Source organism: Allobosea minatitlanensis, assembly GCF_964020775.1.
In genome coordinates this window covers 1,077,298-1,298,313 of the sequence record NZ_OZ224509.1, presented here as the reverse complement: position 1 = coordinate 1,298,313, position 221,016 = coordinate 1,077,298, and the positions used below count along the sequence as shown (strand labels likewise).

At 68.6% G+C, this 221,016-nt stretch carries 225 protein-coding genes, 2 tRNA genes and 1 other RNA gene (2 of these 228 cut by a window edge); 110 read left to right on the top strand and 118 right to left on the bottom strand.

What is annotated here, in order from left to right; translation table 11 throughout:
* From ACWH43_RS06250 to araD, 3 genes are all read left to right on the top strand, one after another.
* Positions 1-199 carry the 3' portion of a phosphomannomutase gene (locus tag ACWH43_RS06250; RefSeq protein ID WP_375796979.1) on the top strand. The gene continues 1,229 nt to the left of window position 1, outside the view, so only the last 199 of its 1,428 coding nucleotides appear in the window; its start codon lies off the left edge, out of view; the stop codon is at positions 197-199.
* Positions 200-292: 93 nt separating this feature from the next.
* Positions 293-1,321, top strand: coding sequence for an NAD-dependent epimerase (locus tag ACWH43_RS06245; protein ID WP_158444899.1), 1,029 nt, complete (start codon positions 293-295; stop codon positions 1,319-1,321).
* Between the two features lie 66 nt (positions 1,322-1,387).
* A complete protein-coding gene (araD, locus tag ACWH43_RS06240) occupies positions 1,388-3,118 on the top strand; it encodes an L-arabinonate dehydratase (RefSeq protein ID WP_158444898.1) in 1,731 nt (576 codons plus the stop codon).
* A 19-nt stretch (positions 3,119-3,137) separates the two neighbouring features.
* On the opposite strand, the gene ACWH43_RS06235 is transcribed toward araD, so the two are convergent.
* Positions 3,138-4,532 (bottom strand): DUF2793 domain-containing protein, encoded by a 1,395-nt coding sequence (locus ACWH43_RS06235; RefSeq protein WP_260347603.1) that lies wholly within the window; start codon positions 4,530-4,532, stop codon positions 3,138-3,140.
* Positions 4,533-4,732: 200 nt separating this feature from the next.
* Here ACWH43_RS06235 and ACWH43_RS06230 point away from each other — a divergent pair, with 200 nt between their 5' ends.
* Together ACWH43_RS06230 and ACWH43_RS06225 are read left to right on the top strand one after the other, a co-directional pair.
* Complete coding sequence (locus ACWH43_RS06230; protein ID WP_158444896.1) at positions 4,733-5,107, top strand: VanZ family protein; 375 nt, start codon at positions 4,733-4,735, stop codon at positions 5,105-5,107.
* A 219-nt stretch (positions 5,108-5,326) separates the two neighbouring features.
* Positions 5,327-6,775 carry an undecaprenyl-phosphate glucose phosphotransferase gene (locus ACWH43_RS06225; RefSeq protein WP_260347602.1) on the top strand — a complete coding sequence of 483 codons (1,449 nt, stop codon included), beginning with the start codon at positions 5,327-5,329 and terminating at the stop codon, positions 6,773-6,775.
* A gap of 49 nt (positions 6,776-6,824) precedes the next feature.
* Here ACWH43_RS06225 and ACWH43_RS06220 read toward each other — a convergent pair whose 3' ends face one another.
* The 16 genes from ACWH43_RS06220 to ACWH43_RS06145 all read right to left on the bottom strand — a co-directional run bounded on the left by ACWH43_RS06220 (position 6,825) and on the right by ACWH43_RS06145 (position 23,055).
* Positions 6,825-7,418 (bottom strand): WecB/TagA/CpsF family glycosyltransferase, encoded by a 594-nt coding sequence (locus tag ACWH43_RS06220; protein WP_158448268.1) that lies wholly within the window; start codon positions 7,416-7,418, stop codon positions 6,825-6,827.
* 548 nt (positions 7,419-7,966) lie between these two features.
* Positions 7,967-9,520 (bottom strand): DHA2 family efflux MFS transporter permease subunit, encoded by a 1,554-nt coding sequence (locus ACWH43_RS06215; protein ID WP_158444893.1) that lies wholly within the window; start codon positions 9,518-9,520, stop codon positions 7,967-7,969.
* A gap of 12 nt (positions 9,521-9,532) precedes the next feature.
* Positions 9,533-10,789, bottom strand: coding sequence for an HlyD family secretion protein (locus ACWH43_RS06210; RefSeq protein ID WP_158444892.1), 1,257 nt, complete (start codon positions 10,787-10,789; stop codon positions 9,533-9,535).
* Entirely contained in the window at positions 10,782-11,261 is a 480-nt protein-coding gene (locus tag ACWH43_RS06205; RefSeq protein WP_260347601.1) for a MarR family winged helix-turn-helix transcriptional regulator, read from the bottom strand. The genes ACWH43_RS06210 and ACWH43_RS06205 overlap by 8 nt, the downstream gene beginning before the upstream one ends.
* A gap of 86 nt (positions 11,262-11,347) precedes the next feature.
* Entirely contained in the window at positions 11,348-12,337 is a 990-nt protein-coding gene (locus ACWH43_RS06200; protein ID WP_158448267.1) for a PfkB family carbohydrate kinase, read from the bottom strand.
* 218 nt (positions 12,338-12,555) lie between these two features.
* The gene (locus ACWH43_RS06195; protein ID WP_158446491.1) at positions 12,556-14,145 is read right to left on the bottom strand and encodes a copper resistance CopC/CopD family protein; all 1,590 of its coding nucleotides are present in this window, start codon (positions 14,143-14,145) and stop codon (positions 12,556-12,558) included.
* Between the two features lie 73 nt (positions 14,146-14,218).
* The gene (locus tag ACWH43_RS06190) at positions 14,219-14,731 is read right to left on the bottom strand and encodes a YcnI family copper-binding membrane protein (RefSeq protein WP_158446490.1); all 513 of its coding nucleotides are present in this window, start codon (positions 14,729-14,731) and stop codon (positions 14,219-14,221) included.
* A gap of 322 nt (positions 14,732-15,053) precedes the next feature.
* Positions 15,054-15,446, bottom strand: a complete 393-nt coding sequence (locus tag ACWH43_RS06185) for a hypothetical protein (RefSeq protein ID WP_158446489.1) — start codon at positions 15,444-15,446, stop codon at positions 15,054-15,056.
* 234 nt (positions 15,447-15,680) lie between these two features.
* Positions 15,681-15,824 carry a hypothetical protein gene (locus tag ACWH43_RS06180; RefSeq protein WP_260347600.1) on the bottom strand — a complete coding sequence of 48 codons (144 nt, stop codon included), beginning with the start codon at positions 15,822-15,824 and terminating at the stop codon, positions 15,681-15,683.
* An 80-nt stretch (positions 15,825-15,904) separates the two neighbouring features.
* Complete coding sequence (locus ACWH43_RS06175; RefSeq protein WP_158446488.1) at positions 15,905-16,705, bottom strand: IclR family transcriptional regulator; 801 nt, start codon at positions 16,703-16,705, stop codon at positions 15,905-15,907.
* 100 nt (positions 16,706-16,805) lie between these two features.
* The gene (locus ACWH43_RS06170; protein WP_158446487.1) at positions 16,806-17,489 is read right to left on the bottom strand and encodes a hypothetical protein; all 684 of its coding nucleotides are present in this window, start codon (positions 17,487-17,489) and stop codon (positions 16,806-16,808) included.
* 130 nt (positions 17,490-17,619) lie between these two features.
* Complete coding sequence (locus ACWH43_RS06165) at positions 17,620-18,330, bottom strand: ABC transporter ATP-binding protein (protein ID WP_158446486.1); 711 nt, start codon at positions 18,328-18,330, stop codon at positions 17,620-17,622.
* Entirely contained in the window at positions 18,327-19,079 is a 753-nt protein-coding gene (locus ACWH43_RS06160; protein WP_158446485.1) for an ABC transporter ATP-binding protein, read from the bottom strand. The genes ACWH43_RS06165 and ACWH43_RS06160 overlap by 4 nt, the downstream gene beginning before the upstream one ends.
* Positions 19,076-20,326, bottom strand: coding sequence for a branched-chain amino acid ABC transporter permease (locus ACWH43_RS06155; protein WP_158446484.1), 1,251 nt, complete (start codon positions 20,324-20,326; stop codon positions 19,076-19,078). The genes ACWH43_RS06160 and ACWH43_RS06155 overlap by 4 nt, the downstream gene beginning before the upstream one ends.
* A 3-nt stretch (positions 20,327-20,329) precedes the next feature.
* On the bottom strand, positions 20,330-21,271 hold the full coding sequence (locus tag ACWH43_RS06150) for a branched-chain amino acid ABC transporter permease (protein WP_158446483.1): 942 nt from the start codon (positions 21,269-21,271) through the stop codon (positions 20,330-20,332).
* Between the two features lie 77 nt (positions 21,272-21,348).
* Positions 21,349-23,055 carry an ABC transporter substrate-binding protein gene (locus tag ACWH43_RS06145; RefSeq protein WP_260347599.1) on the bottom strand — a complete coding sequence of 569 codons (1,707 nt, stop codon included), beginning with the start codon at positions 23,053-23,055 and terminating at the stop codon, positions 21,349-21,351.
* 69 nt (positions 23,056-23,124) lie between these two features.
* On the opposite strand from ACWH43_RS06145, the gene ACWH43_RS06140 reads away from it, so the two are divergent.
* The 6 genes from ACWH43_RS06140 (at position 23,125) to ACWH43_RS06115 (ending at position 28,504) form a co-directional block, all read left to right on the top strand.
* A complete protein-coding gene (locus tag ACWH43_RS06140) occupies positions 23,125-23,943 on the top strand; it encodes an SDR family NAD(P)-dependent oxidoreductase (protein WP_158446482.1) in 819 nt (272 codons plus the stop codon).
* Between the two features lie 50 nt (positions 23,944-23,993).
* Positions 23,994-24,764 (top strand): SDR family NAD(P)-dependent oxidoreductase, encoded by a 771-nt coding sequence (locus ACWH43_RS06135; RefSeq protein ID WP_158446481.1) that lies wholly within the window; start codon positions 23,994-23,996, stop codon positions 24,762-24,764.
* Positions 24,765-24,843: 79 nt separating this feature from the next.
* Positions 24,844-25,584, top strand: coding sequence for an SDR family NAD(P)-dependent oxidoreductase (locus ACWH43_RS06130; protein ID WP_158446480.1), 741 nt, complete (start codon positions 24,844-24,846; stop codon positions 25,582-25,584).
* A gap of 88 nt (positions 25,585-25,672) precedes the next feature.
* Positions 25,673-26,452 carry an SDR family NAD(P)-dependent oxidoreductase gene (locus ACWH43_RS06125; protein WP_158446479.1) on the top strand — a complete coding sequence of 260 codons (780 nt, stop codon included), beginning with the start codon at positions 25,673-25,675 and terminating at the stop codon, positions 26,450-26,452.
* Positions 26,452-28,176, top strand: a complete 1,725-nt coding sequence (locus ACWH43_RS06120) for an FAD-dependent oxidoreductase (RefSeq protein WP_158446478.1) — start codon at positions 26,452-26,454, stop codon at positions 28,174-28,176. Before ACWH43_RS06125 ends, ACWH43_RS06120 begins: the two co-directional genes overlap by 1 nt.
* A gap of 31 nt (positions 28,177-28,207) precedes the next feature.
* Positions 28,208-28,504 carry a YciI family protein gene (locus ACWH43_RS06115; protein ID WP_158446477.1) on the top strand — a complete coding sequence of 99 codons (297 nt, stop codon included), beginning with the start codon at positions 28,208-28,210 and terminating at the stop codon, positions 28,502-28,504.
* Between the two features lie 260 nt (positions 28,505-28,764).
* On the opposite strand, the gene ACWH43_RS06110 is transcribed toward ACWH43_RS06115, so the two are convergent.
* The 4 genes from ACWH43_RS06110 to ACWH43_RS06095 are packed head-to-tail and all read right to left on the bottom strand — an operon-like array spanning position 28,765 to position 32,454.
* Positions 28,765-29,556 (bottom strand): LamB/YcsF family protein, encoded by a 792-nt coding sequence (locus tag ACWH43_RS06110; RefSeq protein WP_158446476.1) that lies wholly within the window; start codon positions 29,554-29,556, stop codon positions 28,765-28,767.
* The gene (locus ACWH43_RS06105) at positions 29,553-31,058 is read right to left on the bottom strand and encodes a tripartite tricarboxylate transporter permease (protein WP_158446475.1); all 1,506 of its coding nucleotides are present in this window, start codon (positions 31,056-31,058) and stop codon (positions 29,553-29,555) included. Before ACWH43_RS06105 ends, ACWH43_RS06110 begins: the two co-directional genes overlap by 4 nt.
* Positions 31,059-31,065: 7 nt before the next feature.
* On the bottom strand, positions 31,066-31,479 hold the full coding sequence (locus tag ACWH43_RS06100; RefSeq protein ID WP_158446474.1) for a hypothetical protein: 414 nt from the start codon (positions 31,477-31,479) through the stop codon (positions 31,066-31,068).
* Positions 31,480-31,518: 39 nt separating this feature from the next.
* Positions 31,519-32,454, bottom strand: a complete 936-nt coding sequence (locus ACWH43_RS06095; protein WP_260347597.1) for a Bug family tripartite tricarboxylate transporter substrate binding protein — start codon at positions 32,452-32,454, stop codon at positions 31,519-31,521.
* A gap of 128 nt (positions 32,455-32,582) precedes the next feature.
* On the opposite strand from ACWH43_RS06095, the gene ACWH43_RS06090 reads away from it, so the two are divergent.
* Positions 32,583-33,488, top strand: a complete 906-nt coding sequence (locus ACWH43_RS06090) for a LysR family transcriptional regulator (RefSeq protein ID WP_158446472.1) — start codon at positions 32,583-32,585, stop codon at positions 33,486-33,488.
* A gap of 353 nt (positions 33,489-33,841) precedes the next feature.
* On the opposite strand, the gene ACWH43_RS06085 is transcribed toward ACWH43_RS06090, so the two are convergent.
* Positions 33,842-33,917: transfer RNA gene (locus tag ACWH43_RS06085), tRNA-Gln, on the bottom strand.
* A 157-nt stretch (positions 33,918-34,074) separates the two neighbouring features.
* Here ACWH43_RS06085 and ACWH43_RS06080 point away from each other — a divergent pair.
* Positions 34,075-34,151 (top strand) — tRNA-Pro (locus tag ACWH43_RS06080).
* 81 nt (positions 34,152-34,232) lie between these two features.
* Here ACWH43_RS06080 and ACWH43_RS06075 read toward each other — a convergent pair.
* Complete coding sequence (locus ACWH43_RS06075) at positions 34,233-34,583, bottom strand: hypothetical protein (RefSeq protein WP_260347596.1); 351 nt, start codon at positions 34,581-34,583, stop codon at positions 34,233-34,235.
* Positions 34,584-34,635: 52 nt separating this feature from the next.
* Entirely contained in the window at positions 34,636-34,854 is a 219-nt protein-coding gene (locus ACWH43_RS06070; protein ID WP_260347595.1) for a hypothetical protein, read from the bottom strand.
* 388 nt (positions 34,855-35,242) lie between these two features.
* On the opposite strand from ACWH43_RS06070, the gene ACWH43_RS06065 reads away from it, so the two are divergent.
* Positions 35,243-36,271 carry an SDH family Clp fold serine proteinase gene (locus ACWH43_RS06065; RefSeq protein ID WP_260347594.1) on the top strand — a complete coding sequence of 343 codons (1,029 nt, stop codon included), beginning with the start codon at positions 35,243-35,245 and terminating at the stop codon, positions 36,269-36,271.
* A 39-nt stretch (positions 36,272-36,310) separates the two neighbouring features.
* Here ACWH43_RS06065 and ACWH43_RS06060 read toward each other — a convergent pair whose 3' ends face one another.
* The 16 genes from ACWH43_RS06060 to ACWH43_RS05985 form a co-directional block, all read right to left on the bottom strand.
* Positions 36,311-37,153 (bottom strand): DNA adenine methylase, encoded by an 843-nt coding sequence (locus ACWH43_RS06060; RefSeq protein WP_260347593.1) that lies wholly within the window; start codon positions 37,151-37,153, stop codon positions 36,311-36,313.
* Positions 37,154-37,300: 147 nt separating this feature from the next.
* Complete coding sequence (locus ACWH43_RS06055) at positions 37,301-37,972, bottom strand: hypothetical protein (protein WP_260347592.1); 672 nt, start codon at positions 37,970-37,972, stop codon at positions 37,301-37,303.
* On the bottom strand, positions 37,969-39,240 hold the full coding sequence (locus ACWH43_RS06050; RefSeq protein WP_260347591.1) for a helix-turn-helix domain-containing protein: 1,272 nt from the start codon (positions 39,238-39,240) through the stop codon (positions 37,969-37,971). The genes ACWH43_RS06055 and ACWH43_RS06050 overlap by 4 nt, the downstream gene beginning before the upstream one ends.
* Entirely contained in the window at positions 39,240-39,545 is a 306-nt protein-coding gene (locus ACWH43_RS06045) for a hypothetical protein (protein WP_260347590.1), read from the bottom strand. The genes ACWH43_RS06050 and ACWH43_RS06045 overlap by 1 nt, the downstream gene beginning before the upstream one ends.
* Positions 39,542-39,736, bottom strand: a complete 195-nt coding sequence (locus ACWH43_RS06040) for a hypothetical protein (protein WP_311734758.1) — start codon at positions 39,734-39,736, stop codon at positions 39,542-39,544. Before ACWH43_RS06040 ends, ACWH43_RS06045 begins: the two co-directional genes overlap by 4 nt.
* A 4-nt stretch (positions 39,737-39,740) precedes the next feature.
* A complete protein-coding gene (locus ACWH43_RS06035) occupies positions 39,741-40,124 on the bottom strand; it encodes a hypothetical protein (protein WP_260347588.1) in 384 nt (127 codons plus the stop codon).
* Positions 40,124-40,606, bottom strand: coding sequence for a lysozyme (locus tag ACWH43_RS06030; protein ID WP_260347587.1), 483 nt, complete (start codon positions 40,604-40,606; stop codon positions 40,124-40,126). Before ACWH43_RS06030 ends, ACWH43_RS06035 begins: the two co-directional genes overlap by 1 nt.
* A complete protein-coding gene (locus ACWH43_RS06025; RefSeq protein WP_260347586.1) occupies positions 40,603-40,815 on the bottom strand; it encodes a DUF7940 domain-containing protein in 213 nt (70 codons plus the stop codon). Before ACWH43_RS06025 ends, ACWH43_RS06030 begins: the two co-directional genes overlap by 4 nt.
* A gap of 132 nt (positions 40,816-40,947) precedes the next feature.
* Positions 40,948-41,400, bottom strand: a complete 453-nt coding sequence (locus tag ACWH43_RS06020) for a hypothetical protein (RefSeq protein WP_260347585.1) — start codon at positions 41,398-41,400, stop codon at positions 40,948-40,950.
* 64 nt (positions 41,401-41,464) lie between these two features.
* Positions 41,465-41,950, bottom strand: coding sequence for a hypothetical protein (locus ACWH43_RS06015; protein ID WP_260347584.1), 486 nt, complete (start codon positions 41,948-41,950; stop codon positions 41,465-41,467).
* A 7-nt stretch (positions 41,951-41,957) separates the two neighbouring features.
* A complete protein-coding gene (locus ACWH43_RS06010) occupies positions 41,958-42,797 on the bottom strand; it encodes a hypothetical protein (protein WP_260347583.1) in 840 nt (279 codons plus the stop codon).
* Positions 42,798-42,800: 3 nt separating this feature from the next.
* A complete protein-coding gene (locus ACWH43_RS06005; RefSeq protein ID WP_260347582.1) occupies positions 42,801-43,733 on the bottom strand; it encodes a hypothetical protein in 933 nt (310 codons plus the stop codon).
* Between the two features lie 9 nt (positions 43,734-43,742).
* Positions 43,743-44,432 carry a hypothetical protein gene (locus ACWH43_RS06000; RefSeq protein ID WP_260347581.1) on the bottom strand — a complete coding sequence of 230 codons (690 nt, stop codon included), beginning with the start codon at positions 44,430-44,432 and terminating at the stop codon, positions 43,743-43,745.
* Positions 44,429-45,532, bottom strand: coding sequence for a baseplate J/gp47 family protein (locus ACWH43_RS05995; RefSeq protein ID WP_260347580.1), 1,104 nt, complete (start codon positions 45,530-45,532; stop codon positions 44,429-44,431). The genes ACWH43_RS06000 and ACWH43_RS05995 overlap by 4 nt, the downstream gene beginning before the upstream one ends.
* A gap of 5 nt (positions 45,533-45,537) precedes the next feature.
* The gene (locus tag ACWH43_RS05990; RefSeq protein ID WP_260347853.1) at positions 45,538-45,768 is read right to left on the bottom strand and encodes a phage GP46 family protein; all 231 of its coding nucleotides are present in this window, start codon (positions 45,766-45,768) and stop codon (positions 45,538-45,540) included.
* Positions 45,769-46,327: 559 nt separating this feature from the next.
* On the bottom strand, positions 46,328-46,708 hold the full coding sequence (locus tag ACWH43_RS05985) for a methylglyoxal synthase (RefSeq protein ID WP_158446465.1): 381 nt from the start codon (positions 46,706-46,708) through the stop codon (positions 46,328-46,330).
* 476 nt (positions 46,709-47,184) lie between these two features.
* Between ACWH43_RS05985 and ACWH43_RS05980 the strand changes: the two genes are divergently transcribed.
* Complete coding sequence (locus ACWH43_RS05980) at positions 47,185-47,322, top strand: hypothetical protein (protein ID WP_260347579.1); 138 nt, start codon at positions 47,185-47,187, stop codon at positions 47,320-47,322.
* Between the two features lie 117 nt (positions 47,323-47,439).
* On the opposite strand, the gene ACWH43_RS05975 is transcribed toward ACWH43_RS05980, so the two are convergent.
* Complete coding sequence (locus ACWH43_RS05975) at positions 47,440-48,063, bottom strand: biotin transporter BioY (protein WP_260347578.1); 624 nt, start codon at positions 48,061-48,063, stop codon at positions 47,440-47,442.
* Positions 48,064-48,256: 193 nt separating this feature from the next.
* Between ACWH43_RS05975 and ACWH43_RS05970 the strand changes: the two genes are divergently transcribed.
* Complete coding sequence (locus ACWH43_RS05970; RefSeq protein ID WP_158446464.1) at positions 48,257-49,171, top strand: MBL fold metallo-hydrolase; 915 nt, start codon at positions 48,257-48,259, stop codon at positions 49,169-49,171.
* A gap of 226 nt (positions 49,172-49,397) precedes the next feature.
* Here ACWH43_RS05970 and ACWH43_RS05965 read toward each other — a convergent pair.
* Together ACWH43_RS05965 and ACWH43_RS05960 are read right to left on the bottom strand one after the other, a co-directional pair.
* Positions 49,398-50,158 (bottom strand): IS5 family transposase gene (locus ACWH43_RS05965; protein WP_158444027.1). Its coding sequence is split into 2 segments (ribosomal slippage): positions 49,398-49,831 and positions 49,831-50,158, totalling 762 coding nucleotides; the frame shifts between segments, so codons are not numbered across the junction.
* 68 nt (positions 50,159-50,226) lie between these two features.
* A complete protein-coding gene (locus ACWH43_RS05960) occupies positions 50,227-51,000 on the bottom strand; it encodes a DUF1499 domain-containing protein (protein ID WP_158446463.1) in 774 nt (257 codons plus the stop codon).
* Positions 51,001-51,288: 288 nt separating this feature from the next.
* On the opposite strand from ACWH43_RS05960, the gene ACWH43_RS05955 reads away from it, so the two are divergent.
* The gene (locus ACWH43_RS05955; RefSeq protein ID WP_448153421.1) at positions 51,289-53,325 is read left to right on the top strand and encodes a methyl-accepting chemotaxis protein; all 2,037 of its coding nucleotides are present in this window, start codon (positions 51,289-51,291) and stop codon (positions 53,323-53,325) included.
* 118 nt (positions 53,326-53,443) lie between these two features.
* On the opposite strand, the gene ACWH43_RS05950 is transcribed toward ACWH43_RS05955, so the two are convergent.
* Positions 53,444-55,069: a long-chain-fatty-acid--CoA ligase gene (locus ACWH43_RS05950; protein WP_158445513.1), complete on the bottom strand. Its 1,626-nt coding sequence runs from the start codon at positions 55,067-55,069 to the stop codon at positions 53,444-53,446.
* Positions 55,070-55,322: 253 nt separating this feature from the next.
* Here ACWH43_RS05950 and ACWH43_RS05945 point away from each other — a divergent pair, with 253 nt between their 5' ends.
* The 4 genes from ACWH43_RS05945 (at position 55,323) to ACWH43_RS05930 (ending at position 59,308) form a co-directional block, all read left to right on the top strand.
* Positions 55,323-55,736 carry a MarR family winged helix-turn-helix transcriptional regulator gene (locus ACWH43_RS05945; RefSeq protein ID WP_260349569.1) on the top strand — a complete coding sequence of 138 codons (414 nt, stop codon included), beginning with the start codon at positions 55,323-55,325 and terminating at the stop codon, positions 55,734-55,736.
* Positions 55,737-55,743: 7 nt separating this feature from the next.
* Positions 55,744-57,207 (top strand): amidase, encoded by a 1,464-nt coding sequence (locus tag ACWH43_RS05940; RefSeq protein ID WP_260349567.1) that lies wholly within the window; start codon positions 55,744-55,746, stop codon positions 57,205-57,207.
* Positions 57,208-57,501: 294 nt separating this feature from the next.
* Entirely contained in the window at positions 57,502-58,881 is a 1,380-nt protein-coding gene (locus ACWH43_RS05935; RefSeq protein ID WP_158445510.1) for an aspartate aminotransferase family protein, read from the top strand.
* Between the two features lie 217 nt (positions 58,882-59,098).
* The gene (locus ACWH43_RS05930; RefSeq protein ID WP_158445509.1) at positions 59,099-59,308 is read left to right on the top strand and encodes a hypothetical protein; all 210 of its coding nucleotides are present in this window, start codon (positions 59,099-59,101) and stop codon (positions 59,306-59,308) included.
* A gap of 144 nt (positions 59,309-59,452) precedes the next feature.
* Here ACWH43_RS05930 and ACWH43_RS05925 read toward each other — a convergent pair whose 3' ends face one another.
* Complete coding sequence (locus ACWH43_RS05925; protein ID WP_158445508.1) at positions 59,453-60,049, bottom strand: L,D-transpeptidase; 597 nt, start codon at positions 60,047-60,049, stop codon at positions 59,453-59,455.
* A gap of 230 nt (positions 60,050-60,279) precedes the next feature.
* Between ACWH43_RS05925 and ACWH43_RS05920 the strand changes: the two genes are divergently transcribed.
* Positions 60,280-61,209 (top strand): histone deacetylase family protein, encoded by a 930-nt coding sequence (locus tag ACWH43_RS05920; RefSeq protein WP_158445507.1) that lies wholly within the window; start codon positions 60,280-60,282, stop codon positions 61,207-61,209.
* Positions 61,210-61,347: 138 nt separating this feature from the next.
* On the opposite strand, the gene ribB is transcribed toward ACWH43_RS05920, so the two are convergent.
* Both ribB and aroC read right to left on the bottom strand, forming a co-directional pair.
* Entirely contained in the window at positions 61,348-62,628 is a 1,281-nt protein-coding gene (gene ribB / locus ACWH43_RS05915; RefSeq protein ID WP_448153420.1) for a 3,4-dihydroxy-2-butanone-4-phosphate synthase, read from the bottom strand.
* 230 nt (positions 62,629-62,858) lie between these two features.
* Entirely contained in the window at positions 62,859-63,977 is a 1,119-nt protein-coding gene (aroC, locus tag ACWH43_RS05910; protein ID WP_158445505.1) for a chorismate synthase, read from the bottom strand.
* A gap of 403 nt (positions 63,978-64,380) precedes the next feature.
* On the opposite strand from aroC, the gene ACWH43_RS05905 reads away from it, so the two are divergent.
* Entirely contained in the window at positions 64,381-65,172 is a 792-nt protein-coding gene (locus tag ACWH43_RS05905) for a pseudouridine synthase (protein ID WP_158448355.1), read from the top strand.
* 15 nt (positions 65,173-65,187) lie between these two features.
* On the opposite strand, the gene ACWH43_RS05900 is transcribed toward ACWH43_RS05905, so the two are convergent.
* Together ACWH43_RS05900 and ACWH43_RS05895 are read right to left on the bottom strand one after the other, a co-directional pair.
* Positions 65,188-69,204, bottom strand: coding sequence for a Pls/PosA family non-ribosomal peptide synthetase (locus ACWH43_RS05900; RefSeq protein WP_448153419.1), 4,017 nt, complete (start codon positions 69,202-69,204; stop codon positions 65,188-65,190).
* 375 nt (positions 69,205-69,579) lie between these two features.
* The gene (locus tag ACWH43_RS05895) at positions 69,580-70,176 is read right to left on the bottom strand and encodes a histidine phosphatase family protein (RefSeq protein ID WP_158446423.1); all 597 of its coding nucleotides are present in this window, start codon (positions 70,174-70,176) and stop codon (positions 69,580-69,582) included.
* A gap of 191 nt (positions 70,177-70,367) precedes the next feature.
* On the opposite strand from ACWH43_RS05895, the gene folP reads away from it, so the two are divergent.
* Genes folP through folK form a run of 3 tightly spaced genes read left to right on the top strand, consistent with a single transcriptional unit; the run spans position 70,368 to position 72,083 of the window.
* Positions 70,368-71,210: a dihydropteroate synthase gene (gene folP, locus ACWH43_RS05890; protein ID WP_448153418.1), complete on the top strand. Its 843-nt coding sequence runs from the start codon at positions 70,368-70,370 to the stop codon at positions 71,208-71,210.
* Entirely contained in the window at positions 71,207-71,581 is a 375-nt protein-coding gene (gene folB / locus ACWH43_RS05885; RefSeq protein WP_260349565.1) for a dihydroneopterin aldolase, read from the top strand. The genes folP and folB overlap by 4 nt, the downstream gene beginning before the upstream one ends.
* Positions 71,571-72,083: a 2-amino-4-hydroxy-6-hydroxymethyldihydropteridine diphosphokinase gene (folK, locus tag ACWH43_RS05880; RefSeq protein ID WP_158446415.1), complete on the top strand. Its 513-nt coding sequence runs from the start codon at positions 71,571-71,573 to the stop codon at positions 72,081-72,083. The genes folB and folK overlap by 11 nt, the downstream gene beginning before the upstream one ends.
* A gap of 12 nt (positions 72,084-72,095) precedes the next feature.
* Here the strand turns inward: folK and ACWH43_RS05875 are convergent, their stop codons facing one another.
* The 5 genes from ACWH43_RS05875 to ACWH43_RS05855 form a co-directional block, all read right to left on the bottom strand.
* Positions 72,096-72,416: a type II toxin-antitoxin system PemK/MazF family toxin gene (locus tag ACWH43_RS05875; RefSeq protein ID WP_158446416.1), complete on the bottom strand. Its 321-nt coding sequence runs from the start codon at positions 72,414-72,416 to the stop codon at positions 72,096-72,098.
* Positions 72,410-72,664 (bottom strand): AbrB/MazE/SpoVT family DNA-binding domain-containing protein, encoded by a 255-nt coding sequence (locus ACWH43_RS05870; RefSeq protein ID WP_158446417.1) that lies wholly within the window; start codon positions 72,662-72,664, stop codon positions 72,410-72,412. Before ACWH43_RS05870 ends, ACWH43_RS05875 begins: the two co-directional genes overlap by 7 nt.
* Before the next feature lie 86 nt (positions 72,665-72,750).
* On the bottom strand, positions 72,751-73,590 hold the full coding sequence (gene fabI, locus ACWH43_RS05865) for an enoyl-ACP reductase FabI (protein WP_158446418.1): 840 nt from the start codon (positions 73,588-73,590) through the stop codon (positions 72,751-72,753).
* Positions 73,591-73,743: 153 nt separating this feature from the next.
* The gene (locus tag ACWH43_RS05860) at positions 73,744-74,658 is read right to left on the bottom strand and encodes a DnaJ C-terminal domain-containing protein (RefSeq protein ID WP_158446419.1); all 915 of its coding nucleotides are present in this window, start codon (positions 74,656-74,658) and stop codon (positions 73,744-73,746) included.
* Between the two features lie 141 nt (positions 74,659-74,799).
* A complete protein-coding gene (locus ACWH43_RS05855; protein ID WP_158446420.1) occupies positions 74,800-75,261 on the bottom strand; it encodes an RT0821/Lpp0805 family surface protein in 462 nt (153 codons plus the stop codon).
* 123 nt (positions 75,262-75,384) lie between these two features.
* Here ACWH43_RS05855 and pdxH point away from each other — a divergent pair, with 123 nt between their 5' ends.
* The 5 genes from pdxH (at position 75,385) to ACWH43_RS05830 (ending at position 78,155) form a co-directional block, all read left to right on the top strand.
* Positions 75,385-75,999, top strand: a complete 615-nt coding sequence (gene pdxH / locus ACWH43_RS05850; protein WP_158446421.1) for a pyridoxamine 5'-phosphate oxidase — start codon at positions 75,385-75,387, stop codon at positions 75,997-75,999.
* A gap of 64 nt (positions 76,000-76,063) precedes the next feature.
* Positions 76,064-76,786 carry an SDR family NAD(P)-dependent oxidoreductase gene (locus ACWH43_RS05845; RefSeq protein ID WP_158446424.1) on the top strand — a complete coding sequence of 241 codons (723 nt, stop codon included), beginning with the start codon at positions 76,064-76,066 and terminating at the stop codon, positions 76,784-76,786.
* Positions 76,787-76,802: 16 nt separating this feature from the next.
* Complete coding sequence (locus ACWH43_RS05840) at positions 76,803-77,282, top strand: NUDIX hydrolase (protein ID WP_158446422.1); 480 nt, start codon at positions 76,803-76,805, stop codon at positions 77,280-77,282.
* Positions 77,279-77,704: a TIGR02301 family protein gene (locus ACWH43_RS05835; protein ID WP_158448353.1), complete on the top strand. Its 426-nt coding sequence runs from the start codon at positions 77,279-77,281 to the stop codon at positions 77,702-77,704. Before ACWH43_RS05840 ends, ACWH43_RS05835 begins: the two co-directional genes overlap by 4 nt.
* 181 nt (positions 77,705-77,885) lie before the next feature.
* Positions 77,886-78,155 carry a hypothetical protein gene (locus ACWH43_RS05830; protein WP_370954497.1) on the top strand — a complete coding sequence of 90 codons (270 nt, stop codon included), beginning with the start codon at positions 77,886-77,888 and terminating at the stop codon, positions 78,153-78,155.
* Positions 78,156-78,281: 126 nt separating this feature from the next.
* On the opposite strand, the gene ACWH43_RS05825 is transcribed toward ACWH43_RS05830, so the two are convergent.
* On the bottom strand, positions 78,282-79,619 hold the full coding sequence (locus ACWH43_RS05825; RefSeq protein WP_158443569.1) for a dihydroorotase: 1,338 nt from the start codon (positions 79,617-79,619) through the stop codon (positions 78,282-78,284).
* A gap of 255 nt (positions 79,620-79,874) precedes the next feature.
* On the opposite strand from ACWH43_RS05825, the gene ygfZ reads away from it, so the two are divergent.
* The 3 genes from ygfZ to ACWH43_RS05810 all read left to right on the top strand — a co-directional run bounded on the left by ygfZ (position 79,875) and on the right by ACWH43_RS05810 (position 82,199).
* Entirely contained in the window at positions 79,875-80,774 is a 900-nt protein-coding gene (ygfZ, locus tag ACWH43_RS05820) for a CAF17-like 4Fe-4S cluster assembly/insertion protein YgfZ (protein ID WP_158443570.1), read from the top strand.
* Positions 80,771-81,412, top strand: coding sequence for a DNA-3-methyladenine glycosylase I (locus ACWH43_RS05815; RefSeq protein WP_260349559.1), 642 nt, complete (start codon positions 80,771-80,773; stop codon positions 81,410-81,412). The genes ygfZ and ACWH43_RS05815 overlap by 4 nt, the downstream gene beginning before the upstream one ends.
* 172 nt (positions 81,413-81,584) lie before the next feature.
* Positions 81,585-82,199, top strand: coding sequence for a YfbR-like 5'-deoxynucleotidase (locus ACWH43_RS05810; RefSeq protein WP_158443571.1), 615 nt, complete (start codon positions 81,585-81,587; stop codon positions 82,197-82,199).
* On the opposite strand, the gene ACWH43_RS05805 is transcribed toward ACWH43_RS05810, so the two are convergent.
* Positions 82,174-83,541, bottom strand: coding sequence for a TadE/TadG family type IV pilus assembly protein (locus ACWH43_RS05805; protein WP_158443572.1), 1,368 nt, complete (start codon positions 83,539-83,541; stop codon positions 82,174-82,176). The two genes, ACWH43_RS05810 and ACWH43_RS05805, sit on opposite strands and share 26 nt — an antisense overlap.
* A gap of 304 nt (positions 83,542-83,845) precedes the next feature.
* Here ACWH43_RS05805 and aceB point away from each other — a divergent pair, with 304 nt between their 5' ends.
* On the top strand, positions 83,846-85,453 hold the full coding sequence (gene aceB / locus ACWH43_RS05800) for a malate synthase A (protein WP_158443573.1): 1,608 nt from the start codon (positions 83,846-83,848) through the stop codon (positions 85,451-85,453).
* A 64-nt stretch (positions 85,454-85,517) separates the two neighbouring features.
* Here the strand turns inward: aceB and ACWH43_RS05795 are convergent, their stop codons facing one another.
* From ACWH43_RS05795 to ACWH43_RS05785, 3 genes are read right to left on the bottom strand one after another with little or no spacing between them, the layout of a single operon-like run.
* Complete coding sequence (locus tag ACWH43_RS05795; protein WP_260349558.1) at positions 85,518-85,679, bottom strand: hypothetical protein; 162 nt, start codon at positions 85,677-85,679, stop codon at positions 85,518-85,520.
* Positions 85,680-85,727: 48 nt separating this feature from the next.
* A complete protein-coding gene (locus tag ACWH43_RS05790) occupies positions 85,728-86,669 on the bottom strand; it encodes a dihydrodipicolinate synthase family protein (protein ID WP_158443574.1) in 942 nt (313 codons plus the stop codon).
* A gap of 9 nt (positions 86,670-86,678) precedes the next feature.
* Complete coding sequence (locus ACWH43_RS05785; RefSeq protein WP_260349555.1) at positions 86,679-86,888, bottom strand: hypothetical protein; 210 nt, start codon at positions 86,886-86,888, stop codon at positions 86,679-86,681.
* Positions 86,889-87,063: 175 nt separating this feature from the next.
* Between ACWH43_RS05785 and ACWH43_RS05780 the strand changes: the two genes are divergently transcribed.
* The 10 genes from ACWH43_RS05780 to ACWH43_RS05735 all read left to right on the top strand — a co-directional run bounded on the left by ACWH43_RS05780 (position 87,064) and on the right by ACWH43_RS05735 (position 96,376).
* On the top strand, positions 87,064-88,101 hold the full coding sequence (locus tag ACWH43_RS05780) for a DUF3616 domain-containing protein (protein WP_158443576.1): 1,038 nt from the start codon (positions 87,064-87,066) through the stop codon (positions 88,099-88,101).
* A gap of 16 nt (positions 88,102-88,117) precedes the next feature.
* Entirely contained in the window at positions 88,118-88,681 is a 564-nt protein-coding gene (locus ACWH43_RS05775) for an NUDIX hydrolase (RefSeq protein ID WP_260349553.1), read from the top strand.
* Positions 88,682-88,865: 184 nt separating this feature from the next.
* Positions 88,866-89,780, top strand: coding sequence for a hypothetical protein (locus ACWH43_RS05770; RefSeq protein ID WP_158443578.1), 915 nt, complete (start codon positions 88,866-88,868; stop codon positions 89,778-89,780).
* A gap of 157 nt (positions 89,781-89,937) precedes the next feature.
* The gene (locus ACWH43_RS05765; RefSeq protein ID WP_158443579.1) at positions 89,938-91,140 is read left to right on the top strand and encodes a cytochrome P450; all 1,203 of its coding nucleotides are present in this window, start codon (positions 89,938-89,940) and stop codon (positions 91,138-91,140) included.
* Between the two features lie 19 nt (positions 91,141-91,159).
* The gene (locus ACWH43_RS05760; protein WP_158443580.1) at positions 91,160-92,128 is read left to right on the top strand and encodes a PDR/VanB family oxidoreductase; all 969 of its coding nucleotides are present in this window, start codon (positions 91,160-91,162) and stop codon (positions 92,126-92,128) included.
* 277 nt (positions 92,129-92,405) lie between these two features.
* Entirely contained in the window at positions 92,406-92,690 is a 285-nt protein-coding gene (locus ACWH43_RS05755) for a metal-sensing transcriptional repressor (protein ID WP_158443581.1), read from the top strand.
* Positions 92,691-92,715: 25 nt separating this feature from the next.
* The gene (locus tag ACWH43_RS05750) at positions 92,716-93,828 is read left to right on the top strand and encodes an S-(hydroxymethyl)glutathione dehydrogenase/class III alcohol dehydrogenase (protein WP_158443582.1); all 1,113 of its coding nucleotides are present in this window, start codon (positions 92,716-92,718) and stop codon (positions 93,826-93,828) included.
* 210 nt (positions 93,829-94,038) lie between these two features.
* A complete protein-coding gene (fghA, locus tag ACWH43_RS05745) occupies positions 94,039-94,875 on the top strand; it encodes an S-formylglutathione hydrolase (RefSeq protein ID WP_158443583.1) in 837 nt (278 codons plus the stop codon).
* 68 nt (positions 94,876-94,943) lie between these two features.
* The gene (locus ACWH43_RS05740) at positions 94,944-95,351 is read left to right on the top strand and encodes a low affinity iron permease family protein (RefSeq protein ID WP_158443584.1); all 408 of its coding nucleotides are present in this window, start codon (positions 94,944-94,946) and stop codon (positions 95,349-95,351) included.
* Between the two features lie 155 nt (positions 95,352-95,506).
* Entirely contained in the window at positions 95,507-96,376 is an 870-nt protein-coding gene (locus tag ACWH43_RS05735) for an outer membrane protein (RefSeq protein WP_158443585.1), read from the top strand.
* A gap of 138 nt (positions 96,377-96,514) precedes the next feature.
* Here ACWH43_RS05735 and gpmI read toward each other — a convergent pair whose 3' ends face one another.
* Complete coding sequence (gpmI, locus tag ACWH43_RS05730) at positions 96,515-98,029, bottom strand: 2,3-bisphosphoglycerate-independent phosphoglycerate mutase (RefSeq protein ID WP_260349552.1); 1,515 nt, start codon at positions 98,027-98,029, stop codon at positions 96,515-96,517.
* Between the two features lie 116 nt (positions 98,030-98,145).
* Between gpmI and ACWH43_RS05725 the strand changes: the two genes are divergently transcribed.
* The 3 genes from ACWH43_RS05725 to ACWH43_RS05715 all read left to right on the top strand — a co-directional run bounded on the left by ACWH43_RS05725 (position 98,146) and on the right by ACWH43_RS05715 (position 101,424).
* A complete protein-coding gene (locus ACWH43_RS05725; RefSeq protein ID WP_158443586.1) occupies positions 98,146-98,916 on the top strand; it encodes a haloacid dehalogenase type II in 771 nt (256 codons plus the stop codon).
* Positions 98,913-99,599 carry a glutathione S-transferase family protein gene (locus tag ACWH43_RS05720; protein ID WP_260349551.1) on the top strand — a complete coding sequence of 229 codons (687 nt, stop codon included), beginning with the start codon at positions 98,913-98,915 and terminating at the stop codon, positions 99,597-99,599. Before ACWH43_RS05725 ends, ACWH43_RS05720 begins: the two co-directional genes overlap by 4 nt.
* Before the next feature lie 151 nt (positions 99,600-99,750).
* Positions 99,751-101,424 carry a formate--tetrahydrofolate ligase gene (locus ACWH43_RS05715; RefSeq protein ID WP_158443588.1) on the top strand — a complete coding sequence of 558 codons (1,674 nt, stop codon included), beginning with the start codon at positions 99,751-99,753 and terminating at the stop codon, positions 101,422-101,424.
* Between the two features lie 7 nt (positions 101,425-101,431).
* Here the strand turns inward: ACWH43_RS05715 and ACWH43_RS05710 are convergent, their stop codons facing one another.
* Positions 101,432-102,469, bottom strand: coding sequence for an L-idonate 5-dehydrogenase (locus tag ACWH43_RS05710; protein WP_448153417.1), 1,038 nt, complete (start codon positions 102,467-102,469; stop codon positions 101,432-101,434).
* Positions 102,470-102,602: 133 nt separating this feature from the next.
* Here ACWH43_RS05710 and ACWH43_RS05705 point away from each other — a divergent pair, with 133 nt between their 5' ends.
* Positions 102,603-103,370, top strand: coding sequence for an SDR family NAD(P)-dependent oxidoreductase (locus ACWH43_RS05705; protein WP_158443590.1), 768 nt, complete (start codon positions 102,603-102,605; stop codon positions 103,368-103,370).
* A 155-nt stretch (positions 103,371-103,525) separates the two neighbouring features.
* Here ACWH43_RS05705 and glmM read toward each other — a convergent pair whose 3' ends face one another.
* From glmM to ybgF, 4 genes are all read right to left on the bottom strand, one after another.
* Positions 103,526-104,869 (bottom strand): phosphoglucosamine mutase, encoded by a 1,344-nt coding sequence (gene glmM, locus ACWH43_RS05700; protein ID WP_448153416.1) that lies wholly within the window; start codon positions 104,867-104,869, stop codon positions 103,526-103,528.
* Positions 104,870-105,223: 354 nt separating this feature from the next.
* The gene (gene ftsH, locus ACWH43_RS05695) at positions 105,224-107,149 is read right to left on the bottom strand and encodes an ATP-dependent zinc metalloprotease FtsH (protein WP_448153415.1); all 1,926 of its coding nucleotides are present in this window, start codon (positions 107,147-107,149) and stop codon (positions 105,224-105,226) included.
* A gap of 124 nt (positions 107,150-107,273) precedes the next feature.
* Positions 107,274-108,329 carry a tRNA lysidine(34) synthetase TilS gene (tilS, locus tag ACWH43_RS05690; RefSeq protein ID WP_158448352.1) on the bottom strand — a complete coding sequence of 352 codons (1,056 nt, stop codon included), beginning with the start codon at positions 108,327-108,329 and terminating at the stop codon, positions 107,274-107,276.
* A complete protein-coding gene (gene ybgF, locus ACWH43_RS05685; RefSeq protein ID WP_158471822.1) occupies positions 108,326-109,255 on the bottom strand; it encodes a tol-pal system protein YbgF in 930 nt (309 codons plus the stop codon). Before ybgF ends, tilS begins: the two co-directional genes overlap by 4 nt.
* 167 nt (positions 109,256-109,422) lie before the next feature.
* On the opposite strand from ybgF, the gene ssrS reads away from it, so the two are divergent.
* The 4 genes from ssrS to ACWH43_RS05665 all read left to right on the top strand — a co-directional run bounded on the left by ssrS (position 109,423) and on the right by ACWH43_RS05665 (position 111,901).
* Positions 109,423-109,580: non-coding RNA, 6S RNA (gene ssrS, locus ACWH43_RS05680), on the top strand.
* Positions 109,581-109,586: 6 nt separating this feature from the next.
* On the top strand, positions 109,587-110,174 hold the full coding sequence (locus ACWH43_RS05675; protein WP_260349548.1) for a 5-formyltetrahydrofolate cyclo-ligase: 588 nt from the start codon (positions 109,587-109,589) through the stop codon (positions 110,172-110,174).
* A 54-nt stretch (positions 110,175-110,228) separates the two neighbouring features.
* Positions 110,229-111,053: a TIGR00282 family metallophosphoesterase gene (locus ACWH43_RS05670; protein WP_158448433.1), complete on the top strand. Its 825-nt coding sequence runs from the start codon at positions 110,229-110,231 to the stop codon at positions 111,051-111,053.
* A 101-nt stretch (positions 111,054-111,154) separates the two neighbouring features.
* The gene (locus ACWH43_RS05665; RefSeq protein WP_158448434.1) at positions 111,155-111,901 is read left to right on the top strand and encodes a YebC/PmpR family DNA-binding transcriptional regulator; all 747 of its coding nucleotides are present in this window, start codon (positions 111,155-111,157) and stop codon (positions 111,899-111,901) included.
* Between the two features lie 112 nt (positions 111,902-112,013).
* Here ACWH43_RS05665 and ACWH43_RS05660 read toward each other — a convergent pair whose 3' ends face one another.
* Positions 112,014-112,829 carry a sulfite exporter TauE/SafE family protein gene (locus ACWH43_RS05660; RefSeq protein ID WP_158448435.1) on the bottom strand — a complete coding sequence of 272 codons (816 nt, stop codon included), beginning with the start codon at positions 112,827-112,829 and terminating at the stop codon, positions 112,014-112,016.
* A 117-nt stretch (positions 112,830-112,946) separates the two neighbouring features.
* Here ACWH43_RS05660 and ruvC point away from each other — a divergent pair, with 117 nt between their 5' ends.
* The 4 genes from ruvC (at position 112,947) to ruvB (ending at position 115,792) form a co-directional block, all read left to right on the top strand.
* Positions 112,947-113,462, top strand: coding sequence for a crossover junction endodeoxyribonuclease RuvC (gene ruvC / locus ACWH43_RS05655; RefSeq protein WP_158448436.1), 516 nt, complete (start codon positions 112,947-112,949; stop codon positions 113,460-113,462).
* A 169-nt stretch (positions 113,463-113,631) separates the two neighbouring features.
* Positions 113,632-114,249 carry a Holliday junction branch migration protein RuvA gene (gene ruvA / locus ACWH43_RS05650; RefSeq protein ID WP_158448437.1) on the top strand — a complete coding sequence of 206 codons (618 nt, stop codon included), beginning with the start codon at positions 113,632-113,634 and terminating at the stop codon, positions 114,247-114,249.
* The gene (locus ACWH43_RS05645) at positions 114,246-114,746 is read left to right on the top strand and encodes a GNAT family N-acetyltransferase (protein ID WP_158448438.1); all 501 of its coding nucleotides are present in this window, start codon (positions 114,246-114,248) and stop codon (positions 114,744-114,746) included. The genes ruvA and ACWH43_RS05645 overlap by 4 nt, the downstream gene beginning before the upstream one ends.
* Before the next feature lie 23 nt (positions 114,747-114,769).
* Positions 114,770-115,792: a Holliday junction branch migration DNA helicase RuvB gene (gene ruvB, locus ACWH43_RS05640; RefSeq protein WP_448153658.1), complete on the top strand. Its 1,023-nt coding sequence runs from the start codon at positions 114,770-114,772 to the stop codon at positions 115,790-115,792.
* A gap of 13 nt (positions 115,793-115,805) precedes the next feature.
* Here the strand turns inward: ruvB and ACWH43_RS05635 are convergent.
* Positions 115,806-116,566, bottom strand: a protein-coding gene (locus ACWH43_RS05635) for an IS5 family transposase (protein ID WP_158444027.1) whose coding sequence is annotated in 2 segments (ribosomal slippage) — positions 115,806-116,239 and positions 116,239-116,566 — 762 coding nt in all. Because the reading frame shifts where the segments join, the coding sequence is not laid out codon by codon here.
* A gap of 143 nt (positions 116,567-116,709) precedes the next feature.
* Positions 116,710-117,219, bottom strand: coding sequence for a hypothetical protein (locus tag ACWH43_RS05630; RefSeq protein ID WP_158448409.1), 510 nt, complete (start codon positions 117,217-117,219; stop codon positions 116,710-116,712).
* A gap of 105 nt (positions 117,220-117,324) precedes the next feature.
* Between ACWH43_RS05630 and ybgC the strand changes: the two genes are divergently transcribed.
* From ybgC to tolB, 7 genes are all read left to right on the top strand, one after another.
* Positions 117,325-117,729: a tol-pal system-associated acyl-CoA thioesterase gene (ybgC, locus tag ACWH43_RS05625; protein WP_158448408.1), complete on the top strand. Its 405-nt coding sequence runs from the start codon at positions 117,325-117,327 to the stop codon at positions 117,727-117,729.
* Positions 117,730-117,814: 85 nt separating this feature from the next.
* A complete protein-coding gene (locus ACWH43_RS05620; protein WP_158448407.1) occupies positions 117,815-118,474 on the top strand; it encodes a TetR/AcrR family transcriptional regulator in 660 nt (219 codons plus the stop codon).
* A 95-nt stretch (positions 118,475-118,569) separates the two neighbouring features.
* Positions 118,570-119,028, top strand: coding sequence for a DUF2852 domain-containing protein (locus ACWH43_RS05615; protein WP_158448406.1), 459 nt, complete (start codon positions 118,570-118,572; stop codon positions 119,026-119,028).
* Between the two features lie 348 nt (positions 119,029-119,376).
* Entirely contained in the window at positions 119,377-120,087 is a 711-nt protein-coding gene (tolQ, locus tag ACWH43_RS05610; RefSeq protein ID WP_158448405.1) for a protein TolQ, read from the top strand.
* Positions 120,088-120,098: 11 nt separating this feature from the next.
* Positions 120,099-120,551 carry an ExbD/TolR family protein gene (locus ACWH43_RS05605; RefSeq protein WP_158448404.1) on the top strand — a complete coding sequence of 151 codons (453 nt, stop codon included), beginning with the start codon at positions 120,099-120,101 and terminating at the stop codon, positions 120,549-120,551.
* Positions 120,552-120,580: 29 nt separating this feature from the next.
* Positions 120,581-121,786 carry a cell envelope integrity protein TolA gene (gene tolA / locus ACWH43_RS05600; RefSeq protein ID WP_260349292.1) on the top strand — a complete coding sequence of 402 codons (1,206 nt, stop codon included), beginning with the start codon at positions 120,581-120,583 and terminating at the stop codon, positions 121,784-121,786.
* Positions 121,787-121,788: 2 nt separating this feature from the next.
* Positions 121,789-123,126, top strand: coding sequence for a Tol-Pal system beta propeller repeat protein TolB (gene tolB / locus ACWH43_RS05595; RefSeq protein WP_375797028.1), 1,338 nt, complete (start codon positions 121,789-121,791; stop codon positions 123,124-123,126).
* Positions 123,127-123,243: 117 nt separating this feature from the next.
* Here the strand turns inward: tolB and rpiB are convergent, their stop codons facing one another.
* A complete protein-coding gene (gene rpiB, locus ACWH43_RS05590; protein WP_158446244.1) occupies positions 123,244-123,693 on the bottom strand; it encodes a ribose 5-phosphate isomerase B in 450 nt (149 codons plus the stop codon).
* A gap of 321 nt (positions 123,694-124,014) precedes the next feature.
* Between rpiB and pal the strand changes: the two genes are divergently transcribed.
* Positions 124,015-124,530: a peptidoglycan-associated lipoprotein Pal gene (gene pal / locus ACWH43_RS05585; RefSeq protein WP_158446243.1), complete on the top strand. Its 516-nt coding sequence runs from the start codon at positions 124,015-124,017 to the stop codon at positions 124,528-124,530.
* A 156-nt stretch (positions 124,531-124,686) separates the two neighbouring features.
* Here pal and ACWH43_RS05580 read toward each other — a convergent pair whose 3' ends face one another.
* Together ACWH43_RS05580 and ACWH43_RS05575 are read right to left on the bottom strand one after the other, a co-directional pair.
* Complete coding sequence (locus ACWH43_RS05580) at positions 124,687-125,055, bottom strand: cell division protein ZapA (protein ID WP_158446242.1); 369 nt, start codon at positions 125,053-125,055, stop codon at positions 124,687-124,689.
* A gap of 33 nt (positions 125,056-125,088) precedes the next feature.
* Positions 125,089-125,403 (bottom strand): DUF4164 family protein, encoded by a 315-nt coding sequence (locus ACWH43_RS05575; RefSeq protein ID WP_311734850.1) that lies wholly within the window; start codon positions 125,401-125,403, stop codon positions 125,089-125,091.
* A gap of 331 nt (positions 125,404-125,734) precedes the next feature.
* Here ACWH43_RS05575 and tkt point away from each other — a divergent pair, with 331 nt between their 5' ends.
* The 13 genes from tkt (at position 125,735) to ACWH43_RS05510 (ending at position 138,647) form a co-directional block, all read left to right on the top strand.
* Positions 125,735-127,732 carry a transketolase gene (gene tkt / locus ACWH43_RS05570; protein WP_158446241.1) on the top strand — a complete coding sequence of 666 codons (1,998 nt, stop codon included), beginning with the start codon at positions 125,735-125,737 and terminating at the stop codon, positions 127,730-127,732.
* A 218-nt stretch (positions 127,733-127,950) separates the two neighbouring features.
* On the top strand, positions 127,951-128,961 hold the full coding sequence (gap, locus tag ACWH43_RS05565; RefSeq protein ID WP_158446240.1) for a type I glyceraldehyde-3-phosphate dehydrogenase: 1,011 nt from the start codon (positions 127,951-127,953) through the stop codon (positions 128,959-128,961).
* A 71-nt stretch (positions 128,962-129,032) separates the two neighbouring features.
* Positions 129,033-129,503 carry a hypothetical protein gene (locus ACWH43_RS05560; protein WP_260349293.1) on the top strand — a complete coding sequence of 157 codons (471 nt, stop codon included), beginning with the start codon at positions 129,033-129,035 and terminating at the stop codon, positions 129,501-129,503.
* On the top strand, positions 129,500-130,693 hold the full coding sequence (locus ACWH43_RS05555; protein WP_158448035.1) for a phosphoglycerate kinase: 1,194 nt from the start codon (positions 129,500-129,502) through the stop codon (positions 130,691-130,693). The genes ACWH43_RS05560 and ACWH43_RS05555 overlap by 4 nt, the downstream gene beginning before the upstream one ends.
* 54 nt (positions 130,694-130,747) lie before the next feature.
* Positions 130,748-130,993, top strand: coding sequence for a hypothetical protein (locus ACWH43_RS05550; protein WP_158447001.1), 246 nt, complete (start codon positions 130,748-130,750; stop codon positions 130,991-130,993).
* Between the two features lie 94 nt (positions 130,994-131,087).
* A complete protein-coding gene (fba, locus tag ACWH43_RS05545; RefSeq protein ID WP_158447000.1) occupies positions 131,088-132,170 on the top strand; it encodes a class II fructose-bisphosphate aldolase in 1,083 nt (360 codons plus the stop codon).
* Between the two features lie 163 nt (positions 132,171-132,333).
* Entirely contained in the window at positions 132,334-133,488 is a 1,155-nt protein-coding gene (locus tag ACWH43_RS05540; RefSeq protein ID WP_158446999.1) for a benzoate/H(+) symporter BenE family transporter, read from the top strand.
* A complete protein-coding gene (locus ACWH43_RS05535; protein WP_158448037.1) occupies positions 133,485-134,138 on the top strand; it encodes a thiamine phosphate synthase in 654 nt (217 codons plus the stop codon). Before ACWH43_RS05540 ends, ACWH43_RS05535 begins: the two co-directional genes overlap by 4 nt.
* Complete coding sequence (locus tag ACWH43_RS05530) at positions 134,135-135,058, top strand: tetratricopeptide repeat protein (protein WP_158448038.1); 924 nt, start codon at positions 134,135-134,137, stop codon at positions 135,056-135,058. Before ACWH43_RS05535 ends, ACWH43_RS05530 begins: the two co-directional genes overlap by 4 nt.
* Positions 135,059-135,275: 217 nt before the next feature.
* A complete protein-coding gene (locus tag ACWH43_RS05525) occupies positions 135,276-136,067 on the top strand; it encodes an inositol monophosphatase family protein (RefSeq protein WP_158443463.1) in 792 nt (263 codons plus the stop codon).
* A gap of 196 nt (positions 136,068-136,263) precedes the next feature.
* Positions 136,264-137,271 carry a flagellar motor protein MotA gene (locus ACWH43_RS05520; protein ID WP_260349295.1) on the top strand — a complete coding sequence of 336 codons (1,008 nt, stop codon included), beginning with the start codon at positions 136,264-136,266 and terminating at the stop codon, positions 137,269-137,271.
* 40 nt (positions 137,272-137,311) lie between these two features.
* On the top strand, positions 137,312-138,331 hold the full coding sequence (locus tag ACWH43_RS05515; RefSeq protein WP_158443462.1) for a peptidoglycan -binding protein: 1,020 nt from the start codon (positions 137,312-137,314) through the stop codon (positions 138,329-138,331).
* Between the two features lie 4 nt (positions 138,332-138,335).
* The gene (locus tag ACWH43_RS05510) at positions 138,336-138,647 is read left to right on the top strand and encodes a c-type cytochrome (RefSeq protein WP_158443461.1); all 312 of its coding nucleotides are present in this window, start codon (positions 138,336-138,338) and stop codon (positions 138,645-138,647) included.
* Between the two features lie 192 nt (positions 138,648-138,839).
* On the opposite strand, the gene ACWH43_RS05505 is transcribed toward ACWH43_RS05510, so the two are convergent.
* Positions 138,840-140,618 carry an ABC transporter transmembrane domain-containing protein gene (locus tag ACWH43_RS05505; RefSeq protein ID WP_158443460.1) on the bottom strand — a complete coding sequence of 593 codons (1,779 nt, stop codon included), beginning with the start codon at positions 140,616-140,618 and terminating at the stop codon, positions 138,840-138,842.
* A 261-nt stretch (positions 140,619-140,879) separates the two neighbouring features.
* Here ACWH43_RS05505 and rpmE point away from each other — a divergent pair, with 261 nt between their 5' ends.
* Positions 140,880-141,116, top strand: coding sequence for a 50S ribosomal protein L31 (gene rpmE, locus ACWH43_RS05500; protein ID WP_158443459.1), 237 nt, complete (start codon positions 140,880-140,882; stop codon positions 141,114-141,116).
* Positions 141,117-141,380: 264 nt separating this feature from the next.
* Here the strand turns inward: rpmE and rcdA are convergent, their stop codons facing one another.
* Positions 141,381-141,911, bottom strand: coding sequence for a protease adaptor protein RcdA (gene rcdA, locus ACWH43_RS05495; protein ID WP_158443458.1), 531 nt, complete (start codon positions 141,909-141,911; stop codon positions 141,381-141,383).
* 344 nt (positions 141,912-142,255) lie between these two features.
* Entirely contained in the window at positions 142,256-142,456 is a 201-nt protein-coding gene (locus ACWH43_RS05490; RefSeq protein WP_158443457.1) for a DUF1192 domain-containing protein, read from the bottom strand.
* Positions 142,457-142,561: 105 nt separating this feature from the next.
* On the opposite strand from ACWH43_RS05490, the gene ACWH43_RS05485 reads away from it, so the two are divergent.
* Together ACWH43_RS05485 and ACWH43_RS05480 are read left to right on the top strand one after the other, a co-directional pair.
* Entirely contained in the window at positions 142,562-143,560 is a 999-nt protein-coding gene (locus tag ACWH43_RS05485; protein ID WP_158443456.1) for an NAD(P)H-quinone oxidoreductase, read from the top strand.
* Positions 143,561-143,762: 202 nt separating this feature from the next.
* Entirely contained in the window at positions 143,763-144,491 is a 729-nt protein-coding gene (locus tag ACWH43_RS05480; RefSeq protein ID WP_158443455.1) for a DUF1013 domain-containing protein, read from the top strand.
* Between the two features lie 94 nt (positions 144,492-144,585).
* Here ACWH43_RS05480 and ACWH43_RS05475 read toward each other — a convergent pair whose 3' ends face one another.
* The gene (locus tag ACWH43_RS05475) at positions 144,586-146,520 is read right to left on the bottom strand and encodes a propionyl-CoA synthetase (RefSeq protein ID WP_158443454.1); all 1,935 of its coding nucleotides are present in this window, start codon (positions 146,518-146,520) and stop codon (positions 144,586-144,588) included.
* A gap of 167 nt (positions 146,521-146,687) precedes the next feature.
* Here ACWH43_RS05475 and ACWH43_RS05470 point away from each other — a divergent pair, with 167 nt between their 5' ends.
* Positions 146,688-147,452, top strand: coding sequence for a sulfite exporter TauE/SafE family protein (locus tag ACWH43_RS05470; protein WP_158443453.1), 765 nt, complete (start codon positions 146,688-146,690; stop codon positions 147,450-147,452).
* Between the two features lie 203 nt (positions 147,453-147,655).
* Positions 147,656-149,284: an acyl-CoA synthetase gene (locus ACWH43_RS05465; protein WP_158443452.1), complete on the top strand. Its 1,629-nt coding sequence runs from the start codon at positions 147,656-147,658 to the stop codon at positions 149,282-149,284.
* A gap of 207 nt (positions 149,285-149,491) precedes the next feature.
* Here the strand turns inward: ACWH43_RS05465 and ACWH43_RS05460 are convergent, their stop codons facing one another.
* From ACWH43_RS05460 to ACWH43_RS05450, 3 genes are all read right to left on the bottom strand, one after another.
* The gene (locus ACWH43_RS05460; protein ID WP_158443451.1) at positions 149,492-149,998 is read right to left on the bottom strand and encodes a YidB family protein; all 507 of its coding nucleotides are present in this window, start codon (positions 149,996-149,998) and stop codon (positions 149,492-149,494) included.
* Positions 149,999-150,030: 32 nt separating this feature from the next.
* Positions 150,031-150,291 (bottom strand): GlsB/YeaQ/YmgE family stress response membrane protein, encoded by a 261-nt coding sequence (locus tag ACWH43_RS05455; protein WP_158443450.1) that lies wholly within the window; start codon positions 150,289-150,291, stop codon positions 150,031-150,033.
* 184 nt (positions 150,292-150,475) lie between these two features.
* The gene (locus tag ACWH43_RS05450; protein WP_158443449.1) at positions 150,476-150,664 is read right to left on the bottom strand and encodes a YdcH family protein; all 189 of its coding nucleotides are present in this window, start codon (positions 150,662-150,664) and stop codon (positions 150,476-150,478) included.
* A gap of 229 nt (positions 150,665-150,893) precedes the next feature.
* Between ACWH43_RS05450 and ACWH43_RS05445 the strand changes: the two genes are divergently transcribed.
* The 5 genes from ACWH43_RS05445 (at position 150,894) to ACWH43_RS05425 (ending at position 154,329) form a co-directional block, all read left to right on the top strand.
* Entirely contained in the window at positions 150,894-151,112 is a 219-nt protein-coding gene (locus tag ACWH43_RS05445) for a YdcH family protein (RefSeq protein ID WP_158443467.1), read from the top strand.
* 99 nt (positions 151,113-151,211) lie between these two features.
* Complete coding sequence (gene purE / locus ACWH43_RS05440) at positions 151,212-151,712, top strand: 5-(carboxyamino)imidazole ribonucleotide mutase (RefSeq protein ID WP_158443448.1); 501 nt, start codon at positions 151,212-151,214, stop codon at positions 151,710-151,712.
* On the top strand, positions 151,709-152,806 hold the full coding sequence (locus ACWH43_RS05435; protein ID WP_158443447.1) for a 5-(carboxyamino)imidazole ribonucleotide synthase: 1,098 nt from the start codon (positions 151,709-151,711) through the stop codon (positions 152,804-152,806). The genes purE and ACWH43_RS05435 overlap by 4 nt, the downstream gene beginning before the upstream one ends.
* Before the next feature lie 168 nt (positions 152,807-152,974).
* Positions 152,975-153,208, top strand: a complete 234-nt coding sequence (rpsU, locus tag ACWH43_RS05430) for a 30S ribosomal protein S21 (RefSeq protein ID WP_158443446.1) — start codon at positions 152,975-152,977, stop codon at positions 153,206-153,208.
* A 269-nt stretch (positions 153,209-153,477) separates the two neighbouring features.
* Positions 153,478-154,329: a tetratricopeptide repeat protein gene (locus ACWH43_RS05425; protein ID WP_260349296.1), complete on the top strand. Its 852-nt coding sequence runs from the start codon at positions 153,478-153,480 to the stop codon at positions 154,327-154,329.
* A 109-nt stretch (positions 154,330-154,438) separates the two neighbouring features.
* On the opposite strand, the gene ACWH43_RS05420 is transcribed toward ACWH43_RS05425, so the two are convergent.
* Positions 154,439-154,723 carry an aa3-type cytochrome c oxidase subunit IV gene (locus ACWH43_RS05420; protein ID WP_448153414.1) on the bottom strand — a complete coding sequence of 95 codons (285 nt, stop codon included), beginning with the start codon at positions 154,721-154,723 and terminating at the stop codon, positions 154,439-154,441.
* 293 nt (positions 154,724-155,016) lie between these two features.
* On the opposite strand from ACWH43_RS05420, the gene ACWH43_RS05415 reads away from it, so the two are divergent.
* Positions 155,017-156,444 (top strand): YfcC family protein, encoded by a 1,428-nt coding sequence (locus tag ACWH43_RS05415; RefSeq protein ID WP_158443443.1) that lies wholly within the window; start codon positions 155,017-155,019, stop codon positions 156,442-156,444.
* A gap of 301 nt (positions 156,445-156,745) precedes the next feature.
* On the opposite strand, the gene ACWH43_RS05410 is transcribed toward ACWH43_RS05415, so the two are convergent.
* The 5 genes from ACWH43_RS05410 to ACWH43_RS05390 form a co-directional block, all read right to left on the bottom strand.
* Positions 156,746-158,101 carry an ABC1 kinase family protein gene (locus ACWH43_RS05410; RefSeq protein WP_448153413.1) on the bottom strand — a complete coding sequence of 452 codons (1,356 nt, stop codon included), beginning with the start codon at positions 158,099-158,101 and terminating at the stop codon, positions 156,746-156,748.
* A gap of 84 nt (positions 158,102-158,185) precedes the next feature.
* Positions 158,186-159,424: a peptidase T gene (pepT, locus tag ACWH43_RS05405; protein WP_158443441.1), complete on the bottom strand. Its 1,239-nt coding sequence runs from the start codon at positions 159,422-159,424 to the stop codon at positions 158,186-158,188.
* A gap of 20 nt (positions 159,425-159,444) precedes the next feature.
* On the bottom strand, positions 159,445-160,332 hold the full coding sequence (locus ACWH43_RS05400) for a BKACE family enzyme (RefSeq protein WP_158443440.1): 888 nt from the start codon (positions 160,330-160,332) through the stop codon (positions 159,445-159,447).
* Positions 160,329-160,724, bottom strand: a complete 396-nt coding sequence (locus ACWH43_RS05395; protein WP_158443439.1) for a type II toxin-antitoxin system death-on-curing family toxin — start codon at positions 160,722-160,724, stop codon at positions 160,329-160,331. Before ACWH43_RS05395 ends, ACWH43_RS05400 begins: the two co-directional genes overlap by 4 nt.
* Entirely contained in the window at positions 160,721-160,993 is a 273-nt protein-coding gene (locus ACWH43_RS05390) for an AbrB/MazE/SpoVT family DNA-binding domain-containing protein (RefSeq protein ID WP_158443438.1), read from the bottom strand. Before ACWH43_RS05390 ends, ACWH43_RS05395 begins: the two co-directional genes overlap by 4 nt.
* Before the next feature lie 155 nt (positions 160,994-161,148).
* On the opposite strand from ACWH43_RS05390, the gene ACWH43_RS05385 reads away from it, so the two are divergent.
* On the top strand, positions 161,149-162,774 hold the full coding sequence (locus ACWH43_RS05385; protein WP_158443437.1) for an acyl-CoA synthetase: 1,626 nt from the start codon (positions 161,149-161,151) through the stop codon (positions 162,772-162,774).
* Positions 162,775-162,975: 201 nt separating this feature from the next.
* Here the strand turns inward: ACWH43_RS05385 and ACWH43_RS05380 are convergent, their stop codons facing one another.
* From ACWH43_RS05380 to ACWH43_RS05370, 3 genes are read right to left on the bottom strand one after another with little or no spacing between them, the layout of a single operon-like run.
* The gene (locus tag ACWH43_RS05380) at positions 162,976-163,827 is read right to left on the bottom strand and encodes a PCC domain-containing protein (protein WP_158443436.1); all 852 of its coding nucleotides are present in this window, start codon (positions 163,825-163,827) and stop codon (positions 162,976-162,978) included.
* On the bottom strand, positions 163,824-165,458 hold the full coding sequence (locus ACWH43_RS05375) for an acyl-CoA synthetase (protein ID WP_158443435.1): 1,635 nt from the start codon (positions 165,456-165,458) through the stop codon (positions 163,824-163,826). Before ACWH43_RS05375 ends, ACWH43_RS05380 begins: the two co-directional genes overlap by 4 nt.
* The gene (locus ACWH43_RS05370) at positions 165,455-166,318 is read right to left on the bottom strand and encodes an IclR family transcriptional regulator (RefSeq protein ID WP_260349297.1); all 864 of its coding nucleotides are present in this window, start codon (positions 166,316-166,318) and stop codon (positions 165,455-165,457) included. The genes ACWH43_RS05375 and ACWH43_RS05370 overlap by 4 nt, the downstream gene beginning before the upstream one ends.
* A gap of 254 nt (positions 166,319-166,572) precedes the next feature.
* On the opposite strand from ACWH43_RS05370, the gene ACWH43_RS05365 reads away from it, so the two are divergent.
* The 8 genes from ACWH43_RS05365 to iolB all read left to right on the top strand — a co-directional run bounded on the left by ACWH43_RS05365 (position 166,573) and on the right by iolB (position 177,495).
* Complete coding sequence (locus ACWH43_RS05365; protein ID WP_158448039.1) at positions 166,573-168,441, top strand: TRAP transporter large permease; 1,869 nt, start codon at positions 166,573-166,575, stop codon at positions 168,439-168,441.
* 45 nt (positions 168,442-168,486) lie between these two features.
* A complete protein-coding gene (locus ACWH43_RS05360; protein ID WP_158443432.1) occupies positions 168,487-169,506 on the top strand; it encodes a TRAP transporter substrate-binding protein in 1,020 nt (339 codons plus the stop codon).
* Positions 169,507-169,664: 158 nt separating this feature from the next.
* Complete coding sequence (locus ACWH43_RS05355) at positions 169,665-170,468, top strand: SDR family NAD(P)-dependent oxidoreductase (protein ID WP_158443431.1); 804 nt, start codon at positions 169,665-169,667, stop codon at positions 170,466-170,468.
* Positions 170,469-170,640: 172 nt separating this feature from the next.
* Positions 170,641-171,519, top strand: coding sequence for a MurR/RpiR family transcriptional regulator (locus ACWH43_RS05350; protein WP_158443430.1), 879 nt, complete (start codon positions 170,641-170,643; stop codon positions 171,517-171,519).
* 118 nt (positions 171,520-171,637) lie between these two features.
* Complete coding sequence (locus ACWH43_RS05345) at positions 171,638-173,572, top strand: bifunctional 5-dehydro-2-deoxygluconokinase/5-dehydro-2-deoxyphosphogluconate aldolase (protein WP_158443429.1); 1,935 nt, start codon at positions 171,638-171,640, stop codon at positions 173,570-173,572.
* 127 nt (positions 173,573-173,699) lie between these two features.
* On the top strand, positions 173,700-175,550 hold the full coding sequence (gene iolD / locus ACWH43_RS05340; protein WP_158443428.1) for a 3D-(3,5/4)-trihydroxycyclohexane-1,2-dione acylhydrolase (decyclizing): 1,851 nt from the start codon (positions 173,700-173,702) through the stop codon (positions 175,548-175,550).
* A 126-nt stretch (positions 175,551-175,676) separates the two neighbouring features.
* Positions 175,677-176,561, top strand: a complete 885-nt coding sequence (gene iolE, locus ACWH43_RS05335) for a myo-inosose-2 dehydratase (protein ID WP_158443427.1) — start codon at positions 175,677-175,679, stop codon at positions 176,559-176,561.
* A gap of 136 nt (positions 176,562-176,697) precedes the next feature.
* Complete coding sequence (iolB, locus tag ACWH43_RS05330; protein ID WP_158443426.1) at positions 176,698-177,495, top strand: 5-deoxy-glucuronate isomerase; 798 nt, start codon at positions 176,698-176,700, stop codon at positions 177,493-177,495.
* A 219-nt stretch (positions 177,496-177,714) separates the two neighbouring features.
* On the opposite strand, the gene ACWH43_RS05325 is transcribed toward iolB, so the two are convergent.
* Positions 177,715-178,035, bottom strand: a complete 321-nt coding sequence (locus ACWH43_RS05325; RefSeq protein ID WP_158443425.1) for a DUF4156 domain-containing protein — start codon at positions 178,033-178,035, stop codon at positions 177,715-177,717.
* 286 nt (positions 178,036-178,321) lie between these two features.
* Here ACWH43_RS05325 and ACWH43_RS05320 point away from each other — a divergent pair, with 286 nt between their 5' ends.
* Positions 178,322-178,618: a hypothetical protein gene (locus tag ACWH43_RS05320; RefSeq protein ID WP_158443424.1), complete on the top strand. Its 297-nt coding sequence runs from the start codon at positions 178,322-178,324 to the stop codon at positions 178,616-178,618.
* Positions 178,619-178,739: 121 nt separating this feature from the next.
* On the opposite strand, the gene ACWH43_RS05315 is transcribed toward ACWH43_RS05320, so the two are convergent.
* On the bottom strand, positions 178,740-179,414 hold the full coding sequence (locus ACWH43_RS05315) for a hypothetical protein (protein ID WP_158443423.1): 675 nt from the start codon (positions 179,412-179,414) through the stop codon (positions 178,740-178,742).
* 179 nt (positions 179,415-179,593) lie between these two features.
* On the opposite strand from ACWH43_RS05315, the gene ACWH43_RS05310 reads away from it, so the two are divergent.
* Both ACWH43_RS05310 and ACWH43_RS05305 read left to right on the top strand, forming a co-directional pair.
* Entirely contained in the window at positions 179,594-179,803 is a 210-nt protein-coding gene (locus ACWH43_RS05310; RefSeq protein ID WP_260349298.1) for a hypothetical protein, read from the top strand.
* A gap of 140 nt (positions 179,804-179,943) precedes the next feature.
* Positions 179,944-180,264, top strand: a complete 321-nt coding sequence (locus ACWH43_RS05305) for a polyhydroxyalkanoic acid system family protein (RefSeq protein WP_260349299.1) — start codon at positions 179,944-179,946, stop codon at positions 180,262-180,264.
* Positions 180,265-180,346: 82 nt separating this feature from the next.
* On the opposite strand, the gene ACWH43_RS05300 is transcribed toward ACWH43_RS05305, so the two are convergent.
* The 3 genes from ACWH43_RS05300 to ACWH43_RS05290 all read right to left on the bottom strand — a co-directional run bounded on the left by ACWH43_RS05300 (position 180,347) and on the right by ACWH43_RS05290 (position 182,827).
* Positions 180,347-180,763: a DUF3830 family protein gene (locus tag ACWH43_RS05300; protein WP_158443421.1), complete on the bottom strand. Its 417-nt coding sequence runs from the start codon at positions 180,761-180,763 to the stop codon at positions 180,347-180,349.
* 211 nt (positions 180,764-180,974) lie between these two features.
* Entirely contained in the window at positions 180,975-182,045 is a 1,071-nt protein-coding gene (locus ACWH43_RS05295; RefSeq protein WP_158443420.1) for a patatin-like phospholipase family protein, read from the bottom strand.
* The gene (locus ACWH43_RS05290) at positions 182,042-182,827 is read right to left on the bottom strand and encodes a 3-hydroxybutyrate dehydrogenase (protein ID WP_158443419.1); all 786 of its coding nucleotides are present in this window, start codon (positions 182,825-182,827) and stop codon (positions 182,042-182,044) included. Before ACWH43_RS05290 ends, ACWH43_RS05295 begins: the two co-directional genes overlap by 4 nt.
* Positions 182,828-182,939: 112 nt before the next feature.
* Here ACWH43_RS05290 and ACWH43_RS05285 point away from each other — a divergent pair, with 112 nt between their 5' ends.
* The 3 genes from ACWH43_RS05285 (at position 182,940) to ACWH43_RS05275 (ending at position 186,824) form a co-directional block, all read left to right on the top strand.
* Positions 182,940-183,488, top strand: coding sequence for a Fur family transcriptional regulator (locus ACWH43_RS05285; RefSeq protein WP_260349300.1), 549 nt, complete (start codon positions 182,940-182,942; stop codon positions 183,486-183,488).
* A gap of 13 nt (positions 183,489-183,501) precedes the next feature.
* The gene (gene ispG, locus ACWH43_RS05280; RefSeq protein ID WP_158443418.1) at positions 183,502-184,776 is read left to right on the top strand and encodes a flavodoxin-dependent (E)-4-hydroxy-3-methylbut-2-enyl-diphosphate synthase; all 1,275 of its coding nucleotides are present in this window, start codon (positions 183,502-183,504) and stop codon (positions 184,774-184,776) included.
* Positions 184,777-184,856: 80 nt separating this feature from the next.
* Positions 184,857-186,824 carry a potassium transporter Kup gene (locus tag ACWH43_RS05275; RefSeq protein WP_158443417.1) on the top strand — a complete coding sequence of 656 codons (1,968 nt, stop codon included), beginning with the start codon at positions 184,857-184,859 and terminating at the stop codon, positions 186,822-186,824.
* A gap of 61 nt (positions 186,825-186,885) precedes the next feature.
* Here ACWH43_RS05275 and ACWH43_RS05270 read toward each other — a convergent pair whose 3' ends face one another.
* From ACWH43_RS05270 to ACWH43_RS05250, 5 genes are all read right to left on the bottom strand, one after another.
* Positions 186,886-187,812 (bottom strand): DMT family transporter, encoded by a 927-nt coding sequence (locus ACWH43_RS05270; protein WP_260349301.1) that lies wholly within the window; start codon positions 187,810-187,812, stop codon positions 186,886-186,888.
* Positions 187,813-187,907: 95 nt separating this feature from the next.
* Positions 187,908-188,390, bottom strand: coding sequence for a MarR family winged helix-turn-helix transcriptional regulator (locus ACWH43_RS05265; protein WP_158443416.1), 483 nt, complete (start codon positions 188,388-188,390; stop codon positions 187,908-187,910).
* 103 nt (positions 188,391-188,493) lie between these two features.
* On the bottom strand, positions 188,494-189,075 hold the full coding sequence (locus tag ACWH43_RS05260) for an NAD(P)H-dependent oxidoreductase (RefSeq protein ID WP_158443415.1): 582 nt from the start codon (positions 189,073-189,075) through the stop codon (positions 188,494-188,496).
* A gap of 2 nt (positions 189,076-189,077) precedes the next feature.
* Entirely contained in the window at positions 189,078-190,502 is a 1,425-nt protein-coding gene (locus tag ACWH43_RS05255) for an FAD-binding oxidoreductase (RefSeq protein WP_158443414.1), read from the bottom strand.
* Positions 190,499-191,824 carry a cytosine deaminase gene (locus ACWH43_RS05250; protein WP_158471817.1) on the bottom strand — a complete coding sequence of 442 codons (1,326 nt, stop codon included), beginning with the start codon at positions 191,822-191,824 and terminating at the stop codon, positions 190,499-190,501. The genes ACWH43_RS05255 and ACWH43_RS05250 overlap by 4 nt, the downstream gene beginning before the upstream one ends.
* Before the next feature lie 190 nt (positions 191,825-192,014).
* On the opposite strand from ACWH43_RS05250, the gene folD reads away from it, so the two are divergent.
* On the top strand, positions 192,015-192,875 hold the full coding sequence (gene folD, locus ACWH43_RS05245; RefSeq protein WP_158445693.1) for a bifunctional methylenetetrahydrofolate dehydrogenase/methenyltetrahydrofolate cyclohydrolase FolD: 861 nt from the start codon (positions 192,015-192,017) through the stop codon (positions 192,873-192,875).
* Between the two features lie 125 nt (positions 192,876-193,000).
* Here folD and lpdA read toward each other — a convergent pair whose 3' ends face one another.
* Positions 193,001-194,398: a dihydrolipoyl dehydrogenase gene (lpdA, locus tag ACWH43_RS05240; protein ID WP_158445694.1), complete on the bottom strand. Its 1,398-nt coding sequence runs from the start codon at positions 194,396-194,398 to the stop codon at positions 193,001-193,003.
* Between the two features lie 231 nt (positions 194,399-194,629).
* On the opposite strand from lpdA, the gene ACWH43_RS05235 reads away from it, so the two are divergent.
* Positions 194,630-196,294 carry an L-lactate permease gene (locus tag ACWH43_RS05235; protein ID WP_158445695.1) on the top strand — a complete coding sequence of 555 codons (1,665 nt, stop codon included), beginning with the start codon at positions 194,630-194,632 and terminating at the stop codon, positions 196,292-196,294.
* A gap of 43 nt (positions 196,295-196,337) precedes the next feature.
* Here the strand turns inward: ACWH43_RS05235 and ACWH43_RS05230 are convergent, their stop codons facing one another.
* The 12 genes from ACWH43_RS05230 to argH all read right to left on the bottom strand — a co-directional run bounded on the left by ACWH43_RS05230 (position 196,338) and on the right by argH (position 211,172).
* Positions 196,338-197,081, bottom strand: a complete 744-nt coding sequence (locus ACWH43_RS05230) for an SDR family oxidoreductase (RefSeq protein ID WP_158445696.1) — start codon at positions 197,079-197,081, stop codon at positions 196,338-196,340.
* Between the two features lie 16 nt (positions 197,082-197,097).
* On the bottom strand, positions 197,098-198,327 hold the full coding sequence (gene odhB / locus ACWH43_RS05225) for a 2-oxoglutarate dehydrogenase complex dihydrolipoyllysine-residue succinyltransferase (protein WP_158445697.1): 1,230 nt from the start codon (positions 198,325-198,327) through the stop codon (positions 197,098-197,100).
* A 139-nt stretch (positions 198,328-198,466) separates the two neighbouring features.
* Positions 198,467-201,424, bottom strand: a complete 2,958-nt coding sequence (locus tag ACWH43_RS05220) for a 2-oxoglutarate dehydrogenase E1 component (RefSeq protein WP_448153412.1) — start codon at positions 201,422-201,424, stop codon at positions 198,467-198,469.
* Positions 201,425-201,592: 168 nt separating this feature from the next.
* A complete protein-coding gene (sucD, locus tag ACWH43_RS05215) occupies positions 201,593-202,477 on the bottom strand; it encodes a succinate--CoA ligase subunit alpha (protein WP_158445699.1) in 885 nt (294 codons plus the stop codon).
* A 9-nt stretch (positions 202,478-202,486) separates the two neighbouring features.
* Positions 202,487-203,683: an ADP-forming succinate--CoA ligase subunit beta gene (sucC, locus tag ACWH43_RS05210; protein WP_158445700.1), complete on the bottom strand. Its 1,197-nt coding sequence runs from the start codon at positions 203,681-203,683 to the stop codon at positions 202,487-202,489.
* Between the two features lie 78 nt (positions 203,684-203,761).
* Positions 203,762-204,724, bottom strand: a complete 963-nt coding sequence (mdh, locus tag ACWH43_RS05205; protein WP_158445701.1) for a malate dehydrogenase — start codon at positions 204,722-204,724, stop codon at positions 203,762-203,764.
* Between the two features lie 327 nt (positions 204,725-205,051).
* Positions 205,052-205,651 (bottom strand): TetR/AcrR family transcriptional regulator, encoded by a 600-nt coding sequence (locus ACWH43_RS05200; protein WP_158445702.1) that lies wholly within the window; start codon positions 205,649-205,651, stop codon positions 205,052-205,054.
* Between the two features lie 206 nt (positions 205,652-205,857).
* Positions 205,858-207,036 carry a cell division protein ZapE gene (gene zapE / locus ACWH43_RS05195; RefSeq protein WP_158445703.1) on the bottom strand — a complete coding sequence of 393 codons (1,179 nt, stop codon included), beginning with the start codon at positions 207,034-207,036 and terminating at the stop codon, positions 205,858-205,860.
* Positions 207,037-207,204: 168 nt separating this feature from the next.
* Entirely contained in the window at positions 207,205-208,035 is an 831-nt protein-coding gene (locus tag ACWH43_RS05190) for an ABC transporter substrate-binding protein (RefSeq protein WP_158445704.1), read from the bottom strand.
* Positions 208,036-208,072: 37 nt separating this feature from the next.
* Complete coding sequence (locus ACWH43_RS05185; RefSeq protein ID WP_448153411.1) at positions 208,073-208,867, bottom strand: amino acid ABC transporter ATP-binding protein; 795 nt, start codon at positions 208,865-208,867, stop codon at positions 208,073-208,075.
* A complete protein-coding gene (locus ACWH43_RS05180) occupies positions 208,864-209,760 on the bottom strand; it encodes an amino acid ABC transporter permease (protein ID WP_158445706.1) in 897 nt (298 codons plus the stop codon). The genes ACWH43_RS05185 and ACWH43_RS05180 overlap by 4 nt, the downstream gene beginning before the upstream one ends.
* A complete protein-coding gene (argH, locus tag ACWH43_RS05175; RefSeq protein WP_158445707.1) occupies positions 209,757-211,172 on the bottom strand; it encodes an argininosuccinate lyase in 1,416 nt (471 codons plus the stop codon). Before argH ends, ACWH43_RS05180 begins: the two co-directional genes overlap by 4 nt.
* A gap of 93 nt (positions 211,173-211,265) precedes the next feature.
* Here argH and ACWH43_RS05170 point away from each other — a divergent pair, with 93 nt between their 5' ends.
* Genes ACWH43_RS05170 through ACWH43_RS05160 form a run of 3 tightly spaced genes read left to right on the top strand, consistent with a single transcriptional unit; the run spans position 211,266 to position 212,957 of the window.
* On the top strand, positions 211,266-212,177 hold the full coding sequence (locus ACWH43_RS05170) for a LysR family transcriptional regulator (protein WP_260349302.1): 912 nt from the start codon (positions 211,266-211,268) through the stop codon (positions 212,175-212,177).
* A gap of 53 nt (positions 212,178-212,230) precedes the next feature.
* Positions 212,231-212,617 (top strand): SpoIIAA family protein, encoded by a 387-nt coding sequence (locus tag ACWH43_RS05165; RefSeq protein ID WP_158445709.1) that lies wholly within the window; start codon positions 212,231-212,233, stop codon positions 212,615-212,617.
* 16 nt (positions 212,618-212,633) lie between these two features.
* Entirely contained in the window at positions 212,634-212,957 is a 324-nt protein-coding gene (locus ACWH43_RS05160; protein ID WP_158445710.1) for a DUF3175 domain-containing protein, read from the top strand.
* On the opposite strand, the gene phoB is transcribed toward ACWH43_RS05160, so the two are convergent.
* From phoB to ACWH43_RS05125, 7 genes are all read right to left on the bottom strand, one after another.
* Complete coding sequence (gene phoB / locus ACWH43_RS05155; RefSeq protein WP_158445711.1) at positions 212,924-213,622, bottom strand: phosphate regulon transcriptional regulator PhoB; 699 nt, start codon at positions 213,620-213,622, stop codon at positions 212,924-212,926. The two genes, ACWH43_RS05160 and phoB, sit on opposite strands and share 34 nt — an antisense overlap.
* A gap of 11 nt (positions 213,623-213,633) precedes the next feature.
* Positions 213,634-214,353, bottom strand: coding sequence for a phosphate signaling complex protein PhoU (gene phoU, locus ACWH43_RS05150; protein ID WP_089174081.1), 720 nt, complete (start codon positions 214,351-214,353; stop codon positions 213,634-213,636).
* A gap of 74 nt (positions 214,354-214,427) precedes the next feature.
* Positions 214,428-215,234, bottom strand: a complete 807-nt coding sequence (pstB, locus tag ACWH43_RS05145; RefSeq protein ID WP_158445712.1) for a phosphate ABC transporter ATP-binding protein PstB — start codon at positions 215,232-215,234, stop codon at positions 214,428-214,430.
* Positions 215,235-215,273: 39 nt separating this feature from the next.
* On the bottom strand, positions 215,274-216,158 hold the full coding sequence (gene pstA, locus ACWH43_RS05140) for a phosphate ABC transporter permease PstA (protein ID WP_158445713.1): 885 nt from the start codon (positions 216,156-216,158) through the stop codon (positions 215,274-215,276).
* A gap of 12 nt (positions 216,159-216,170) precedes the next feature.
* Positions 216,171-217,145, bottom strand: coding sequence for a phosphate ABC transporter permease subunit PstC (gene pstC / locus ACWH43_RS05135; RefSeq protein ID WP_158445714.1), 975 nt, complete (start codon positions 217,143-217,145; stop codon positions 216,171-216,173).
* A 220-nt stretch (positions 217,146-217,365) separates the two neighbouring features.
* Positions 217,366-218,391 (bottom strand): phosphate ABC transporter substrate-binding protein PstS, encoded by a 1,026-nt coding sequence (pstS, locus tag ACWH43_RS05130; protein WP_158448041.1) that lies wholly within the window; start codon positions 218,389-218,391, stop codon positions 217,366-217,368.
* Positions 218,392-218,515: 124 nt separating this feature from the next.
* Entirely contained in the window at positions 218,516-219,574 is a 1,059-nt protein-coding gene (locus ACWH43_RS05125) for an ATP-binding protein (protein ID WP_158448042.1), read from the bottom strand.
* Positions 219,575-219,795: 221 nt separating this feature from the next.
* Here ACWH43_RS05125 and ppk2 point away from each other — a divergent pair, with 221 nt between their 5' ends.
* The gene (ppk2, locus tag ACWH43_RS05120; RefSeq protein WP_158444687.1) at positions 219,796-220,734 is read left to right on the top strand and encodes a polyphosphate kinase 2; all 939 of its coding nucleotides are present in this window, start codon (positions 219,796-219,798) and stop codon (positions 220,732-220,734) included.
* A 130-nt stretch (positions 220,735-220,864) separates the two neighbouring features.
* Here the strand turns inward: ppk2 and ACWH43_RS05115 are convergent, their stop codons facing one another.
* A protein-coding gene (locus tag ACWH43_RS05115) for a TRAP transporter large permease (RefSeq protein WP_158444688.1) crosses the window boundary here: on the bottom strand, positions 220,865-221,016 show its end. It continues 1,135 nt past the right edge of the window; 152 of the gene's 1,287 nt are visible here — the last part of the coding sequence; the start codon falls outside the window, past its right edge; it ends in the stop codon at positions 220,865-220,867.

The following is a 221,016-nucleotide window of genomic DNA, read 5'->3' as shown; positions in this document are numbered from 1 at the left end:
CTTCGCCAGCCATGGCGGCGTCGCGGCGCGCGACCGGCGCGACGGCCTGCGGCTGACGCTCGGCAACGGTGCGACCGTGCATTTCCGGGCCTCCGGCAATGCGCCGGAGCTGCGCGTCTATGTCGAGGCGCCGACGCCGGAGGCGGCCGAGGCCCTGCTCGCCGAGAACCTCGCCTTCGCGGCGGCGCAGACGCGCTGAGCCCGCCGCCCGGCGCCTTGCCAAACCCGGCGAAGCGCCTCACTACGGGTCCGACCGCGCGACATCTCGCGTTCCGTGCCGGCAGGATTTCGCTTGGACAGAGACAGGCCTTTCGAACGGGTTCTCCTGACGGGCGCCGCCGGCTTCGTCGGCTTCCACGTCACCCAGGCGCTGCTCGACGCCGGGGTGACGGTGCTCGGCCTCGACAATCTCACGCCCTATTACGACCCGGCCCTGAAGCAGGCGCGCCTCGACCGTTTGCTTCCCCGCAACGGCTTCTCCTTCGAGCCCACCGACATCGCCGATTACGACGCCGTGCAGGCCGCCTTCGCCGGCTTCCGCCCGCAGGTGGTGATCCATCTCGCCGCGCAGGCCGGCGTCCGCTACTCGCTGGAAAACCCGCGCGCCTATGCCAGCGCCAATCTCGACGGCTTCCTCTCCATCCTCGAGGCCTGCCGGCACAACCCCGTCGACCATCTGGTCTACGCCTCGTCGAGCTCGGTCTACGGCGCCAACGCCAAGGTGCCCTTCAGCGAGCATGACGGCGCCGACCACCCGGTCTCGCTCTATGCCGCGACCAAGCGCGCCAACGAATTGATGGCGCATTCCTATTCGCATCTCTACGGCATCCCGACCACGGGCCTGCGCTTCTTCACGGTCTACGGCCCCTGGGGCCGGCCGGACATGGCCTATTTCAAGTTCACGAAGGCGATCCTCGAAGGCCGGCCGATCGACGTCTATGCGGAAGCCGGGATGAGCCGCGACTTCACCTATGTCGACGACATCCGCGAGGCGATCGTGCGGCTCGCCGGCAGGCCGCCGGCGCCGGACCCGGATTTCGATCCCGCACGGCCCGACCCCGCCACGGCCGCGGCGCCCTTCCGCCTCTACAATATCGGCAACCACACCCCGGTCCGGCTCGACCGCTTCATCGCGGTGGTCGAGGCGGCCTGCGGGCGCAAGGCGATCAAGCGCCATCTGCCGGCCCAGCCGGGCGACGTGCCGGCGACCTATGCCGACGTCTCCGACCTCGCCGCCCGCGTCGGCTTCAGCCCCGATACGCCGATCGAGCATGGCATCGCGCGCTTCGTCGACTGGTATCGCTCGTTTTACAAGGTCTAAACTCGCGGCAGACGAAGCGGAGCCGGCGCCTGCCGAAGCTCCCGCCCAGGACCCGAGGAAACGACCATGTCCCGCCCCCGCAAGACGCCCGAGACCCTGCGCAGCTTCCGCTGGTTCGGCACGAGCGACCTGCGCTCCTTCGGGCACCGCTCGCGCACGCTGCAGATGGGCTTCTCGCATGAGGAGTTCATGGGCAAGCCGGTCATCGGCGTCATCAACACCTGGTCCGAGGTCAACCCCTGCCACACCCATCTGCGCGACCGCGCCGAGGCGGTGAAGCGGGCCGTCTGGGCCGCCGGCGGCTTCCCGGTCGAGATTCCGGTGATGTCGGTCTCCGAACAGTACCAGAAGCCCACCACCATGCTCTATCGCAACTTCCTGGCGATGGAGACGGAGGAATCGATCCGCTCCCACCCGCTCGACGGCGTCGTGCTGCTCGGCGGCTGCGACAAGTCCACGCCGGCCCTGATCATGGGCGCCTGCAGCGCGGGCCTGCCCTTCATCTTCGTGCCGGCCGGGCCGATGCTGCGCGGCAACTGGGCCGGCAAGGTGCTCGGCTCCGGTTCCGACGTCTGGAAATACTGGGCCGAGAAGCAGGCCGGCAACATCACCGACGAGCAATGGCGCGACATGGAAAGCGGCATCGCCCGCTCCTACGGCACCTGCATGGTGATGGGCACGGCCGCGACGATGATGAGCCATGCCGAGGTGCTGGGCCTGACGCTGCCGGGCGCCTCCGCCATTCCCGCCGCCGATTCCGCCCATCCGCGCATGGCGGCGATGGCCGGCAGGCGCATCGTCGAGATGGTCTGGGAGGATTTGACGCCCGACCGGATCCTGACGCGCAAGAGCTTCGAGAACGCGCTGATCCTGCATATGGCGGTCGCCGGCTCGACCAACGCCATCATCCATCTCGTCGCCATGGCCGGCCGCGCCGGCGTGAAGCTGACGCCGGACGATTTCGACGCCTTCTCGCGCGAGGTGCCGGTGATCGCCAATCTGCGCCCCTCCGGCGATTTCCTGATGGAGGATTTCTTCTATGCCGGCGGGCTCCCCGCCTTGCTGAAGCAGCTCGAAAGCAAGCTCCACACCGACGCCATGACGGTCACCGGCAGGCCGCTGGCCGAGACCATCGCGCTCGCAGAAGTCTATGACGACAACGTCATCCGCCCGCTCGACCGGCCGGTCTCGACCGAGAACGGGCTCGCCGTGCTGAAGGGCAATCTCGCGCCCGATGGCTGCGTGATGAAGCCCTCCGCCGCCGAGCCGCGGCTGCTGAAGCATGCCGGCCCGGCCCTGGTCTTCGAGGATTACGACGCGATGATGCGGGCGGTGAACGACGAGGCCCTCGACGTCACGCCCGACCATGTCATGGTGCTGAAGAATTGCGGCCCCGTCGGCGGGCCGGGCATGCCGGAATGGGGCATGCTGCCGATCCCGAAGAAGCTGCTGAAGCAGGGCGTGCGCGACATGCTGCGCATCTCGGATGCGCGGATGAGCGGCACCAGCTACGGCGCCTGCATCCTCCACGTCGCGCCGGAAGCCTATATCAAGGGGCCGCTGGCGGCGGTGCGGACCGGCGACGTCATCAGCGTCGACGTCGAGGCGCGCAGCATCTCCGTCGACCTCTCCGATGCCGAGATCGCCGCCCGCCTCGCCGCCTGGACGCCCCCGGACCGCGACTATCCGCGCGGCTGGGGCCGGATGTCGGCGGCCCATATCCGCCAGGCCGACAAGGGCTGCGACTTCGATTACCTCGAAGGCACGGCGAAGATTCCCGAGCCCGAGATTCACTGAGGGCCACGGCCCCGCCGCCTCACAGCTCCGCGTCGAAGGCGATGCCGTCGAAGGCCGCGCGCACCCGCCCGAGCGCCTGCGCCGTGACATAGGCATGGGCCAGCTCCGTCGAGGCCGCGACGAGGCCGCGATCCGTACCCTGGACGTTGACCTCCTGCGAGACGGCGTAGCTCACATTCGGCGTCGCCCGCATCGGCACCGGCAGCGCCAGGGTCTGGCGGGCTGTCGCGGCGGCGGCCTGATAGGCGTCGACCAGCACCGTGCCGGCCGGCCGCCAGTGATAGCGCCGGCACAGCATCTGCTCGGCCGCGAGCGGGCGGGCCGTCCAGTGGCTGGCGATGCCGCCCGGCTCCAGCTTGACCCGCGCGAAGCTCACCGCCCCCGCCGCGGGCGCCAGGCCGAGGGTGAGGACGCCGCTGTCGCCGGCGGCGAGCGTCAGCGTGACGGAGCGCCGCCCCGCGCCTGGCGTGATCGTGCCCGATCGGCTCCCGAGGGTGACCGCGAGATCGCCGCCGCTCAGCCCTTCGACCGAGAGCGTCAGCGGCAGCTCCGCGAAGGAGGCCAGCCCCCAGGCCGCCGGCTCGACCGGCTGCACGACGGCGCCGGAATTCAGCGTCACCGTGAAGCCGGAAACCGAGAGGTTCGCGCCGCCCGCCCCCGCCTTCCAGCGGTCGAAGCCATAGGCGCCCGCGGCGAGCGCGCCGCCGGCGAAGCCGCGCTGGTTGATCCGCATGTCGCCATTGACCAGCAGGTTCTGCCCCGCCGCCCAGGGCGAGCCGGGCAGCGCGACGGCCCCGCTTGCCCGGTCGACGGCGATCGCCTCGTGCCAGGCCGAGCCGTCCGGGCTGACCTTGACCCGGAAATCCTCGTCGCCGGCCAGGCCGAACTCCGCCCGCCCCGACCAGTCGCTCTGGAACAGCAGGCTCGCCGTCGCGCCGGAACCGGCCTTGTTGATCTTGAGGCGGTGGTCGCTGCCGGCGTGGTTGAACAGGCTCGCCTCCGCGGAAACCGCGAGCCTGTTGGTCTCGTCCGCCGTGGCGTTGACGCCCCATTTTTCCGCGCCGAGGCCGCTGAGCGGGCTGGCGCGGCGCCATTCCGCCCCGGTCCAGAGATTGTGCTCGGCCTCGTCCGCGACCCAGGCCTGCCAGCCGGTGCGCGGCGTCAGGAAGCTCCAGCCGCCATCCTCGAACAGCGCCACCTGGTCGGTCCGCCCGGCGAAGGCGCCGGTGCCGCCGGCCGGCACGATATAGGCGGAAAGCTCGCCCGGGCTGGCCGGCGGCGCCGCCTGCGTCCGGCTGTCGACGACGAGATGGACCAGCGCGTCGAGGCGCATCAGCGCGTCGTTATGGGTGACGTGCTTCTGCGCCTGCCCGGCGGCGAGCAGCGGCAGCAGCAGACGGGGCGTGACGGTCATGGAGCCTCGCGGGGATGGTTCGTTTCGAGACAGGATGATGCCGCCCCATGCGCCGCCGGGGATAAGTTTCGCGCTCAAGCCGCCGCGGCCGGCGCCGGCCGGCGAGCGCCGGGAATTGCCATGTCCGCCGGGTCGGCGCATAAACCGCCCGCTGCACCGCCTTTTGCGCCTTGCGCCCGAAGCTTCCGGATTCCGCCTTCTTGACCGATCCTCTCGACCGTCTGCGCCGCCTCGCCACCGTTTTCGGCTGGGGAGCCCTGCTCGTCATCCTGTTCGCGACGCTGTCGCCGCTCGACCTGCGCCCCCATATCCCGACGGCCGGCGCCGATATCGAGCGCTTCCTGGCCTATCTCGCGGCCGGCGGCATGCTGGCCTTCGCCTATCCGCGCCAGCGCTGGCTCGTGCTGGCCGGGATGGTGCTGCTCGCGGTCGGGCTCGAATGGGCGCAGACCCTCGAGCAGAGCCGCCACGGCCGGCTTCAGGATGCCGGGGTCAAGGCGCTGGGCACGCTCGCCGGCGGAGCCCTCGCCACGGGTCTCGACCATCTCGCCCGGCGCCTGCGCGGCGCCGCCTGAGGCGGCGTTCCGAAACGGCACAGCCGCGCGCCCCCCGTCCCGCGCCCTCTCCCTGCCCGCCCCGTCCCGGACGCCGCTCCCCGGAAAAAGCATCGATCCGGGTCATCTTCCCCCGGCATGGCTTTTGCCGTGGCCCGCACGACGCTCGCATCCCCGTCCTCCGGCCCAAGCGGGCGGACCGGCCAAGGCTGCGGCGGGGACTGCTGGGACGGATTGAAGATGAGCGTTGATCACCTGGGGCGCGTCGCGCTGGCTCGGCCGCGCCGCAAGGCCGGCCACTGGCGCCATTGGCTGGGGCCCGCGACGGCGCTCTGCGACATCGCCGTGGTCGCCGGCCTGGCCTATGCCGCGACCGTGGCCAACGACCTCGTCCATTACGGCGTCCTGAGATGGGACGGCCCGGCGCGGGAGCTCGCCGGCATGCTCGCGGCCCTGTTCCTCTTCGTCAACCTGATGCGCGGGCGCTATCGGATCGAGCGCTACCTCTCGCCGCGCGGGCAGTTGACCGCCGCCTTCTCGGCCTGGAACATCACGCTGGTGGCCTTCCTGGTGCTGCTGTTCCTCGCCAAGATCGCGGAGCACTATTCGCGGGCCGCGATCCTGGCGACCTATCTCGCCGGCATCCCGGCGGTCGCGCTGTTCCGCTCGGCCATCGCCGCCCTGGTCGCGAGCGGCAACCGTTCCGGCCGGCTGACCGCCGAGCGCATCTTCCTGATCGGCCGGGAGAAGGAGGTCATGGCCTTCGTCTCGCGCGCAAAACCCTGGAACGCCGGAACCGCCATCGTCGACCTCGCCTTCCTGCAGCCGACGCCGGCGGGCCGCGATCCGCGGGCCGCGCTCGCCGCCGATCTCGCCGCCGCCGCCGCCAGTTGCCGGGCCAAGCGGCCGGACGCCGTCTTCATCGCCGTGCCCTGGTCCGAGCACGAGACGATCGAGGCCTGCGTCGACGCCTTCATGACCATGCCGGTCGCCATCCATCTCGCGCCGGAGCGGATCATGAGCCGGTTCGAGCGGCCGCATGTCGTCAGCGCCGGCGGGCTGCCGAGCCTGCGCCTGACGCGGGCGCCGCTGTCGCCGGCCGAGATCGCCTGCAAACGCGGCTTCGATATCCTCGCCGCCTCGCTCGCGCTCGTGCTGCTGGCGCCGCTATTGCTGCTGATCGCCCTGGCGATCCGGCTGGATTCGCCCGGGCCGGTCCTGTTCCGGCAGCGCCGCCACGGCTTCAACCAGGAGACCTTCCGCATCTTCAAGTTCCGCAGCATGACCACGACCGAGGACGGGGCGGTGATCGCGCAGGCGCGGCGCAACGATCCGCGCGTCACCGCCGTCGGGCGGGTCCTGCGCCGCTACAATCTGGACGAGCTGCCGCAATTGCTGAACGTGCTGGCGGGCGACATGTCGCTGGTCGGGCCGCGTCCGCACGCCCTGGCGCATGACCGGGAGTTCCAGCGCAAGATCGCGCTCTATGCCCGCCGCCACAACGTCAAGCCCGGCATCACCGGCTGGGCCCAGGTCAACGGGCTGCGCGGCGAGACCGACACCGACGAGAAGATGGCCGATCGGGTCGCCCACGACCTCTGGTACATCGACCACTGGTCGTTCTCGCTCGACCTCCTCATCCTGTTCCGCACGCTGTTCAGCCCGAAGGCCTTCCGCAACGCGGTCTGAGCGCCGGCTTCACGCGCGAACGCGGCGTCCCGTGACGGTGAAGCCCGCCCTACAGCGCGTTCGAGCGCAGCCGGCGCCCCGGCAGGCGCGGCGCGCCCGCCCGGCCCGCGCCGGCGGCGGGCGCCGCGCGCTGGAGGAGCTGGCGGGCGAGGATGCCGGAGAGGCGGGCGAGGCCGGCGAGCTCGCCGAAAGCCCGGCCGATCGCCGGCGGCAGCTTCGCCGTCAGCCGGGCGAGGCCCGCCGCCCCCGGCTGCGTGGCGAGGTAGCGCGCGAAGGTGCCGGGCAGGTTGACCAGCCCGATATGCAGGCCATGCGCCGCGAATTCCGCGATCAGCGCGCGATGCCGCCGCGGCGCCAGATCGGCGATGACCAGATCGGGCTTGCAGGCGGCGATATGGGCGAGGATGCCGGGGCCGGCCGGCCCGGAGAAATCGGCGTCGCAGACGCCCGCCAGGCGCAGCCGCGGCCGGCGCGACCGGAGCCGGCGCCGCAGGGCATGGATCGTGGCGCTGTCGCCCCCGAACAGGAAGACGGCCTCGCCCGCCTGCTCGCTGCGGCGCAGCGCCTCCTGCAGCCCGGTGTCGCGCTGCACGAGATCGGCCCGCAGGATGCGCTCAATCTGGTCCTCGATCGAATCCGGCATCGTGCTGTCCCCTCGTTCGAGACGGGGCCGGTCCGCGGCGACCTCGCATCGCCGCCGCCGGAGGCCGCCTCCCGGGACAGGAAGCGGCGCCTTTCTTAAAACTTCAGCTACCCTCTTCTCCCGCCGCCCCGCCCGAACGACCGATTTTGGCGCAACCGCTGCGACGCCGCGGCAGCCGGGCGCAGCGCCGCCTCAGCGTGGCGCCCTCCCGACCGCGCCGAAGGTCCGGGCCAGCGCGCCGGCGGCTAGGCGAAGCCGCGTCAGAAACGCGGCCGCAGACGGCCAGAGGCCGGCGAGACGGCCCAGAACCGTCCCTCCCGCCGGAGCGTGGTTGTCGTTGGCCGGCGCCGGAACGAACCGTGCGGAAGGCATCCGGATCGGCGTCGCAGTCCGTGGCCGGACACGCATCGATCGCATGGGAACCAACTCTCAGCGTTAGCGAAACGTAAAGAGGTTACTCCCGCAACCGGTCCAAGGCGAGAGCCGAATCGGCGGAAACCGGACCCGGCCGGGCGGCCGCGGGGCCGGATCATGCCGCTGCGGCGGCGCTATTCCATCACCATCGCGTGATCGTCGGCGCCGGCCGCCTGCTGGCGCGGCGTGCGCAGCAGCGCCAGGAAGGGCAGCGCCGCCAGGCACAGCAGCATCAGCAGCTTGAAGTCGTCGACATAGGCGATGATCGTCGCCTGCCGGGTGATGACCTCGTCGAGCGCCGCCCTCCCCGCCAGCGTGGTCGGATCCCAGGCATGCTTGATCGCCGGCGTCTCGAAGATCCGGTTGAACGGCGTCACGTAATTCGCGATCTCGGCATGGTTCACCTGCACGTTGCGGGTCAGCAGATAGCTCACCAGCGAGATGCCGACGCTCGAGCCGATATTGCGCGAGAGATTGTAGAGGCCGGTGCCGTCGCCGCGATATTCGGCCGGCAGCGTCGCGAAGGTGACCGTCGTCAGCGGCACGAAGAGCAGGCCGAGCCCGCCGCCCTGGACGAAGCCGGTCAGCATGATCCGCTGCTGCGACACGTCCGGCGTCCAGCCGGCCATGTCGTACATCGCCCAGGCGCTGACGAGGAAGCCGAGCCCGAGCAGCAGGCGGGTGTCGACCTTGCCGATCAGCCGCCCGACCACGAACATGCAGGCCATGGTGCCCAGCCCCCGCGGCCCCATGACGATGCCCGCCGTCACCACCGGATAGCCCAGCAGCGTCTGCAGGAAGGGCGTCAGCAGGGCGAGCGAGGCCAGGTAGCAGATGCCGACGATGAAGATGAAGATCAGGCCGACATTGAAGTTCCGGTCGAGGAACATGCGCGGCTTGATGAAGGAGTTCCGCGCCGTGAAGGTGTGCACGACCAGGATGTAGAGCGCCGCGACGCAGACCGTCGCCTCGACGATGATCTCGAGGGAATCGAACCAGTCGAGCTGCGCGCCGCGGTCGAGGAAGAGCTGGAGCGCCGCGATCGCCAGGCTGAGCGCGCCGAAGCCGATCCAGTCCAGCTTGGCGAGCGCGCTCGATTTCGTCTCGGTGACGAAGATCGAGACGCCGGCCAGTGCCAGGAGGCCGAGCGGCAGGTTGATGTAGAACACCCAGCGCCAGGAGATGTTCTCGGTCAGCCAGCCGCCGAGCACGGGCCCGAGCACGGGCCCGACCATCACCGAGACGCCGAACAGCGCCATCGCCGAGCCCCGCTCCTCCGGCGTGTAGATGTCGAGCAGGATGCTCTGCGACAGCGGCACGAGCGCGGCGCCGAAGAAGCCCTGCAACAGGCGGAACCCGACGATCTGCGGCAGCGACTGCGCCGCGCCGCACAGGATCGAGGCGGCCACGAAGCCGATGATCGCGACGGAGAGCACGCGCTTGCGGCCGAAGCGCGCCGCCAGGAAGCCCGAGGGCGGTGTCATGATCGCCGCCGCGACGATGTAGGAGGTCAGGACCCAGTTGATCTGGTCGGCGCTCGCGGAGACGCTGCCCTGGATATAGGGCAGCGCGACATTGGCGATGGTGGTGTCCAGCGCCTGCATGATGACGGAGAGGATCACGCAGGCGGTGATGGCGCCGCGATTGGCGACGGGCGTGGTCCCGGCCGCGACGGTGGCGCTCGCCATGGCTGGCCTCGCTTACTTGCTGTTCTTGCTCTTGCCGAAGGCGTCGGTGACGAAGCCGGGCAGGCCGCGGGCATGGCCTGTGTCGACATCGAGCGTCACGCTCATGCCGGCACGCAGTTGCGGCTCGTCGGCTGGCGTCTCGATCTTCACCCGCATCGCGATGCGCTGCACCACCTTGACCCAGTTGCCGCTGGTGTTCTGCGCCGGCAGCAGCGAGAAGCTCGCCGCCGAGGCCGGGCTGATGCTGTCGACCGTGCCCTTCCAGACCGCGCCCGGATAGGTGTCGACATAGACCTCGGCCGCCTGGCCCGGCTTCACCCAGGTCAGCTCGGTCTCCTTCGGATTGGCCTGGATCCAGACATGCTCGGTCGAGACCAGGCTGAAGGCGGTCGTCGCCTCGGCGAGATACTGCCCCTTCTGCAGGGACGGCACATTGGTGACGACGCCGTTCATCGGCGCGCGCACCGTGGTGTGGTCGAGCTGGCGCTGCGCCTCGGCCCGCGCCGCCACGGCGTCCTTGTAGCGGGGATGCTCCTCCACCGGCGCGTCGGGCGTGCCGTTGAGGTTGGCGGCGATGCCGGCGAGCTGGTTCTCGAGCTGGGCGAGCTTCAGCCGGGCGCCGTCGAGATCGTGCTTGGCCTGGTCGTAGGTGGCCTGTGACGCGACCGACTTGGTGGCCAAATCCTGCTGGCGCTTGAAGGCGGTCTCGTAGAAGGCGATGTCGGTATGGGCCTGCTCGATCTGGCTCTGCATGCCCTTGTAGCTGGCCTTCAGCGCCTCCAGATCGTTGCGGACCACGCCGACCTGCGCGTCGGCCCGCTCCAGGGCGAAGCGAAACGGCTTGTCGTCGAGCCGGAACAGCACGTCGCCGGCCTTCACCGCCTGGTTGTCGCGCACGTCGATCTCGCCGACGATCCCGGCGACATCGGTCGAGATGCCGACGATATCGGCTTGGACATAGGCGTTGTCGGTCGACATCACCTGCCCGCCGACGACGTAGTAATAGCCCCCGGCGAGCAGCGCGAGCGGCAGGAGCGCGAAGAGCACGCGGCGGGTGCGGTTGCGCCGGCGCGGGGGCGGCGCCGAAACGGCCTGCGGCGGCGGCGCCGGCTGCGTCTCCGCGGTGTCCTTGGCGACGGTCTCGGCCGGCGGGGCGGTCCTCGGCTCGAGCCGCCTGATCTCCGTCACATTGCCGGCGGCGCCGGGCGCGGCCGCGTCCCGCCCGGCGGGCGCGACCGCCGCTTCGGCCTTTCGTGCTGAATCATCCATTTCGGGCCTGCCTTTCAGTCGCCGGCGTCTGGCAGGCGGCCGTGAGATTCGCTTTCATCCGTTCCAGCGTTCCGAGCAGTTGCGCCCGCTCGGCGGCGGGAATGTCGCCGAACGCCTCCGCCCGGGTCAGCTCGCCGAGCGCCCGCATCTCCTCGAGCTTCGGCCCGGCCCTGTCGGTCAGATAGAGCTGCCAGACCCGCCTGTCGGTGGCATGCGGCCGGCGCTCCGCCAGCCCGCAGCTCTCGAGCTTGTCAAGGATGCGGCCGACGGTGATCGGCTCGACCTCCATCAGCTCGGCCAGCATGCCCTGCTGGATGCCGGCATTGCGGTCGAGATAGGCGAGGACCTGCCATTGCGAGCGCGTCAGCCCGAAATCGCGCGCATGCTGCTCGAAGCGCTTGCGGAGAAGGCGCGCCACGTCATGGAGCAGGAACCCCACGGTCGGCGGCGGCATCTTAGGCTTGCTGGTCATAAGCATCTATATAATATCTGCGCTTATGCCCGCCAAGCGCCGCGAAACCCGGCGAGGCGGCAGCGCCTGCGGCGCGATGTCGCGGCTCACGAGCCTGCGGGCGGTAACCCGTCCGGCTCAGCCGCCGGACCCGCGCCGAGAGCCGCCCGGACGTCCTCCTCGCGCGGCAGGTCGGCGCCTCGCCGTGTGACCGTGACCGCCGCCGCGGCGGCGGCGTGGGCGAGCAGATCCGCCAGCGCCGGCCGGTCGAGCGCGGCGATGGCCGCCGGGTTCAGCCGTCCCGTCCCGGAAAGCCGCGCCAGGAGCGCGGCGTGGAAGCTGTCGCCGGCGGCGACGGTATCGGCGACCGCCACCGCATGGCCGGGCACGGAGACCTGTCCGGCCCGGCAGAATCCCGTCGCTCCGCGCGCGCCCTCGGTGATCGCCACCAGGCTGGCGCCGCGTTCCAGCCAATAGGCCGCGGCCTCGCCGGGCGAGAGCCGGCCGTCCCAGGCGATCCGGACGTCCTCGTCGCTCGCCTTGACGATGGTCGCCACCCGGTAGAAGCGCTCCGCCGCCTCGGCCCAGCGGGTCATGTCGCCGACCGCCATCGGCCGCAGATTGGGGTCGACGCTGATGACGCGCCGGCCGGCCTCGCGGGCGGCGAGAGCGGCCAGCGCCGAGCCGACGGGCTCGACCGCCATCGTATAGGAACCGAAGGCCAGCGCCTCGACCTCCGCCGGCAGCGCCGCAGGCAGGTCGGCGGGCGCGAGCCAGCGATCGGCGGCGCCCTCGCCGTGGAAGGAATAGCGCGGCTGCCCGTCTGCCGCCGTGACCACGGCGGAGATGGTGGTCGGCCGGTCGCTGCGGACCAGGAAGCGCCCGTCGACGCCCTCCTCGGCCAGCCGCTGCGCCAGGAAGGCGCCGAAGCGGTCGCGCGACAGCCCGCCGAGGAACCCCGCCGGCACGCCGAGACGCGCCAGGCCGATCGCGAGATTGAAGGGCGAGCCGCCCGCCACGATCCGCGCCGGCATCTCCCCGTCCTCCGGCGCGGCGACGAACAGGTCGACGAGCGCTTCGCCGCAAACCAGAATCATGGATGTCGTTCTTTCCTAACAGCACCGGCCCGAGAAGCGGAGCGCGGTTTTCGGGAAAAGCCGACGCAAGATCAAAGAACCGGAGTATCGGCTGAAAACGATATTCAGCCCGATACTCTAAACTCTAGGCGCGTGGGCAGGCCGGAGAGAGATGAAGCGATGCCCGTCCGCACGGCAACCGATTTCACGCGGCGCGGTTTCGGATACGCCCTCGGGCCTCAGGGCCGGATCACGACGCTGTCCCTGATCCGGCGCATCTCGAAATCGGAGATCAGGATTTCGAGCTCGACCTCCCAGCGGCCGGGCACCGGCAGGGTCAGGTCGTCGACCCGCCAGACTCCGTCCGCTCCCCGCTGCGCCCGCCGCTCGATCGGCTCGATGCCCGCCGCCGGATTGCTGAAGCTGATGCCGAGCTCCCTGGCCGGCAGCGGGCCGAACGCGCCGTCCATCAAAACGACGTCGACCGCAACCGGGCCGGCGCGGCCGGGCGAGACGGTGACGTCCGCCATCGCCTGCAAGGTGTGGATATGGACCGAGGCCGGCTGCGCCTGCGCCGCGGCGATCGCCCGCGGCGGCGGCGTGAAGCGCCAGAGCGCGGCGGTGCCGAAGACCGCGACCAGCACGGCAAGCTCGACGGCGATCACCTGCCGCATCAGGCGCGCGGCCGGCCGGTCGCCCGCCTCGGCGCGCTGCGTCAGGCGCCAGCGGTTGAACCCGGCCAGCAGGAATGCGAGCGCGACCAGGAACAGCTTCGCCAGCAGGACGCGGCCATAGGCCGTGGCCAGCAGGGCCGCGGGCGTCCCGACCTGCACCAAGGCGAGGACCGTGCCGCTGAGCAGCAACAGGGCGACCACCGGCGCGATGCCGCCGGAGAAGCGCCGCAGCGCGCCGCCGCCGGCCTGCCCGCGCAAGGCGAAAGCGAGCGGGACCAGCGCGCCCGCCCAGGCGGCGATCATGCTCCCGTGCAGGAACACGGCCGGGCGCATCAGCCATTGCGGCTGGGCCGCGCTGGCATGGCCGCTGCTGGCGAGGGCGAGGCCGGCGAGCAGCACGGAGGCGGCCCCGGCGCCTGCCGCGGCCTTCCCCGGCAACCAACGGCCGGCCAGAGCGGCGGCCAGGGCCGCCGCGGCGAGGACGACCGTCCAGACATAGCTGGTCGCGGCGGCGGCCTTCCAGACGGCCGGCTGGGCGAAGGCCCCGACGGAAGCCCCGAGGGCATCGAGGCCCTGCGCGCCCAGGGCGACGGGCAGGCTGGCGAGGCCGAGCACGGCCATCGCGGTCGCGAACCGCCCGGCTCCGGCCGTGAGCGGGCCGAGCCAGGCCCGGCTGGCCGCGGCGCCGCAGCCCAGGAACAATCCGAGATAGAGCCCGAGGCGGCTGAGCCAGACCAGCAGCCGCACGCTCCGGTCGATCGGCTCGTCGGTCGCGGGCGCGCGGCCGCCGGGCGCGCCGATCGAGAACACCAGGGCCCCGCCGACGGGATGGCCGTCCTCCGAGACGACCCGCCAGCTCAGCGTGTAGGTGCCGTTCGCCAGGCCGGCCGGAGGCGAGATCACGAGCGTGCTGTCCTTCAGGACGAAACGGTCGAGCGTGCGCGCCGCGCCGTCCGGCCCGACCAGCCGCAGCGCGAGCGGGGAGACCGGCTCGCTGAAAACGAGCTCGATCCGCCCGGGGGCCGCGGCCAGGACGCTGCCATCGGCGGGCGCGGCGCTGTTCAGGGCCGCATGCGCCAGGGCCAGGGTCGGCATGCCGAGGCAAGCCAGCAGCACGAGCAGGGACAGGATGGGGCGGCGGAACCAGGAGGGCATGGCTTGTCCTTGCGGCGGAGCGCAGGACGCGCTCCGCCGCGATGGGGTCATTTCAGGGGGGCACTTGGCGGAGTCACTTGGCGGGAGTGAGCTTCACGCCGGGAGCCGGGAACTTGTAGTCGTCGGCGACCTTGCCGGCGGCGGGGATCTCGATCCAGCGTTCGACCGCGCCGCCCTCGCATTCCTGCACGACCGGCACATAGAGCGTGGTGTCGGCCTTGAGGTCCCTGGTCAGGTAGCCGCGCAGCACGAACTCGTCATAGTGCTCGTCGAGCAGCCTGCCGCCGCTCCAGACGACTTCCTTCACGCCCTCGGAGGTCGGCGTGCCGTAATAGTCGTAGGACTTGTCGTACTTGCCCTTGACGGTCTCGAGGGTCCAGCCGGATTTCGGCATCGGCTTCACGGCGATGACGCCTTCCGGGATCCGCACGCGGATCTTCGTCGTGGCGGCACCCTTGCAGCCATGGGGCACGCGCAGCACCGCCTTGTAGGTCGAACCGACGGGGGCGGACTGGGTTTCGAGCGTGACATGGGCGAAAGCCGGCCCGGCGGCGAGAAGGCCCGCGAGGGCGAGAAGATGCTTCATGGCGTTGGTCCTTGGTTGAGGGCGGCCGTTTCGGCGGCCGGGTTGCGGCGGGCGCGCGGCCCGCCGGATGGGGAAAGTCGAAAGCGGGCGAGCGTGAAAGGCACGCTCATGCTTCAGCCCTTCAGCCGGGCCGGAGCCCGGCGACCTTCAGCGGGACGGCGAGCGCGCCGGTCGCGAAGCAGCCCGCGAGGCGAGCCAGGAGATGGGATGGCATGGCACCGGATTCCGCGCCGTCACGGCGTCGGACCGGGCAGGCAGCGCGTCACGACACCGGCGGCAGGCTGAAGGCGGCCGTCGCGGAGCCGTGGCGCCGGACGGCGGTTCAGGCGCGGGCGGGCGGTGCGCGCGGATTGCCGGGAGAATGGTCGGAGAGGAATCCGACGGGCCGGTCAAGCCGGCGGGCGAAGGCGACCAGATCGACCGGCCGATGCACCAGGAGCTGCGATCCCGGCTGGCCCGGATCGGCCCCGACGAGCATCGGGCAGCCGGCCGTGCAGCAGCCCATGCCGGCATGATTCTGCGACTTGTCGTGGTCGCCGCCGGAGGGAGCGGTATCGTCCGGCGCGCAATGCGCCAGCGCCAGCGTGCGGTCGAACGAGAGCGCGTTGGCATGGGCCCCGGCCGCGAATCCGGCGAGAAGGGCCTGGACCACGAGCAGATAGGCCGCGAAAATCGCGACCCAGCTTCTCACCCGTGCTCCGCTGCGATGGCTCAAGGCATCGACCTCCGACGCTTCGATAGCACCGACGCGGCTCGGATCAAATGGGCTTGGCGCACGCAACGGCGGAACGGCCGGCGCCTTGTCGCCGCAGGGCGCCCCCGGGACGGCTGCCATGACGCGGCTCAGGCCCGGACGGCCGAAGAGCGTCCCGTTCGGCGATATCGGCGCATGATCCGCCACCGTCATGCCGATGGCATGGGCATAGGCGACGATGGCGACGACGATCGTCTATTGACCGCGGTCAGCGCGCCCCTCCTGGACGATGCCGAGCAGGACGTTGATCAGGAGCAGCGCGCCGACCATGCCGACCTCGAGAAGCACCGGATGGCGGACGATCCGGTCGGGGCCGAACCGATGGGGCGGATGGTGCAATCGGGTCCCCTGGCTTCCGCCTGCGCCCGGCAGCTCGCAGGAAGCGCAACGGCGCAAGCCGCCGGCGCTCGCTTGGCCCTTCATTCAGCCGCGTCGAGGTTCTTCTTGCCGTCGGCGAGCTCGGCAACGCGAAGCGTGATGTCCTTGGCCGCCTTCTTGGCGAGCTTGATGAGCTGGGCTTCCGTGACAGGCGGAGGGCTCAGCGTCGGATAGGACAGCGAGATCGCGCCCATGATCTCGTTGTTCTCGTCGAACACGGGCGTCGCGACGCCCACGAGTCCTTCGGAAATCTCGCCGCGGGAAAGATAGTATCCGTCCCTGCGATTCTTCTGAAGCGCGGTGCTGAACGATGCCCAATCCGCACCGATCGCGTCTCGGCCCGCATCGCCTTCGGCGCGCTCGAAGATGCGCCGCTGGCGCCGACGATCGAGGTGGGCGAGGATGATGCGCGCCTGGGCTCCCCTGAAGACGGGAAGGCGCCTTCCGGGCCTGAGCGGCATTTCGGAGGAGTTCTCGGGCCGCGTCGAATAGACGTTGACCGCGCGGTCCTGATACATCCGGCACAGGAAGGTATGGACGCCAAGCGTCGTCGAAATCTCCTCCATCACCTCCTTCGCCGCGAGCAGGATCGGATCGAAGTTCGCGAGGATGAACTCGAGCTCCATCACCGTCGGCCCGGGCGCATAGCGCCCGGAAATCCGCGAGAGCAAGCCGATCTCATGCAGGTCGTGCAGGTACCGGTAGGCGGTGGCCTGGCTGACCTGCAACACGGCTTCGACATCTGCGAGCGAGATGGTCGGCGAGCTTTCCGAGAAAAGATTCAGGATCTCAGCGACACGCTTAAGTACAGAGGTTTCGTTCTGCGACTTAGCAGGAGGCATCGGCACTCTCTCGGTTCGTGATATGATGGCGTGAATTTCGGTCTTGATATGTAATCTTGAAAAATGGAGCGATCAGGAGATCAGTAAAAATCCATGCCGATTATCTTCTGAGAATGAATTCGCTCGCAAAGAAACGCACCCCGTACGCGATGAAGTGAGATATGTCGTGCATGATCTCCTCCTTTCCGCGATCGCTGTCGAAATATCGTGTCAGCATATCGTCGAGCGTCGGGAAGCTCAGCTCGGCGATCCCGCCTGCAGGGCGTCCCCGTGAAGCATCGACAATCCAGTTTCTGACGTACTTGTCCATGCCCACATGGACGCGCAGGGCAAGCGGAACATGGATATCCCAACTGCGCCGGGCCGCGGATGCGGGCAGGTCCTGATGGAAGCTCAGCCGGCCGATATACTTCATGCCGGGGGACCGCTCCCCGGGCACCGTGACCTGCCGGTCGAGCTGTACGATCTCCTCGACCTGATAGATCTCGGTCGCCGCAATGTCGCCGACGCAGGAGGCGAGACTTGCGAGAACAGGCTCGGCCTCGTCGGCCGGAACAGAGATTTCGACGATGACATCGCAGACCGGCTCGACCGCCTCCGCGTGAGCGTTCACCGGACGAAACGGAACCGCTGCGGGTGTTTCCTCGACCAGATTGACGATCAATTGCCCATCTCGAGGGGCAGCGGCCGCTATTTCGCGCGCGGCCCGCAGGTACTGCGCCTGGAAATCCGCCTTTCGTCCGCGATCGCCTCCCGTCAGGTAGATGAAATATTTCGATGCCATCGATGACCGCTCCTGCGGCGAGAGCATTTCCGCATCGTTCGAGACCCCGAACAACGCTCTCGTGCTTTGACGTGACGCGTCCTCATCGCGCGAAACCCTGCCGCTCCGCCGAAGGGCGATTATCCGGTCCCTACGCGACTTCGAGCCATTCGCGACGCACCGACGGCGTCGCGATCAGCTCCTCCGGCGTGCCTTCGAAGACGATGGCGCCATGGCCCATGATCAGGCATCGGCTGCAGAGCTTGAGGGCGATCGTCATCTTCTGCTCGACCAGAATCGACGCCACCCCCTGCCTGTTGATGTCGCGCATCACATCGGCGAGGTGGTCGACGATCTTGGGGGCAAGCCCCTCCGTCGGCTCGTCGATCAGGATGACGCTCGGCTGGCCCAGAAGCGAGCGGCAGAGAGTCAGCATCTGCTGCTCGCCGCCGGAGATCGACCCCGCCTTGACGTTGCGGCGCTCCTTGAGGCGCGGGAAGAAGCCATACATCTCCTCCAGGCTCCACGCCTTGGCGTTGGGCCGCGGCGCGGCGACACCGATATGCAGGTTCTCCTCGACCGTGAGATTGCTGAACGCCAGCCGCTCTTCCGGGACATAGGCGATGCCGGCGCGATTGATCTTGTAGGAGGGCAGCCCCGCGAGCTCCTTCGTGTCCAGCTTGATCGAGCCGCGCGTCGGGGCGACCAGCCCCATGATGGCCTTCATGGCCGTCGACCGCCCCGATCCGTTGCGGCCGAGCAGAGCGATCATCTCACCGGCCGCCAAGGAAAAGCTCATCCCGTGCAGGATATGGCTCTTGCCGTAATGGCTGTGCAGGTTGGTGACGGACAGCAGGGTCATGCGGGCACCTCGCCGAGATAGGCTTCCTGCACCCGGCCGTTGGACCGGATCTCTTCCGGCGTGCCCGAGGCGATGACCTCGCCATAGACGAGCACCGATATCCGGTCGCAGAGGGAGAAGACCACTTCCATGTCGTGCTCGACGACGAGAAGCGTTTTCCCCTGCGTGATGTCTCGAATCAGATTGAGCATGTAATGCGTTTCCTCCCGCGACATGCCGGCCATCGGCTCGTCCAGAAGGATCACGTCGGCGCCCGGACCGATCGCCATCCCGATCTCGAGGGCGCGCTGTTCGGAATAGGTCAGATCGCCCGCGAACTTGTCCCGCGCCTGGGTGAGGCGAACCAGCTCCAGCAATTCGTCGGTGTCGCGATTGATCACGGTCGCCTTCGAGGCGAGCGAGAACAGGGCATAGCGCCGCCCATGCCTGGCCATCGCCGCGATCCGGAGATTCTCGTAGACGCTGAGGCGCGGAAAGATCGTGGTGATCTGGAAGGATCGCGACAATCCGCGGCGCGTGATCAGGTGCGGGGCGAGCCCGGCGATGGAGTCTCCGTTCAAGCGGATATCGCCGCTCGAGGGCTTGTAGAGACCGGAGATCAAATGGAAGAGCGTCGACTTTCCGGCGCCGTTGGGGCCGATCAGGGCGTGGCGCTCACCCCGCTTCACGCCGAGATCGACACCCCGGATGATCTCGCTCTCTCCAAAGCGCTTCCTGAGATCGGTCAGTTGGATGATGTCTTTGGTCATCGGGCGTGCTCCCCGGCAAGGGCTGCCCTCGGAGCTGCCTCGCGGCCCGCACGCGATATCGCCAGGAAGACAAGGCCGGCGCCCGCGCCGATCGCCAGGATCGGGACGAGCCAGGTCGCCAGGGCGGTGGGATTCCAGTTGAAGCCGTACAGAGACACGGGCGGCCAGGCCTTCGTCCGGCTGACGATCGCCGCGTACTGCTGATCGAGGATGCGGGAGGTCAATTCGAGAAGCGTGACAACCCCCGCCGCGACGAGCAAGCCCGGCGGAAGCAGAAGGGCCCGGAGCTTCAATGCGCTCCAGTTACGCTCCTTGAACTCGTTCACGATCCTCAGCCAGAGCATGGCCAGGCCGTCGCCCATGAACATCATGATGCCGACGAAAAGGATCCCCTGATAGAGCAGCCAGTTCTTCGTCATGTCGGAGACGAGGCTGCCGAACAGCGCGAACACGAAGGCACCCACCGCCGGGCCGAAAAACACGCCCGAGCCGCCGACGAAGGTGTGCAGGACGACAGAGGCGGACATGCCCATGCCCAGGATCGAGTAGTTGATGCTCTCGGTCGTGAACGCCAGAAGGCCGCCGGCGATGCCGGAGAACATGGCCGACACGCCGAACACGATGATCTTGGTGTGATGGAGATTGTAGCCGAGGAAGGAGACCCGGCGCTCGGCCTCCCTCACCCCGACCGTCAGGCGGCCGAACAGCGTCTGGTTATAGGCGTAGAGCAGGCCGATGCAGAGCACGACCCAGGCGACGACCGTGTAGTAGACATGCACCTCGTTGCCGTAATCGAAGGATGTCCAGGGCATCCTCATCGTGGTCAGCCCGACCTCGCCGCCGAAGATGCTGCCCAGATTGGGCGCGATCGCATGGAGGAGCTCAGCCAGGGCGAGCGTCACCATCGAGAAATAGACGCCGCTCCTCAGCGTGGCGAAGTAGCCCGCGCATAATCCGCCGATCAGGCCGGCGACGCCGCCGACCAGCGGCAGAAGCGGCGTCGGAAGCCACAGAAGGCCCTTCTCGACCGCTTGCATGGCATGGATGACGGCAAAGCCGCCGATGGCGAAATAGGCGGCGTGGCCGAAGGAGAGCATGCCGGCGCGGCCGCTCAGCAGGTTGAAGGCCATCGCGAACAGGACGGCGATCAGCGCCGTGGTCAGCACGCCGACGACGTGTCCGCTCAGCACCAGGGGAGCGCCGAGAAGCAAGGCAACGATCGAGGCCAGTAGTCCGATCCGCATCATGTTCTAGTTCCTGTCGCCCATCAGGCCTGCGGGCCGGGTCAGCAGCACGACGAGCATCAGCAGCGCGGGAAGCGAGGCCGACATCGAAGAGATTTCCAGGGTGAGAAGCCCGCCGATCTGCCTGGCCTGCTCGCCATAGCCGAAGAGCTGCGCGACATCCGCGAGCGAAACCTGGAACCCGACGGAGAACGAGGTGAGGAGGCCGATCAGCAACGAGGCGATGAAGGCGCCGAGGAGCGAGCCCAGGCCGCCGACCACCACCACGACGAAGGCGATGACGCTCATCTCCCCTGACATCGTCGGGCTCGTCGTCAGCAATGCGCCGCCCACGGCCCCCGCAAGGCCGGCCATCCATGCGCCAACGCCGAAGACGCCGAGGAAGACCAGCGGAACGTTATGGCCGAGAGCGGAAACCATGCCCGGGCGCTGGACGGAGGCGCGGACGATGATGCCGATGCGCGTCTTCTGGAGCAGCAGATAAAGGAGCCCCAGCAGCACGATCGCCACCGCCGCGACGAAGACCCGATAGGATGGGAAGTTTGTGCCGAACAGCGAGAAAGCCGGTCCACTCAGCAGCGGCGGAGGGCGATAGGCAACGGGAAAATTGCCCCAGAAGAGCTTGACCAGCTCCTCGAAGACGAAGGCGATGCCGAAGGTGAGGAGGAGCTGCTGCGAATGCCCGAAACCGTGGACGCGTCTCAGCATGAAACGTTCGATGAACATGCCCGCCGCCATCACGATCAGGGGCGCGATCAGCAAGGCCAGCCAGAAGTTCGAGATCCGGGCAATGGTGAAGGAGAGATAGGCCCCGAGCATGTAGAACGACGCGTGCGCGAAGTTGACGATCCCCATCATGCCGAAGATGAGCGTCAGCCCTGCCGAAACCATGAACAGCAGCAGGCCGTAGACGAGGCCGTTGAGCGCCGAAATGACGATGAATTCCATGCCGGGATACCCTTGTCGAGGATGCCGGCTTCCCGGGATTGGAAGCCGGCATCCAACGCGCCTTCAGCGTGAGCGTGTTACGATGGGCGATCCATCTTGCACTTCGGATCGACGGGCACCGCGCTGTCCTCGGGCGAGACGATCTTCAGGAGCTTGAAGCCCATATCGGTCCCGTCGACCTTGTAGCGCGCCTCCTTCGAGACCTCGGAAACGGCCACCGGGAGAAGCAGTTGATGGTCTTCCTTCCGGAACGACCAGCGGCCGGCCGGGCTGTCGTAGCTGACATTCTCGAGGGCGAGCGCGACGGCCTTGATGTCGACCTTTCCGCCGGGCTGGCTGACCTTCTTCAGGGCCTCGCCCAGAAGCAGGGTCCCGAAAGCGGTCGTCGGCTCCTCGTTGTAGGGGTAGTGCCCGATCACGGCCTTGAAGTCTTCGGCGAAGGTTTCGCCGGCCTTGCCGCCCGCTTCGAGGTTATAGAGCTTCACCAGCACGGCACCCAGGGCCGAGGGCCCCATCGCGCTCAGCGCGCCGGTCGTGTCGAGGCTGGTGTTGCCGACATTGACCTTGAGGCCCGCATCGCCCAGCGCGCGCATGAACAGGATGATGTCATTGCCCCAGTTCCCGCTCAGAATCGTATCCGCGCCGGAAGCCTTGATCTGCGCGACATAAGGCGAGAAATCCTGGATTTTGGCGGTGTCGTGCAACGTCGAGCCGACGATCTGCGCTCCGGCCTCCTTCGCATAGAGCGCCTGCGCCTTCTCGTGGTCGACGCCATACGAGTAATTCTGGTTGATGCTGTAGACCTTGCTGCCGAGCTTGCCGGTATCCTTCATCGCGGAGACGAGCGCCTTGATCCGGATGAAGGGGTTGCTGGCGGTCTTGAATGCCCAGAACTGGCATTTTTCGGCCGTGAACTCGGCGGCCTCGGATCCCTCCATCATGAAGAGGATCTCCTTGCCCTTGTTGCGCAGGTTGTATTTGCGCACGTCTTCCGAGATCTGAGCGGTGATCGCCGAGTTGGTCGACTGGATGATGATGCGCGCGCCGTCCGCGATCGCGGCCTTCAGCTTCTCGGCGGCGCCCGCCGTCTGATTGAGGCTGTCGTACTCGGTCACGACGATCGGCTCGCCGTTGAAGCCGCCTTCCTTGTTCAGCTTGCCGATGGCGTAGCGGACGCCTTCGACGAAGGGGATCGCGGTCTGCGCATTCGGCCCGGAGAAAGCCTCGATCACCGCGATCTTGAGAGGCTCGGCCCGCGCCGCCGCGCTGCCGAAGACGCACAGCGCAGCAACGGCGGTCGAAACAAGATATTTCTTCATCGAATACTCCCTAGAGATCGTATTTAAATTGTTCTTGAGAGGCAACGCGCAAGCGAAAACCGCTCCGCAAGCCAATTCGGCCCACGGCGATCGCATTCGCTCCGCCAAATCTCGATTGTCGCCGCAAGCCGCCAGCCGCCTCACCTCACCACACCCGAAACCCACCGGGAATCGAGCGCAGGGCGGCGACGCCTCTTTCGAGCTATCGCAATGATCGAGAAAGGATTTTTGATTCCCGTCAGCCGTCGGCTGCGTGTGCGGCTTCGGCCATTTCGTGCTTCCTCCCTCTTGTGCAGAGCGTTTTCTTGTGCGATCAAACTTCGCATATAACGAGAATATGGTCGCACACCTCCGAGAGGCTGTCAACGCGGCGGCACGCAGGACCGGCCGGAGATAAAAGTATTCGATATCGTCCTCAAAATAATGTTCGAACGAGCAAACGTTCGGCCACGGCCCTGTTGTCACCGGCGGGGCGCGAGAGGCGGGCCGCTTCGCAGCCGACCCGTCACCGGAAACGAAGCTAGGAAACGACTGATGAGTGCTCAACGCGAGGCGTGGCTGGATTTCTCGGGCAAGACCTGCGTGGTCACGGGAGCTGGCGGAGGCATCGGGCAGGAGATCGCGGTATCTTTCGCAGCCTCGGGCGCGAAAGTCGTCGTTCTCGATCACAGCCGCGAGGGAGCGGAGGCGACCGAGAAGATGATCCTCGACCTCGGCGGAACCGCGATCTCGACCGTCGCTGACGTCACCGACGCCGCCTCGATCGACCGAGCCGTGGAGCGGACGAAAACGGCCTTCGGGGACTGCGACATCCTCGTCAACAACGCCGGAATCCTGCGGTTCGGCCCGCTGGAGTCGGTCGCTCCGGAAACCTGGGACCAGACGATCGCCGTCAATGTGAAGGGGTACCTGCTGTGCGCGCAGCGCTTCGGGGAGCGCATGCGGCAGCGTCGCTCGGGAACGGTCGTCAACGTGGCGTCGATCGCAGCCACCGAGCCCCATCCCTATTGCGGCTCCTACAGCGTGAGCAAGGCGGCGGTCGTCATGCTGACGCAGCAACTCGCCCTGGAGTGGGGGCCGTCCGGCGTGACGGTCAATGCCGTCAGCCCCGGCTTCATCCCGACCCCGCTCAACACCGCGTTCTATGCGGTTCCGGGCGTGACCGAGCAGCGCAGCAAGCTCGTGCCGCTTCGCTCCCTGGGGTCGACGCGCGACGTCGCCAATTCGGTGATGTTCCTCGCCAGCGGCTTTGCCCGGTATGTCAACGGCCACAACCTGGTGGTCGATGGCGGGCTCTCGCATACCTCGATGATCCACGTCCCGCGGCCGGGCTATGACGATGGGGGACGCTAGCCGCAGCCCTCTCCGGTTCGACCGATCAAGAAGCCCAGGGAAGACATCAAATGTCCCATTCTGAAGAAGCGGCAACGCCATGGTTGCCGGAGAAATATTCGCTGTCCAATCAGACGGCGGTCGTCACCGGCGGCGCCAAAGGCATCGGCGGCGCCATCGTGCGCGAGCTCATGGCGCTGGGATGTCGCGTCGTCGTCTGGGACCAGGACGTCTCCGCCGTCGCCACGATGCCGGGCCGGCTGGAAGCCGTCGCCGTCGACGTCACGAGCCAGGCAGCGATCGAGGCTGCTGAAGCCCGGACAGCAGCTCTCATCGGCACGCCGGATATCCTGGTGAACAACGCTGGCATCCAGGGGCCGACGGTGCCCCTGCAGGACTACGAGCGCAGCGCCTGGGACCGCGTCATCGCGGTCAACCTCACGGCCGTCTACGCGGTCAGCAGGGTCTTCGTGCCCGGAATGAAAAAGCGGAAGTCGGGACGCATCATCAACATCGCCTCGGTCGCCGGGATTCGCGGCCTCACCGACGGCTCGGCCTATGGCGCGTCGAAAGCCGGAGTGATCGGCTTCTCCATCGGGCTGTCCAAGGAGCTGGTGGGCGACGGCATCACGGTCAACTGCGTGGCTCCCGCGCTGATCGATACGGATCTCAAGCTGCAGATGTCGGAAGAGTTCATCCGGAAGGCCGCCGACCGCGTCCCCATGAAGCGGCTCGGAAAAGCGGAGGAGGTCGCCGCCACCGTGGCCTGGATCGCCACGCCGGCCTGCAGCTTCACCACAGGCGCGGTGTTCGACGTCGCCGGCGGGCGGCTCGGCCTGTAGCGCGACACGCGCATGGCCGGAGCGAGATCGCCTCGCTCCGGCTTTTCGCCAACCTTCAGAATTGAGAGCGGCATAGACAATGAGCCAGCAGACTGACATGCCCATCGCCCTTGTCACGGGCGCCGCCAGGGGCATCGGGCTTGCGACGGCCGAGCGATTGGCCGCCGACGGCTTTCACGTGGTCATGACCGATGTCGATCGGCAAGCCGTGGAGGCATCGGCAGCCGCGCTGGCAGAGGCCGGGTCCTCGGTCGAGGCGCAGGAACTCGACATTCGGGATGAGCGCGCCTGCGATGCGCTTTTGAATCGATGTTCCCGCGTCGATGCATTGGTCAACAATGCGGGGATCTTCGAGGTCAAGAAGACGGCCGACCTGACGACCGACGACTTCCGGCGCATGTTCGACATCAACGTGATCGGAATGTTCGTCCTGGCCCGAGGCGCCGCTGCTCGGATGACCGCGAGCGGGCGCATCGTGAACATCGCCTCCCGCGCCTATCTCGGCGCGGTCGACTACGCTCACTATGTTTCGTCGAAGGCCGCCGTCGTCGGGCTGACCCGCGCGCTGGCGCTGGAACTGGCTCCGCGCGGCATTCTCGTCAACGCCATCGCACCGGGCGTCATCGACACGCCGATCCTGGCCGCCTGGAGCGACGAAGCCAGAGCCAAGCTCGCCACGGCCCAACCGGTCGGCCGCCTGGGACGCCCCGAGGACATCGCGGCGATGGTGTCGTTCCTCGCCTCGGCGAAGACCGGATTCATCACCGGCCAGACGATTCTCGTCGACGGCGGGCGCTCCCTGGGCGGGCTCGCAACCTGAAAACGACGAACCCGGCTTCGCTCGAAACAACCCGGATGCGAGCGACGCCGGAATTTTACGGCCTTCTCGGGCCGGAAGGGATCCAGCTATGCTTCGGTTGAAGAACAAGACCGCCATCATCACCGGCAGTTCCTCAGGGATCGGCCTCGCCATCGCGACGACGTTTCTGCGCGAAGGGGCGATCGTTCTCGGCGTCGACCTGAACCCCGCCCCGGCGGGTCTCGCCGGAGCGGAGAATTTCGACGCTCTCCAGCTCGATCTCACCACGCCGGAAGCCTCCGAGCGCGTCATCGCCGCCGCGATCGAAAAGCACGGGCGCGTGGATGTCCTCGTCAATAACGCCGGTATCGGCAACTCCCGGCCGGTGCTCGACACCAGCGACGAGGATCTGGCGCGCTATCTCAGCGTGAACATCGCCGCGCCCTTCGCGCTTTGCCGGTCGGCGATCGCCGTGATGCGCGGCAAGGGCGGCAACATCGTCAACATCGCATCGGTCTTCGGGATGGTGGGGACGACGCGCGCCTCCGCCTATGCCGCGACGAAAGCGGGCCTGGCGGGGCTGACGCGGCAACTGGCGGCCGAGTACGGTCGGGATGGCATTCGCGTCAACGCGGTCTCGCCGGGGCTCATCGCGACGCCGCTGGTCCGCGAGCGGCTGGAGACCAATCCCTGGTTTCGCCGGTCGATGATCGAGGACTGCCCGCTGGGCCGCCCCGGCCGCCCCGAGGAGATCGCGGAAGTCTGCGCCTTCCTCGCCTCCGATGCGGCGAGCTTCGTATCGGGCATCGTGATGCCCGTGGACGGGGGCTGGTCCGGCACCAAGTTCCTGCCGGAGCCCTACGCCCAGATGGAAGCAGGGCCGGTCTGATGCCGGCCGCCCTGAAGGCCGAGATCGCTGCCGAAGAGGTCGTCGACATCCTCGTCTTCGGCAGCGGGGCCGGCGGATTGGCGGCGAGCCTCTTCGCGGCCAAGCGCGGCATGAAAGTGCTCCTGTGCGAGAAGTCCAGCCTGCTCGGCGGCACGACGGCGACCTCGGGCGGCGTGCTCTGGATTCCGGGCAACCGCCAGGCGAAGGAAGCGGGGATCGACGACCCGATCGAGAACGCGCGCACCTATCTTCGGCACGAGCTCGGCAACTATTATCGGGAGGATCTCGCCGAGGCTTTCCTGGAGAGCGCCGGCCCGGCCATCGAGGATATCGAGGACGGCACGTCGGTCGCCTTCGACCTGATCCAGTCGCCGGACTACCATCCCGACAGCCCGGGTGGCGTCGACAAGGGGCGCTCGATCATGGCGCGCCGTTATGACGGCACTGAGCTCGGACCGGATTTCGAGCTGGTGCGCCCGCCCATGGACAGGCTCATGGTCTGCGGCGGCATGATGGTGGGCCCGGACGAGATACCCGCCTTCGTCAGGCCCTTCGCCTCCATGGCGAATTTCCGGCGCGTCGTGAGGCGCCTGGCTCGGCACGGCCTCGATCGCCTCAAATATCGGCGGGGCGCTCAGGTCAGCAACGGCAACGCCCTGGTCGCGAGGCTGCTTCACAGCCTCCGGATGCACAAGGCCGAGATCTGGGTCGATGCGCCGCTGAAGGAGTTGATCCGCACCGACAACCGCGTGGAAGGAGCGATCGTCGAAAGGCAGGGCCGTGCCGTTCGGGTGCGGGCACGGCTGGGCGTCGTGCTGGCGACGGGTGGCTTCCCGCAGGACCCCGCACTTCGCCGCGAGTTCTCGGCCTCCTTTCCGCATGACTATTCGATGGCCTTCGAGGCAAACACCGGCGATGGCCAGCGTGCCGCGCGCGCCGTCGGCGGGGCCGTCGACACGGAGCTGAGCAGTCCCTGTCTCTGGACCCCCTCCTCCTTGCTGAAGGAGCGCGACGGGAAGAGCGTCCCGGTCATTTACGGCTATCTCGACCGGGGCCGCCCCGGAATCATCGCGGTCGACCCCGAGGGCCGCCGATTCGTCAACGAATCCAATTCGTATCACGACATCGTCGCCGCCCTGTTCGAGCGTCGGGCGGCGCTGGGCGCGGCCGATGACGCGCCCTTCCACTTCATCTGTGACGCCGCTTTCGTCCGAAAGAACGGCTTGGGCGCCATCCGGCCCTGGCCCTGGTCGCCCAGCCTGTCGCCCTTCGTCCGGAACGGCTACATCACCACGGCCCGAACCCTGCCGGAGCTGGCACGAAGGATCGGGATCGATCCCGCTTCCCTCGCGACGACCGTCGAGCGGCACAACATGTTCGCCAGGACGGGCAAGGACACCGATTTCGGCAAGGGCTCGACATCGTTCAATCGCGTCTGGGGCGATCCGGCCGCGGGTCCCAACCCCAATCTGACGCCGATCGTGAAGGCGCCCTTCGTCGCCCTCCCGATCCTGCCGGCGACGCTCGGCACCGCGGTGGGGCTGAAGACCAATGGCGACGCGCAGGTGCTCGATGCCTCAGGAGGGGTCATCCCGGGATTGTTCGCCTGCGGGAACGAACTGGCCTCCCCGATGCGCGGCTTCTACCCGGGAGGCGGAATCACGCTCGGCCCTGCGGTCGTGTTTGCCTACCGTGCGGTTCTGAAGGCCGTCGCGGAAGCCTGAGCGCCGCACCAGACAGGAACGGAGATCATCGATGCCGTACGCAATCAGTTGGATGGACGAGCCGGCAACCGCGGAGTTGCGCCTCGAGCTACGCGACGCGCATCTCGACTACATGCGCGGGAACCTCCACCGCGTCCTCGCCAGCGGAGGGTTGCTCGACGATGCCGGCGAAGTCGGGATCGGCGGACTGATCCTCCTCGATATCGACAGCAGGGCGGAGGCCGAAGAGTTCGTGAAGGCGGACCCGTTCTACACGGGCGGGGTCTATCGGAACCCGGTCATTACCCGCTGGAGGAAGGCATTCTACGACGGGAAGGCCTTCCTCTGAACGCGGCTGGATAGCCCCGGCCGCCGCAATCCGCTTCCTCAAGCGTCGGGCGGTCCGCGTCGACCCCGGCAGATCGGCGGGATTGCCGCCGACTTCAGGTCAGCCTTCGCAAGCAGGCTTCCGGGCGGCTTCGGGGGTGACGAGGCATGGCCGCCGACGCCCCGCTCACATCGCCGGCGGCAGTGGCGTCGTGGATGACCCGGTGCTCGGCATCGTGCCGCTTCTCCGACAGGCGCGAGACATGCCGCCCGTCTCTCGCGCTACGGCATCGACGATGCGGAGTCCCGCCCGAAAAGCGCCGGCAATCCGACGACCTCAATGCCCGCGGCCGCGAGGCGCTCGCGCACCTTGCGCATGACGGGCACGGCCGTGGGTTCGTCCCCGTGGATGCAGAAGGTATGGACCTCCGCCGGGATCCGCTTGCCGGAGCCGCTGATCAGCGCTTTATCCTCGAGGATCCCCAGCACCTGCCGCGCCGCCTGCTCGGGATCGTGAATGACGGCATCGTCGCGCTCGCGCGAGGCCATCTTGCCGTTGTCGTCGTAGATGCGGTCGACATAGGCTTCATTGGCGACGCGCAGGCCGAGCTGCTCCGCCGCCCTGGTCATCTGCGAGCCGGCATTGGCGACATAGATCAGCTCGCGATCGGCGGCCCTGATGCCGCGACCGACCGCCAGCGCGTAGTCGAGATCGTCATGGGCCATGTTGTTGAGCGCGCCATGCGGCTTCACATGGGTGACGCGGGCGCCGTTCGATGCGGCGAGCGCCTGCAGCGCGCCGATCTGGTAGGTGACGAGATATTCCAGGTCGATCGGCCGCATGCGGATCTGCCGGCGTCCGAAGCCCCAGATGTCGTTGAAGCCGGGATGGGCGCCGATCGAGACGCCGTTGTCGAGGGCGAGCTTGACCGTGCGCACCATGATGGTCGGGTCGCCCGCATGCATGCCGCAAGCGACGTTGGCAGAGCCGATGAGGGGCATCAGCTCGGTATCGTTGCCGATGCTGTACTTGCCGTATCCTTCACCGATATCGGCATTGATGTTGATCTTCACGCTGCGTCTCCGGAGGAAAGCGCGCGGCTGCCGCCGCGCAGGGAAAACAGCGCGCCCAACACCGCGACGGCGAGGATGGCGAGCGCGATCGGATGGGTCAGCAGCGCCGCGGGATCGCGGTCGGTGACGATCAGCGTCTGGCGCAGCGAAAGTTCGAATTGCGGACCGATCACGAAACCGATCAGGAAGGTCACGCGCGAGTAGTCGAAGCGGTGCATCAGGTAACCCAGCGCCGCAAAGCCAATCATCACCCACACGGCGAAAAGCGAATGGGCTTCCAGATAGGCGCCGACCACGCAAAGCATGGTCACGGTCGGAATGATCACGGTCGCCGGGACGCGGGTGAGTTGGGCGAAGGCGACAAGGCCGACCCGGCCGACCACCAGCATCAGCAGCGCCGCCACGATCATGGTGCCATAGATGCCGTAGATCAGCCGGCCGTGCTCCTCGAACAGGCGCGGGCCGGGAATGACGCCGTGAATGGTGAGCGCCGCGATCAGGATCGCCGCCGAGACGCTGCCCGGCAGGCCGAGGGCGAACAGCGGAATGAAGCTTGCCGGCACGACCGCGTTGTCGGCCGTCTCCGCCGCCGCCACGCCCTTGAGCTCGCCCTCGCCATAGCGCTCGCCGGGCCGGGCGAAACGCTTGGCGAAGCCGTAGGAGGCGAAGGAGGCAACGCTCGGACCGAGGCCCGGGATGATCCCGATCAGCGTGCCGATGACGCTGGAGCGAAGAATGGTCGGCAGGATGTCGCGCAATTCGCGCCAGCCGAAGCGGTCGTCGCTCGCATCGCTGCGCACCGGCGCAGCCGCCGCCTCTCCGCGCTGCGCAAAGAACTCCTCGGCCTGGATCACCATCTCGGACAAGGCGAGCATGCCGACCGTGATGGCGAGCAGCGGCACGCCGTCGAGCAGCTCGACCTGGTCGAAGGTCAGGCGCGGCGTGCCGCTCTCGATATCGAGGCCGATGGTCGCGACGAGCATGCCGAAGAGGCCGGCGGCGAGCCCGCGCAGCAGCGACGAACCCGACAGCGCGGCGATGAAGGTCAGCGCCAGCAGCATCAGCGCGGTCATCTCGACCGGCCCGATCTTCAGCGCAAAGGTGGCGAGCGGCCGCGCCAGCAGGATCAGCGCTATCGTGCCGACGACATCCCCGACCACCGAGCCGTAGAGCGCGGCCTGGAGAGCCTGGCGCGCCTTGCCCTTGCGCGCCAGGGGATAGCCGTCGAGGCAGGTCACCGCCGCGTTGGGCTCGCCCGGGACATTGATCAGGACGGCCGTCGTCGCTCCACCGGCGCCACTCGCTTTGGCGATGCCGATCAGGAAGGCGACGGCGCTGAGCGGCGTCATGTAATAGCTGAGCGGGATCGCGATCGCGAGGGCGGCCGGGCGGTTGAGCCCCGGCAGCACGCCGATGACGTAGCCGAGCAATACACCCAGGAACACGAACAGCACCGTGACGGGCGTGAGGGCGTCGCCAAAGCCGAGAAGCAGGTCGGACATGGCGGCCTCAGCGGAAAACGAGCCAGAAGACGCCGCCCAGCAGCGCCGCTGTCGCCAGGATGGGCAGCGGCCGCCGCTCGCCGAGCGCCAGCATCCCGGCGGCCGGGGTCGCCGCCGCGCTGGCCGCAACCCCGGCATAGGTCAGCACGAGCGCGCCGAACCCCGCCACCGCCAGCACGCGGGCCAGAGCCCCGACGCCGGTGGGATAGGCGCCTTCCACGCGATGGTTCCTCAGGCGCGACACGCCGTCGGCGAGCACGAGCAGCAGGATCGCCGCCGCGAGGATATCGGGCAGAAAGGCCGGGGAGAGACCGAAGCCGCCTTCACTCGTCTGCGCGGGAATGATCCAAAACAACAGGGCGAGGCAGATGGCGCCGAGCAGCAGCATCTCGGCCAGGAACGAAGCCCGCGAGCGTGTCATGGTCGGTGTCTCCGGCTTGGGAGCTGGGTCCGGCGTGCCTTACTTCGACGCTTCGAGCAGTTGCCTGAAGCTTTCGCTCTGGCCGGCGATCGTCTTGGCCAGGTCGTCGCCCGTTGCGACAAAGGCGTTGAGGCTGCGATTCTCCATCAGCGCGGTGATCGCGGGGTCGGCGGCCGCGGCCGAAAATGCGGCATAGAGCGGCTTGGCGACCTCCTCCGGCAACCCCTTCGGCGCGACGAACAGGATCAGGTTGACGCTGGAGAGGCCGTAGCCCAGCTCCTTCAGGGTCGGGACGTCCGGAAGGCCCTTGAGACGCTTCTCGCCGAGCACCGCCAAAGCCGCAACCTCCCCCGACTTCGCCTGGGGATAATAGGCGCCGGAGCTGTAGCCGAGCGGCGTATGGCCGCCCATGACCTGCGTGACCACCTCGGCGCCGCTGCGCGTCGGCACGGGCACGAACTGCACGCCGGTCTTCTTGCCGAGCGCGGCGGTGATCATGCGGTCGAGCGAGGTGCTGGAGGCATAGGTCGTCTTGCCGCCCGACGCCTTCGTCGCCTCGATCGCGTCCTTCAGCGTCTTCCAGCCGCTCTTGGGCAGGGCGATGAAGGCTTCCGGGAACTCGCCGGTGGCGGCGACATAGGTGAAATCGTCGAGGCCGAAGCCGAGCTTGGTGACCTGCGGATCCAGCGTGATCGTGGTCGAGGTCGTGGCCACCAGATTGTAGCCGTCCGCCGGCTGCTTGGTTAGGGCGGTCGCGGCGACCGCGCCGCCGGCGCCCGGGCGGTTCTCGATGACGACCGGCTGGCCGAGCTTCTTGGAGACCAGATCGGCGACGGCCCGGGCGACGACGTCCGTGGTGCCGCCGGCGCCGAAGCCGACGGTGACCGTAATCGGCTTTTCCGGCCAGGCCGCCTGCGCTGCAGGCTGCCCGAGGAGGACAAAGGCGGCGCCCAGAAGGGCCAGTCGCTTGCTCATGACGAACTCCCGATCGGTTGTGCTTGAAATTCCCCTCGCCTTTCCGGCGTCCCGCCATTGCGCAATGCGCCGAACATCATGTCCAATGCAAAGTTGAGAAGCCGCCAAATGCAAACTATGCATAAGCCATGAGAGACCTGCGGAAGCTGCATTTCTTCGTGACGGTCGCCGAGGTGATGAACCTCTCGCGTGCGGCCGAGGCGCTGAACATCAGCCAGTCCGCGCTGTCCCGCCAGATTCAGGCACTGGAGGAGGAGCTCGGCTTTGCGCTGTTCGAGCGCATCGGCAAGCGCCTGGCGCTGACCGTCGAGGCCGAGGAGATGCTGCCGCGTGCGGCTGAACTGCTTGAACGGGCGGCGGCTCTTTCGCTGCGGGCCGATGCGGTGGCACGCGGCCAGATCGGCCATCTCCGCATCGGAGCGACGGCCCAGACCATCGCCTCGCTGATCGCGCCGGCCCTGACGCTGTTTCGGGCGAGCCATCCCCGCGTCGAGGTCGCCCTCGTGGAAGGGCCGAACCGCTCCCTGATCGAACTGGTCGAACGGGGTGGCGTCCACCTCGCCATCGCCACGCCCGAGGATGTCGGCGCGTTCCACACCCAGCCGCTCTTCGTGGCCGAGCTCCTCGCCTATCTGCCTCCGGGCGATGTCGGCCACGCCGCAGAGGCGCTGCCGGTCGAGTCGCTGGCCGATGCGCCCGTCCTGCTGCTGCGGCGAGGCTTCATGACGCGGGATCTCGTCGACGAGAGCTGCCGGCATGCGAATGTGCGCCCCCGCATCGTCCTGGAGAGCGACAGCCCGCATGCGCTCGTCGCCATGGTTGAGGCGGGGCACGGCATCGCGATGCTGTCGTCATCGGCGGCGCGCGGCGTGCGCTCCTCGCCGCCGAAGCGGGTTACGCTGGGCGGACAGCCCGTGCGTCGCCAGGTCTCGGCGATCTGGAACCGCGCACGCCACCATTCCGCCGCCTTGCCGGCGCTGGTGGATTGCCTGCAAAGGACCGCCCAAAGCGACGGCGATAGGCGGACCTCGTAACGCATCGCGCGTGACGAGGCTCCTGTGCCGCAACCCCATGCGGCAGCGCGGCACGAGGATCCTGTGGCGCTGCGCCTGCCGGTTGCATTGGTGGCTGCGGCGTGGAGATGCCTGCGGCTCGGGAGATCGCTCGCTGAAGGCGCCGATGGATCGTCGGGGAACGAACCAGGTTGCGGAGACCGCACGGCAGAGCCTTTGGAAAAGGATCCCCCCGGCCCGGACCGAGCCGGAAAGCCGCGGAAATCCCCAACGCTCGGACAAGGCCGCATCTGAGCGCGCGCAACCGTCCGCCAAATCCCTGCCTTGTCGCGGAAATCGGAAAAGGCGGCCGCGTCCGTGAAACCGGAAGCCGATGGCTGGGGCGGGAGGATTTCGAACCTCCGCATGGCGGTACCAAAAACCGCTGCCTTACCGCTTGGCGACGCCCCAATGCGCCGCGCGTTCTAGAACGCACCGCCGCCATGCGCAACAGCCTTGAAGCCTTCCGAAGGCTGCGTCGAAAGCTTTCGCGAGATTTCCGTCAAAAGACGCAAACAGCCTGTTGCGCCCCGGCGCGACGCTGGCTATAAGCCGGCCACCAGTTGATCGGAGTGTGGCTCAGCCTGGTAGAGCACCTCGTTCGGGACGAGGGGGTCGCAGGTTCAAATCCTGCCACTCCGACCAAAATTTCCCAAGATAAATCAAGTAGTTATGAAGATGGCCCTCCGGGGCCTTTTTCTTTGACCGACAGAAATACCGACAGTTTCAGTCGCCGCCGACGCGCTTGCGCCGCTCGACCTCCGGCGGCGAGGCGGGCAGCTTCTCGCTCAGTCCGCCTTCGATCAGATGCAGGCCCGACATGCCAGGGGGCAGGTCAGGCGGATCAGGCCGGCGCAGGTCCATGCAATAGCCGCCGCACTTCATGCCGTACTTTTGTGGCCGACGGGTCGGATTCCAGGGCGCCCATTCGCAGCCCTTGATGAACTGTATGACGAGATGGCCGAGGGTGGCGTAGGCACCATATTTTTCGGCGAAGACGGCCAGGCGCACATCGCCGCCGCGCCGGCAGAAATGGCAGCGCATCCGCACCACCACCCACGGAAAGTCGCGCAGCATCGTCGCCTCGGTCGGAGGCTCCCAAGGTTCTGGCGATGACATGCGCCAGACTTCAGAACGGAATCTCGGGAAGGTCGTTCGGCCCCGGGCAGCGGCTGTAGCGCACGAGCATCCCGTTATCGAGGATCTCGACACTCTGGCCCGGAAGGAGCGGCAAGCGGATCAGGCGGCGATCGGCGCGGCGGCGCGCATGATGCCGGGAAATGAGCTGGCGGCGCCCATCGGGACGCTCGGTGACAACTTCGAAACGGAACCTTCTGGTAGGGGGCATGGCTGTTCTCCAACGCGAACGAAAAGAGAACAAACATCCCCGACAGAAGGAGTCAAGAACGCCGCAGGGGACCCCTGTTCGGAACCGTCGTGATGGTGCACAGTTCACCTTGCAGGCACCTGCATTGCCATCTGGCAGCGGTCGTGCCAAGGGCATGCACCGTTATTGACTTGTTAACCCCTGCTCCTCATACCAACTTGAAAGGGGATAGAGATGCCGAATCGTCAGACGCCCGTCACAGCGATGTTCGAAGAACTTATCCGCCTCGGGCACATAGCCCCAACTCAACAGATGGAAGAAATGTCGCTTCCGGGCGCTTTGCCTATCGTGCCTTCAATCGTTGGCTATGCTACGCCGGAAGCTCCGATTCGGGGCGAGGGCAGAAATAATGCCGAACTGGGACAGCATTCTGCGGGAAATCTCTACTATACAGGCTACGCAGAACGAATCGGCATTCGATAAAGTAAGAGCCAAGTACCTCAAGAAGCTCAACAAGCACACCGGCAGGAATGTCGTCGCTTATTATTCTGGCTTCTTAAGCAAACCTCGCACTGAAGGTGCCGAGGTCAACGACGAAGACAAGAATGGGTTCATGCTCTGCATCCATGAAATGGACAGAGACAAGGGGCTCGACTTAATCCTTCACACTCCGGGCGGGGATGGACAAGCGACAGTGTCGCTTGTCGAATACCTTCGCAACATGTTCGGACGCGACATTCGGGCCATCGTGCCTCAACTTGCCATGTCCGCCGGTACGATGATCGCCTGCTCTTGCAAAGAGATCATCATGGGCAAGCAATCAAGCCTTGGCCCCGTCGACCCTCAATTTGGCGTTGTAGCCGCAGCGAACTTGTTGGAAGAGGTAAAGCGAGCGAAGGCTGAAATCACGGCCAACCCCGCCGTGGCCCTCTTCTGGAACCCCATACTCTCGAAAATTACCCCGTCGTTCTTGGAGCGGTGCGAGCGGGCTGTAGATGATTCCAATGAGTTCATCACGGCAACCGTTGCTGAAAATATGTTGGCCGACGTCCCCGAGCCAGAAAAATCCGACAGGATTTCTCGCATCGGAACCCTTTTCGCCAACAACGAAGGCAGGGCTCATAACACCCACATTCAAATCCAAAAATGCCTGGAAGCTGGGCTGAATGTAAGTCGTCTCGAAGACGATCAAATGCTTCAGGATATCGTCCTAACCCTCCATCACTGCTACATGCACACGCTCGCCAACACGACCGCTTTCAAGATCATTGAAAATCATCTGGCGCGCAGGATGGTCAAATTCCAACAGATGCAGATGATGCCTGGACCCGTGGCCTTTGCCGGAGCGCCCGGGGCAATTCCGTTCATCCCTCCCCTGCCAGTACTTCCGCCGGCTCCTCCCCCGAACAATGCGGAGCCGGAACAATCCGCCGACTGAAACAAAAAAATCCCCGCCGGCGTGAACCGGCGGGGCGTGTCAGGCTCCGAACAGGCTGGCCTGCGGCAGCGGGCGTAGCGGCAGGTTCGGCGATGATATGATCAGCTCCTGAACAGCCTTGACGCCGTCACCGATCGTGTAAGTGAGGTCGACCGTCTCCATGACAAACGCCGCGAAGATCTCGCGAACGGGAGGAGCATCGTTCAGCGAGAGGACGAAGCTGCCGGCGATCCCGCCTAATATGCTGGCGAGGCGCTCGAATGACTCGGGAGCGAATAGCCCCCGCCCGTAATCATCTTCCGACCCCCAATAAGGCGGATCGAGATAGAAGAGCACGCCCTCCCCGTCGTAGCGCTCGATGAAGCGATCGAACGGCAGGTTCTCGATGATGACGCCGGAAAGCCGCTCATTGAGGTCGGCCAGCATAGGCTCCAGCTTCGACACGTCGAAGCGCCCCGGCATACCTGGCGATACACCGAAGTTCCGGCCGGCAACCTTCCCGCCATAGGCCGTGCGTTGCAGGTAGAGGAACCGGTTCGCCCGCTCCAGATCGGTCAGCGTCGAGGGGTCGACCGCAGTCAGGCGCTCGAATTCCCGGCGACCGGTGAGCTGGAACCGGAGCATGTCCATCAGCGGCACGTAATGCCGTTGCAAGATGCGGAACAGGTTCGCGACATCCCCGGAGAGGTCGTTCATGACCTCGACCTTGGGCACAAGGCGGCGCTTCAGGAAAACCCCGCCCATGCCGACGAAGGGCTCCGCATAGGTCACATGCTGGACGCGCTCGATCAGTTCGACCAGGCGACCAGCCAATTGCTTCTTGCCGCCGATATACGCCGCCGGCGAAGAGACGGGATCAACCCGCCTGTAGTCAAAGTCCATTGTGAAGGATCCACGATGCGGCTACCGATGGCCCGTGCTCGCGCGGCACGCGGCGGATAGCCTTTTCGTGAGACTGAGGCTTCGCGGGTCTGGCCCCAAACCATACCCCGCGGCGGAAGGGCGTTCGCGCGCCCCGAAGCTCCGCCGCTATTCGGCCCGAAGCGAGAGCGCCAGCGCGTCGACCTCGGAGCGGAAGGCGGCCAGGTCGCCGCGGTTGTGGATGATGCGATCCGGAACGAAATCGGGTCGCTCGCTCGAATGCCCGCCGCCGCTCGTCGAGCCGGCGCCCGGTCGCTCGATCCTGACGACAATGCCGCCTCGATCGCGGATCGCCTTGGCCTCATTGGCGAAGCGGACATCGTCGGCGACGATCAGGCGATCCCAGCCCTGCCCGGGCACGTGAAACCCGCCTGTGCGCTCGACCGCAGCCCGCCATGCCGTGATCCAGAAATCATCGGCGATAAGGTTGCGGCCCCATTCGGTGCCGAGCCACTGCATGGCCTGCCGAGGCGTCCGCCCGCAAAGCAGCGGCGTCGGCTCCTCCTTCAGGGCGCCGTCGAGCTGCTCGGCCGTGAGGCCGAGGGCCGCCATCATCGCCTTGAGCGGCGCGGCGAAGCGGACGCGGTTGAAGCGCCAGCGCGAGACGAGGCGCTTGGCTGCCTCCGACTTGCCGGACCCGACCGGGCCGCAAAAGCCGATCGTCCGGACGCGGAAGCCGGACATGCAGCCGCCGGTGCAGTTGTATTCGTGGTTCTCGTAACCACGGCTGCAATGCTGGCAGGAGCGGCCCTCAACGAGGCCGATGGGATGAATGGTCATGCGGCCTCCCTGTCGGCTTCGGCCCATCCGGCCGGAACCCGCACGCGCGGCTTTGGCGGCCGACCTGGTGGCTCAAGCTGGATCGGCGTGCGCTCGCGCAGCCACCAGCGCGAATGCAGCAGGAACAGCCATTGCTGCGGCGGCTCCGGATCGGCCCGCAGATCGTCGGCATATTCGCCGTAGCCGGGCACCGAACCGTTGGAGAGCACGGCCCCGGCATTGCCGGTGGTGTGATAGTGGCCGTGAAGGATCAGGTCCGGACGGCGACCGAAGCGCGCCTGCTGGGCCTCGACCTTCTTCGTGCCACGGACGATCGGCAGCATGGGGCCAGCGAAGCCCATCCCGCCCTTCGTGCCGATCTTGTCACCATGGGTGACGAAAGCCGTGCGGCCGAAGATCGGGACGATCTGATCCTTGCTGTCGCCGTGCTGGAAGGTCAGCCGCTCGTCGAAGCGGAAACGCTCCTGCAGCATGGCCGCGACCATCATGTCGTAGGACAGGCGGGCATAGAGCTTCGCCGTCGGCTTCGGCGTGGTCCGACCGTGATTGCCGGGCACCGAAACGACGTGGACCTTGCCATAGGTGCTCGCGAGCATCTTGACGCCCGCGGCGAGGGTCTCGACAACCGCCACGACCTGCTCGGGGCTGGTCAGGGCATTGGTCGCCGCCAGCTCGTCATGGATCGAGCCCGACACCATGTCGCCGCCGAGCACGAGCAACGCGCCCTCGCAATCGGTGTCGGAGGCCCAGCGCTGGCCGATCGTGCAGGACGCCTCGAAATAGCGCCGCAGCCGCGCTCGGCAGACATCCGGGTCGAAGCGATTCACGCCGAGGATTTCGTCCGGCTGGATCACCTCGCCCATGTGAATGTCGGTGACCAGGCAGCCGATGACCGAACGACCGCGCTCGCCCGGCGCCGGGGGCGCCAGCAGCCAATCCGGAATCTGCCAGGGCTGCCCGCGCAGGCCGGCCAGCTCGCCGGCGAGATGCTCGGATTTCGCCAGCGCCTGCTCGGCGGTCTTCGCCTTGCGGCGCCAGAACTCGGCTCCGAGTCGCTCCGCTCGGGCTTGCTCCGGGCTGGCGGGGGCCGGCTCGGGCGCCGGCGCCAGGCCGCGTGCCTTCAGGATCTTGGCCTCGCGCCGCGCCGTGCGCGGGTCGCAGCCCATCTGTCGCGCAGCATGTGTCGGGTTCATGCCAGAGCCCAGCAGCTCGCGCAGACGGTTCCGCTCTTCTTCCGTCAGGTGGACGGACTTCGGTCGACGATCCATCAGTTTGCCCCCGATCGGCTGTCAATGATCCGGTCGAGGCGCTCCGCCAGGCGGTTGATGGCGCCGACGATCTCGCCCTTGAACAGCATCAGGGCCTCGCCCGTCACGAAGCGCTGGGCCGCCTCGATCTCGAAGGTGGAAAGCTCCCGCCCCAGAGCCTCGCAGCGCTCTTCGAGGCGCGCGATGCGCTTGTCGTGCTGGGACGCCTGAAAGCGAACGACGCCCCAGCTCGTGGCGATGGTCGACAGGATGGTCGCGAGCGAGATGATGATCGCGACCGGCAGGGTGATCTCGCTACCGATCATTGAGCAGCCTCCAAGGCATTGACGGCGGAGGCGCGGCGCTGCTCGCAGATGCGCAGATTGGCGCGGTCGCGGCCCCAATGGGTGCCAACCTCACGAGCCGATAGGCTACGGTCCGGCAGGTTGACAGGATCGGCGCAGGGCTGCCGCGCCTCCGCCGGCAGCGCCGGCTTGAGGAACTCGACGCGAACCACCGGCTTATTGTCCGTCGTTGAGCAGGCGGACGCGATCGCGGTCGAGGCCGCAAGCATCAGCATTCGGCAAAGCCGCATTGAGGGCTTCCTTTTTCGCAAGGCTGTCGGAGAGGCGGGAGATTTCGGCCGAGGCCGCACGCGAAGCGGCGTCGGCCTTCAGGGCCTGCGCCTCGCGGGCGGAAGCAGCCTTGGCGTTGGCGGCGTCGATCTGGGCTTTCCAGTCGGCATCGCGGAGCGCGATCGCGGCCTTGACGGCCTTGTCCTGCAGGCGCTCGATCACGGCGAAGCCGCGCCAGAAGCCGAGGGCGGCGAGAAGCAGCACCAGAGCGAAGGCGCCGGCGATGAGGAGCGGCTTGGCCGCCTTCGAGGCAAACCAGGTCGCGAGCATCACAAGCCCTCCAGGCACATTGCGCGCTCGTGCTCGCGACGGCGCGTCAGGCCGCGCATCACCATGCCGGCAGCCTTGTTCCACTTCAGGAAGGCGTCGCAGCTCGCTCGCGTGTGGCCGGCGTTCTGCAAGCGGGCGACGCTCGACTTGCAATAGGCGCCAGGGCCGATGTTGTAGGCGAGGGAGAGATGGGCGACGTAACGCGGCCCAGGCGCCTCCAGCAGCGAAGGCACACAGCGCTCGATCGCGTTCCCGAACTCGTCAGCCCGCGCGATCAGCATCGCCTTGCACTGATCGAGCGTGAAGCTCATCCCCGGGCGGATCGGCGAGCCGTCCGAAAGCCGAGTCTCGCCGACGCAGGCGGTCCATGGATAGCCCTTCGTCGCCGGATCAGGATAGGCGTAGAGCTTGAGCCCCTCGACGCTGACGAATGTCGTCATGACCAGGGCCGCGATGGCGCCGCTTTTCTTCACGCGGCTCATTGCTGGTCACCCGAGACGTCTTCCTGCTTGACGATGCGCAGGCCGCTCGCCGTGAGCGAGACGGCAGCGACGAGCAGGCTGGCGGAAAGGCGACCATCGACCGCATAGCTGATGGCGGAATCCGCTGCAGAGGCGAGCGCCAGCAGCAGGTTGAGACGGACCGACCAGGCGTGCCGCAGCACCGCCCGCCAGTTGAGAACGAGACGCATGGGAGCCTCAGGTGCAGCGGCGGTTGATGTCGTGCTGCACGAGCGCGCAGCGGATGAGGGCTGCTTCGCCGGCGCAGCCGGAGAGCAGCGCGGCCAGCAGGGCCGTGGCGATGAGGCGCGCCATGGCGGACTTCAGAGCGCCAGGATCAGGCCGCCCCAGAGCGCACCCGTCGCACACTCGGCCAGCCAGATCGGGTTGTCGGGGCGCCAGCGCCAGGCAAGCTCATAGGCAGCGAGCGACAGGCCGGCGAAGAGGACGCCCAGCAAGGCGCCGCACCAGCCGAAGACCAGCAGAAGCGGGACGGCGAGCAGCATCCGCGCGAAGAAGCGCAGATGATCGCCGCTGGCACCCGGCAGGCGGCCAAGATCGTAGATTGTGCCCCAGGCGGGAACGCCCCAGACCAGATAGGCCAGGGCGATGGCGGCAGCGGCGAGCGGCGGCTGCGAAAGCAAGGCGATGAGCCCGATCACCAGCGCGACATACCAGAGCGCGCGGCCGGGCAGCCAGGACGGCATCCAGCGATCGTCACCGCGCGCGCGGTTGAGCCCGGCGCAGAGCGCCAGGATGAATACGGCTGCGAACATGGAAAGGCTCCAGACAGCAAAAAGCCCGCGCGAGCGGGCTGGAAGGCGGCGCTCGAAGCCCTGGCTATTGGGGCCAGGCTATCGTCGGAAGCTCGGCGAGGAAGTCGGTGACGGTGGGCTGCGTGCGCTCACCCGCCTCAACCTTCGCCAGCTCGGCATAGGCATAGGTCCAGACCGCATCGCGCCAGGCGACGAAGTTCTGCGCCTCGGCCGCCCAGGTGGCATTGGTGCTGACGGTATAGGAAGCGCAGGAGAGGCCGTTCTCGTAGTTGCGCTCCTGCGCGGTCCTGTCCACCTTGAGCTGCACCCCGGCACGGTAGGCTTCAAGCGTCGGCTCGGCCGGTTCCGGATCGGGCTGAACGCCGGCCGGCTCGACCACCCACCGTTCGGCATCCCAGTCCCAGCGGGCCTGCGAGCCCTCTCCGAAGCTCGGCGGCTCGACGGTCACGCAGCCTGCCGGCAGCAGCCAGACACCCTCTTCGAGAGGGCTGGGATCGGCCTCGTTGAACCCGATGAAAACGCCGTCCGGCCTCGTCTGATAGACGCGCATGTCGACCTCAATACTTGATGCAGATCAGCGGAGAGAGGTTGCGCGGGCGGGTTTCGGTCCCGCCCGTGCTCTGGATGGAAATTCCGGCAAATCCGGCCAAGACCATGCCCGACAACGCCCCCCCGGCACTCCCGCTACCGGGAGCAGGAGGGGACGCACCACCCGTTCCCAGCGATTGATAGTGGTTATGCGCGTGGCCGGGGTCAGTCACGCCATGCGTGTGCGACTGGATCGCCTGCGACTGCGAGGCCCAGAGCGAACGGCCACTATCGACGCCGCGCCCATCATCCCAACCCCGGATGAACTCGCCGCGATAGTTGGGCAGCACGATATGCGTACCCGTCGTCGACCGCGATCCGGTCGGATTCGCGGGGTTTGTGCAGCGATAACCCCATTCGGCAACAGGATTGGCCGCGTCGCCGCAATAGATCGCCGTATCGAGATCGGCGTAGGTCGTGCGGCTGACGGCTGCGCCGTTAGCCTTGAGCGTGCCGGACCGCGCCGACACGCCGTGAACGATGACAAGGTCGCCCGGTCGGACGAGATAGTCGAGCAGGCCAAGGGCAACCGCTGCGGAATTCGCGTCCGGGGACTTGAAAAGCGAGATTCCGACAGAAGTGCCGCCAAGGTTGGTCAGAGCAGCGTCGGCATCACCGATATCGCCGAGGTTTGCGCTGATCGCCAGCCTGGCGCTGAGCGCCGAGGCTAGAACATCTATGCCGAGGGCTTCGACAAGGTCGTAAACGATCAGCTTGACGGTCTGCCCGGCGCGCATGGCCGGGAACTCATGATCAAGTACCGCCACCGCTGCCGGCAGCGCGTCGATACGAACGCGTTCATCGGCCATCGATCACGCCTCCACGTCATAGCTGTACGGGAAGGCATAATTCCCGCCGGCATCGAGAGAGGATGTGAAATTCTGGACCTGTGCCGAATAGCGCGTGACATTCTGGGCCATCAGGCCCATCTCCTGCCCATCCCTGAAATCGGGCGTCACGTTGTTGTTGAAGCCGACCAACCGGAGCCGGGGGCGCCGCGCAAAGTTGAACGTGTAGGTATCGGTCTGAGCCGCACCGTAGCCCGCGCCAAGAAACACCGAGGCCGCGCGAGCGGCCACGGCCGACAGCCGGTTCTTGTTCGCCAGGGCGGTCACCGTCACCGAATTCGCCGCGTTGGTCACCACTTTCGCCAACAGGACATCGTCGAACGTGCTGTCGAAATTCGCCGCCGTCTCGGCCAGCGCCATGGGGTTGTAGACGGCGTTGGTGACATCGATCAGGCGGAAGCCGTTGGTGCGGTCGAACCGCAGATGATAGGTCTTGCTCGCCGACGTTCCGAAAGTCCTGGCCGGCGCGGCATAGCTGTCGGTCAGGATCTTGAGCACGCCGCGCAGGACGATCTGCTGGCCAGGATCGACAACGACCTGTCCCGTCGAAGCCGTGAACGAGAGCGCGCCGACCCCGGGCACATCGGGATAGATCGGCATCGTCGTCAGCGTCTCGGCCAGGAGCAAGGTGCCGTCCGCGACGGACTCGATCGCCTTCAACAGCATGTCGTCATAGAGCGGATCGCTCGGCGTCAGCTCGGCGACGCCGCGACCGCGGATCGCACGCCGCAGCTGCGCCATCATGGCATTGAGCCAGGCCGCCGGCACGACGGTTCCGTCCTCGGCCGAAGGCGACGAACAGTCGAGGAACCAGGTGTCCCCCGGGCCGATGAGGCGCGCATCGGACGGACGCACCGTCGCCGCGCGCAGTGAGGCGGGTCCGAGCAAGTCGGTCATGAAACTCTCCTAGGCAATGAAGATTTCGTCATGCTCGGTGACGAGGAACTCGCCCGCCTCGGTGACGATCGGCCGCGGCGGCTCGTAAATCCGGACTTCAAGGGCCAGATGCGCGTGCAGGACGCGATCGAGCAGGCAGGTCAGCCGCGAGAAATCGGGACCGCAAGACAAGGGCACGCCGGCCAGGATCGCCCCGGCCTGCGGCTGCGTCTGGAGCGTCCCGGTCCATGCCGGCGATGCATCGAGATCGACCTCGACGATCAGCCTTCCAGCCGTGGCCGACCCAGGCATGAAACAACCGGCGGACCCCGCACCGGGCAAGCTCGCACAGACATCCTCGATACAGCGGATCGACCAGCCGGCAGCGGCAGCCAGTTCGGCAATATCCTCACAGCGCGCGCCGCCCTGCGCCCTGATTTTCGCACAGGGGTCACCGAACGGGTCGCACTCGTCCGGAAGTCCGTATTCGGCCAGCCAAAGGTCGCGCGTCTCGACATGGCTATCGCAGAAGAACTCCGGGTGCAGCGCGCAGAGCCTGCCCGTCAGGAAGGCGAAGATTTCGCCGACAGAACGCCAGAAGCCGAACAGGACCGTTCCGGGCCGCGGACCCACTTCATGGGTCGACCAGGCGCGCCCGCGCGGCAGGAGCGCCAGGGCCTGCCCCGTCATCTCCTCGGGCGATGGACAGATCAGCGTCATGTGAAGGTCACCGAGCCGAGAACCGGAACCGATCCGATGGGGACGGCGATGTCGCTCGCCGGGTCGACGACGACATGGCTCTGCTCACCCGCCGCATTCGCGGCGGATTGCCAGATCCATGACCGCGAGAAGACCTGCGCCGTCGCAAGATAGGGCATCGAGGGGCTCGGAGCGTCCGCGCCGGTGACGCGGCCCAGGCGCCGGAAGGTCGAGGCCAGCTCCTGTCTCACCGCCTCTTCGACGGCCACGCCGCCGGGCGACAATCCAGCGATCTCGACATCGATCACCCGCGCGGCAGGAGCCGCCACGGTCAGCGCCGCGCCGGCCGGCCGTTGGCTGTCGAGATACTCTGCCACTTCCACGATGCGGGCCGGCGGAGCAATCCCGCCGTCGTAATCGTCATCGAAGAGCGGAAACACCCGCACCGTGCCGGGGCCGTTGAAGAGCCGCTCGACGAAGACGCGCGTCACGCCCGGGATTTCCGAGGCCCAGATCACATAATCGGCAGCGCTCCCGCCCTGAGGCGGGTTTCGCTTGCGGAACAGGATGCGCTGGCGGAACGCCTCGTCGCCCTCCGCATCGGCACCCGAGGCGACACCCTCTGCGCCGACCGCGATGGTGACGGGGCCGCTGAAGCCGGACAGCGCCAGAAGAACCGTACCGGGCCGGGCGATCCCGGATTTGCCCGCCTCTTCCGCGATAACCGGAAGCGACAGCGTGCCGGCGCCAGCCAGAACACCACCGCTGGCCGCCCGATAGGTGAAGCCGTCGGAGCGTGACAGGACCGCACCGGCATCGACCACCAGCGCAGCCGTCGAGACGACAGCGACCGAGCCGGCAGCCGCAGCGGCAGGCCGCCGCGACATGCCGAGTTCAGCCCCATGCAGATCGAGGCTGTCACCATCGGCCGTCAGCGCGAATTTCTGGCGCGCAATCCAGTCGGCATAGCCGAAGACCTCATGCGTCAGGCCGGCCAGAACCTTCGCCGTCGGGCCGACATTGTTCGGCCAGAGCCAGGCGTCGGAGCCGGGCAGATTCGCACGGAAGGCCAGGCGCGTCCGTTCGACCAGGTCGCGCAGGGTCGGGATCGAGAAAGCCATGGACCTCAACCGATTTGCTGCCAGACGGCGGCGAAGCGCTCGTCGAAGATGCGGGCGCCGTCGCGCCCATAGAGGCGCACGGTGATTTCGAGGCGCGATTGCAGCTCGTTTCCCACGGTCTCGACTTCGAGCCGGGTGGCCGCACGCTGCTGAAGGAGAGGCGCGAGAGCCTCCTGCGCAAAGGTCGGAGCCCAGCGCGAGACGATCTCGGAAGTCAGCGGCGCCCGCTCCAGCAGCCACAGCAGCGACCGGTGATTGGACTCGCATCCTCACCCGCTGTCCGATTCGAGAAACGCAGGCTCTGGATGCCATAGCCCGTGCGGTCGGGCTGCAAAATCGCTTTCAGTACGAGTCTGCTGTCCTTCAAATGTTGAGGGATGATCCCGCCGCGCTTCAAATTGCGCGGGCAATGTTCGGCAGTCTCGCGGCAGAGCTTCAGGCGGCTTAGCAGGCTTTGCACCGGCTTACGGGGTGCTTACGATTCGGGGGACGATAATGCGCCGCCTCATCCATCAAAATCACGGTCTTGCGCCTCGGTACAAAAACGAGGTACAAGAAGTAAAGGCTTGAGGTCGAAAAATCGAGCAAAATCAATCATGCTCAGAAGGCGGCGGGAAGTTCAAATCCTGCCACTCCGACCAAAATTTCCCGAGATATTTCAGTTCGTTGGAAAAGCGGCCCCACGGGGCCTTTTTCTTTGCCTGGCAGGCATGCCGGCCGTTCTGGCCCGTCGTTTCGGCCGTCGCGCGGGCGCGGCGGCCTTCCGCCAGGAGAGGCGGCGGGCAGGCGATCGCCTCAGCGCCCGAACAGCCCGGAGCGTGCCAGCTCGGTCGCCGTCCGCGGGCTGAACGCGGCCGGGATATCGTAGACCAGCACCAGCCGCAGCAGCGCCTTCACATCGACGTCGTGGGGCTGCGCCTCGAGCGGATCGGGGAAGAACAGCAGCACGTCGAGCTCGCCCTGCGCGATCATCGCGCCGATCTGCTGGTCGCCGCCGAGCGGGCCGCTCTTCACCAGCTTGATCGGCAGATCCGGCAGGGCGCGCTGCAGCACCGAGCCCGTCGTCGCCGTCGCCACCACCTTGTGTCGGGCGATGAGGGAAAGATGCGCCTGCGCCCAGGCGGCCAGATCCGGCTTCTTGCGGTCATGGGCGACCATGCCGATGGTCAATGTCATGATGTCGAACTCTCCTTCGCGACCGGACCGTGACGCGGCTCGCTGGCGCCGCGGCATCGGCCATCGCCGGAGCGTTTCCGGGATGGCGGCGCCCCGCAGCCTCTCCGCGCAGCCGTCACCGCTCCGTTAAATGGCATGGCTATTGCGACGTCTTCCAGACAAGGAGACACAGCATGATGCGCCATTGGCCCGGCGATGCGAAGGCCGCGATCGCCCTGTTCGCGGTATCGGCCGCCGGCATCCTCGGCTGGCTCGCAAGCGGCCTCTGACCGGCGCCTCGCCCCGCTTCGAGGCCCTGCTCGCGAAACCCTGCTCCATTTTCCGGGGCGATGCACTAGATCATCGCGCGTCCTTTCGGACGCGGTAACGATGATCTATCTTATTGTTAGTGCATCGGATTTTCCGAAAAGTGGATTCCACTTTTCGGTCCGATGCTCTAGGATCGCGCCCTGCATGAATCGGAGCGGTCGACCCCCATGAAGCGCATCACCCTTCTCGCCGTCCTCCTCGGGCTCGGCCTCGGCCTGTCGGGCTGCGACAAATGCGGCAATTTCGGCCCGCTCTTCGGCCTGTCGGACACGAAGAGCTGCGGCGGCAGCGAACCGGCCAAATGAAGGCGCCCCGGGCCATCGCGCCGCGCGATCGTGAGTCGGGCGACATCGCGACCGGCTCGATAAAAAGGCCGGGGCAGCCGCCCCGGCCTTGTCCGTTTCTTCGGAGAGGAAGCGCGCTCAGCCGCGCCGGCCGATCAGCGACCAGCCCGCCCCGGCAAGGCAGGCCGCGAGCGCCGTCTTGAGCGCCTCGCCGAGCAGGAAGGGCTGCACGCCATAGGCGAAGGCCTTGGCGAAGCCGACGCCGGTGGCCCCGCCCGCCATCTGCGCGCCGAAGGCGAGCCAGAGGCAGCCCAGCGTCATCAGCGCGAGATCCGCCAGCAGCAGGCCGCCGGCGATCCGCAGAAGGGAGGCGCCGCGCGCCGCGGCCCAGCCGGCGATCGCGGCCGCGGCCACGAAGCCGAGCAGGAAGCCGCCCGTCGGCCCGGCGAGATAGAGCGGTCCGGCCGCGACCGGCGGCGTATTGGTGAAGACCGGCAGGCCGGCGAGCCCGTAGGCGATGTAGAGCGCCATGGTCGCGGCGCCGAGCCGTGCGCCATAGGCCGCGCCGAGGGCGAGCACCGCGAGCGTCTGCAGCGTCATCGGCACCGGCCAGAACGGCACCTTGATCTTCGCCGCCGCGACCATCAGCAGGCTGCCGGCGACGGCCAGGGCGAGATTGCGCAGGAGGGCGGAGCGGGGCTTCGCCGCCGGGAAGATTTCGCCGGCGAGGGTCGAGGCCTGCAAAGGGAGCATGTCGGCCATGGATATCGTCCTGTTTTGCGGCGGGCCGCGCCATGCGGCCGCATTTCGTCCGTAGAAGCCGCCGAGCGACCGCTTCCCCGTCTATAGAAAATGCGGCAAAGCGCCACAAGCGGGCGGGCCGTGCGGAAACTGGCGGGCCGGCCGGGGGAGTCCGGGGGCTGACGCCGCCGCCGCGCCGGTGCAGGATCGGACCATGGACGACGATATCGCATTCGACCGAAGCCAGACCACGCCGGCGGGCGAGGTCGCCGAGCTCTCCCCGCTGGTGCGCCGCATCATCGCCGGCAATGGCGGGCCGATGACCTTCACCGGCACCTGCAGCTATATCGTGGGCCGCGGCACGGTCGCGATCATCGACCCGGGCCCGGACGATCCCGGCCATGTCGCGCGCCTGCTCGCCGCGGTCGCCGGCGAGACGGTGAGCCATATCGTCGTCACCCACACCCATCGCGACCACTCGCCCGCCGTGCCGGCCCTGCGGGCCGCGACCGGCGCCTCCGTCGTCGGCTGCGGGCCGCACCGCCCCTCGCGCGAGCTCGGCCCCGGCGAAGGCCGGGTGCTGGACGCCGCCGCCGACAGCGACTTCGCGCCGGACTGGCAGATGCGGGAGGGCGACGCCGTGTCTGGGCCGGGCTGGAGCCTGACCGCGGTCGAGACGCCCGGCCACACCGCCAACCACCTCGCCTACGCGCTGGCGGAGGAGGAAACCCTGTTCTCCGGCGATCACGTCATGGCCTGGTCGACCTCGATCGTCGCCCCGCCGGACGGCTCGATGGCGGCCTATATGGCCTCGATCGAGAAGCTGCGCGGCCTCGAGCACAGGCTCTACCGGCCCGGCCATGGCGGCCCGGTCGCCGATCCGCAACGCTTCCTGCGCGGGCTCGTCCAGCACCGCCGGCAGCGCGAGGCCGCGGTGCTCAACCGCCTCGGCGCCGGCGACGAGACGATCGCGGCCATGGTCCCCGCGATCTATCAGGGCCTCGCTCCGGCGCTGCACGGCGCCGCCGCGCTCTCGGTCCTCGCCCAGCTCGAGGATCTGGTGGATCGCGGCCTGGTCGCCGCCAGCGACGCGATTCCGGCCCTGTCGAGCCGCTACCGCCGCGCCTGACGGGCCGCCCGGCCGGAGCGCCGGCCCGAAGAGCGGCGCGCGTTTCGGAGCGATGCAAAGCGAGGGGTTGAAGTATCGGGCTGGCTACGGGCTTCAGGCCGGTATCCTAGATCATCGCGCGTCCTTCCGGACGCGGTAACGGTGATCTATCTCATTGCTGGCGCATCGGATTTTTCCGAAAAGTGGATTCCACTTTTCGGTCCGATGCCCTAGGTTTCGTGGACAGTTATTTGAGCCATAGGACGGTTGCGGCGAGGGTGACGACGGCGAGGTAGTGTCTGGCAGTTTTCTCGAACCGGGTGGCGACGCGGCGGAACTGTTTGAGTTTAGAGAAACAGCACTCGATCAGGTGGCGTTGGGCGTAGAGGTGCTTGTCGATCGGGTACCTGCGGGCACGCGACGGGTTGTTGGGGATCACGGCCACGGCTCCCTTGCGGGCGATGGCCTGACGCAGGCGGTCGCTGTCATAGGCGGCATCGGCCATGATGACTGCGGCAGGCAAGCCTTCGATCAGGGCATCGGCCTGTGGGGCATCTCCCTTCTGGCCGGCCGTGAGTGCGAAGCGGACCGGACAGCCGAGACCGCGCACGGCCATGTGGATTTTGGTGCTCAGGCCGCCACGGGAGCGGCCAAGAGCCTGATCTTCAGCCCCTTTTTTGCGCCCGAGGCGTGTTGATGGGCGCGGATGATGGTGGAGTCGACGATCAGGTATTCGAAGTCCGGATCGTCCGACATCGCCGCGAAGATGCGCCACCAGACGCCCTTATGGCTCCAGCGGCTGAAGCGGCGGAAGACGCTGTTCCAGTCACCGAACGCCTCGGGTAGATCGCGCCAAGGCGAGCCGGTTCGCACGATCCACAACACCGCCTCGACGAACATGCGATTGTCGCGGCCAGACGAGCCGCGCGTCCGCTCGTCGCCGATGATGTGGACCGACATCCGCTCCCACTGATCGTCCCGAAGAATCAGACGGTCCAGAACGCCCATGGCTGCCTCCAAAAGACAGCCTTGAATCACGCCTCATCAGTCTTGGGAATCCCAAGAGTCCACACTTCCTAGCGCTCCTGCAGCAGGTCGATCTCCTCGGCGAAGGCGGCGATCCGCCGGGCATTGGCGCCGAGATCGTGGCTGCCGAGGCGCGAGGCTGAACGGATGTCGATGCGGCTGCCGTCGACGCGCGGCTTCACCCGGATGGTGATGTCCTCCGAGAAGCGCAGGAGGCGCCCCCGCGCCACCGCGTCGATCCGCCCCGCCCCGCTGCGTCCGCCGGGGCGCGCCACATCCACCACCTGCCAGCCGAGGGCCGTCACGGCCTTGCGCGCCAGCGCGAAGGCGGCCTCGGCCGGCTCCTCGAGGACGATCGGCGCGATCTTGGGATAGGCCTGCCGCTGCAGGCGCCGCCGCGCCGGCGCGACATCGGGCGGAATCCGCCCGGCCCGCGCCGTCAGCGCCGCCATCGAGCGGCTGAAGGCCGGCGGATCGTCGATATCGGTCGAGATGTCGGCGAGCGCCGGCCGCGTCGCCAGCAGGAAGCCGACATAGCCGGCCGGAGCCAGCAGGACCAGGCAGAGCAGCAGCGCCCCCGCCGCCATGCCGACGCCGCGATGCCCCTCCCGCCAGATGCGGACGAAGGCGACCAGCGCGAGACCGAGCGCGAGCAGCACGAAGACATAGGCGCCGGCGACGGGCGCCAGCCCCTCGATGCTGGGCTCGCGCAGCCTGACCAGGAGCAGCGAGAGCAGCAGCACCACGAGCGCGAACCAGGCCAGCCGGCGGCTCCAGACGGCGGCGCGCGAGACCGGATCCTCGAAGACCAGACGGCGATGCATGGCGCTAGGGTGCCGCAAGCGGCGCGGAAAGCAAGGCCGGTTCGGCCGCCGCACCCGCCGGCCATCCGCCCCGCGCGCCGTGATGACGCAAGGGCATCATGGCGTGATCTCTGTTCCTTTCCGGAATTTAGACATTCTTATCGAAGATCGCGGACGATCGCGACCATCCATGCCGCGCTCGAGGCCTCATCGACAGAAGAACAACATCGAAACCGCCTCGGGCTCTTTGCTTCCGACGAAACGACGAACGGCTTTGCCTCGCGGGAAACCTTGAGGAATGGGGGAATCATGAAGGGCTTTCTCTCGCGTCTTCCGATCGCGACGCGTCTGGCGCTCGCCGCCGTGCTGATCGTCGGCTTCGCCGTGGCCGCCTCGGTGCTGGTGTCGCTGCGCGCCGCCGACAGCGCGATGCGCGAGCGCGCGCAGGCCAATCTGACGGTGAACATGAACCTGCTGCACGACCTGCTCTACGCGCAGGGCGAGCCGCGCCTCGACGGCGACAGGCTGTTCTTCGGCCAGCAGGCCGTCAACGGCGACTTCGCCGTCGTCGACAAGGTCAAGCGCCTCTCCGGCGGCACCGCGACGGTGTTCATGGGCGACACCCGGGTCGCCACCAACGTCCAGAAGCCCGACGGCTCGCGCGCCGTCGGGACGAAGCTGGCGCAGGGCCCGGCCCATGACGCCGTCTTCAAGCGGAAGCAGACTTATTCGGGCGAGGCCGACATCCTCGGCGTGCCCTATTTCACGATCTACGAGCCGATCGTCCAGAAATCGGACGGCAAGGTCGTCGGCATCCTCTATGTCGGCATCCGCCAGGACGAGTTCCTGAACGTCATCGGCCAGATGATCGACCGCAACATCATGGCCGGCGTCGTGATCGGGATCGTCGCGGCGCTGCTGCTCTTCGTGCTGGTGCGCCGGATGATGCGGCCGCTCGGCGGCCTCGGCGCCGCGCTGCGGCGCATCACGGAAGGGGACCTCGAAAGCCCGGTTCCCGCCTTCGGCAGCGGCAGCGAGTTCGGCGCGATGGCCGAGGCCATCGACGTGCTGCGCCAGGCCTCCCGCGACAAGGCCCGGCTGGAGGCGGATGCCAGCGCCAGGGCCGGCCTGATCGACGAGACCCGGCGCCAGACCGAGGAGCAGCGCCAGGCCGCGGCGCGGCGCCAGCAGGAGCAGGCGGAGGAGCTGGAGCGGATCGTGCGGGAGCTTGCCGCCGGGCTCGCCGCTCTGAGCCAAGGCGACCTGACCCATCGCATCCTGGCGCAGATGCCCGAGGCCTATGAGAAGCTGCGCCACGACTTCAACGAGACGGTTGACCGTCTCTCTTCGACGATGGCGACGATCCAGGCGACGTCGTCGGATGTCGGGGTGGCGGCGCGGGAGATCAACACCGGGGCGGACGACCTGTCGAAGCGGACAGAGGAGCAGGCCTCCTCGCTGGAGGAGACGGCGGCGACCACCGAGGAGCTGGCGGCGTCCGTCAAGGCCTCGGCCCAGGCCTCGAAGGAGGCCGCCCGGATCGCCACCCAGGCGATGGAGGCGGCGCAGAGCGGGGGCGCCATCGCCGGCCAGGCCGTCGAGGCCATGGCCCGTATCGAGGCCGCCTCGCAGAAGATCTCCGACATCATCCGGGTCATCGACGACATCGCCTTCCAGACCAACCTGCTCGCCCTCAACGCCGCGGTCGAGGCGGCGCGCGCCGGCGAGGCCGGCAAGGGCTTCGCCGTCGTCGCCTCCGAGGTGCGCACGCTCGCCCAGCGCTCGGGCGAGGCGGCCAAGGACATCTCCGGGCTGATCTCCTCCTCCAATGCCGAGGTCGGGGCCGGGGTCCGGCTGGTGCGCCAGGCCGGCGACCAGCTCGCGCATATCCTGGAGGCCTCGCAGAAGGTCGCCGCCACCATCGCCGACATCTCGGCGGCCTCGGGCGAGCAGGCCAACGGCATCGACGAGATGAGCCAGGCGGTGGCGCATCTCGACGAGATGACCCAGCAGAACGCGGCGCTGGCCGAGCAGAGCGCGGCCTCGGCGCATGCGCTGTCGGGCCGCATCGGCCAGCTCAACGCGCTCGTCGCCGCCTTCCGCACCGGCCGCGAGGCGCCGGCGGCGCAGCCTCCGCAGCCGCTCCCGGCGGCGCGCCCGGCCCGGACGGCGCGCGGCGCGAGCCAGGCCGCTCCGGCCCCCGCGCCGGCCGAGGCCGCGGACGGCTCCGAGCCCGAGCGGCTGCGCCAGCTCGCCGAGGCGGCCTTCGTCCAGTCCAGGGCCGCCCCCGCCCCGCGCAAGGTCGCCAACGGGCGCGCCATCGACACCGGATGGGAGGAGTTCTGAGGCGAAAGGCGCCCCGGCACCTCTCCCCCCGCCACACTCCCTAACGGCGCCGAAAGGCGCCGTTCCCGGCTTCAGCCCGCGAAACGCGCCGTCCGTTCCGAACGGCCTGCCCAAAACCTCAGCCCGGCAGGCGATAATCCTTGAACATCTCGCGCAGGGCCGTCTTCTGGATCTTCCCCGTCGCGGTATGCGGGATCGCCTCGACCAGCACGACGTCGTCCGGCAGCCACCATTTCGCGATCTTGCCGGTCATGAAGGCGAGCAGCTCGTCCTTGCCGGGCGCGCGGCCCTCCTTCGGCACGATCACCAGCAGCGGCCGCTCGTCCCATTTCGGATGGGCGACGCCGATCACCGCCGCCTCCGCCACGTCGGGATGGCCGATGGCGAGGTTCTCCAGGTCGATCGAGGAGATCCACTCGCCGCCGGACTTGATCACGTCCTTCGAGCGGTCGGTGACCTGCATGTAGCCGGCCGGGTCGATGGTCGCGACGTCGCCGGTGTCGAAGAAGCCCCGATCGTCCAGGATGTTCTCGTCGCGCCGGTAATAGGCGCCGGCGACCGCGGGGCCGCGCACCTTGAGCCGGCCGAAGGTCCTGCCGTCCCAGGGCAGGTCGCGGCCCTCGTCGTCGGTGAGCCGGAACTCCACCGTAAAGGGCGGGTGCCCCTGCTTGACCTTGAGGTCGTAGAGCGCGTCGCCCGAGAGCCGCTCATAGACCGGCTTCATCGAGCAGAAGGAGCCGAGCGGGCTCATCTCGGTCATGCCCCAGGCATGGGCGACGGTGACGCCGTATTTGCGCTCGAAGGTCTCGGTCATGGCGCGCGGGCAGGCCGAGCCGCCAATGACGACGCGCTGCAGCGTCGAGAGCCGGCCCCCGGTCGCCTCCAGATGCTGCAGCAGGCCGAGCCAGACCGTCGGCACCGCCGCGGTCATGGTCACGCCCTCGCCCTCCAGCAGGTCGTGCAGCGAGGCGCCGTCGAGCCTGGCGCCCGGCATCACCAGCTTGGCCCCGGTCATCGGCGTCGAATAGGCCAGCGACCAGCTATTGGCATGGAACAGCGGCACCACCGGCATCACCGTATCGCGCGAGGACAGGTTCATGTAGTCGGGCGCCGCCAGGGCGAGCGCATGCAGCACGTTGGAGCGGTGCGAGTAGAGCACGCCCTTCGGCCCGCCGGTCGTGCCCGAGGTGTAGCACAGCCCCGCCGCGGTGTTCTCGTCGAGGGCGGCCCAGGCGAAGTCGTCATCGGCCTCGGCCAGCCATTCCTCATAGGCGACGGCGCGTCTGAGGCTGGTCTGCGGCATATGCGCGGCATCGGTCAGCACGACATAGCGCGCGACGCCGGGCAGCTTCTCCTGCAGCGCCTCGATCATCGGCACGAAGGTCAGGTCGAGGAAGACCAGCCGGTCCTCGGCGTGATTGGCGATCCAGGCGATCTGGTCCGGGAAGAGCCGCGGATTGATCGTATGGGTGATCGCCCCGATGCCGCTGATGCCGTACCAGAGCTCGAGATGGCGGTCGCTGTTCCAGGCCAGGGTGGCGACGCGGTCGCCCTGCCGGATTCCCTCCCGCTCGAGGCGCTTGGCGACGCCGAGCGCGCGGCTGCGGATCTCGCGATAGCTGCGCCGCCTGAGCGTCCCGTCCTCGACCGCGCGGGTGACGACCTCGCGCGTGCCGTGCTGGATGGCGGCGTGGTCGATGATGCGATGAAGCAGCAGGGGCCAGTCCTGCATCAGGCCGAGCATGGTCGTTTCTCCCGGGCGTCACCTGTTTTGCGCAGGATAGCGACCGCCTCCCCGGAAAGGGAAGTCAGCCCTTCGGCCCGCGCCTGGCGGGCGGCGCGCCCTTCCGCTCACGCTACGACGCATGACGATCTCGCCTGCCCGGCCGAGATGGTTTAGGTCTGATCCGTCATTCGCCCCGGGGGGACGCCCTTTGCCAGCACCGAAGCCCGCGCCGCAGGCCGCATCCGAGGCCGACCGCGTCTGGTTCCGCGTGATGCGGCTGCATCAGCGCATGCTGACGCAGATCACCCTGCGCATCCGCACGATCGGGCTCTCGATCCCGCAATTCGACCTGCTCTCGACGCTGACCGAGCAGGAAGGCATCAGCCAGAGCGAACTGGCCGAGCGGCTCTACGTCACCAAGGGCAACGTCTCCGGCCTGGTCGACCGGCTGGTGCAGGCCGGGCTGGTCGAGCGCCGCGCCATCGCCGGCGACCGGCGCTCCTATGCCATGCATCTGACCCCGGAAGGCCGCCGCCTCGCCGAGGCCGGCATCGCCATCCAGCGCGATTTCGTCGCGAAGACGCTGGGCCAGCTCGCGCCCGCGGACCTGTCCGAGCTCGACCGGCTGATCGTGCTCTGGCGCGATCTCGCCCGCGCCGTCGATGCCGAACCGGACGCCAATTGAGGTTGCCATGCCTGCCGCTATCGACCTGACCGCCTCGGCCACCGCATTGCGCGCGGCGCTGCTGGCCCGCCGCTTCAGCGCCGCCGCTCTGCTGGAGGCGAGCCTCGCCCGCATCGACGCGCTCAATCCCCGCCTCAACGCCGTCGTCGCGCAGGATCGCGACGCGGCCCGCGCCATGGCGAAGGCCGCCGACGAGCGCATCGCCAACGGCACCGCACGCCCGCTCGAAGGCCTGCCGATCACCATCAAGGACGCCTTCGACGTCGCCGGCCTGCCCTCCTCCGGCGGCCTGCCGGCCTATCGCGAGCGCGTTCCCGCAGAGGACGCCGCGGCCGTCGCGCGGCTGCGCGCCGCCGGCGCCGTCATCCTCGGCAAGACCAACGTCCCGGTCTTCTCCGGCGATTTCCAGAGCTACAACCCCGCCCATGGCGTGACCAGCAATCCCTGGGACGAGGCCCGCTCGCCCGGCGGCTCCTCCGGCGGCGCGGCGGTCGCCGTCGCGACCGGGATGAGCGCCTTCGAGCTCGGCTCCGACCTCGGCTCCTCGATCCGCTGGCCGTCCCATGCCTGCGGCGTCTTCGGGCTGAAGACGAGCTGGGGCCTGGTCTCGACCTGGGGCGCGATCCCGCCGCCGCCCGAGCGCCGCACGGCGCGCAATGTCGACCTGATGGTCGCCGGCCCGATCGCCCGCGCGGCCGAGGATCTCGAGCTGATCCTGCCGGTGATCGCCGGCCCGCGCGATGCGGTGCGCCCCTCCCCGGCCTTGCCCGAGCCGCGCCGCAAAAATGCCGAGGGATTGCGCGTCGCGCTCTGGGCCGACGACCCCTTCGCCCCGGTCGATCGCGAGGTCGCGGAGGCGGTGCGCGAGGCGGCCCGGCGCCTGGCCGGCGCCGGCGCCGTCGTCGAGGACGGCGCCCGGCCCTCGGTCGGCTTCGCCGAGGCCTTCGAGGTCTATGCGCTCTTGAACCACGCCGTCGTCGCCTACGGCCTGCCGCCGAAGATCCGCGCCCGCATCCAGGCGCAGGCGGCCCGCTTCAGCCCGAACGACCTTTCGCATCAGGCCCTGCAGGCCCGCGGCGCCCGGATGACGCCGGGCTTCTACCACCAGCTCGCCCAGCGCCGGCTCGCCCAGAAGCGGCAATGGGCCCGCTTCTTCACGCGCTACGACGTGGTGCTCTGCCCGCCCGCCCCGGTCGCCGCGATCCCGCACGACCACGGCCCGGACATCCATGCCCGCCGGCTGATCGTGAACGGCGAGGAGCGGCCCTATCTCGACTTCCTGCTCTGGGCCGCGCCCGCGACCGGCGCCGACCTGCCGGCGCTGTGCGCGCCGGTGACCCGCTCCGCCGCGGGCCTGCCGCTCGGCGTCCAGATCATCGCGCCCTTCGGCGAGGACCGCACCGCCATCGCCGTCGGCGCCATGCTGGAGGAGCTGGGCGGGCGGTTCACCCCGCCGCCGCTCGTCCGGTGATCCGGAGACCTGGCCGGCGATGAAGCTGCCGGGCGACCCTCGCGCCGGCCCTTCTGAAGCGCCTTTCGACCTGTCCGGGCCGTCATTGCGGGGAGCGTGGCGCCAAAGCCATCCGATGACGGCTCGGGCGGGTCCCGGGCCATGCCATCGACCGTTGCGTCCGCCCGGCGCGAAGCCTTTCCGTTCCGCGCGTCCTGCGGCAGAGTCTACCGTCCCCTGCGCCAAATTCGCTCAACATTTGTGGCCATATCGGCGTATGCTGGCAAGAATATTAAACAGAACCGGGAGCCCGCCATGCTGTCGAACCTCGCCGTCCGGGATATCGAGACCCTCGTCCATCCCTACACCAACCTCGCGACCCATCGCGAAACCGGGCCTCTGGTGCTGGAGAGCGGCAAGGGCATCTACGTCTACGATTCGACCGGCAAGGAATATATCGAGGGCATGGCGGGGCTCTGGTGCACCGGCCTCGGCTACTCCAACCAGGAGCTGATCGAGACCGCCACCGAGCAGATGAAGAAACTGCCCTTCACGCATATCTTCGGCGGCCGCAGCCACGACCCGGCGATCGAGCTGGCCGAGAAGCTGAAGGAGATCGCCCCGGTTCCGATCTCCAAGGTGTTCTACGGCGCCTCCGGCTCCGACGCCAACGACACCCAGGTCAAGATCGTCTGGTATCTCAACAACGCGCTCGGCCGCCCGCAGAAGAAGAAGATCATCTCGCGGCTGAAGGGCTATCACGGCGTCACCGTCGCCTCGGCCTCGCTGACCGGCCTGCCCAACAACCATATCGACTTCGACCTGCCGCTGCCGGGCATCCTGCACACCTCCTGCCCGCACCACTACCGCTTCGCCGAGCCCGGCGAGAGCGAGCAGGATTTCTCCGCACGGCTCGCCGCCGAGCTCGAGGAGATGATCCTGCGCGAGGGGCCGGATACGGTCGCCGCCTTCATCGCCGAGCCGGTGATGGGCGCCGGCGGCGCGATCACCCCGCCGGAGGGCTATTTCGAGAAGGTCAACGCCGTCCTGGCGAAATACGACATCCTCTTCATCTCGGACGAGGTCATCACCGGCTTCGGCCGCACCGGCAAGATGTTCGGCACCGAGACCTATGGCATGTCCGCCGACTCGATCTCGCTCGCCAAGCAGATCACCTCGGCCTATTTCCCGCTCAGCGCCGTGATGATGAACGACAGGATCTACGACGTTCTCGTCGACCAGAGCCGCAAGATCGGCACCTTCGGCCACGGCAACACCTATGCCGGCCACCCGGTCGGCTGCGCCATCGCGGTCAAGACGCTGGAGATCTACCAGCGCGAGAAGATCGTCGACCACGTCGCCAGGGTCGCGCCGACCTTCCTCAAGCGCCTGAACAGGCTGACCGAGCACCCGCTGGTCGGCGAGGCGCGCGGCGTCGGCCTGATCGGCGGCGCCGAGCTGGTCAAGGACAAGCAGACCAAGGCCTCCTTCGAGGTGAAGAAGGGCGTCGGCGCCAAGGCCGTCGCTTTCGCGCTGCAGGAAGGGCTGATCACCCGCGCCATGGGCGACCGCCTCGCCTTCTGCCCGCCGCTGGTCATCAACGAGGCCGAGATCGAGGAGATGTTCGACCGCGCCGAGCGCGCCCTCGACAAGACCCTGGCCTGGGCCAAGGCGGAAGGGCTGTTGGCGGCCTGACCGCCGGCCCATCTGAACGAGAGACCGAGGAAAGCCGGGCGCCGCGCGCCCGGCTTTTCCATGTCGTTTACCAAGACGGCGAAAACGCCCGGGCGCGGCGCGGGCCGCCACGAACAAATCACGATCGCGCCCCGCGGCCGTCCCGATTGGCTGTCAGCCTCCTGAAGTCGGCCAGCGAGACCCGGCCGGCATCGGACAATCAGCGAAGTCAGGAGCCATGATTCATCTCGACGCGCGTTCCACGACGCAGACCCGCAAGGGCTTCCACGACGCTTCGGCGCGGGCGACCTACGCATCGCTTTTCCGCCCCATCGCGATTCAGGCGGTCGCGGCGGGAACCCGGAGGAACTCCGAGGCGTTGAGGGAGTCGGGAGAGCCACGCAAGGCCGATCTGCCAGGCGTGCTCCGCCACGGTTTCGACGACTGAAACCTCCCTTTTCGAGACCCAATGACTGGCCGGCGCGGAGTCCCCCTCCCGCCGGCCTTTTTTCTTGCCCGGTATCCCGAAACGACGATGGCGGGCGCCCGCAGACGCCCGCCATCGCAGAAGAACCGGATCGAGGGATGGATCTCAGACGACGACCACCCGGGCGCCGACCGGCACGCGGTTGAACAGGTCGATCACGTCGATATTGCGCATCCGGATGCAGCCGGAGGAGGCCGAGCGGCCGATCGTCTCCGGCTCGTTGGTGCCGTGGATGCGGTAGAGCGTGTCGTGGCCGTTCTGGTAGAGATAGAGCGCGCGGGCGCCGAGCGGGTTTTCCGGCCCGCCATTCATGCCGCCCGCCACCGGCTTCAGATGCGGCCAGCGCTTGACCATCTCGGCCGGCGGCGTCCAGCGCGGCCACTCGGCCTTGCGCTGCACCACGGCCTCGCCGGTCCAGCCATAGGCTTCGTCGCCGGTGGCGACGCCGTAGCGGATCGCCTTCTTGTTCGGCAGGACGAGATAGAGGAACTTCTCCTTGGTATCGATATAGATCGTGCCCGGCGGCTGGCCGGTCGGATCGCTGATCTCATAGGGAAGGTAAGGCAGGTAGGTATCGAATTTCGGGACGAGCGCGATATATTCGGCGTCGCGGGCCGACAGCTCCGGAGCGGCAACGCTCTTGTACTGGCAGGCGCCCAGCAGGGCCGACACAGCCAGCGCGACGAAAACGGTCTTTTTCATAGTCTCCACCAGAGCAACCCGCAGGCAGCTTTTATGATGAATCGAACGTTAACGCTTCGTATCGCCGAAGGCCGGCCGGAAGGCTCTGGAGGCGATGATCGTGAGCAGGACTAGGCTCTCAACCAGCGCCGCGCAATCTTGTTCCGCGCAGGAATGGGCGCTCGCGGCGCGACCGTGGCAAAGCCGCCACGGTTTTCCGCCCGACTCCGCCGCGACGGACTGAGCTGCCCTTGACGACCCTGCTGATCACCCATCCCGCCGGGCTGCTCCACGCCGCGCCGCCCGGCCATCCCGAGCGCCCCGACCGCCTCAGGGCCGTCGAACGCGCCCTCGAGGCGGAGCGCTTCGCCCCGCTGATTCGGGTCGAGGCGCCGCTCGGCCGGCTCGACGAGATCGCCCTGTGCCACCCGGCCGCCCATGCCCGCGCGATCCTCGACGGCGCGCCGCGGGAGGGGTTCGTCCATCTCGACGCCGATACGGCGCTCTCGCCCGGCACCGTCGAGGCGGCGCTGCGCGCCGTCGGCGGCGCGGTGCTCGGCGTCGACGAGGTGATGACCGGCAAGGCGCGCAACGCCTTCAGCGCCATGCGTCCGCCGGGCCATCATGCCGAGCGCGAGCGCGCCATGGGCTTCTGCTTCTTCAACAGCGCCGCCATCGCGGCGCGCCATGCCCGCAGGGCGCATGGGGCCGAGCGCGTCGCCATCGTCGACTGGGACGTCCATCACGGCAACGGCACGCAGGACATCGTCTGGGACGATGCCGGCGTGCTCTACGCCTCGGTGCACGAGATGCCGCTCTATCCGGGCACCGGCGCGCCCGCGGAGCGCGGCGCGCATGACAATGTCGTCAATGTCGCGCTCTCCTCGGGCGACGGCTCGGATGCGTTCCGCGAGGCCTTCGACATCGCCGTGCTGCCGCGCGTCGCGGCGTTCCGGCCCGATCTGATCGTCGTCTCGGCCGGCTTCGACGCGCATTGGCGCGATCCGCTCGCCGACATCAATCTGCGCGAAGCCGATTTCGCCTGGGCGACGCAGAAGCTGATGGACCTCGCCGACAGGCATGCCGGCGGGCGCCTGGTCTCGGTGCTGGAGGGCGGCTACGACCTCGAGGCGCTGGCGAAGTCCACCGCCGCCCATGTCGGCGCGTTGATGGGCGGCTGAGCGCCGGCCGGCCAGGCGCTACGCCGATGACAGGCGTCAGTCACCCCGGACGGAGCGAGGGGGAGATCCGGAATCCGGGCTGACCTGCGGTCGCCCGGGATGACCCGGGTTTCCTTTGCGGGTGCCTCGGGCGGCGCCTCACTCCAGCGGCTGCGTCTCGGCGATCTCGATGCCGAAGCCGCTCAGGCCGACGAAGGAGCGCGGCGAGGAGGCGAGGTTGACGATCGAGGCGACGCCGAGATCGCGCAGGATCTGCGCGCCGAGCCCGATCTCGCGCCATTGCTGGCTGCGCAGCGCATCCGAGCCCTCCTCCTCGACGCTCTTGATCGGCACGCCGGCGCTGCCGTCGCGCAGATAGATCAGGACCCCGCGCCCGTCCTGCTGGAAGCGCCTGAGCGCGCACTGGATCGAGCCCGCCCCGCCGAGCACGTTGGCCACGACATCGGCGCGGTGCAGCCGGGCCGGCACCTTCTCGCCGTCGCCGAGCTTGCCCATCACGAAGGCGAAATGCTGCGTGTCCTCGAAGGGCGTGACATAGACATGCCCCGTCATCTCGCCGAACGCGGTCTTGACCGGGAAGGAATGCACCCGCTCGACCAGCTTCTCGCGCGACTGGCGATAGGCGATCAGATCGGCCACGGTGATCTGCTTGAGCCCGTGCTTCTCGGCGAAGGCGGTGATCTGCGGGCCCTTCATCACCGTGCCGTCGTCATTGGCGAGCTCGCAGATGACGCCGACCGGCGGCAGCTCGGCGAGCCGGCACAGGTCGACGGCGGCCTCCGTATGGCCGGAGCGCATCAGCACGCCACCATCCTTGGCGATCAGCGGGAAGACATGCCCCGGGCGGACGAAATCGGCGGCGCCCATATTGCCGTTGGCCAGCGCGCGCACCGTGTTGGTGCGCTGCTCGGCCGAGATGCCGGTGGTGAGCCCGTGCTTGACGTCGACGGTGATGGTGAAGGCCGTGCCGAGCGGCGCGTCGTTGGAGGACACCATCGGGTCGAGGCGCAGGCGCTTGGCCTCGCCCGCCGTCAGCGGCGCGCAGACGATGCCGCAGGTGTTGCGGATGATGAAGGCCATCTTCTCCGGCGTGCAGAGCGAGGCGGCGACGATGAGGTCGCCCTCGTTCTCGCGATCGTCGTCATCGGTGACGATGACGATCTCGCCGCGGGCGAAGGCTTCGATGGTCTCGGCGACATTGTTGGACATGGCAGCCTCGCGCGGCCCGGACAGGCCGAGGAAATCGTTGGGGGTGACGGCGCCGCTGGTGGCGGTGGCGATGCGCTCGGCGCTTTCGCGGGAGATCCAGGCAGCGGGATCGTTGCACAGCGCGGTCACGCTGGCCGGCGACAGGCCGACCTGCCTCGCGAAGGCGCTGCGCGCGATCCTGTTCTGCCGGAGCCAGACGTCGAGCTTCATGCCCGCAAGCTAATACGCCCGCGCTTCATCTGCAATGAAATACGGATGCATTTTCAGTACCACTGAAATGCAAGACGCGACGCAGCGGCGAAGTCCCCTCTCCATCATGGCGAGGAGCGAAGCGACGAAGCGCTCAAGGGGAGACCGGGTGAGACGTTTCGACCCGGTTCCCCTGGGTTGCTTCGCTGCGCGCGCAATGACGGCCCGGGTCCCGAGAAGGGCGGCCTGCCTCACTCCTGGAAGGGCCAGCGCGGCTCGACCGCGCCGACCTGTCCGCGATGGCGCAGGTAATGGTCGGCCAGCACGCAGGCGACCATGGCCTCGCCCACCGGCACGGCGCGGATGCCGACGCAGGGGTCGTGGCGGCCCTTGGTGAACATCTCCGCCTCGCCGCCGGTGCGCGTCACGGTGGCGCGCGTCGCCAAGATCGAGGAGGTCGGCTTCACGGCAAAACGCGCGACGATCGGCTGGCCGGTCGAGATGCCGCCGAGAATGCCGCCGGCATGGTTGGAGAGGAAGAGCGGGCGCCCGTCATTGCCGGCGCGCATCTCGTCGGCATTCTCCTCCCCGGAGAGTTCCGCCGCGTGGAAGCCCTCGCCGATCTCGACGCCCTTGACCGCATTGATGCTCATCAGCGCCGCCGCGATCTCGGTGTCGAGCTTGCCGTAGATCGGCGCGCCGAGGCCCGCCGGCACGCCCTCGGCGACGATCTCCAGCACCGCCCCGATCGAGGAGCCGGACTTCCTGATCCCGTCGAGATAGCCCTCGAAGAAGGCCGCGGCCTTGGCATCCGGGCAGAAGAACGGATTGCGGCCGACCTCCTCCCAGTCCCAGTTGGCGCGGTCGATCCTGTGCGGGCCGATCTGCACGAGCGCGCCGCGCACGACCATGCCGGGCACGACTTTCCGCGCGATGGCGCCCGCCGCGACCCGCATCGCCGTCTCGCGCGCCGAGGAGCGCCCGCCGCCGCGATAGTCGCGGATGCCGTATTTCACGTCATAGGTGTAGTCGGCATGGCCCGGCCGGTACTTGTCCTTGATCTCGGAATAGTCCTTGGAGCGCTGGTCGACATTGTCGATCAGGAGCCCGATCGAGGTGCCCGTCGTCACCGGCACGCCGTCGCTCTCGCGGGCGAAGACGCCCGAGACGATGCGGACCTGGTCCGGCTCCTGGCGCTGGGTGGTGAAGCGCGACTGGCCGGGCCGGCGCCGGTCGAGATCGGCCTGGATATCGGCTTCCGTCAGCGGGATCAGCGGCGGGCAGCCGTCGACGACGCAGCCGATGGCGGGCCCATGGCTCTCGCCGAAGGTGGTGACGCGGAAGAGATGGCCGAAGCTGTTGTGCGACATGGCTGCCCGATTGGTTTCGCACCGGCTCTTAAGCCGGATCGGAACGCGGCGAAACCCCGCATGCGCTTCCGCTTGCCCATTGACAAGCCCGGGTCGCGCCCGCTTCAAGGCTCGCCCATGCGCCGCAGGCCACCTTGCCCCTTGCGCTCCTGGCGCCCCGGGAGCCCCATCATCGCGGGATTCTAGCCCCGGGCCGCCCCGTCGCGCGGCTTCGGGGATGCCTCGGTCCGTCCGCCCCGCGCGATCGCAGCGCCGGGCCATCGGGCCAAATCACCTCACCGCTTCCAACCGGGGCTCCGTTTCCGAAGCCCGACCGCCGCGCGGCAACGCCGACCCCAGCACTGCCGCAGCAACGCGGCGCGCGGGGACCGCCCACCGCAGGCCCCAGACGCTCAGGCTCGGCATGAAACCCTTCCGCACGCGCCCCGGCCCCGCCCCGACGGACGCCGTCAGCCTCGCCCGCACCCTGTCCAAGCTGGGCTATTGCTCGCGCAGCCAGGCCGAGAAGCTGGTGCGCGAAGGCCGGGTCGCGGTCGATGGCCGCATCGTCCGCCACCCCGATCTGCGCGTCGACCCGCGCCGGGCGCGGCTGCAGGTCGACGGCGCGCCGGTTTCGGCGGCGCGGCGCGTCTATCTGATGCTGAACAAGCCGCGCGGGCTGGTGACGACCGCCAGCGACCCGGAGGGCCGGCAGACGGTCTATTCCTGCCTCGGCGGGCTCGACCTGCCCCATCTCGCCCCGGTCGGCCGGCTCGACATGGCGAGCGAGGGCCTGCTGCTGATGAGCAACGACACGCGCTGGGCCCAGCGCATCCTCGACCCCGCCTCCGGCGTCGAGAAGACCTATCACGTCCAGATCGACCGGGTTCCCGACCCGCCCTTCATGGCCCGCCTGCGGCAGGGCGCCGTCGACGATGGCGAGGCGCTGTCGCTGAAATCGGCCGCGCTGCTGCGCGAGGGCGACCGCAACGCCTGGCTCGAGATGGTGATCGACGAGGGCCGCAACCGGCAGATCCGGCGGATCGTCGAGGCGACCGGGGCCCAGGTGCTGCGCCTCGTCCGGGTCCGCATCGGCGGCCTCGTCCTCGGCCCGCTGCCCAAGGGCGCGCTGCGCGAGCTGGACCCCGAGGAGACGGCGCTGCCGCTCCTCGGCGGCGCCTCCCCGGCGAATGCGGCGGCGCGCCGGGCCGGCTGAGCGCCGCCCCGCCGCTCAATGCGCGGCGGCCGCCGCCGGCACGGCCGGCGCGCCTTCCCAGCGCGTATGCGCCGGCAGGTTCTCGCCCTTCATGATGACGGTGAGCAGGCCGATCCGGGCATAGTCGCCGACATGGGTGTCGTAGAGCACGGTCGCGCCGGCGCCGACGCAGACGCCCTTGCCGAGCCGGACCCGGCCGGTCTTCATCACCCGGTCCTCGTAGAGATGGGTCTGCAGCGCCGAATGGGCGTTGACCGTGCAGAAGTCGCCGACCTTGATGCAGTCGAACTCGGTGATGTCGGTCGAGTCGAGCCAGACGCCCTTGCCGTATTTCGCGCCGAACAGCATCAGGAACCAGGGCAGGAACGGCGTGCCGCGCAGATACTCGAACAGCACCTTGCCGCCCAGGCCCCAATACATCACCGCGACCGCCTCGGTGCGCATCGCCCACCACGACCACATCGGCTTCATCACCGGCCTGTAGACGCCCATCATCAGCCATTTGACCCCGGCGCAGATCAGCGCCTGCACGGCGGCGATGACCACGGACACGCCCATGAAGGCGGTGACGAGGCCGAGCCAGTCGCCCTCGTTGATCTTCTGCTGCAGCACCGTATCGACCGCGATGGTGCCGAAGGTGATGAACAGCATCGCCGGGAAGGAGGTGTGCAGCGCCTCGAACACGCCGCGCCCGAACTGCTTGGCGAGGGAGGGTTTGTAGGTCCAGTCGTCGCCGAGATCGACCTTCTGCCGCGTCGGCAGCTTGATCGGCGGCGAGCCGAACCAGGTGTCGCCGGCCTGCATCCGGTCGTTGGCCGGCGGCTTCGACTTGATGCCGATCAGCACCCGGTCCGGGATGACGGAGCCCGGCGGCACGACCGCGTCGTTGCCGACGAAGACCTGCTCGCCGGTGCGCGTCTCGGCGAGCCGCATATAGCCGCGGCGCATCTCCTCGTCGCCGAAGACGACCTCGTCGGCGATGAAGTTGCCGGCGCCGATGCCGGTCACGTCGTAGCGGCCGGAGAGGTTGGTCGAGATCTCGGCGCCGCGCCCGATCCGGGCGCCCATCAGCCGGTACCAGGTACGCATATAGATGGTGGCGAAGAGCGAGGAGAGCGTCTCCAGCGTCACCTCGGTCGCCAGCGCCACCGTCCATTTGCGGGCGTAGAAGCCGGAATGGATCGAATAGGAGCCGCTGGTCACCCGCGGCAGGATCGCCCAGCGCAGGGCCGCCATCAGCAGCACGGTGAAGGCGATCAGCCCGATCGCCGTCGGCCAGGACAGCAGCGGCAGGAACCAGAGATAGCTGATCTCGGTCCAGCCGGCGATCCAGTAGTCGATCTTGTCGAACAGCCAGAAGGCCGGGAAGATCGGCAGCAGGCTGACCGGCGGCAGCACGACCAGCATGAAGGCGTAGAAGGCGATCAGCAGCGCGCGGCGCGCCGGGGAGGCCTGCGCCTGCGGCGGCAGCGCGGCGACGTCGACCATGCCGACCTTGCGGCCGGGCGAGCCGTCCCAGATCTCGGCCTCGCCGACATGGCTGCCGGGCGCGATCGCGGTCAGGTCGCCGATCTCGGCATGGTCGCCGATGACGCTGTCATGGCCGATCACCACCGAGGCGCCGGCCGCCACGTCCTTGCCGATCCGGATGCGGCCGATCACCAGCTTGTCGCCGATCGCCTCGCCATTGGCGAAGGTCGTCTTGGTGCCGAAGCTGGCGCCGTCGCCGATCTCGATCAGGTCGATCGCGCCGGCCTCGTAGTCGGAGAGGATGACGTCGCGCCCGACCTTCGCCCCGAGCAGGCGCCAGTAGAAGCGCATCGCCGGCGTGCCCTGGAGCCATTTGACATGGACCAGGCTGGCGACGCGGGCCGCGAACCACCAGCGGAAGTAATAGACGCCCCACAGCGGATAGACCCCGGGCCGGGTGCGTCCCAGCACGATCCATTTCAGCGCGATGGCGATCAGCCCGGTCACCACCATGATCGCGACGTAGATGCCGAGGAGCGCTGCGATCTGGCCGAGCAGCGACAGGTCCTCGCCCGACACGATCATGTAGGTGACGAAGACGCCGAGCCATTGCGCGGTGGAGAGCCCGATGATCACCGGCAGCACCGCGGCCTGCGCCAGCCCGCAGAGGAAGCGGCGCAGGAAGGGCGGCGGCGTGAAGGAGAGGTCCTCGGCGGCGGCCGCGCCGCGCTCGTCGAGGAGCGCGGCCATGCCCCGCAAAGTCCGCGCGCCATAGACGTCCTGCAGCGTGATCCCGGCATAGGCCGGCGTCTCGCGCACGATCGAGATGAAGCGGGCGGCGAGCAGCGAATGCCCGCCGAGATCGACGAAAAAATCGGCTTCCAGCGGCAGGCTGGCCGCGCCGAGCACCCGCCTGGCTGCCTCGAGCAGGGCGGCCTCCGTGGCGTTGCGCGGCGGCTCCTGCTCGCCGTCGCTGCTCGGCGCCGTCAGCGGCGCCGCCTTCAGCATCTTGCGGTCGACCTTGCCGGAGACCATGCGCGGCAGCGAGCCGACCGCCTCGAAATGCGCCGGCACCATATAGGGCGGCAGCTTCTCGCGCAGCGCGGCCCTGAGCGCCGGACCGTCGACGCCCACGCCCGGCTCGGGCACCACGAAGGCGACCAGCCGCTCGATGCCGTCGTCGCTGCGCAGCACGACCGCCGCCTGGGCCACGCCGGGCTCGTCGGCGAGCTTCGATTCGATCTCGCCGAGCTCGACGCGGAAGCCGCGGATCTTGATCTGGTCGTCGATGCGGCCGTGGAAGACGATGTTGCCGTCGCCGTCGAGGCTGACCGCATCGCCCGAGCGATAGAGGATCGGGTCCTCGTTATCGGCGACGCCGGAGAACGGGTTGGCGATGAACTTCTCGGCGGTGAGGTCGGGGCGCCCGTGATAGCCCCGGGCGATGCCGGGACCGCCGATCAGCAACTCGCCCTGCTCGCCGGGAGGGACGAGATGCAGGCTCTCGTTGACGACATAGGCGGTATAGTTCGGGATCGGCCGGCCGATCGTCACCGCCTCGCCCGGCACCACCTCGGCGGCGGTGGCGACGACGGTGGCCTCGGTCGGGCCGTAGGTGTTGAGGATGCGCCGGCCGGGCCTGGACCATTTCTGCACGATCGCTGGCGGCAGCGCCTCGCCGCCGAGCAGGATGAGGCGCAGCGACGGCACGTCGGAAGGCAGGATGCCGAGCAGCGTCGGCACCGTGTCGATGATGGTGACGCCGGCCTCGCTCAGGATCGCGGGCAGCTTCTCGGCGTCGCCCATCGTCTCGGGCGAGGCGACGAACAGGGTCGCGCCGACCAGATAGGGCGTCCAGATCTCCTCCATCGAGAGATCGAAGGCGACGGATGCGCCCTGGAACACGACATCCTCCGGGCCGAAGCCGTAGACGGCGTTCCCGGCGCGCAGGAAATGGCAGATGTTGCGGTGGCTGATGACGATCGCCTTCGGCGTGCCGGTCGAGCCCGAGGTGTAGATCAGATAGGCGGGATGGTCCTTGGTCAGCCCGGCCGGGCGCGCCGGCGGCTCGACCGCGTCCGCGCCGGCGGCGAGCGCATCCGGCGTCCAGACCTTGCGGCCGGTCTCCTCGGCGCGCGCCAGCCAGCCGCCGCAGGTGACGATGCCCTTGGCCTGCGCGTCGTCGAGGCAGGTCGCGATGCGCTCGACCGGCGCCTCGGCGTCGAAGGGCACCCAGGCCGCGCCCGCGCGCGTGATCGCGATCTGGGCGATCAGCAGCTCGATGCCGCGCGGCATCCACAGGCCGACCATGTCGCCGGGCCCGACGCCGGCCAGATGCAGCCCGCGCGCCTGCCGCCCGGCCGCGACCCAGACCTTGGCATAGCTCAGCCGGCGCACGCCGTCGGTCAGGGCGGCGTGGTCGGGCCGCGCCGCGACGGTCGCGGCGAAGATCTCGGCGAGCACCTCGTCGCGCAGCAATTCCGGACGTTTCTCGCCGGCCAGCATGGCGAGCGGCTTCGCCGCCGCATCCGCCGCCGCCGACAGCTTGCTCATATCGTTCATGGCGCCCCGCTGCGCTCGACGGCCGACCGATGGCGGGAGGCTGCCGCCTCCGCATCCTTCATTCGCACCTTGTCACGCACCTTTAAAGAAACCCGGAATCGTCGCTCTGATCGCCGCGTCGTCCGGTCGAGCCCCCCGGCCGGGCAAGCCGCCGCTCCATGCGGATCTGCTAGCATATCCGCCCTGCCAGATCACCCGTGAACCGACGATGAATGGCGGCGTCCGGCCGCGGCCGGCAGGCCTCCAAGGCCCGATGCCGTCACGGGCGAAAGCGGCGTCCCAGAGACATCCGGCGCATCGGGAGGCGGCGGCGCCGACCCCCGCCTTCGCATGGTTTCGCCGCGCGCTCGGCCGCCACGGGCCCCGGCGGCGGCTTCAGAGCCAGTCGGCCCTGTCGCCCTCGACGACGAGCAGCTTGCCCTGCCAGATCTCGACCATCGCCGCCTTCTGCGGGGCGACGGCCCCGACCAGCGCCAGGATGGCGCGCGCCACGCCGCCATGGCTGACGATCACCGTCTCGCGCTCCAGCCCGGCCAGGACCGGCCGGACCCGCTCGGCCAGCATCCGGTAGCTCTCGCCGCCCGGCGGCACGAAGCCCCATTTGTCGCGCTCGCGCAGATGCGCCTGCTCGCGCTCGGCCTTGCGGATCTCCCGCCAGGTGAAGCCTTCCCACGTCCCGAAGGTCAGCTCCCTGAGCCGGTCGTCGACCCGATAGGCCCCGGCGGCCAGGTCGAGGTCGCGGCGCAGGATGTCCATGGTCTCGCGCGCCCGGCCCATCGGCGAGCAGATGTAGTCGAGCCCGGCGAAGCCCGGCTCCAGCGCCTTGAGCCGGCCGGCGGCCTCGGCCGCCTGCTCGCGGCCGAGCGCGTTGAGCGGGATGTCCTGCCCGCCCTGCAGGCGGCCTTCGCGATTCCAGTCGGTTTCGCCGTGGCGGACGAGGACGAGCCGGTGCGGAAGCGAGAGCGGAACCATGCCCGGCTTCTGCACGGCTCTTTCCCGAAGGTCAAAGCCTTCCGCGCCCCGGCCTCCCGCCCGGAGCCGATCGCGACGATCCGTCGCTTGCTGTGGTGCAAAATCGACAGTCTGTGTATAGCCCAGCGCGACAAGGGTCGTCGTCCCCGCCGCGCGCGGGCGGCCGGGCGACCCAGCCGCCCCGGACCGCCATGCCCCCTGCTCTCACCCTTCCCGATGGCCGCAGCCTCCCGCTCGATGGCGGGCCGCTGCTGATGGGCATCGTCAACGTCACCCCGGATTCCTTCTCCGACGGCGGGCAGCTCGGCAGCGCCGAGGCGGCGGTAGCGCACGGCCTGCGCCTCATCGCGGAGGGCGCCGCGATCGTCGACATCGGCGGCGAATTGACCCGGCCCGGCCACGCGACCGTCGACGCCGCGACGGAGCTCGCCCGGGTGCTCCCGGTCGTCGCCGGGCTGAAGGCGCGGACGGAGATCCCGATCTCGATCGACACCTACAAGGCCGAGGTGGCGGAAGCGGCGCTCGCCGCCGGAGCCGCGATCGTCAACGACGTCTGGGGCGCCCGGCGCGATCCACGCATCGCCGCGGTCGCGGCGAAGGCGGGGGCTCCGCTCGTGCTGATGCACAACCGCGACGCGGCCGACGCCTCGCTCGACATCTTCGACGAGGTGATCGGCTTTCTCGAAGGTTCGATCGCCATCGCGACGGCCGCCGGCGTGCCGCGCCGGCAGATCGCGGTCGATCCCGGCATCGGCTTCGGCAAGACGCCGCGGCAGAACCTCGACCTGATCCGCGAGCTCGACCGGCTCAGCGTGCTCGGCTGCCCGATCCTGCTCGGCGCCTCGCGCAAATCGACGCTCGGCCTCGTCACCGGCCGCAAGGTCCCGGCCGAGCGCCTTGCCGCCACCCTCTCCGCCCATCTCTACGGCGCCAGCCGCGGCGCCGCCATCCTGCGCGTCCACGATGTCGCGCCGCATGTCGACGCGCTCAGGGTCTGGGCCGCCATCGCGGACGAAACGAAGGTGATCCCGTGAGCGAAACCGGCCAGATCCTGATCGAGCAGCTCGACATCTACGCCTATCACGGCTTCTTCTCGGAAGAGGAGCGGCTCGGGCAGCGCTTCGTGATCGACCTCGTGCTCGACGTCGACCTGCGCGCCGCCGCCGAGAGCGACCGCCTCGCCGACACGGTCGATTACGGCCGCGCCGTGGCGATCGTCAGCGCGGTCTTCACCGCCCGGCGCTATCAATTGCTGGAGAGCGCCGCCCGCGCCGTGGCGCTCGCGCTGTTCGAGGCCTTCGCCCCCATCGCCGCCATCGCGGTCACGCTGCGCAAGCCCGCCCCGCCGATCCCGGCGACGCTGGGCTCCGTCGGCGTCAGGCTGAGCTTCCGGCGTGGCGACTGAAGCGGCCCTCGCCCTCGGCGGCAATCTCGGCGATCCGGTCGCCGCCTTCGCCGCCGCGCTCGCCGCCCTGCGCCGCCATCCCGGCATCCGGCTCGGGCGGCTGTCGCCGGTCTACCGCACCGCGCCCTGGGGCAAGACCGACCAGCCCGAATTCCTGAACATGGCCGCGCTGGTCGAGACGACGCTGGCAGCCGAAGAGCTGCTCGCGCTCTGCCTCGCGCTGGAGCGGGCCGGCGGGCGCGAGCGCCGCGAGCGCTGGGGGCCGCGCACGCTCGACATCGACATCCTGACCTATGGCGAGGAGGCGATCGACCGGCCGGGCCTCCAGGTTCCGCATCCGCGCATCGCCGAGCGCGCCTTCGTGCTGGCGCCGCTGGCGCAGATCATGCCGGACCGGTTGATCGGCGGCCGGACGGTCACAGCCCTGCTGAAGGCGGTCGCAGACGAAACGATCCGCCGCGACGAGGCCTCGACCCGACGCCTACAGACCCTGCTCGCCTGAAGCGCAGCCGCCCTACTCGCTGTAAAGCTCACGCAGGACCTCGAGTGCAGCGGTCAGCGTATCGGGCGGTACCGCGCCGAGCCGCTTGACCAGCCGCTTCTTGTCGATGGCCCGGCTCTGTTCGAGGAGGATCAGCCCATCCACGCCTTGGAAGCTGACCGGCACACGATAGCCGGCAGGTCGGCCCTTGGACGTCATCGGAGCGACGATGACCGTTCGCAGATGATCGTGGATTTCGGCCGGCGAGATGATCAGGCAGGGCCGTGTCTTGCGGATTTCACTGCCGACAGTCGGATCGAGCGTCGCGAGCCATATCTCGCCACGCATCACCATACGAGCTGCTCATCCTCGTCATTTGCGAATTCCGGCCAGAGCAAAGCGTCGTCGCCCGCGGCGGCGAGGCGCTTCGAATCCTCCGCCCAACCGGCACGCGGCATCCGCTTCACAGGCTGAACGACGAGGCGGCCCTGCTCGACCGCCAGTTCGACCGGATCGCCCGCCTTCGCGCCGATCTCGGCCAGCAACGGCTTGGGAATGACGATCCCGGCCGAGTTGCCGATCTTTTTGATCGCACTCTGCATCGCAGCTCCTCCATGTGAAGGAAAAGCTAGCAGATCAGGACCGTTGTTACAACGAAGTTATAACAAAACGCTGACGACGATCTCGCTCACTCGCCCTTTTCAAGGGTGATATCGGGCGCGGTCGGCACCTTCATGCCGACGACATGATAGCCGGCGTCGACATGCAGCACCTCGCCGGTGATGCCGCGCGACATGTCGGAGACGAGGAACACCGCCGTCTCGCCGACCTCCTCGATCGTCACCGTACGGCGCAGCGGCGAATTGTACTCGTTCCAGCGCAGGATGTAGCGGAAATCGCCGATGCCCGAGGCGGCCAGCGTCTTGATCGGCCCGGCCGAGATCGCGTTGACGCGGATCTTGGAGGGACCGAGATCCGCGGCGAGATACTGCACGCTCGATTCCAGCGCGGCCTTGGCGACGCCCATGACGTTGTAATGCGGCATCCATTTCTCGGCGCCGTAATAGGTCAGGGTCAGCAGCGAGCCGCCATCCGGCATCAGCTTCTCGGCGCGCTGGGTGATCGCCGTGAAGGAATAGCAGGAGATCAGCAGCGACTTGGAGAAGTTCGCCTCGGTCGTGTCGACATAGCGGCCGGTCAGCTCGTCCTTGTCGGAGAAGGCGATGCAGTGGACGACGAAGTCGAGCTTGCCCCAGAGCTTCTCGACCTCGGCGAAGACCGCGTCGATCGTCGCGCCGTCGGTGACGTCGCAATGGCCGACGACATGGCCGCCGAGCTCCTTCGCCAGCGGCTCGACCCGCTTCTTCAGCGCGTCGCCCTGATAGGTGAAGGCGAGTTCCGCGCCCGCATCCGCTGCCGCCTTGGCGATGCCCCAGGCGATGGAGCGGTTGTTCGCGACGCCCATCACGAGCCCGCGCTTGCCCTTGAGGAGATTGGCGGTCGGCGAAACGGCGCTGGAATCAGGCATGGGAAACCCGCAGATGAACGATTGAGCAGGTCTCTTAGAACAGTCGCAGGGAAGTGGGAACCGCTTTTGCGGGCTGTCCCCACGCCAGAAACGCCGGCTAAGGCCCCGGGCGGGCCGCCCGGGCCCTTCTGACCACCCGCAGGGCGGCCGCGCTCAGTCGGCCCGCTCCTTCATCAGCGCGGTCAGCTCGGCGTCGCTCGCCGGCATCTCGATGTCGATCGCGACGAAGAGGTCGCCGACCGCGCCCTTCTCGCCCTTCAGCCCCTTGCCGCGCAAACGGAACTGCCTGGTCGTGCCGGTCATCGGCGGGATCGTCATCTCGACCGCGCCGGTCAATGTCGGCACATGCAGCGGCCCGCCCAGCACCGCCTTGGCGAGCGGCACGGCAACGCGCGTGCGCAGATCGTTGCCGTCGACGGTGAAGCGCGGATCGGGCTTGACCTTGATGGTCATCAGTACGTCGCTGGCCTCGCCAGAGAAGGGATCGGTCTGGCCGAGCCCGCGCAGCCGCATGACCTTGCCGTCGCTCACCCCCTCCGGGATGGTGATCTCGACCTCGCGCCCGCCGGGCAGCTTGACCCGCCGCGAGGCGCCGCCGACGGCCTGCGCCAGCGTCACCTCCAGCGTGAAGCTCTGCTCCGGCGGTTTCTGCGGCTCGGCCCTGCCGCGCGCACGCCGGCCGGCCTCGCCGAAGAGCGAGGAGAAGATGTCCGAGGCGTCGAAGCCGGCATCGCCGCCGCGGCCGAAGGGCGCGCCGCCCTGGCCGAAATTGAACTCGAAGCCGCCTGCCCTTCCGCCGCGGCCGCCCATCCCCGCGCCCATGCCCTCGAAGCCCTGGAAGCGCGGCTTGCCCTCGGCGTCGATCTCGCCGCGGTCGAACTGCTTGCGCTTGGTCTCGTCGCCGATGATCTCATAGGCGGCGTTCAGCTCGGCGAACTTGTCCTGCGCCTTGGGGTCGCTGCGGTTGCTGTCGGGATGCAGTTCCTTGGCGCGGCGGCGGAAAGCCTTCTTGATCTCCGCGTCGCTCGCGCCGCGGGCGACGCCCAGAACCTGATACGGGTCGCGCATCCAAAAACCTCGTTCCACGCAAACGGGACGGCCTCGCCGGCGGCGGGCCGTCCGCTTCGCTCTATCTGGTGATGGTGTGGCCCGTACGCAACATCCTGCCGGCTCCGGCTTCTTTCCGCCTTTTCCGGCCGCCGCGGGAGGCTAGCCCAGCCCCTTCCAGGGCTCCATGTCCTTGACCGCCCAGTCGCCGCCGGAAGGGCGGCAGGCCGTGCCCTGCAATTTGAGCGGCTGCGTCTGCGTCTGGACGCTGGCGATGAAGGCGCGGCAGATCTCGTCCGAGCGCAGGAAGGGGCCGCCGACCGGCACGAAGGAGCCCTTGATCCCGGTCTGCGGATTGTCCCAGGAGACAGCGGCGCCGTTGCCCTGCGGGTCGAGCGCCACCGCCATGGCGCCGTCGGCCCGGCGCAGATCCTCGGGGCCGAGCTCGCTGGCGAGATGGCCGAGCCCGGCGGCCTTGTCCGGCCCGCGCGCCGGCAGGACGGCGGAGGTCGTCGCGACCTCGTCCTCGCTCTTGCTCGACAGGCCGAGAATCGGGAAGGACACCGAGCAGCCGGCGCACAGCAGGCCCAGCGCGACCGCGGCGGCAGCGACGCATGCGCGCATGGGCGCCGTGCGCCGAGGAAGGCTTTGGAACGTCTGTGCCCCTGCCCTATATAAACCAGCCGCCCGAAACCGGATCACTTCCCCGCTCGCCCACGCCCACTGACCATTGTGGAGGATTAGACTGTGCAACCGTTAACGAGCGGTGACTTCACCCAGGAAAACGAGCCTTTCGCCTTGTTTCAGAGCTGGTTGGACGAGGCGGCCAAATCCGAGCCGAACGACCCGAACGGCATGGCGCTTTCCACCGTCGACGCAGACGGCCTGCCCAACAGCCGCATGGTGCTGCTCAAGGGTCATGGCCCGGACGGTTTCGTCTTCTACACCAACACCGAAAGCCAGAAGGGCCAGGAACTGCTCGGCCAGCCCAAGGCGGCGGCGCTGTTCCACTGGAAGAGCCTGCGCCGGCAGATCCGCATCCGCGGCCCCGTCGAGCCGGTGAGCGACGCCGAATCGGACGCCTATTTCCAGTCGCGCCCGCGCGACAGCCGCATCGGCGCCTGGGCCTCGCAGCAGTCGCGCCCGCTGGAGAGCCGCTTCGCGCTGGAGAAGGCGGTGGCGAGCTATACGGTGAAGTTCGGCATCGGCGAGATCCCGCGCCCGCCGCATTGGCGCGGCTTCCGCATCGTTCCGGTCTATATCGAGTTCTGGCGCGACGGCGCTTTCCGTCTGCACGACCGCATCGTCTTCCGCCGCGCCTCGGCCGCCGAGCCCTGGACGAAGACGCGCCTCTACCCCTGAGGACATTCCCATGGCGATGCCGAAATTCGACTTTCCCAAGACCGAGGCCGGCAAGCGCCCGGTGATGCTGCTGACCGGGGCAAGCCGCGGCATCGGCCACGCCACGGTGATGCAGTTCGCCATGGCGGGCTGGCGCATCCTCTCCTGCTCGCGCCAGGCCTTTTCCGACAAGTGCCCCTGGCCGTCGGGCGCCGACGACCATGTCCAGATCGACCTCGGCGACCCCGAGGACACGATGCGCGGCATCGCCGAGATCAAGAAGCGGCTGGTCGCCGAGGGCGGCAAGCTCAACGCGCTCGTCAACAATGCCGGCATCTCGCCGAAAGGGCCGAAGGGCGAGCGGCTCGGCGCCGCCACCACCTCCTTCAACGACTGGCACAAGGTCTTCCAGGTCAATTTCTTCGCGCCGATCATGCTGGCGCGCGGCCTGCTCGACGAATTGACCGCCGCCAGGGGCGCGATCGTCAACGTCACCTCGATCGCGGGCTCCCGCGTCCATCCCTTCGCCGGGGCGGCCTATGCCACCTCCAAGGCCGCGCTCGCCAGCCTGACCCGCGAGATGGCGGCCGATTTCGGCCCGCTCGGCATCCGCGTCAACGCCATCTCGCCGGGCGAGATCGACACCGCGATCCTCTCGCCGGGCACCGAGAAGATCGTCGCGACCCTGCCGATGAAGCGCCTCGGCAAGACCGAGGAGGTCGCCAAGGCGATCTATTTCCTCTGCACCGACGCCTCGAGCTACGTCACCGGCTCGGAGCTCCACATCAATGGCGGGCAGCACGTTTGAACGAAGGCCGCCCGCGATGAGCCCCGGGGACGGGCAGGTCATCCGCTTCCCCGCCGCCGGCAAGACGCCGGCCCGGCCGGTGCTGGCGGCCTCCGTCGCGGTCTTCCGCGACGGCAAGGTGCTGCTCGCGACCCGGACGAAGCCCCCCGCCGACCGGCTCTGGTCGCTGCCCGGCGGCAAGGTCGAGGCTGGCGAGACGCTCGAGGAGGCCGCCCTGCGCGAGCTCGCGGAGGAGGTCGGCGTCAGCGCCCGCATCCTCGGCTTCAACCGCCATGTCGAGATCTTCGGCCGCGATGCGCAAGGCGCGGTGACGCATCACTTCGTCGTCGCCTCCTTCTTCGGCGAATGGCTCTCCGGCGAGCCCCGGCCCGGCCCGGAAGCGGGGGCGGTGATGTGGGCCGATCCGCTGCGGCTCGGCGGCCTTCCGACCACGCGCGAGCTCGGCGAGGTGCTGCGCCGGGCCCACAGGCTCTATGCCGGGGAGGCTCCGGCATGAGGCCGCTCGCCGCCCTGCTCGCCGGCCTGGTCGCGCTCGCCCCCGCGGCCGCCCTTGCCCAGCAGCGCCCCCCCGCGCCGGCGAGCAAGCCGGCCGAGCCGGCGGCGCCGGAGCCGGACGGCCCGCCCTATGAGCCGCAGCTCCTGCAGCTCGCCGAGATCATGGGCTCGCTCGCCTATCTGCGTACGCTCTGCGGCGGCAAGGAGGCCCGGGACTGGCGCGACCGCATGGCGGCGCTGGTCGAGGCGGAGGGGCGCACGCCGCAGCGGCGCGACCGCCTGACGGCGGCGTTCAACCGCGGCTTCAAGGCCTATGCGCTGACCCACCGCGCCTGCACCGATGCCAGCCAGGAAGCCGCCTCCCGCCTCGCCGACCAGGGCGGGCAGCTCTCGCGCACCCTCGCCGGGCGCTATGGCGGATAGGCAACAACTGTTGCCCGAATGCGCTCTTCGGTGGAATTCTTGGCTTCGCGTTAACCTTTCTTAAACGCCACGGTAGCGTGCCGCTCTGGCACGGCTTATGACTGGATCGTCACCAAACGTCGCGATCCGGCGCAGAACCGGCGCGATTCGCTCCAGCCAGAGGCCACAGAGTCCCGTCTCGATGTCGATCCTTTCAGACGACCCGATGCTCGACCCGAACCTCCCCGAGGACCATGGCGACGCGCGCCGCGTCGCCTATGGTTACGTCGAGGACGCCTTCGCCGAAGGCCAGCAGGACGGGCTCGATTCCGACGCCATGGCCCATGCCGCCCTGTTCGCGGCGCTGCGCACGCTGGTCGAGACCTATGGCGAGGAAGCGACCGCCGTCTTCACCGAGGCCCTGCCCGAGAAGGTCCGCTGCGGCGCCTTCACCAGCGGCACGCGCCACTGACCTCGGGCTTGGGCCACTGACCTCCTACGCCGCTCCGGGGACAAGCCCGGCCGGCGCCCGAGCCACCCAACCACACGACATCCGTTTCCGCCGCGCCGCGGAGCTGCCTCCGGGCGCGGCATCGCCTCATCCTCGCGGTAGCGCCTCCAGGAAGCGGGCCGGCTCGCCCTGCGACGGCGTGGTCAGCTCGCCCTCCCACATCACCTTGAGGCCGCGCACATAGGTGCCGACCGGCCAGCCGGTGACGGTGACGCCGTCATAGGGCGTCCAGCCGCATTTCGAGGCGTTCCAGGCATTGGTGATCGTCTCGCGGCGCTTGAGGTCGACGATGGTGAAATCGGCATCCCAGCCGACCGCGATCCGGCCCTTGCCCTCGAGCCCGAAGATGCGCTGCGGCCCGGCGCTGCTGAGGTCGACGAAGCGCTCCAGCGAAAGCCTGCCGGCATTCACATGGTCGAGCATGATCGGCACCAGCGTCTGCACGCCCGGCATGCCGGAATGGCTCGCCGGATAGGGGTGGTGCTTCTCCTCATGCGTATGCGGCGCGTGGTCCGAGCCGAGCACGTCGACGATGCCCTGCTCGACGCCCCACCAGATGCGCCGGCGGTGGCTGTCGTCGCGGATCGGCGGGTTCATCTGGGCGTAGGTGCCGAGCCGCTCGTAGCAATCCGGCGCGACCAGGGTCAGATGGTTCGGCAGCACCTCGACGGTGGCAACGTCCTTGTGATCCTTCAGGAAGACCATCTCCTCGCCCGTCGAGATGTGCAGGATATGGACGCGCGCGCCGGTCTCGCGCGCGATCCGCACCAGCCGCTGGGTGCAGGTCAGCGCCACCTCGGGCGAGCGCCAGACCGGATGGCTCGACGGATCGCCCGCGACGCGCAGGGGCATGCGCTCGCGCAGCATCATCTCGTCCTCGGAATGGAAGGCGGCGCGCCGGCGGGTGCGCTTCAGGATCTCGGCGACGCCACGGTCATCCTCGACCAGCAGGTCGCCCGTCGAGGAGCCCATGAAAACCTTGATGCCGGCCGCACCGGGCAGCCGCTCCAGATCCGGCACGTCGCCGGCGTTCTCATGCGTGCCGCCGACCCAGAAGGCGAAGTCGCAATGCATGCGATGGCGCCCGCGCCTGACCTTGTCGGCCAGCGCCTCGGGCGTCGTCGTCTGCGGAATCGTGTTCGGCATCTCGAAGACGCAGGTCACGCCGCCGAGCGCGGCCGCGCGCGAGCCGCTCTCCAGATCCTCCTTGTGGTCGAGCCCCGGCTCGCGGAAATGCACCTGGGAATCGATCACGCCCGGCAGGATGTGCAGCCCGGTGCAGTCGACGACCTCGCCGGCCGAGGCGCGGCCGAGATCGCCCAGCGCCATGATCTTGCCGCCGGCGACGCCGACGTCGCGCGCGACGCGGCCGTCCTGGTTCACCACCGTGCCGCCCTTGAGGATGACGTCATAGGTCTGGGGCATGGCGGATCTCCGGTTTCTGGCGGATTTGCAATGGAAGCCGAACCGTCATCCCGGACAAGCGGCGAAGCCGCGCCGATCCGGGATCCATGCCGGAACGCCTCAGGCATGGATCCCGGATCTCCGCTTCGCTGCATCCGGGATGACGGCGTAGCTTATAAGACGGATGGAGGGAGTTAGCCCAAAGCTGGTGCATAGGCGAGTTGAGAAAGCCGCCGAAGCCGCCTACCTATCGCCTCGGTTCGCAGGAGCAGCAGCATGTCCGCCACCCGATTGATCGACCGCGGCGTCGTCCGCGTCAGCGGCGAGGACGCCCGCGACTTCCTCGACAACATCGTCACCAACGCGATGGAGACGGTGACGCCGGAGCGCGCCGGCTATGGCGCGCTGCTGACGCCGCAAGGCAAGATCATCTGCGACTTCTTCATCGTGGCGCTCCCGGCGGAAGACGGCGGCGGCTTCCTGCTCGACACGCCCCTGCTCCAGACCGCGGACCTGATGAAGCGCCTGAAACTCTACAAGCTGCGCGCCAAGGTGGCGCTCGACGACCTGAGCGAAGCCAGCGCCGTGCTCGTCTCCGCCGATGGCGCGCCGCTGCCGGCCGATGCCGGCTTCGTCTACGAGGATCCGCGCCTGCCGGCCCTCGGCCAGCGCGCCATCGCCGATGCCGCCGGCATCGACAGCCTGGTCGATGCCGGGCCCGAGGCCTATCACGCCCGCCGCATCGGGCTCGGCGTGCCGGCTGGCGGCCGCGACTTCCCCTATGGCGACACCTTCCCGCACGAGGCGCTGCTCGACCAGCTCGGCGGCGTCTCCTTCAGGAAGGGCTGCTATATCGGGCAGGAGGTGGTGTCGCGCATGCAGCATCGCGGCACGGCCCGCACCCGCGTCGTGCCGATCGTCTTCGACGAAGGCATCGCCACCGAGACGGGCGCCGAGGCGACCGCAGGCGGCAAGCCGCTCGGCACCGTGGGCTCCGGCGCGAACGGCAAGGCGCTCGCCTTGCTGCGGCTCGACCGGCTGGCCGATGCCATGGCCGCCGGCCAGACGCCGCTCGGCGGCGGCCTCGCCTTCCGTCTCGCGGAAAAACCCGACTTCATCCGCTTCCCCTTCCCCGGCGAGCCGGGCTTCGGCGCCGCCGCGGGAGCCGCATCGTGAGCGAAGCCCTCGCCCCGACCGAGGAACGCGGCGCGATCCAGGGGCCGGACGGCAAGTTCCGCTGCCGCTGGCCGGGCACCGACCCGCTCTACCTCGCCTATCACGATACCGAATGGGGCGTGCCGGAATATGATTCCCGCGCGCTCTGGGAGAAGCTGATCCTCGACGGCTTCCAGGCCGGCCTGTCCTGGATCACCATCCTGCGCAAGCGCGACGCCTTTCGCGCCGGCTTCGCCGGCTTCGAGCCCGAGAGCGTGGCCCGCTTCGGCGAGGCCGATGTCCAGCGCCTGCTCGCCGATCCCGGCATCATCCGCCACCGCGGCAAGATCGAGGGCACGATCAGGAGCGCGCAGGCCTATCTCAGGATCAGCGAGCGCGAGCCCTTCGCCGATTTCCTGTGGAAGCATCTCGACGGCCGCGTGCTGCAGAACAGCTTCCGCACGCAGGGGGAGGTGCCGGCCCAGACCAAGGTCTCCGAGGCGATGTCGAAGGAGCTGAAGAAGGCCGGCTTCACCTTCTGCGGCCCGACCATCGTCTATGCCTTCATGCAGGCCTGCGGGCTGGTCAACGACCACCTGACCGGCTGCTTCCGCTGGAGCGAATGCGCCGCGCTCGCACGCGACACGCGCGCGGCATGACAATGGATCGCCCACACTCAGCCCTCATCCTGAGGAGCCGCGAAGCGGCGTCTCGAAGGATGCTCCCGGAGGCTCCCGGGGCGGCTGGACCATCCTTCGAGACGCAGGCCGTTGGCCTGCTCCTCAGGATGAGGTCTCGCGGGGCAGCCTCCTCGGTGGCCGGGCTCTGACCATGGCCCGCGCCCCCGAACCGCCGCGCGCCTGGCAGCGCATGCTCTCGGGCCGGAGGCTCGACCTGCTCGACCCCTCGCCGCTCGACATCGAGATCGAGGATATCGCCCATGGCCTCGCCCGCGTCGCGCGCTGGAACGGCCAGACCCGCGGCGCCCATTCCTTCTCGGTGGCGCAGCATTGCCTGCTGGTCGAGGCCATCGCCGGCCATCTCAACCCGGGCTGGAGCAGCGAATGGCGCCTGATGGCGCTGCTGCACGACGCGCCCGAATACGTCATCGGCGACATGATCTCGCCCTTCAAGGTGGTGATGGGCGACGCCTATAAGAGCGTGGAATTGCGCCTGCTCGCCGCGATCCATCTGCGCTTCGGCCTGCCGGCGGCGACGCCCGCTATCCAGAAGCGCAGGACCAAAGAGGCCGACACCATCGCCGCCTTCCTCGAAGCCACCAGGCTCGCCGGCTTCGGCCGGGAGGAGGCGCTGAAGTTCTTCGGCCGGCCGCAGGCGCTGCCTTCCGCCGTGCTCGCCTGGCTCGAGCCGCTCGACACCGAGACGGCGCAGGCGCGCTTCCTGGAGCGCTTCGGCGCGCTTACTGCGTCAGCCGGACCTGGCTGATCTCGCTCGCGATCGCCTTGAAGACCGGGCTGAGATCCGAAGCCTGCTTGACCTCGTAGTACATATCCGTCCGGCTGGCGCAGTCGCGCAGCATGGACGCGTTCCCGTCCATCACGCGGATCGTGTAGAGGTTGATCCCGTCCGCCTTGATGTTGGCGCAGGCGAGCTTGGTGCGGGCGTCCACTGCGGAGCTCGAGCTGGAGCCGTTGCCGTCCCAGCGGTTCTGCGTGTTGTCGCCGTCCGTCAGCAGGATCATGTATTTCTTCAGACGCGGCTCGGTCGCGGGCTTGGCTTCGCTGAAGGGCGCGCCCGGCGTCAGCGTGGCCCAGCCCCAGGCGGCGCCGATGGTGACGTTCGTCGCGCCGACCGGGGTCATGCTGTTGACCCGGCTGGTCAGCGTCGACCAGTCCGAGGTCAGCGGCAGGATCTCCGCGAGGGTCGACTGGGTGCACCAATAGCCCGGATACTGCTGCTGGCTGTCGGTATAGACCCCACCGTCCCTGACATCGTAGTTCTGGTCGCGATCGGTGACGCAGCCTTCGCTGGTCTTCGCCCAGCTCGTCTTGCTCAGGCTCTGGGTGCAGGTCGTCTTGCCGTTCTTCGTGGTGCAGCTCAGCCCGTCGAGGTCGCTGATCGTGCTGCCGGTTCTGGCGTCCGTGCATTTCGTCTTGCTGCTGTTGCAGCTCACGTCGCGGATCAGCCCGAAGCGCAGCCATTGCGCGTTCTGGAACGTCCGCGCGATCCGCACCTGCGTGTTGAACGGCACGATCGAGATCCGGATCTGGTCGGTCTCGGTCGCGGCGTCCTTCATGATGTTGATCAGATCCGTGGCCGCGGCCTTGAGCGCGGTCATCTTGTCCTTCTGCGCCATCGAGCCGGTGTTATCGAGCACGAGCGCCAGCTCGATCGTGTTGGTGCCCCAGGTCGACTGGCTCGTGCTGGAAACCTTGAGCGTGTCGGTGCCGAGCACGCGGACGATGGCCATCGGCACCTGCGCCGTGGCCTCGATCGCGACGGTGCGGCCCTGCCGGTCGATCTTCACCGTCGCGCCGGTGAATTCGTCCCTGGCGCTGGCGGGCAGGTTGTCCCTCACCCAGGCGTTGATCCTGTCGATCAACTCAGCATCGGTCAGCTTCTGCGCGTCGCGCGCCGCCATCAGGGCGGCGGAATCGATCGCCGCGTTGAGAGCCTGCCGGACATTGCTGGCGCGCGAATAGTCGACGGCGGCGCCGGCGACGCCGATCAGCGGCACCAGCGCGATGCCGAACATCATCATCACGTTGCCGCTGCGGTCCTTGCAGAACCGTTTCACCGCCTCGCGCAGGAAACCGACCATGCTCATCGCTTCTCATCCCGGGCCGAATGGGCGCATTCGACCGGCCGAGCCTTGGAGGCCGGAGCTTACAAATTGCTAAAACCGATTTCAGGAAATCGGGCCTATCGGTTGGTTTTGATCGAAAAAATCCTGACCTAACGTCACATTGATTTAAGAGAGCCACCAGACACAACCAGTACGTGCATTATCGGCCGGCCTTGGCCGGTCAGGCGATAATTGCAATTTTGGAAAAAGTGATCGTCACTTTTTGGGATTTCGGAACAACTGGATTCGGGCGAGCATCCTCCCAGCCTTTTCAGGAGGAAGCCTCATGTCCGACACCCCTTTGCTCGATCTGCCGCGCGGCGTCGTCGTCAAGGGCGCGCTCGCACCCCGCTATGACGAAATCCTCAGCCGCGACGCCCTCGCCTTCGTCGCCGATCTGCACCGCCGCTTCAACGAGACGCGCAAGCGCCTGCTCGCGCTCCGCGCCGAGCGCCAGAAGCGCTTCGACGCCGGCGAGACGCCCGATTTCCTCGCCGAGACCAGGCATATCCGCGAAGGCGACTGGACCGTCGCGCCGATCCCGGCCGACCTCCAGGACCGCCGCGTCGAGATCACCGGCCCGGTCGACCGCAAGATGATCGTCAACGCGCTGAACTCGGGCGCCAAGGTCTTCATGGCCGATTTCGAGGACGCCTCCTCGCCGGTCTGGGCCAACATGGTCGAGGGCCAGCTCAACCTGAAGGACCGCTGGGCCAACAGGATCGACTTCACCGACCCGAACAACGGCAAGGACTACAAGCTCGGCGCCAAGCCCGCCGTGCTGATCATCCGCCCGCGCGGCTGGCATCTGCCGGAGCGGCACATCGAGATCGACGGCGAGGAGGCCTCGGGCTCGCTGGTCGATTTCGGCCTCTATGTCTTCCACAACGCCAGGGCGGCGCTGGCGGCGGGCTCGGGCCCCTATTTCTACCTGCCCAAGCTGGAGAGCCATCTCGAGGCAAGGCTCTGGAACGACGTCTTCGTAGCGGCCCAGTCCGCGCTCGGCCTGAAGACCGGCACGATCAAGGCGACCGTGCTGATCGAGACCCTGCCGGCCGCCTTCGAGATGGACGAGATCCTCTACGAATTGCGCGAGCACATGGCCGGCCTGAACTGTGGCCGCTGGGACTACATCTTCTCCTTCATCAAGAAGCTCGCCCGCAACAGGGCCTATATCCTGCCCGACCGCTCGCAGGTGGTGATGTCGAAGGCGTTCCTGCGCGCCTATTCGCTGCTGCTGATCAAGACCTGCCACCGGCGCGGCGCCTTCGCCATGGGCGGCATGGCGGCGCAGATCCCGGTCAAGAACAACCCGCAGGCCAATGCCGCGGCCTTCGCCAAGGTCAAGGCCGACAAGGAGCGCGAGGCCGGCGACGGCCATGACGGCACCTGGGTCGCCCATCCCGACCTCGTCCCGGTCGCGATGGAGGTGTTCGACCGGCTGATGCCGCAGGCGAACCAGCTCGACAAGAAGCGTGACGATGTCAGCATCGGCACGAAGGACCTGCTGGAGGTCCATCAGGGCACGCGCACCGAGGAAGGCTTCCGCGAGAACATCCGCGTCGGCGTGCAGTATATCGAGGCCTGGCTGCGCGGCCGCGGCGCGGTGCCGATCTACAACATGATGGAGGACGCCGCGACCGCCGAGATCAGCCGCGCCCAGATCTGGCAGTTCGTCCAGTACGGCGTCGAACTGGAAGGCGGGATCAAGGCCGACGCGGCGCTGTTCAAGCGCTGCCTGCCGGAGGAGATGGCGCGGGTGAGGAACGAGCTCGGCGCGGAGACCTACGACAAGGGCCGCTTCCCCGAGGCGATCGCCCTGTTCGAGCAGCTCTCGCTGGCGCCGAACTTCGAGGACTTCCTCACCGTGCCGGCCTACGCCAAGCTGGGCTGATCCCGGCTTCGGATCGACGATCCTAAGGGCGCCGCGGCGACGCGGCGCCCTTTCGTTCGCGCGGTCAGTGCAGATGCCACCAGACCCGCGCGCCGATGAGGACCGCGAGCAGGACGACCGAGCCGAACAGATGCAGCAGGTCGGCCTTCCAGCCCCCCGCCGAGACGCGGGGAAGGGAGCGGTAGATCGCCTCCCGGCGGCGGCGATAGGTCCCGATCGTGGTCATGGAAACCTCCATCCGGTTTGCAGCGAGCGTGACAGCGCCGCTGCGGGTTCAGGCGTGGCGGGTCGTCGCCGCGACATGGCGCGCCGCCTTCGTCGCCATGCCGGCGAGCGGATGCGGCAGGTCCTCGATGGCATCGCACAGCAGGGGCAGGCAGTCCGGGTGTGGCGGCGCGAGCGGCGCGCGGCAGGCCGCGCCGACCTCCGGATGCAGCATCGACAGGGCGAGCTTGATCAGGACCGGGTCGGGCTCGCGCGCCAGCAGGTCGAGCAGCGGGACGAGCCGACGCTGCAGGATCTGCGCCTGGCCGTAGAATTCGGAGCGGGCCGCGCTCTCCAGCCGCGCCAGCCAATGCGGCGCGAGATTGCCGACGCTGGTGATCGCGCCGCAGCCGCCGGCGAGCAGATAGGCCGGGATGGTGTCGGCCGCGCCGGTCAAGCGCATGAAGCGGCGGTCGCGCATGCGGGCGATCCGGTCGCAGCGGGCGAGATCGCCCCGCCACTCCAGGATGCCGACGATGTTGGCGGCGCCTTCCAGCTTCACCAGCGTCTCCGCCGCGATCTCGACGCCGCAGCGGTCCGGATCGTTGTCGAGGATGATCTCGAGCCCGGTCGCCTCGGCCGCCGCCAGCGCATGGGCTGCGAGTCCCGCCTGCGTCGGGCGGTTGTAATAGGGCATGCGCAGCAGCAGGGCCGAGGCGCCGGCCTTCTCGGCGGCGGCGATCTCGGCCACCGTCCCCGCGGTGGAATAGCTGCCGACGGCAGCGATCACCGGGTAATGCCGCCCGGCGATGCGGCGGGCGGCGGCGCAGAGCGCTTCCCGTTCGGAACCGCTCAGCGTCGGACTCTCGCCCGTCGCGGTGCCGACCACGATGCCGTCGGCGCCCTGCGCGATCTGCCAGAGAATGAGGCGTTCGAGCGCGCCGTAATCGATCGCGTCCTCGTCGAAGGGCGTGACCAGCGCGGTGAACATGCCGTGCAGCCAGTGGTTCATGGCCTCGCCTCAGAGCAGCGAGAGCGTCTTGGCGGTCACGCGGACCGCGCGCGCCCGATGTCCGGTCTCGAACACGGCATAGCGCAGCGCGGCAACGCGATCGCAGAAGATGCCGCCGCCGCGGCCATGGGTCTCGACGGCGAGCCAGTGGCCTTCCGCGTCGCGCCCGATCAGGAACTGGAGCGGAGCGCCGAAGGATTTGCGAGGGATACTGAACATCATCCTGTTTCCCGAACGGCCTCCAAGGGCCGCCCCGACAAGCTAGGAGCGACGCCATAGGGGTTCGAGACGGGTCGAGGGGCGGGAACATCAAGATCTCATAGGGATCGCGCGCGCTTTGACATCCACCCGCCGCGCGCGCTCAATCCGCGCCCCTTCCTTCGGATTCGCCCTGATGCGGTACCGCCTCTTCGCCACGCTGATCGCCACGAGCCTGCTGGGCCCATCCTTGACCCAGGCCGCGACGCTCGCCCCGGAACAGCGCTTCAGGACAACCGGCGACTTCACCGGCAAGAAGCCAGGCCGGGCGGCCTACGACGTCAGCGGCCTCGCCTGCATGCCGGTCGCCAACGGCGCCCGACGCTGCCTGCTGATCAATGACGAGAGCGCCTTCGCCCAGTTCGCCGAGATCGCCGAGAACCGGATCACGCCCGGCGCCGCCGTGCCGCTCATCGGCAAGGAGGCTTCGCCCTCGGTGCTCGGCACCGCGCCGCGGGATATCTGCAAAACCGCCGGGCGCTTCGCCGAGCTCGACGGCGAGGCCGTCGCCTATGCCGACGGCGCCTTCTATGTCGCCGGCTCGCATGGCTGCTCGCGCAGGCGCGGCGAGTTCAGGCTCTCGGCCTTCCACCTCGCGCGCATCCGCGTCGACGCCGCCGGCGCCCCGGCCGGCCAGGCCGAACTGACCTACCGGCTCAGCGACATGCTGCGCCGGGCTGGCGAGGCCGGCGCCTTCTTCGGCAGGAGCCTGCTCGATGACAACGGCCTCAATGTCGAAGGCATCGCCGCCATCGGCGACACGCTCTGGGTCGGCCTGCGCGCGCCGTCGCTCGGGGGGCGCGCCTTCCTCGTCGGCGCCTCGCTGCGGGAGCTGTTCGCGCCCGGCCATGCGCCGGCGACCGCGGCCCCGCGGGTGATCGCGCTGCCGGCCGGGCCGGATCGCGGCATCCGCGACCTCGCGCCGCTGCCGGGCGACCGCCTGCTCGCGCTGATCGGCCCCGCCCAGGAGCAGCCGCTCCCTTATTCGCTGCTGCTGGTCGACCTCGCCAGGCCCGATGCCGCGGCCGATCTCGGCGAATTGCCCGGGCGCCGCCACGCCAAGGCCGAATCCCTGACCGTGCTGGCGCAGCAGGACGGCGCGCTCGACGTGCTCGTCGGCTATGACGGCCCGCGCAACGGCCATTTCGAATCCTATCGCCTGCAACTGCCCTGAAAGATCGATACGAACCATGGATTTCATGCCCCGCCTGGCCGAGACCGTCGCGCGCTACCGCACGGAGGTCGCAGGGTCACGCGAACATCTCTCGCTGCTGCGCTGGCAGATCGAGCAGGGCCACGCGCTCGACCGGCGCGAGACCTTTCCCGGCCACGTCACCACCAGCGCCTTCGTGCTCTCGCCCGACCATGCCCGCATCCTGCTGATCGACCATGTCGTGATCGGCCGCTGGCTCCAGCCCGGCGGCCATTGGGAGGAGGCGGAGCGGTTCCACGCCTCGGCGGCGCGCGAGGCGGTGGAGGAGACCGGTGTGCAGGACCTCGCGCTCCATCCCTGGCATGGCGACGGCGACGTCCCCTTCGCGATCGACAGCCACGACGTGCCGGGCAAGCCGGCGCGCGGCGAGCCGGACCATGTCCATCACGACCTGCAATATCTCTTCCTGGCCGATCCCGCCCGGCCGCTGGTCGCGCAGGTCGAGGAGGTTCACGCCGCCGCCTGGAAGCCGGTCGAGGAGCTGGCGGCCATTGCCCCGCGCGCCCTGGCGCGGATCGCCATGCTGGCTCTTCCGGGCTGAAGACCGCCGCCTTTTTGGCGCGTTCCAATCTGTTGTGGCGGCGCAACATGTAACATGATCTCTCGTCGAAGCCTGCTTCCCCTCTTCCGCCGGGCGCCCCGGCTGCTGCAAGCTGCGCTGCGTGCGGCCTGCCCGGCGCGAATGGCCCGACCGGGTCCGAGGACCGCCCAACGGAATGGCGCCCATGTCGCTTGCTTCGACGCTTTGGAAATATGGCGCCCTCGGTCTCCTCGCCGCCTCGGCCGGCCCGGCGACGGCCGCCGACCTGCCCTCGCGCAAGGGCGCCCCCGCCGCGCCGGCGCCGGTCGTCTCCCGCTGCGCCGAGAGCGAGGGCATCCCGACCGACGCTTTCGGCTTCACCACCGGCTCGGACGTGGCCGAGGTCGGCTCCTTCGGGCCCAGCCTCACCTATAATGGCGGCTTCGGCACCCGGGTCGGCACCTCCAACGGCCACGGCCTGACATTGCAGGGCTCCTACGGGCTGTTCCCCTGCGCCGAGATCGGCCCCTATCTGCTCGGCGGCTTCACCCGTGCCTCGGCCGGCGGCGTCAGCGCCGACGAGCGCGACTTCGGCGCCGGCGTCGAGATGAAATATCGCCTGCTCGGCCGCGACATGCACGGGATCGGGTTGACGCTCGTCATCGATCCGAGCGTCACCCGCGCCGACCCGGACGGCGCCGGCCGCTTCACCACCTACAACACCGGCATCCGCCTCTTCGCCGATGCGACGTTGATCCCGAACACGCTCCATGCCGCGGTCAACCTCTCGCAGGACCTGACCTGGACCGGCCCCTCGCCCTATCAGCGCTCCTCGACCCTCACCGTCGCGGGCTCGCTCGCCTGGCAGGTGCAGGAAGGGCTCTATCTCAGCGGCGAGGTGCGCCATCTGCGCGCGCATAACGAGCTCGGATTCGGCAAGGAGGCCGGCTACGCCACCTATGTCGGCCCCGGCGTCTACTGGCAGGCCAACAAGCAATGGGCGATCTCGGCCGTCTGGAACATCCAGGTCGCCGGCAAGGCGAAGGGCGAGCCCGGCAATCTCGACCTGACGAACTTCAACCGCCACCTCCTCAAGGTGAAGCTCGGCTACAGCTTCTGAAGCATGGTGCGGGCAACCGACTCGTCGATCGTCGATTAAAAAGAGCAGATTATAAATTTATCGAATTAACTCGTCTTGTCCGATCGGTTTCACGGCATAACGTTGCCACCAAGCTGACATTCACTTCAGCAGGCCTCCAAAAGGGGAACGGAAAGCAATGGCCGCCGGACCCGTCTCCGATATCGACCTCTTCGACGATGGCGTGATCGCGAACCCATATGAGGAATACCGGAAACTTCGCGATCTCGGCGCCGCCGTCTGGCTGCCTCGACACGGCGTCTGGTGTATTCCGCGCTATGCCGATGTGAAGCGCGTTCTCTCGGATTACAGGACTTTCACGACCTCGAAGGGCGTCGCGATAGACCCGGCCGTCAACGAAGCGACGTCGGGGCCCGGACGCGCGAACTCACTGACCAGCGATCCGCCGCTGCATGATGAAATTCGAAAGGTGACCGGCGCTCCGCTTACGCCGCGTGCCCTCACGGCGATCAAGGATCAGATCGAGGCGACCGCGCGCGAGCTGGTGGAAGATATCTGCCGGCGGGGCGAGGTGGATGGCATGGCCGACGTGGCGCATGTCTTGCCGCTGACCATCGTCTCCGAGATGGTGGGGCTCCCCGAAGAGGGGCGCAAATCCATGCTGCGATGGGCCGCGGCGACGTTCAACGCCATGGGCCCGATGAACGAGCTCGGCGCAACGGCTTTGCCGCAGATCCGCGAGCTCCATCAGTTCTGCATCAACGACGCGGTTCCCGGCAAGCTGAAGGCCGACGGCTGGGCCGATCGCATCTATCAGGCCGCGGCGCGCGGCGAAATTCCCGTACAGCAATGCCCCGGCATGATGCGCGAATATATCGGCCCCAGTCTGGACACGACGATTTTCGCGACGGGCCATCTGCTTCGCCTGCTCGGCGAGAACCCGGATCAGTGGCGACTTCTCCAGGACGATCGCTCGCTGTTGCCCGGCGCCATCAATGAAGCGCTTCGCATCGAATCGCCGATAAGGCTGTTCAGCCGCTACGTCCGCGCCGAAGCGGTCTTTGAAGACATTGCCATTCCGGCAGGCGAGCGGCTTCTCGTGCTTTATGCCTCGGCCAACCGCGATGACCGAAAATGGCATGACCCGGAACGGTTCGACATCACCCGCAAGAATACGGACCATGTCGCTTTCGGGTTTGGCGTGCACACGTGCGCCGGCATGCACCTCGCCAAGCTCGAGATTACGTCGCTGATGAACGCGATGCTTGATCGGATCGAACGCTTCGAGGTCGGCCAGCCGGTCATTTCCAGAAACAACACACTACGCGGCTATGACCGCTTGCCGATGACGATCTATCCGATCGCCCGTCACGCGGCCTAACGCCAGGGAGCGACCATTCATGGCCGAAAGGACCGGAGCCGGCGAATGGCAGCGTGTCAAAATCGTCGATCGCGTTCAGGAATCCGAACGCATCATCTCTCTTGAGCTTGTTGCCGTCGACGGCGGGGAACTCGCTCCTTTCGATGCCGGCGCGCATATCGATGTCAGGCTCGATGGGAATATCGTCCGTCAATATTCGCTGCTGAATGACCCCGGGGAACGCCATCGATACCGGCTTGGCGTTCTTCGAGAGGAAGCGTCGCGCGGGGGATCGGAGGCGATCCATCGCCTGGTTGTCGGCGACGAACTCGATGTGTCATGCCCTCGCAACCACTTCGCGCTCCATGCGAGCGCCGAAACCGTCCTGCTGATTGCCGGAGGCGTCGGCGTCACCCCGATCATGGCGATGGGGCATCAACTTCATCGGGACGGCATCCCGTTCACGATGCATTACTGCGTCCGAAACGAGGCTTGCGCCGCATTTGCGCAGGAGCTGAGCGAGAGTCCCTTCGGACACAACGTCCACCTTCATATCGATAGCGGACCGCCGGAGCAGCGTTTCGTCGCGATGGACGCCGTCCGGAACGTGACTCCCGGGTCGCATCTGTACATCTGCGGCCCGGGCGGTTTCATCGACCACGTCGCGAAAATGGCCGCGTTCGCGGGCTGGTCCGGCGAGCAGATCCACTCCGAGCGCTTCACGGCTGCGCCGCTGGCGGCCGAGTCCTTCACGGTAGTCGCCCAGCAGAGTGGCATCGAGGTCTTGATCCGGCCCGGCCAGCGGATTTCGGAGGCTCTTCTGGAAGCCGGTGTTCCCATCGAAATGTCCTGCGAGGCAGGCGTTTGCGGCACATGCTACACGCGCGTCATCGAGGGCGAGCCGGACCATAAGGACAGCTTTCAGACCGCAGCGGAGCGGGCTTCGAACGAAGGAATTGCGATCTGCTGCTCCGGCTCCAAATCGGCGCGGCTGGTGCTGGATATTTGATCCAGGGCTTCTGACCCTTCCGATCGAGAATAGCCGGGGCGCTCGGTTGCGACTCCCCGATCTGTCGCGGAAGAGCAAGTCTGCGACGCATCCGCGTTGACACCCCGTGTCCGGGCAGGGCCAAGCGTCAGCCAGGCGATCTCGACCTCACCAATTTCAACCAGCAGCGGCGACGCTACCGCTCTTTCGTTTCAGACCCGCCCCGGCGTTGACAGGCGCCGGCCCGGTGGACTAGCAGCAAGGCAAGCGAGATACTCCCTCCCAGTATAGGGACCGCATGCCGCACCATCCCGAGGACAAGCGACGCGCCGTCACGCGGCTGCGCCGGATCAGGGGCCAGGCCGACGCCCTGATCCTCGCCATCGAGCGCGGCGAGGAATGCGGCGCGCTGCTCCAGCAGCTCGCCGCGCTGCGCGGCGCCGCGACCGGGCTGATGGCCGAGGTGCTCGAAATGCATCTGCGCGAGACGCTCCAGGACGCAAGCCCGGCCGGCGAGGCTGCCGGCGACGATCCCGACCGGGTCGCGGGCGTCATGCGCGTCATCCGCCCCTATCTGAAATGACCGATCGCAAGGAAAGGAACAGCCCATGAAGACCCGCGCCGCCGTCGCCTGGGAAGCCGGCAAGCCGCTCACCATCGAGACCGTCGAGATCGGTGCGCCGAAGGCCGGCGAGGTGCTGGTCGAGGTCATGGCGACCGGCATCTGCCACACCGACGCCTACACGCTCTCCGGGCTCGATTCCGAAGGCAAGTTCCCGGCGATCCTCGGCCATGAGGGCGCCGGCATCGTGCGCGAGGTCGGCGCCGGCGTGACGACGCTGAAGCCGGGCGACCACGTCATCCCGCTCTACACGCCGGAATGCCGCAACTGTAAGTCCTGCCTGTCGCGCCGGACCAATCTCTGCACCGCGATCCGCTCGACCCAGGGCCAGGGCGTGATGCCCGATGGAACGAGCCGCTTCTCCTGCGAGGGCGGCGAGGTGTTCCACTATATGGGCTGCTCGACCTTCGCGAACTTCACCGTCCTGCCCGAGATCGCGCTGGCCAAGGTCCGCGAGGACGCGCCCTTCGACAAGATCTGCTATATCGGCTGCGGCGTGACCACCGGCATCGGCGCGGTGATCTACACGGCGAAAGTCTGGCCCGGCGCCAATGTCGTGGTCTTTGGTCTCGGCGGCATCGGCCTCAACGTCATCCAGGGCGCCCGCATGGTCGGCGCCGACAGGATCATCGGCGTCGACATCAACCCGGCCAAGCAGGAGATGGCGAAGAAGTTCGGCATGACCGACTTCATCAACCCGAGCGAGATCGGCAACGACAAGGTGGTGCAGGCGATCGTCGACCTGACCGGCGGCGGCGCCGATTTCTCCTTCGACGCCACCGGCAACACCAACGTCATGCGCCAGGCGCTGGAATGCTGCCATCGCGGCTGGGGCGAATCGATCGTCATCGGCGTCGCCGAGGCCGGCAAGGAGATCGCGACCCGCCCCTTCCAGCTCGTCACCGGCCGCGTCTGGAAGGGCACCGCCTTCGGCGGCGCGCGCGGGCGCACCGACGTGCCGAAGATCGTCGACTGGTACATGGAGGGCAAGATCAACATCGACGACCTGATCACCCACAAGCTGAAGCTGGAGGAGATCAACCACGGCTTCGACCTGATGCATGAGGGCAAGTCGATCAGGAGCGTCGTGGTCTACTGAGGCGCCGTTCCACCGCCTCATTCGGCGGGCACTGAAGCACGACCTTTGTCATTCCGGGGCAGTGCGAAGCGCTGAACCCGGAACCCACGACCGGGTATGGCGCTTGAACAAACCGACCGGGCAAGCCCTCGCCCGGTCGCGGGTTCCGGGTTCGGCCTTCGGCCGCCCCGGAATGACGGGCGTCGTGCCAAACCTCTGAAGGAACCGCCCATGGAACTCCTCTCCGCCTCCAAGGCCTTCGGCGGCTCGCAGCGCGTCTACCGGCATGACAGCGCCGCCTGCGCCTGCCCGATGAGCTTCGCGATCTACCTGCCGCATCAGGCGGAGGAAGGGCCGGTGCCGGTGCTGTGGTACCTTTCCGGCCTGACCTGCACCCACCAGAACGTCATGGACAAGGGCGAGTACCGCGCCGCCGCCGCCGCCAACGGCATCGCCATCATCTGCCCGGATACGAGCCCGCGCGGCGAGGGCGTGCCGGACGAGCCGGAGAACTGGCAGTTCGGCTCCGGCGCCGGCTTCTATCTCGACGCGACGCAGGAGCCCTATGCGAAGAACTACCGCATGGAGAGCTATATCCGCGACGAGCTGCCGGAGCTGGCGGCCAAGAACTTCCCGCTCGACATGGGCCGGCAGGGCATCTTCGGCCATTCCATGGGCGGCCATGGCGCGATCACGCTGGCGCTGAAAAACCCCGGGCGCTACCGCTCCGTTTCCGCCTTCGCGCCGATCACCCAGCCTTCGACGGCGGGCTGGTCGCGCCCGGCCTTCGAGAAATATCTCGGTCCCGACGAGGCCGCCTGGCGGGCCTATGATTCGACCCTGCTGATCGCCGACGGGCACCGCGTCCGGGAGCTGCTGGTCGACCAGGGCAGCGCCGACGGCTTCCTCGAGGAGGGCCTGCGTCCGCAATTGCTGGAGGTCGCCTGCGCCGCGGCCGGCATTCCGCTGCAGCTTGCGCTGCGGGAGGGTTACGACCACTCCTACAACTTCGTCTCGACCTTCATGGCCCAGCACATCGCCTGGCACGCCGAGCGCCTTTTCGCCTGAGGCCCGACGGAACGGCCCTCCCCGCCCCGCGTTGAAGCTGTCACAGCCTCGACCCGCACGGGGGGATCATGCCGAAGACACCCAGGCGGCGCCTGCCGCAGAGCGACCGCTCCTTCTTCACCCGGCTGTCCCAGCACGTCTCGCACTGGGCCGGCAAGCCGCAGACCTTCTTCGCGGCGATGGTCCTGATCGTGATCTGGGCGCTGTCGGGGCCGTTCTTCGGCTACAACGACACCTGGCAGCTCGTCATCAACACCTCGACGACGATCGTCACCTTCCTGATGGTCTTCATCATCCAGAACAGCCAGAACCGCGACACCGCCGCGATGCAGATCAAGCTCGACGAGCTGATCCTGAAGCTGGAGGGCGCGCGCGAGGAGCTGCTCGATCTCGAGGAGCTCGACGAGGAGAAGATCGAGCGCTTCCGGAACGAGTTCGAGGAGATGGCGGCCCAGGCGCGCCGGATCCTGCGATAGGGCCGCGACAGCGGAAGAACAGGCTCTTTCAACGAACGGTAAGGTTAGCGGTTAAGGTTAAGTCTCACTTAACGAATTGCTGGCATCGTCCTGCCCAACGGTAACTGCGCGGGGCTGCGTCCTCGTCCCGCGCGCAAAAGCAAAGGACCCCTGCCATGGGCAGCCTGAAATCCATCGCGCTGGGGAGCGCCCTGGCCCTCGGCGCTTCCATGGCGGCCCATGCCGCGGATCTCGGCGGCTACCCGCCGCCGCCCCCGCCCGAGCCGCCTATTCTGAAAGGCACGATCACCAGCGGCATCTATCTGCGCGGCGATGTCGGCGTCGGCGTCCAGAGCATCAGCAAATACCACCAGGACGACGTCGCGCAATATGGCGGCAGCTTCTTCGGCAAGAGCGACAATTCGGTCTTCTTCGCCGGCCTCGGCATCGGCTACCGCTTCAACAACTGGCTGCGCTTCGACGTGACCGGCGAGTATCGCGGCTCCTCGTCGATCGGGGTGAACGACATCGTCTACAACCCGTTCAACAACGGCTACCAGACCAACACCTACAAGGGCAACCTGACCTCGCTGGTCACCCTGTTCAACGGCTATTTCGACCTCGGCACCTGGAACTGCCTGACGCCCTATATCGGCGCGGGCATCGGCTTCACCCAGAACCGCATCACCGGCCTGACCGACCAGGGCGCCCTGCTCGGCAACTATGTCGGCCCGACGCTGGGCTACGCCAACAGCGGCACCAAGACCGGCCTCGCCTGGGCGCTGATGGCCGGCGTCGGCTACGAGGTGAACAAGAACCTCACCCTCGAGCTCGGCTACCGCTACCTCAATCTCGGCGACGCCCAGTCCGGTCGCCTCATCAACGCCTTCACCGGCCAGATCCAGGGCCCGCTCAAGGCCAAGGACATCGACAGCCACGACTTCCGCATCGGCATGCGCTGGAACTTCGGCGACCCGAACTGCTGCGGCACGCCGGAGCCCGAGCCGGTCGCCTACGCCCCGCCGCCGGTGGTGCGCAAATACTGAGGCGGACGCCTCCGAAAGGCCAGTCTTTCCGACAGGACGAAACGGCGCGGATCATCTCCGCGCCGTTTCGGTTTTGGGCCATATTCCCAGAGTTTCTTATCCGGTCCGTCCCGCGAGAATCGCCCGCGGCGGACCGCCTCAGCGCAGCAGCGACTGCCCGGTCATCTCGGCCGGCTGGGGGAGGCCCATCAGCGCGAGCAGCGTCGGCGCGATGTCGGCGAGCCGGCCTTCCGCCAGCGCCCTGGCCTCGCCGCCGATCAGGATCAGCGGCACCGGGTTGGTGGTGTGGGCGGTATGCGGCTTGCCCGTCACCGGATCGACCATCAGCTCGGCATTGCCGTGGTCGGCGGTGACGAGCAGCGCCCCGCCCTGCCGCTCTATCGCCGCCGCGATGGCGCCGAGGCCGGCATCGACCGTCTCGGCCGCCTTGATCGCCGCCGCCAGCACGCCGGTATGGCCGACCATGTCGGTATTGGCGAAGTTCAGGATGACGAGGTCGTAGCGGCCCGAATCGATCGCCTCCACCGCCTTGGCCGCGAGTTCCGGCGCCGACATCTCGGGCTGGAGGTCGTAGGTCGCGACCTTGGGCGAGGGCACCATCACGCGGTCCTCGCCCGGATAGGGCGTCTCCTCGCCGCCGTTGAAGAAATAGGTGACGTGCGGATATTTCTCGGTCTCCGCCATGCGGAGCTGCTTCAGCCCCGCCTTGGCGACCGTCTCGCCGAGGCCGTTGGCCAGCGTCTGCGGGGCGAACAGCACCGGCATCAGCCTGTCGAGCTCGGCGCTGTAGGAGGTCATGCTGACCGCCTTGACCAGCTTCGGCAGGCGCGGCCGGGCGAAACCCGAGAAATCCGGCTCCAGCACGGCGTTGAGGATCTCGCGGATCCGGTCGGAGCGGAAATTGAAGCTGAGCAGCCCGTCGCCGTCCCGCATCCCGGCATAGCCGCCGATCGCGGCCGGAACGATGAACTCGTCCGTGACCTTGCCGGCATAGGCGTCGACGATCGCCGCCTGCGCATCGGGGAAGGCGTTGCCCTGCCCCAGCACCATGGCATTCCACGCCTTCTCGACGCGCTCCCAGCGGTTGTCGCGATCCATCGCGTAATAGCGCCCCGAGACGCTGGCGATCGCCGCGCCGGCCGGCAGCGCCGCCTCGAAGGCCTTGACGGACTCGGCCGCCGATTGCGGCGGGGTGTCGCGCCCGTCGGTGAAGACATGCACCTTCACCAGCACGCCCTGCCCCGCGACGATCCTCGCCAGCGCCACGGCATGGTCCTGATGCGCATGCACGCCGCCCGGGGAGACCAGGCCGAGCAGGTGGCAGGCGCCGCCGCTCGCCTTCAGCGCGGCGACGAGCCCGCTCGCCTCCAGCGCCTTTTCGAGCGAGCCGTCGAGGATCGCCTGGTTGATCCGCGGCAGGTCCTGCATCACCACGCGGCCGGCGCCGAGATTAAGGTGCCCCACCTCGGAATTGCCCATCTGCCCCTCCGGCAGGCCGACATCGAGCCCGGAGGTGCGCAGGAAGCTGTGCGGGCAGCTCGCCCAGAAGCGGTCGAAATTCGGCGTCTTCGCCAGCCTGATCGCGTTGTTCTCGGCCTCCTCGCGCCAGCCCCAGCCATCGAGGATCATCAGCATCACGGGACGAGGCGGCATCGGCTTGACCTTCGGCATTCTGGAAAAGGGTCCCGTGCGGATACCATGCGCCGTGCCGCCGATGCGAGTGCTAAGAAGGCGGATCGGTTCAGGCCAGCCTGAGACGGAGGAGCTTCATGCCGATCAAGGCCCTGGTTTTCGACGCCTATGGGACGCTGTTCGACGTCCAGTCCGTCGCGGCCGCGACCGAGGCCGCCTTTCCCGGCCATGGCAGCGCCATCACCCAGATCTGGCGGCTGAAGCAGCTCGAATACACCTGGCTGCGCGCGCTGATGGACCGCTACGAGGATTTCTGGACGGTCACCACCGAATCCCTCGATTTCACCCTGAGGACGCTCGGCCTTGCCGCCACCCCCGAATTCCTGGCCGGGATCGCCGGAGCCTACGATGCACTGGCGCTCTACCCGGAAGCCCGCGCCGCGCTGGAAGGGCTCGCCTCCTACCGGCTCGCCATCTTCTCCAACGGCAGCCCGGCGATGCTGAAGCGCCTCGTCGCCCAGGCCGGCATCGGCGAGTTCCTGGAGACCGTGATCAGCGTCGACGAGATCGGCGTCTACAAGCCCGACCCGCGCGGCTATGCCCATGTCGAGAAGCGGCTCGGCCTGCCGCGCGACGAGATCCTCTTCGTCTCCTCCAACGGCTTCGACATCGCCGGCGCCAAGGCGCATGGCTTCGCGGTCGCGCGGATCGAGCGCGTGCCGGAGAAGGCCCTGCGCTCCGAAATCGAGAGCGCCGGCACGATCGACCCGAGCCTGATGTTCAAGGCGCTGCGGATGCAGCCGGAACGGCTTGGCTTCCATGCGGATGTGACGATTGCCGCCCTGACCGATCTCGTCTCCTATGCGGCGGACCGCCCCCAGCCCGCAACCAGCGGAAGCCCGTCATGATCAAGCTCTATTACCATCCCTCGCCCAACCCGGCGAAGGTCGCGCTTTTCCTGGAGGAAGCCGGCCTGCCCTATGAGATGGTGCCGGTCGACACCCGCAAGGGCGACCAGTTCAAGCCGGACTTCCTCGCCATCAACCCCAACGCCAAGACGCCGGCCCTGACCGACGGCGACGTCGCCGTCTTCGATTCCAACGCGATCCTGCTCTATCTCGCCGAGAAGACCGGCAGGTTCCTGCCCGAGAATACGCCAAAGGCGCGCGGCGAGATGCTGTCCTGGCTGATGTTCGTCGCCACCGGCATCGGCCCCTATTGCGGCCAGGCGGTGCATTTCAGCCGCTTCGCCCCGGAGAAGATCCCCTACGCCATCAACCGCTACGCCCGCGAGGCCGAGCGCCACTGGGGCATCGTCGACGAGCGCCTCAAGAGCCGCCCCTACATGCTCGGCGACGACTACACGCTGATCGACATGGCGGTCTGGGGCTGGGCGACGCGACTCTCCTTCGCGGTGGGGGAAAACTGGGAGAAGCTGCTGCCGAACGTGAAGCGCCACACTGAGGTGATCTCGGCCCGGCCGGCGGCGCAGCGCGCCATGGCGCTGAAGGACCGGTTCGCCTTCAAGACCGAGGTCGATGCGGACGCCCGCAAGTTCCTCTTTCCCCAGAACGCCCATCTGGCGCGGTAAGCCTTGGGGATCTTCGCGGCGGCGCGCTTCCCCTTGTGAATCGCGCCGCTCCACCGCTTGAAATCGCTGGCGGCACCGCGCCTTTCGCGCGAGTGTCGCGGCGGCCCGGCGCCGGGAGGCGCAGGCACCAGCACAGTCTCCGAGAGGACGGATGCCGACCGATATCGAGATCGCGCGCGCCGCGACGCTTCAGCCTGTTGCCGCCATCGCCGGGCGGGCCGGCATTCCCGAAGAGGCGCTCCACCCCTATGGCAAGTTCATCGCCAAGGTCGATACCGGCGCGATCCCCGGCTTCCGGGAAAAGCCGGACGGCAAGCTGATCCTGGTCACGGCGATCAGCCCGACCCCGGCCGGCGAAGGCAAGACCACCACGACGGTCGGCCTCGGCGACGGGCTCTCCCGCATCGGCAGGCGCGCGATCATCGCGCTGCGCGAGCCCTCGCTCGGCCCCAGCTTCGGCATGAAGGGCGGCGCCGCCGGCGGCGGCCATGCCCAGGTCGTGCCGATGGAGCAGATCAACCTGCACTTCACCGGCGATTTCCACGCCATCACCAGCGCGCACAACCTGCTCGCGGCGATGGTCGACAACCACATCTACTGGGGCAACGGCCTCGGCTTCGACACGCGCCATGTCGCCCTGCGCCGCGTGCTCGACATGAACGACCGGGCGCTGCGCGCGATCGTTTCCTCGCTCGGCGGCCCGGGCAACGGCTTCCCGCGCGAGGACGGCTTCGACATCACCGTCGCCTCCGAGGTGATGGCGATCTTCTGCCTCGCCAGCGACCTCGCCGATCTGGAGGCCCGCCTCGGCCGCATCGTCGTCGGCCGCACCCGCGACAGGCGCCTGATCACCGCCGCCGATCTCAGGGCAACCGGAGCGATGAGCGTGCTGCTCAAGGACGCGCTGATGCCGAACCTCGTGCAGACGCTGGAGGGCACGCCCGCCTTCGTCCATGGCGGCCCCTTCGCCAACATCGCCCATGGCTGCAATTCGGTGATCGCCACCCGCGCCGCCCTCAAGCTCGGCGACTATGTCGTCACCGAGGCCGGCTTCGGCGCCGATCTCGGCGCGGAGAAGTTCTTCGACATCAAATGCCGCAAGGCCGGGCTGAAGCCCGCCGCCGCCGTCGTCGTCGCGACGGTGCGCGCGCTCAAGATGCATGGCGGCGTCGCCAGGGACGCGCTCGGCCGCGAGAACCTCAAGGCCCTCGAGGCAGGCCTCTCCAACCTCGCCCGCCATGTCGGCAATCTCCGCAAGTTCGGCGTGCCGCCGATCGTCGCGATCAACAACTTCGCCACCGACACCGCCGCCGAGCACGAGCTGATCCGCAATTTCTGCCGCAACCATCTCGGCGCCGAGGCGGTGATCTGCCGCCATTGGGCCGAGGGCGGCGCCGGCGCCGAGGAGCTCGCCCGCAAGGTCGCCGCGCTGGCGGATGAGGGCGAGGCCGATTTCGCGCCGCTCTACCCCGACGCCATGCCGCTGCGCGAGAAGCTGGAGACGGTGGCGCGCGAGATCTACGGCGCCGAGAGCGTCAGCGTCGATGCCGGGCTCGCGGCGCGCTTCGCCGAGCTGGAGGCCGCCGGCTTCCGCGACCTGCCCGTCTGCGTCGCCAAGACCCAGTATTCCTTCTCGGCCGATCCGACGCTGCGCGGCGCGCCCAGCGGCCATATCGTGCCCTTGCGGGAGCTCAGGCTCTCGGCCGGCGCCGGCTTCGTCGTGGCGATCTGCGGGGACATCATGACCATGCCGGGCCTGCCGCGCGAGCCCGCCGCCGAGCGCATCCACATCGATGCGCAGGGCCATATCGAAGGGCTGTCCTAGGCTCGGCTCAGGCGAAGTCGAGCTGCACCTTGATCGCCTTCGACTTGTCGGCGGCGAGGTCGAACGCCTCGACCGCGCGGTCGACCGGGATCGTCGCGGTCAGCAGCGGCATGAGGTCGATCGCCCCCGAGCCGATCATCGCCACCGCCCAGTCGAACTCCTCATGGAAGCGGAAGGAGCCGCGCAGGTCGAATTCCTTGGCGACGACCACGTTCATCGGCAAGGTGAACTGTCCGCCATTGCCGATCTGGACGATAGTGCCGCCGGAGCGCACCACGTCGAAGGCTCCCGTCAGCGCATGCTGGTTGCCCGAGGCCTCGAACATCACGTCGAAGGCGCCCTTCTCGGCCCCGTATTCCTCCTTCAGCCGCTCCGGCTCGGCCGCGACGTTGATCGCAGCCGTGGCACCCATCCTGCGCGCCACCGGCAGTGGTCCGTCGACGACGTTGGTCGCAACGATCTCGGCCGCGCCCGCCGCCTTCGCCGCGACCACGGTGAGCGCGCCGATCGGCCCCGCCCCCGTCACCAGCACGCGCTTGCCGAGCAGCGAGCCGGCCCGCTTCGCCGCATGCAGGCAGACCGAAAGCGGCTCGGCGAAGGCCGCCTGAGCCGCCGTCACGCCGGGGGCGACCTTGACCGCCTGCCGCTCCTCGACGACGAGCACGTCGCGGAAGCCGCCCTGCACATGGGGAAAGCGCATCGCCGAGCCATAGAACAGCATGTCGGTGCAATGCTGCTGCAGGCCCATCTGGCAGTAGCGGCAATGGCCGCAGGCGCGGCTGGGATTGACCGCGACCCGGTCGCCCGGCTTCACCCGCGAGACCTCCTCGCCGACAGCCTCGACCCGGCCGGCGATCTCATGGCCGAGGATCAGCGGCTCGCGCACCCGGATCGTGCCGAAGCCGCCATGCAGGTAATAGTGCAGGTCCGAGCCGCAGATGCCGCCGGCCTCCATCCGCACGCGCACGTCGCGCGGCCCGAGTTCCGGAGCCGTGGTCTGCTCGACGCGCAGATCCTTCTCGGCGTGGATCACGACGGCACGCATGGCGGTTTCTCCTGAAGGACGCAGACAAACGCGCTGCGCCGTTGTCTAATCGTTTGAAAGCTGCTTACCGAAACCGGCGCCCCCGGCGCAAACGAAACCGACGCCGGAGCCCGGCATTTTACGAGGATACGCCATGTCGCTGTCGCTGTTCAGCCTGGAAGGCAAGGTCGCGCTGATCACCGGCTCCGGCCAGGGCATCGGCCTGGCGCTGGCCGAGGGCCTTTCCGAAGCCGGCGCCCATGTCGTGCTGAACGGCCGCGACAAGGCCAAGCTGGAACGCGCGCGGCAGGCGCTCAGCCAGGCCGGCCGCAAGGCCTCGATCGCCGCCTTCGACGTCACCGATCACGCGGCGGTCGAAGCGGGCGTCGCCGCGATCGAGGCGGAAACCGGCCCGATCGACATCCTGATCAACAATGCCGGCATGCAGAAGCGCGCGCCGATCACCGAATTCCCGGTCGAGGGCTGGCACGCGGTGATGAACACCAATCTGCATTCGGTGTTCTACGTCACCCAGGCCGTGACGAAGCGGATGGTGCCGCGCAAGCGCGGCAAGATCGTCAATATCGGCTCGGTCCAGAGCGAGCTCGGCCGCGCCACCATCATCCCCTACACCGCGTCCAAGGGCGCGGTGAAGATGATGACGCGCGGGCTCGCCGCCGAGCTCGGCAAGCACAACATCCAGGCCAACGCCATCGGCCCCGGCTATTTTGCCACCGAGCTCAACGCGGCGCTGATGGCCGACGAGGCTTTTTCGAGCTGGGTCTGCAACCGTACGCCCGCCGGGCGCTGGGGCGACACGAAGGAGCTGGTCGGCGCCGCGATCTTCCTGTCCTCGGAGGCCTCGAACTACGTCAACGGCCATCTGCTGATGGTCGATGGCGGCTTGACCGCGGTGGTGTGAAAACCTCTTCCGGAGCGGCAGTCATCCCGGGCGGAGCGAAGCGCAGACCCGGGATCCATGCCTGAGCTTTTGCGATAAGGGCTCCGGCATGGATCCCGGATCGGCGCCGCCTCGCGGCTTGTCCGGGATGACCCGGGTTCTTGTGGAAGGCCCCCTCAGGCAGCGGCCTTCGTCACCGCCTCGACGACATCGTCGACGGCGCGCTCGACCAGGTCCCGGTCGTCGCCTTCGGCCATGACGCGGATCACCGGCTCCGTGCCGGAGGGGCGGATGACGAGGCGCCCGCTCTCGCCGAGAAGCTGCTTGGCCGCCTCGATCGCGCTCATCACGGTCTGCTGCTCGAGCGGCTTGCCGGCCTTGTAGCGCACGTTCTTGAGGATCTGCGGCAGCGGCTCGAAGCAGTGGCAGACCTCCGAGACCGGGCGGTCCATCCGCTTCACCACCGCCAGCAACTGCAGCGCCGCGACGAGCCCGTCGCCGGTCGTGCCGAAATCCGAGAGGATGATGTGGCCGGACTGCTCGCCGCCGAGGTTGAAGCCGTGGTTGCGCATATGCTCCAGCACATAGCGGTCGCCGACGGCGGTCCGCGCCAGCGTGAGGCCGAGGCCCGCCAGATAGCGCTCCAGCCCGAGATTGGACATCACCGTGGCGACGATGCCCGGCGCCGAGAGCCGGCCATCCTCCAGCCAGGAGCGCGCGATCACGGCCATGAGCTGGTCGCCGTCGACGATCTGCCCGTGCTCGTCCACCACCAGCACGCGGTCGGCGTCGCCGTCGAGCGCGATGCCGACATTGGCGCGCAGCTCCTTCACCTTCTCGACCAGCGTCGAGGGATGGGTCGAGCCGATCTCGCGGTTGATGTTGAAGCCGTCCGGATCGACGCCGATGGCGATGACCTCGGCGCCCAGCTCCCAGAGCGCCTGCGGCGCCACCTTGTAGCCGGCGCCATTGGCGCAATCGAGCACGATGCGCAGGCCCTCCAGGCTCAGATTGCGCGGCAGCGTGCGCTTGGCGAACTCGACATAGCGCGCATCGGCGCTGTCGATGCGCTTGGCCCGGCCGAGCTTCGGCGAGGCCGAGAGGCGCGGCCCGAGATCGCCGTCGATCAGCGCCTCGATCTCGCGCTCGACCTCGTCGCTGAGCTTGTAGCCGTCGGGGCCGAACAGCTTGATGCCGTTGTCCTCATAGGCGTTGTGCGAGGCCGAGATCATCACGCCGAGATCGGCCCGCATCGAGCGCGTCAGCATCGCGACGGCCGGCGTCGGCATCGGGCCGAGCAGCATCACATCCATGCCGACCGAGGTGAAGCCCGCGACCATCGCATATTCGATCATGTAGCCGGACAGCCGGGTGTCCTTGCCGATCACGACGCGATGGCGATATTCGCCGCGGTGGAAGGCGAGGCCCGTCGCCTGTCCGACCTTCAGGGCGAGGTCGGGCGTGATGACGCCGTTCGCCCGCCCCCGAATGCCGTCCGTTCCGAAATATTTGCGTGCCATATCGATCCGATCCAAGGCGAGATCCAAGCGGCGGCCCCAGGGGCGATCCGCCCGATTTTGCGCGTTTCTATAGCCAAAAGACCTTTCCGCCTTCTCACAAATTATGACGGAGCGTGACAGGGGTGCCGCGGCTTCCGTTCGATGTCCTCACGCCGTCATCCCGGGCGGAGCGAAGCGGAGACCCGGGATCCACGCCAGAGCATATCCGACGGCGGCTCAGGCATGGGTCCCGGATCGGCGCCGCTGCGCGGCTTGTCCGGGATGACGACGCGGATGTGGGAAAGGAGGAAGCTCCGGGCCAAACGAAAAAGAGCGGCCTCGCGGCCGCCCTTTCACATTCCATCCGGGCCTGCCTCAGACCTGGGGCTGCGGCTCCATGCCGGCATCCGGCTCGTCGCGCTTGCGACCCTTGCCGGCGCTCGGCACCGCCGAGCCGCGCGGAGCGTGCGGCGTGTCGTCGAGGTCGCGCGAGGGACGCTTGCCCGCGATCAGGTCGCGGATCTCCTCGCCGGTCAGCGTCTCGAATTCGAGCAGCGCCTCGGCGACCTGCACGAACTCATCATGATGCTTGGTCAGGATCTCCTTGGCGTCGCGATAGCCCTCGTCGACGAGGCGCTTGACCTCGGCGTCGATCTTCTGCGCCGTCGCCTCGGAAAGCGACTGGCTGCGGCCCATCGACATGCCCAGGAAGACCTCCTCCTGGTTGTCGCCATAGGCGACCATGCCGAGCTCGTCCGAATAGCCCATCTGCGTGACCATGGCCTTGGCCATCTTGGTCGCCTGCTGGATGTCGCCGGTGGCGCCGGAGGTGATGTTCTCCTTGCCGAAGGTGATCTCCTCCGCCACGCGCCCGCCCATGGCGACCGCGAGCTGCGAGGTGAACTCCTTGTACTTCATCGAGTAGCGGTCGCCCTCGGGCAGGAACTTGACCATGCCGAGCGCGCGGCCGCGGGGGATGATCGTCGCCTTGTGCACCGGCACGCCGGCCGGGACATAGAGGCCGACGATGGCGTGGCCCGCCTCGTGATAGGCGGTCAGCTTCTTCTCCTCCTCGGACATCGCCATCGACTTGCGCTCGGCGCCCATCATGACCTTGTCCTTGGCGTCCTCGAACTCGGCATGGGTGACCATGCGCTTGCCGCGCCGCGCCGCCAGCAGCGCCGCCTCGTTGACGAGGTTCATCAGGTCGGCGCCGGAGAAGCCGGGCGTGCCGCGGGCGAGGATCTTGAGGTCGACGTCGGGCGCCATCGGCACCTTGCGGACATGGACGCGCAGGATCTTCTCGCGGCCGGCGACATCCGGGTTCGGCACGACGATCTGACGGTCGAAGCGGCCGGGACGCAGCAGCGCCGGGTCGAGCACGTTGGGACGGTTGGTCGCGGCGATGATGATGACGCCCTCGTTCGGCTCGAAGCCGTCCATCTCGACGAGAAGCTGGTTCAGCGTCTGCTCGCGCTCGTCATTGCCGCCGCCGAGGCCGGCGCCGCGATGGCGGCCGACCGCGTCGATCTCGTCGATGAAGATGATGCAGGGCGCGTTCTTCTTGGCCTGCTCGAACATGTCGCGGACGCGGGACGCGCCGACGCCGACGAACATCTCGACGAAGTCCGAGCCCGAGATGGTGAAGAACGGCACGTTCGCCTCGCCCGCGACGGCGCGCGCCGTCAGGGTCTTGCCGGTGCCGGGCGGGCCGACCAGCAGCACGCCGCGCGGGATGCGCCCGCCCAGCCGCTGGAACTTCTGCGGATCGCGCAGGAACTCGACGATCTCCTGCAGGTCCTCCTTGGCCTCGTCGATGCCCGCGACATCCTCGAAGGTAACGCGGCCATGCGCCTCGGTCAGGAGCTTGGCCTTGGACTTGCCGAAGCCCATCGCCCGGCCGGCGCCGTTCTGCATCTGGCGGGACATGAAGATCCACAGCCCGATGAAGATGACGAAGGGCAGCGAATTGACCAGCAGCGCCATGAACCAGGGCGTGCCCTCGGAGGGGGCGCGGGCCGAGACGGTCACGCCCTTCTGCGCCAGCGTCTTCAGCAGGTTCGGATCGCCATAGGGGGCGTAGGTCACGAAGTTGCGACCGTCCGAGAAGGTGCCGGAAATCTCCTGGCCCGAGACCACGACGCTGGAGATGCGCCCGGATTCGGATTCGTTGATGAGCTGGCTATAGGGAATCTCGTTGGTGTTCGAGCGCTGGCTCGGGCTCTGGAACAGCGTCACCAGCGCCAGGACCAGCAGGAAGATCACGACCCAGAGGGCGAAATTGCGGAAGTTCGGATTCATCACCAGTCCGATCGGGCCTGCCGGGACCAACCGGAAGAGGCCTGGATTTCACTCATCAGGCAATCTAGGTGCGACGCGCCGCCTTGCCAAGGGAAACGCACGCAAAACACCGACCCTCTCGGGACTACGATGTCGCAGGGTGAACGCCGCGTCTGCGCCGTCCCTCCCGCCGCAGGGCCAGCACGCCGGCCCGGTCGAGCGCCAGGATGCAGCCGAAGAATGTCCGCCGCATGGCGGAGCCGGCGCGCAGCGCCGCCAGCAGCGCCGCCCCGCAGGCCTCCAGCCGTTCGAGCCGCCCATAGCTTTCGCCCGCCGGCGCCGCTTCGCCCAAGGCCGTAGCCAGCACCCGCAGGACGATCTCCTCCGGCTCGTCGGCAAGCTGCCGGAAGGCGAGCCGCAGGTCGCCGCCCCCTCCCGCCGGCAGGCGGCAGGCCGCCAGCACCGCGGCTGCCCGCTGCGACAAGGCTTCCTCCTGCCGCCCCATGCGCGCGGCGAGGCGGCCGAGCCGGGCGGCGTCGAGCCCCTGCTCCGCCAGAGCCGGCGCCAGCGCCCGCCAGCGCGCCCGCTCGAAGCGCGGGTCGGCATTGCTCGGGTCGCGGATGAAAGCCAGGCCCCGTGCCTGCGCGGTGGCGACGAGCCGCGCCTTCCCGAAGCCGAGGAGCGGCCGGACGATCGCGACGTCGCCCCGGCGCGTGCGCGGCTGCATGCCGGCGAGCCCGGCCGGCCCGGAGCCATGGGCGAGCCGCATCAGCAGGGTCTCGGCCTGGTCGTCCAGCGTATGCGCCGTGGCGATGGCGCTGCAGCCGCTTCGCCGGGCCTCCCCGGCCAGGAGGTCGTAGCGGGCGCGGCGGGCTGCCTCCTGGATTCCCTTCGCCGGTTTCGGCGCGGCCCAGCGCAGGACCGCATGCGGGACGCCGAGCCCGGCACAGAGCTCTCCGACCCGCTCCGCCTCGATCGCGGCTTCGGGGCGCAGCCCGTGATCGACCGTCGCGGCCCTGAGCGGCGGCCGGCCGGGCGTCCTGGCCCAATCGGCCAGCAGGGCGAGCAGCGCGACGGAATCCGGCCCGCCCGAGACGGCGACGAGCAGCCCCGCCTCGGCCGCGAGCCCGTCGAAGGCAGCGCCGGCCTCGGCGGGCGAGACAGGCGTCGCGGAAAGGTCGCGGGACGGCGCCGCGCTCAAGCGCAGCCGGAGCGGCGGCGCTCGCGGCTGACGGCGTTGCGCACCGCGCTGGAAGCCTGCGGATAGTCGACCCCGACCTTGGCGTAGGTGGCGCAGGCCTGCTCCTTGGCGCCGAGCCCGTTCAGGGCCATGCCGAGCCTGAGCAGGCTGTCGGGCGCCTTGGGCGAGCGCGGCGATTCCTTCGAGATCTTGAGGAACTGCTCGGCCGCCTCGCGGTAGCGCTGGCGCTGCATGTAGCTCTCGCCGAGCCAGTAGGTCGCCTCGACCGCGAGCCGGTCGCGCGGATAGCTCTGCAGGAACTGGCGGAAGCCCATCTCGGCCTGCTCATAGGCCCGGCGCCGCAGCGCCGCATAGGCGGCATCATAGGCTTCCTTGGCCGTGGCCGGGCCGCTCGCGGCGGCGACGCTCTGGCCGCGCGGCCCGGGCGCCACGCTGCCCTGCTGCACCGGGCGCCCGACACCCTGCAGGTCGAGCGGCTGGCCGGATGCCGGGCCGCCGGAATATTCGTCCTCGATGATGCCGGCGATGCCGCCGCCGAGCGGCTGCGGCGCGCCGGCCGAGCCCTGCTGCATCGTCGGGTCGAAGGCGTCGCTGCGGCGCTGGCGCTGCGGGGTCGCCCCGGCGGGCGGGGTGGCGGGCGGCGCGGAGCCGGCGGAGGGACGCCCGCCGCCCTTCTCGTTCAGGCGGAAATCGACGTCCTGCTGGAAGCGGCTGAGCTGGTCGGTCAGCCGCTTGTTCTCGAACTGGAGCTGCTCGATCTGGCCGGCCATCTGGCGCATCTGGTTTTCGAGCCGCGTCGTGCGCACCAGCAGGTCGGCGGCATCCTGCGCGCAGGCCGGCGCCGCGGCGCCGAACAGCCCCGCGGCGAGCGCGAGCGCGGGCCACGCCGGGCGAACGAGGAAGCGGGCGAGGGAAGAGCCAGGCATCTGAGACAAGCGGTCCTTAGCTGAAACGGGAATTGTCGCGCAGGCGAGTATAACACGCGCGCACCGCGGCCAAAATATGAACAACCTCATGCGCCGTTTGCGAAATCCGGGGAACGCCGGCGAAAACGCCTCTGGCGCTTTGCCGGGCACTTCCCTACATTGGCGAAGCGGGGCTGCCTGGTGCGTGAGAGACAGCATTCCCCGGGCCCATACGACTCCCTAGGGAGCTGTCCCTGACCGGATCCATCGGAACCGGACACACGGCGCCCACCTACTTTAGTAGGTGTCCCGGGATTCAAAACTCCACGGCCGAGGTGGCTCCGCAGCCCTGATGACGACGATGCACGACACGCAGGTTACGCCCTCCCCGCGAAAGGCGGCGCTGCGCACGGCGTCGCTCGCCCGCCGCGACGCGCTGGAGATCGACGACCGGCTCGAATGGGATCCCGGGATCGCCGCGCAGGCGCTCGCCTTGCCGGCGTGGGACGGCGCCTCCGGCCCGGTCTCGGCCTATTGGCCGATGCGCTCCGAGGCCGATCCCCGCCCGATCCTCGAGGAGCTGCACCGGCGCGGCCTGCCGCTCTGCCTGCCGGCCATCGTCGCGAAGCGCATGATCTTCCGCCGCTGGGCTCCCTATGAGCCGATCGTCCCGGGCGGCTTCGGCACGCTCGTCCCGGCGCCGGACCAGCCCGAGATCGCGCCGCGCATCCTGATCGTCCCGCTCGCCGCCTTCGACCGGCGCGGCTACCGCATCGGCTACGGCAAGGGCTATTACGACCGGGCCCTCTCCGCGCTCGGCCCGACGATCAGCATCGGCATCGCCTATGCGGCGCAGGAGGTCGAGGCGGTGCCCGACGAGCCGCATGACCGGCGCCTCGACTGGATCGTCACGGAACGCGAAACCATCCGCTGCGGTTGATTCCCGCGCTCCTTCGCGCGAGGGAGAAAGCTTTACAGCTCGCGGACCGGTTTCATGCGTCTTCTCTTCCTCGGTGACATCGTCGGCCGCCCCGGCCGGATCGCGGTTCAGGAGCGCCTGCCTGCGTTGCGCGAGGCCTGGAAGCTCGACTGCGTCGTCATCAACGGCGAGAACGCGGCCGGCGGCTTCGGCATCACCGAGGCGATCTGCGACGAGATCCTCGCCGCCGGCGCCGATGTCGTCACCCTCGGCAACCATTCCTGGGACCAGCGCGAGGCGCTGGTCTTCATCGAGCGGCAGGACCGGCTGATCCGCCCGGCCAACTACCCGCCCGGCACGTCCGGCCGCGGCGCCGCCGTGATCGAAGCGCGCAACGGCGCCCGCGTCCTCGTCGTCAACGTCATGGGCCGGCTGTTCATGGACCCGCTCGACGACCCCTTCGCGGCGGTCGAGCGCGAGCTCGCCGCCTGCCCGCTCGGCGAGGTCGCCGATGCCGTCATCGTCGACGTCCATGCCGAGGCGACCAGCGAGAAGCAGGCCATGGCCTATTTCCTCGACGGCCGCGCCAGCCTCGTCGTCGGCACGCACACCCACGCGCCGACCTCCGACACGCGCATCCTGCCCGGCGGCACCGCCTTCCAGTCCGATGCCGGCATGTGCGGCGACTACGATTCCGTGCTCGGCATGCAGAAGGACGAGCCGGTGCGCCGCTTCCTCCAGAAGGTGCCGGGCGCCCGGCTGGAGCCGTCGACGGGCGAAGGCACGCTGTCGGGCGTCGCCGTCGAGATCGACGACGCGACCGGCCTGGCGAAGGCGGTCTGGGCGGTGCGCATCGGCCCGCATCTCAGCCAGGCGGTGCCGGAAGCCTGGCTGTCCTGACGCGCTCCGGCGCGCGCGGCGCTTGCGCGCGGGCGGAGGCGGCGCCTATAAGGCCGCCTTCCAGCGCTTTCCGCCGCAACCTTTGAAGGTAACGAGCTCCCATGGCCGGCCATTCACAGTTCAAGAACATCATGCACCGCAAGGGCAAGCAGGATGCGGTGCGCTCCAAGCTGTTCTCGAAACTGGCCCGCGAGATCACCGTCGCCGCCAAGATGGGCATGCCCGACATCAACATGAATCCGCGCCTGCGCATGGCGGTGCTCGCCGCGCGCGCCGAGAACATGCCCAAGGACAACATCCAGCGCGCCATCAACAAGGCGGCCGGCGGCGAGGGCGAGAACTACGACGAGGTCCGCTACGAGGGCTACGGCCCGGGCGGCGCCGCCGTCATCGTCGAGGCCCTGACCGACAACCGCAACCGCACGGCGTCCGCGGTGCGCTCCTACTTCACCAAGGCGGGCGGCGCGCTCGGCGAGAGCAACTCCGTCTCCTTCATGTTCAACCGCGTCGGCGAGATCGCCTATCCGCCCGAAGCGGGCGACGCCGACACGGTGATGGAAGCGGCGATCGAGGCCGGCGCCGACGACGTGATCTCGGACGAGAACGGCCACACCATCCTCTGCGCCTTCGACAGCCTGAACGAGGTTTCCAAGGCGCTGGAAGCGTCGCTCGGCGCCCCGGCCTCGGCCAAGCCCGTCTGGCGGCCGACCACCACCGCCCCGCTCGACGAGGACAAGGCCGCCTCGATGATGCGGTTGATGGAGGCGCTCGACAACGACGACGACGTCCAGAACGTCTTCGCCAATTTCGAGATCGCCGACGAGATCATGGCCAAGCTCAGCGCCTGATTGCAGCCGCTTCCAGCATTGCGAGCCAAGCGAGGCAATCCAGGGGGCGTAGAGCTCTGCCGCCCCCGGATCGCTTCGTCGCTTCGCGCCTCGCAATGAGGGCGGGAAACACTCACCGCCCCAGCAGCCCGTCCCAGAGCGGCAGGCTGCTCAGCGCGCTGAGGAAGATCAGCAGATAGGCGCCGCGCCGGAAGCTCGCCTCCGAGGCGAGCCGGAAGCCATGCGTGCCGGCCCAGAGCCCCGCGCCGTAGATCGCGAAGAGCGGCACTGCCATCGCCAGCCCGCTTGGCGTCAGGATGCCCTTCCACCACAGGATCGCGCCACCGATCAGCGTCGAGACGCCGAAGAAGGCCTGCATGTTCGCCCGCGTCTTGTGGCGGTCGTTGCGCTGCGCGCCGAGCCAGAACACCGCGAGCGGCATGCCGCCGATCGAGGCCATGCCGTTGCACAGCCCCGAGAGCGCGCCGACCCCGAGCGAGAGCGCCACGCCCGGGCGCCCGTGATAGCGCCAGCCCGAGGCCATCAGCGCCACCGCGGCGAGGACCAGCAGCGCCAGGATCCAGCGCATCGTCGCGCGGTCGAGCCAGGTCAGCAGCCAGATCCCGGCCGGCAGCGCCAGCGTCGCCGTCAGCAGCAGCGGCAGGATCTCGCTCCATTCCGCCCGCCTGGCGCTGCGCGCCGCGATCGGCAGGGCGAAGGGCAGGTCGATGAACCAGATCAGCCCCAGCGCCGCGACCGGCCCGAGCACCACCGAGGCCAGCGGCATGAACACCATGGCGAAGCCGAAGCCGGTGAAGCCGCGCACCAGCCCGCCGATCAGCGTCGCTCCCAGCAGCACGGCGATCGCGTCGGCCGTGAGGCCCGGCATGAAGGCGGAAAGGCTGAGCGGCATGGTCCCGGCGCGGCGAAAGCTGATCCGGCGCAGCATGCCCGCAGCCCCGCGACAAGAACAGCCTTCCTTTTCGATGGCGCCGATGAGGGGAATTCATCTCCGCCGCGGTTCCGCGCGGGACAAATCCGAAACATCCGCTAGGTTGAGCGCGTCATGGCACCCGCGATTCGCATCCTCGGCATCGACCCCGGCCTTCGGAAGACCGGCTGGGGCGTCATCGTCTCGGAAGGCAGCAAGCTCTCCTTCCTCGCCTGCGGCTGCGTCGAGAGCGCCGGCGGCCTCTCGCTCGGCGAGCGCCTGCGCCAGCTCCATGAGGGGATCGGCAAGGTGATCTGCGCCTATGAGCCGCATGAGGCGGCCGTCGAGGAGACCTTCGTCAACCGCGACCCGCAATCGGCGCTGAAGCTCGGCCAGGCCCGCGGCATCGCCCTGGTGGTGCCGTCGCTGGCGGGGCTGAGCGTCGCGGAATACGCCGCGAACCTGGTCAAGAAGACGGTGGTCGGCGTCGGCCACGCCGACAAGAAGCAGATCCAGGCGATGATCCGCGTATTGCTGCCCCGGGCCGAGGCGACCTCCGCCGATGCGGCCGATGCGCTGGCGGTCGCGATCTGCCATGCCCAGCATCGCGGCATGAGGGCGCTGGTCGCGCAGATGCGCGCGGCGGGCTGACGGGGCGATGCGCGACAGCCGACCCTCGCGAAATTGCGGTGATCCTACACATGGACAGGCCGTCCCGGACGGATCGAAGCGGAGATCCGGGATCCATGCCTGACCCTATTTCGGCTGCGCTCCGGCATGGATCCCGGGTCACGCCCGGGACGACAGGGGAAGATTGTCGATGATCGGCAAGCTCAAGGGAGTGATCGACTCCTATGGCGAGGACCACGTCATCATCGACGTGCAGGGGGTCGGCTATGTCGTGCAGTGCTCGGCGCGCACGCTCCAGCGCCTGCCCAAGCCCGGCGAGGCCGCGGCGCTCTCGATCGAGACCCATGTCCGCGAGGATGCGATCCGTCTTTACGGCTTCCTGTCCGATGTCGAGCGCGACTGGTTCCGGCTGATGCAGGTGGTGCAGGGCGTCGGCGCCAAGGTGGCGCTCGCCATCCTCTCGACGCTCGACCCCGGCGGGCTCGCCACCGCCATCGCCACCAACGACAAGGCGGCGATCGCGCGCGCGCCCGGCGTCGGGCCGAAGCTGGCGCAGCGCCTCTGCGCCGAGCTCAAGGACAAGGCGCCGGCCTTCGGCCATGTCGATCCCAGCCTCGCCCAGCTCTCCGGCGCGCTGGAAGACAGAAAGCTGCCCCAGCCCGTGGCCGACGCCATCTCGGCGCTCGCCAATCTCGGCTATCCGCAGGCGCAGGCGGTCGCGGCCGTCGCCGCGGCGGCCAAGGCGGCGGGCGACGGCGCCGGCACGGCCCAGCTCATCAGGCTCGGCCTCAAGGAACTGTCGAAATGAGCCCCGCCGGCAGCACGCCGGACGACCTCGAGCTGCGCGTCGTCACCGACAAGGGCGAATTGCTGGAGATCATGCTGGCCGCCTGGGGCTCGCACAGCATGATGATCGGCCTGCATGTCTACGACGTCGCCGAGATCAACGCGCTCGGCCTCTACGAGCCGGGCGGACGCACCGCCGCTCTGGCGAGCTGGACCCTCCGCGGCGACACCGCCTATCTCTGCGCCCTGCATTCGCTCAGGCCCGGCGAAGGCGTGGCGATCCGCATGCTCGACGCCGTGGTCGCGGCGGCGCGGGCGGCGGGCGCGACCCGCCTCAAGGCGATGACGACCAACGACAACATGCCGGGCCTCGTCTTCTACCAGCGCCGCGGCTTCCGCCTCTCGGGGCTTTATCTGGAAGCCATCGACGCTTATCGCTCCGTGGTGCCGACCATCATCAAGACGGGATACAAGGACATTCCGATCCACGACGCCATCGAGCTGGAGATCGCGCTGTGAGCGATCCGAAACGCTCCGGACTGATGACCGCCGAGCGCCGCGACGACGACAGCGAATTGTCGCTGCGCCCGCTTTCGCTCGCCGACTTCACCGGCCAGGCGGCGGCGCGCGCGAATCTCCAGGTTTTCATCGAGGCTGCCAAAAGCCGCGGCGACGCGCTCGACCATGTCCTCTTCGTCGGCCCGCCGGGGCTGGGCAAGACGACGCTGGCGCAGATCGTGGCCCGCGAGCTCGGCGTCAATTTCCGCTCGACCTCCGGCCCGGTGATCGCCAAGGCCGGCGATCTCGCCGCCCAGCTCACCAATCTCGAGGAGCGCGACGTGCTCTTCATCGACGAGATCCACCGCCTCAACCCGGCGGTGGAGGAGATCCTCTATCCGGCGATGGAGGACTACCAGCTCGACCTGATCATCGGCGAGGGGCCGGCGGCGCGCTCGGTCAAGATCGACCTGCCCAAGTTCACCCTGGTCGGCGCCACCACCCGCGCCGGCCTGCTGACCACGCCCTTGCGCGACCGCTTCGGCATCCCGGTCCGACTGCAATTCTACACGGTCGAGGAATTGCAGGGCATCGTCGCGCGCGGCGCCCGCGTGCTCGGCGTGCCGATGTCCGAGGACGGCGCCAACGAGATCGCCCGCCGGTCGCGCGGCACGCCGCGCATCGCCGGCCGGCTGCTCCGGCGCGTGCGCGATTTCGCCATCGTCGACGCCGATCCGATCATCACCCGCCAGGTCGCCGACAAGGCGCTCTCCCTGCTCGACGTCGACGCCATCGGCCTCGACCAGATGGACCGGCGCTACCTCACCACGGTCGCGGTCAATTTCGGCGGCGGCCCGGTCGGCATCGAGACCATCGCCGCCTCGCTCTCGGAGCCGCGCGACGCGATCGAGGAGATCATCGAGCCCTTCCTGCTGCAGCAGGGCTTCATCCAGCGCACGCCGCGCGGGCGATTGCTGACGCCGCACGCCTTCCGCCATCTCGGCATGCCCGAGCCCTCGCGCGAGACGGCGCAGTTCGGGCTGTTCGGGGAAGAGGACGAGGGCTAGGTTTCGTGGACAGTTATTTGAGCCATAGGACGGTTGCGGCGAGGGTGACGACGGCGAGGTAGTGTCTGGCAGTTTTCTCGAACCGGGTGGCGACGCGGCGGAACTGTTTGAGTTTAGAGAAACAGCACTCGATCAGGTGGCGTTGGGCGTAGAGGTGCTTGTCGATCGGGTACCTGCGGGCACGCGACGGGTTGTTGGGGATCACGGCCACGGCTCCCTTGCGGGCGATGGCCTGACGCAGGCGGTCGCTGTCATAGGCGGCATCGGCCATGATGACTGCGGCAGGCAAGCCTTCGATCAGGGCATCGGCCTGTGGGGCATCTCCCTTCTGGCCGGCCGTGAGTGCGAAGCGGACCGGACAGCCGAGACCGCGCACGGCCATGTGGATTTTGGTGCTCAGGCCGCCACGGGAGCGGCCAAGAGCCTGATCTTCAGCCCCTTTTTTGCGCCCGAGGCGTGTTGATGGGCGCGGATGATGGTGGAGTCGACGATCAGGTATTCGAAGTCCGGATCGTCCGACATCGCCGCGAAGATGCGCCACCAGACGCCCTTATGGCTCCAGCGGCTGAAGCGGCGGAAGACGCTGTTCCAGTCACCGAACGCCTCGGGTAGATCGCGCCAAGGCGAGCCGGTTCGCACGATCCACAACACCGCCTCGACGAACATGCGATTGTCGCGGCCAGACGAGCCGCGCGTCCGCTCGTCGCCGATGATGTGGACCGACATCCGCTCCCACTGATCGTCCCGAAGAATCAGACGGTCCAGAACGCCCATGGCTGCCTCCAAAAGACAGCCTTGAATCACGCCTCATCAGTCTTGGGAATCCCAAGAGTCCACACTTCCTAGCGCATCGGACTGAATAGCGTACGGGGCACGTCAACCGCCATTCCGGTTCCGTCTTTCCGATGCAGCGGCCTTTAGCGGCGGGCGATCTTCGCCCGCATCAGCGCCGGGCGGGCGCCGGCATCGTTGAGCGCGCCGGACTTCGCCGCCTTCGGATTCTCGACCGCCTGCATGCCCTTGCCGGCGTTGCGGCTCGCCGGGCGCTTCGGCTTGTCCCGGCCCTGCTTGAGGGCGAGCGCCTTGCGCGCGAGGCTGCGCTGGCTGGGGGCGCGCAATTTCTCGGCCCGGCGCGTCTGCTCGGCGCCGACGCGCTTCAGCGCCACGGTCAGCGCATCGGCCTTGGCCTTGGTGCCGCGGTTGTCCGAGGCCGGCCGCGCGCCCTGGGGCGCCGCCTTGCCGCGGAACTCCCGGCGCTGCTGGCGCGCGAGATCGCGGGCGCGGTTGCGCCGCTCGCGCAGGGTCCGGGCGAGATCGCGCAGATCCCCGTCGCTCTCCCCGGCGAGCTTGCCGCGCCGGGTCCGCCCGACGAGATCGAGCTCGCCCTTGTCGAGAAGCCGCGTGAGTGCCTTGGCCGATAGCGACATGGATGCCTCCCTCGTGCTGCTGTCCGCCTCTCGACTATGCTTTCGGCGCCGTTTTGTTCCCGAGACGATTTGCCCGCAGGCCCTGCCGCCTATATTCCGGCCGCCATGAGCAGCCCCCATCGGATCGCCGTCCGCGTCTATTACGAGGACACCGACTTCTCCGGCGTCGTCTATCACGCCTCCTATCTGCGCTTCATGGAGCGCGGGCGCACCGAGCTGATCCGCGCGCTCGGCGTCGAGCAGCGCGAGCTCTTCGACGGCGAGACGGCGCTGGGCTTCGCCGTCCGCAAGATGACGATCGACTTCCTGCGCCCGGCCGTGATGGACGACCTGCTGACCGTCGAGACCCGCTGCACCGAGGCGCGCGGCGCCACCATGGACCTGGAGCAGCGCGTGCTGCGCGGCGAGGAGGTGCTGATCACCGCCGCGGTCAAGGTCGCCTGCGTCGGCGGCGGCAGGGCGCGCCGCATCCCGGACGGGCTGCGCAAGCGGCTGATGCTCGACGATTGAGGCCGAGGCGGCCGCGGCCGCCTCGACACGACCGTGTGAAGATCGCCATCGACGCCGGGCTCGGCCGCATGTTAGCGCTCCTCACATGAGCTGGAAGCGCGCCCGCCCCGAAACGCCCCGCGGCTATCACCACGGCAACCTCAAGGAGGAGCTGGTGAAGGCCGCGCTCGGGCTGATCGGCGAGAAGGGGCCGAACGGCTTCACCTTCGCCGAGGCCGCGCGCATGGCCGGCGTCAGCCCCGCCGCCCCCTATCGCCATTTCCGCGACCGCGACGAATTGCTGGCCGATGTCGCGGCGCGCGGCTTCGAGGCCTTCGAGGCGGCGCTCTCGCGCGCCTGGGACCAGGGCCGCCCCGACCCGGAGACGGCGTTCCACCGGCTCGGCCGCGCCTATCTCGCCTTCGCCCATGACGAGCCGGCCTATTACTCCGCGATGTTCGAGGCCGGTGTGCCGCTCGACGCCAGCCCCGGCCTGCGCGCCGCCGCCGACCGCGCCTTCGCCACGCTGCGCCAGGCGGCCGAGGCGCTGATCGCCCGGCTGCCGGCGAACAGGCGCCCGCCCGCCCTGATGATGGCGCTGCATGTCTGGGCGATGTCGCACGGCATCGCCGCCCTCTTCGGCCGCGCCGATGGCGGGCGGCGCCCGCTGCCGATGTCGGCGGCCGAGCTGCTCGAGGCCGGCATGCTGATCTATCTCCAGGGCCTCGGAATCGGCCCGGAAAGCGCGCCCCCGCCGGCAGGCTGACGATTTTCCGGGGCGCCGTCCTTGACAAGAAGCGGCGTCGCGCGCATCTATGTAAATGTGTTTTACATTCACGCCATCTGACGCGGAGGAGGACAATGCCGCTCGTCGCCAAGCTTGACGAATATGGGAAGGGAGCCTGGATCGCCTTCGCGGTGCTCGGCTTCATCGTGTGGTGGCCTCTGGGTCTGGCGACCCTGGCCTTTCTTTTCGGGAGTGGACGTATGGGTTGTGGCTCGCATTGGGATCGCTACGAGCACCGGATGAGCCGTCTTCAGGACAAGATGGACCGCATGCGGGAGCGCATGGCGGGCCGCGAGGGCCGCGGTTTCGGCGGCGGCTTCGGCGGCTGGGGCCGCGAGCCTTCCAGCGGCAACCGCGCCTTCGACGAGTACCGCGCCGAGACGCTGCGCCGGCTCGAGGAGGAGCAGCGCGAGTTCCACGACTTCCTCGGCCGCCTGCGCATGGCCCGCGACAAGGCCGAGTTCGACCAGTTCATGGCCGAGCGCCGCAATCAGCCGCCGGCCACGCCCCCGGCCCAGCCCGACGCGGCCTGACGCGGCGGCGCCTTCCGCAATCTGCGCGCGAAACCAGCCCACCCCGGGCAACCGGGGCGGGCTTTCTGTCGTCTTCGGCCGCTGCGGAAGGCGCCGGCGAGGCCCCATATACCCGACATTAACCTTGCCGGGGGCTTAACTCGATCCGAAGCATGCGTTTCGTGGGAAACCCCGTTTCGGCCCATCTTTCGCCGGATTCGCGCGCGAAAGACAGGCTACGGCATTTCCCCGGATCGCGAAACGGGCGGCGGCGTGGGTCTCCCGCGACGCGAGCGGCGGGGTTTGGATCGGAGCCGGAGCCTCCGGGCCGGGCCGCTGGTCGCACCGCCTGGTTGGAAGGATGACAGGATGAACCCCGCCGACGTCGCGCAGGCCGCGCCGCAGATCGACATGTCGTTCTGGACGCTGTTCTGGCACGCCCACATCGTCGTCAAGCTGGTCATGATCGGCCTGCTCGGCGCCTCGGTCTGGTGCTGGTCGATCATCATCGACAAGACCCTGCTCTACCGCCGCACGCGCAAGGACATGGACGCTTTCGAGGAGGTGTTCTGGTCGGGCCGCTCGCTCGAGGAGCTCTATCGCGATCTCGCCAGCCGCCCGGTCAACGACATGGCCGCGGTCTTCGTCGCGGCGATGCGGGAATGGAAGCGCTCCTTCGAGAATGGCGGCCGCTCGGTCGCCAGCCTCTCGCAGCGCATCGACAAGGTGCTCGACGTCACCATCCAGCGCGAGACGGAGCGGCTCGAATCGAAGCTGCTGGTGCTCTCGACCATCGCCTCCGCCGCCCCCTTCATCGGCCTGTTCGGCACGGTCTGGGGCATCATGACCTCGTTCACCGCCATCGCCGTCTCGAAGAACTCCTCGCTCGCGGTGGTGGCGCCGGGCATCGCGGAGGCGCTCTTCGCCACCGCCATCGGCCTCTTCGCCGCGATCCCGGCCCTGATGGCCTACAACAAGCTCCAGGCCGAGGTCGCCAAGGCGCAGGGCCGGCTCGAAGCCTTCGCCGACGAATTCTCCGCGATCCTGTCGCGGCAGATCGACGAGCGCATGGCGGCGTGAGGGCCTGAGCGATGGGAATGTCACCCGCAGCAGCAGGCGCGCAGGGCGGCGGCCGCCGGGGCCGGCGCGCACGCCGCCACCGCGCCATCGCCGAGATCAACATGACGCCGTTCATCGACGTCATGTTGGTGTTGCTCATCATCTTCATGGTCGCGGCCCCGCTGATCGCGACCGGCGTGCCGCTCGATCTGCCGCAGACCGGCGCGAAGCCGATCAATGTCGACCAGAAGCCGGTCACGATCGCCATCGACGGCAAGGGCCAGATCTTCCTGATGGACGAGCCGACGCTGGAGCCCGACCTCGTCTCCAGGCTGCAGGGCCTCGCCAAGCAGGGCTTCGACGAGCGCATCTATGTGCGCGCCGACAAGCTGGTCGATTACGGCCGCGTCGCATCGGTCATGTCGACCATCACCGCCGCCGGCTTCAAGCGGGTCGCGCTGGTGACGGAACCGGCCGCCCGCTGAGGACGGTGGAAGTAAGGGTACTGAAGGGCGTGAAGCTTTCGACCTCCGAACCTGGCATGCTGGTGTCGGCGCTCGGCCACATGACGGCGCTCGTCGTGGGGCTGGTTGCGTTCTCGTCACCCTCGCCGCTGCCCGAGCACCAGGAGGCGATCGCGGTCGAGCTCGTCGACCCGAACGCGCTGAATCAGATCACCCGCGGCGAGCGCAACGCCCAGAAGGTCGAGGAGAAGCCGACCCCGCGCGCCGAGCGCCAGTCCGACGTGGTCGAGCATAAGGAGGCCGGCGAGGCCAAGGCCGACAATCCGGCGCCGCCTTCCCGCCCGCCGGAGCTGAAGCTCGCCGACGACAACGCCGCCGCCCCGACGCCGCCGGCCCGCCCGGTCGAGCAGCCCCGGCCGGAGGCGAAGCCGCCCGAGCCCGCCAAGCAGCCGCCGCAGAAGAGCGAGGCCGCCGCCGCGCAGGAGGCGGAACAGAAGCGCCAGGAACTGGCCAAGCTCGCCGAGGAGGCCGAGCTCGCCTCCAAGGCCAGGCAGGCCGAGGAGGAGGCCAAGGCCGCCGCCAAGGCGAAGGCCGAGGCGGAAGCCCAGGCGAGGAAGGCGGCCGAGGCCAAGGCGAAGGCCGAGGCGCTCGCCAAGGCCGAGGCCGAGAAGGCCGCCAGGGAGAAGGCGGAAGCCGTCGCCAGGGCCAAGGCCGAAGCCGAGCAGAAGGCCAAGCTCGCCGCCGAGGCCAAGGCCAAGCAGGAGGCGGAAGCCAAGGCCAAGCGCGAGGCCCAGATCGCCAAGAACTTCAACGCCAGCGACATCGAGCGCCTGTTGCAGTCGAAGGAGAAGGCGCAGTCCACCGGCTCCTCGGCGCCGCAGACCAACCGCACCGCCTCGCTCGGCACCCGGACCGGCTCCTCGCAGAAGCTCAGCCCCTCGCTGCGCGCCCAGCTCATCGGCATCATCCAGGACCAGCTCCTGAAATGCTGGAACGTGCCGATCGCCCTCGCCAACGCCCATGGCGGCGGCAACATCGTGCCCTCGGTGCGCATGCGGCTGAACACGGACGGCTCGCTGGCCGGCCAGCCGGGCGTGATCAACTCCTCGCCCGATCCGCTTTTCCGCGTCGCCGCCGATTCGGCGCTGACCGCGACCCGCCGTTGCGCGCCGCTGCGCATTCCGGCTCAATTCGCCGCCTATTACGACGACTGGCGTGATGTCGTCGTCAATTTCGACGCAAGGGACGTGCTGTGACCCTGATCGACCGCAACCCCCTCCCCTTCCCGGCCGCCGCCCCGACCCGTCGCGGCCTCCTCGCCCTGGCCGGCGCGAGCCTGCTCGTGCCTGCCGCGGCACGCGCCGAGCTGGTCATCGACCTGCGCGGCGGCTCCTTCCAGCCGATGCCGATCGCCATCGCCGATTTCGGCGGCGACGGCGGCGTGCTGGTCTCCGGCGTCATCACCAACAACCTCAAGCGCTGCGGCTATTTCCTGCCGGTCGACAAGGGCCGCTTCCCCGAGAAGAACCCGCCCTTCGACGCCGCGCCGCAGTTTCAGGCCTGGCAGGCGGCCGGGGTGCAGGCGCTGGTGACCGGCCGCGTCGCCCGCGAGGCCGGGCGCATCCGCGCCGAGTTCCGGCTCTGGGACGTCGCCACCGGCACCCAGACCGACGGCCAGCAATATTTCACCGACCCGAGCAACAGCCGCCGCGTCGGCCACATCATCTCCGACGCGATCTTCTCGAAGATCACCGGGCTCGGCGGCTTCTTCGACACCCGCGTCGTCTTCGTCGACGAATCCGGCACCAAGGAGAACCGCCGCAAGCGCCTCGCCATCATGGACCAGGACGGCGCCAATGTGCGCTACCTCACCAATGGCGACGTCTCGGTGGTGACGCCGCGCTATTCGCCGGTCTCGCAGGACGTCACCTTCATGTCGCAGCGCCATGGCGAGCAGCCGCGCGTGCAGGTGCTCAACATCGAGACCGGCCAGCGCCAGATCGTCGGCAACTTCCCCGACATGACCTCGAGCCCGCGCTTCGCCCCGAACGGGCAGCGCGTCGTGCTCTCGCTCCAGCAGGGCGGCAACGCCAATCTCTACGCCATCGACATCGCCTCGCGCTCGACCACCCGGCTGACCTCGACGGCGGCGATCGACACCTCGCCCTCCTATTCGCCGGACGGCTCGAAGATCGTCTTCGAGAGCGACCGCGGCGGCCAGCAGCAGCTCTACGTGATGTCGGCCGGCGGCGGCGAGGCGCAGCGCATCTCCTTCGGCCAGGGCCGCTATTCGCAGCCCTCCTGGTCGCCGCGCGGCGACCTGATCGCCTTCACCCGCCAGGGCAGCGGCGGCTTCGCCATCGGCGTGATGCGCCCCGACGGCTCGGGCGAGCGCATCCTGACGGAAGGTTTTCACAACGAGGCGCCGAACTGGGCCCCGAACGGCCAGTACATCATGTTCTTCCGCGATCCGGGCGGCGAGACCGGCGGCAAGCTCTACATGGTCGACATCACCGGCCGCGTCGAGGTGCCGGTGCCGACCCCCGCCTACGCCTCCGATCCGACCTGGTCGCCGCTGCTCGGCGGCGGGCGCTGAGGCGGGAGGCCGGCCCCGCATGCATTGGAAGCCGTCCGGGTCGTGCCGGGCGGCTTTTCTGCAAGGCAGCCGAGGCTGACGCGTCTGGGACCGATAGGAGGCGGGAGCGGACGTCGCCTAACCTTCGAGCTCAACGATCATCGCAACTCTGTCTGCATGCCGACCGCCCTCGAATTCGGCGATCAGGAACGCATCGACGATATCGAGCGCCAGCCCCTCACCGACGATGCGCGAGCCTATCGAGAGCATGTTGGCGTCGTTGTGCTGTCGGATCATGCGAGCGGAGAATGTGTCGGAGCATACGCCGCAGCGAATACCCTTAACCTTGTTGGCCGCCATCATGATGCCTTGACCGGTGCCACACAGGATGATGCCGAGATGACAGTCGCCTGATGCGACGAGTCGGGCCGCTGCTTCACCCTGCGCGGGATAAGGCGTGCTCTCGCTCGTATTCGGCCCGATATCGACGGCTTGCCAGCCTCGTGTCGCGACATGCGAGACGAGCGTTCGTCTCAAGCCGATGGCAGCGTGATCGCTCGATAAGACAATACGCTTGTTGGCTTGCACGGGCAGCGACTCCGATGTGGTTGCTCTTTAGACCTCTCATCTGCAAATTCGGCAACGGGCGATAACGGAACTCCCGATCCCGGCCCTCGCGAAGCGCCCCTCAGCCTGTGTCGCCCGCGCCACAGCCGCGCCGCAAACGGCCTTTCGCCAGATTTGGTTAACCATACGCCGCAATGCCGCCACTTCGCCTTGTTCTGGCAAGGTCTCGTTTAGGTTGACGCTTCATTGATAAGGCAAGTCACTGATGAGGCGAGTGCAAGGCCCTTCCCGAAGCAGGCGCCGAGAAGACCAGACCCAGACCAGATCGCCCGGAGTCCAGCCATGTTGACCACCTTCTTCGCCGGCGGACGCAGCGTCCGCTTCGCCGCCGCCCTCGCGGCCACGCTCGCGCTCGGCGCCTGCGCCAACAACCAGAACGCCGACGGCAGCGGCTCGGGCTTCGGCGCCGGCGGCGCCGCCACCCCGGGCAGCGCGCAGGACTTCGTCGTCAATGTCGGCGACCGCGTCTTCTTCGAGACCGACTCCACCGATCTCACCCCGACCGCGACCGCGACCCTCGACAAGCAGGCCCAGTGGCTGCAGCGCTACGCCAACTACTCCTTCACCATCGAGGGCCATGCCGACGAGCGCGGCACGCGCGAATACAACTACTCGCTCGGTGCCCGCCGCGCCCAGACCGTGCGCGACTACCTCGCCTCGCGCGGCATTCCGGCCAACCGCATCCGCACCATCTCCTACGGCAAGGAGCGCCCGGTCGCGGTCTGCAACGACATCTCCTGCTGGTCGCAGAACCGCCGCGCCGTGACGGTGCTGGACGGCGCCGGCGGCGGCGCCTGAGCGGCCGACCGGCCTGAAACCGCGAAGCCCCGGACGCCGGCGTCCGGGGCTTTCCGTCGCCTTCGCCCTTCGCGGACGAAGCGAAGCGCAAATCCCGTAGGTTCCTTCAGGAGCGGCCCGGGTCGAGCCCGAGCATGACGCCTTCGGTCCGAGCCATCACCCCGCCGGCGCCGGGATCAGGCTCTTCGCCACGCCCTCGATCCGCTCGGCCGCCGCCACGAGCGCTTCCGCCGCGCGGTCCTCGACCTCGCTGAGCCGCTGGTCGGCCGCCCCGGCATCGCCCTGGATCGCCGCCAGATCGGTCTCGAGCCGGGCGACGCGCTGCTTCAGCTCCGAGACCTCGTCCGCCACCATCAGCGCCGCCATGACGTGCAGGCGCATGTCGCCGATCTCGCCGAAGGCCTGCCGCATCTCGCCGATCTTGCCGTCATAGAAGCGCGCGAGCTCCTCGAGATGGGCCTCCTCGCCCTCCCCGCAGGCCATGCGATAGGCCTTGCCGGCGATCGTGACGTTGACTTGCGGCATGGACTCTCCTTCCGTCGCGCCCGGCGGGACGCCCTATTCGGCCTCCTCGGCCTCGATCTCCGCCGGCTGCTGCGCCTGCACGCGCTCGATCACCGCGCCGATCACGTTCATCGCCCGCGTCAGGCGCTGGTCGACGTCCTGCGCCGCCGTCTCGACATGGCCGAGCCGCGCCATGGTGCCGTCGAGCTCGGCCGCCAGCCGCGCCCGGTCGTCCTGCATCAGCGCCAGCTCGGTTTCCAGATTGGCCCGGCCGCGCTCGGCCTCGACCCGCCGCCGTGCCGCCGCCTCGAGCTGCCCCAGCGCCGAGTCGAGACGGGCCAGCGCATTGTCCAGCATCAGGCTCGCCACCATCGCTCTCCTTTCAGATCGAAGCCGGCTCACACGATTCGCGCCCGAATTTACAGCAGAAGCGCGGAGAGCGGGAATCAGGCCCCGGCTGAAACCGGCGATTGCCGAAGGATTGTCCACATGCGCCGAAACGACGCTTCCGGAAACCGCCGCGCCGGCGCGGTTTTGCGCCGGGAAACCGCCTTGCGAGAATTGACTCGTGCCGAGCCCCGGGCCTAATCGAGCCGTCCTTTCGAAGTCTTCCGCGACTGCCTTGTCGGACAGCCCGTTCCCGCTTTGCCTGGGGCGGGGCCGGTCCGCCCCGCCCGCCAGACGGAGCCACGAGATCATCATGACCAGCATCGACCGCGCCCAGCACGACAAGCTCGCCAACGCCATCCGCGGCCTGGCGATGGACGGCGTCGAGAAGGCCAAGTCCGGCCATCCCGGCCTGCCGATGGGCGCCGCCGACATCGCGACGGTGCTGTTCACCCGCGTGATGAAATACGACGCCGCCGATCCGCGCTGGCCGGACCGTGACCGCTTCGTGCTCTCCGCCGGCCACGGCTCGATGCTGCTCTACGCCCTGCTCTACCTCACCGGCGCGCCCGGCATGGAGCTCGCCGACCTCGAGAAGTTCCGCCAGCTCGGCTCCCGGACCCCCGGCCACCCGGAGAATTTCGAGACCGCCGGCGTCGAGACCACCACCGGCCCGCTCGGCCAGGGGCTGGCCACCGCCGTCGGCATGGCGATGGCCGAGCGCATGCTCGCCGCCGAGTTCGGCCGGAAGGTCGTCGACCACCACACCTATGTGCTGGCCTCCGACGGCGACCTGATGGAAGGCATCAGCCAGGAAGCGATCGCGCTCGCCGGCCACCAGAAGCTCAACAAGCTGATCGTGCTCTGGGACGACAACGGCATCTCGATCGACGGCCCGCTGACCATCACCGACAATGTCGACCAGGTCGCGCGCTTCAAGGCCTGCGGCTGGCGCTCCGAGCGCGTCGACGGCCATGACCCCGAGGCGATCGAGGCCGCGATCAACCGCGCCCGGAAGTCGAGCAAGCCGAGCATGATCGCCTGCAAGACCACGATCGGCTTCGGCGCACCGAAGAAGGCCGGCACCTCCAAGGCCCATGGCGAGCCGCTCGGCGCCGAGGAGCTCGCCGCCGCCAAGAAGGCGCTCGGCATCACCGGCGGACCCTTCGAGGTCCCGGCCGATGTGCTCAAGGCCTGGCGCGGCTTCGGCGCCGCCGGCGCCGCCGCGCACAAGGACTGGAACGCGCGCTTCGCCACCCTCTCCGAGCGCAAGCGCGGCGAGTTCGACCGCCGCCTCGCCCATGCCGTGCCGGCCAAGCTCGACAAGGCGATCCTCGCCCACAAGAAGGCGCTGATCGCCGCGCCCCAGGCGGTCGCCACCCGCAAGGCCTCGGAGCTGGCGCTGGAAGCCATCACCCCGATCATGCCCGAGCTGGTGATGGGCTCGGCCGACCTGACGCCCTCCAACAACACCCGCACCAGGGCGGCCGAGGACTTCACCCCGAAGACCCCGAAGGGCCGCTATGTCCGCTACGGCATCCGCGAGCACGGCATGGCCGCCGCGATGAACGGCATCACCCTGCATGGCGGCTTCCGCACCGGCGGCGGCACCTTCCTGGTCTTCGCCGACTATGCCCGCCCCTCGATGCGGCTCGCCGCGCTGATGGGCCTGCCGGTCGTCTATGTCATGACCCACGACTCGATCGGGCTGGGCGAGGACGGCCCGACCCACCAGCCGGTCGAGCAGGTCGCCAGCTTGCGTGCCATGCCGAACATGCGGGTGCTCCGCCCGGCCGACACGATCGAGACGGCGGAAGCCTGGCAGATCGCTCTGGAGCGCACGGACGGCCCGACCGTGCTCGCGCTGTCGCGCCAGAACCTGCCGCAGTTGCGCACCGACGCCACGGCGAAGAACCGCTCGGCCGCCGGCGCCTACGAGCTGCTCGCCGCCGAGGGCGGCAAGGCCCAGGTCTCGCTCTTCGCCTCGGGCTCCGAGGTCGAGCTCGCCGTCGCCGCCCGCAAGCTGCTCGCTGAAAAGGGCGTGCGGGCGCGCGTCGTCTCGGTGCCCTCGCTCGAGCTCCTGCTGGCGCAGGACGAGGCGACCCAGGCCGGGATCATCGGCACGGCGCCGATCAAGATCGCCGTCGAGGCCGGCGTGCGCTTCGGCTGGGATGCCGTGATCGGCCATGACGGCACCTTCATCGGCATGCACTCCTTCGGCGCCAGCGGCCCCTACAAGGAGGTCTACAAGCATTTCGGCATCACGGCGGAGGCGATCGCCGACGCTGCGATGAAGAAGCACAACGGCTGACGACCCGCCATTGCGAACCCGGATCCCGCCTTCGGCAAGCCGGGGGACAGGCTCCGCGAAGCGGTCCAGGGGCGGCCGAGCTCCAGGTCTCCCCCGGATCGCTTGGTCGCTTCGCCGCTCGCAATGACGGTTTTATCTTGCGTTCGGCCATGCTTTGGCCGAATTGCCCGCGTGGATAGCGACGGCTGCGCCGTTTGCTCGGCGAAGGAGAGGAAGACATGACGGTCAAGGTGGCGATCAACGGCTTCGGCCGCATCGGGCGCAACGTTCTGCGCGCGATCATCGAGTCGAAGCGCAAGGACATCGAGGTCGTGGCGATCAACGATCTGGGTCCGGTCGAGACCAACGCCCATCTCTTCCGCTTCGACTCGGTCCATGGCCGCTTCCCCGGCCAGGTGACCGTCTCCGGCGACACCATCGATGTCGGCCGCGGCCCGATCAAGGTCACCGCCGTGCGCGACCCCAAGGAGCTGCCGCACAAGGCGCTCGGCGTCGACATCGCGCTGGAATGCACCGGCATCTTCACGACGAAGGACAAGGCGAGCGCCCATCTCGCCGCCGGCGCCAGGCGCGTGCTGGTCTCGGCCCCCTGCGACGGCGCCGACCTGACCGTCGTCTACGGCGTCAACCAGCACGAGCTGACGAAGGACCACCTCGTGGTCTCCAACGCCTCCTGCACCACCAACTGCCTCGCGCCGGTCGTGCGCGTGCTGCATGACGCCGTCGGCATCGACAAGGGCTTCATGACCACGATCCACGCCTATACCGGCGACCAGCCGACGCTCGACACGATGCACAAGGATCTCTATCGCGGCCGCGCCGCCGCGCTCTCGATGATCCCGACCTCGACCGGCGCCGCCAAGGCGATCGGCCTCGTCATCCCCGAGCTGAAGGGCCGTCTCGACGGCACCTCGGTGCGCGTGCCGACCCCGAACGTCTCGGTCGTCGACTTCAAGTTCATCGCCAAGCGCAAGACCTCGGTCGAGAAGATCAAGGAGGCCATCATCAAGGCGTCGAAGCGCGGCCCGCTCAAGGGCATCCTCGCCGTCACCGACCAGCCGAACGTCTCGATCGACTTCAACCACGATCCGGCGTCCTCGACCTTCGCCCTCGACCAGACCAAGGTGATGGACGACAAGTTCGTCCGCATCCTGTCCTGGTACGACAATGAGTGGGGCTTCTCGAACCGCATGAGCGACACGGCCGTCGCCATGGGCGCCCTGCTCTGACCCATCTCGGAGCGAGGCCGTGCCGGACCCCGGCACGGCCTCCTTCGTTTTCGCACCGCAACGGAGAGCCCATGGCCAAGATCGAGCCGACCGTCACGCCCCCGGCCCCTGCCGAGACGCCCGCCGTGACGCCTCCCCCCGCCCCCAGCCCCTCTCCCGCGGCCGCAGCGCCGGCCCCCGCCGCGCCAGCCGCCTCCCAGGCCGCTCCGGCCTCCGACCCGCGCAAGCTCGACCAGCTCTCCCGCATCGAGGAGAAGGCGGCGCGCATCGAGGAGAAGTTCGCCCGCTACGAGGCGGTGCTGACCCGCGCCGAGGCCTCGCTGGAGCGCAGCGCCCACAAGGTCGACGCCGCCGCCGGCACGCTCGACTTCGCCTCGATCCGCGGCGAGATCGCCGCCCTGCGCAACCGCGTCGACGCCACGCCGCGCGCCGGCACGCTGTTCACGACCGCCATCGTCACGGCGGTGCTGACCGTCATCCTCACCATCCTGGTGCTGAAATTCGGCGTGCCGGGCCTGTTCGGGGGCCTGCTGTCGCGATGAGCGCCTTCCGCACCCTCGACGACGCCGATCTCGCCGGCAAGCGCGTCCTCGTCCGCGTCGACCTCAACGTCCCGATGGAGGACGGCAAGGTCAGCGACACCACCCGGATCGACCGCATCCTGCCGACGATCCGCGAGATTGCCGACAAGGGCGGCAAGGTCGTCCTGCTCGCGCATTTCGGCCGCCCCAAGGGCCGCGACGAGAAGAACAGCCTGAGGCAGGTCGTGCCGGCGCTGGCGCACGCGCTCGAACGCCCGGTGATCTTCGTCGACGACTGCATCGGCGATGACGTCGCCAAGGCCGTGGCAGCGGCGAAGAACGGCGAGATCCTGCTGCTGGAGAACACCCGCTTCCACGCCGGCGACGAGACGAACGACCCGGACTTCGTCAAGGCGCTCGCCGCCAATGGCGACCTTTACGTCAACGACGCCTTCTCGGCCGCCCATCGGGCTCATGCCTCGACCGAAGGCCTCGCCCATGTCCTGCCGGCCTATGCCGGCCGCACGATGCAGGCGGAGCTGGAGGCCCTCGCCGCCGGCCTCGACAATCCCGCCCGCCCGGTGATGGCGATCGTCGGCGGCGCCAAGGTCTCGACCAAGCTCGACCTGCTCGGCAATCTCGTGAAGAAGGTCGACATCCTCGCCATCGGCGGCGGCATGGCCAACACCTTCCTCGCGGCGCGCGGCGTCGCTATCGGCAAGTCGCTCTGCGAGCACGACCTCGTCGGCACCGCCCGCGAGATCGCGGAGAAGGCCAAGGCCGCCGGCTGCGCGATCCTGCTGCCGGTCGACGCGCTGGTGGCGCGCGAGTTCAAGGCCCATCCCGGCTACCGCGTCGTGCCGGTCGACGGCGTCGAGCCCGACGAGATGATCCTCGACGCCGGCCCGCTCTCGATCGCCGAGGTCGTGCTGCGGCTGGAGACGGTGAAGACGCTGGTCTGGAACGGCCCCTTCGGCGCCTTCGAGCTGCCGCCTTTCGACACGGCCACGGTCGCGGTCGCCAAGGCCGTCGCCAAGCGGGTGCAGGCCGGAGAGCTGGTCGCGGTCGCCGGCGGCGGCGACACCGTCGCGGCGATGAACCATGCCGGCGTCGCCGACGAGCTGACCTATGTCTCGACGGCGGGCGGCGCCTTCCTCGAATGGATGGAAGGCAAGCCCCTGCCGGGCGTCGAGGCCCTCAGGCAGGCTTGACCAATCCTCAAGGGCTGCCCTTGCGGCAGCCCGCGTTTATGCTATGTTCTCACCATGGGCGAGAATGTGCAGACGGCTATGTTCGAGATCCTGAAATCAATTCAGGCGAAGCTTGCCGATCATGACAAGCGCTTCGACGCCATCGAGAAGCGTTTCGTCGAACTGGGCGACCTCGTCCGCAAGCAGCGCCGCGACACGGCCGGCCTGCTCGTCATGGCGAAATCGATCACCGGCAATTTCGCCGAGGAACTTGCCGCCGTCGAGGAGCGCGTCGCGGCGCTTGAAGCGCGCGGCGGCTGAAGCCTTAAGGCTTTTCGGCGCTTTCCCTTTGCGCCGGCGGTGCTTCGGCACTACATCCTCGCCCATATCCGTTTTGCAAAAGGGGAGTGCCATCGTGGCCCGCATCACGCTTCGCCAGTTGCTCGATCATGCCGCCGAGAACGACTACGGCGTGCCCGCCTTCAACATCAACAACATGGAGCAGGCGCTGGCGATCATGGCGGCGGCCGACGCGACCGACGCGCCGGTGATCATCCAGGCCTCGCGCGGCGCCCGTTCCTACGCCAACGACATCATGCTCAAGCACATGATGGACGCCGTCACCGAGATCTATCCGCATATCCCGGTCTGCGTGCATCTCGACCACGGCAACGAGCCGGCGACCTGCATGACCGCGATCCAGGCCGGCTTCACCTCCGTCATGATGGACGGCTCGCTCAAGGCCGACGGCAAGACCCCGGGCGACTGGGACTACAATGTCGGCGTGACGAAGACCGTCACCGACATGGCCCATCTCGGCGGCATCTCGGTCGAGGGCGAACTCGGCGTGCTCGGCTCGCTCGAATCCGGCGAGGGCGAGAAGGAGGACGGCCACGGCTTCGAGGGCAAGCTCAGCCACGACCAGCTCCTGACCAACCCGGACGAGGCGGTGAAGTTCGTCGCCGAGACCAAGGTCGACGCGCTCGCCATCGCCATGGGCACCTCGCATGGCGCCTACAAGTTCACCCGCAAGCCCGACGGCGCGATCCTGGCGATGCATGTCATCGAGGAGATCCACAAGAAGCTGCCGAACATGCATCTCGTCATGCACGGCTCCTCCTCGGTGCCGCAGGACCTCCAGGACATCATCAACCGGTATGGCGGCAAGATGCCCCAGACCTGGGGCGTGCCGGTCGAGGAGATCCAGCGCGGCATCAAGCACGGCGTGCGCAAGATCAACATCGACACCGACAACCGCATGGCGATGACCGGCCAGATCCGCAAGATCCTCTCCGAGCATCCCGGCGAGTTCGACCCGCGCAAATACCTCAAGCCTGCCATGGAGGCGATGACCGCGCTCTGCAAGAAGCGGCTGGAGGAGTTCAACACCGCCGGCCAGGCTTCCAAGATCAAGCGCATCGTCACGCTGGCCGAGATGGCCAAGCGCTATGCCAAGGGCGAGCTCGACCCGACCTTCGGCGCGAAGAAGGCCGCTTGAGCCGCCTCTGACGGCTCTGTTTTTTCGACGCCCGGCCCCGGCCGGGCGTTTTCGTTGCAGCAAGGAGCATCGCCCCGATTGCAGCCGCCATGTATCCGGCGCCCTTTCCGTGCGCCGCGATTTCTGATTCAACGGCATGCCCCGCCGCCCGAGCCCGCAACCCATGTCGATTGTCTTTTCCGCCCTGGTCGCGGTCTTCGTCGGTTTCGCCGCCTCGGTCGCGGTCATCCTCTCGGCCGCGCAGGCGCTCGGCGCCACGGCCGGCCAGACCGTCTCGATGGTGGCGGCGCTCGCCATCGGCACGGCGCTGCCGAGTATCTGGCTGTCCTGGCGCTATCGCATGCCGATGATCTGCGCCTGGTCGACGCCGGGCGCGGCGCTCATCGCCGCCGCCAGCGGCTTCGACATGGCCGCTGCGGTCGCCGCCTTCCTCGTCGCCGCGCTGCTGATGATGCTCACCGCCGCCTTCCGCCCGCTCGGCCGGCTGATCGAGCGCATCCCGATGCCGATCGCCTCGGCCATGCTGGCGGGCGTGATCTTCCGCTTCGTCGTCGCCGTCTTCGACGAGATGCGGCTGTCGCCATGGCTCGTGCTGCCCTTGCTGGCGGTGTTTCTCGTCGCCCGGCTCCTCAATCCGTTCCTCGGCGTCATCGCGGCGCTGGCCGCCGGCATCGTCATCAGCTTCGCCGGCGGGCTCGCGCACTGGCCCGGCGGCGAGATCGCCTTGACCAGCCTCGAAATCGTCACGCCCCGCTTCGATATTGCCGCCATGCTCGGCATCGGCGTCCCGCTCTATCTCGTCACCATGGCCGCCCAGAACCTGCCGGGCTTCGCCGTGCTGCGCGCCGCCGGCTACAAACCGCCGACCGCCCCTGCGCTCTTCGCCACGGGGCTCGTCTCGCTGCTGACCGCCCCCTTCGGCGCGCATATGACCAACATGGCCGCGATCAGCGCCTCGATCTGCACCGGAGGCGACACCCATCCCGACCCGGCCCAGCGCTGGAAGGCGGGCGTCGTCTACGGCTTCGCCTATCTCGTCGTCGCCGGCTGCACCGGCCTCCTGATCGCGCTGCTGCTCGCCCTGCCGAAGGCGCTGATCGTGGCGGTGGCCGGCCTCGGCCTCGTCGGCTCCTTCACCGGCGCGCTCGGGCAGACGATGTCCTCCGACAAGGAGCGCTTCGCGGCGGCCATCGCCTTTTGCGTGGCGGCCTCCAGCCTCTCGCTTTTCGGCATCGGCTCGGCCTTCTGGAGCCTGATTGCCGGGCTTGCGGTCTTGACATTGGACTTCGCCGCGGGCCGTTTGCGCAGCCGATCATGACCACGCACCCTTCCCCCACCCGCCTGATGCTCGTCACCCCGCCGGTCGAGGACGCCGACGCCATGGCCTTCCGCCTGATGCAGGCGATGGCGGGCGGCGACGTCGCCGCCATCCTGCTCCGGCTCGCGCCCGGCGACGACCGCAGCCGCATCGAGCGCGTCAAGCGCCTCGCCGGCCCGGTGCAGGCCAACAACGTCGCCCTCGTCGTCGAGGACACGGCCCTTGTCGCCGCGCGCGGCGGCGCCGACGGCGTGCATCTCACCGGCGGCCCGGCCGCGATCGCCGAGGCGCGCTCCAGCCTGAAGAGCGAGCGCATCATCGGCGCCGGCGGCTTGCGCGCCCGCCATGACGCCATGGATGTCGGCGAGGCCGGCGTCGACTACGTCCTGTTCGGCGAGCCGCGGCCGGACGGCAGCGTGCCGCCCCTGCCGGCGGTGATCGAGCGCGCCGGCTGGTGGGCCGAGATCTTCGAGACGCCCTGCGTCGCCTATGCGCCGGACGCCGAAGCCATCGAGCCGCTGGTCGAGACCGGGGCGGAATTCGTCGCCCTCGGCGCCTGGGCCTTCGACGAGGGGCAGGACATCCGCGCCCTGGTCGAGGCGGCGAATGCGGCGATGTCCGCCTGCGCGGCGCGGAAGACCGCCCGATGAAAGGGCTGCGTTGCGGCCTCGTGCTCGGCGCGCTGACCGGCCTCGCCCTGCCGGCCGCGGCCGCGCAGCCCTTCGAGGACCTGGCCTATGGCGCCTATCAGGCCGGCCATTACCGGCGCGCCCAGACCGAAGCGCTGAAGCGCGTCGAGGCCGACCACAACGACGCCGCCGCGATGACGCTGCTCGGCGAGATCTACCGGCAGGGCCTCGGCGTCGCGCCCGACCAGAAGGCCGCGACCGAATGGTACGAGCAGGCCGATGCGCGCGGCGACATCAACGCCACCTTCGCGCTCGCGACCGAGCTCCTCGACCAGAACAGCGGCAAGCGCGATCCCGCTCGTGCCGGGCAATTGCTGGAAAAGGCCGCCGCAGCCGGCCATCCGCTCGCCAATTACAACCTCGCCCTCGCTTTGCTCGCGACGGGCAAGGACAGCGACGACAAGCGCGCCGTCGCCTGCCTGCGGATCGCGGCGAAGGCCGAGATCGGCGATGCGATGCAGGCGCTCGGCACCCTCGCCCGGCAGGGTCGCGGCCTGCCGCAATCCGACGAGGAGGCGGCCGGCTGGATGAAGAAGGGAGCCGCCGCCGGCAATGTCCCGGCCGAGGTCGAATATGCGATCATGCTGTTCAACGGCACCGGGGTGGCCAAGGACGAAGAGGCGGCGGCGAAGCTCTTCCTGCGCGCTGCCCATCAGGGCAATCCCATCGCGCAGAACCGCCTCGCCAAGCTCTACCAGTTCGGCCTCGGCATCGCGCCGGACCGGATCGAGGCCGCCGCCTGGCATCTCGCCGCCCGCTCGCAAGGCCTCGGCGACCCGGCCCTCGACGAGCTGTTCGACCGGCTCAACCCCGAGCAGAAGGGTCGCGCCGCCCGCATGGCGGCCTCCCGCATCAGCAGCTTCGTCTTGACGGCGCCCTAGGAGCCGCGCAAGTGACAGGCTGACTGCCGCCGAAACACAGCCCTCATCCTGAGGAGCCGCGAATGCGGCGCCTCGCAGCACGGTCCAGGGTCCACTGGAGCATCCTGCGAGACGCGAGCTTCGCCCGCTCCTCAGGATGAGGGCTGGGGATTTTCCAGTCTTCGCTCTTTGCCTTCGCTTTTCCGCCGTGCCTCCCGACGGCACGCAAGAGGTTCAGATGATCCGTTCCCCGTTGATGACCGTGATGACCGACGCCGTGATGAAGGCGTCCCGCTCGCTGAAGCGCGACTTCGGCGAGGTCGAGAATCTCCAGGTGCTCGCCAAGGGCCCGGGCGATTTCGTCTCCAAGGCCGACCACAAGGCCGAACAGATCCTGCGCGAATCGCTGGAGAAGGCCCGGCCCGGCTACGGCTTCGTCATGGAGGAGAGCGGCGTCGTCCACGGCACCGACGAGAGCAACCGCTGGCATATCGACCCGCTCGACGGCACCCACAACTTCCTGCGCGGCATCCCGCACTGGAACATCTCGGTCGCGCTGGAACGCGACAACCAGTTCGTCGCCGGCGTGGTCTACGACGCCGCCAAGGACGAGATGTTCATGGCCGAGAAGGGCAAGGGCGCCTATGCCAACAACCGGCGCCTGCGCGTCTCCGGCCGCCGCGAGCCGGCCGAGATGCTGGTCGGCACCGGCATCCCGCATATCGGCAAGGGCGGGCACGGCCTGTTCCTGCGCGAGCTCGCCGCGGTGATGCCGCGCTTCGCCAATGTCCGGCGCATGGGCTCGGCCGCGCTCGACATCGCCTATGTCGCCGCCGGCCGCCTCGACGGCTACTGGGAGCGCGGCCTCAACACCTGGGATTTCGCGGCGGGCGCCGTGCTGATCCGCGAGGCGGGCGGCACCTTCGGCACGCTCGACGGCAAGCAGGCCACCCATGCCAGGGACATCATCTGCGGCAACGAGACCTGCGAGCAGGCCCTGCGCGCGGCGCTGAAGACGGCGGCCGCATAGAGCCGCTCCGGCCCGCGCGGGCCGTCGTTGCGAGGAGCGAAGCGACGAAGCAATCCAGGAGGACGTGGAGCGCGGCTGCCTCGGGATTGCTTCGCTCCGCGCGCAATGACGACGGGAGCCGCGCTTTCGGCCTTGATCCCGGCCGTCCGGGAGGCGACAGTCTGCGACGCGATCCGAGGCGAACGGAAGACGAAGCATGGCGAATGAGGATCTGGCGGCCGACGAGATCGCGGCCGCCCCCCCGCGAGAGGATACCCGCTTCTCCCGGCCTCTCCGCTACGCCGTCCGCGCGCTCGTCTTCATCGCGCTGATCGGCTTCCTCGGCTACATCCTGCAGGCCGGGCTCATCAAGGCGTTCATGACCAATCCCGGTCTGAACGGCCTGATCCTCGGCGCCCTGCTGGTCGGCGTTCTGGTCGCCCTGCGCGAGCTCTGGCGCCTCGCCAGCGAGGCGCGCTCCGCCACCCGCCTCGCCGCCGCGCCCCGCCATGCCGAGATCCGCCGCGGCGAGGTCATCGCGCCGCTCGGCGCCGTGCTGCCGGCGCTCGACGAAGCCAGCCTCGCGCCGGCGCAGGCCGCCTCGATCGTCGAATCGATCGCCGTCAGGCTCGACGACGGCCGCGAGGTGCTGCGCTATCTCGCCGGGCTTCTGGTCTTCCTCGGCCTGCTCGGCACCTTCTGGGGCCTGCTCGAGACGGTCGGTTCGGTCGGCGGCGTCATCAACTCCTTGCGCACCGGGGCGGAAGCCGGCGTGCTCTTCGACGACCTCAAGGCGGGCCTGTCGGCGCCGCTCGCCGGCATGGGCCTGTCCTTCTCGTCCTCGCTCTTCGGCATCGCCGGCTCGCTGATCCTCGGCTTCCTCGATCTCCAGGTCGCGCAGGCGCAGCGCCGCTTCCGCAACGAGGTCGAGAGCTGGCTGGGCAGCCGCACCGCCCTGCCCGGCGCCATGCCGCTCCTGCCCGCCGGCAATCCGCTGGCCGAGCGCTTCGACAGGCTGAGCGCGGCGATGGTCGACGGCACCGCCAACAACCGCGCCGCCACCCAGGCCCTGTCCAACCTCGCCGAGGGCATCCAGGGCCTGGTCCAGCACATGCGCTCCGAGCAGCAGATGATCCGCGACTGGGTCGAGGCGCAGGCCGCCCGCGAGAAGGAGCTGAAGCGGCTGATCGAGCGCCTCACCGCCGACCAGATCACCGAGCCATGATTCCCGTCGAGCACCGGACCATGACAGCAGGACCCTGACGATGGCCCTTTCCCGCGCCCACCGCCGCGAGGAGGTGAATTTCTGGCCCGGCTTCGTCGACGCGCTCTCGACGATGCTGATCGGCATCGTCTTCCTGCTCACCGTCTTCGTGCTCGGCCAGTTCTTCCTGTCGCAGGAGCTGACCGGCAAGGACACGGCGCTGGAGCGGCTGAACAAGCAGATCTCGGAACTGACCGACCTGCTGGCGCTGGAGCGCTCCTCGAACCGGCAGGCGCAGGAGAGCCTCCAGCTCATGCAGTCGACGCTGGCCCAGGCCCAGGGCGAGCGCTCGCGCCTGCAGGGCCTGCTCGAGACGCAGCAGAACGGCAATGCCGGCGCCCAGCTCGCCGAGACGCAAAAGGCGCTGGAAAGCGAGAAGCAGCTCTCCGCCCGCGCCCAGGCGACGGTCGACCTCGTCAACCAGCAGATCGCCGCGATGCGCCGCCAGCTCGCGGCGCTGGAGGAGGCGCTGGCCGCCTCCGAGGCCAAGGACAAGGATTCGCAGGCCCGCATCGCCGATCTCGGCTCGCGCCTCAACGTCGCGCTCGCCCAGCGCGTGCAGGAGCTGGCGCGCTACCGCTCCGACTTCTTCGGGCGCCTGCGGCAGGTGCTCGGCACCCGGCCGGACATCCGCACGGTCGGCGACCGCTTCGTCTTCCAGTCGGAGATCTTCTTCGACGCCGGCCAGGCGGTGCTGAAGCCGGAGGGCCAGGCCGAGCTCGACAAGTTCGCCACCGTGCTGCTCGACCTCGCCAAGGAGATGCCGCCGGACCTGCCCTGGATCCTGCGCGTCGACGGCCATACCGACAACCGCCCGATCCGGACGGCGCAGTTCCCGTCGAACTGGTACCTCTCCTCGGCGCGCGCCATCGCGGTGGTCGAGTATCTGATCTCGCGCGGCCTGCCGAACGACCGCGTCGCCGCGACCGGCTTCGGCGAATACCAGCCGCTCGACGTCGCCAATACCGACGAGGCGCATCGCCGCAACCGGCGCATCGAGTTCAAGATCACGGAGCGCTGAGGCCATGATCCGCAGGCTGGCGGCCACGGCGCCGCTGCTCGCCCTCGCCGCGCTGCTGGCGGGACAGCCCGCATCGGCCGAGCCGCGCGGCTCCAGCGTCGAGGAATGCGGCGCCTGCCACGGCATCGACGGCATCGCCCGCGACACCGAGGTCCCGCATCTCGCCGGCCAGAACGAACGCTACCTCTTCAACCAGATGCTGGCGTTCCGTTCCGGCAAGCGCCAGCACAAGGAGATGCGCTACATGGCGCGCGCGATGTCCGTGCAGGAGATCGCCGCGCTCGCGGCTTATTACGCCTCCCTGCCGCCGCGCTGAGACGTCGCTTCGCGCGGGGAACCGCATCGTCATTCCGGGGCAGGCGGAAGGCCAGAGCCCGGAACCACGAACACCGCATTTTACGAGACGGACCGGCGCCTCTTCAACGTATTGTCGTGTTCATGGGTTCCGGGCTCGGCCCTTGCGGGCCGCCCCGGAATGACGGGGAGGTTCGGGATCGAGGCGTTACGCTCACGCCGCCTCCAGCCCGAACTGCAGCGCCGCCAGCCTGGCATAGAGCCCGCCGCGCGCCTTGAGCTCGGCATGGCTGCCCTGCTCGACGATGCGCCCCTCCTCCATCACGAGGATGCGGTCGGCGGAAAGAATGGTGGCGAGCCGGTGCGCGACCACGAGCGTCGTGCGCCCCCGCATCAACCGGTCGAGCGCGTCCTGCACCGCGCGCTCGCTCTCCGAATCGAGTGCGCTGGTGGCCTCGTCGAGCAGCAGGATCGGCGCGTCCTTCAAGACGGCGCGCGCGATCGCGAGCCGCTGTCGCTGCCCGCCGGAAAGCGTCACGCCGCGCTCGCCGACGATGGTGTCGTAGCCCTCCGGCAACTCCCGGATGAAGCCGTCCGCCGCGGCAAGCCGCGCCGCCTCCTCGACCTCGTCCTGGGTGGCGCCGGGGCGGCCATAGGCGATATTGTCCCGAACCGAGACACCGAACACCGTCGGCTCCTGCGGCACCAGCGCGAAGCGCTCCCGCCAGGCGTCCGGCTCGGCCTCCGGCCCGGCGACGCCGTCGACCATGACGCGCCCGCCCTGCGGATCGTAGAAGCGCAGCGCCAGTTGCAGCACCGTGCTCTTGCCCGCGCCCGACGGGCCGACCAGCGCGATGCGCTCACCCGGGCGGATCGAGAAGCTCAGATGATGCAGCGCCGAGGCCTCGCGCCCCGGATAGCTGAAGGAGACGTCCTCGAAGGCGAGCTCGCCCAGCGAGGGCTCCGGCATCGGCCTGGGATGCGGCGGGGCGGCGATGGCGGGCTTCATCGCCAGGATCTCGCCGAGCCGGCCGGAGGCGCCGGCCGCCGCGCTGATGTCGCCATAGACCTCCGAGAGCTGGCCGAGCGAGCTCGCCGCCAGCACCGCGTAGAGGATGAACTGCGACAGCCGTCCGCCGCTCATCCGCCCGTCGAACACCTCGGTCGCGCCGGTCCAGAGCACGCAGACGACGCTGGCCGAGACCAGGAAGATCGCGACGCCGGAAAGCAGCGCCCGCGAGGCGGTGGCGCCGCGCGAGGCGGCGTAGGCCTCGTCGGAGGCGGCCTCGAAACGGGCCGATGTCTGCCGCGCCGCGCCGAAGGACTGCATGGTGCGGATGGCGCCGACGGCTTCCGCCGCGAAGGCGGAGGCCTCGGCCAGCCGGTCCTGCGCCATCCGCGCCCGGCGCCGGACCGAACGGCCCGACATCACCAGCGGAATCACGATCAGCGGGATGACGCCGATGACGATGGCCGAGAGCCGCGGGCTCGTCGCCACCATCAGCGCGAGCGCGCCGAGCGCCATGATGGCGTTGCGCAAGGCGATCGAGGCGGTCGAGGCGAAGGTCGACTTGATCTGCGTCGTATCGGCGGTGAGCCGCGAGACGAGATCGCCCGCCTTGCTCGAATCGAAGAAGGCGGGCTCGAGCCGCGTCAGATGCCGGAAGACGTCGGCGCGCAGCGAGGCGACGATGCGCTCGCCGACCGTCATCACCAGATAGAATCGCGCCGAGCTCGCCAGCGCCAGCACGGCGACGACCCCGATCAGCAGGATGAAATAGCTGTTGGCGAGCTGCCGCTCGCCGCCGGCGAAGCCGACATCGATGACCCGTCGCACCGCGACCGGCAGCACCAGCGTCGCCAGCGAGGCGACGACGAGCGCGACCAGCGCCGCGGCGATCCGCCGCTTCTGCGCGCGGGCATAGGGCCAGAAGGTCGCGAGCGAGCGGAAGTCGGGTCGTGCCTTGCTGGTCTTGCCCTCGGTTTCGGCCACGCGCTGGAACTCCTGCGGTCACGCGCGCATCGGCACGCCCTGGAAGGATAGCAATCTTCAACACCGCTCAAACCCGATCGGGCAAGTCTTGGCAAATGCCGCATCGCCGCAGGCGGCATGCGGGCCGAACTTGCACTGCGCCTGCGTCTGCGATATGTGCACGCGACTTCACGACAGGCTCATCCGAATTCTTTCGACGGGCCGGGCAGGCTCGCCTGCTTGTCGATTACGCCCGTTTTTTCGAGTTTCGAGGATTTCGCCATGGCCAAGACCGGCATCCACCCCGACTACCACACCATCAAGGTCGTGATGACCGATGGCAGCGAGTACCTGACCCGTTCGACCTACGGCAAGGAAGGCGACACGCTGAACCTCGACATCGACCCCAAGACCCACCCGGCCTGGACCGGCGGCACCCAGCAGCTCATGGACCGCGGCGGCCGCGTCTCGCGCTTCAACTCCCGCTTCGGCGGCCTGGGCGCGCTCGGCAAGAAGTGAGTAGAGCGCGGCCCCGCCGCCTCCTCCGCGACAATGCGAAAACCCGGCCTCGCGGCCGGGTTTTTTGCTTTCGCGTGAGATCGACGACGGAACCTCGCCGTCATTCCGGGGCAAGCGTGCAGCGCTTGAGCCCGGAACCCATGAACACCGCCGTCACCGGACGAAACCCGGTCCTTCTCGGGAACGTCGTGTTCATGGGTTCCGGGCTCAGCCCTTCGGGCCGCCCCGGAATGACGGCGGGTTTCCTTGCGAAAATGGCAGCCCTCAGCGCCCCAGGCCGAGCCGGGCCTGCAGGCTGGCAAGCTGGTCCTGCACCGGATTCGCCAGCTCCCGCAGCGGCGCAACGCCCCACATCTGCTCCTCGAGATGCTGGATGCGCGCCTGCAGACGGAGCGAATGGGCCATCAGCCCGCGCAGGCGCTCGGGCAACTGCGCGGCGATATGCTCGGCCGGCGGCAGCATCGGGTCGCCGACCTTGACCTTGCTGTGCTCGGCGCGGGCCTGCTCGGCGGTCATCTCGCCCTCGGCCACCGCGCGCTGCACCAGGAGCCAGGAGGCGATCTGCATCAGCCGCGTGGTCAGGCGCATGCTCTCGGTGGCGTAGGTCAGCGCGACCTCGCGCGGCAGCGCCGCGGAGTCCTTGCGCCCGTCGCCGTCGAGATAGGCCGCGGTCTGCTCGACCAGCCCCATCCCCTCGCGAAACAGCATCATGAAGGCCTCGGACCGGACGAAGCCGCGCGCGAAGGAGATCGCTCCCTCCTGCGCCTGCGGCTCCAGCAACTGGGCGTCGTTCATACGGTGTCTCCCATCGGCACAACCGCGTGCGCCTCTGGAACGCCACGCGGATCATGCCGTCGACACCGCAAGAATAGCGCCGTTAACGATGCCGGGCGTCGGTAGGATATCGTTAACCTTAACGGAGATAGAAGCCTCGTGGCGAGAAAAAGGCAGCCCGCCCGCGCCCGCCGCACCGGGTCGCCCGACAAAAAAAGAGCCGCCAGGGGCGGCTCGTGAGGTCAACAGGGAGGCGTCAAACAGAGTAGGCAGGAGCCACTCGACATCCAGACAAACTGGATGGTCAGATTCATACTTTGGAATCTTTAACGACCTCTTAACGGGGCGTCTCCGCACGCGCCTTTTCAGGCCGGCCGGCGAAAAAAGGCGTCGGCTGCGGCGCGCGAGGCACTCTTGCCGGCCCGCGCCTCCGTCAGCCGCTCGATCTCCGCCCTGAGCGCGGCGATCCTCTCATCGATCTCCTCCAGCGACAGCGTCGACAGGTCCTGCCCGATCTCATGGACGCTCTTCGGCTTCGGGCGGTCATCCTCGGAAAATAACGACATGGCAGCCTCGCATCTCACCAAAATCGAGCGGGCAGGCTAAACATCTCCATCCCGCCGCGCCAAGCTGCACCGCAGCATGGCCGGCGCCGCCCGAGGAGACAGACCATGCCCGCCCTTCCCCAGACGATGACCGTGATCGGCATCACGGCACCCGGCGGCCCCGACGTCCTGCGGCCGGAAACCCGCCCTGTGCCGCAGCCGGGCCCGGGCGAGATCCTCGTCGCCGTCGCCGCCGCCGGCATCAACCGGCCGGACGTCTTGCAGCGCCAGGGCGGCTACAATCCGCCGCCGGGCGCCTCCGACATTCCCGGGCTCGAATTCGCCGGCACCGTCGTGGGGCGCGGCCCGGGGGCGACGCGCTTCGCGCCCGGCGAGGCGGTCTGCGCCCTCGTCGCCGGGGGCGGCTATGCCGAATACGCGGTGGTGCATGAGAGCAATGCCCTGCCGGTGCCGGAAGGGCTGTCGCTGGTCGAGGCCGGCGCCGTGCCGGAAACCTATTTCACCGTCTGGAGCAACGTCTTCCAGCGCGGGCGGCTGCAGGCCGGCGAGAGCTTCCTCGTCCATGGCGGCTCCTCGGGCATCGGCACCACGGCGATCCAGCTCGCCAAGGCCTTCGGCGCGACGGTGCTGGCGACCGCCGGTTCCGCCGAGAAGTGCCGGGCCTGCCGCGCTCTCGGCGCCGACAACGCCATCGACTATCGCAGCGAGGATTTCGTCGCGGCGGCGAAGGCCGCGACCGGCGGGCGCGGCGTGAACCTGATCCTCGACATGGTCGGCGGCGACTATATCGACCGCAACTACGAGGCCGCGGCCGACCAGGGCCGCATCGTCCAGATCGCCTTCCTCAACGGCCCGAAGGCCAGCGCCAATTTCAGCCGGCTGATGCTGAAGCGGCTGACCCATACAGGCTCGACCCTGCGTCCGCGCACCGTGGCCGAGAAGGCCGCCATCGCCGCCGAGCTCCAGGAGAAGGTCTGGCCGCTGCTGCAGGCCGGGCGCTGCAAGCCGCAGGTGCACGCGACCTTCCCGCTCGCCGAGGCGGCGGAAGCGCACCGGCTGATGGAATCGAGCGCCCATATCGGCAAGATCGTGCTGACGGTGTGAGGGCCGCATTGCGAGGAGCGCGCGCGTCACGCACGCTTTTCGTGGACACCGGCCACGCCCTCGCCTATAAGGCGCGCCATCCTGCTCATCGTCGATGATTTGGATGGCCGGCCGAGGAGGCCGGTCGGCGCATGAGAGCTATTGTCCGCGACCTAAGCCCTGCCGAGCCTGCGACGGCGCCAGGGCATTTCAGGAGACGCCCGTGTCACAAACCCCGCTGATGCCCAAGGCCACCGCGGTCTGGTTGGTCGAGAACACCTCGCTGACCTTCGAGCAGATCGCCGAGTTCTGCAAGCTGCACCCGCTCGAGGTGCGCGGCATCGCCGATGGCGAGGTGGCGGCCGGCATCAAGGGCCTCGACCCGATCACCTCGGGCCAGCTCACCCGCGAGGAGCTGGAGCGCGCCGCCAAGAACCCGAACCACCAGTTGCGCCTCGCCGAGCGCAAGGTGAAGGTGCCCGAGATCAAGCGCACCAAGGGCCCGCGCTACACCCCGGTCTCGAAGCGCCAGGACCGGCCGAACGCCATCCTCTGGCTGCTGCGCAACCACCCCGAGCTCAAGGACGCGCAGATCATCCGCCTGATCGGCACGACCAAGTCGACCATCGCGCAGATCCGCGACCGCACCCACTGGAACGCCCAGTCGCTGACGCCGATCGACCCGGTCAGCCTCGGCCTGTGCTCGCAGATCGACCTGGATTTCGAGGTGGCCCGCGCCGCCAAGGACCGCCCGGCCGCGCTGGCCGAGGCCGGCTCGACCCTGCTCTCCGCCGAGGAGACCACGGCCCCCGAGCCCGTCCACGCCGAGCCGCAGCCCTTCGCCGATATGAGCCGGCCGAAGCGCGAGGAGGAGGCGCAGATCGACGTCGATTCCGTCTTCGCCAAGCTCAAGCAGCTCAAGCGCACGGATGACGAGGACGACGAGGGCTGAGGCCCTCGGAGCTCCATCCCGCAACGCCTTCATCCCGGACAGGCCGCGTCGGCGGCGCCGATCCGGGATGACCCCGTAGCGGTTCCCGGGGTCCCTACCCGATCCCCCTGCCCTTCAGCGCCGTGCCGATCTCGGCCAGCACCGCGACGTCCTCGATCGTCGCCGGCACGGCGTAGTCCTCGCCATCGGCGATCTTCTTCATCGTCGCGCGCAGGATCTTGCCGGAGCGGGTCTTCGGCAGCCGGCCCACCGTCACCGCCAGCTTGAAGGCCGCCACCGGGCCGATCCGCTCGCGCACCAGCGCGACCAGCTCGCGCTCGATCTCCTCCTGCGACTGGCTGACGCCGGCCTTGAGCACGACGAAGCCGCAGGGCTGCTCGCCCTTGAGCGCGTCGCGGATGCCGACGACCGCACATTCCGCCACGGCGGCATGCGCCGCCAGCACCTCCTCCATGCCGCCGGTCGAGAGCCGGTGACCGGCGACGTTGATGATGTCGTCGGTGCGGCCCATGATGAAGACATAGCCGTCCGCGTCGATGAAGCCGGCATCCGAGGTGTTGTAGAAGCCCGGATAGGTCGCGAGATAGCTGTCCTCGAAGCGGGCATCGTCGTTCCAGAGCGTCGGCAGCGCGCCCGGCGGCAGCGGCAGCTTCAGCACGATCGCGCCCATCGTGCCCGGCGCGACCGGATGGCCGCCCTCGTCGAGGCACCGCACGTCCCAGCCCGGCAGCGGCACGGTCGGCGAGCCGTGCTTGATCGGCAGCAGGCCGAGGCCCAGCGGGTTGCCGACGATGGGCGAGCCGCTTTCGGTCTGCCACCAATGGTCGATCACCGGCACCCCGAGCAGGTCCTCGGCCCATTTCAGCGTCTCGGGATCGGCCCGCTCGCCGGCGAGGAACAATGCCTTGAAGCGCGACAGGTCGTGGCCGGCAAGATGCTTGCCCTGCGGGTCCTCCTTGCGGATGGCGCGGAAGGCGGTCGGCGCCGTGAACAGCGCCTTGACGCCATGCTCGGCCACGACGCGCCAGAAGGCGCCGGGATCGGGCGTGCCGACCGGCTTGCCCTCGTAGAGCACGGTGGTCGCGCCCTGGATCAGCGGCGCGTAGACGATGTAGCCGTGGCCGACCACCCAGCCGACATCGGAGGCGGTGAACATCACCTCGCCCGGCCCGACGTCGTAGAGCTGGTCCATCGTCTCCTTGAGCACGACCATGTGGCCGCCATTGTCGCGCACCACGCCCTTGGGCCGGCCGGTCGTGCCGGAGGTGTAGAGGATGTAGAGCGGGTCGGTCGCCGCGACCTCGACGCATTCCGCCTGGCGCCCCGCCGCCTTGGCGGCGGCGACGAGGCTGCGCCAGTTCCTGTCGCGGCTCGCCTGCATCGAGGCCTCGGCCTGCGGCCGCTGCAGCACGACGCAGGCCTCCGGCTTGTGCCGGGCCATTTCGATCGCCCCGTCGAGCAGGGGCTTGTATTCGACCACGCGGGTCGGCTCGACGCCGCAGCTCGCGGTCAGGATCACCTTGGGCGTGGCGTCGTCGATGCGCGTCGCCAGCTCCTTGGCCGCGAAGCCGCCGAACACCACCGAATGCACGGCGCCGATGCGCGCGCAGGCCAGCATGGCGAAGGCGGCCTCCGGCACCATCGGCATGTAGACGATGACGCGGTCGCCCTTGCCGACGCCGAGGTCCTGGAGCACGGCGGCGAGCGCCGCGACCTCCTCCAGCATCTGGGCATAGGTGTAGCGCGCCTTGGTCGCGGTGACGGGGCTGTCGTAGATCAGCGCCGTCTGCCCGCCGCGGCCGTCGCGCACATGCCGGTCGAGCGCGTTGAAGCAGGTGTTGCAGGTCGCGTCGGGAAACCAGCGGCCATAGATCCCCGCCGCGGGGTCGAAGGCCTTCTGCGGCGGCCTGATCCAGTCGATCCCCTTGGCGACCTCCAGCCAATAGGCGGCCGGATCGGCCTGCCAGCGCGCATAGGTTTCGCGATAGGCCGAGGATGAGGGCGCGGGCGCCGCATGCGAGGCATTCATCGGAAGCGTTCCTCTTCGCCGGGTTTCGTCCTAAAGCCTCGCGGGCGGGCCGGCGGTTCGCGAGGCGGTTTTGCCGGGAACCCTGCGCATTCCGCCCGCCTGGCGCAAGCACCGCCGTCTCAGACTTTCGCCCATCCGCCTTTCCCGCCCGCGAAATCCGGTCCGCCATGACCTTCGACGCCGCCTTCTTCGCCGCCATGGTGCCGGCCGTCATCCTGATGGGGCTGTCGAAGGGCGGTTTCGCCGGCCTGGGCCTGCTCTCGCTGCCGCTGATGGCGCTGGTCGTCTCGCCGGTGACGGCGGCCGCGATCATGCTGCCGCTGCTGATCGCGCAGGACGTGGTGACGGTCTGGTCCTATCGCCGCGAATTCGACCTGCGCAACCTCGCGACGCTGGCGCCCGGCGCCTTCATCGGCGTGCTCGCCGGCTATCTCCTGGCCGCGCAGGTCTCCGACGCCGCGGTCGGGCTGGCGGTCGGGGCGATCTCGATCGGCTTCGCGCTGCGGCGCATGCTCGGCGACGGGCGCCGCGAGCCGGTGGTGACGCGGGCGCGCTGGGGGGCGGGCAGCCTCTGGGGCTTCGTCTGCGGCTTCACCAGCATGATCGCCCATGCCGGCGGCCCGCCCTTCCAGATCTACGTCATGCCGCAGAGGCTGCCGCCGGCGGTCTTCGTCGGCACCGGGGCGATCTTCTTCGCCGCGATGAACCTGGTGAAGGTCGTGCCCTATCTCGCGCTCGGCCAGTTCAGCGCCGCGAATCTCCTCGCCTCGGCGGCGCTGCTGCCGGTCGCCGTCGCCGCGACCTTCGCCGGCGTCTGGCTGGTCCGGCGCGTTCCGGCCGAGCGCTTCTACGTCTACATCTACTGGCTGCTGCTGCTGGTCGGGCTCAAGCTCGTCTTCGACGGGCTGCAGGGCCTGCATCCTTTCGCCTGAGCCCGGCTGCGCGATTGCGCCGCATCGGAAAAAAGGATGGATTACCTCGGCAGGCGCGGGCCGCTAGATCATCGCGCGTCCTTCCGGACGCGGTAACGACGATCTATCCCATTGCCGGTGCATCGGATTTTTCCGAGAAGTGGATTCCACTTCTCGGTCCGATGCTCTAGGCCTGCGCGGACGTTTCGGCAGAAGGCGCCTCCATGACCCGTTCGGCTTACGATACCGATCTCGATCGCAACCCGGCCAATCATCAGCCGCTGACGCCGCTGACCTTCCTCGAGCGCGCCGCGGCCGTCTTCCCCGACCGCACGGCGATCGTCCACGGACCGCTGCGGCGCTCCTATGCCGAGTTCTATGCCCGCGCGCGCCGCCTCGCCTCGGCGCTGGCGCGGCACGGCATCGGCAAGAACGACACCGTCGCCGCGATGCTGCCGAACACCCCGGCCATGCTCGAATGCCATTACGGCGTGCCCATGGCCGGCGCGGTGCTGAACACGCTCAACACCCGGCTCGACGCCGCGATCATCGCCTTCTCGCTCGACCATGGCGAGGCCAAGGCGCTGATCGCCGACCGCGAATTCTCGAAGACGATCCGGGAGGCGCTCGCCCTCTGCAAGGCGAAGCCCCTGGTCATCGACTATGACGACCCGGTCTATGACGGGCCGGGCGAGCGGCTGGGCAGCGTCGAATACGAGGATTTCCTGGCCTCGGGCGACCCCGGTTTCGACTGGCGGATGCCCGATGACGAATGGGACGCGATCGCGCTGAACTACACCTCCGGCACCACCGGCGACCCCAAGGGCGTGGTCTACCACCATCGCGGCGCGAGCCTGCTCGCCACCTCCAACGTCATCACCGGCAATCTCGGCCGCCATCCGGTCTATCTCTGGACGCTGCCGATGTTCCACTGCAACGGCTGGTGCTTCCCCTGGACGATCTCGATCGTCGCCGGCACCCATGTCTGCCTGCGCCAGGTCCGGGCCAGGGCGATGTACGACGCGCTCGCCGACCATGGCGTCACGCATCTGTGCGGCGCGCCGATCGTGATGTCGACGCTGCTCAACGCGCCGGCCGAGGAGCGCCGCGACTTCCCGCAGACGGTCTCCTTCTTCACCGCCGCGGCGCCGCCGCCGGAGGCCGTGCTCGCCGGCATGAAGCAGGCGGGCTTCGAGGTGACCCATCTCTACGGCCTGACCGAATGCTACGGCCCCTCCGTCGTCAACGACTGGAACGACGACTGGAACGCCCTTCCCGCCGCGGAGCAGGCCGCGAAGAAGGCGCGCCAGGGCGTGCGCTACCCGGCGCTGGAAGGGCTCGACGTGCTCGACCCCGAGACGATGCGGCCCGTCCCGCGCGACGGCGAGACGCTGGGCGAGGTGATGATGCGCGGCAACGTCGTGATGAAGGGCTATCTCAAGAACCCGAAATCGACCGGCGCCGCCTTCGCCGGCGGCTGGTTCCACACCGGCGACCTCGGCGTGCGCTACCCGGACGGCTACATCCAGCTCAAGGACCGCTCGAAGGACATCATCATCTCGGGCGGGGAGAACATCTCCTCGATCGAGGTCGAGGACGCGCTCTACAAGCACCCGGCGGTGCAGGCGGCGGCGGTGGTGGCCCGGCCGGACGAGAAATGGGGCGAGACGCCCTGCGCCTTCGTCGAATTGAAGCCGGGCAAGCCCGCGACGGAGGCCGAGCTCGTCGCCTGGTGCCGGGAGCACCTGGCCGCGTTCAAATGCCCGCGCACGGTGGTCTTCACCGAGATCCCCAAGACCTCGACCGGCAAGATCCAGAAGTTCCGCCTGCGCGAGATGGCGCGCGCGCTCTGAAGCGCGCTGTGTCGACGCGGAGATCCGAGGTTCATGCCCGAACCTCCATCGGAAACGCTCCGGCATGGGTCCCGGGTCAAGCCCGGCATGACACCGCGTTTCCTCGTAAATCAGCATGCCACCGGCAAGCGCGGCCGCCCCGGGCGAAACCCGGGACGGCCAGCTAGAAAGACCACGGCACGCTGCGCCCGCTCGCCTCCGCGGGCCTCAGGCGGCGCCGTGCAGGCTGCCGCCGGGCGTATAGCGGTCGACGGCGTCGGGCAGGACCTTGGAAAGCCGCGCCAGCAGGTCCTCGCGCGAAAGCCCGGTCTGCTTGGCGATGGCGTCGAGCACCTCCGGCCCGAGCGCCTGCTCGAGATCTGACGGGGCGACGTCCTGGTTGGGCCCGGTCCCGACCCAGGAATTGGCCTTGTCGCCCTGCCCGGCCTGGTTGAAGCGGTCGACCAGCTCACCGAGGCCGCTGCTCAGGACCGCGCCGGCCCCGCCGGCGCCGAGGAGACCGCCGAGCCCGCCGAGAAGCCCGCCGCCCGCCTGCTGCTCCGGGGCCTGGCCGGCGGCCTGTCCGCCGCCGGCCGGCGGAGCTTCCTGCCCGCCGCCGACATTGTTGCGGAACCAGTCGGCGATCTGGTCGCGATGCTGGTAGCCGGCGACGGCGAGGAGGCCCAGCAGGGCGGTTAGCGACGGGAAGCCGCTGCTCTTGCCATCATTGCTCACGAGACGCTCTCCTTCTTCGAACTCAGCGGGGATCAGACGGAACTGCGGCGTCCACTGATCATCGCCCAAACCAACAGGACGATGACGGCGCCGACGACCGCGCCGATCAGCCCAGCTCCTTCGCCCGGCGCGTACCAGCCCAGGGACTGGCCGAGATAGGTCGCCACGAAGGCGCCGACGATGCCCAGGATCGTCGTCAGGATGAAGCCCGACGGCTCGTTCGAGCCCGGCGTGACGAACTTCGCGATGATGCCTGCGATGAAGCCGATGATGATGGTCCAGATGATGCCCATGCTCGCCCTCCCATGCTGAGGCGCCGCGCTTGAACGGCGGTGCCGCAGCGCCACGCCTGAACGGCCCTGCGGCGGAAAGGTTCCATCGGGAGCGCGCCGGCGCGCAAAAAAGAACCGGCCCGCGGAGGGCCGGTTCGATACCGCATCAAACGATGCGCCATGGGCTGGCGCTATGGTCTCCTGTTCAATGGAGGGTCGGCTCCGGCATGGTCAGCCTGACGCGCTCGATCTCGTCCTTCAGCAACAACTTCTTCCGCTTCAGCTCCGCGACTGTGAGATCGCTCGATGAGGGACTCGCCACGGCCTGAGCGATCGCATCTTCGAGTTGGCGATGCTTGCGCTCGAGTTCGATGAGACGGGTCTGCAACGACATCTGGATCCTCCTGATGAGCGGTTGACCGGGCCAGTCTGACAGAAAGCCGGCTTCGCGTCTGCCCCGCGCCGTCACACGGCATTCATGAGATTCTGTGATCCTGCCCGGCCGATCTTGCGGGAAGCGGTGATTATGGCGCGTCGCGCCGGCTTGCGCCACCCCGCGCTCTTGCCGTGCGCGGGGCGGCGAAGGCATAGTCGCGCCAAACTACGGCGACGATGAGATGGCCATGGGATTCGAGCTCAGCCCGGAAGAGGTCGAGACCTTCACCGCGGAGCTGGCGCGGCTGCGCGAGGAGCACAGCGATCTCGACAGCGCCATCGACGCGCTGGAGCGCGTCGGCCCGGTCAACCAGATCCAGGTGCAGCGGCTGAAGAAGCGCAAGCTCTATCTGAAGGACCGCATCGCCCAGATCGAGGACGCGCTGACGCCGGACATCATCGCCTGAGCCCGGCAGCCGCCGTCCGCTGCGGCCGATTCCGGGCTTGCCTATCGGATGCGGGGCGGTCTAGATCGCGCGCTTCCCGAGGCGGAGCCCCGAGCATCCATGGCCCAGACCAGCCCCCCCGTCGCCATCATCATGGGCAGCGAGTCCGACTGGGCGACGATGCGCCATGCGGCCGAGGCGCTCGACGCCCTCGCCATCCCCTACGACGCCCGCATCGTCTCGGCCCACCGCACGCCGGAGCGGCTCTTCGCCTTCGCCAGGGGCGCCAAGGCCGAGGGCTTCAAGGTGGTGATCGCCGGCGCCGGCGGCGCCGCCCACCTGCCCGGAATGGCCGCCTCGCTGACGCCGCTGCCGGTCTTCGGCGTGCCGGTCGAATCGAAGGCGCTCTCGGGGCAGGACAGCCTGCTCTCCATCGTCCAGATGCCGGCCGGTATCCCGGTCGGCACGCTCGCCATCGGGCGGGCCGGCGCGGTCAACGCCGCGCTGCTGGCCGCCGCCGTGCTCGCCCTCTCGGACGAGGCGCTGGCGGCGCGGCTCGACGCCTATCGCGCCCGCCAGAGCGAGGCCATCGCCGAGCGCCCGCGCCGGGACGAGGCATGAGCGCGCCCGTCCCGACCGGCCTCGCCCCCGGCGCCATGCTGGGCATCCTCGGCGGCGGGCAGCTCGCCCGCATGATCGCGCTCGCCGCGGCCGATCTCGGCATACGCTGCCACATCTTCGCGCCGGAAGCGGACAGCCCGGCCTTCGACGTCGCCGCCCGCCACACCATCGCCGGCTATGACGACGAGGCGGCGCTGGCCCGCTTCGCCGACACCGTCGACGTCGTGACCTACGAGTTCGAGAACGTGCCGGCGGCCACCGCCGCCTTCCTGGCGGCGCGCACGCCGCTGCATCCGGGCGCCCGCGCGCTCGCGGTGACGCAGGACCGCCTCAGCGAGAAGAGCTTCGTCGACGGCCTCGGCCTCGCCGTCGCTCCCTTCCGCGCCGTCGATTCGCTGGCCGATCTCGAAGAGGCGGTGGCGGCGCTCGGCCGGCCCTCGGTGCTGAAGACCCGCCGCTTCGGCTATGACGGCAAGGGCCAGGTCAAGATCGCGCCCGGCACCGACCTCGCCGACGCCTATGAGACGATCGGGCGCTTCCCCGCGATCCTCGAAGGCTTCGTGCCCTTCGAGCGCGAGGTCTCGGTCGTCGCGGCGCGCGGGCTCGACGGCGCCTTCGCCGCTTTCGACGTCTGCGAGAACGAGCATCGCGACCACATCCTCGCCTTCACCCGCGTTCCGGCGCAGCTCGGCGCGGCGGCGGCCGCCGCCGCGATCGACGCCGCCCGCCGCATCGGCGAGGCGCTGGGCTATGTCGGCGTCTTCGCCGTCGAGATGTTCGTGCTGGCCGAGGGCGGCGCCGAGCGCGTGATCGTCAACGAGATCGCCCCGCGCGTGCACAATTCCGGGCACTGGACCAGCGAGGGCGCCGACACCTCGCAGTTCCACCAGCATGTCCGCGCCGTCTGCGGCTTCCCGCTCGGCTCGCCGGCGCGGCGGGGCCGGGCCGAGATGGAGAATCTGATCGGCGAGGCCGCGCTGCGCTGGCGCGAGATCCTGGCCGAGCCGGGCGCGCATCTGCATCTCTACGGCAAGCGCGACGCCCGGCCGGGCCGCAAGATGGGCCATGTCACGCGCATCCGGGCCGAGCGCTGACGCGACCCGGCCCGGGCGCGATCAAAAACCGGCGAGGCTGCATTTTCGCCGCGCCCTGCCGTGGACAGCCGGACGGAATCCTGTTATCGGCACGGACCTTCGCGCGATCCGCATAGCGGCGTCGCCGGCCCGCATCATTGGATCAACTCGTTAAAGACGGACACTCACGTGCAGGTTCTCGTTCGCGACAACAATGTCGACCAGGCTCTTCGCGCCCTCAAGAAGAAGATGCAGCGCGAAGGCATCTTCCGCGAGATGAAGCTCCGCGGCCATTACGAGAAGCCCTCCGAGAAGAAGGCGCGCGAGAAGGCCGAGGCCGTCCGCCGCGCCCGCAAGCTGGTGCGCAAGAAGATGCAGCGCGAAGGCCTGCTGCCGGCGCCGGCCAAGGCCAAGCGCCCCTGATCCTCGCCGGGCCGCCTCGCGCGGCCCAGGATGGGGCCGAGAATGACAGGCGCCTGGAGTCCGCTCCGGGCGTTCTTGTTTTTCAGGCGCGTTAACCAAGTTTTGGCTTGTTCCGGTAGTTTTCTCTGGAGAGACGCCGTTCGGCCCCGGCAGCGGGCCGGGAGGCGCGATCACGCCGCGGCGGGCTTGCGGGCCCGGCTTCCGCTGGACGGGAGCGCCGCGACAGGCGAAACACGGGACCGACGAGGCCGAGATCGATGAGGCGAAGCATGATCCGAGGCAGTTATTGGTTGGCGGCAGCCGGCATGGCCGTGGCGCTGGCCGGGTGCGACAGCGTTTCCGGCATCTCCTCCCAGCCCTCCGTGGCCGTGCTCGACACCAGCGCCGGCGCCGATGCGAGCGTCAATATCGGCTCGCTGAGCGAGGTCATCAGCCGCAACCCGAACGATCCGGGCGCCTACAACACCCGCGGCGCCGCCTATGCCCGCGTCGGCCGCTATTCGGATGCGATCAGCGACTTCACCAAGGCGGTGCAGCTCGACCCCAATCTCGCTTCCGCCTATACGAATCGCGGCCTGGCCCTGCGCCAGAGCGGGCGCAACGACGCCGCCATGGCCGATTTCAACAAGGCCACCACCGCCAACCCGAACTACGCGCCGGCCTATGTCGCCCGCGCCAACCTGCTGCGCCAGCAGGGCAATCTGCAGCAGGCCCTGTCCGACCTCAACACGGCGATCCGGCTCAACCCCGAATCGGCCGAGGCGTTCCATGCCCGCGGCCTCGTCTACCAGAAGGAAGGGCAGAACCAGCACGCCGTCACCGATTTCGACTCGGTGATCGACCGCAACCCCTACACCGCCCCGCCCTATATCGCCCGCGGCCAGAGCCTGAACGCGCTGGGCAAATACGATGCGGCGCTGGAGGACTTCACCGCGGCCCTCAACGTCGACAACCGCAACGCCGATGCCTGGGCCGGTCGCGGCTTCGCCCAGGAGAAGCTCGGCCAGAAATCCGAGGCCCAGCAATCCTATCAGCGCGCGCTCGGCCTCGACGGCAACAACGCCCAGGCCCGTGCCGGCCAGGCGCGGCTGGGCGGCGGCGGCGGCCTCTTCCGGAGCTGAAGGCCCGGGATACCGGAGCGACCATGAAAAAGGCCGGCGCGAACCGGCCTTTTTCATGTCTTGCCACGTCCCTCCCGGAACCGGAGGGCGGATGTCGCCGGGGACGGATTCAGTAGAGCAGCAGCGCCAGCAGCATCAGCACCAGGACGGCGACCGGAGCGCGCCAGGAAATCTTGTCCGAGGCGATGCCGACGCCGGCGGAGATCACGGCGAGAAGCGTGCCGACCAGCGCCGTGCCCCAGGCATGCTTGACGCCGCCGACCGCGAGGGCCGCCACGATCGCCAGGCTGACCGAGGTGGCGACCTCGGCGATGTGCACGAAGCCGGTATAGGTCCGCTCATGCTCGGAATAGTCCATCGAGGGGACATTGGCGTGATGGGCGTGATCGGCCATGGTCTCATCCTGACAAGAAACGGTTTCCAAAGAGCCGTGTAGCGCAGGCGCGCGAGGTCGGCAACGGAGAGCCGCGGCCGGTGCCCGTCCCACCACGGCTGCACCCCGGCCATGACCCCCGCAGTGTTGAAACCGGCCCTCGCGCGGTCTACCCGTCATCGCCACCGGGGCCTGCTCCATGCTGCCGATGCATGGCGACGCCCGACATCGAAAGCTCAGCTTGGCGGGCCGCGGCGGCGAGGAACGAGCCTCGCCGCTCCTGGGGTTGCCCCACCCGCCTCCAGGACAAGATCATGACAGTCGCAGACCTCCAGAAGCCCCCGGCCGCCGCGGCGCGCGCCGGCAAGGACAAGAAGCCGACCAGCCCCTATGTGCTGCTGTTCTGCATTCTCGTCGTCGCCGCCCTCGCCACCTGGATCATCCCCGCCGGCGAATTCCAGCGCGTGATGAAGGACGGGGTGAGCTTCGTCGTGCCCGGCAGCCTCCATGCCGTGCCGCAGCAGGGCGTGCTGCCCGGCCGCATCTTCACCGCGATCGCGACCGGCGTCGTCAATTCGGCCTCGATCATCTTCCTGATCCTGTTCACCGGCGGCACGCTCGCCGTGCTGGAGAAGACCGGCACGGTCGCCGGCGCCCTGCACCGGCTGAGCGGCGCCTCGCGCTCGGGCGACCTGACGGTGATCGTCATCGTCTGCGCCATCTTCTCGCTGCTCGGCACGCTCGGCATCGTCGCCAATTCGGTCGTGGCCTTCGTGCCGCTCGGCCTGCTGATCGCGAGCTCGATGAACCTGCCGGTCGAGTTCGGCGTCGGGCTGATCTATCTCGGCGCCTATTCCGGCTTCAATTCGGCGGTGCTGAGCCCGCTGACCACCGGCCTGTCGCAGCGCCTCGCCGAATTGCCGCTGTTCTCCGGCATGGAGCTGCGCGCCGTGGTCGGCATCGCCTTCCTGCTGGCGACGATCGCCTTCCTCGCCCTCTATGCCCGGCGCTGCCGCGCCCGCAACATTGGCGCGACCATGACCGAGGCGCAGCGCGCCGTCTCCGACAAGGCGGCCGCCTCGCAGGCGGCGATGTCCGGCGCGCAATGGCTGGCGCTCGGCCTCGCCGCGGTCTCGCTGGTCGTCTTCATCATCGGCACGCTGCGCTGGAAATGGGGCGAGCCGGAAATGACCGCGATGTTCCTGATCATCGCCATCGGCGGCGGGCTGATCTGCCGGATGGGCCCGAGCGCGATCGCCGACGAGTTCCTGCGCGGCAGCGGCAAGCTGGTGCCGGGCGCCTTCATCGTCGGCCTCGCCCGCGCCATCTCGATCGTGCTCGCCGACGGCAAGATCCTCGACCCGATCGTCAACGCGCTGTCGAGCCTGCTCGAGCCGCTCTCGCCGATGGTCGCGGCGATCGGCATGTTCGTCAGCGCCGCGGCGATGCATGTCGCGATTTCCTCGGGCTCGGGCGAATCGGCGGCGCTGATCCCGATCTTCGCGCCGCTCGGCGACGCGCTGCATCTCACCCGTCAGGTCACGGTCCAGTCGGTGCTGCTCGGCGAGGGCATCATGAACTGCATCAACCCGACCTCGGGCGTGCTGATGGCCGTGCTCGCCACCTCCGGCATCGCCTATGGCCGCTGGGTGCGTTTCGTCCTGCCGCTGGTCGGCGTCTGGTTTGTGATCTCGGTGGTCTCGCTGATCGTCGGCGTCTGGATCCACTGGGGCCCGCTCTGAAGAGCTGCGATGGGCGTTGCCGCTGCCAAGCCATCTCATCGAGATGGTTGAGCATCACGCAGCGATGAGCCCCGAATCCTCGATTGTGCAGACGGCGCGGGGAACCCCTCTCCTGTAAGGAGAGGGGCAGGGGTGAGGTGTCGGCCCTTCGACCAGTAAGCGCAACCTCACAGCGGCCGCGGTCAGGTCACGGGCACAGCGTCGAACGGCCGACCCCTCACCCTGCCCTCTCCCTACGGGAGAGGGTTCCCCGCGCTGGCTGGATCATTGTCGCATTCATGGGCGCCAGTCCGGCAGCCGGTCAGAGCCCCGCCTTCGCCAGCGCCTTCGCCTGCCGCTCTGCCACGCCTTCCACCGAAAACCCCTCGATCTCCGCCTCGAACAGCCGGTGGAAGTTCAATTCGGCGTCGAGATGCAGGAAGACGCCGCCGAGTCCGATCGCGGCGCGGTCCATGAAGACGAATTCGCGCGGCACCGTCACCGGCCCGCGCTTCTTCAGCGCCTGATGCACCTGGAAGGCCTGCTTGCGGCCGTATTCGGCGGGGCTGACATCCTCGGCGATGCGCCTGACGCGATCTTCCAGCAGCGGCCCGTAGATGAAGCGCGCCCAGATGTTGAGCGTGTCGACCAGATCCTTGCTCAGCCCCTTGAAGCCCCAGGTCTCGTAGGCGTGGACGACGCGGGCCTCGTCGCCCTGCTGCAGGCCGCGATAGAGATCGACCACGCCCTCGACGAAGCTCGGCGGGAAGATGCGGATGCAGCCATAGTCGAGCAGGTTGATGCCTTGCGGCTCGCCGTCGACCGGGAACACCGTGTAGTTCCCGAGATGCGGGTCGCCATGGATGACGCCGTGATGGCTGAAGGGCCGCCACCAGGCCCTGAACATCGCGGTCGAGATGCGGTCGCGCGCCGCCTGCCCGTCCTGCTTGTGCGACAAGATCGGGCTGCCGTCGAGCCAGTGCATGCTGAGCAGCCGCCTGGTCGAGAGCGCAGGCTCCAGCGCCGGCACGCGGACCTCGGGCGTCTCCGACAGGATCGCCCGGTAGAGCGCGACATGCTTGGCCTCGCGCCGATAATCCAGCTCCTCGCGGATGCGGGCGCCGATCTCCTCGACCATCTCGCTGGTGTCGATCACCGCACCCATGCGCCGGTGCAGCGAGAACAGCACTTCGAGCTGGGCGAGATCGGCCTCCACCGCCGATTCCATGTCGGGATATTGCAGCTTGCAGGCGAGCGGCACGCCGGCGAGCGTCGTCGCCCGGTGCACCTGCCCGAGCGAGGCCGCGGCCGCCGGCCGGAGGTCGAATTCGCCGAAGCGCTCGCGCCAGCCGGCGCCGAGCTCGGCCATCATCCGCCGCTTGACGAAGGCCGCGCCCATCGGCGGCGCCTGCGACTGCAGCTTCTGCAATTCGGCGGCGTATTCCGGCGGCACCACATTGGGAATGGTGGCGACGAGCTGCGCCACCTTCATGATCGGCCCCTTCAGCCCGCCCAGGGCCTTCGCCAGCGCCTCGGCATTGGAGGCGTCGCGCCCCTCCATGCCGAAGAGCCGGGCGCCCGCCATCCGCGCCGCCACCCCGCCGACATTCGCGCCGACACGGGCATAGCGCGCCGCCCGGGCGGAGAATCGGTTGGCTTCGCTATCGCGTTCGGACATGCCCATGGCGCTTTCGCTGTTCCCGTCCCGACCATGTAGGCAGCGGCACCCCCGCCGCCAATGCGGCAAGCGGCCCGCGGCCGCTCACGCCGCGCCGCCGCCCTGCCCCGCGAGCAGGCAGATCCGCCGGGCCACCTCGTAGGACGCCTCGAAGGCCGGCACCGGCAGGAACTCGAAGCGCGAGTGGAAGTTCAGTCCGCCGGTGAAAAAGTTCGGCGTCGGCAGGCCGCGCGCCGAGAGCGCCGCCCCGTCCGTGCCGCCGCGCATCGGCAGGATGTTCGGGGCGATCTGCAACTGCTTCAGCGCCGTCAGCAGCAGCTCGACCGGGCGGCGGTCGTCGCCGAGGCTGTCGCTGATGTTGCCATAGGTGTCGCTGACCGTCGCCGTCACCGTCCCGGTCGGATAGCGGCGGGCGATCTGCGCGGCGACATCCGCGATCCGCTGCTTGCGGGCGGCGAAGGAGGCCTTGTCGAAATCGCGGATATTGGCCTTGAGCACCGCCTGCGCCGCATTCGCGCGCATGTCGGTGAACCAGACATAGCCCTCGCGGCCTTCGGTGTTCTCCGGCGTCTCGGCCCGGTCGAAGGCGGCGATGAAGTCCTGCGCCATCAGCAGCGGGTTGACCAGCACGCCCTTGGCCGAGATCGGATGGGCGGTGACGCCGGTGAAGACGATCTCGGCGCCGGCGGCGTTGAAGTTCTCGTAGACGACCTCGCCGACCGCGCAGCCGTCGATGGTATAGGCGAAATCGCAGGGGAAGCGCGCCAGATCGAGCGCCTTGGCGCCGCGCAGGCCGATCTCCTCGTCCGGCACGAAGGCGGCATGGATGTCGCCATGTCCGTCCTCGTCCCGGAGCCGCCCGAGCAGCGTCATCAGGATCGCGACCGCCGCCTTGTTGTCGGCGCCGAGCACGCTGGTGCCGTCGCTGAAGACGATGTCGTGCCCCTTCCAGGGCAGGATCTCCGGATGCTCGGCGACCCGCAGCCAGATCCCTTGCTCCGCGTTCAGGCAGAGATCCTCGCCCGCGAAGCGCAACAATTGCGGCTTGACGACCGGCGACAGGCCGACATCGACCGTGTCGAGATGGGCGATGAAGCCGATGCGCGGCGCATCGGGCCGGGCGCCGCGCTTGACCGCCGTGACCGTGGCATGCTCGTCGACGACGACATCATCGAGCCCGAGCCCGCGCAGCTCCTGCGCGAGCAGCTCCGCCAGCCGCTGCTGGCCCGGCGTGCTCGGCAGCGTCGTGGCCGCGGCGTCGCTCTGGCTCTCGACCGCGACATAGCGGAAGAACCGCTCCAGCAACTCGTCTCTCAGGCTCATCGAACGCAAATCCTCGATTCTCAGGCGCCGCCCATCCGGGCGAGGCTGCTTCGTACTTCGTCGACGCGCGCCGCGCGACCGCCGGCGGCCTCGACCCGGCGCAGCGTCTGCGCGATCAGTTGCGCGTTGGTCTTCTCGCAGCCGAAGGGCGCATCCTCCAGCCCGCCGCGGACATGGACGCCCCGCGCCACCGCCGGGCCGATCAGGTCGGCCAGATCGACCCCGAGCCCGGCGATCATCGCCGGCGCGCCGGGCGCGGCTTCCGCCAGCAGCTTCAGATGCGCGTCGAGCGCCCATTCGCGCGGCGGAAAGCCCCAGGCGAAGGCGTCGGAGAACATCAACCGGTAGATCGGCATCGGCAGGCCCGGATAGGCCCTGGCCAGCGCAGCGCCGAGCCGGGTGAAGCCGGGCTCGTAGATCGCATAGCTCGGATGCACCTTGTGGCGCTGCGCCACCGCCATCCCCTCGCGGATATGCTCGCCCGGATTCTGGTAGATGAAGCCGGCCTCTCCCTGCGGGATGCCGTCAAAGCTCGTCCAGTTGCAGGAGCCGGGGTCGAGCACGCCCCATTCGACGAGCCCGCGCTTCGCCAGCTCCTCCAGATGGGTGTAGCGGCCGGACTCATGCATGTCGCCGGCATAGCCGGAGCCGAGGATCGGGATCGTCGGATAGACGATGGCGTCGACCCTGGCGCGGATGCCCTCGATCGCCTGCGCATAGAGCTCCCAGTCGTCGCGCTGGCGCCCGGTCGCGACGTCGTAGACATGCAGGTGCACGATCGCGGCCCCCGCCTCCACGGCGGCGATGCCGTCCGCGACGATGTCGGGAATGGCGATCGGGATGCCCGGCTGGCGTTCCTTGCCCCAGGGACCGTTGATCGCGGCCTCGATCCAGATCGGCTCGGTCATGCAGGCATATCCTTCGGCCAGTTGTCGCGGATCCAGCGCGTCAGCCCGTCCTCGTCGACCTCGCCCGCCGCGAGCGCGAGGATCGCGGCGGCGGCATCGGCCTCCGGCACGATGAAGTCGACGCCGTTGATGTAGAGGAAGGTGTAGAGCGCGAGCAGCTCGGTTCGCTTGTTGCCGTCGATGAAGGGATGGTTTTTCGCCAACCCGAATGCGTAGGCAGCGGCGAGCTCGGGCAGCCCGGCGTTGTCATAGGACCATTTGTTGATCGGTCGTTCGAGCGCCGAGACGAGCATGCCTTCATCGCGCAATCCTGCTCCCCCGCCATGAATGGCGAGCTGCTCGTCGTGAATCGCGATGATGATCTCGTCCGACAGCCAATTTGGCTCGATCACTTCGCGAGTTCCGCCAGGGCGTTATGATAGATTTTCATCCCGCGCCGCGCGGCTTCCATCGCCTTGTCGAAATCCGGCTTCTGCTTGACGAAGCGAAAGCCGCCGCCGGCCTGCTCGACCAGATGGACCTTATCGCCCTCGGAGAGCTTGAGCTGCGCGAGGACGTCCCGCGGCAGGATCAGCCCAAGCGAGTTGCCGATCTTCCGGATCTGCAGCACCTTGGCATTCTCGCTGCCACGCTCGGTCGCAGGAGGGTTCTGCTTGTTCATCGCGAAATTCTTTCTGAAGGCAATGGCGTTATATCACGCGTATAACATACGCACGGTTATAACGAAAGTTATGCCGGGCTGAGGCCCGCCGTCGCCTTGTCAGACGCCCCCGATGGCGAATCTAGTGTCGCAAGCCTCAGCAGACGGATGACGACATGCTCGAACGCGGGACCACCTATGACGACACGCTGCGCCGCTTCGCTTGGCGCATTCCCGAGCGCTTCAACATCGGCACCGCCTGCTCGGATGCCCATGCCGACGGCTCGGGCCAACCGGCGCTGATCTTCGAGGAGGAGGCTGGCCGGGTCGCGACGCTCTCCTTCGACGACCTCGCCCGCGCCTCGAACCGCTTCGCCAATCTCCTCGCCCATCACGGCATCGGGGCGGGCGAGCGCGTCGGCATCCTCCTGCCGCAATCGCCGCAGACCGCGATCGCCCATCTCGGCACCTACAAGCGCGGCGCCATTGCGCTCCCGCTGTTCATCCAGTTCGGGCCGGAGGCGCTGGAGCACCGGCTCGGCCATAGCGGCGCCAGCGTGCTCGTCACCGATGCCGGGAACATCGGCAAGGTCGAGGCGATCCGCAACGCCCTGCCGAACCTGCGCAAGATCCTCGTCGTCGGCGGCGCCGGCCATCCCGATTTCGAGGCCGAGCTGGCGAAGGCCTCGGACAGCTACACCGCCGCCGACACGCGTGCCGACGATCCGGCGCTGATCATCTACACCTCCGGCACCACCGGAAAGCCGAAGGGCGCGCTGCACGCCCACCGCGTCCTGCTCGGCCATCTGCCGGGCGTGCAGATGCCGCAGGAGTTCTTCCCGCAGCCGGGCGACCTGTTCTGGACCCCGGCCGACTGGGCCTGGATCGGCGGCCTGCTCGACGTGCTGCTGCCGAGCCTCTATTGCGGCGTGCCGGTGCTCGCCTCGCGCGCCCGCAAATTCGACCCCGAGGCCGCCTTCGCGCTGATGGCGCGGCACAAGGTCCGCAACGCCTTCCTGCCGCCGACCGCGCTCAAGCTGATGCGACAGGTCCGCGATCCCAGGCGCTTCGGCTACGATATGCGCTCGATCGGGACCGGCGGCGAGACGCTCGGCGTCGACATGCTCGACTGGAGCCGCGAGACCTTCGGCTTCCCGGTCAACGAGTTCTACGGCCAGACCGAGGCCAATCTGCTCGTCGCCAATTGCGCCGGCCTCTATCCGGTCAAGCCGGGCTCGATGGGCCGCACCGTGCCCGGCCACCGCGTCGCGGTGATCTCGCCCGAGGGTCGCGAGTTGCCGCCCGGCGAGCAGGGCCTGATCGCGGTCGCACGGCCGGATCCGGTGATGATGCTGGAATACTGGAACCAGCCGGAGGCCACGGCGGCGAAGTTCATCGGCGACTGGCTCGTCACCGGCGACACCGGCGCGCGCGACGAGGAAGGCTATTTCTGGTTCCAGGGCCGCGACGACGACATCATCTCCTCCGGCTCCTACCGCATCGGGCCGGGCGACATCGAGGACTGCATCATCCGCCATCCGGCCGTGCTGATGGTCGCGGTGATCGGCGTGCCCGATCCGGTCCGCACCGAGATCGTCAAGGCCTTCGTGCTGCCGAAGCCGGGGGTGACGCCTTCGCCCGCATTGGCCGCCGAGATCCAGGCCTTCGTGCGCGACCGGCTGGCGGCCTATCAGTATCCGCGCGAGGTCGAATTCGTGACAGAGCTGCCGCTGACCGCGACCGGCAAGATCATGCGCAAGGAGCTGCGCAACCGCGAGATCGCGAAGCAGCGGGGCGGCTGAAAGGCAAGGGGCAGCAGGCTTGGGGTGCGAGGAACCCCTCTCCTATAAGGAGAGGGGCAGGGGTGAGGTGTAGGCCCTTGGACCAGTTAGGCACGCCCTCACCGCAGCAGCGACCGCCTCACAGCAAACACGGTGAGCGGCCTACCCCTCACCCTGCCCTCTTCCTCCGGGAGAGGGTTCCCCGCGGGTTCTGGAAAAACGTCAGCGCGCCTCCAGCACCAGCTCGAAGGTCATCAGCACCGGATTGTCGCCCCGGACCAGCCGCCCGCTCGCCAGCGCGCCGGCATAGTCCACCAGCGCGACGTCGATCGCAGCCGCGAGCCCGCCGGCGCCGGCCCCGATCCGCCCCGCGGTGATCGCGACCTCGGTCGCGAAATTCTCGACCCTCCCGCCATCGGCGAAGCGCGCCCCGATGGTCGAGCCGACGCCGCCATGGACCGCCGCCTCGCGGATGCCGCGCTCGGCGCAGAACGCCTCCAGCGCCCCGCAGAAATCGACATTCGGCTTGATGCGGAGTGCGAAGAAGCGCCCTTTCCGCGGCCCGGCCGCGGGCGCAGGCACGGGCCCGAACAGCTTGAAATGGGTCTCGCCGTCCGGTTCGGCGACGAAGGCCGCGCCGTCGAGCCCGAGCGCCGGCACGGTGATCGTCTCGGCGACGATCGTCTCCTCCGGCAGGATATGCCCGCCGCTGCGCTTGCCGTCGCCTTCCACCCACAGCGCATGCGCATGGAAGAACGGCGCCCCATCGCGCCGGCCGAAGGTCATCACGCCGCGCTCGATGCGCGCCCCGCCCGCAGGCCGGAACGTTTCGCTGTAGAAAGCCGCATGCTCCGGCGTCTTCGACAGCGCCGGCATCACATAGGCGAAGGGCGAAAGCGCCAGCCCGTCGAGCTTCACCGTGCCCGAGGCGAAGCCCGCCGCCGCGAAGCCCTCCCGCACCGCCTCCAGCAGCGGCATCCCGGCCGGCAGCGTCAGCGAGACGGCGCGCCCGCCGCATTCGACCCATTGGATGCGCTCGGGCGTGCCGGTGCCGGGCTGCTCGATCCGCCTCACGACGCCTTCCCCTTCAGGAAGTCGAGCTCGCCGCGCTTCTCCAGCTCGTCCCTGACCAGGCGCTTCGGCACCTTGCCATAGCCGGATTTCGGCAGCGCCTCCCAGAACAGGAAGCGCTTGGGCATCTTGTAGCGGGGGATCTTGGCGCCGAGGAATTCCGCGATCTCGCCTTCGCTCGCGCCCTGGCCGGGGCGCGCCACGCAGACCGCGATGCCGATCTCGCCCCAGACCGGATCGGGCACGCCGAGCACCGCGACCTCGGCGATCGCCGGATGGGTCAGGATCTTCTCCTCGATCTCGCGCGGATAGATGTTCGAGCCGCCGGAGATGTACATGTCCGAGGCGCGGCCGGTAATGTAGACGAAGCCCTGCTCGTCCATATGGCCGAGATCGCCGGTGCGGAACCAGCCGTCGCGGAAGGATTTCGCATTGGCTTCCGGGTTGTCGTAATAGCCGGCGAAGACGGCGGGGCCGATGACGCAGATCTCGCCCTGCACGCCGGGCGGGACCTCCTTGCCGTCATCGTCCTGGATCTGCACCTGCATGCCGGTGCGCTCGAAGCCGCAGGTACCGATGCGCGCATGCGGCCCGTCCTCCGGCTCGTGCAGGGCGGGCGGCAGCACGGTGATGTTGCCGGTGACCTCGCCCAGCCCGAAATACTGCACGATCACCTTGCCGAGCTTCTTCAGCGCCGCCTTCTGGTCCTCGCGATACATCGGGGCGCCGGCATAGATGATGTAGCGCAGGCTCGAATGATCGTATTGGTCCACGGCCGGATGCTCGACCAGCATCTTCAGGATCGTCGGCACGGTGAAGATGTTGCTGATGCGGTAGCGCTCGATCAGCCGGTAGGCCTCGTCGACGTCGAAGCGCTCGGTCGAAAGCAGGATCGAGGTCGCGCCGCGCGCCGACATCATGAGCTGGTGCACGCCCGCCCCATGCGAGAGCGGCGCCACCACCAGCGAGGCGTCGGCCTCGGTCGAGCCCGGCACGAGGTCGCAGAGATGGTTCGTCACCACGAAGCTCATCTGGCCATGGGTCAGCACCGCCGCCTTGGAGCGCCCGGTGGTGCCCGAGGTGAAGAAGAACCAGCAGGGATCGTCGCGCTCGACCGCGACGCTCTCGACCTTTTCGCCGCGATGGCGCGCGATCACCGCCCCGGCCTCGTCCTCGCCGAGGCTGCCCGGGCCGATCCGCCAGATGAACGCCGGCGCCGGGCTCGCCGCCGCGACCGCCGCCGCATGCTCGGGGAAGTCGCCATGGCAGAGGAAGGCCTTCGCGCCCGAAGCCGAAGCGAGATAGGCGACCTCGTCGGGCATCAGCCGGAAATTCGTCGGGACCCAGACGGCGCCGAGCCGGAAGGTCGCGAACATCGAGACGAACATCGTGTCGCAGTTCTTGGAATGGACGAGCACGCGGTCGCCCTTGCCGATGCCGCGTGCCCTCAGGCCGGCGGCCAGCGCCGAGACCTGCGTGTCGAACGCCGCCCAGTCATGCCGCAGATCGCCCTGGATGAAGGCGGCATGGCCCGGCAGGCGCCGGGCGTTCTGGGTCACGATATGGGCGAGGTTCATCACCCGGCGCGACATCGGCACGACGCCCCCGGCGGGGGCTGCGGTTGCGGAGCTCATTTGGCTCTCCCTGTCTCGATCCTGCGCGGCACGGCCGCCGCCACGGGCTTCCCGCCCGGTTTCGATAGGAACATCCGCGCCAGCAGCGCTTCCATCCGCGCGCCCTCGCGGGCCAGCAGCGTCGCGAGCTCGGCCTGCCGGGCCGGCGTCATCCGGCTGTCGATCGCGGCGAGCGACAGCGCGCCGGCGACGCGGCCGTCGGGATAGCGGAAGGCCCGGCCCATGCCCCATGAGCTGGCGACCAGCCGGCCGGGATTGAGCGAGAAGCCGCGCGCGCGGGTCTGCACGATATCGGCCCGGACCGCATCGGGCGGGAAACCGGGATAGCGCGCCAGCAGCGCCGCCTCGTTGGCCGCGACGATGCGGTCCACATCCGCGTCCGGCAATGCGGCGAGAAGCGCGAGCGAACCGGCGCCGACGCCGAGCGGATGCTGGTCCCCGGCCTGCAGCGCATGGGTGCGCACCGGATAGGTCCCCTCCTCCCGGTGCAGGCAGATCGCGTAGTTCTCGCGCCGGACGGTAAGGAAGCTCGTATCCTGCGTCTCGCCGGAAAGCCGGCGCAGGCTGTCCATCGCCAGCTCGAGCAGGCTGTGGCGCCGCGCCGCCAGCACGCCGAGCACGAAGGCCTCCTCGCCCAGGCAATAATGGCGCGTCTGCGCCTCCTGCTCGACCAGCCCGGCCCGCATCAGTGCCAGCAGCAGCCGCCGCGCCGTCGGCTTGTTGAGCCCGCTGCCGGAGACGATCTCGCCGAGCGGCAGCCCCTCGGCCGGCTCGCGCCCGATCAGCGAAAGCAGGCCGAGCGCGCGGTCCACGCTCTGCGAACCGGACAATCCGGCGCCGGTCACGGCACTTTGCGGCAAGCAATCCTCCCGTAAGTCCACGATATGGACCTTGTTCTTATGGACTAACCCTAGATTGGCGCTTTGCGGATTGCAATGCGGCCTCCCTCGTGTAATCTCGCCGACGTTCCGCTGCGTAGCCATTCACAGTGTGGACCACGATCGACGCCGTCTGCATCGCAAGACCGGCGCGGAGGGAGGACGAAACGATGAGCTGCAAGGCAACCCGCATGGCGGGCGCGACGCGCCCGCCGATCCGGCGCTGAGACCGCGGCATGGCCGACGCCGTCGATACGCTGTCGATCCCCGAGAACCTGAGCGAGAACGAGGACGCGCGCCCCGGCTCGGCGATCATGCGCCCGGTCGAGATCGTCGCGGCGGCGCTGGTCGCCTTCATCATCTGCGTGCTGCTGCTGGGCGTCACCTCGCGCTACGTCTTCTCGCTGCCCTTCGTCTGGGTCGACGAGGTCGCCTCGATCTCCTTCATCTGGCTCGCCATGCTGGGGGCGGCCATCGCCATCGACCGCAACGAGCATCTGCGCCTGACGCTCTTCGTCGGCCTGATGCCGGCGCGGCTGCGCGGCTTCGTCGAGACGCTTGCGCTCGTCGCCGTCGCCGCCTTCCTGGCCGCCATGGTCGATCCGTCGATCGAATATGCGGTGGAGGAGAGCTACGTCACCTCGGCGGCGCTCAACATTCCCAATAGCTGGCGGGTCTCGGCGATTCCGACCGGCATCGCGCTGATGCTGCTGCTGACGCTGCGCTATCTGTTCGGCACCGCGCGCCTCGCCGATCTCGCCTGGGCGGGGCTGCTGGTGGGCGGGCTCGGCCTCGCCTTCTGGCTGCTCGGGCCGACGCTGAAGGGGCTCGGCTATTTCAACATCCTGATCTTCCTGATCGGCGTCGTCGCCGCCTGCCTCGTCGCGGGCGTGCCGATCGCCTTCTGCTTCGGGCTCGGCACGCTCTGCTTCCTGGTGTTCTCGACCAATGTCCCGATGATGGTCGTGGTCGGGCGCATGGACGAGGGCATGTCGAGCATCATCCTGCTCTCGGTGCCGATCTTCGTGCTGCTCGGCTGCGTGCTCGACGCCACCGGCATGGGCAAGGCGATCGTCGATTTCCTCGCCTCGCTGCTCGGCCATGTCCGCGCCGGCATGTCCTATGTGCTGCTCGGCTCGCTCTTCCTGGTCTCGGGCATCTCCGGCTCGAAGGTCTCGGACATGGCGACGGTGGCGCCGGCCCTGTTCCCCGAGATGAAGCGCCGCGGCTACAAGCCCAAGGACCTGATCGCGCTGCTCTCCACCGGCGCGGCCATGGCCGACACGGTGCCGCCCTCGATCGTGCTGATCGTGCTCGGCTCGGTCGCCGGCGTGTCGATCGCCGGGCTGTTCAACGCCGGCTTCGTCATCGCCGGCGTGCTGCTGGTCGCGCTCGCCGGCCTCGCCCGCTGGAAGGCGATGGCGGAGGACATGAAGGGCGTGCGCCGCGCGCCGCTGGCGGTGATCGGCAAGGTCGCGCTGATCGCGGCGCCGGCCCTGGTGCTGCCCTTCATCATCCGCGCCGCGGTCGGCGGCGGCGTCGCCACCGCCACCGAGGTCTCGACCATCGCCGTGCTCTACGCGCTGGTCATCGGCATCGTGCTCTATGGCGGCATCGGCCTGCCGAAATTCTACCGCATGCTGGTCGAGACGGCCGCGCTCTCGGGCGCGATCCTGATGATCCTCGGCACGGCGCTGGCCATGGCCTGGGCGCTGACGCAGACCGGCTTCGCCCGCGACCTCGCCAGCTTCATGGCGAATCTGCCCGGCGGCTGGCTCACCTTCATGGCGGTCACCATCGTCGTCTTCATGATCCTCGGCTGCGTGCTGGAGGGCCTGCCGGCGATCGTGCTGATGGCGCCGCTGATGTTCCCGATCGCCAAGAATCTCGGCATCAACGACATCCATTATTCGATGGTCGTGGTCACGGCGATGAATATCGGCCTGATGACGCCGCCGATCGGCATCGGCTTCTACATCGCCTGCAAGATCGGCAACGTCTCGCCCGACGAGGCGATGGGCGCGATCTGGCCCTATCTCGTCGCGCTGCTGGTCGGCCTCGTCGTCATCGCCCTCGTCCCCGGCCTCTCGACCTGGGTGCTGTAGCCGCCTCGCCGGACAAGAAACCAAGAGCCCAAGGAGAAAACGCCCATGACCATCTCACGCCGCAGCCTGCTCAAGGCGACCGCCGCCGCCTCCGCCATCGGCACCTTCCACATCGGCCGCGCCAACGCCCAGAGCGCCGAGTTCACCTATAAATACGCCAACAACCTGCCGGTCGCGCATCCGATGAACCAGCGCGCCAACGAGGCGGCGGCGAAGATCAAGGAAGAGACCAAGGGCCGCGTCGAGATCCAGATCTTCCCGAACAACCAGCTCGGCTCCGACACCGACATGCTGAGCCAGGTCCGCTCGGGCGGCGTCGAGTTCTTCACGCTCTCGCCGCTGATCCTGTCGACCCTGGTCGCCAACGCCTCGCTCTCGGGCATCGGCTTCGCCTTCCCGAACTACGACGCGGTCTGGAAGGCGATGGACGGCGAGCTCGGGACTTATGTCCGCGGCCAGATCAACAAGGCCAACCTCGTCGTCATGGACAAGATCTGGGACAACGGCTTCCGCCAGATCACCTCGTCCAAGGGCCCGATCAACACGCCCGACGACCTCAAGGGCTTCAAGATCCGCGTGCCGGTCTCGCCGCTCTGGACCTCGATGTTCACGGCCTTCCAGTCGGCCCCGGCCTCGATCAACTTCGCCGAGGTCTACACCGCGCTGCAGACCAAGATCGTCGACGGCCAGGAGAACCCGCTCGCCATCATCTCGACGGCCAAGCTCTTCGAGGTGCAGAAATACCTCTCCCTGACCAACCATATGTGGGACGGCTTCTGGTTCCTGGCCAACCGCCGCGCCTGGGAGAAGCTGCCCGAGGACCTGCGCGCCATCGTCGCCAGGAACATCAACGCCGCCGCGCTGCTCGAGCGCGAGGACGTCGCCAAGCTCAATGCCGGCCTGCAGGGCGAGCTCGCCTCCAAGGGCATGGCCATCAACGAGCCCAAGGCCGAGGCCTTCCGCGACGCGCTGCGCAAGGCCGGCTTCTACGCCGAGTGGAAGAAGAAGTATGGCGACGAGGCCTGGGCCATCCTGGAGAAGGCCGTCGGCAGCCCGCTGAGCTGAGCCACGCCCATCACCGCACGCAAGCCATTCCGGGCGCAGCGAAGCGAAGACCCGGGATCCATGCCGGAACGGCGCAGGCATGGATCCCGGATCGGCGCGGCTTCGCCGCTCGTCCGGGCTGACTCGCGCATCTGTCTTCTATCGAGAGACCGACCACCATGGCCGACCGGCTGAAGGGCAAGATCGCCATCGTCTTCGGCGCGGGCTCCTCCGGACCGGGCTGGGGCAACGGCAAGGCCGCCGCTGTCGCCTATGCGCGCGAGGGGGCCGGCGTCGCCTGCATCGACCTCAACCGCGACGCCGCCGCCGAAACCGCCGCGATCATCGCCGGCGAAGGCGGCCGGGCGCTGGCGCTCGCCGCCGACGTCACCGAGCTCGCCTCGGTCGAGGCCTGCGTCGCCGAGACGGCACGGCATTTCGGCCGGCTCGACATCCTCCACAACAATGTCGGCGTCACCCATATGGGCGGGCCGGTCGAACTCTCGGAAGAGCAGTTCGAGGCCTCGCTCCAGCTCAATCTCGGCTCGGTCTATCGCTGCGCCAAGGCGGCGATCCCGGCGATGCTGAAGGGCGGCGGCGGCGCCATCGTCAACATCTCCTCGCTCGCGGCGATCCGCTGGACCGGCTATCCCTACTTCGCCTACTACGCCACCAAGGCGGCGGTGAACCAGGCGACGGTCGCGCTGGCGATGCAGTATGCGAGGGCCGGCATCCGCGCCAACTGCATCATGCCGGGGCTGATCGACACGCCGTTGATCTACAGGCAGATCTCCACGCAATACGCCTCGGTCGCGGAGATGGTCGCCGCCCGCAACGCGCTGGTGCCGCTCGGCCAGATGGGCACAGCCTGGGACATCGCCAACGCCGCCGTCTTCCTCGCCTCCGACGAGGCGAAGTTCATCACCGGAATCTGCCTGCCGGTCGATGGCGGCCAGAGCTGCGCCACCGCGCCGCTCGGCTGAGCCCGGAACCATCTCCCGTCCTTCTCGGGCTCATCCTGAGGATCTTCCGCGAGGAACGCTGGAACCTCCCTCGAGCATCGACTGTTCATTCCCCGGCTGGAACGCTTGCTCCATTCCGGCTTCGCTGCCAGAAAGAACGGCGACGGGAATCCGCAAGGGGAACGGAGTTCGGATGAGCGAGACGGCGACAGCGGACCTGCCGCGCGACTTCGACGGCCTGCGCGCGCTGATCCTCGGCCAGCGCGAGAGCCTGCCCAAGCGCATCGCCCAGATCGCCGCCTATGCGCTCGACAACCCCGACGAGATCGCCTTCGGCACCGCCGCCAGCATCGCGGTCTCGGCCGGCGTCCAGCCCTCGACGCTGATCCGCTTCGCCCAGCATCTCGGCTTCGACGGCTTCACCAGCCTGCAGGTCGTCTTCCGCGAGCGGCTGCGCGAGCGCAATTCCAGCTATGAGGAGCGGCTCAACACCTTGCGCGCCGATGAGGGCGCCGCCGGCAACCACCGCATCCTCGACGGCTTCCTCACCGCCTCGCGCAAATCGCTCGACGTGATGAGCCGCAGCCTCGACGAGGGCACGCTCGACCGCGCCATCGCGCTGCTGGCCGGCGCCGAGACCCTCTATATCGTCGCCCGCCGCCGCTCCTATCCGGTCGCGAGCTATCTCGCCTATGCGCTGGGCAAGCTCGGCGTCCGCTACCAGCTCGTCGAGTCGGCGGCGGGGCTCGACCCGGAGATGATCGCCTTCGCCACGCCGAAGGACGCCGTGCTGGTCGTCAGCTTCTCGCCCTATGCGCCGGCGACGGTGGAGGATGCCCGCGGCCTCGCCGAGCGCGGCGTGCCGCTCGTCGCCATCACCGACAGCGCCTTCTCGCCGCTCGCCAACGTCGCCAGGCTGTGGTTCGAGGTGGCGGAGGCCGATTTCGGCGGCTTCCGCACGCTGTCCTCGACGATGGCGCTGGCGATGGCGCTCGCCGTCGGCATCGGCGAGGCCCGCCGCGCCGGCGCCGGCAAAAGCGCGGGCAAGGGCAGGCGCCGCGGCCGCGCCTGAAGCGGAGCGCGGGCCTGATTAGGAATATATATTCCGCGTTGACGAAATAATGGAATTATCATTTCATACCGGCGACCAGGCCGTCCGGCCTGGCGTGCAGCGCAGCCGGGAGGATCATATGACGGGACCGCTCAGCGGATCGACGCAGGCGCTCGACGTCATCACCATCGGCCGCGCCTCGGTCGATCTCTACGGACAGCAGATCGGCTCGCGGCTGGAGGACGTCGCCTCCTTCGCCAAATCGGTCGGCGGCTGCCCGGCGAACATCGCCATCGGCACGGCGCGGCTCGGCCTGCGCTCGGCCCTTCTCACCCGCGTCGGCAACGAGCAGTTCGGCCGCTTCCTGCGCGAGCAGCTCGCCCGCGAGGGCGTCAATCTCGACGGGCTGAAGACCGATCCCGAACGGCTGACCGCGCTCGCCATTCTCTCGGTCGAGAGCGACACCTCCTTCCCGCTGCTGTTCTACCGCGAGAACTGCGCCGACATGGCTCTGGAAGAGGGCGACATCGACCCCGCCTTCCTCGCCAGGGCCCGCGCCCTGGTGGTCACCGGCACGCATTTCGCCCGGCCCGGGCCCGAGGCCGCCCAGCGCAAGGCGATGGCGCTGATGCGCCAGGCCGGCGGCAAGGTCGTGCTCGACATCGACTACCGCCCCAATCTCTGGGGGCTGGCCGGTCACGACGCCGGCGACAACCGCTACATCGCCTCGCAGGCGGTCTCGGAGCGGATGAAGACGGTGCTGCCCGGCTGCGACCTGATCGTCGGCACGGAGGAGGAGGTGCTGATCGCCTCGGGCGAGAGCGAATTGCTGCCGGCCCTGAAGACGATCCGCGCGCTGACGCCCGCGACCATCGTGCTCAAGCGCGGCCCGATGGGCTGCATCGTCTATGAGGGCGCCATCTCCGACGATCTGGAGGACGGCATCGTCGGCAAGGGCTTCCCGATCGAGGTCTACAACGTGCTGGGCGCGGGCGACGCCTTCATGTCCGGCTTCCTGCGCGGCTGGCTCGGCGGCGAAAGCCTCGCTACCGCCGCGACCTGGGCCAATGCCTGCGGCGCCTTCGCCGTCTCGCGCCTGCTCTGCTCGCCCGAAAGCCCGACCTTCGAGGAGCTGCAGTATTTCCTCGCGCATGGCAGCCCGCATCGCGCCCTGCGCAAGGACGAGGCCATCAACCACATCCACTGGGCCACGACGCGCCGGCGCGACATCCCCTCGCTGATGGCGCTGGCCTGCGATCACCGCGCCCAGCTCGAAGAGCTGGCCGAGCGGCTCGGCGCCGACCCGGCCCGCATCCGCGGCTTCAAGGTGCTGGCGGTCAAGGCCGCCGCCCGCGTCGCCGATGGCCGGCCCGGCTACGGCATGCTGCTCGACGAGAAGCATGGCCGCGAGGCGATGTTCGAATTCGCCCGCCATCCCTTCACCTGGCTCGGCCGCCCGGTCGAGCGGCCGGGCTCGCGGCCCCTGCGCTTCGAGACCAGCCAGGATATCGGCTCGCTCCTGCCGGAATGGCCGGTCGATCACTGCATCAAGGCGCTCTGCTTCTACCACCCCGACGACCCCGCCGAGCTGAAGCGCGAGCAGCAGGAGAAGCTGCGCGGCCTGTTCGAGGCGGCGCGCAAGGTCGGGCGCGAATTGCTGGTCGAGATCATCGCCGGCAAGAACGGCCCGCTCGGCCCCGACACGGTCGCCCGCGCGCTGGAAGAGCTCTATGCGCTCGGCATCAGGCCCGATTGGTGGAAGCTGGAGCCGCAATCCTCTCCCGCCGCCTGGGCGGCGGTCGAGAAGACCATCGCCAGGCACGATCCCTGGTGCCGCGGCGTGCTGCTGCTCGGGCTCGACGCCCCGGCCGAGGAGCTGGAGGCCGGCTTCGCCGCGACGGCGGGCGCCGCCATCGTCAAGGGTTTCGCCGTCGGCCGCACCATCTTCATGAACGCCGCCGAGGGCTGGCTTGCCGGCAAGCTCGACGACGAGGCGGCGATCGCCGACATGGCCGGGCGCTTCGAGGCGCTGACCGGCCTCTGGCTCGCCACGCGCGGCCGCAAGGCGGCGTAGGAGTGTTCGGCCGGGAACCACCTCTGTCTTTCCGGGGGCGCCGCAGGCGCGAACCCGGAATGACAAGCGCCTCGGTGCACGCGCCCGTGATGACATCGTCACTTGTTGCAAAGAGTCGGAAGCCGACATGACCCGCACCATCCGCCTCACCATGGCGCAGGCGCTGACGCGCTACCTCGCCGCGCAGATGACCGAGATCGACGGGGAGCGCCTGCCGATCTTCGGCGGCGTCTGGGCGATCTTCGGCCATGGCAACGTCGCCGGCCTCGGCGAGGCGCTCTGGCAGGAGCGCGCGCGCCTGCCGACCTTCCGCGCCCATAACGAGCAGGCCATGGCGCACGCCGCCATCGCCTATGCCAAGGCCAACATGCGCCGCCGCTTCATGGCCGCGACCACCTCGATCGGCCCCGGCGCGACGAACCTCGTCACCGCCGCCGCGCTCGCCCATGTCAACCGCCTGCCGGTGCTGCTGCTGCCGGGCGACGTCTTCGCCGGCCGCATCCCCGACCCGGTCCTCCAGCAGGTCGAGGATTTCGGCGACGGCACCGTCTCGGCCAATGACTGCTTCCGCCCCGTCTCGCGCTATTTCGACCGCATCACCCGGCCCGAGCAGATCGTTCCCGCGCTGGCCCGCGCCATGCAGGTGCTGACCGACCCGGCCGAATGCGGGCCGGTGACGCTCGCCCTCTGCCAGGACGTGCAGGCCGAGGCCTATGACTACCCGGAGAGCTTCTTCGCCGAGCGCCTCTGGACGCCGCGCCGGCCCCGCCCCGACCGCGACGAGCTGAAAGCCGCGGCCGCGGCGCTGAAAACCGCGAAAAAGCCGCTGATCGTCGCCGGCGGCGGCGTGCTCTATTCCGGCGCGAGCGAGGAACTGGCCCGCTTCTCGCAAGCGACCGGCGTACCCGTCTGCGAGACGCAAGGCGGCAAGTCCGCCCTGCCCGACGACGCCGCGCTCAACATGGCCGCGGTCGGCGTCACCGGCACGGAAGCCGCCAACCGCCTCGCCGCCGAGGCCGATCTCGTCCTCGCGGTCGGCACGCGGCTCCAGGACTTCACCACCGGCTCCTGGGCCCTGTTCGGAGCGCAGGAGAAGACGATCGTCGGCCTCAACGTCCAGCCTTTCGACGCCGGCAAGCACCGCGCCCTCCCCCTCGTCGCGGATGCCCGCGAAGGCCTGACGGAGCTGGCGCAGGCCATCGGCGGCTGGAAGGCGCCCGAGAGCTGGACCGCGAACGCCAAAGCCGGCAAGGCCGAATGGCGCGGGCAGGCAGACAAGGCGACCGCCGCCGGCAACGCCGCCCTGCCCTCGGACGCGCAGGTCATCGGCGCGGTCCAACGGGCCCTCGGCGCGGATGTCGTCCTGCTCCATGCCGCCGGCGGGCTGCCCGGCGAATTGCACAAGCTCTGGCGGGCCGGTTCGCCCGGCTCCTACCATGCCGAATACGGCTATTCCTGCATGGGCTACGAGATCGCCGGCGGGCTCGGCGCCAAGATGGCGCGGCCTGACAAGGAGGTCGTCGTCATGGTCGGCGACGGCTCCTATCTCATGCTCAATTCCGAGATCGCGACCTCGGTGATGCTGGGGCTGAAGCTCACCATCGTCCTGCTCGACAATCGCGGCTTCGGCTGCATCAACCGCCTCCAGAACGCGACCGGGGGCGAGAGCTTCAACAACCTGCTCAAGGACGCGCGGCACGAGACGCTGCCGGAGATCGACTTCGTCCGGCATGCCGCCAGCATGGGGGCGATCGCGGTCAAGGCAGCCTCCATCGCCGAGCTCGAAACCGCGCTGGCGCAGGCCAAGGCCAACAGCCGCACCACGGTCGTCGTCATCGACACCGACCCGCTGGCCTCGACCGGCGCCGGCGGCGCCTGGTGGGATGTCGCGGTGCCGGAGGTCAGCGCGCGCGCCGAGGTCCGCACGGCGCGGGCGCATTACGACGAACGCCGCAAGCAGCAGCGCATCGGTGAGTAGAAGCATGACCGTCATGGCGAGGAGCGCAGCCACGAAGCCATCCAGGGGCGGCGGAGCGCCAAGTCCTCCCGGATGGCTTCGCCACGCGGGCAATGACGGCAGAGACCATCATCAGGAAAGATTCATATGATCCGCATCGGCGCAAACCCCATCGGCTGGTCGAATGACGACATGCTGGAGATCGGCGGCGACATCCCGCTCGAGACCTGCCTGAAGGAGGCCCGCGAAGCCGGCTTCACCGGCATGGAGCTCGGCAACAAGTTCCCGCGCGAGGCGGCGCGGCTGAAGCCGATCCTCGACGCCCATGGCCACGCCCTGGTCTCGGGCTGGTACTCGACGGAACTGCTGGTCCGCGACGTCGCCGCCGAGATGGCGGCCGTGAAGGCCCATGCGACGCTGCTGCGCGAGATGGGCTGCACGGTGCTGATCGCGGCCGAGACCTCGAACGCGATCCATTCAGACATCACGAAGCCGCTCTCGGCGCGGCCCGTCCTGCCCAAGGCGCAATGGGACGATTTCGGCTCGCGCTACACCAGTTTCGCCGAGGCGGTGCAGGCCGAACACGGCCTGCAGCTCGTCTATCACCACCATATGGGCACGGTGGTGCAGACCGAGGCCGAGATCGACCGCTTCATGGGCGTCACCGGCGCGGCCGTCGGCCTGCTGCTCGACACCGGCCACGCCACCTGGGGCGGCGGCGACCCCGCCCGCATCGCCCGCCACTGGAAGGCGCGCATCCATCACATCCATTGCAAGGACATCCGCGAGGCGGTGATGTGGCGCTCCAACCGCGAGGACTGGTCCTTCCTCGAATCCGTCCTCGCCGGCGTCTACACCGTGCCCGGCGACGGGCTGATCGACTATGTCCGCGTGCTGAAGGAATTGCAGGGCTATTCCGGCTGGATCGTGGTCGAGGCCGAGCAGGATCCGAAGAAGGCGGAACCGGCGGCCTATGCCAGGCTCGGCCATGCCAATCTCAGCCGCTTCGTCAAGGAAGCGGGATTGGCCTGAACGACCCACGCCGCTTTTCTCGGGCGAAGCCGGGCGCAGGCCCGGGAATCGCGGCCAGGAAAGGCGCAACACCCCTTCGGCGGGAGATGCTCGGGCCGGCCCGCGCATGACCTGCCCAACGCATAGGAAACAGCCGATGTCCCACCTCAAGGTCAGACCCACCGGCACGCATGGCCGCGTCACCCATGTCACCCCCGAAAGCGCCGGCTGGACCTATGTCGGCTTCGACCTGCACCGCCTGAAGCCGGGCGAGACGGTCTCGGCGGCGACGGGCGGCCGCGAGGCCTGCCTCGTCTTCGTCACCGGCAAGGGCAGGGTCGCGGCCGGCGGCACGGAGCTCGGCGAGCTCGGCGGGCGCATGAGCCCCTTCGACGGCAAGCCCTGGTCGGTCTATGTCCCGCAGGGCACGGACTGGTCCGTCGCCGCCGCCACCGATCTCGAGCTCGCGGTCTGCACCGCGCCGGGGCTCGGCGGCGGGCTGCCGGTCCGCGTCATCGGCCCCGACGATCTCGGCCAGGAGGTGCGCGGCAAGGGCGCCAACACCCGCCACGTCACCAATATCCTGCCCGAGACCGAGCCGGCCGATTCGCTGCTCGTGGTCGAGGTCGTCACCCCCGCCGGCAACACCTCCAGCTATCCGCCGCACAAGCACGACCGGGACGACCTGCCGCGCGAATCCCAACTGGAGGAGACCTATTACCACCGCCTGAACCCGCCGCAGGGCTTCGGCTTCCAGCGGGTCTATACTGACGACCGCAGCCTCGACGAGGCGATGGCGATCGAGGATGGCGACGTCGTGCTGGTGCCGAAGGGCTACCATCCCTGCGCCACCTGCCATGGCTACGACCTGTATTATCTCAACGTCATGGCCGGCCCGAAGCGGATCTGGAAATTCCACAACGCCGCCGAGCACGAATGGCTGCTGAAGGGCTGAGCGGAGCGGACAACTCCTTCGAACGCAGGACGCGCCGATGGCGACTTGCCGGTTCCATCACCCATGCGCGGCCCGGGAGGGCGCGCATGGGAGGGAGCCCGCAGCGTGCCCGGCGATCGAGAGCATCGGCCCGAAAAGCGGAACGCGGTTTTCGGGAAAAGCCGATGCAAAATCAAAGAGCTAGCGTATCGGACTGAACACGATATTCAGTCCGATACGCTAGCCCGGATTGCACTTGTAGACGGTGCCGGTGGTCTTGCCGCCGGCCCATTTGATGTCGGCGATGTCCGAGAAGACATGGGTGCCGCCCATCTCGGCGCCGCGGATTTTGAGCCGCGTCAGCGTCATCTCGCGATTCTTGTCGAGGGGCAGGATCGCGCCATAGCCGGAAGCGCCGTCGATCTCGCCCAGCTTCTGGCAGTTCTCGACGACGCCCTGCGTATTGGTCACCACGACGATGCTGCTGCGCGAGGTCTGGTAGGCGCAGGCGCCGAGCAGGAGCGCGGGAAGAAGAATCGGGAAACGCGGCTTGATCTTCACCGGAAGGTCTCTCTGGGGGGCATCGAACACATGTTCCGCCGCTTTCGCACAAATGCAAGCCCGCACACAAATGCCGGCCCGGCGCCGCGGGCGAAGCTCCGGCATCGCTCCGGCCGCGACATCCGGGCCGGAGCGGCCCGGCCCCGTCCCGTCGCGCCGGCGATCCGCAACAATTGCCGAAAAACAGCCGTGTGAACTTAACTCAACCGCCACGCTCATTCTTGACCTGCCCACACGGCTGCTTTTAAGTCCGGGCAGGCCAATGGGAGGCTGCAAAGGAACCAATATGCGTAGCATTCTGATCGTAGGGGCCATGGCCGCTCTTCTCGCCGGTTGCCAGACCGCGCAGGAATCGATGGCCGACGCCGAAGTGACCTGCGAGGCCCAGGGCTTCCGCCCCGGCACCCGCGCCTATCAGCAGTGCCGCTCGGCGAACTATGTCGAGAACCGCCGCGCGTCGAACGAGGCGGGCTCGGCCGTCGCGGCCGGCGTCGCCGCCGGCGTGGTCGGTGGCGCCATCGCCGCCAGCGCCGATCGTCACTACTATCGCGGTTACTGGGGTCCGCGCCGCTACTGGTGGTGATCGGATCGGCCTGCCCTCCGGGGCAGGCCTCCGAACCGGACGAAAAAAGCCCTGCGGCTCGCCGCAGGGCTTTCTTTTTGCAGGCGCTTTTTGCAGGCGGCGAATGGCCGCCGCAGATGGCTCAGCGCTTGGCCGTCCGGCGCCGCGGCGCCGCCGGCTCGGCCTCGGCGCGGCCGGAGGTCAGCAGCGAGCCGAGAAGATAGACCGCGATGCCGACGCCGATCAGCGCCGCGACCGGCTCGCGCTCCGCCCGCTTCACCAGCATGCGCCCGCCGCGATCGGCGTATTCGCGCGCCCGCGCCGCATAGTCGCCGGCCCGCTCGGCGTAATCCTCGGCTTCGCCGCGATGGCTGCGCAGCCATTTGCTGCCGGCCTGGAGCGCGCGGTCGCCGGCATCGGCGGCGCTCGAGCCGTAATCCTGCAGCCAGCCGCGCCAGCGGCCGTAATCCGGCTGGTAGCGCTCCCAGCGCGAGGCCGGCGCGTTGCTGCGCAGCGCCGCCCAGGCGATCAGCCCGACGCTGAGCGCCCCGAGCCCGAGGGTCGCCAGCGGATGCCGCTCGACGGCGTTCACGACCGCCTGCCCGCCCTGGCGCGCCGTCTCCAGCGGGTCGGCGTCGCCGACGGCCTCGCTCACCGCGTCCTTGGCGCGGGCATAGCGCTCCTTCACCGCCTCGCCGGCCTTGTCGGCGATCTCGCCGGCCTTGTCCCGCAAGCTGCGCACCGTCGCGCCGGCTTCCTCGCGCGCCTCGTCGAAGTCCCGCGGCACGTCGGGGGGAAAGCTGTTGGTGTTGGCCATCGCGGATGCTCCGTTTCTGAACAGGGTCATGGCCACTGAACCCGGCAGGCGCGGGTGGGTTCCCCCCGGTGCCAGGAAAAGCACGGCGTCATCGAAGCAGGACGTTTCGGCCATCACCCCGTCAAGATTGGATGCGAGGTCAACGGACAACAGGGGCATCAAACGAGAAGGAGACGCTTATGCATGTTCAGCACCTCCAGATCGCGCATCCCTCCGTCCTCTCCGATCCCGAATGGATCGCGCTCGAGAGCATCGAGGAAGAGACCCGGCATTTCATCTTCGACGAGACGATGCTTCATGCCCTGAAGGATCGCGGCCTGGTCGAATCCGATGGTGCGATCTGGCGCGTCACCGAAACCGGCCAGAGGCGGCTGAGCGAGCGGAGCTGATCCGCCCGGCCGGTGCGGTGCGGCGCGTGAAACGCGGCTCGCCGCCCGCCATCGCAGCAGCATCCCCGCAACGGCGCTGGAAATTCTCCGGCGCCGTTGCCATGTGGCAGGCATCCCGAAGCCCCATCCTGCGGAACGCCATGGCCAAGCCCGTCTCGATCACCGTCTCCCACGACCTCGGCCGCGAGGCCGCGCTGAATCGCCTGCGCGGCGGTGTCGACAGCATCCGCGACCGGCTCGGCCTGGTGCGCATGCAGCTCGTCGAGGAGCGCTGGGAGGGCGACAGCCTGCATTTCGGCGTCGCCGCGCTGGGCCACACCGTGCATGGCCGGCTCGATATCGAGGAGGCGCTGGTGCGCGTCGAAGTGACGCTGCCCTGGATGCTCGCGATCTTCGCCGAGAAGCTGAAGCTCGGCGTCGAGAAGCAGGGCCGGATCCTGCTCGAAAAGCCGAAAGCCTGAAGCCGGCGCATGGTCGGGCACGCCGGCGCGGGTGCAGCCCCCGCGCCGCGATATCGTCAGCGCGGAATCGCCCCGCCCGGTCTCAGCCGACCAGCTCGAAGCGGATGTCCTGCGCCCCTTCCCAGAGGGTCTTGCGGCCGAGCGTGTAGAGGTTCTCCAGCCCCGAGGTCAGGGTGATGAAGTGGTTGCCGGAGAGCACCCCGGCCTTGCTGGCGAATTGCACGCCGCCATAGGCGAGCAGGATCTCGGTCTCGCTGACGCCGCCCGGATAGAGGATGATGTGGCCCGGCGCGGGATAGGCGGTGTTGTTCTCGTAGCCGACGCCGAAATCGAGATCGCCCAGCGGCATCCAGACGCCCTCGCCGCTCCAGCGGACATGCACGATCTTGCTGACGAAGGGCAGGTGCCGCAGAAAGGCGGCGCAGGTCCTGGGCGCAGCCTCGAGCTCGAACTTCCCCTCGAAGCTGTAAGGGCCGGCGGTGATGACCAGTTTCTGCATGGGAAGACCGTCTCTCTGAAAGGGGAGCCTGGGACCATGTTGCATGCCATCGCGGACCGGCCCGGCGCAAGCGGCGGCGCTGGAACATCTGCGCCGCCGAAACGCGAAGAATGCGCTGCCGCCGCCACGGTGCCGGCGGCCTTCACCTTGCTCCCCGTCAAGGGGCTGCGTCGGCGTCCGGTTCCGACCGAGCGCCCGGCCGGAAGGCCCTTCAAGAAATCGCTTCCTTGAGGTCGAGCGTGCCGGCCGAGCCGATCGCGGCGTAGTTGCGCTTCAGCCAGCGCTTCGCCGCAGCCCGCCCCATGTCGCGCAGGCGCAGCAGGAAATCCCATTCCGCGTTCATGCGCGAGGAGGAGGTCAGCTCCGCCAGCGGCGGGCCGCCGTCGATGCGGTGCATCAGCACGCGCTTGTATTCCTCGCGCGGCAGCTTGCCGGCATCGACCAGGCGGTTGACGAAGTCGATCGCGCGCAGCTCGCGCAGCAGCGAGGCGTTGAAGGTGATCTCGTTCAGCCGGTCCTGGATCTCGCGCGCCCTGGTCGGCAGCTCCCGCCGCTGGAGCGGATTGATCTGCACCAGCAGGATGTCGTCGCAATGCGCCTCGTAGAACAGCGGGAACAGGGCGGGGTTGCCCATATAGCCGCCGTCCCAATAGGCCTCGCCGTCGATCTCGACCGCCTGGAACACCATCGGCAGGCAGGCCGAGGCCATGACATGCTCGGCGGTCAGCTCCTTGCGCTCGAACACGGCGATCTTGCCGGTGCGGACATTGGTGGCGGCGATGAACAGCTTGACCGCGTCATGCGCCCTCACCTTCTCGAAATCGATCAGGTCGGCGACCACGCCGCGCAGCGGGTTGATGTTGAGCGGGTTGACGTCGTAGGGGCTCGCCACCTTCGAGAACATCTCGAAGAAGACCATGCCCGGCGGCGTGCCGTTGTTGCCCCAGGCGCCGAGCATGGTGTCGATGAGCGAGCGCTCCGAGCCGCCATATTTGCCGTCGACGCTGATCGCCCGCCAGAACGCCTCGAGCTTGGCCCGCGCCCCGTCGGCGCCGCCGTCGATCCAGCCCTCGGCCAGCACGACGGCGTTCATCGCGCCGGCGCTGGTGCCGGTCAGCGCCTCGATGCCGAGGCGCCCGTCCTCGAGGATGACGTCGAGCACGCCCCAGGTGAAGGCGCCATGCGCGCCTCCCCCCTGCAGGGCGAGCGAGATCGTCTTCTCCGCCTTCGGTCCCGCCAGCCCCTTGGCCGGCTCGGGGCGGTGGCTCTGGCGCCCGCTCACTCGGCGGTCCAGCCACCGTCGATCGGCAGGGTCGCGCCGGTGATCGACTTCGCTCCGTCGGTGCAGAGGAAGACGGCGAGCGCCGCGACCTGCTCGACGGTGACGAATTCCTTGGTCGGCTGCCCGGCCAGCATGACGTCGCTGATGACCTGCTCTTTGGTCAGGCCGCGGACCTTCATCGTGTCGGGAATCTGCTTCTCGACCAGCGGGGTCCAGACATAGCCCGGCGCGATGGCGTTGACGGTGATGCCCTTGGTCGCGACCTCGAGCGCCACCGTCTTGGTCAGGCCGGCGATGCCGTGCTTGGCGGCGACATAGGCCGATTTGAACGGCGAGGCGACGAGCGCATGCGCCGAGGCCGTGTTGATGATGCGGCCCCAGCCCTTCTCCTTCATCTTCGGCAACGCCGCGCGGATCGTGTAGAAGGCCGAGGACAGGTTGATCGCGATGATCTGCTCCCATTTCTCGGGCGGGAACTCGTCGACCGGCGCGACATACTGGATGCCGGCATTGTTGATCAGGATGTCGATGGCGCCGAAGGCCTTCTCGCCGGCGGCGATGAACGCGGCGATCTCCGCCGGCTTGGTCATGTCGGCCGGGGAGAACACCGCCTTGACGCCGAATTCCTGCTCCAGCTCGCTGCGCAGCTTCTCGGCGTCGGCCGGCGGCAGGATGCCGTTGATGACGAGGTTGGCGCCCTCGGCGGCGAGCGCGCGGGCATAGGCGAGGCCGATGCCGGAGGTGGAGCCGGTAATGGCGGCGGTACGGTCTTTGAGGAACATGAGCGTCAAGGCTCCTGACAATCGGGGAGAAAATGCTTAGGTTCGGGCCGAACGAGGCAATGCACCGACAGGATATCGCCGCAGGTTGCCCGATGAGTCTTTGCAACGCAACATGACGACAATGCAGCCGAACCCGCATCATCACGGCGACCATGACCATGCGTCGCACGCCCATGGCGAAGGCGGCTGCCGCCATGCCGCGGACCATCGCGCGCATGCGGCGGAAGCGCTGTCGCGCGCCGAACGGATCTGCCGCGAGCGCGGCCTGCGCCTCACCCCGATCCGGCGCAAGGCGCTGGAGGCGCTCCACGCCGACCACCGCCCGGTCGGCGCCTACGACCTCGCCGACCGGATCTCGCCGGAAGGCGGGCGCCGCCTCGCGCCGATCTCGATCTACCGGGCGCTCGACTTCCTGGTGGAGCAGGGCTTCGTCCACCGGCTCTCCTCGAAGAACGCCTATATCGCCTGCCTGCACGGCCATGGCGCGCACGAGGTCGTCGCCTTCCTGATCTGCGAGGTCTGCGGCGGCGTCGACGAGGATTCCTCCCCCGCGATGAAGAAAGCGGTGGCGGCGATCGCCGAAACCCGGCAATTCTCGCCCTCGCACCAGATGGTCGAGATCGTCGGCCGCTGCGAGCATTGCCGGAGCGCCGGTTCGTGATAGAGCAGCCCGCATGAACGAGCGTGCCTTCTCCTACCTGACGCCGGAGCGCGCCGGCCCCCTGGGCCGCCAGGTCACCGTCCCGGTCAAGGTCGGCCATGTCACGGTCGGCGGCGGCGCGCCGATCGTCGTGCAGTCGATGACCAACACCGACACCGCCGATATCGGCGCGACGGTGGCGCAGGTCGCGGCCCTCGCCCGCCAGGGCTCGGAGCTCGTCCGCATCACCGTCGACCGCGACGAGGCCGCCGCCGCCGTGCCGAGGATCCGCGAGCGGCTCGACCGCGTCGGCATCGACGTGCCGCTGGTCGGGGACTTCCACTATATCGGCCACAAGCTGCTCGCCGACCATCCCGCCTGCGCCGAGGCCCTGGCGAAATACCGGATCAACCCGGGCAATGTCGGCTTCAAGGACAAGAAGGACAAGCAGTTCTCGCAGATCGTCGAGCTGGCGATCCGCTACGGCAAGCCGGTGCGCATCGGCGCCAACTGGGGTTCGCTCGACCAGGAGCTGCTCACGGCGCTGATGGACGAGAACGCCCGCAGCCCCCGTCCGCTCGACGCCCGCGCCATCATGCGCGAGGCCATGGTCCAGTCGGCCCTGCTCTCGGCCGAGCGTGCCGAGGAGCTCGGCCTCGGCCGCGAATACATCATCCTCTCGGCCAAGGTCTCCGGCGTGCAGGACCTGATCACGGTCTACCGCATGCTGGCGAGCCGGGCCAACTACGCCATCCATCTCGGCCTGACCGAGGCCGGCATGGGCTCGAAGGGCATCGTCGCCTCCTCCGCCGCGCTCGGCATCCTGCTGCAGGAGGGCATCGGCGACACGATCCGCTATTCGCTGACGCCCGAGCCCGGCGGCGACCGCACGCTCGAGGTCAGGACGGCGCAGGAGCTGCTCCAGACCATGGGCTTCCGCGCCTTCGTGCCGCTGGTCGCGGCCTGTCCCGGCTGCGGGCGCACCACCTCGACGGTGTTCCAGGAGCTCGCCCGCGACATCCAGGACTGGATCTCGACCTCGATGCCGGAATGGAAGACCCGGTATCCCGGCGTCGAGAACCTCAACGTCGCGGTGATGGGCTGCATCGTCAACGGGCCGGGCGAGTCGAAGCACGCCGATATCGGCATCTCGCTGCCGGGCACGGGCGAGGTGCCGAGCGCGCCCGTCTTCGTCGACGGCCGGAAGGTCGCGACCCTGCGGGGCGCCGGAATCGCGGAGGAGTTCAAGGCCATGGTCGCGGATTACGTCGCCCGGCGCTTCGGCGTCGGTATCGCCGCCGCCGGCTGACCCGCGCTCTTTGCCTGCCGTCCGCATTATGCTAGAGGCCCCGGCCTTCCGCTGCACCGCAGCACGCGCGGAGATCCCCCATGGGGCATGAACAACCGGGCCTTTCGACCGTCCGGCCGGAAGATTCCCGCTTCGGACTCGATGACGGCCACGGCGCTGCCGGCGGCCATCACGGCCCCGGCAAGCAGGGTTTCGCGGCGCTGGCGCTCGGCGCGCTCGGCGTCGTCTATGGCGACATCGGCACGAGCCCGCTCTACGCGCTGCGCGAGACCATCCTCGCCGCGACCGGCGGCGTCGAGAACGCGGTGGTCCCGCCGACGGTGGTGATCGGCGTGCTCTCGCTGATTCTCTGGTCGCTCGTCGTCGTCGTGACGCTGAAATATGTCGTGCTGCTGATGCGGGCCGACAATAACGGCGAAGGCGGCATCCTCACCCTCGTCGCCCTCGCCCAGCGCGCGCTCGGCCGCAACAAGAGCCGCACCGCGCTGCTGCTCGGCATGGTCGGCGCCGGGCTGTTCTACGGCGACACCGTCATCACCCCGGCGATCTCGGTGCTGTCGGCGATCGAAGGCGTCAAGCTCGTCACGCCCGTGCTCGACGACTACATCCTCTGGCTCGCCTCGGCGATCCTGATCGGCCTCTTCGTCATGCAGAGCCACGGCACGCACCGCGTCGCGACCTTCTTCGGGCCGATCATGCTGCTCTGGTTCGTGACGCTGGGCTGCCTCGGCATCTACCACATCGCCGACGACCCCACGATCTTCCGCTCGATCAACCCCTGGTACGCCCTGTCCTTCTTCCGCGACCATGCCGGGGTGTCGCTCGCCGTGCTCGGCTCGGTCTGCCTGGCCGTGACGGGGGCGGAGGCGCTCTATGCGGATATGGGCCATTTCGGCCGCGGCCCGATCCGCGGCGCCTGGCTCTACGTCGTCTTCCCGGCGCTCTGGCTCAACTATCTCGGCCAGGGCGCGCTGATCCTCTCCGACCCGAGCGCGATCGACAACCCGTTCTACCGCCTCGCGCCGCAGGGCTTCCTGCTGCCCTTCGTGGTGCTGGCGACGGTCGCGACCATCATCGCCAGCCAGTCGGTGATCACCGGCGCCTTCTCGCTGACCCGGCAGGCGATCCAGCTCGGCCTGCTGCCGCGCATGGAGATCCGCCACACCTCCGAGCAGACCTCCGGCCAGATCTACGTGCCGCGCGTCAACCTGCTGCTGCTCGTCGTCGTGCTGATCCTGGTCTGGTCCTTCCGCTCGTCGTCGAGCCTGTCGCATGCCTACGGCATCTCGGTCTTCGGCACGATGGTGGTGTCCTCGCTGCTGGCCTCGATCGTGATCCGCCGCCACTGGGGCTGGAGCCTGCCGGCCACTGCCGCGATCATCCTGCCCTTCTTCCTGGTCGACGTGTCGTTCTTCTCGGCCAACATGCTGAAGCTGTTCCATGGCGGCTATGTGCCGGTGCTGCTCGCCATGGGGCTGACGCTGGTGATGTGGACCTGGATGCGCGGCACCAAGATCCTGTTCGACAAGACCCGCAAGACCGACGTGCCGCTGCTGGAGCTGGTCGCCATGCTGTCGAAGAGCCCGCCGGCGCGGGTCAAGGGCATGGCCGTCTTCCTGACCAGCGACCCGGAGACGGCGCCGGCCTCGCTGCTGCACAACCTCAAGCACAACAAGGTGCTGCACGAGCGCAACGTGATCCTGACCGTGCGCTCGGCCGACACGCCCCGCGTCGCCGAGGAGGAGCGCGTGCGCCTCGCCCGGATCACCGACGATTTCTGGCGCGTCGACATGGTCTATGGCTACATGGAGAGCCCGAACGTGCCCAAGGGGCTGGCCATGCTGCGCAAGCAGGGCTTCAAGTTCGACATCATGTCGACCTCGTTCTTCCTGTCGCGCCGCTCGATCAAGCCCTCGCCGCAATCGGGCATGCCGATCTGGCAGGACAACCTGTTCATCAGCCTGACCAAGAGCGCGACCGACGCGACGAGCTTCTTCCAGATCCCGACCGGCCGCGTCGTCGAGGTCGGCACCCAGGTCACGGTCTGAGAAACGGCGCTCGGCGAGAGGCAGTCGGCAGTCGTGCCCCTACTGCCGACTGTTGCCCCTCTCAATCCAGCCGCGCCGAGCTCGCCTCCTCGGGAACATGCCGCACCCGCTCGCGATAGAGCAGGTAGAGCCCCGAGGCGATGACGATGCCGCCGCCGATGAAGGTCCAGCGGTCGGGCCATTGTCCGAAGACGAGCCAGCCCATCAGCACCATCCAGGCGAGCTGCGAATAGATGAACGGCGCCAGCACCGTGGCCGGCGCCAGCCGGTGCGCCACGATCAGCATCCAGTGCCCCACCGCGCCGAAGAAGCCGATCGCGAACAGCGGCAGCCAGCTCAGCGGCTCCTGCGGCGTCGTCCAGACGAAAGGCAGCACCGGCAACAATATGACCGTGCCGGCGAGCCCGGAATAGACCATCGTCGTCTCGGAGGAATCGAATGCCGCGAGCATCCGCGTCGAGAGCACGTAGAAGGCATAGCAGAAGCAGCCGGCGACCGAGAGCAGCGCGGCCGGATGCATGCCGCCGCTGCCGGGGCGCGTCACCACCAGCACGCCGAGGAAGCCGATGCCGATGGCGACCAGCCGGCGCGGCCCCGGCCATTCGCCGAGCAGCGGCCCCGAGGCCAATGCCACCAGGAAAGGCCCGGCGAACATGATCGAGATCGTCTCGGCGAGCTGCAGATAGCGCAGCGCGATGAAGTTCAGGACCGTCGAGCCGAGCAGCATCAGCGAGCGGAAGAGCTGCAGCCAGGGCCGCTTCGTCCGCAGCACGCCGGGATGGCTCCAGGGATTGATCAGGAAGGAGACCAGCACGACGCTGACGCCGTAGCGCGCGAAGGTCACCAGCAGCGGGTCCATGCCGTGGACGCCGAGCCATTTCGCATTGGTGTCGAGCAGCGCGAAGCACAGCACCGCTGCGCACATCAGGCCGATGGCCGTCAGGCGCGCGCGGCGCGCCTCGTCGGCGGAAGGAGAAGGCGCAGGCAAGCCCGCCTCGCTATGCTTCGAGCGAATGTGACCGTCAGGCTTAAACGATTTGAAGCGCCTCGCCAGCACCGCAGCGCATGCGCTCCATGCGGAAATCAGGCGTCGCTATCGGCCTCTTCGCCGTCGATCTCGGGGTCGTCCTGCTCGGCCCCGGCCCTGGAGAGGCCCTTGGCCGCCTTGCGCAGCAGCTTGCGGAGCTGCTTGCGCTCCTTGCTGTCGAGCCTGTCGAGCAATTCCTCCTCGACATCGTTCCAGACCGCGTCGAGCTCGGCCGCCGTCTTCTGCCCCGCCTCGGTCAGCGCGACCTGGACCAGCCGCCCGTCGCGATTGCCGCCCTCGCGCGTCACCAGCCCCTGCAGGGACAGGCGCCCGATGGTCTTGGAGACGGTCGGCGGCTTGACCCGGAGCAGCGAGGCGAGCTCGCCCATCGTCATCGGCGCCGGCTGCAGCGCCTTCAGCGCCTGCTCCTGGCCGGGGAACAGGCCGAGCCCGTTCAGCCTTTCACCCATCCGCGAGCGATGCAGCCTTGCCGTGACGAGCAGGGCGCGACCGACACTTTTCTCGAGAGCCTTGCTCATCGGGCCATCCTTCGGACGAATCCTTGCGCGGATAAGGAAGACGCTTCGCCGGCTGCGTATTCGCCTGCGAAGATGACAGACAGATGACAGTCCGATGTCGGTCTTAAAAGACTGCGAGCCTGGCCGCGACTTTTTGCAGGAAGGCGGCGCGGCTTTCGGGCGTCGCGCGGTTCATGTCGTAATGCGCCAGATAGAGCGTGCGCGCCATCGGCCGGCAGACCGCCCGCAGCGCCCGGCAGACCAGCCGCCGCGGCGGGTCCCCCATCAGGAAGGCGGTCCAGCGCGAGGCGCCATAGGTGGTCACCGCGGCGAGCTTGCGGATATGGCCGAGGGCCGGCGTCACCTTGCCCTGCGCCAGCTCGAAGGAGACGCCCGGCAGGAAGACCCGGTCGAAGAAGCCCTTGAGGATGGCCGGATAACCGAAATTCCAGACCGGGAAGCACAGCACCAGCGCCTCGGCCCGCTTCACCCGCCCGACATAGGCGGCAACCGGCGCCGTGTTGCTCGCCGTGTCATGGTAGCCGCGCCGCTCCTCCCGGCTCAGCACCGGATCGAACCCCTCCGCATAGAGATCGCAATCGTCGACCTCGTGCCCCGCCGCCCTCAGGCTGGCGACGACCGTCTCGTGGAGGGCGGCGCCGAAGCTTTCCGGCACGGGATGGGCGTAGAGGACGAGGACGCGCATCCTTAGCCGACCCCGGCTTCGGCCAGGCTGCGGAACAGGAAGGTCTTGCCCGAGCGGTAGTCGTAGGACGGGTCTTCCCAGGCGATCATCTTGCCGGGGTTGAGCAGGCCCTGCGGGTCGGCCTCGCGCTTGAAGGCGAGCTGCGTCTCGTCGGTCTGCTTCATGCCCCCCTCCTCCAGCGTGTAGCGATGCGGATTGAAGATCGGCGCGCCCATCTCCTCATGGATGGCGATGATCTCCTCCAGCCGCTCCTCGGAGGTGAAGCGGATCAGCGGCAGGCCGAAGCAAGTGATCTTGCCGTCGAAGCGCACGAATTCGAGATGCGCCGTGACCTCGTCGCCGAAGCGGGCATGGATCCTGTCGACCAGCTCGACCTGGTTGGGATAGGGATAGAGCACCTGCAGATAGGTGATCGCGGGGTCGACGCGCAGCGCCCTGAGCGTGGTGTGGTTCCAGCCGAGCTCGTAAGCCGGCGGCAGGCCCTTGGCGTCCGCCGGCGCGAGCCTGTCGGTACGCAACAGGAGTTCCGCGCCCTTGAAGCGGCGCGCATAGGCGCAGAGCGCATCGACGGCGAAATCGGCGGCCATGACGATGACGAGATGGCTGTCGCGCGGCAGGAACTTGCGATGGCGCAGGAAATAGTCGTGCGGTGCCGGCGCCGCGACGACGCAGAGGTTCTTCAGCGCCAGCCCGTCCTGCTCGCCCACCGCATTGGCGAATTCGGTCGCGGCGCGCAGGCTCTCGAAGCCGAGGATGACATCGACCCAATTGTAAGCGGGCCCGAGCGGCATCTCGACCTCGGTGATGATGCCGTTGGTGCCATAGGCATGCGCGACCTTGTGCAGGTCCTCGCCGGAAAATTCGAGGATGCGCGGGCTTCTCTCCATCGTCGCGACCTTGAGCCGGATGATGTTGCCCCAGTCGCGCAGGCCGCCCCATTTGATCGAGCCGACCCCGCCCGAGCCCCCGGCGATGAAGCCGCCGATCGAGGCCGTCTGGTAGGTCGAGGGGTGGAGCCGCAGTTCCTGGCGCGAATGCGCCCGCGTCTCGTCGTCGATCCGGGCCATGATCGCGCCGGGCTCGGCGACATAGCGGCCGGCGGCGATCTCCCTGACCTTGTTGAAGCCGGAGAGGTCGAGCAGCACGCCGCCCGAAAGCGGCATCGCCTGGCCGTAATTGCCGGTGCCGGTGCCGCGCGGCGTCACGGGGATGCCGAGTTCGTGGCAGGCGGCGAGCACCTGCACGACTTCCGCCTCGCTCACCGGCGAGACCACGATGTCGGCGACGACATGGTCGAGCTGGCGCTTCAGGATCGGCGAATACCAGAAGAAGTCGCGGCTCTTCTGCTTGACCAGCGCGGGGTTCTCCTCGGTGCGGATGCCGTCGAGGCGCGTTTTCAGCGTGGCGATGTCGTAGCGGGTCGTCATGATACCTGGCCCATCAGATGGTCGAGTTCGCGGTAGTCCGGCAAGGTCCGGTCGATCGCTTGGCCGGCAACCAGCACGCTGCGGTCGGCCTGCGGCCGGGAGAAGAATTCGGTCCAGTCGCGCGCCCGCGTCAGGACGAGATCGGCCGGCGCGCCGACAGCGACGACGCCGGCCTTCACGCCCATCGCCTCCGCCGGCGTCCGCGCCACCGCCCTGGCCCAGTTCGGCCCGGAATGGTCGAGCTGGAGGATGCGCGTTCCCTCCCGCAGCACCTCGACGAGATCGAGATCGCCATAGGCGTAGAACGGGTCGCGCGTATTGTCGGAGGCGATCATCACCGGCACGCCGGCCGCCTTCAGCTCGTGGAGGGCGGTGACGCCGCGCCAGCGCGGCGTGCGGCCCGGCTGCCGGTCCTGCAGATACAGATTGCAGAGCGGCAGCGAGACCACGGCGATGCCGGCCTCGCGAACCTTGGCGATGATCCGCGCCGCGTCCTCGGGCGCCTGGAGCGAGAGCGAGCAGCAGTGCCCGCACAAGATCCTGCCCTCGAAGCGATGGCGCAAAGCCGCGTCGGCGATGCGCTCCAGCGAGCGCGCCGCCGGATCGTTGCTCTCGTCGACATGGAAATCGAGGTCGAAACCGTTCTCCATCGCCGCCCGGAACAGGATGTCGAGCGCCCGGTCGAGCTCCGGGATCATATAGGTGACGCAGCCGAGCAGGCCGTCGCCATGCGCCTTCACCGCGGCGACCACCGCCGCCATATGGACCGGATCGAGCGCCTCCTCGGCGCCGAAGAGCGGCGAGGCCTGCAGGGCGATGCGTCCGGCCCATTCCGCCCGCAGCTCCGCATGGACCGGCCAGGAAATACCGATCTGCTTGCCAAGGGAATCGAGATGCGTCCGCATCGCTGCCGTGCCATGCGCGAAGGCGCAGCGCAGCGCGAAATCCATCCGCGCCCGCACGTCCCGCGCCGACCAGTTCGCCTCGCGATCGGCACCGACGGTCGCGAGCGCCCCCGGAAAGGTGCCGTCCGGATTGGGGCTGCGCGGCCAGATATGGCCCTTGTCGAGATGGGTGTGGCAGTCGACGAGGCGCGGCAGGGCGATGCCGCCGTCGAGGCTCGAAACCGGCCCGTCCCCTGCGACTGACGCCCCTGCCGGCTCGATCGCCGCGATCCGCCCATCGGCGATGGCGAGATCGACGCGCGCGAGCCCGTCGCGACCGGCGGGAAATCCTTCGTCTTCGAGCAGGCAGGCGGGCAGGCGCAGATCGGCCAGGCGGAAGGCGGAGGCCCCGGGCAGGCGGGCAAAACCGGTCGTCACTGTGTCCCTGCCCTTCCTGGAAGCCACCCTCCACCCGTCGATACCGGGCAGCCCGCGGGCCCGCAAGCCGCGCCGCCCCCTCCTCCCCCGCCGATGCCGCCTGCGGCCATGCGGCCGTCGCATTCGGGCTTGTCCGGGCCGGCCGGATCGCGCATGAGGACGGCGTCATCACCAGCACGAGGTCGGATCCATGACCGGCGAAGCCCGCATCATCGACGGCAAGGCCATCGCGGCCGCGCTCCGGGCCGAGATCGGCCGCGAGGTCGCGGCGATCAAGGCGGCGCGGGGCATCGTGCCCGGCCTCCATGTCGTCCTGGTCGGCGAAGACCCGGCGAGCAAGGTCTATGTCGCCTCGAAGGAGAAGCTCGCCGTCGAAGTCGGCATGAATTCGGTCGCCCACCGGCTGCCGGCCGAGACGACCGAAGCGCAGCTCCTCGCCAAGCTCGCCGAGCTCAACGCCGACGACCATGTCGACGGCATCCTGGTCCAGCTCCCGCTGCCCAAGCATATCGACACCGGCCGCATCATCGATGCCATCGACCCCGCCAAGGATGTCGACGGCCTGCACCCGATCAATGCGGGCCTGCTCGCCGGCGGCAAGAAGGGGCTGGTCCCCTGCACGCCGCTCGGCTCCATGCTCCTGCTGAAGCAGGCTCTCCCCTCGCTATCCGGCCTCGATGCCGTCGTGATCGGCCGCTCCGAGCTGGTCGGCCGGCCGGTCGCGCAGCTCCTGCTCCAGGCCGACTGCACCGTCACCATCGCCCATTCGCGCACGCGCGATCTGCCCGCCGTAGTGAAGCGCGCCGATATCGTCATCGCCGCCGTCGGCCGCCCGCGCATGGTCAAGGGCGACTGGATCAAGCCCGGCGCGACCGTGATCGATGTCGGCATCAACCGCCTGCCCGATGGCAAGTTGACCGGCGACGTCGATTTCGCGGAAGCTGTGACGGTCGCAGGCGCGATCACCCCGGTCCCCGGCGGCGTCGGCCCGATGACGATCGCCTGCCTGCTGAAGAACACGCTGACGGCGTTCCACGCCCGGCGGGGCTGAGCCCGCGACAGTCGTCGCACCGCTTCGGAAACGCATCCAAAAGAAAAGGAGCTGCAAGACTGCAGCTCCTTCGAAACCTCGTTCCTGCAGCAGGGCCGCGCCAGAAGCACGGCCCGCCGACCCGATCACATATGGATCGGGCGCTTGTCGACCGCGAGCGCGGCTTCCTTCACCGCCTCGGCCAGCGTCGGATGGGCATGGCAGGTGCGGGCAAGGTCCTCGGCCGAACCGCCGAACTCCATCAGCACGGTCACTTCCGCGATCAGGTCGCCGGCATGGGGGCCGATGATGTGGCAGCCGAGCACGCGGTCGGTCGCGGCATCGGCCAGCACCTTCACGAAGCCGTCGGTATGGCGCATGGCGCGGGCGCGGCCGTTCGCCGTGAACGGGAACTTGCCGCTCTTGTAGGCGACGCCGGCAGCCTTGAGCTCTTCCTCGGTCTTGCCGATCGCGGCGACTTCCGGAGCCGTGTAGACGATGCCGGGAATGGCATCATAGTTCACATGGCCGGCCTTGCCGGCGAGGATCTCGGCCACCGCGACGCCCTCGTCCTCGGCCTTGTGCGCCAGCATCGGCCCGCGCACCACGTCGCCGATGGCGTAGATGCCGGCGACATTGGTCCTGAAATGGTCGTCGATGACGACGCGGCCCTTTTCGGTGGCGACGCCGGCCTTGTCGAGCCCGAGCCCATCCGTGTTCGGACGACGGCCGATCGCGACCAGCACGATGTCGGCCTTGAGCGTCTTGGCCTCGCCCCCGGCGGCGGGCTCGACGGTGACGGTCGCGCCCGCCTTGCCGGTCTCGACCTTGGTGACCTTGGAGCCGAGCTGGAAGCTGAAGCCCTGCTTCTCCAGGATGCGCTGGAACTGCTTGGCGACCTCGCCATCCATGCCGGGCAGGATGCGGTCGAGGAACTCGACGACCGTGACCTTGGCGCCGAGCCGGCTCCAGACCGAGCCGATCTCGAGGCCGATCACGCCGGCGCCGACCACGACGAGCTCCTTCGGCACGGCGCCGATCTCGAGCGCGCCGGTCGAAGTGACGACGGTCTTCTCGTCGATGGTCACGCCCGGCAGCGGCGCCGATTCCGAACCCGTCGCGATGACGATGTTCTTCGTCTCCAGCTCCTGCGCCTTGCCGTCCTCCGCCGTGACGACGACCTTGCCGGCGGCGGGGATCGAGGCCGTGCCGTGGAAGGCCTCGATTTTGTTCTTCTTCAGCAGGAATCCGACGCCGGTGACGTTGGCGTCGATCGTCTCCTGCTTGTGGGCCATCATCGCCTTGAGGTCGAGCTTCGGCTTGCCGACGACGACGCCGAGCTTCTCGAAGGTGTGGCCGGCTTCCTCGAACATCTCGGAGGCGTGCAGCAGCGCCTTGGACGGGATGCAGCCGACATTCAGGCAGGTGCCGCCATGCGTCTTGCGCTTCTCGACGACGGCGACCTTGAGGCCGAGCTGGGCGGCACGAATGGCGCAGACATAGCCCCCGGGGCCGGTTCCGATGACGACGAGATCGTAGGCCATGACGTCCTTCCGCTGCTGCTCTCATGAAGCCGCCGGCACGGGCGGCGGCGCGTGGGGGCGGGCATACATCGGTTCCGGCCGCGGCGCCATGCCATTCATGTGTTGACGAACGGCTCCGCGCCCTTGCTGCGGCAGGCTGTCGCAGGCTTACTGGCTGCCGCCAGAACAAGAGGACGAAACGCCATCCGCTGAAAAACCTCGCAGATCAGCCCGCTGGAGGGGCACGCCGTCATGTGGAATCAGGTCTATGACCCATTCGGCAACAGCGTCCTGTCGACGCTCGCCGCCGCGCTACCCGTCGTCGTTCTGCTCGGCCTCATCGCGTCCAACGCCGTCAAGGCGCATATCGCCGCCGTCATCGCGCTGATCGTCGCCAATCTGGTCGCGATCTTCATCTTCACCATGCCGGCGGGGATGTCGCTGCGCGCCAGCGTGCTCGGCGCGGTCACCGGCTTCTTCCCGATCGGCTGGATCGTGCTCAACGTCATCTTCCTCTACCGGCTGACGGTGGAGAAGGGCGCCTTCGAGATCCTGCAGCGGACGATCGGCGGCGTCACCGACGACCGGCGCATCCAGCTCCTGCTGATCGCCTTCGCCTTCGGCGCCTTCTTCGAGGGCGCGTCGGGCTTCGGCACGCCGGTCGCGGTCACCGGCGCGATCCTGATCGGGCTCGGCTTCTCGCCGCTCGCGGCATCCGGCCTCTCGCTCATCGCCAACACCGCGCCGGTCGCCTATGGCGCGCTCGGCACGCCGATCCAGGGCCTGAGCCAGGTCACCGGCATCGACCCCTTCCTGCTCGGCGCCATGGTCGGGCGGCAGCTCCCCTTCTTCTCGGTGCTGGTGCCGTTCTGGCTGATCTGCGTCTTCGCCGGCTGGCGCGGCATGCTGCAGATCTGGCCGGCGGTGCTGGTCACCGGCGTCTCCTTCGCCGTGCCGCAATATCTGATCTCGAACTTCATCAACCCCTGGATCGTCGATATCGGCGCCTCGCTGATCTCGATGGCCTGCCTGATCGGCTTCCTGCAGATCTGGAAGCCGAAGGAGGTCTGGACCTCGCCGAAGCTGCGCGGCCACGACGTCTCCGACGACGGCAGCCTGAAGCCGCCCGCCGCCGCGGCAAAGCCGAGCTCCTCGCAGGTCTGGATGGCGCTGACGCCCTGGATCATCGTCTGCATCATCCTGCTGGTCTGGGGCACGGGCTGGTTCAAGAACGCGGTCAATCCCTGGGCAACCTGGAACTATGCGGTTCCCGAGCTGCACAACATGATCAACAAGGTCGCGCCCGTCGCGGCGAAGCCGACGCCGGAGGGTGCGGTCTTCTCCTTCACCTGGCTCACCTATACCGGCTCGGGCATGCTGATCGCGGCGATCCTCTCCGGCTTCGCCATGGGCTTCGGCCCGCTCAAGATGGCGCAGGTCTACGGCCGCACGCTGAAGCTCTGCGCCTATTCGCTGATCACCATCGCAGCGATGCTGGCGATCGGCACGCTGACGCGGCTTTCGGGCATCGACGCCACGCTCGGCCTCGCCTTCGCCGGCACCGGCGTGCTCTATCCCTTCTTCGGCACGCTGCTCGGCTGGCTGGGCGTGGCGCTGACGGGTTCGGACACCGCCTCGAACGTGCTCTTCGGCAACCTGCAGAAGGTCACCTCGGAGCAGCTCGGCCTCTCGCCCATCCTGATGGGCGCGGCCAACTCCTCCGGCGGCGTGATGGGCAAGATGATCGACGCCCAGTCGATCGTCGTGGCCTCGACCGCGACCGGCTGGTTCGGCCATGAAGGCGTGATCCTGCGCTTCGTCTTCTGGCACTCGATCGTGCTGGCGAGCCTGGTCGGCGGCTTCGTCATGCTGCAGGCCTATGTCCATCCCTTCTCGGCGATGGTGGTGCAGCCCTGACGGCAGGGCACGGCCGGGGCGGCTCAGCCGTCCCGGCCGGATCTCAGCGGCCGCCGGTCACGTTCAGGACGCTGCCATTGGTGTAGGAGGCTTCGTCGGAGAGCAGCCAGGCGATGGCCAGCGCCACCTCATGGGCCGTGCCCTCGCGCTTCATCGGCAACTGGTCGCGCATCTGCGCGACGCGGTCGGGCAGGCCGCCGCTGGCATGGATCTCGGTGTCGATGATGCCGGGCCGGACCGCGTTGACGCGGATGCCCTCGGCGGCGACCTCGCGGGCGAGGCCGAGCGTGAAGACGTCGATCCCCGCCTTGGAGGCGGCGTAGTCGACATACTGGCCGGCGGCGGTCAGCACCGCCGCGGCCGAGGACAGGTTGACGATGCCGCCGCCCTGCCCGCCATGGCGGGTGGACATCCGCTTCACCGCCTCGCGGGCGCAGAGGAAGCTGCCGGTGAGGTTGATCCGGAACATCCGCTCCAGCCGCTCGACGCTCATCTCGTCGATGCGCTGCGGCCGGTCGACGACGCCGGCATTGTTGACCAGCGCCGTCAGGCGGCCGAGCGCGTCGGCGGCGGCGAAGATCGCCAGCACGTCGGCCTCGCTGCCGACATCGCCCCTGACCGCCGCGCCGCGCCGGCCCAGCGCCTCGACGGCGGCGACCGTCTCGGCCGCGGCCTGCGCATTGGCCTGGTAGTTGACGACGACGTCGTAGCCGCGCTCCGCCAGCAGGATGGCGGCGGCGCGGCCGATGCCGCGGCTGCCGCCGGTGACGATCGCAACGCCCGACACGACGCTCTCCCCCGGCTCAGAGGTCGAGGACGAGGCGCGCCGGATCCTCCAGCCCCTCCTTGATGCGGACGAGGAAGGTCACCGCCTCCTTGCCGTCGATGATGCGGTGGTCGTAGCTGACCGCCAGATACATCATCGGCCGGGCCTCGATCTTGCCGTTCACCACCATCGGGCGCTCCTGGATCTTGTGCATGCCCAGGATCGCCGATTGCGGCGCGTTCAGGATCGGGGTCGACATCAGCGAGCCGTAGACGCCGCCATTCGAGATGGTGAAGGTGCCGCCCTGCATCTCCTCGATCGAGAGCTTGCCGTCGCGGGCCTTCTTGCCGAACTCGCCGATCTTCTTCTCGACGCCGGCGATGGAGAGCTGGTCGGCATCGCGCACCACCGGAACCACGAGGCCCTTGTCGGTGCCGACGGCGACGCCGATGTGGTAGTAGTTCTTGTAGACGATGTCGGTGCCGTCGATCTCGGCGTTGACCGCCGGAATCTCCTTCAGCGCCTGCACGCAGGCCTTCACGAAGAAGCCCATGAAGCCGAGCTTGACGCCGTGCTTCTTCTCGAAGGCGTCCTTGTACTGGGCGCGCAGCGCCATGACGTTGGTCATGTCGACCTCGTTGAAGGTCGTCAGCATCGCGGCGTTGGACTGGGCCTCCTTGAGGCGGCGCGCGATGGTCTGGCGCAGCTTCGTCATCTTGACGCGCTCTTCGCGCGAGGCGTCGTCCGGCGCCGAGGGAGCGCGGAGCTGAACCGGCGCGGGAGCGGCGGCCGGGGCGGCCGCCCCGCCGGTCGCGATCGCGGCCAGCATGTCGCCCTTGGTGACGCGACCATCCTTGCCCGAGGCCGGGACGGAGGCCGGGTCGACGCCGCTCTCGGCGGCGAGCCGCGCCACGGCCGGGCCGGAATCGGCCGCCTTGGTCGCAGCCGCCTTCGGGGCCTCGGCGGCCGCCGGAGCCGGGGCGGCGGCGGGCTTGTCGTCCTTCTTCGGCGCGGCGGCGGCAGCGGCGCCGCCCTCGGCGATCGAGCCGAGCAGCGCGTTGACGCCGACGGTCTCGCCTTCCTTGGCGACGATCTCGCCGAGCACGCCGGCGGCCGGCGCGTTGACCTCCAGCGTCACCTTGTCGGTCTCGAGCTCGACGAGGGGCTCGTCGGCCTTCACCGCCTCGCCCGGCTTCTTGAACCACTTGCCGATCGTGGCCTCGGAAACGGATTCGCCGAGGGTGGGTACGCGGATTTCGGTCGCCATGTCAGGCCTCTTCTTATTCGGATCTCAGGGGATCATCCCGGGCGGAGCGAAACGCAGGCCCGGGATCCATTCCGGAACGGTTCGGGCGTCGATCCCGGATCGGCTTCGCGCGGGCGGCCTGTCCGGGACGACGTGTTCATCAGGCGGCGAAGGCCTCGTCGAGGAAGGCGTTGAGCTGCGCCGTGTGCTTGGACATCAGGCCGGTCGCGGTCGCGGCCGAGGCCGGGCGGCCGACATAGCGCGGCCGCTTCGACTTCGAGCCGGCATGGCCCAGTACCCATTCGAGATAGGGCTCGACGAAGGTCCAGGAGCCCATGTTCTTCGGCTCCTCCTGGCACCAGACCACATCGGCGCCCTTGAAGCGCGCCAGCTCCTGCGCCAGCGTCTTCAGCGGGAACGGGTAGAGCTGCTCGACGCGCATCAGATAGACGTCGTCGATGCCGCGCTTCTCGCGCTCCTCCAGCAGGTCGTAATAGACCTTGCCCGAGCAGAGCACGACCCGGCGGATCTTCGAATCCTTGGCGAGCTTGGTGGTCGACTTGCCGCGCTCGGCGTCGTCCGCCAGCACGCGGTGGAAGGTCGAGCCCTCGGCGAGCTGCGCCAGGTCGGAGACGCAGCGCTTGTGGCGCAGCAGCGACTTCGGCGTCATCAGGATCAGCGGCTTGCGGAAGTCGCGCTTGAGCTGCCGGCGCAGGATGTGGAAGTAGCTCGCCGGGGTGGAGCAGTTCGCCACCTGCATGTTGTCCTCGGCGCACATCTGCAGGAAGCGCTCGAGGCGGGCGGAGGAGTGCTCCGGCCCCTGGCCCTCATAGCCGTGCGGCAGCAGGCAGACGAGGCCCGACATGCGCAGCCATTTGCGCTCGCCCGAGGAGATGAACTGGTCGAACACCACCTGCGCGCCATTGGCGAAGTCGCCGAACTGGGCCTCCCAGCAGGTCAGCGCGTTCGGCTCCGACAGCGAATAGCCGTATTCGAAGCCGAGCACCGCCTCTTCCGAGAGCATCGAGTTGATGACCTCGTAGCGGGCCTGGTCGTCGCGGATATGGTTGAGCGAGGTGTGGCGGGCCTCCGTCTCCTGGTCGATCAGCACCGAATGGCGCTGCGAGAAGGTGCCGCGCTCGCAATCCTGGCCCGAGAGGCGCACCGGATTGCCGTCGAGCAGCAGCGAGCCGAAGGCCAGCGCCTCGGCGGTCGCCCAGTCGATGCCCTCGCCGGCCTCGACCGCCTTGCGGCGGTTGTCGAGGAAGCGCTGGATCGTCCGGTGGACGTTGAAGCCGGCCGGCACCGCGGTGATCTTCTCGGTGATCTCCTTCAGCGTCTCCGCCGGCACGCCGGTGGCGCCGCGGCGCGGATCGTCCTCGTCGGCGCGGATCGCCTTCATCCCGGCCCAGCGGCCGTCGAGCCAGTCGGCCTTGTTCGGCTTGAAGCTCTGCCCGGCCTCGAACTCGACCTCGAGCCTGGCCTTCCAGGCGGCGCGCATCGCGTCGAGCTCGCCGGCGTTGACGACGCCCTCGGCGGCGAGCTTCTCGCCATAGAGCTCCAGCGTGGTCTTGTGGCCGCGGATCTTGCGGTACATCAGCGGCTGGGTGAAGCCCGGCTCGTCGCCCTCGTTATGGCCGAAGCGGCGATAGCAGAACATGTCGATCACGACCGGCTTATGGAACTTCTGCCGGAACTCGATCGCCACCTTGGCGGCGAAGACCACCGCTTCCGGATCGTCGCCGTTCACATGGAAGACCGGCGCCTCGACCATCTTCGCCACGTCGGACGGATAGGGCGAGGAGCGCGAATAGCGCGGATAGGTGGTGAAGCCGATCTGGTTGTTGATGATGAAGTGCAGCGAGCCGCCGGTGCGGTGGCCCTTCAGCCCGGAGAGGCCGAGGCACTCCGCCACCACGCCCTGCCCGGCGAAGGCCGCGTCGCCATGGATCAGCAGCGGCAGCACCTTGGAGCGCTCGACGATGTCGCCGAACTGGTCCTGCTTGGCGCGCACCTTGCCGAGCACCACGGGGTCGACGATCTCGAGATGCGACGGGTTGGCGGTCAGCGAGATATGGACGTTGTTGCCGTCGAACTCGCGGTCCGAGGAAGCACCGAGATGGTACTTCACGTCGCCCGAGCCCTCGACGTCGTCGGGCGCGAAGGAACCGCCCTTGAACTCGTGGAACAGCGCCCGATGCGGCTTGCCGAGAACCTGCGTCAGCACGTTGAGGCGGCCGCGATGGGCCATGCCGAAGACGATGTCGCGCACGCCGAGCGCGCCGCCGCGCTTGATGATCTGCTCCAGCGCCGGCACCAGCGCCTCGGCGCCGTCGAGCCCGAAGCGCTTGGTGCCGGTGTATTTCAGGTCGAGGAACTTCTCGAAGCCCTCGGCCTCGACCAGCTTGTTCAGGATCGCCTTCTTGCCTTCCTTGGTGAAGGCGATCTCCTTGTCCGGCCCCTCGATGCGCTCCTGCAGCCAGGCCTTCTGCTCGGGATCGGAGATGTGCATGAACTCGATGCCGACCGTGCCGCAATAGGTCCGCTGCAGGATCGAGACCATCTCGCGGACGGTGGCGAACTCCATCCCGAGCACGTTGTCGATGAAGATCTTGCGGTCGAGATCGGCCTCGGTGAAGCCGAAGGCGGCCGGCGACAATTCGTCGTCGTCGGTGCGCGTCTCGATGCCGAGCGGGTCGAGCTTGGCGTAGAGATGGCCGCGCATGCGGTAGGCGCGGATCAGCATGATGGCGCGCACGGAATCGCGGGTCGCCTGCTGCACATTGGCGGCGGAGAGCGCGGTGCCGGCGGCCTTGGCCTTGGCGCCGAGCTTGTCGGAGACCGCCTTCTCGACCTGCGCCCAGTTGCCGTCCAGCGCCGAGACCAGCTCGCCGCTGGCGGGAAGCGGCCAGTTGGGCTGCTTCCAGGAGGCGCCCCTGGCGTTCTCCAGCACGAGCTTCCTGTCGTCCTTCAGGGCGCCGAAAAAGCTCCGCCACTGCTCGTCGACCGACTTGGGGTCGGCCTCGTAGCGGGCATAGAGATCCTCGATATAGGCCGCATTGCCGCCATAGAGGAAGCCGGTCTGCGCGAGAGCCTCGTTGATGTCCTGGCGAGCCATGATGCTCCTGCCTTCCTTCCCGCTTGAGTCATGCCCGGACCCTTGCCCGGACATCCTTCAACTTGCCGTCATGCCCGGGCTCGGCCCGGGCACCTCCTGGCGGTTTTCGGTCGCGGCTCCGGCACGAGATGGCGGGGTCTGACCCGGCCACGACGCGCCGAAGGCGCGTCAGCCCTTCAACACTTCGACCAAGGTCTTTCCAAGGCGCGCCGGCGAGGGCGAGACCTTGATGCCGGCGGCTTCCATCGCCGCGATCTTGTCCTCGGCGCCGCCCTTGCCGCCCGAGATGATCGCGCCGGCATGGCCCATGCGGCGGCCGGGAGGGGCCGTGCGGCCGGCGATGAAGCCGACCATCGGCTTCTTGCGGCCGCGCTTGGCCTCGTCCTTGATGAACTGCGCCGCGTCCTCCTCGGCCGAGCCGCCGATCTCGCCGATCATGACGATCGACTCGGTCTTCGGGTCGGCCAGGAACATCTCCAGCATGTCGATGAACTCGGTGCCCTTGACCGGGTCGCCGCCGATGCCGACGGCCGTGGTCTGGCCGAGGCCCTCGCGGGTGGTCTGGAACACCGCCTCATAGGTCAGCGTGCCGGAGCGCGAGACGATGCCGACCGAGCCGGGCTTGAAGATGTTGGCCGGCATGATGCCGATCTTCGACTCGCCGGCGGTGACGACGCCCGGGCAGTTCGGCCCGATCAGGCGGGTCTTGGAGCCCGAGAGCGAGCGCTTGACGCGCACCATGTCGAGCACCGGGATGCCCTCGGTGATGCAGATCACCAGCGGGATCTCGGCATCGATCGCCTCGCAGATCGCGTCCGCGGCGCCCGGCGGCGGCACATAGACGACCGAAGCGGTGGCGCCGGTCTTCTCCTTGGCCTCGGCGACCGTGTCGAAGACGGGCAGGCCGAGATGGACCGCGCCGCCCTTCCCCGGCGAGGTGCCGCCGACCATCTGCGTGCCATAGGCGATCGCCTGCTCGGAATGGAAGGTGCCGTTCTTGCCGGTGAAGCCCTGGCAGATGACCTTGGTGTTCTTGTCGATCAGGATGGACATGTCTGCTCCTCAGGCCTTCTTGACCGCGGCGACGATCTTCTGCGCCGCATCGTCGAGGTCGTCGGCGGGGATGACGTTGAGGCCGGATTCGCGGATGATGGTCTTGCCTTCCTCGACATTGGTGCCTTCGAGGCGCACCACCAGCGGAACCTTGAGGCCGACGGCCTTCACCGCCGCGATCACGCCGCGGGCGATGACGTCGCACTTCATGATGCCGCCGAAGATGTTGACCAGGATGCCCTTCACCTTCGGGTCGGCGGTGATGATCTTGAACGCCGCCGTCACCTTCTCTTCCGAGGCGCCGCCGCCGACGTCGAGGAAGTTCGCCGGGCTCTCGCCGTAGAGCTGGATGATGTCGAGCGTCGCCATGGCCAGGCCGGCGCCGTTGACCATGCAGCCGATCGTGCCGTCGAGCGCGATATAGGCGAGGTCGTATTTCGAGGCCTCGATCTCCTTCGGGTCCTCCTCGGTCTCGTCGCGCAGGGCGACGACGTCCGGGTGGCGGTAGAGCGCGTTGGAGTCGAAATTGACCTTGGCGTCGAGGCACTTGATCTGACCCTGCGTGGTCACGATCAGCGGATTGATCTCCAGCATCGCCATGTCCTTGGCGACGAAGGCGTTGTAGATCTGCGCCAGCACCTTTTCGGCCTGCTTGGCGAGGTCGCCGGTCAGGCCCAGCGCCTGGGCGACGGTGCGGCCGTGATGCGGCATGATGCCGGTCGCCGGATCGACCGAGAAGGTCTTGATCTTCTCCGGCGTGTCATGGGCGACGGCCTCGATGTCCATGCCGCCCTCGGTCGAGACGACGAAGGCGATGCGCGAGGTCTCGCGGTCGACCAGCGCCGAAAGGTAGAACTCCTTCTCGATGTCCGAGCCGTCCTCGATATAGAGGCGGTTGACCTGCTTGCCGGCGGGGCCGGTCTGCACGGTGACGAGGGTGTTGCCGAGCATCTCCTTGGCGAAGGCCTCGACCTCCTCGACCGACTTGGCGAGGCGCACGCCGCCCTTGGCGTCGGCCGGCAGTTCCTTGAACTTGCCCTTGCCGCGGCCGCCGGCATGGATCTGCGACTTCACCACATAGAGCGGGCCGGGCAGCTTCCTGGCGGCCTCGACCGCCTCCGCCACCGACAGCGCCGGGAAACCGGCTGATACGGGCGCGCCGAACTCCTTGAGGATGGCCTTGCCCTGGTATTCGTGGATGTTCATGTGCTCGGTTTCCCTGACAGCGACAAATGAAGACGAAAAGGCGGCGGAGCGTATCGACGTCCGCCGCCTTCGACTAGCTCACGCGAGCGACGGATCGATGCTCTTGCAGGCGTCGATCAGGCCCTGGACCGAAGCCACGGACTTCGCCAGCATCTCCTTCTCGGCGCCGTTGAGGCGGATCTTGACGACGCGCTCGACGCCCTTGGCGCCGATCACCACCGGCACGCCGACGAACATGTCCTTGACGCCGTACTGGCCCTTGAGCGCGGCAGCCGCCGGCAGGACGCGCTTCTGGTCCTTGAGATAGCTCTCGGCCATCGCGATCGCCGAAGCGGCCGGGGCGTAGAAGGCCGAGCCGGTCTTGAGCAGGTTGACGATCTCGCCGCCGCCCTTGCGGGTGCGCTCGACGATGGCGTCCAGCTTCTCCTGCGTCGTCCACTTCATCTTGACGAGGTCGGGCAGCGGGATGCCGGCGACGCCCGAATAGCGGACCAGCGGCACCATGTCGTCGCCATGGCCGCCGAGCACGAAGGCCGAGACGTCCTTGACCGAAACCTGGAACTCCTCGGCGAGGAAGTAGCGGAAGCGGGCGGAGTCGAGCACGCCGGCCATGCCGCAGATCATGTTGGGCTTCAGGCCCGAGAACTTCTGCAGCGCCCAGACCATCGCGTCGAGCGGGTTGGTGATGCAGATCACGAAGGCCTTCGGGGCGTATTGCCTGATGCCTTCGCCGACCGCCTTCATCACCTTGAGGTTGATGCCGATCAGGTCGTCGCGGCTCATGCCGGGCTTGCGCGGCACGCCGGCGGTGACGATGATCACGTCGGCGCCCTTGATGTCCTCGTAGCTGTTCGTGCCCCTGTAGCCGGCATCGAAGCCGTCGACCGGAGAGGACTCGGCGATGTCGAGGCCCTTGCCCTGCGGGATGCCCTCGGCGATGTCGAAGAGGACGACGTCCCCGAGTTCCTTCAGGCCGGCGAGGTGGGCGAGCGTGCCGCCGATCTGGCCTGAACCGATGAGGGCGATCTTCTTGCGGGCCATAGCCTAGTCCTTCTCTTCTGGCGCTTCGCGCGGGGCACCGACCGCTGCCGGCTCCGGCATCCGGAATGCCTTGGCCCGATCCCCTGGCGGTGAAAAGCCGGCAGGCCGGACAAACCGTGGGTTCCTTTGGCCCAAACCGGCCTTTTGCCGCAACCCTTGCCGGAAAAGCGGCTTTTCCGGGGCGCGCCGCGACCGCGCCCGCCCCGCAATGGCGAGGCCCTGATTTTTCAAGGACTTGCGTCGAGGCCCGGGCCGCAGGACCGGCAGGCGGGGCCCGAAACCGACTGATTACAATTTACATAATCTGTAATTGGTTACCGGATTTGCTCACACGATCCCGCTACCGAGCACCCGCAGGATCACCCGGATCAGGGTCGAGAGCCGGGTGTCGACGGAGGCCTGCGGCACGTCCGCCTCCAGCGCCAGCGAGGCCGGATGGATGAAGCGGTTGGTGGCGTCGATGACGAAGGCGATCGCCCTGTCGCGGTCGCGCGGCTCGAACACGCCGGTCGCGATTCCCTCGTCGACGACCCGCTCGAACAGCGCCCGGACGCGGGTGCGGTTGCGCCGGCTGACGGCATGGCGCTTGGCGACGGCGAGCGAGAGCGCGGCGAAGAGATGCGGGTCCTCGCTCAGCAGGTCGCGATTGGCCTTGGCGAGGCCGAGGATCAGCCGCTCGAGCTTGTCGTCGGCCGGGTCCGGCCCGTCGGCGATGTCGGCGAGCTTGCGCTCCGTCGCCTTGAGCCAGACATCGACCACCGCGTCGATCAGCGCCACGCGCGAGGGAAAGTAGCGGTAGACATTGGCATGGGTCATGCCGGCCTCTTCCGCCACGGCGACGACGGTGAAGCGCTTCAGCCCGAACCGGCGCAGATGCTCGCCCGCGACCGTGAGAATGCGTGTCTCGCTCGGCTCGCGCTGGGGCATGGCTCAGTTGCCCAGCCGCTCGCAAGACCTCGCCGTCATTCCGGGGCATCGCGCAGCGATGAGCCCGGAACCCATGAACACCGACCTCGGTCGCGCAAGCACGACGACAGCCGCGGCTCGAAGCCGAGAGGCAGTGTTCATGGGTTCCGGGCTCGCCCTACGGGCGCCCCGGAATGACGGATCGAGGTTCCCGCGGCCGCCCGTCATCACGTCTCCACCAGCCCCGTCGTATCGCCGCTCGCGGCCGAGTCCGGCCGGCCATGCGGCATGCCGAGATAATCCTCCGAACGCATCTCGATCAGCCGCGAGACGGTGCGGTCGAACTCGAACGCCTCGCGCCCCTGCGTCGCATGATAGAGCTCGTGCGGCTCGGCCGCAGCCGAGGCGACGAGCTTCACATGATGCTCGTAGAGCGTGTCGATCAGGATGATGAAGCGCTTGGCCTCGTTGCGCCGGTCGTAGTTCAGGATCGGGATGTCGTCGAGCACCAGCGTATGGAAGCGCTGCGCCAGCGCGATGTAGTCCGAGGCGCCATAGGCCTGGGCGCAGAGATCGGCGAAGCTCGCCCGCGCCACGCCGCCGGCCGCCTGCGGCAGCACCAGCTCGTGCCCCTGCACGGTAAGCACGGTGCGCCGCCCCTGCGCCGTGCCGGAGAGCGCCTTGAAGGCGGCGTCGAGCGCGGCCTTGGCCTTCTCATCGGCCGGGACATGGTAGACCGGGGCGCCGCCGAGCTTCTCCAGCCGGAAATCGGTGCGCGCATCGAGCTTCAGCACCTCGACCTTTGTCTGGAGGAGCTGGATGAAGGGCAGGAACAGCGCCCGGTTGAGGCCGCCCTCATAGAGCCGCGACGGCTCGACATTGGAGGTCGCCACCACCACGACGCCGGCGGCGAACAGCGCCGTGAACAGCCGCCCGAGGATCATCGCATCGGCGATGTCGGTCACGGTGAATTCGTCGAAGCAGAGCAGATAGGCCTCCTCCGCCAGCTCCGCCGCGACGGGCGCGATCGGGTCGCCGTCCTTGACCTCCCCCGTCTTGATCTTCTGGCGGTAGGCGTTGATGCGGCGATGCACATCGGCCAGGAATTCGTGGAAATGCACCCGCAGCTTGCGCTTCACCGGCGCGGCCTCGAAGAACATGTCCATCAGCATGGTCTTGCCGCGGCCGACCGAGCCCCAGATATAGAGCCCCTTCGGCGCCTCGCTCGTCTCGGGCTTCTTGCCGAAGAGCCAGCCGAGCGCGCTGCCCTTGCGGGCGAGGCGGCGGGCGGCGAGCGTCGCGGTCAGCGCCTCGAGCTTCCTCACCACCGCGAGCTGGGCGGGATCGCGCTCGATGGCGCCCGCCTCGACCAGGGCGGCATAGCGGTCGGTGATCGAGGCTGGCATGGCGGCAGGAGACGAGGGCTCGCGACAAGGAGCCTCCGGGTTACGGCAGCACGATCCCCACCGCAACCCCGCCCTGCCCGGGCGGCCCCGAAACGCATCATCCCGGCGCGGACGGGCCGGCCGGGATGACGGGAGGGGTGCGCGCCGGCCGCGGCCGGCGCCGGAGGCTTACTCGCCCTTGTTGATCGTCACCGGCTTCAGCGCGTTGTCGGGCATGCCGTACTTCTTGATCAGCGCGTCATAGGTGCCGTTTTCCTGGAGCTTGCCGAGCGCGGCGGTGACGGCCTCGCGCAGTTGCGTGCCTTCCGCCGTCTTGGCGAAGGGGATGCCGGAGAGCGACTGGGTGAAGGGCTTGCCGAGCGGGATATAGGTGTTCGGCTCCATCTTCTGGAAATGGCCCATCGTCTCGCTGCCCTGGACGCCGCCCTGCAGGCGCTGCGTCTTGAGCTGGGTGCGGGCGTCGACCGAGCCTTCCGTGCCGACCACCGTGATCGCCGGCTTGCCCTTGGCGACGCAGTTCTTCTCGCTCCACTCGCCGATCTGGCGCGGCCAGTTGGTCGAGCGGCTGGCGCCGACGCTCTTGCCGCAGAGATCCTCGGGGGTCTTGATCGTGTCCTTGAACGGCGTGACCGTGTAGAACTGCGCGCCCGAAACCATGTAGTCGATGAAGTCGACCTGCTCGCGCCGGGCCGGCAGGTCGCTCATGCCGGCCATCGCCATGTCGACGCGGCCGGTCTGGATCGAGGGCAGCATCTGGGCGAAGGCGGTTTCCTGCCACTCGATCTTGAAGCCGAGCTCCTTGCCGATGGCCTCGCCGAGATCGATGTCGAAGCCCGAGAGCTGGTTGGTCGCCGGGTCCTTGAAGGCGATCGGCGGATAGTTCGGCTGGGTCGCGACGACGATCTTGCCGGCGCTCTTGATCCGGTCGGGAACCGTCTGGGCCTGCGCGGCCAGGGCGGTCCCGGCGAGCAGCGCCGCCGTCAGTGTCAAACGAAGCATTGGGTTTCTCCCTCTGATGATAGCCGTTCGCCGCCGCTCACTTCAGCACGGCGGCGATGAATTCGCGTGTGCGCGCCTGCGTCGGCGCGACCAGGACGACATTGGGCGCGCCGCGCTCGACGATCTCGCCGCGCGCCATGAAGACGACGTCATTGGCGACCTCGCGGGCGAAGCCGAGCTCATGCGTGACCACGATCATGGTCATGCCCGAGGCCGCCAGGTCGCGCATCACGTTGAGCACCTCGCCGACCAGCTCCGGGTCGAGCGCCGAGGTCGGCTCGTCGAACAGCATGATCTTGGGCCGCATCGCCAGGGCGCGGGCGATGGCGACGCGCTGCTGCTGCCCGCCCGACAGCTCGCTCGGATAGGAATTGCGCTTGTCGGCGAGCCCGACGCGCTCGAGCAGCGCCATCGCCTCGGCGACGATCTCCTTGCGCGGCCGCTTCAGCACGGTGAGCGGCCCCTCGATGATGTTCTGCAGCGCCGTCATGTGGTTGAACAGGTTGAAGCGCTGGAACACCATGCCGGTGGCGAGGCGCTGGCGCGCGATCTCGGCATCGGACAGCTCGTGCAGCTCGTCGCCGACGCGGCGATAGCCGATCAGCTCGCCGTCGAGCCGGATCGCGCCCTGGTCGATCTTCTCGAGCTGGTTGATGCAGCGCAGCAGCGTCGACTTGCCCGAGCCGGACGGCCCGATGATGCACTGGACCATGCCCGGCTCGATCGAGAGCGAGACGTCGTTCAGCGCCCGGAACGGGCCGAAGAACTTGCTGACATGGGCGACGCTGACGATGGCGGTGTCGCCGCCCGCCTGGCTCTGCACCGCGCTCATGCGGGCTCCTCCTCGACCGCGGCCGCCCGCTGTTTCCGACTTCCGCCGCGCCCCTTCGAGAAATGGCGCTCGAGGAAATACTGCCCGATCTGCAGCAGCGTCACCACCAGCAGATACCAGCCGGCGGCGACGATCAGCAATTCGATGACGCGGGCATTGGCGTAGTAGATCGTCTGCGCGTTGCGCAGGATCTCGGCATATTGGATGACGCTCGCCACCGAGGTCAGCTTGACCATGCTGATCACCTCGTTGCCGACCGGCGGGATGATGACGCGCATCGCCTGCGGCAGCACGATCCGGCGCAGCGTGGTCAGCCGCGTCATGCCGATCGCCTTGGCGGCCTCGGTCTGGCCGGTATCGACCGAGAGGATGCCGCCGCGCACCACCTCGGCCGTATAGGCGCCCTGGTTCATGCCGAGCCCGAGCAGCGTCGCCATGAACGGCCCGATCACGTCGATGGTGCGCCAGGAGAACAGGCCTGGAATGCCGATGGTCGGGAAGACCAGGGCGAGGTTGAACCAGATCAGCAGTTGCAGCAGCAGCGGCGTGCCGCGGAAGAACCAGATGTAGAACAGCGCCACCCCGCGCAGCACCGGGTTCGGCGACATGTACATGATCGCGAAGACGACGCCGAGCACGACGCCGAGCGCCATGGCGCAGACCGTCATGATCAGCGTGTTGCCGAGGCCGGACAGGATCGCCGGCGCCGTGAAGAACTGGCCGACCACCGGCCAGGCGATGTCGCCCTCGACGAAGGCCGAGACCAGCCAGGCCAGCACGGCGAGGATCGCGGCCGCCGCGACCCAGCGCCCGTAGAAGCGCCGCGGCACGATCCGGAGCTGCGCGACCGCCGCCAGCTCGCGGCCGGCGATCGGCGAGGTGGTGTCGCTCATCGGCCCGTCTCCCCCGCCCAGCCCTCGAGAGCCGAGAGCCTCGTCCTGAAGCGCGCGATCTGCTCGCGTACCCGCTCCGGCGCCGTGCCGCCATGGCCGCTGCGCGCCTTGACCGCGGCGTCGAGCGTCAGGCAGTCGAGCACGCCGCCGTCGAGCCGCGGATCGACCGCCCTCAGGTCGACGGCGTCGAGCGATTCGAGCTCGCGCCCCATCTCCTCGCAATAGCGCACCAGCGCCCCCGTGATCTCATGCGCCTCGGCAAAGGGCACGCCCTGCCGCGCGAGATAATCGGCCACTTCCGTCGCCAGCGTGAAGCCCAGGCCTGCCTGCGCCCGCATCGGCTCGGGATGGACCTCCATGCTGGCGATCAGCCCCGCAAAGGCCGGCAGCACCTCCTCCAGCACGTCGACCGCGTCGAAGGCGGTGCGCTTGTCCTCCGCCAGATCGCGATTATAGGAGAGCGGCAGTCCCTTCAACGCCCCCAGCATCGTCACCACGTCGCCGGCGAGGCGCGCCGCGCGCCCGCGCGAGATCTCGGCGATGTCGGGGTTCTTCTTCTGCGGCATGATCGAGGAGCCGGTGGCGAAGCCGTCGTCGAGCGTCACCCAGCCGAACTGGCGCGAGGTCCACAGCGTCACCTCCTCGGCGAGGCGCGACAGATCGGCCAGCGTCAGCGCCGCGACGAACAGGAATTCCGCAACATGGTCGCGCGCCGCCACCGCGTCGACGGAGTTCTCGAAGGGCGCCTCGTAGCCGAGCGCCGCCGCGCTCGCGGCGGGGTCGAGCGTGATCGCCGAGCCGGCGAAGGCGGCGGCGCCGAGCGGCGACTGGCCCGAGCGCTTCTCCCAGTCCTGCAGGCGCGAGGCGTCGCGCAGCAGCACCTGGCCATGCGCCATCAGCCAATGGCCGAAGGTGGCGGGCTGGGCGTTCTGCAGATGGGTGAAGCCGGGGCAGACGGAGGCCGCGTGCCGCTCCGACTGCTCGGCGATGGCGGCGAGCAGTTCGGCCAGCATCGCGCCGATCGAACGCGCCTTCTGCCGCAGATAGAGCTTGAGGTTGTTCGCCGCCTGGTCGTTGCGCGAGCGGCCGGCGCGCAGCTTGGCGCCGGTCGGGCCGATGCGCTCGGTCAGCACGCGCTCGATGAAGGTATGGACGTCCTCGTCCCCGGCGGCGGGCGCGATCGTCCCCGCCGCGACGTCGCGGGCGATGCCGTCGAGCCCCTGCGCGATCAGGTCCCGCTCCGTCCGGCTGAGCAGCCCGGCGCTCTCCAGGGCCGCGGCATGCGCCTTGCCGCCGGCGACGTCCTGCGGCACCAGCCTGGCATGCTCGCCGGCCGCGCTCGAAAGCTTCATCAGCCGCGGATCCGGCGGCTTGCGGAAGCGGCCGCCCCATAGGCGCGTCGTCTGGTTCATCTCGGTCCTCCTCCCCTGAAGATGAATGGCCTCTTGACCGGACAACCGGCAAACGAAACGATCTCCGGCCAGCTAGTCCAGAATGGAATACCCATGGCTCCGCGGCTTCCGCCCTCCTCGACCTCGGTGCGCGCCTTCGTCACGGTCGCCCGCCTGGGCTCGACCGCCCGCGCCGCCGGCGTGGTCAACCTGACGCAGAGCGCGGTCTCCAAGCAGATCCTGTCGCTGGAGCATCATCTCGGCATGCCCCTGTTCGAGCGCAGCCCGGCCGGGCTCAAGCTCACCGAGGCCGGCGCGATCTACCTGCCCTACGCCGAGGCGGCGCTGGAGCAGATGGAGCGCGGCGCCATGCGGCTCTCCGAGCGGTCCGCCCTCGGCCGGCCGATCCGGCTGCACATGGTCGCCATCGCCGGCGAGCGCTGGCTGATCGAGCGCTTTCCCGCCTTCGCCGAGACGCATCCCGGCGTCGACGTCCAGTTCACCAATTATGTCAGCGAGAGCGAGACGGAGGAACCGGATCTGGAGATCAGCCATGGCGCGCCGCCCTGGCCGGACAAGGAGGCGCATTACCTGTTCGGCCGCGACGTCGCGCTGCTCGCCGCGCCCGCGCTGCTCGAGCGCATGGGCGGCTTCCGCCGCGCCGGCGACATCCAGAAGATGACCCTGCTGCAGCATTTCCAGATGCCGACCTTCTGGGCCGAGTTCACCGAGGCGCACGGCCTGCGCGGCGCGGTGCCGGCTCATACCGTCCGCTACGGCTACTACTCCGTCATCATCCGCGCCGCCGTCGCGGGCCTCGGCGTCGCGCTGGCGCCGCGCTGCTACGTCGCCGAGGAGCTGGCCTCGGGCGCGCTGGTCAACCCGCTCGACATCGGCTTCACCAGCGTCACCGGCCTGTGGCTGACGCGGCGCCTCGACCGGCCCGCCCGCCCCGGCCTCGACGCCTTCATCGACTGGCTGAAGGTGGAGGCCGCCGCGTTCGAGGCCGCGACCCGGGCGGCGTGAGCGGCCGGCAACCTCTCCGCCCGTCATGCGTTGAACCGGCAGGAGGAGCCGCCATGATCACCTTTCTCCCGGCACCCGACCATGTTCTCGCCATCGCGCTCAGCGGCACGATCGAGCCGGCCGACATCGAGCGGGTCGCCGCCGATCTCGAAGAGCGGCTCGCCCGGCACGAGAAGGTCTCGATCCTCGCCGATCTCACGGATTTCGACGACATGACCTTCGCCGCCGCCTGGAAGGACGCCCGCTACGGCTTCGGCAAACTGTGGGAGCTCAGGCGCTTCCCGAAGGAGGCGATCATCGTCGAGAAGGGCTGGCTCGACAGCGCCGCGCGGCTGTTCGCGCCGGTGATCCCCTTCGTCGCGATCCGCAGCTTCCCGCCGTCCGAGCGCGAGGCCGCCCTCGCCTGGGCGGCCGATATCGAGGGCGGGCCCGACGCCTGACAGCCATGGAGCCGCCATGCCGACCCGCACACGCAAATGGTCCGCCGAGGTCACCCGCAAGAGCGATGCCCTCGACCTCCGGGACAAGGTCTTCACGCAGGACGATCCGCGCCGCATCGCCCGCTCGCTGAAGCGCTCGGCCGAGCGCAGCCGGCGGCGCAAGGCTTCCGCCTACCGCTCCGCCATGTCGATGCTGACGTTCTACATCAACCGCGCCGGCCGGAACCTGCCGGCGAAGCGGCGCGAGACGCTGGAGGCCGCCAAGCGCAGCCTGCGCCGGCTCTTCCACCGCTCGCGCAGCGCGCCTCAGGAGCGCGCGAAGGTCTCGTCGAAGGCGTAGCCGGCGCCGCGCACGGTCCTGAGCGGGTCCTTGGCGTTGGCCGGGGTGATCGCCTTGCGCAGGCGCCCGACATGCACGTCGACCGTGCGCTCGTCGATATAGACGTCGCGGCCCCAGACGGCATCGAGGAGCTGCGCGCGGGAATAGACCCGGCCCGGCGCCTGCATCAGGAATTCGAGCAGGCGGAACTCGGTCGGGCCCAGATGCAGCTCGCTGCCGGCCCGGCGGACGCGGCGCGTCGTGCGGTCGAGCTCGAGATCGCCGGCCTGGAGCAGGCCCGCGACATGGCCGGGCTTCGCCCGGCGCAGCAGCGCCTGGATGCGCGCCGTCAGCTCGGGCAGCGAGAACGGCTTCACCACATAGTCGTCGGCGCCGGTGGCGAGGCCGCGCACCCGCTCGGTCTCCTCGCCGCGCGCCGTCAGCATGATGATCGGCACCCGCTCCGTGTCGCGCCGCGAGCGCAGCCGGCGGCAGAGCTCGATGCCGGAGAGGCCCGGCAGCATCCAGTCGAGCAGCACGAGATCGGGCGTGTGGTCGCGCAGATGCAGTTCGGCGTCGTCGCCCCGTGCGACGCTGTCGACCTCGAAGCCCTCGGCTTCGAGGTTGTAGCGCAGCAGCAGGGTCAGAGGCTCTTCGTCTTCGACGATCAGGATGCGTGCGGCCATGATGTCCCGTCTCAGCTCCCGGTGACGGCCTCGACCTCGATATTGGTCGTGTCGAGCTTGGGCCGGTTCACGTCGAGCGAGTCGCCCGTGATGAGGTAATGGATCGTCTCGGCGATGTTGGTGGTGTGGTCGCCGATGCGCTCGATGTTCTTGGCGCAGAACAGGAGATGCGTGCAGAAGGTGATGTTGCGCGGGTCCTCCATCATATAGGTCAGGAGCTCGCGGAACAGCGAGGTGTAGAGCGCGTCGATCTCGTCGTCGCGGCGCCAGACCTCGAGCGCCTTCTGCTCGTTGCCGGCGGCATAGGCGTCGAGCACCTCCTTGAGCTGCGCCTGCACCAGCCGGCTGATGTGCTCCAGCCCGACCACGGCGCGGTGCGGCGGCTGGAACTGCCCGGAGATGGCGACGGCGCGCTTGGCGATGTTCTTGGCGAGATCGCCGACGCGCTCGATATCGGCGGCGATGCGGATCGCCGAGATCAGCTCGCGCAGGTCGTTGGCGAGCGGCTGGCGCCGGGCGATGGTCAAAACCGCCTTCTCCTCGACCTCGCGCTGGAGATTGTCGAGGCGCTGGTCGGCGCTGATGATCTTCTGGGCCAGCGTCGTGTCGCGGCGCACCAGCGCCACGGTGGAATCGCCCAGCATGCGCTCGGCCATCCCGCCCATTTCGGCGAGGCTGCGGCGGAGGCCTTCGAGATCCGCGTCATAGGAGCGGACGATATGGTCGGTCATGGTTGTCCTCCGGTGCATCGGCCCGAGACGCGAAAGGCGGCTTTCGGGAAGCCCGATGCGAAACAAAATATCGCTCAGCCGAACCGGCCGGTGACGTAGTCCTGCGTCTGCTTCTTGGCCGGGTTCATGAAGATCGTGTTGGTCGGGGCGAACTCGACCACCTCGCCCAGATACATGAAGGCGGTGTACTGCGAGATGCGCGCCGCCTGCTGCATGTTGTGCGTGACGATGGCGATGGTGAAGTCGCTCTTGAGCTGCTCCAGCAGGTCCTCGATCTTGCCGGTCGAGATCGGGTCGAGCGCCGAGGTCGGCTCGTCGAACAGGATCACCTCCGGCTTCTGCGCGATGGTGCGCGCGATGCACAGGCGCTGCTGCTGGCCGCCGGAGAGGCCCATGCCGGAGCTCTTCAGCTTGTCCTTGACCTCGTCCCAGAGCGCGGCGCGGCGCAGCGCGCCCTCGACGCGGTCGTCGAGCTCCGATTTCGGCGGCTTCTCGTAGAGGCGGATGCCGAAGGCGACGTTGTCGTAGATCGACATCGGGAAGGGCGTCGGCTTCTGGAACACCATGCCGACGCGCGAGCGCAGTTCGTTCACGTCGACGTCGTTGGAGATGATGTTGCGGCCGTCGAGCAGGATCTCGCCGGTGGCCTTCTGCTCCGGATAGAGCGAGTAGATCCGGTTGAAGATGCGCAGCAGGGTCGACTTGCCGCAGCCGGACGGGCCGATCAGCGCCGTGACGTGGCGGTCGCGGAAGTCGAGATTGATGTTCTTCAGCGCCTTGTGCTCGCCGTAGTAGAAATCGAGGTTCTTCACCGCGATCCGGACGGGGGCCTCGGCATCGAGCGACTGGGGGGAGAGTTCAAGGGTCGAAAGCATCGACATGGTCCTCAAGGTCGGGCGCGACCGGGTTGGATTCAAGTCTTATTTGCCGCCGGCGACGATCCGGCGGGCGACGATCGAAAGCAGCAGGATCGAGACGGTGATGATCAGCGAGCCGGCCCAGGCGAGCTGCTGCCAGTTCTCGTAAGGGGCCGAGGCGAACTGGTAGATCGTCACCGGCAGGTTCGAGACGCCGCCGGCGAGCGTGGGCGAGAACCAGAAATTGTTGTTGAGCGCGGTGAAGAGCAGCGGCGCGGTCTCGCCGGCGATGCGGGCGAGCGCCAGCAGGACGCCGGTGACCATGCCGGCCTTGGCCGCGCGCCAGGTCACCCCGGTGATCACGACGGAGGGCGGCGCGCCGAGCGCCGCGCCGGCCTCGCGCAGATGGCCGGGGACGAGGTTCAGCATGTCCTCGGTGGTGCGCACGATCACCGGGATCGCGATGATGCCGAGCGCGACGCCGCCGGCCCAGCCGGAATAGCCGCGGAAGGGCTCGACCAGGATGACGTAGACGAACAGGCCGATCAGGATCGACGGCGCCGAGAGCAGGATGTCGTTGATGAAGCGGATCAGATTGGCGAGCTGCGAGCCCCGGCCGTATTCCGCCAGCCAGGTCCCGGCCAGCACGCCGATCGGCGTGGCGATGGCGATGCCGAGGAAGGTCAGCACGAAGGAGCCGACGATGGCGTTGGCGAGGCCGCCGCCTTCGCTGCCCGGGCCGGGCGTGACCGCGGTGAAGGTGGCGAGCGAGAGCCCGCCGATGCCCTTCACCAGGAGCATGCCGAGGATCCAGAACAGCACGAAGATGGCGACGAAGGTGAAGCCGGTGGCGATGATCTTCATCAGCCGGTCGGCGGTGCGGCGCGACTGGCGCACGCGCCCCCAGGGCTGATGGGGCAGTTCGCGGGGTGTGCTCGTCATGGTCATGGCGGGGGGACCTCAGTAGCGCTTGACGCGGGCGACCAGCAGCCGCGCGATGACGAGGACGACGAAGGTGACGAAGAACAGGATGCAACCCAGCGCGATCAGCGCGTTGAGCTGCAGCCCCAGCGCCTCGTTGAACTCGTTGGCGATGCGCGAGGCGATGGTCGAGCCCGGGTCGAGGATCGAGGCCGAGAGACGGTTGGCGTTGCCGACCACGAAGGTCACCGCCATGGTCTCGCCGAGGGCGCGGCCGAGGCCGAGCATCACCGCGCCGATGATCGAGACGCCGGCCTGCGGCACCAGCACATGGCGCACGACCTCCCAGGTCGTCGCCCCGATGCCATAGGCGCTCTCGCGCAGCACCGAGGGGATCTGCTCCAGCATGTCGCGGGTGATCGAGGCAATGAACGGCACGATCATGAAGGCGAGGATGATGCCGGCGGTGAAGATCCCCAGCCCCGAGGGCGAGCGCGAATAGAGGATCGTGCCGACGACCGGCATGCCCTCGACGATGTTCGAGAGCGGGATCTGCACATATTGCGCGAAGAGCGGCACGAAGACGAACAGGCCCCACATGCCGTAGATGATCGAGGGCACGGCGGCGAGCAGCTCGATCGCGGTCGCGACCGGCTTCTTGAACCAGGCCGGGGCGAGCTGGGTCAGGTAGACGGCGATGCCGAGCGAGAGCGGCACGCCGATCACCAGCGCGATCAGCGCCGTCGAGAGCGTGCCGACGATCGCCGGCCAGGCGCCGTACTGCTCGTTCTGGGTGTCCCAGACGCTGGAGGTGATGAAGCCGAGGCCGAATTCGCGGAAGGCCGGCCAGCCGCCGACGACCATCGAGACCATGATGCCGGCGAGCAGCACCAGCACCAGCATCGCCGCGCCGAAGCTGGCATTGCGGAAGACGGCGTCGAAGGTCGCTTTCGGCGTCCTGCGGACGATCGGCGTCGCGCCGGGCATGCTCGTCATGTCGGTTGCTGCGGTCATCCGCGAAGGCTCCGGTGGCGTGGCGGAGGCTGTCTGCGGCCGGTCGCCCGGCCCGTCAACCTCGGCCCTCATCCTGAGGAGCGCGCCGCGGGGGCCTCGCGCGGAGGCGTCGGCTCGCTCTCGGCCATCCGGCGAGGCGCCGCGCGCCGCGGCTCCTCGGGATGAGGGCTCGAACGGGTTGGCGAGGCGGGCCGGGCCCGCCTCGCCAGGGTCGGCGCGATCAGAAGATCGGCTTGCCGGAATTGTCGGTGACGCCCTTCCAGGCGGCGCGGACCTGGTCCTTCACATTCGCCGGCAGGGCGACGTAGTCGAGCTCGCTGGCGAGCTTGTCGCCGGACTTGTAGGCCCAGTCGAAGAACTTGAGCGCTTCCTGCACCTCGGCCGGGTTCTCCGGCTTGGCGTGGACGAGGATGAAGGTGGCCGAGGTGATCGGCCAGGCATCGGCGCCCTTCTGGTTGTTGAGCGAGATGCCGAAGCCCGGCTGCTCCTGCCAGTTGGCGTTGGCGGCGGCGGCCTGGAAGGCCTTCTCTTCCGGCGCCGGGAAGTTGCCGTCGGCGTTCTTCACCAGGGCGTGGGAGAGCTTGTTCTGCTTGGCATAGGCGTATTCGACATAGCCGATCGAGTTGGCGACCTGCTTGACCGAGGCCGAGACGCCCTCATTGCCCTTGCCGCCGATGCCGACCGGCCACTGGACCGACTGGTTGGCGCCGATCTTGGACTTCCACTCGGCCGAGACCTTGGAGAGGTAGTCGGTGAAGACGAAGGTCGTGCCCGAGCCGTCCGAGCGGTAGACCGGGTTGATGTTGGCGTCCGGCAGGGTGACGCCGGCGTTGAGCGCGACGATCTTGGGGTCGTTCCACTTCTTGATGTCGCCCAGATAGATCTGCGCGATGATCTCGCCGGAGAGCTTGAGCTTGCCCGGCGCGATGCCGGCGATGTTCACGGCGGGAACGACGCCGCCCATCACGGTCGGGAACTGGACGAGGCCGTCCTTGGTCAGGTCCCCGCCCTTGAGGGGGGCGTCGGTGGCGCCGAAGGCGACGGTCTTGGCCTTGATCTGGCGGATGCCGCCACCCGAGCCGATCGACTGGTAGTTCAGGCCGGTGCCGGTCTCCTTCTTGTAGGCCTCGGCCCATTTCGAATAGATCGGAAAGGGGAAGGTCGCGCCGGCGCCGGTGATGTCGGCGGCCTGGGCGGAGCCGGCGATCCCGGCGGCAACGGCCGCGAGAACGAGAATCTTGCGCATGTGAGATGTCCTCATCTGGTCGCTGTTGGCAGCGGCCTCGTCAGAACACCCTGCGTATGACAGCCGCATGACAATCCGTCATGAAAAGCGTCACAAAGGCAGCTCCGTCCCGAATTGCGAAGGCTCAGGCCGAGCCGCGCGCCGTGCCGAAGCGCGGCAGGATCGCCTTGAAGGCGGCGCCCTCCCCCGGCCTGCTCTCGATGGTCAGGCGCCCGCGATGGCGCAGCACGATGTGCTTGACGATGGCGAGCCCCAAGCCCGTGCCGCCGGTCTCGCGGCTGGCCGCCGTGTCGATCCGGTAGAAGCGCTCGGTCAGGCGCGGCAGATGCTCCGGCGCGATGCCCGGCCCGTCGTCGCGGACGCAGACGCTGGCCTCGCCGTCATGGGCCTCGACCGCGATCGAGACGTCGCCGCCGCGCCTGCCGTATTTGATCGCGTTCTCGACGAGGTTCTCCATCAGGCGCAAGAGCTCGTCGCGGTCGCCCGGCACCTGCAACGGCTCCGAAGGCGCCCTCAGCTTGAGCGTGACCTCGCGCTCGCGCGCCAGCAGGGTCAGGGAATCGACGATCTCCCGCGAGATCCCGGCGAGGTCGACCGGCGTGTCCGGCGCGACATGGGCGCGCTGCTCGATGCGCGAGAGCGAAAGCAGGTCGTCGACCAGGCGCGCCATGCGCAGGCCCTGCTCGCGCATGATGCCGAGGAAGCGCTCGCGCGCCCGCTCGTCGTTGCGGGCCGGACCCTGCAAGGTCTCGACGAAGCCGAGCAGCGAGGCCAGCGGGGTGCGCAATTCATGGCTGGCATTGGCGACGAAGTCGACGCGCATGCGCTCGATGACGCGCTGCTCGCTCAGATCCTCGAAGGTCAGCAGCGTCGGGCGGCGCTCGCCCCGCCCCTCGAGGGCGGCGAGATGGATGCGGAAGGTGCGCTCGACCGGGACGCGCTCGACGAGCTCGATGGTCTTGCGCTCGCCGCCGCGCGCGACCGTCTCGATCGCCTCGATCAGGTCGGGGTCGCGCAGCACCAGCGCCAGCAGCTTGCCGATCTCGAGGCCGGGGATCAGGGCGCGCATCGCCGGGCTGAGCGCCTGCGCCACGCCCTGCTCGTCGAGCAGCACGACGGCCGAGCCCAGCGCCTCGACGAGGCCGCGCACGGCGGTGATGGGGAAGACGGCGGTGTCGATCATGGAACGCTCGGAGCCGCCGGTGGTTACCGGCAGGCCTTCCTGCGCATAACCGCCCAAGGCGTCAATTCCCTTCCGTACGGCAGCCGGCTAGATCATCGCGCGTCCCTTCGGACGCGGTAACGATGATCTATCTCATTGTGAGTGCATCGGATTTTTCCGAAAAGCGGATTCCACTTTTCGGTCCGATGCTCTAGGCTTCGCGGAACGACGAGGAGCAGCCGATGACGAAGAAATCCCCGGATTCGCAAGCCAGCGCCGCCGTCGCGCCCTCCACGGCCGGGGAGCCGCAGCGGGACAAGCCCGGCAAGGCGAAGGCCTTCGACATCGAGGCGGAGATCCTGCCGGAATCGATCGTCGACGCCGCCTATCACAGCGGCGGCTATCCCTATGGCAAGCGGATGAAGCGCAAGCGCTACAGCCGCGAGCTGGAGCCGCTGCAGATCGAGCTGCAGAAGCTGACGCGCTGGGCCCAGAAGCAGGGCGAGCGCATCGTCATCGTCTTCGAGGGCCGCGACGGCGCCGGCAAGGGCGGCACCATCGCCCGCTTCACCCAGCACCTCAATCCGCGCCATGCCCGCGTCGTCGCCCTGCCCAAGCCCTCCGACACCGAGCAGGGGCAATGGTATTTCCAGCGCTACGCCTCCGAGATGCCGACGGCGGGCGAAATGGTGTTCTTCGACCGCTCCTGGTACAACCGCGCCGGCGTCGAGCGCGTCATGGACTTCTGCAAGCCGGAGGAGACCGAGCAGTTCCTGCGCGAGGCGCCGGTCTTCGAGGGCATGCTGGCGCGCGACGGCATCCGCATCGTCAAGCTCTTCCTGACCATCGGCCGCGAGATGCAGATGACGCGCCTGCATGCGCGCTGGCACGACCCGCTGAAGCGCTGGAAGCTCTCGCCGATCGACTTCGAGGCGATCCCGCGCTTCGACGACTATTCCCGCGCCTTCGACGCCATGCTCGCCCGGACCTCGACCGAGGCGGCTCCCTGGTTCGTGGTGCGCAGCAACGACAAGCTGCGCGCGCGCCTCAACGCCATCCGCCACGTCCTGCGGGCGATCCCCTACAAGGGCAAGGACGAGACGGCGATCGGCCCGCTCGACGACAAGGTCGTTGTCTCGGTCGCGCGCTATCTCGACAAGGGCGGCGAGCCGGAGAGCTGAGAAGGCTGTCCGGCACCGCGGGCGCAGCGAAGCAATCCGGAAGCGATCCGGAGGGACCGGTGGAACGCCGGCCCGGTCCCTCCAGGATTGCTCCGTCGCTTTGCTTCTCGCAATGACGAGCGGCCGCCTCTCACGGCCCCATGACGTGGTTCGGCAGCCAGGTCGTCAGCGGCGGCCAGAGCGTGATCGCCGCGAGCACGACGAGCAGCGGCACCAGCCAGGGCAGGATCGCCTTCGACATCGTCTCGAAGGAGACGTTGGCGATGCGCGTCACCACGAAGA

Excerpts from the sequence above, each read along its gene's own strand:
- ACWH43_RS06175 (WP_158446488.1), bottom strand. The coding sequence starts at position 16,705 with ATGCCTCCTGCTAAGTCGCAGAACGAAACCTCTGTACTTAAGCGTGTC.
- ACWH43_RS06210 (WP_158444892.1), bottom strand. The coding sequence starts at position 10,789 with ATGGATGATTCAGCACGAAAGGCCGAAGCGGCGGTCGCGCCCGCCGGG.
- ACWH43_RS05290 (WP_158443419.1), bottom strand. The coding sequence starts at position 182,827 with ATGTTCCTCAAAGACCGTACCGCCGCCATTACCGGCTCCACCTCCGGC.
- ACWH43_RS05255 (WP_158443414.1), bottom strand. The coding sequence starts at position 190,502 with ATGACGACCCGCTACGACATCGCCACGCTGAAAACGCGCCTCGACGGC.
- ACWH43_RS05795 (WP_260349558.1), bottom strand. The coding sequence starts at position 85,679 with ATGACCACGATCGGGACCTATCGCCGCCGCCGGGAGGCGATCTACCGC.
- ribB (WP_448153420.1), bottom strand. The coding sequence starts at position 62,628 with ATGAAGCTCGACGTCTGGCTCCGGCAGAACAGGATCGCGCGCAGCGCC.
- ACWH43_RS05860 (WP_158446419.1), bottom strand. The coding sequence starts at position 74,658 with ATGCGCGACCCGTATCAGGTTCTGGGCGTCGCCCGCGGCGCGAGCGAC.
- ACWH43_RS05870 (WP_158446417.1), bottom strand. The coding sequence starts at position 72,664 with ATGCAGAGTGCGATCAAAAAGATCGGCAACTCGGCCGGGATCGTCATT.
- ACWH43_RS05675 (WP_260349548.1), top strand. The coding sequence starts at position 109,587 with ATGACGACGATGCACGACACGCAGGTTACGCCCTCCCCGCGAAAGGCG.
- ACWH43_RS05305 (WP_260349299.1), top strand. The coding sequence starts at position 179,944 with ATGGCCAAGCCCGTCTCGATCACCGTCTCCCACGACCTCGGCCGCGAG.
- ACWH43_RS05855 (WP_158446420.1), bottom strand. The coding sequence starts at position 75,261 with ATGCGCGCATGCGTCGCTGCCGCCGCGGTCGCGCTGGGCCTGCTGTGC.
- ACWH43_RS05840 (WP_158446422.1), top strand. The coding sequence starts at position 76,803 with ATGAGCCCCGGGGACGGGCAGGTCATCCGCTTCCCCGCCGCCGGCAAG.
- ACWH43_RS05525 (WP_158443463.1), top strand. The coding sequence starts at position 135,276 with ATGATCCGTTCCCCGTTGATGACCGTGATGACCGACGCCGTGATGAAG.
- pstA (WP_158445713.1), bottom strand. The coding sequence starts at position 216,158 with ATGACCATGACGAGCACACCCCGCGAACTGCCCCATCAGCCCTGGGGG.
- folD (WP_158445693.1), top strand. The coding sequence starts at position 192,015 with ATGACCGGCGAAGCCCGCATCATCGACGGCAAGGCCATCGCGGCCGCG.
- ACWH43_RS05235 (WP_158445695.1), top strand. The coding sequence starts at position 194,630 with ATGTGGAATCAGGTCTATGACCCATTCGGCAACAGCGTCCTGTCGACG.
- ACWH43_RS05710 (WP_448153417.1), bottom strand. The coding sequence starts at position 102,469 with ATGCGTGCCGTCGTGATCCACGCCGAGAAGGATCTGCGCGTCGAGCAG.
- ACWH43_RS06135 (WP_158446481.1), top strand. The coding sequence starts at position 23,994 with ATGTCCCATTCTGAAGAAGCGGCAACGCCATGGTTGCCGGAGAAATAT.
- pstC (WP_158445714.1), bottom strand. The coding sequence starts at position 217,145 with ATGACCGCAGCAACCGACATGACGAGCATGCCCGGCGCGACGCCGATC.
- ACWH43_RS06150 (WP_158446483.1), bottom strand. The coding sequence starts at position 21,271 with ATGGAATTCATCGTCATTTCGGCGCTCAACGGCCTCGTCTACGGCCTG.
- ACWH43_RS06100 (WP_158446474.1), bottom strand. The coding sequence starts at position 31,479 with ATGACACGCTCGCGGGCTTCGTTCCTGGCCGAGATGCTGCTGCTCGGC.
- ACWH43_RS05435 (WP_158443447.1), top strand. The coding sequence starts at position 151,709 with ATGAGCGCGCCCGTCCCGACCGGCCTCGCCCCCGGCGCCATGCTGGGC.
- ACWH43_RS05165 (WP_158445709.1), top strand. The coding sequence starts at position 212,231 with ATGATCACCTTTCTCCCGGCACCCGACCATGTTCTCGCCATCGCGCTC.
- ACWH43_RS05940 (WP_260349567.1), top strand. The coding sequence starts at position 55,744 with ATGCCTGCCGCTATCGACCTGACCGCCTCGGCCACCGCATTGCGCGCG.
- ACWH43_RS05465 (WP_158443452.1), top strand. The coding sequence starts at position 147,656 with ATGACCCGTTCGGCTTACGATACCGATCTCGATCGCAACCCGGCCAAT.
- ACWH43_RS05410 (WP_448153413.1), bottom strand. The coding sequence starts at position 158,101 with ATGTCCGAACGCGATAGCGAAGCCAACCGATTCTCCGCCCGGGCGGCG.
- ACWH43_RS05790 (WP_158443574.1), bottom strand. The coding sequence starts at position 86,669 with ATGAACCACTGGCTGCACGGCATGTTCACCGCGCTGGTCACGCCCTTC.
- ACWH43_RS05975 (WP_260347578.1), bottom strand. The coding sequence starts at position 48,063 with ATGGCCGACATGCTCCCTTTGCAGGCCTCGACCCTCGCCGGCGAAATC.
- ACWH43_RS05740 (WP_158443584.1), top strand. The coding sequence starts at position 94,944 with ATGCCGAAGACACCCAGGCGGCGCCTGCCGCAGAGCGACCGCTCCTTC.
- ACWH43_RS05185 (WP_448153411.1), bottom strand. The coding sequence starts at position 208,867 with ATGAGCGCGGTGCAGAGCCAGGCGGGCGGCGACACCGCCATCGTCAGC.
- gap (WP_158446240.1), top strand. The coding sequence starts at position 127,951 with ATGACGGTCAAGGTGGCGATCAACGGCTTCGGCCGCATCGGGCGCAAC.
- ACWH43_RS05515 (WP_158443462.1), top strand. The coding sequence starts at position 137,312 with ATGGCCCTTTCCCGCGCCCACCGCCGCGAGGAGGTGAATTTCTGGCCC.
- ACWH43_RS05360 (WP_158443432.1), top strand. The coding sequence starts at position 168,487 with ATGACCATCTCACGCCGCAGCCTGCTCAAGGCGACCGCCGCCGCCTCC.
- ACWH43_RS05950 (WP_158445513.1), bottom strand. The coding sequence starts at position 55,069 with ATGCTCGGCCTGATGCAGGACTGGCCCCTGCTGCTTCATCGCATCATC.
- ACWH43_RS05125 (WP_158448042.1), bottom strand. The coding sequence starts at position 219,574 with ATGATCGACACCGCCGTCTTCCCCATCACCGCCGTGCGCGGCCTCGTC.
- ACWH43_RS05535 (WP_158448037.1), top strand. The coding sequence starts at position 133,485 with ATGACCACGCACCCTTCCCCCACCCGCCTGATGCTCGTCACCCCGCCG.
- ACWH43_RS06235 (WP_260347603.1), bottom strand. The coding sequence starts at position 4,532 with ATGACCGTCACGCCCCGTCTGCTGCTGCCGCTGCTCGCCGCCGGGCAG.
- ispG (WP_158443418.1), top strand. The coding sequence starts at position 183,502 with ATGAACGAGCGTGCCTTCTCCTACCTGACGCCGGAGCGCGCCGGCCCC.
- ACWH43_RS05775 (WP_260349553.1), top strand. The coding sequence starts at position 88,118 with ATGGATTTCATGCCCCGCCTGGCCGAGACCGTCGCGCGCTACCGCACG.
- ACWH43_RS05935 (WP_158445510.1), top strand. The coding sequence starts at position 57,502 with ATGCTGTCGAACCTCGCCGTCCGGGATATCGAGACCCTCGTCCATCCC.
- ACWH43_RS05415 (WP_158443443.1), top strand. The coding sequence starts at position 155,017 with ATGACAGTCGCAGACCTCCAGAAGCCCCCGGCCGCCGCGGCGCGCGCC.
- pal (WP_158446243.1), top strand. The coding sequence starts at position 124,015 with ATGTTGACCACCTTCTTCGCCGGCGGACGCAGCGTCCGCTTCGCCGCC.
- ACWH43_RS06115 (WP_158446477.1), top strand. The coding sequence starts at position 28,208 with ATGCCGTACGCAATCAGTTGGATGGACGAGCCGGCAACCGCGGAGTTG.
- ACWH43_RS05365 (WP_158448039.1), top strand. The coding sequence starts at position 166,573 with ATGGCCGACGCCGTCGATACGCTGTCGATCCCCGAGAACCTGAGCGAG.
- ACWH43_RS06165 (WP_158446486.1), bottom strand. The coding sequence starts at position 18,330 with ATGACCCTGCTGTCCGTCACCAACCTGCACAGCCATTACGGCAAGAGC.
- ACWH43_RS05900 (WP_448153419.1), bottom strand. The coding sequence starts at position 69,204 with ATGAACGATATGAGCAAGCTGTCGGCGGCGGCGGATGCGGCGGCGAAG.
- argH (WP_158445707.1), bottom strand. The coding sequence starts at position 211,172 with ATGAACCAGACGACGCGCCTATGGGGCGGCCGCTTCCGCAAGCCGCCG.
- ACWH43_RS06065 (WP_260347594.1), top strand. The coding sequence starts at position 35,243 with ATGCCGAACTGGGACAGCATTCTGCGGGAAATCTCTACTATACAGGCT.
- folP (WP_448153418.1), top strand. The coding sequence starts at position 70,368 with ATGCCCCCTGCTCTCACCCTTCCCGATGGCCGCAGCCTCCCGCTCGAT.
- ACWH43_RS05530 (WP_158448038.1), top strand. The coding sequence starts at position 134,135 with ATGAAAGGGCTGCGTTGCGGCCTCGTGCTCGGCGCGCTGACCGGCCTC.
- ACWH43_RS06090 (WP_158446472.1), top strand. The coding sequence starts at position 32,583 with ATGAGAGACCTGCGGAAGCTGCATTTCTTCGTGACGGTCGCCGAGGTG.
- aroC (WP_158445505.1), bottom strand. The coding sequence starts at position 63,977 with ATGTCGCACAACAGCTTCGGCCATCTCTTCCGCGTCACCACCTTCGGC.
- ACWH43_RS06020 (WP_260347585.1), bottom strand. The coding sequence starts at position 41,400 with ATGTTCGCAGCCGTATTCATCCTGGCGCTCTGCGCCGGGCTCAACCGC.
- ACWH43_RS05760 (WP_158443580.1), top strand. The coding sequence starts at position 91,160 with ATGGCCGAAAGGACCGGAGCCGGCGAATGGCAGCGTGTCAAAATCGTC.
- ACWH43_RS05750 (WP_158443582.1), top strand. The coding sequence starts at position 92,716 with ATGAAGACCCGCGCCGCCGTCGCCTGGGAAGCCGGCAAGCCGCTCACC.
- ACWH43_RS06140 (WP_158446482.1), top strand. The coding sequence starts at position 23,125 with ATGAGTGCTCAACGCGAGGCGTGGCTGGATTTCTCGGGCAAGACCTGC.
- ACWH43_RS06000 (WP_260347581.1), bottom strand. The coding sequence starts at position 44,432 with ATGACGCTGATCTGTCCATCGCCCGAGGAGATGACGGGGCAGGCCCTG.
- ACWH43_RS06200 (WP_158448267.1), bottom strand. The coding sequence starts at position 12,337 with ATGATTCTGGTTTGCGGCGAAGCGCTCGTCGACCTGTTCGTCGCCGCG.
- ACWH43_RS05350 (WP_158443430.1), top strand. The coding sequence starts at position 170,641 with ATGAGCGAGACGGCGACAGCGGACCTGCCGCGCGACTTCGACGGCCTG.
- ACWH43_RS05665 (WP_158448434.1), top strand. The coding sequence starts at position 111,155 with ATGGCCGGCCATTCACAGTTCAAGAACATCATGCACCGCAAGGGCAAG.
- ACWH43_RS06225 (WP_260347602.1), top strand. The coding sequence starts at position 5,327 with ATGAGCGTTGATCACCTGGGGCGCGTCGCGCTGGCTCGGCCGCGCCGC.
- tkt (WP_158446241.1), top strand. The coding sequence starts at position 125,735 with ATGACCAGCATCGACCGCGCCCAGCACGACAAGCTCGCCAACGCCATC.
- gpmI (WP_260349552.1), bottom strand. The coding sequence starts at position 98,029 with ATGCCGCCTCGTCCCGTGATGCTGATGATCCTCGATGGCTGGGGCTGG.
- ACWH43_RS05560 (WP_260349293.1), top strand. The coding sequence starts at position 129,033 with ATGGCCAAGATCGAGCCGACCGTCACGCCCCCGGCCCCTGCCGAGACG.
- ACWH43_RS05995 (WP_260347580.1), bottom strand. The coding sequence starts at position 45,532 with ATGGCTTTCTCGATCCCGACCCTGCGCGACCTGGTCGAACGGACGCGC.
- ACWH43_RS05550 (WP_158447001.1), top strand. The coding sequence starts at position 130,748 with ATGGGCGAGAATGTGCAGACGGCTATGTTCGAGATCCTGAAATCAATT.
- ACWH43_RS05485 (WP_158443456.1), top strand. The coding sequence starts at position 142,562 with ATGCCCGCCCTTCCCCAGACGATGACCGTGATCGGCATCACGGCACCC.
- ACWH43_RS05390 (WP_158443438.1), bottom strand. The coding sequence starts at position 160,993 with ATGAACAAGCAGAACCCTCCTGCGACCGAGCGTGGCAGCGAGAATGCC.
- ACWH43_RS05985 (WP_158446465.1), bottom strand. The coding sequence starts at position 46,708 with ATGACATTGACCATCGGCATGGTCGCCCATGACCGCAAGAAGCCGGAT.
- phoB (WP_158445711.1), bottom strand. The coding sequence starts at position 213,622 with ATGGCCGCACGCATCCTGATCGTCGAAGACGAAGAGCCTCTGACCCTG.
- sucC (WP_158445700.1), bottom strand. The coding sequence starts at position 203,683 with ATGAACATCCACGAATACCAGGGCAAGGCCATCCTCAAGGAGTTCGGC.
- iolB (WP_158443426.1), top strand. The coding sequence starts at position 176,698 with ATGTCCCACCTCAAGGTCAGACCCACCGGCACGCATGGCCGCGTCACC.
- ACWH43_RS05475 (WP_158443454.1), bottom strand. The coding sequence starts at position 146,520 with ATGAATGCCTCGCATGCGGCGCCCGCGCCCTCATCCTCGGCCTATCGC.
- ACWH43_RS05720 (WP_260349551.1), top strand. The coding sequence starts at position 98,913 with ATGATCAAGCTCTATTACCATCCCTCGCCCAACCCGGCGAAGGTCGCG.
- ACWH43_RS05540 (WP_158446999.1), top strand. The coding sequence starts at position 132,334 with ATGTCGATTGTCTTTTCCGCCCTGGTCGCGGTCTTCGTCGGTTTCGCC.
- ACWH43_RS06050 (WP_260347591.1), bottom strand. The coding sequence starts at position 39,240 with ATGGATCGTCGACCGAAGTCCGTCCACCTGACGGAAGAAGAGCGGAAC.
- ACWH43_RS05825 (WP_158443569.1), bottom strand. The coding sequence starts at position 79,619 with ATGCCCCAGACCTATGACGTCATCCTCAAGGGCGGCACGGTGGTGAAC.
- ACWH43_RS05715 (WP_158443588.1), top strand. The coding sequence starts at position 99,751 with ATGCCGACCGATATCGAGATCGCGCGCGCCGCGACGCTTCAGCCTGTT.
- ACWH43_RS05345 (WP_158443429.1), top strand. The coding sequence starts at position 171,638 with ATGACGGGACCGCTCAGCGGATCGACGCAGGCGCTCGACGTCATCACC.
- ACWH43_RS05555 (WP_158448035.1), top strand. The coding sequence starts at position 129,500 with ATGAGCGCCTTCCGCACCCTCGACGACGCCGATCTCGCCGGCAAGCGC.
- ACWH43_RS05310 (WP_260349298.1), top strand. The coding sequence starts at position 179,594 with ATGCATGTTCAGCACCTCCAGATCGCGCATCCCTCCGTCCTCTCCGAT.
- ACWH43_RS05520 (WP_260349295.1), top strand. The coding sequence starts at position 136,264 with ATGGCGAATGAGGATCTGGCGGCCGACGAGATCGCGGCCGCCCCCCCG.
- ACWH43_RS06075 (WP_260347596.1), bottom strand. The coding sequence starts at position 34,583 with ATGCTGCGCGACTTTCCGTGGGTGGTGGTGCGGATGCGCTGCCATTTC.
- ACWH43_RS05770 (WP_158443578.1), top strand. The coding sequence starts at position 88,866 with ATGTCGCTTGCTTCGACGCTTTGGAAATATGGCGCCCTCGGTCTCCTC.
- ACWH43_RS05385 (WP_158443437.1), top strand. The coding sequence starts at position 161,149 with ATGCTCGAACGCGGGACCACCTATGACGACACGCTGCGCCGCTTCGCT.
- ACWH43_RS05160 (WP_158445710.1), top strand. The coding sequence starts at position 212,634 with ATGCCGACCCGCACACGCAAATGGTCCGCCGAGGTCACCCGCAAGAGC.
- ACWH43_RS05455 (WP_158443450.1), bottom strand. The coding sequence starts at position 150,291 with ATGGGCATCATCTGGACCATCATCATCGGCTTCATCGCAGGCATCATC.
- odhB (WP_158445697.1), bottom strand. The coding sequence starts at position 198,327 with ATGGCGACCGAAATCCGCGTACCCACCCTCGGCGAATCCGTTTCCGAG.
- ygfZ (WP_158443570.1), top strand. The coding sequence starts at position 79,875 with ATGTCCGCCACCCGATTGATCGACCGCGGCGTCGTCCGCGTCAGCGGC.
- ACWH43_RS05930 (WP_158445509.1), top strand. The coding sequence starts at position 59,099 with ATGATTCATCTCGACGCGCGTTCCACGACGCAGACCCGCAAGGGCTTC.
- ACWH43_RS05355 (WP_158443431.1), top strand. The coding sequence starts at position 169,665 with ATGGCCGACCGGCTGAAGGGCAAGATCGCCATCGTCTTCGGCGCGGGC.
- ACWH43_RS05755 (WP_158443581.1), top strand. The coding sequence starts at position 92,406 with ATGCCGCACCATCCCGAGGACAAGCGACGCGCCGTCACGCGGCTGCGC.
- ACWH43_RS05735 (WP_158443585.1), top strand. The coding sequence starts at position 95,507 with ATGGGCAGCCTGAAATCCATCGCGCTGGGGAGCGCCCTGGCCCTCGGC.
- ACWH43_RS05980 (WP_260347579.1), top strand. The coding sequence starts at position 47,185 with ATGAAGCGCATCACCCTTCTCGCCGTCCTCCTCGGGCTCGGCCTCGGC.
- ACWH43_RS05200 (WP_158445702.1), bottom strand. The coding sequence starts at position 205,651 with ATGCCCCAGCGCGAGCCGAGCGAGACACGCATTCTCACGGTCGCGGGC.
- ACWH43_RS06190 (WP_158446490.1), bottom strand. The coding sequence starts at position 14,731 with ATGAAGCATCTTCTCGCCCTCGCGGGCCTTCTCGCCGCCGGGCCGGCT.
- ACWH43_RS06005 (WP_260347582.1), bottom strand. The coding sequence starts at position 43,733 with ATGACCGACTTGCTCGGACCCGCCTCACTGCGCGCGGCGACGGTGCGT.
- ACWH43_RS05420 (WP_448153414.1), bottom strand. The coding sequence starts at position 154,723 with ATGGCCGATCACGCCCATCACGCCAATGTCCCCTCGATGGACTATTCC.
- ACWH43_RS06070 (WP_260347595.1), bottom strand. The coding sequence starts at position 34,854 with ATGCCCCCTACCAGAAGGTTCCGTTTCGAAGTTGTCACCGAGCGTCCC.
- ACWH43_RS06130 (WP_158446480.1), top strand. The coding sequence starts at position 24,844 with ATGAGCCAGCAGACTGACATGCCCATCGCCCTTGTCACGGGCGCCGCC.
- ACWH43_RS05265 (WP_158443416.1), bottom strand. The coding sequence starts at position 188,390 with ATGAGCAAGGCTCTCGAGAAAAGTGTCGGTCGCGCCCTGCTCGTCACG.
- ACWH43_RS05805 (WP_158443572.1), bottom strand. The coding sequence starts at position 83,541 with ATGAGCATGGTCGGTTTCCTGCGCGAGGCGGTGAAACGGTTCTGCAAG.
- ACWH43_RS06060 (WP_260347593.1), bottom strand. The coding sequence starts at position 37,153 with ATGGACTTTGACTACAGGCGGGTTGATCCCGTCTCTTCGCCGGCGGCG.
- ACWH43_RS05375 (WP_158443435.1), bottom strand. The coding sequence starts at position 165,458 with ATGAGCTCCGCAACCGCAGCCCCCGCCGGGGGCGTCGTGCCGATGTCG.
- ACWH43_RS05895 (WP_158446423.1), bottom strand. The coding sequence starts at position 70,176 with ATGGTTCCGCTCTCGCTTCCGCACCGGCTCGTCCTCGTCCGCCACGGC.
- zapE (WP_158445703.1), bottom strand. The coding sequence starts at position 207,036 with ATGCCAGCCTCGATCACCGACCGCTATGCCGCCCTGGTCGAGGCGGGC.
- ACWH43_RS05470 (WP_158443453.1), top strand. The coding sequence starts at position 146,688 with ATGACCTTCGACGCCGCCTTCTTCGCCGCCATGGTGCCGGCCGTCATC.
- ACWH43_RS05170 (WP_260349302.1), top strand. The coding sequence starts at position 211,266 with ATGGCTCCGCGGCTTCCGCCCTCCTCGACCTCGGTGCGCGCCTTCGTC.
- ACWH43_RS06030 (WP_260347587.1), bottom strand. The coding sequence starts at position 40,606 with ATGAGCCGCGTGAAGAAAAGCGGCGCCATCGCGGCCCTGGTCATGACG.
- ACWH43_RS05765 (WP_158443579.1), top strand. The coding sequence starts at position 89,938 with ATGGCCGCCGGACCCGTCTCCGATATCGACCTCTTCGACGATGGCGTG.
- ACWH43_RS06045 (WP_260347590.1), bottom strand. The coding sequence starts at position 39,545 with ATGATCGGTAGCGAGATCACCCTGCCGGTCGCGATCATCATCTCGCTC.
- sucD (WP_158445699.1), bottom strand. The coding sequence starts at position 202,477 with ATGTCCATCCTGATCGACAAGAACACCAAGGTCATCTGCCAGGGCTTC.
- ACWH43_RS05190 (WP_158445704.1), bottom strand. The coding sequence starts at position 208,035 with ATGCTTCGTTTGACACTGACGGCGGCGCTGCTCGCCGGGACCGCCCTG.
- ACWH43_RS05275 (WP_158443417.1), top strand. The coding sequence starts at position 184,857 with ATGGGGCATGAACAACCGGGCCTTTCGACCGTCCGGCCGGAAGATTCC.
- rpmE (WP_158443459.1), top strand. The coding sequence starts at position 140,880 with ATGGCCAAGACCGGCATCCACCCCGACTACCACACCATCAAGGTCGTG.
- ACWH43_RS05835 (WP_158448353.1), top strand. The coding sequence starts at position 77,279 with ATGAGGCCGCTCGCCGCCCTGCTCGCCGGCCTGGTCGCGCTCGCCCCC.
- ACWH43_RS05605 (WP_158448404.1), top strand. The coding sequence starts at position 120,099 with ATGGGAATGTCACCCGCAGCAGCAGGCGCGCAGGGCGGCGGCCGCCGG.
- ACWH43_RS06125 (WP_158446479.1), top strand. The coding sequence starts at position 25,673 with ATGCTTCGGTTGAAGAACAAGACCGCCATCATCACCGGCAGTTCCTCA.
- ACWH43_RS05260 (WP_158443415.1), bottom strand. The coding sequence starts at position 189,075 with ATGCGCGTCCTCGTCCTCTACGCCCATCCCGTGCCGGAAAGCTTCGGC.
- ACWH43_RS05660 (WP_158448435.1), bottom strand. The coding sequence starts at position 112,829 with ATGCTGCGCCGGATCAGCTTTCGCCGCGCCGGGACCATGCCGCTCAGC.
- ACWH43_RS06010 (WP_260347583.1), bottom strand. The coding sequence starts at position 42,797 with ATGGCCGATGAACGCGTTCGTATCGACGCGCTGCCGGCAGCGGTGGCG.
- ruvC (WP_158448436.1), top strand. The coding sequence starts at position 112,947 with ATGGCACCCGCGATTCGCATCCTCGGCATCGACCCCGGCCTTCGGAAG.
- ybgF (WP_158471822.1), bottom strand. The coding sequence starts at position 109,255 with ATGCCTGGCTCTTCCCTCGCCCGCTTCCTCGTTCGCCCGGCGTGGCCC.
- ACWH43_RS05315 (WP_158443423.1), bottom strand. The coding sequence starts at position 179,414 with ATGGCCAACACCAACAGCTTTCCCCCCGACGTGCCGCGGGACTTCGAC.
- glmM (WP_448153416.1), bottom strand. The coding sequence starts at position 104,869 with ATGGCACGCAAATATTTCGGAACGGACGGCATTCGGGGGCGGGCGAAC.
- ACWH43_RS05630 (WP_158448409.1), bottom strand. The coding sequence starts at position 117,219 with ATGTCGCTATCGGCCAAGGCACTCACGCGGCTTCTCGACAAGGGCGAG.
- mdh (WP_158445701.1), bottom strand. The coding sequence starts at position 204,724 with ATGGCCCGCAAGAAGATCGCCCTCATCGGTTCAGGCCAGATCGGCGGC.
- ACWH43_RS05970 (WP_158446464.1), top strand. The coding sequence starts at position 48,257 with ATGGACGACGATATCGCATTCGACCGAAGCCAGACCACGCCGGCGGGC.
- ACWH43_RS05510 (WP_158443461.1), top strand. The coding sequence starts at position 138,336 with ATGATCCGCAGGCTGGCGGCCACGGCGCCGCTGCTCGCCCTCGCCGCG.
- ACWH43_RS05320 (WP_158443424.1), top strand. The coding sequence starts at position 178,322 with ATGCGTAGCATTCTGATCGTAGGGGCCATGGCCGCTCTTCTCGCCGGT.
- ACWH43_RS06055 (WP_260347592.1), bottom strand. The coding sequence starts at position 37,972 with ATGACCATTCATCCCATCGGCCTCGTTGAGGGCCGCTCCTGCCAGCAT.
- ybgC (WP_158448408.1), top strand. The coding sequence starts at position 117,325 with ATGAGCAGCCCCCATCGGATCGCCGTCCGCGTCTATTACGAGGACACC.
- ACWH43_RS06155 (WP_158446484.1), bottom strand. The coding sequence starts at position 20,326 with ATGATGCGGATCGGACTACTGGCCTCGATCGTTGCCTTGCTTCTCGGC.
- ACWH43_RS06205 (WP_260347601.1), bottom strand. The coding sequence starts at position 11,261 with ATGACCAGCAAGCCTAAGATGCCGCCGCCGACCGTGGGGTTCCTGCTC.
- ACWH43_RS06120 (WP_158446478.1), top strand. The coding sequence starts at position 26,452 with ATGCCGGCCGCCCTGAAGGCCGAGATCGCTGCCGAAGAGGTCGTCGAC.
- ACWH43_RS05445 (WP_158443467.1), top strand. The coding sequence starts at position 150,894 with ATGGGATTCGAGCTCAGCCCGGAAGAGGTCGAGACCTTCACCGCGGAG.
- ACWH43_RS05670 (WP_158448433.1), top strand. The coding sequence starts at position 110,229 with ATGCGTCTTCTCTTCCTCGGTGACATCGTCGGCCGCCCCGGCCGGATC.
- ACWH43_RS05845 (WP_158446424.1), top strand. The coding sequence starts at position 76,064 with ATGCTGCTGACCGGGGCAAGCCGCGGCATCGGCCACGCCACGGTGATG.
- ACWH43_RS05580 (WP_158446242.1), bottom strand. The coding sequence starts at position 125,055 with ATGCCGCAAGTCAACGTCACGATCGCCGGCAAGGCCTATCGCATGGCC.
- ACWH43_RS06220 (WP_158448268.1), bottom strand. The coding sequence starts at position 7,418 with ATGCCGGATTCGATCGAGGACCAGATTGAGCGCATCCTGCGGGCCGAT.
- pepT (WP_158443441.1), bottom strand. The coding sequence starts at position 159,424 with ATGAGCCTGAGAGACGAGTTGCTGGAGCGGTTCTTCCGCTATGTCGCG.
- ACWH43_RS06025 (WP_260347586.1), bottom strand. The coding sequence starts at position 40,815 with ATGCGTCTCGTTCTCAACTGGCGGGCGGTGCTGCGGCACGCCTGGTCG.
- ACWH43_RS06095 (WP_260347597.1), bottom strand. The coding sequence starts at position 32,454 with ATGAGCAAGCGACTGGCCCTTCTGGGCGCCGCCTTTGTCCTCCTCGGG.
- ACWH43_RS05285 (WP_260349300.1), top strand. The coding sequence starts at position 182,940 with ATGACGACAATGCAGCCGAACCCGCATCATCACGGCGACCATGACCAT.
- rcdA (WP_158443458.1), bottom strand. The coding sequence starts at position 141,911 with ATGAACGACGCCCAGTTGCTGGAGCCGCAGGCGCAGGAGGGAGCGATC.
- ACWH43_RS06105 (WP_158446475.1), bottom strand. The coding sequence starts at position 31,058 with ATGTCCGACCTGCTTCTCGGCTTTGGCGACGCCCTCACGCCCGTCACG.
- ACWH43_RS05780 (WP_158443576.1), top strand. The coding sequence starts at position 87,064 with ATGCGGTACCGCCTCTTCGCCACGCTGATCGCCACGAGCCTGCTGGGC.
- ACWH43_RS06160 (WP_158446485.1), bottom strand. The coding sequence starts at position 19,079 with ATGACCAAAGACATCATCCAACTGACCGATCTCAGGAAGCGCTTTGGA.
- ACWH43_RS05830 (WP_370954497.1), top strand. The coding sequence starts at position 77,886 with ATGTCGATCCTTTCAGACGACCCGATGCTCGACCCGAACCTCCCCGAG.
- ACWH43_RS06215 (WP_158444893.1), bottom strand. The coding sequence starts at position 9,520 with ATGGCGAGCGCCACCGTCGCGGCCGGGACCACGCCCGTCGCCAATCGC.
- tolQ (WP_158448405.1), top strand. The coding sequence starts at position 119,377 with ATGAACCCCGCCGACGTCGCGCAGGCCGCGCCGCAGATCGACATGTCG.
- ACWH43_RS05450 (WP_158443449.1), bottom strand. The coding sequence starts at position 150,664 with ATGTCGTTGCAGACCCGTCTCATCGAACTCGAGCGCAAGCATCGCCAA.
- fghA (WP_158443583.1), top strand. The coding sequence starts at position 94,039 with ATGGAACTCCTCTCCGCCTCCAAGGCCTTCGGCGGCTCGCAGCGCGTC.
- ACWH43_RS05645 (WP_158448438.1), top strand. The coding sequence starts at position 114,246 with ATGAGCCCCGCCGGCAGCACGCCGGACGACCTCGAGCTGCGCGTCGTC.
- ruvB (WP_448153658.1), top strand. The coding sequence starts at position 114,770 with ATGACCGCCGAGCGCCGCGACGACGACAGCGAATTGTCGCTGCGCCCG.
- ruvA (WP_158448437.1), top strand. The coding sequence starts at position 113,632 with ATGATCGGCAAGCTCAAGGGAGTGATCGACTCCTATGGCGAGGACCAC.
- ACWH43_RS05945 (WP_260349569.1), top strand. The coding sequence starts at position 55,323 with ATGCGGCTGCATCAGCGCATGCTGACGCAGATCACCCTGCGCATCCGC.
- ftsH (WP_448153415.1), bottom strand. The coding sequence starts at position 107,149 with ATGAATCCGAACTTCCGCAATTTCGCCCTCTGGGTCGTGATCTTCCTG.
- ACWH43_RS05960 (WP_158446463.1), bottom strand. The coding sequence starts at position 51,000 with ATGCATCGCCGTCTGGTCTTCGAGGATCCGGTCTCGCGCGCCGCCGTC.
- ACWH43_RS05810 (WP_158443571.1), top strand. The coding sequence starts at position 81,585 with ATGGCCCGCGCCCCCGAACCGCCGCGCGCCTGGCAGCGCATGCTCTCG.
- araD (WP_158444898.1), top strand. The coding sequence starts at position 1,388 with ATGTCCCGCCCCCGCAAGACGCCCGAGACCCTGCGCAGCTTCCGCTGG.
- ACWH43_RS05180 (WP_158445706.1), bottom strand. The coding sequence starts at position 209,760 with ATGAGCGACACCACCTCGCCGATCGCCGGCCGCGAGCTGGCGGCGGTC.
- ACWH43_RS05925 (WP_158445508.1), bottom strand. The coding sequence starts at position 60,049 with ATGAAAAAGACCGTTTTCGTCGCGCTGGCTGTGTCGGCCCTGCTGGGC.
- pstB (WP_158445712.1), bottom strand. The coding sequence starts at position 215,234 with ATGTCGATGCTTTCGACCCTTGAACTCTCCCCCCAGTCGCTCGATGCC.
- ACWH43_RS05425 (WP_260349296.1), top strand. The coding sequence starts at position 153,478 with ATGATCCGAGGCAGTTATTGGTTGGCGGCAGCCGGCATGGCCGTGGCG.
- ACWH43_RS05955 (WP_448153421.1), top strand. The coding sequence starts at position 51,289 with ATGAAGGGCTTTCTCTCGCGTCTTCCGATCGCGACGCGTCTGGCGCTC.
- ACWH43_RS05620 (WP_158448407.1), top strand. The coding sequence starts at position 117,815 with ATGAGCTGGAAGCGCGCCCGCCCCGAAACGCCCCGCGGCTATCACCAC.
- ACWH43_RS05785 (WP_260349555.1), bottom strand. The coding sequence starts at position 86,888 with ATGTTCAGTATCCCTCGCAAATCCTTCGGCGCTCCGCTCCAGTTCCTG.
- ACWH43_RS06035 (WP_260347588.1), bottom strand. The coding sequence starts at position 40,124 with ATGCTCGCGACCTGGTTTGCCTCGAAGGCGGCCAAGCCGCTCCTCATC.
- ACWH43_RS05875 (WP_158446416.1), bottom strand. The coding sequence starts at position 72,416 with ATGGTGATGCGTGGCGAGATATGGCTCGCGACGCTCGATCCGACTGTC.
- ACWH43_RS05400 (WP_158443440.1), bottom strand. The coding sequence starts at position 160,332 with ATGACCGAGCCGATCTGGATCGAGGCCGCGATCAACGGTCCCTGGGGC.
- ACWH43_RS05905 (WP_158448355.1), top strand. The coding sequence starts at position 64,381 with ATGAAACCCTTCCGCACGCGCCCCGGCCCCGCCCCGACGGACGCCGTC.
- lpdA (WP_158445694.1), bottom strand. The coding sequence starts at position 194,398 with ATGGCCTACGATCTCGTCGTCATCGGAACCGGCCCCGGGGGCTATGTC.
- ACWH43_RS06015 (WP_260347584.1), bottom strand. The coding sequence starts at position 41,950 with ATGCGCGTCTATCAGACGAGGCCGGACGGCGTTTTCATCGGGTTCAAC.
- iolD (WP_158443428.1), top strand. The coding sequence starts at position 173,700 with ATGACCCGCACCATCCGCCTCACCATGGCGCAGGCGCTGACGCGCTAC.
- purE (WP_158443448.1), top strand. The coding sequence starts at position 151,212 with ATGGCCCAGACCAGCCCCCCCGTCGCCATCATCATGGGCAGCGAGTCC.
- ACWH43_RS05725 (WP_158443586.1), top strand. The coding sequence starts at position 98,146 with ATGCCGATCAAGGCCCTGGTTTTCGACGCCTATGGGACGCTGTTCGAC.
- ppk2 (WP_158444687.1), top strand. The coding sequence starts at position 219,796 with ATGACGAAGAAATCCCCGGATTCGCAAGCCAGCGCCGCCGTCGCGCCC.
- ACWH43_RS05220 (WP_448153412.1), bottom strand. The coding sequence starts at position 201,424 with ATGGCTCGCCAGGACATCAACGAGGCTCTCGCGCAGACCGGCTTCCTC.
- ACWH43_RS05705 (WP_158443590.1), top strand. The coding sequence starts at position 102,603 with ATGTCGCTGTCGCTGTTCAGCCTGGAAGGCAAGGTCGCGCTGATCACC.
- ACWH43_RS06170 (WP_158446487.1), bottom strand. The coding sequence starts at position 17,489 with ATGGCATCGAAATATTTCATCTACCTGACGGGAGGCGATCGCGGACGA.
- ACWH43_RS06195 (WP_158446491.1), bottom strand. The coding sequence starts at position 14,145 with ATGCCCTCCTGGTTCCGCCGCCCCATCCTGTCCCTGCTCGTGCTGCTG.
- aceB (WP_158443573.1), top strand. The coding sequence starts at position 83,846 with ATGTCCGACACCCCTTTGCTCGATCTGCCGCGCGGCGTCGTCGTCAAG.
- phoU (WP_089174081.1), bottom strand. The coding sequence starts at position 214,353 with ATGACCGACCATATCGTCCGCTCCTATGACGCGGATCTCGAAGGCCTC.
- pstS (WP_158448041.1), bottom strand. The coding sequence starts at position 218,391 with ATGCGCAAGATTCTCGTTCTCGCGGCCGTTGCCGCCGGGATCGCCGGC.
- ACWH43_RS05490 (WP_158443457.1), bottom strand. The coding sequence starts at position 142,456 with ATGTCGTTATTTTCCGAGGATGACCGCCCGAAGCCGAAGAGCGTCCAT.
- ACWH43_RS05300 (WP_158443421.1), bottom strand. The coding sequence starts at position 180,763 with ATGCAGAAACTGGTCATCACCGCCGGCCCTTACAGCTTCGAGGGGAAG.
- ACWH43_RS05615 (WP_158448406.1), top strand. The coding sequence starts at position 118,570 with ATGCCGCTCGTCGCCAAGCTTGACGAATATGGGAAGGGAGCCTGGATC.
- fabI (WP_158446418.1), bottom strand. The coding sequence starts at position 73,590 with ATGCCTGATTCCAGCGCCGTTTCGCCGACCGCCAATCTCCTCAAGGGC.
- iolE (WP_158443427.1), top strand. The coding sequence starts at position 175,677 with ATGATCCGCATCGGCGCAAACCCCATCGGCTGGTCGAATGACGACATG.